Here is a 223,203-nt window from a genome sequence, read left to right on the forward strand (position 1 = left end):
ATCCGTGGTCGACCGGCCCTCTCGGGGGTTCGGGGGGAGGCCCAGCGGCCTCTGGGGCGTCTCAGACGCCGACGCGCACCGGGGAGTTCTCCGCGGCGATGAGCCGGGTGCGCTCCTCCTCGCTCATGCCGCCCCACACGCCGTAGGGCTCGCGGACGCTGAGGGCGTGCTTGAGGCAGGCGTCGATGACGGGGCAGGTCCCGCAGACGGCCTTGGCGGCGGCCTGGCGACGGGCCCGGGCCGGGCCGCGCTCGCCGTCGGGGTGGAAGAAGAGGGAGGTGGACTCGCCACGGCAGGAGCCGTGCAGTTGCCAGTCCCACACCTCGGCGACGGGGGTGGGGAGACGGCGGATGTCGGCCATGCGTGGTCCTCCTGTGCTCGGGCTGACCGGGGTGCTGCCCGGCGCTCTTGGGCATCTGCCCGCCGGTGATCACGGCCAAACCCCGTCCGGTGATCCTTCTTCTGCGGGATCCACCGATGTGTGCTTCGGGTGGTCGGCGGCCCGGGCCTCACCCCCCGGGGTGACACCCGCTGGGCAGCACCCCCCTCGACGCTCAAGGTGGGTCCTCAGCCCGTCGACCACCGGTCGAGGGACACCGGACGCACCCGATCGGGTGCAGCCGGGTGAGGACAGGAGCAGACGTGGTCGAGGACAGGACGCGCAACGCGGTCAACGGCGGGGGCACGGCCACCATGGGCGGTGCCACCGTGTGGGTGTTCGACGAGCGCCGGCGGGTCCGGGACGACGTCGCCTCGCGCCTGGTCGCGCTGCCCTTCGTCGGTCGGGTCGAGGCCGTCGGCGACGCCGTCTCGCTGCAGGCCCGGCTGGCCACCCGCCAGCCCGACGTCCTGCTCGTCGGGACCCAGCGGGCCACCGACAACGGCCTCGCCGTCGCCACCCAGGTGCTGCGCAACCACCCCGGCCTGTCGGTGCTGGTGCTCGGCGCCCCCGACGACGCCGACAGCGTCCGCGCCGCCGTCGCCTTCGGTGCCCGCGGGTACCTGCGGTGGGACGCCTCCCCGGTCGAGATGGGGCTGGGCATCTCCCGCGCCGGCCTGCGGGTCGAGCCGGGTCGTCCGCCGCACACCGGTCCGCTGTCCACCGTCGGGGCCTCGTCGGCGCCGGCCTGGAGCGGCTCGAGCGCGCTGGCGTCGTCCTCGGCGCCCACCACGGTCCGCGCCGCCGTCCGCGTCGACGTCCCGGCGGTGTCGCTGTCGGTGCGCGAGATGCAGGTGCTGACCGGCATGAGCCAGGGCAAGTCCAACGCCCAGATCGGCCGCGAGCTCTACCTCTCCGAGGACACCATCAAGACCCACGCCCGCCGGCTGTTCCGCAAGCTCGGCGCGAAGGACCGCGCCGAGGCCGTCGCGACGGGCTTCCGCCGCGGGATGATGAGCTGAGTCAGTCCTCGCGGGCGTGGCGGCCGGGGGTGCGGCCCTCGGTGGGCTCCTCGGCGTCGGCGCGGGCGGCCACGCCGTCGGCGTACCCGCTGGCGTAGTCCCAGCTGACGTAGTCGTCGGGGTCCGGGTCGAAGGGTGGCTCGTGCCGCCCGGTCTGCCCCTCGTCCAGCAGCTGGCGCAGGTTGGCCTGCATCAGCGCCCAGTCGACGTGGTGCTCCTCGTCGCAGTCCGGGCAGTCCACGACGATGCCCTTGACCCCGGTGTGCTCCAGCAGGGTGCGGAAGACCTCCAGCTCGGCGAGGTCGTCGAGCACCCCCGCCCGCTCCTCCATGGTCAACGGAGGCGGCGGCGGGGCGTCCTCGCCGCCGTCGGCACCGAACGCGTCGTCCCACGAGGTCACCGGTCGAGGCTAACCGTCCCTGGGGTGTGACGGGGGCGGCAGCCTACGATCGTCGGGGTCCCCGTGCGCCGTCCGGCGCCCGCACCACCAGACGAGAGGTGGCGGCACCCGTGCAGCCCGACGCCAGCACCCCCGAGCTCCCGGCGAAGTTCGCGCCCCTGGGGTTGACCTACGACGACGTCCTGCTGGTGCCGGGCGCCTCCGACGTGGTCCCCGCCGAGGTCGACACGTCCTCGCTGCTCACCCGCGGCATCCGGTTGTCCATCCCGCTGGTCTCCAGCGCCATGGACACCGTCACCGAGGCCCGCATGGCCATCGCGATGGCCCGGGCCGGGGGCGTGGGCATCCTGCACCGCAACCTCGCCGCCGAGGAGCAGGCCGGCCAGGTCGACCTGGTCAAGCGCTCGGAGTCCGGGATGATCACCAACCCGGTCACCTGCTCGCCCGGCGACACCCTCGCCCACGTCGACGCGCTGTCCGGGCGCTACCGCATCTCCGGCGCGCCGGTCGTCGACGCCGACGGCGTCCTCGTCGGCATGGTCACCAACCGCGACATGCGGTTCGAGTCCGACCACACCAACCGCCTGGTCGGCGATGTCATGACCCCGCTGCCGCTGGTCACCGCCCCCGTGGGCGTCGACGGCGAGACCGCGCTGGCCCTGCTGCGCCAGCACAAGGTGGAGAAGCTGCCGCTGGTCGACGACGCCGGCCGGCTGCGCGGGCTGATCACCGTCAAGGACTTCATCAAGCGCGACCAGTACCCGAACTCCACCAAGGACGCCGACAACCGCCTGGTCGTGGGCGCCGCCCTCGGTGTCGGCGAGGACGCCTACAAGCGCGCCGGCCTGCTGGTCGACGCCGGGGTCGACGTCCTCGTCGTGGACACCGCGCACGGCCACCAGCGCGCCGTGCTGGAGATGGTCGCCCGGGTCAAGAAGGACTTCGGCGTGCAGGTGGTGGGCGGCAACGTCGCGACCCGCGCCGGGGCGCAGGCCCTGGTCGACGCGGGCGCCGACGGCGTCAAGGTCGGTGTCGGCCCGGGCTCGATCTGCACCACCCGGGTGGTCGCCGGCGTCGGCGTGCCCCAGGTGACCGCGGTCTACGAGGCCTCGCTGGCCTGCAAGCCCGCCGGCGTCCCGGTCATCGCCGACGGCGGGCTGCAGTACTCCGGCGACATCGCCAAGGCGCTGGTCGCCGGGGCCGACACCGTGATGCTGGGCAGCCTGTTCGCCGGCGTCGAGGAGGCCCCGGGCGACCTGGTCTTCATGAACGGCAAGCAGTACAAGTCCTACCGGGGGATGGGCAGCCTGGGGGCCATGCAGAAGCGCGGCAACCAGTCCTACAGCCGGGACCGCTACTTCGCCGACGACGTCCTCTCCGACGACAAGCTCGTCCCCGAGGGCATCGAGGGCCAGGTGCCCTACCGCGGCGCGCTGTCCGGGGTCGCCCACCAGCTGGTCGGCGGCCTGCGGGCCTCGATGGGCTACGCCGGCGCGGCCACCGTCGCCGACCTGCAGGAGAAGGGTCAGCTCACGCGGATCACCGCCGCGGGCCTGACCGAGAGCCACCCGCACGACATCCAGATGACCGTCGAAGCTCCCAACTACCGGGCCCGGTGACCCTCAGTGCCAGTGCGTGACAACGTCGAGATCGGGCTGAACCGCTTCGCCCGCCGCGGCTACGACCTCGACGAGGTCTCCATCGTCCCCAGCCGCCGCACCCGGGACGTCGACGACGTCTCGACCGCGTGGCAGATCGACGCCTTCCGGTTCGGCATCCCGTTGGTCGCCAGCCCGTCGGACGCCGTGATGAGCCCGGCCACCGCCGTCGCCGTCGGGCAGGCCGGCGGGCTCGGCGTGCTCAACGCCGAGGGCCTGTGGACCCGGTACGACGACCCGACCGACGTCTACCGGCAGCTGCTCGAGGCCGCGGGCTCCGGGACGTCGACCACCGCCCTGCTGCAGCAGCTCTACAGCGAGCCGGTCAAGCCCGACCTGGTCACCGCCCGGGTCAAGGAGCTGCGCGACTCCGGGGTCACCTCCGCGGTGCGGATCAGCCCGCAGCACACCGAGGCGCTGGCCCCGGCCGTGCTGTCGGCCGGGGTGGACCTGCTGGTCATCCAGGGCACGATCGTGTCCGCCGAGCACGTCACCACCCAGGGCGACTCGCTCAACCTCAAGGACTTCATCGCCGACCTCGACGTCCCGGTGATCGTGGGCGGGGCCGCGGACTACCAGACCACGCTGCACCTGATGCGCACCGGCGCGGCCGGCGTGATCGTGGGCATCGGTGCCGACAGCGCCTCCACCGGGGACGCCGTCATGGGCGTGCGGGTGCCGCTGGCCACCGCCATCGCCGACGCCGCCGCGGCCCGCCGGGACTACCTGGACGAGACCGGTGGCCGGTACGTGCACGTCATCGCCAACGGCCGGATCGAGACCTCCGGCGCCATCGCCCGGGCCCTGGCCTGCGGTGCGGACGCCGTCCAGCTCGGCGAGCCGCTGCGCTCGGCCACCGAGGCGCCGGCCGGCGGGGCCTGGTGGGACTCCGTCGCCGCGCACCCCCGCCTGCCGCGCGGCGAGGTGTCCGCCCCGGTGGGCCGGTCGGTGCCGCTGGAGCAGGTGCTCAACGGCCCGGCCCTGGAGTCCGACGGGCGCACCAACCTGTTCGGCGCGCTGGCCCGCACCATGGCCAAGACCGGCTACCGGGACCTCAAGGAGTTCCAGCGGGTCGACCTGGTCATCGAAGGGTGAGCATGGACTTCCCGACCGTCCTGGTCGTCGACTTCGGTGCGCAGTACGCCCAGCTCATCGCCCGCCGGATCCGCGAGGCCGGGGTGTACTCCGAGCTCGTCGGCTCCGACGTCCCGGTCGCCGAGGTGCTGGCCCGCAAGCCGGCGGCGATCGTGCTGTCCGGCGGGCCCTCGAGCGTCTACGCCGAGGGTGCCCCGCAGGTCGACCCGGCGCTGTTCGAGGCCGGGGTGCCCGCCTTCGGCATCTGCTACGGCTTCCAGGCCATGGCGCAGTCCCTCGGCGGCACCGTCGCGCACACCGGCGACCGCGAGTACGGCGGCACCCCGCTGACCGTGACCACGGCGAACCGGCTGTTCGGCGAGACCCCGCTGGAGCAGTCGGTCTGGATGAGCCACGGCGATGCGGTCTCGGCCGCACCCCCCGGGTTCACCGTCACCGCGACCTCCACCGGGGCCCCCGTGGCCGCCTTCGAGGACGTCGACCGGCGGCTGGCCGGCGTGCAGTTCCACCCCGAGGTCAAGCACACCGCGCACGGCCAGACCGTGCTCGAGCACTTCCTCTTCGACATCGCCGGCCTCGAGAAGTCCTGGACGATGGCCAACGTCGTCGAGGAGCAGGTGGAGGCCATCCGCGCCCAGATCGGCGGCAAGCGGGCGCTGTGCGCGCTGTCGGGCGGCGTGGACTCCGCGGTGGCCGCAGCGCTCGTGCAGCGGGCCATCGGCGACCAGCTGACCTGCGTCTACGTCGACCACGGCTTGATGCGCGAGGGCGAGACCGAGCAGATCGAGCGGGACTTCGTCGCCGTCACCGGGGCCGACCTGCGGGTCGTCGACGCCCGCGAGCAGTTCCTGACCGCGCTGGCCGGGGTCAGCGACCCGGAGCAGAAGCGCAAGATCATCGGCCGGGAGTTCATCCGGGTGTTCGAGCAAGCAGCCACCGACGTGGTCGCCGACGCCGCGGCCCACGGCGAGACGGTCGAGTTCCTCGTGCAGGGAACGCTCTACCCGGACGTCGTCGAGTCCGGCGGCGGCACCGGGACGGCGAACATCAAGAGCCACCACAACGTCGGCGGCCTCCCCGAGGACCTGACCTTCACCCTGGTCGAGCCGCTGCGCACGCTGTTCAAGGACGAGGTGCGCGAGGTCGGCCTGCAGCTCGGGCTGCCCGGCTCGCTGGTCTGGCGGCAGCCGTTCCCTGGTCCCGGCCTGGGCATCCGGATCGTCGGCGAGGTGACCGCGGAGCGGCTGGACATCCTGCGCAAGGCCGATGCCATCGCCCGGGCCGAGCTGTCCGCGGCCGGGCTGGACCGGGAGATCTGGCAGTGCCCCGTGGTGCTGCTGGCCGACGTCCGGTCGGTGGGCGTGCAGGGCGACGGCCGCACCTACGGCCACCCGGTGGTGCTGCGGCCGGTGTCCAGCGAGGACGCGATGACCGCGGACTGGACCCGGCTGCCCTACGACGTGCTGGCGAAGATCTCGACCCGGATCACCAACGAGGTGGCCGAGGTCAACCGGGTGGTGCTGGACGTGACCAGCAAGCCCCCGGGCACCATCGAGTGGGAGTAGAAGAAGGACCCCGTCCCACCCCCTGACGCGCTCCGCGCGCCCGGGGCCCCTGGGACGGGGCCGTTCCATCGGGTCACCTTCGTCACCGCTTGATGCGGCGCAGCTCCGAGACGAGCAGGCCGGCGCCGAGGACGACGAGGACGGTGGCCACCAGGCCGCCGCCGAACACCCAGCCCGGCAGCGACGTGCCGACCAGCGCCAGCACGGCGACCAGCACGAACAGCGCACCGCTGACGAGGGCGACCACGTCGGGCGACCGGCGCCCGGGCCGGGCGACGGGGTCCGGCTGCGCCTGGGCCTCCTGCCAGGTGGCGTAGCCGGTCGGTCCGACGAGCGGCGGTGCGACGGCGGTGGCCTGTGCGCCGCGTGGGTGGTCGGTGCCGAACTCGGTGGTCGGGTGCTCGGTGGTGGCGTGCTCGCCGGTGGGGTTCACGGGGGTCTCCTGACGGTCGGGTGACGGGTCGGTGGGCTGGTCGGTGGTCGGCGGCGCGGAGCCGATGGGGTCAGCCACGGGACACCGTCACGTCGCCGATGCCGGACTCGATCGTCAGCACGATCTCGGCGGTGTCGTCGCCGGTCCACGGCTGGTCGCCGGTGCCGGCGTAGGTGCCGCCGTCCGAGCTGCGGCCGAACACGTCGGCGTTCCCCAGGCCGTTGGACACCTCCACCCGGACGTCGGCCGACCGCGGCACGACGACCTCGACGTCGCCCACCCCGGCGTTGACGGTGGTGGTGACCGGCTGGGTCAGGTCGGCGAGGTCGACGTCGGTGAGGTCGAGCTCGAAGTCACCGACCCCGGACTCGTAGCGGGGCTGCACGGCCGTGGCGTCCTGCGGGGTGTAGCTCTGGTCACCCAGACCCCGGTCCCGGCCGTTGCGGAACCCGTCGCCGTCGGTGGCCGAGGCGACCAGCAGCGCGAAGGACAGCAGCACGCCCAGCGCGATCAGCGGGCCGCGCGAGCTGCGGCCGGAGACGAAGGCACCGACGCCCAGGCCGATGCCCACCGTGATCAGCGCGGTGGCCAGGAAGGGCACCGGGCCCGGCGTCCACGGGGTGACCCGGGCGGCCAGGGCCAGCACGCCGACCAGGATCAGCAGCACCGCCACGGTGATCCCCGGGACGGGGGAGCGGGGCTCGGGCGGGCCGGCCTCGACGCGGGCCGGGGCGGCGGCCGCGGCCTCGCCGTCCTGGCGGCGGGGCATCAGCACCCACAGCAGGAGGTAGACCACGACGCCGGTGCCGCCGGCGAAGACCAGGGCGATGAAGCCGACCCGCCACAGCAGGGCGTCGATGCCGGTGTACTCCGCCAGTCCGCCGCTGACGCCGCCGAGCACCTTGTCGGTGCGGCTGCGGCGCAGCGGGGGACGCAGCCCGTCCGCGCCGGGCGGCGGGGGCGGGGGGCCGGCGGGTGCCTCGGGAGCGGGGGGCAGCGGGGGGACGGTGGTCGTCATGGGCACCAGCCTGTCGACGGGAGGGGGCCGGCACCATCGGGGAACCCCCGGATCCGACCCTGGTCCTCAGCTCGGGGACAGCACCCGGCGGAGCACCAGGAAGCGCACCAGCCCGACCGTGGTGGTGACGCCCACGAGCACCGCGAGGGCCGCCACGTCCGGCGCGTCGGGGACCCAGCTCTCCCACAGCAGCAGGACGGTGCTGGTGGTGGCCAGGCCGACGACGGCCACCCCGCCGCCGGTCCACTGCGCGCGCCACCACGGCGTCCGGCCGCCGGCGTGGAAGGTGACCCGCCGGTGCAGCTCGTTGGCCAGCACGGTCGCGGCCGCGGTGGCCAGCAGGTTGGCGGTCTGGCCGCCCCCGGCCAGCAGGAAGAGCGCGGACTGCACCAGCGTCGCGGTGCCGCCGGCGAGGGCGAACCGGGCCAGCGGAGCCGGCCCGGACGGCGCGGACCACAGCGCGCGACCGAGCGTGGCGAGGGGCATGCACCGACCCTGGGCCGCCCCGGACCCCGGCGGAACCCGGGGACACCCTGGTCCTGCCCCGGGGGAACTCAGGGTGTCACCGGGTGTGGCCGGCGGGCCGGCGGTGACACGATGATCACGTGACCGACCCGGGGACGACGACGTTGCCGCCGGGCAGCGCCCTCCCCGCGGCCCGACCACCGCTGCTGCGCCCGCGCTCGGGCCGGCTGCTGGGCGGGGTGGCCGCCGGCACCGCCGACCACCTCCGGCTGGACCCGCTGCTCGTCCGGGTCGCCTTCGTCCTGATGTCGCTGACCGGCATCGGCGTCGTCGCCTACGCCCTGCTGTGGCTGACCATGCGGGCCGCGCCGGCCGGGTCGGAGCGGCCGCCGCGGCCGGCGTCGCCCAGTCGCCGCCAGCTGGTCGGCGTGGTGCTGCTCGGGCTGGCCGCGGTCACCCTCACCAGCCGGCTGTCCAGCTGGGGTCGCGGCGACGTCGTCGTCCCGCTGCTGCTGGCCGGGGCCGGGCTGGCGGTGATCTGGTACCAGCTCGACACCGAGCGCACGCTGACCCGCTCCACCGGGCGGTGGGGCCTGGTGGTCGGCGTGCTGCTCGGCGTCGGCGGCGTGGTGCTGCTGCTGGCCACCACCGGCCAGCTGGTCAACGCCCGCAACGGGTTCGCCGCCACCCTGGTCGTGCTGGTCGGCATCGCGCTGGCCACCGCGCCGCTCTGGCGGCGGCTGCTGGACTCCCGCGCCGAGGAGCGCGCCGCCCGGATCCGCTCGGAGGAGCGCGCCGCGGTCGCCGCCCACCTGCACGACTCGGTGCTGCAGACCCTGGCGCTGGTGCAGCGGCACGCCGCCGACCCCACCCAGGTGGCCCGCCTGGCGCGCAGCCAGGAGCGCGAGCTGCGCAGCTGGCTCTACGCCCCGCAGGTGGCCACCGGGGGCACCTGGGCCGGGCTGGTCGAGCGGCTGGTGGCCGAGGTCGAGGCCGACCACGTGGTCACCGTCGACCCGGTCGTCGTGGGCGACACCGCGGTCGACGACGCCGTCGCGGCGCTGGGCCAGGCCACCCGGGAGGCCGTGGTCAACGCGGCCAAGCACTCCGGGGCCGGCGAGGTCGCGCTCTACACCGAGGTGACGCCGTCGGCGCTCACCGTCTTCGTCCGGGACCGCGGCACCGGGTTCGACCCGGCCCGGGTCCCGCAGGACCGGCGCGGGCTGCGGGACTCCGTCGTCGGTCGCCTGCAGCGCGTCGGCGGGACCGCCGTCGTGCACTCGAACCCGGGGGAGGGGACCGAGGTGGAGCTGACCCTGCCGCGGAGCGCGTCGTGATCACCGTCTTCCTGGTCGACGACCACGCGATGGTGCGCTCGGGCGTGCGCGCCGAGCTCGGCGACGCCGTCGAGGTGGTCGGCGAGGCCGCCGACGTCGCCGGGGCGGTGGCCGGGGTCCGGGAGACCCGCCCGGACGTCGTCCTGCTCGACGTGCACCTGCCCGGCGGGGGTGGCCGGGCGGTGCTGGAGACGCTGCGCGCCGAGCTGCCCGACGTCCGGTGGCTGGCGCTGTCGGTGTCCGACGCGGCCGAGGACGTCATCGCCGTCATCCGCGCCGGCGCCCGCGGCTACGTCACCAAGACCATCTCCGGGCCGGACCTGCGCGACGCCGTGGCCCGGGTGGCCGAGGGCGACGTGGTGTTCTCCCCGCGGCTGGCCGGCTTCGTGCTCGACGCCTTCGCCGCCGGACCGGCCGCCCCCGCCCCCGAGCCGGACGTCGACCCGGGCCTGGACCTGCTGTCGGCCCGCGAGCGCGAGGTCATGCAGCTGCTGGCCCGGGGCTACACCTACCGGGAGATCGGCCAGCGGCTGTTCATCTCGGTGAAGACGGTGGAGTCCCACGCCTCCAACGTGCTGCGCAAGCTGCAGCTGTCCAACCGCAACGAGCTCACCCGCTGGGCGGTCGACCGCAAGCTCGCCTAGGCGGTGTGCACGACGTGGAAGGCCTCGGCGAGGCGGCCTTCGGGGAGGCCGTGGGTGCGGGCGGTCTGCCGCATCCAGCCGGTGACGAACTCGCGCAGCTGGCCCTCGGGCTGGTGGGCGACCTGGGTGACGTGCGACTCCAGCGCGGCGAACTTGCGCTCGGCGGTGTCGGTGACGTCGACCGCGTGGTCGGCGCGGGGGCTGGCCGACAGCCACACCTCCGACACCGTCCACGCCTCCAGGCCCTCGTCGGCCAGCAGCTCGGGGAAGGCGAAGGGGTTGCGCGCGTCGGGGTACACCGCCCGCATCGTGGCCTCGCCGACGGTCATGTGGTCGGGGTGGCTGGCGCCGACCCGGTCCCACATCCGCTCCGGCGAGGTGGTGACCACCCGGTCGGGGCGGACCTGGCGGATCACCCGGGAGATGTCGCGACGCAGGTCCAGCGTCTGCTCGACGCGGCCGTCGGGGTAGCCCAGCCAGTGCAGCTCGGTCACGCCCACCTGGGCGGCCGCGGCGGTCTGCTCCTCCCGGCGCAGCGGGCCCATCCGGTCGCGCGGGGTGTCGTCGAACCCACCCGCGTCGCCGTCGGTGACCAGGCAGTAGACGACCTCGGTGCCGGCGTCGGTCCAGGTCGCGATGGTGCCGGCACTGCCGAAGTCGACGTCGTCGGGGTGGGCCAGCACGCACAGGACGCGGTCCACGTGCTCGGCGGGGGGCTGGGCGGGTGCGGTCACACGGGGCTCAAGCCCGGGCGCGGGGCGGGTGTTCCCGGGTCAGAGCCGGCCGCGGCCCTGGCGCAGCAGCATCATGCCCAGCGTGGCCCCGTCGGGGCCGAGGGCCTGCTGGAACCGGGCCAGCACCTGCTGCTCGCGGGACAGCGACAGCCGGGTGCCCCCGCTCTCCCGGCGCAGCGACCCGATCTCCTTCGAGATGGCCAGGCGCTGCTGCACCAGGCGGATGATCTCGGCGTCGCAGGCGTCGATCTCCACGCGCAGCTCGCCGATGCGCCCGGCGGGGTCGGCCGGGGTGGGGGTGCCGTCGAGGGTCGTGCTCATGGTCGTTCCTCCTGGTGGGGGAGGCCCAGCACCCCGGAGACGCGAAAACCCCGGGCTCCTGGGCCCGGGGTCTCGTCTGTCAGTGGCTAGCGCTGAGGGACGGCGACCGGGACCCGGTGGCCGTAGTAAAACTCCTGCGCGCTCAGCACGCTGGGGAGCTTGCCACACCGCGCGGGTGGTGGCCAGCACGGTCGCTGGCCCGGGTCGGTGTCGGTGCCGACGCCTAAGCTCGGAGGCGTCATGAGCAGCCCCCAGATCTCCCTCCCCGGAACCGCCGCCCTGCCCCGCCGGACACCCGGGCAGATGGGCCGCGAGCTCGAGCGGATGCTCGCCGGGCTCAACGGCCCCCAGCGCGACGCCGTGGTCCACGAGGGCGGGCCGCTGCTCATCGTGGCCGGCGCCGGGTCGGGCAAGACCCGGGTGCTGACCCACCGGATCGCCTACCTGCTGGGCGCCCGGGGCGCGACGCCCGGCGAGATCATGGCCATCACGTTCACCAACAAGGCCGCCGGCGAGATGAAGGAGCGGGTCGCCCAGCTGGTGGGGCCGCGGGCGCGGGCCATGTGGGTGTCGACCTTCCACTCCATGTGCGTGCGCATCCTCCGCGCCGAGGCCGCCAAGCTCGGCATGAAGAGCTCGTTCACCATCTACGACCAGGGCGACTCGGTCCGGTTGATGACGATGGTCGCCCGCGACCTGGACCTCGACGCCAAGCGCTACCCGGGCCGCAGCCTGGCCACCCAGATCTCGAACCTGAAGAACGAGCTGGTCGACGAGGAGTCCTTCGCCCCGCAGACGCCGCCGGAGAAGGTGCTCGCCGACGTCTACGCGCTCTACCAGCGGCGGCTGCGCGAGGCGCACGCGATGGACTTCGACGACCTGATCATGACGACGGTCAACCTGCTGCAGGCCTTCCCCGACGTCGCCGAGCACTACCGCCGCCGGTTCCGGCACGTGCTGGTCGACGAGTACCAGGACACCAACCACGCGCAGTACGCGCTGGTGCGCGAGCTGGTCGGGTTCCCGGGCGGCCCGGTGCCGCCGGCCGAGCTGTGCGTGGTCGGCGACGCCGACCAGTCGATCTACGCCTTCCGCGGCGCCACGATCCGCAACATCGACGAGTTCGAGCGCGACTACCCCGAGGCCACCACGATCGTGCTGGAGCAGAACTACCGCTCCACCCAGCGCATCCTCAAGGCGGCCAACCAGGTCATCGCCCGCAACACCGCGCGCCGGCCGAAGAACCTGTGGTCCGACGCGGGGGACGGCGAGCTGATCGAGGGCTACGTCGGGGAGAACGAGCACGACGAGGCGGCCTGGGTCGCCGAGCAGATCGACAAGCTGGTCGACGCCGGTGACGCCCGGCCCAAGGACATCGCGGTCTTCTACCGCACCAACAACGCCTCCCGCGTCTTCGAGGAGGTGTTCATCCGGGTCGGCATGCCCTACAAGGTGGTCGGCGGGGTGCGCTTCTACGAGCGCAAGGAGGTCCGCGACGCGCTGGCCTACCTCAAGGTGGTCAGCAACCCGACCGACGTGGTCAGCCTGCGCCGGGTGCTCAACACCCCCAAGCGCGGCATCGGTGACCGCGCCGAAGCCTGCGTGGAGACCCTCGCCGACCGCGAGCGGATCGCGTTCGCCACCGCGCTGCGCCGGGCCGAGGAGGCCCCGGGCCTGGCCACCCGCTCGCTCAAGAACATCCAGGAGTTCGTCTCGCTGCTGGAGGAGTTCGAGCACCTGCTGGCCACCGGCTCGGGGCCCAGCGCGCTGCTGGAGTCGATCCTGGAGCGCAGCGGGCTGCTCTCGGAGCTGGAGTCCTCCACCGACCCCCAGGACGAGGGCCGGGTGGACAACCTGCACGAGCTGGTCAGCGTCGCCGCCGAGTTCGAGGCGGTGAACCCCGAGGGCACGGTGACCGACTTCCTCGAGCAGGTGTCGCTGGTGGCCGACGCCGACCAGATCCCCGTCGCCGGCGACGACGCCGGGGTGGTCACGATGATGACGCTGCACACCGCCAAGGGCCTGGAGTTCCCGGTCGTCTTCCTCACCGCCCTGGAGGACGGCGTCTTCCCGCACCTGCGCGCCCTGGGCGACAGCAAGGAGCTGGAGGAGGAGCGCCGGCTGGCCTACGTGGGCATCACCCGGGCCCGCGAGCGGCTGTTCCTGTCCCGCGCCACGGTCCGCACCTCCTGGGGCCAGCCCGCCTACAACCCGCCGTCCCGGTTCCTCGACGAGCTGCCCGGCGACGCCGTGCACTGGACCGGCGTGGACCCCAAGCCCTCGGCCGCCTACGGGTCAGCGCAGCGCCGGGTCGCCGCCACCGGCCTGTCCACCGGCGGACTGCGCGGCGGGGTGGGCAACCGCCAGGTCATCAGCGTCGACGTCGGCGACCGGGTCAGCCACGACGCCTTCGGGCTCGGCACTGTCGTCGAGATCAACGGCGTCGGCGACAAGGCCCAGGCCACCGTCGACTTCGGCAGCGGCGGGACGAAGCGCTTGGTCCTGAGATATGCGCCGGTGGTCAAGCTCTGACGAGCGGGAGGGGCGATGACACGGCGATCCTCCGGATCGCACCGCGGCCAGGAGCCGTGCCCCCGTTGTGGCGAGCGTGCCCGTCGATCGGCGGGGACCCTCCGGGCCCCCTTCTCACGACCGTGCCGGCCCTCGGCTGCCGGTCGACCGGTTCCTCGGGGAGCCTCCGGCCCCGCCTCGTCGCCGGTCAGCGCCTTCGGCGCGGTGCGCGGGGCGGACTCCTACGCTCCCGGGACGTCGATGCCTCGGTCGTTCAACCACTCGGCGGCGTCGGTGGGCCGCCCGGTCATGGAACCGACGTGGACCTCGAAGTGGACGTGCGGGCCGGTGGACTGGCCCTCGTTGCCGACCTTGGCGATGAGGTCCCCGGCGGAGACGACGTCCCCGGCCGAGACGAACAGGTAGCGCATGTGGCCGTAGATCTCGACATTGCCGTCGGCGTCCTGGATGTAGATGGCGTTGCCGTACCCGCTGGCCGGGCCCGAGCGGAGCACGACGCCGTCGGCGGCCGCGACGATCGGGGTGCCCAGCGGGGCGGCCAGGTCCAGGCCCCAGTGCATCTGGCCCCACCGCATGCAGAAGCACGTGGTCAGGATCCCGTCGGTCGGCAGCGCGAAGTCCGGCTCCCGCTCGGCGCGGGAGGCGGCCAGGTCGGCCAGGCGGGCACTGGCCTCGGCGGCGGTGAGGTCACGGCGCGCGTCGGCGTCCTCGGTGCCCCCGGCGAAGTTCGAGTCCGAGGAGGACAGCCCGTAGTCCCCGGCGTCGGCGACCGGCGTCGCGGGGGTCGGTGACCCGGTGCTGCCGAGCACCGCGGCGAGGACGGCACCGACGGTCAGCGCCGCCAGGAGCAGGTGCCCGCGCCGCCGAGGGGGCTGGGGGAGGCGGTGTCGCCCACCCGGGCGCGGCGTGGTGGCCGGCTCGCGGGACGCCACGACGGTGGTCACCGGCTTCGGCCCGCCGTCCAGCGGGTCGTCGGTCGAGGCCGTGGGGACGTCGGGGTCGAGGGCGTCCAGGAGGTCCTCGACGGACTCCCGTGCGGGTGCCTCGAGCACCGAGCGGTCGCGGACGGGGCGGCCGGGCCGCGGGTGACCCACCAGGCCATGTCGGGACATCCGGGGCACCGCCTTCCGTGGTGGGCCCGCCCCCGGGGGAGCGGGTCGACTGCCGGCGAGGCCGGCGTCGGGTGCCGGCAGGAATGCCAGCAGCGTGATCGCATTGTGACCACGTGTGACGGCTGCGACCGGGGACGTGCGCGGCGTGTCGGTCTGTCGACTTCTCGTCACACGCAGTGCGCGCGGGGGTGCTGCGGACACCGGACGTCCCAACCGTCACCGACCGTGGGCAGAACCTGCCCGGGATCGGGCGCGGGACCGTCAGGCCGCGACGACGTCCGTGCTGCGGTCGGTGCTGCGGTGCCCGGCCAGGGTGGCGGCGACCTCGTCGACGACGGCCCGGTGGATCGGGAGGGACATGTGCCCCACGCCGTGCACCAGCACGTTGCGCGCCCGCAGGTCGGGGTGGTCGCAGCGCCCGTGCACGATCGGCAGGACCATCTGGTCCAGGTCGCTGTAGACCGCCGTCACCGGGATGTCGACGCCCGGTGCGGGTCGGCCCAGCTCGGCCAGCAGGTCCGAGCCCGACCGCAGCTGCCGGATGAGCGGGGTCGGCACCGCGTGGGCCCAGAGCGTGCCGCCGTGCGGGGAGCCCAGGGTGGTCAACGAGGCCACCCGCTCGGTGCCCGCGCACTGCACCAGGTACCGCGCGACGATCCCGCCGAGGGAGTGCCCGACCAGGTGCACGCGCTCGTGGCCGGTCTGCTCGCAGATCTGCTCGAGGTGCCGGGCCAGCTGGTCGGCGGCCACGCGCACGTCCTGCACCAGCGGGCTGTAGTTCCAGGTGCTCACCGAGGTGAAGCCCCGACGGCGCAGCGAGCGGCTCATCACCGTGAAGATCGACCGGTTGTCCACCATGCCGTGGACCAGCACCACCGGCACCCGGGCGGCGAGCGGGTCGGCGGCGAAGAACGCGCGGACGGCGGGCGGCTGCCACTCGGGGCGGATCCGCTCGTCGGCGACCGGCGTCTCCGCCCGGGTCCCCAGCGGCCACAGCAGGGCGTGCGCGCTGACCCAGGCCAGCTCGGTCAGGCCGCCGGTGAGCGTCGCGGGCGTGCACAGGCTGCGCAGCGTCCGGGCGGCACCGGCCACGCCGGACACGCCGTTGGCCACCACCGAGGAGGCGCCGTGCCAGGCTGGGACGGACGCGGACGTCGTCACCGGCACCTCCTGGGTCGACCCGGCGGGCGCCGGGATGTGCTGGGGCTCACCATGCGTGCCCCGTTCACGTGACGGTAATGCCCTCGTGTGCCCGACGTCACACACGACGACACCCCGACACGATCACGATGCGGTCTCGGCCGCTCGCGACCACGACCCCAGGAGGACCCCGTGGCCACGCGCAAGGACGGCACCACGCCAGGGAGCTCCGCGACCGCCCGCAGGGCCGCACCCCGCGGCGGTGCGACGCGGACCGCCCGGCCCCCGGCCCGCGGGACCTCCGCCGTGCCCGCGGACGGGCTGGTCGTCGGCGACGTGCCGGTCACCGCCCGGGTGGCCGGTGCCCTGCTGGCGCTGGCCGGCCTGGTCGGGGCCGTGGCGGTCTTCCCGGGGTACCTCGTGGTCGGGGGTGAGCCGCTGTCGCTGGCCACCGGCCCGCTCGACGTCCTGGTCGCCCTGGTCACCCCGCTGGTGGCGCTGGCCGTGGGCGTGCTGACCGCGCTGGGCCGGGTGCCCCGCTTCGGGCTGGCCTACGCCGCGGTGGCCGGCGGGCTGGGGACCGGCCGGCTGCTGATCGAGCTGTACCAGGGCACCGCCTCCACCACCCGGCCCGGCGTCGAGGTGCTGGCCGGTGACCTGGTGGTCACCAGCACGGTGGTCACCGGCGCCGGCTGGGTGCTGGGCGTCGTCGCCCTGGCCCTGACCGTGCTCGCCGGGGTGGTCGCCGTCCTCGCCTGGGGGCGCACGGTCATGGAGGACGGCGGCGCGCTGGACGCGTTGCGCCCCGCGCTGGCCGGGTCGGCCGTGCTGCTGGCTGCGGTGGCGGCGCTGTGCCTGGCCCTCCCCGCGGCCGACGTGCCCGACGGTCTGGTCACCGACCCGGCCACCGGGCTGGTCACCGTGGTGACCACCGAGGGGCCCCGTGCGCTGCTCGAGCGACCCGGCCTCGCGCTGCTGGGCGGTCTGGTGCTGGCCGCCGGGCTGCTGCTCTGCGCCGGCGTCGCCGCCTCGCTGCGCCCTCGGCTGGCCGCGGTCGGCGGGTTGCTGGCGCTGGCCGTCGTGGTGCTGCAGGCCGGGCTGTCCGGCTGGCGCGACGCGCTGCACTCCACCGACCTGGACTGGACGGTGCCGGGGATCGGCCTGCTGCTGCTGGGGATCGCCGCGGTCGGTCTCGCCGTCCTGGCCTGGCGGTGGCAGCCGGGCCCCGGTCGGCCGGCGGTCGAGGACGACGAGCCGGAGGACCTCCGGCGCCTGTGATGCGTCCCACGGACTGCGACGAGGGGTCGGCAGCGAGGTTGCGGGGGCGTTACGGTGCCTCTTCGTGGATCTCTTCGAGTACCAGGCCCGTGACATGTTCGCAGCGCACGGCGTACCCGTGCTCCCCGGCGGCGTCGCCGAGACCCCTGAGCAGGCCGAGGCCATCGCCCGCGACATCGCGGGCCAGGTCGTCGTCAAGGCCCAGGTCAAGGTCGGCGGCCGGGGCAAGGCCGGTGGCGTCAAGCTCGCCGACACCCCGGAGGAGGCCAAGGCGCGGGCGACCGACATCCTCGGCCTGGACATCAAGGGCCACATCACCCGGCAGGTGATGGTGGCCAAGGCCAGCGACATCGCCGAGGAGTACTACTTCTCCTACCTGCTCGACCGGTCCAACCGCACCTTCCTGGCCATGGCCAGCGTCGAGGGCGGCATGGAGATCGAGGAGATCGCGGTCACCAAGCCCGAGGCGCTGGCCCGCATCCCCGTCGACGCCTCCGTCGGCGTGGACCGCGCCAAGGCCGAGGAGATCGTCGACGCGGCGAACTTCCCCGCCGAGGTGCGCGACCAGGTCGTGGAGATCGCCATCAAGCTGTGGGACGTGTTCTCCAAGGAGGACGCCACCCTGGTCGAGGTGAACCCGCTGGCCAAGGCGCCCGACGGCACCGTGCTCGCGCTGGACGGCAAGGTCACCCTCGACGAGAACGCCGCCTTCCGGCAGCCCGGGCACGACGCCCTCGAGGACGCCGCGGCCGCCGACCCGCTCGAGGCCGCCGCGAAGGAGAAGGGCCTCAACTACGTCAAGCTCGAGGGCGAGGTCGGCATCATCGGCAACGGTGCCGGCCTGGTCATGAGCACCTTGGACGTCGTCGCCTACGCCGGCGAGGAGTTCGGCGGCGTGCGCCCGGCCAACTTCCTGGACATCGGCGGCGGCGCCTCGGCGCAGGTCATGGCCGACGGCCTGGGCATCATCCTGGGCGACGCCGCGGTGAAGAGCGTGTTCGTCAACGTCTTCGGCGGGATCACCTCCTGCGACGCGGTCGCCGACGGCATCGTCTCCGCGCTGGCCATCCTGGGCGACGAGGCCACCAAGCCCCTGGTCGTCCGGCTCGACGGCAACAACGTCGAGGAGGGCCGGCGGATCCTCGCCGAGGCCGCCCACCCGCTGGTCACCGTGGTCGACACCATGGACGGCGCCGCCCGCCGGGCCGCCGAGCTCGCCGCCGCCTGATCCCGACTCGCTGACCCCGAAGGACTTCTGACATGAGCATCTTCCTCACCGAGAACAGCAAGGTCATCGTGCAGGGCATCACCGGGTCGGAGGGCCGCAAGCACACCCAGCGCATGCTGGCCTCCGGCACCGCGGTCGTCGGTGGCGTGAACCCCTCCAAGGCCGGCCAGACCGTCGACTTCGACGGCACGTCGGTGCCGGTCTTCGGCTCCGTGGCCGAGGCCATGAAGGAGACCGGGGCCGACGTCACCGTCGTCTTCGTGCCGCCGAAGTTCGCCAAGGGCGCCGTCGTCGAAGCCGTGGACGCCGGCATCGGGCTGTGCGTGGTCATCACCGAGGGCATCCCGGTGCACGACTCCACCGAGTTCTGGGCCTACGCCCAGGGCAAGAGCACCCGGATCATCGGGCCCAACTGCCCCGGCCTGATCAGCCCCGGCCGCTCCAACGCCGGCATCATCCCGGCCGACATCACCCAGGCCGGCAAGATCGGGCTGGTCTCCAAGTCCGGCACGCTGACCTACCAGATGATGTACGAGCTGCGCGACATCGGTTTCTCCACCGCCATCGGCATCGGCGGCGACCCGGTCATCGGCACCACGCACATCGACGCGCTGCAGGCCTTCCAGGACGACCCGGAGACCGAGGCCATCGTGATGATCGGTGAGATCGGCGGCGACGCCGAGGAGCGGGCCGCCGACTTCATCAAGGCCAACGTCACCAAGCCCGTGGTCGGCTACGTCGCCGGCTTCACCGCCCCCGAGGGCAAGACGATGGGCCACGCCGGCGCGATCGTGTCCGGCTCGGCCGGCACCGCGCAGGCCAAGAAGGAGGCCCTCGAGGCCGCCGGCGTCAAGGTCGGCAAGACCCCCTCGGAGACCGCCCGGCTGATGCGCGAGCTCCTCGGCGCCTGAGCCAGACCGCACGTCACCGCCGCAGCGGGGCCCCCTCGCACGAGGGTGTCCCGCTGCGGCGCGGTTGCGGGCCGTCCGGCGCGTGGAGACCATGCGTGGCGGGATCCTGACATCCTGATCACGTCCAACCCGTACGACCCCAGGAGAGAAGCCGAGCTATGACCAGCAGCGGACCCGACCAGACGCCGGGAGGTCCCGGGCAGGGTCCCGGCGGCTACGGCCAGCAGCCCGGTGGCTACGGCCAGCCGGGCCAGCCCGGCCAGCCCGGCGGTTACGGCCAGCCCGGTCAGCCCCCGGCGGGGTACGGCCAGCAGCCCGGCGGCTACGGCCAGCCAGGGCAGCCCGGTCAGCCGACCCCCGGCCAGGGTGGCTACGGAGCTCCCCAGGGCGGCTACGGCCAGCCTGGCCAGCCCGGCCAGCAGCCGGCCTACGGCCAGCAGGGCTCGTTCGGCCAGCAGGGCGGCTTCGGCCAGCCCTCCTCCTCCGGCGGCGGCTTCGACCTCAAGAAGCTCAAGGTCGGCGACTACGTCGTGGCCGGCAGCGCGCTGCTGTACCTGCTGTTCTCCCTGCTGCCCTGGTTCAGCGGCGACTTCGGCTTCGGCTACAGCTACAGCGTCAACGGCTTCGAGTCCGGGCTGATCGTCTTCTCCTTCGTCCTGCTGCTGGCCGCCGCCGTGTGGGCGCTGCTGCCGGCGTTCCTGGACCTCAAGCTCGGCTTCCCGCGCAGCTTCGTGACCGTCGGCCTCACCGGGCTCGCGTTCCTGCTCACCCTCATCGAGTGGATCCAGACCTTCGAGGCCGGGTTCAGCATCTTCGCGCTGCTCACCTTCCTGGTGTCGGCCGCGGCGCTGGCCTTCGCCGTCCTCGGGCTGCTGCCCGAGCTGAAGAACAAGCCGGCGCTGCCCGGTGGCCTGGCCAACGCCTCCCAGTGGGCCAACCAGCCCGCGCCGCAGTTCGGCCAGCCGGGCCACGGCGGCCCCGGCCACGGTGCTCCCCAGCAGGGCGGCCCCGGCCAGGGCGGCTACGGCCAGCAGGGCGGCTACGGCGCCCCGCAGCAGTCCGCCGGCTTCGGTCAGCAGTCCGGTCAGCAGTCCGGTCAGCCCGGCGGGTACGGCTCCCCGGCCACCCCCTCCTACGGCCAGCCCGGTCAGCAGCAGGGCCAGCAGGCCGGTCAGCAGCCCGGCCAGCAGGGTGCGCAGTCCGGCTGGGGCCAGTCCCCGTCCGCCACGCCGTCCTACGGCCAGCCGACCCCGCCGGCGGCGCCCTCCTCGCCGTCCTACGGCCAGCCGTCGACCGGCTCCTCGGCCAGCGGCTGGAGCACCCCGCCGGCCGGCGGGCAGCCCCCGGCGCCGCCGACCTACGCAGCCGGCACCACCCCGCCGCCGCCCCCGCCGCACGAGGCCGACGGCGACGGCGACCGGCCGAAGCCCTCGGGCGACGCCTGACCCACCCCGCTCCGCGCACGACCAGACCCGCTCCGGCACCGCCGGGGCGGGTCTGTGCGTCCCGGCCCGGTGTCGATCGGCCGCTGTCGGCGGGTGCGGGCGCCGCGACCGCCCCGGACTTGCGAGAGTGGGGGGGTGCGCCAGCTGCTGACCCGAACCTCCGCCCGCAGCGGTGACCGCGCCCGGCTGCCGCTGGCCGCCCTCGCCGCGGCGGCGTCCGCGGCGGTCACCGTGGTGGGGCTGGTCGTGCTGACCCTCGCCCTGGTGGTCGTCGCCGCGCTCGACCCCGCCGGTGGCCTGTCCGTCGGTGCCGACCTCGCCCTGGCCGGCCGGCTCTGGCTGCTGGCGCACGGCGCCGCCCTCCAGCTGTCCTCCGGCACCGTCGCGCTGGCGCCGCTGCTGCTCACCGCCGCCGTGGCCTGGGGGTCCTCGAGCGCGGCCCGCGCGGTGGTCGCCCGCCGGGACGTCGTCGACCCCCGCGGCGTCGGCACGGTGGTCGGCACGGTCGTCGGCGTCCACGCCGTCCTCACCGTGCTGCTCGCCCTCGTCCTGGACGCCCCCGACGCGGCCGTCCGGTGGCCGTCGACGGTGCTGGGCGCCCTCGTGCTCCCGGGCGTCGCGGCCGGCTGGGGTGCCGCCCGCGAGTCCGGGGCCGCCGGGGACCTGGTGGACCGCTTCCCCGGGCCCGGCCGGGCGGTGGCCCGGGGGGTCCTGGCCGGGCTGCTGACCCTCGTCGGGCTGGCCCTGGCGGTGGTCGCGGTCGCGCTGGCCGCCGACGTCGGCGGGGCCGCCGCACTGGCCACCAGCCTCGGCGGGGCGGGTGCCGGTGCGGTGGGCCTGGTCGGCCTGAGCGCCCTGCTGCTGCCCAACGCGGCCGCCGCCGTCCTCGGGCTGGCGGCCGGTCCCGGGTTCACCGTCGGGGCGGGCACCCTCGTCTCGACCGCCGGGGTCACCCTGGGCGCCGTCCCGGCGGTGCCGCTGCTGGCCGCGCTGCCCGACACGCAGGCCGTGCCGCTGCTGGCCTTCGTCTCGCAGGCCCTCCCCGTGCTCGCCGGTCTGGTGGCCGGGACGGCGACCGCCCGGCGGCTGACCGACGCCGACGGCGGGGTCGTCACCGCGGCATTGTGGGGCGTGGTGACCGGCGTCGGGGTCGGGGTCGGCGCCGGGCTGCTGGCCCTGGTCGGCGGTGGCGGGCTGGGCGACGCCGGGCTGGCCGACATCGGGGCGCCGGCGATCGCGACGGGTCTGTCGACCGCGGCCCAGGCCGGGCTGGCGGCGGCCGTCGCCGCGGCCGTCTCGCGCTGGCGGCGGTGAGGCGGGTCCGGGTCTGCGGAGGACCTGGGAGACTCCACGGGTGAGCGAGAGAGTCAGTCCGCAGGACCGCGACGTCGTCGCCCGGCAGCTCGGCCGCACCCCCCGGGCGCTGACCGGCGTGGCGCACCGGTGCCCGTGCGGCCAGCCCGACGTGGTGCAGACCGCGCCCCGGCTCGAGGACGGCACCCCGTTCCCGACCGTCTACTACCTGACCTGCCCGCGGGCGACGGCGGCCGCGAGCCGGCTGGAGTCGGCCGGGGCGATGAAGGAGTGGCAGGCCGACCTGGCCACCGACCCCGAGCTCGCCGCGGCCTACGCCCGCGCGCACGAGGCCTTCCTGGCCACCCGGGACGCCGTCGACGTGCTGCCCACCCGGGCCAGCGCCGGCGGGATGCCCGACCGGGTCAAGTGCCTGCACGCGCTGGCCGCGCACTCGCTGGCCGCCGGACCGGGCGTGAACCCGATCGGGGACCGCGCGCTGGCCGGCATGGGGGAGTGGTGGTCGCACGGACCGTGCGCCGCCCCCAACCAGGACGCCGCCCCGGACGCCGAGGGGTCCGGCTCGTGACCCGGGTGGCCGCGATCGACTGCGGCACGAACTCCCTCCGGCTGCTGGTCGCCGACGTGCCGGCCCAGGGCCCGCACACCGACGTGCTGCGCCGGATGGAGGTGGTCCGGCTGGGCCAGGGCGTCGACGCCACCGGCCGGCTGGCCCCCGAGGCGATCGAGCGCACCCGGGTGGTGCTGGCCGGGTACGCGGCGCAGATCCGCGAGCTCGGTGCCGAGCGGGTCCGGATGGTGGCCACCAGCGCCAGCCGGGACGCCGCGAACCGCGCGGACTTCGAGGGCATGGTGCAGGCCACCCTCGGCCAGCTGCCCGACGTCGTCCCCGGGCTGGAGGAGGCGGGCCTGTCCTTCCTCGGCGCGACCGGGTCGCTGGCCGCGGCCGCCGTCGCGCACGGCACGCCCGCGCCGGCGGCGCCCTACCTCGTGGTGGACATCGGCGGCGGGTCCACCGAGTTCGTGCTCGGGGACGGCGACGGCGTGCGGGCGGCGCGGTCGGTGGACGTCGGCTGCGTCCGGCTGACCGAGCGGCACCTGCACGGCGACCCGCCCGACGCCGACCAGATCCAGCGCGCCGAGTCCGACATCCGGACGGCGCTGGCCGCGGTGGTCGCCGACGTCCCGGTGGGCCAGGCCGCCACCCTGGTCGGGCTGGCCGGTTCGGTGACCACGGTGGCCGCGCTGGCGCTGGGGTTGCCGGCCTACGACGCGGCGGCCATCCACGGCGCCCGCGTCCCGGTCGGCGCCGTCCGGTCGGTGACCGCCGGGCTGCTCACCTCCACCCGGGCGCGGCGGGCGGCGCTGCCGGTCATGCACCCGGGGCGGGTGGACGTGATCGGCGGCGGCGCGCTGGTGCTGCGGGTGATCATGGATGCCCTCGCCGTCGACGAGGTCGTGGTCAGCGAGCACGACATCCTCGACGGCATCGCGCTGTCCCTGGTGCGCTAGGCCCGACCCGGAGGTATCAGGACGGCGGCCGAGGCCTCCCGGGGGGCATGACCTCGCTCCTGGCCCACGCCTCCCTCCGCCGGCTCGCCCCCTGGGTGCGCCGCTACCTGCCCGCCGAGCTGGCCGGCACCGCGGCGCTCCTGCTGGTCGGCCTGCTCACCCTGCAGCGGACCGGCTCGCTGGTCGGCACCGCCGTGGCCGCCACGGTGGCCGAGAACCTCGGGTTCTACGCCGTGGCGCTGGGCCGGATCGCGGCCGAGCAGCGCCGCAGCGGTGCCCGGGGCCGCACGCTGGTCGGCCGGACCGTCGGCCTGGGGGTGGCCGAGTTCGGCCCGGCCGAGGTGCTGGACTCCCTGCTCGTCCGCCCCGCAGCGCTGTGGGTGGGGGCGACGGTCGTGCCGCCGGCCGCGCTCGGGCTGCTGGCCGGCAAGGTGGTCGCCGACCTGTTCTTCTACGTGATCGCGGCCTCGTCCTACCGGTTCACCGAGCGGGCCGGCTGGCGCCGGGGCGGGCCGGTCCTGCGCGGGGGCCCCGGCCGGGTGCGGACCCGGGTGGGCTTCTGGGTCCGCCGCTACCTGCCCAGCGAGATCGCCTCGCTGGTCGCGCTGCTCGGGGTCGGGTTGACCACCCTGCAGCTGACCGGGTCGCTGGTCGCCACGGCCATCGCCGGCAACCTGGGCTCGGCGGTCGCCTTCTACGGCGTCTCGCTGGTGCGCATCGTCGCCGAGCAGCGCCGGGCCGGTGTCCGCCGCGGGGTGCTCCGCCGCAGCCTGGGCCTGGGCCTGGTCGAGTTCCTCCCCGCCGAGCTGGTGGACTCCCTGCTGGTCCGGCCCGCGCTGCTCTACTGGGGGGCCGCCGTGGCGCCGCACCCGGCGCTCGGGCTGGTCGCCGGCAAGGTGGTCGCCGACGTGGTGTTCTACCTGGTCGCCTCCGTCGGGTACCGGGTCACCGACCGGCTCGGCTGGCGCCTGCCGCGCCCCAGCGCCGTGGCCGCCGTGACCGCCGCACCGTTCCGGCAGCAGCGGGCCACCGAGCTCGCCGGCCGGCACGGCGGCGAGGGCCTCCGGCGGCTGGCCGAGCAGCACGGCACCCCGATCCTGCTGCTGGACCCGGCGGTCGCCGTCGCCCGGTACCGCCAGCTCGCCGACGCCCTGCCCGGCGTCGGGCTGCACTACGCGGTCAAGGCGCTGGACCACCCGGCGGTGCTCGCCGCCCTGCGCGACGCCGGCGCGTCCTTCGACGTGGCCAGCCCGGCCGAGGTGGCCGCCCTGGCCGACCTCGGGGTGGGGCCCGCGCGGATGCTCTACAGCAACCCGGTCGCCACCCCGGCCGAGCGGGCCCAGGTGGCCGCGGCCGGCGTCCGGACCGTCGTGGTGGACAACGAGACCGAGCTGCGCAAGACGACGGCCCTGCCCCCGGACACCCGGGTGCTGCTGCGGCTGGCCTACCGCAACGCCGCGGCCCAGGTCGACCTGTCCAGCAAGTTCGGCGCCGACCGGGCGACCGCCGAGCGGCTCGCGGCACTGGCGGTCGAGCTCGGCCGCCCGCTCGCCGGCTTCAGCTTCCACGTCGGCAGCCAGCTCGACGCCGCGGAGCCCTACCGCGCGGCGATCACCAGCACCGTCGAGCTGATGGACCTGCTCGAGCAGCGGCACGGCCGGGCCTTCCAGGTGCTCGACATCGGCGGCGGGTTCCCGGCCGGGTACCGGTCGCCCGTCCTGGCGGTCACCGAGCTCGCGGCGGCGATCGGGCCCCTGCTGGCCCCGCTGGTCGGCCGGTGGACCGTCCTGGCCGAGCCGGGCCGGGTGGTCGTCGCCGACGCGATGACCGCGGTCAGCCAGGTGGTCGGGGTGGCCGACCGCCCCGACGGGCGCTGGGTCTACCTCGACGACGGCATCTACGGCAGCTTCTCCAACGTGCTGTCCGAGCAGGCCGAGCCGCTGCTGCTCGCGGCCACCGAGCTGGCCGGTGCGGTGCCCGCCGGCCCGGTCACCCTCGCCGGGCCCACCTGCGACAGCGGCGACGTGATCGCCCGCGGCTACCCCATGCCCGCGCTGGCCCCCGGGGACCTCGTGGTCACCCCCACGATGGGCGCCTACACGGCGGTCACCGCCTGCGCCTTCAACGGGCGGTCGCCGGCCCGGGTCGTCGTCAACGGCTCGAAGGTGCTGGTCGACCGCACGACGATCGTCGGTGGCGGGCAGGAAGGCGTTGCGGCCCGGCACCGGGCCTCAGCATGATGCACCCCATGACCGCGCCCCGGGCCGTCCGACCCCCGGCCGGGGACGACGTCTGGGACCGCGCCGCCGAGCTGTTCACCGCCTGGTACGACGGCCGTCCGACGGCGATGGACGAGCTGGTCCGCACCCTGACGCCGGTGCTCTGGCAGGTGGCCCGCGGGTGCCGGCTGCCCGCCGAGGACGCCGCGGACGTGGTGCAGCACGCCTGGCTGGCGCTGGTCGGCCACGCGGGGTCGATCCAGGACCCCCGGTCGGTGGGCGCCTGGTTGGTCACGACGGTGCGGCGCGAGTCGATCCGCCGGACGGCGGCGGGCGGGCGGACCGTGGGCGCGGAGGACGCGGTCCTCGACCGGTGGGCCGACCCGGCCCCGCCCGCGGAGGACGTCGCGCTCGCCGGGGTCGAGACGCGCCGGTTGTGGCAGGCCGTGCGCACCCTGAGCGCCCGCTGCCAGGAGCTGCTGCGGGTGGTGGCGTTCGACCGGCGACCGGACTACGCCCTGTTGTCGGCGCGGTTGGGCATGCCGGTGGGCAGCATCGGCCCGACCCGGGGCCGCTGCCTGGCCAAGCTGCGCACCGCGCTGGGCGAGGTGCCGGCGTGACCGACGACGAGCTGCTCGACGAGCTGGCCCGGATGTGGACCGACGCGGACCCGGTGCCGCCGGGGTTGGTCGACGACGTGCTCGCCGGGCTCGCCGCGGCGGGCGTCGGGGACGACGTCGAGCTCTTCGCGCTCTTGGACCCCGCCGGGACGACGGTCGCCGTGCGGGCCGGCGAACCGGCCGCTGCGCTGCGGTTCAGCCGCTACGGCCTGGAGATGCTCGTCCGGGTCACGGTCGACGGGGACCGCCGGCGGCTGGACGGCTGGCTGGCACCGGGCGGACCGGGGACGGCGGTGCTGCGCAGCGGCGCGGTCGAGCTGAGCGCGCCGATCGAGGAGACCGGGCGGTTCGAGTTCCCCGAGGCCGCCGCCGGGTCGGCCGTCCTCGAGGTGCGGCTGCCCGCCGACGGCGGCCGGGCCCGGCGGGTCGCCACGCCGTCCTTCCTGCTCTGAGGCACCGGAGAGGTCCCCGCATGAACCCACCACCGGCCACGCCGCAGCCGGGGTGGCAGGCGCGGTTGAGCACCCCGCTGGCCCGTGCCGCAGCGCTCCCGGCCGGGTTCCTCGGGGACGCCCCCTGCTTCCCCACCGGGTACCGCCGCGACCGGCTGCTGGTGTCGGGGCTGGCCGCCGACGTCGCCGAGGTGCTGGTGGACGCCGCCTGCCTGGCCGGGGGCCGCCTGGAGGCCGACCCGGAGCACGTCCCCGTGGAGCTGGCCGAGACGACGGAGCAACGGGCCGGCCGGTCCGGCCGGCTGGGCACGGCCGGGGGAGCGCTGGGCCTGCGCCGCCTGCGGCTGCGCGCCGTGGACCCGACCGCACCGGCACCGGACGCCGCCGACGTCCTGCACCGTGCCCGGGTGCTGGCCGACGGGCGATTGCCGGGGGTCGGGCTGGACCACGTCGTGCTGCTGACCCCGCTGGGCGCCAACCCCTTCCACGGGTCGAACCCCTTCCACGGGTCGAACCCCTACGGGGTCGGCAGCCAGGTCCCGATCGAGTCCTACGCCGTGCCGGGCAGCGGTGGCCTGCAACCGGTCGCCTGGGCGGGTCCGGCGCCGGTCCGGGCGCCGGACACCGCGTTCGCCGCCCGCCGTCGTCCCGTGGTCGCGCTGCTCGACAGCGGGTGCGGTGCCCACCCCTGGCTGGACCGCGCCGTGCAGCGCGGGGTGACCTGCGACGGGGAGCCGATCGGGCTGGTCGACCCGGCGCTGGACCCGCAGACCCACCCCGACCTCGTCGGGCCGCTGGACGGCGGCACCGACCCGGCGAGCGGGCACGGCACCTTCGTCGCCGGTCTGGTGCACCAGGCGTGCCCGGACGCCGACCTCCTCGTCTGGCGGGCGGTCGCCCCCGACGGCTCCGTCGACGAGAGCGACCTGGTCACCGCCCTCACACGAATCGCGCAGCTGGTCACCTGGCACGCGGCGGGGGACCCGCGCGGCCGGCCGGTGGACGTGCTCAACCTGTCGATGGGCTACTACCACGAGACGCCGACCGACGGCCTGTTCGACCCGACCATGTCCGAGCTGCTGGCCGTGCTGGGCCGGTGCGGCACCCAGGTGGTCTGCTCGGCCGGCAACGACGCGACCGACCGGCCGATGTTCCCGGCCGCGTTCGCGCCCTGGGCGTCGGGCACCCCGGCGGTCCCGGAGCCGGACGGGACGGCTGAACCCGTGCTCGCCGTCGGTGCGCTCAACCCCGACCTCAGCTCGGTGGCCCTGTTCAGCAACGACGGTCCGTGGGTGGGGGCCTGGGCGCCCGGTGCGGCGGTCGTGAGCGCCGTGCCGTCGACGCAGGGCGGGCTGCAGCCGGCCGCCGCCACCCGGTTCGCCGGCCGGCCCCGGGCGTCGATCGACCCCGACGGGTTCGGCGGCGGATTCGCGGTGTGGAGCGGCACCTCCTTCGCCGCACCGCTGGTGGCCGGGGCCCTGGCTACCGCCCTGCAGCCGGACCTGCCGGCCCCCGGTGCGCAGGAGCCCCCGGAGAGCGCCCGGGCCCGGGTCCGGGCGGCCCGCACCCTGATCACGACGACCACCACCGCCGCGATCACCAGCCTGCCCGCCGGCGGGACCTCCCCGGGGTGACGCCCCGGCCCGGCGTGCCCCCGACCGCCGCCCAGCTGTACGACCGGGCGGTCGGCGAGACGAACGCGGGCCGGCTGGCCGCTGCGCGACGGGCGCTCCGGCAGGCCGCCGGCCGTCGTCCCGACCCGGACCTCGCCGCGCGCATCGAGGGCACCCTGGCCTACCTGGACGCCGAGACCGGCGACCCGGTGCTCGCGCTGGCCAGCATCCGGGCCGCCGCCGCGCGCCCGGGCGTCGGCGAGCGCACCCGGGCGGTCCTGGTCGGGCAGGCCGGGCTGGTCGCCATGCGCCGCGGGGACACCGACGACGCGCTGCGCGACCTGGGCCGGGCGATCCGGCACCTGGCCGACGAGCCGGCCCTGCTGGGCCAGGTGGCCCTGAACCGGGGCAACGTGCACCTGCAGCGGGGTGACCTGGTCCGCGCCGGGCAGGACTTCACCCTGGCCCGCGACGCCTTCCGGGCCTGCGGCGCACCGCTGGACGAGGCCAAGGCCCGGCACAACCTGGGGTACACCGACCTGCTGGCCGGTGACCTGGTGCCGGCCATCCGCCGGATGGACGGCGCGCGGGAGGTGCTGGCCCGGGTATCGCCGCTGCACGCGGCCACCTGCGACACCGACCGGGCCGCCGCCCTGCTGGCGGCCGGCATGCCGGCCGACGCCGAGCGGCTGCTGGTGGCGGCGGCGGCCGCCTACGGCCGGGCCAGGGTCCGGCAGCCGCAGGCCGAGGCCGAGCTGCTGCTCGCCCGGACCCTGCTGCACCACGACGCCGCCCGGGCCGCCGCGGCGGCACGTCGGGCGGCCCGCCGGTTCCGCGGACGGGGTGCCGGGACCTGGGCCGCGCTCGCCGACGGGGTGGCGTTGTCGGCCGCGGCGGTGCACCGGCCGGACCCGCGGCTGCTCCCGGCCATCGACGACGCCGTCCGTGCGCTCGGTGCCCGCGGCGCCCGGGAGGACCGGACGCGTCTGCGGCTGCACGCCGCGGCGGTCCGGATCAGCGGCGGGGACCTGGACGGCGCGGCCCGGGTCCTGCGGTCCGGGGTGCCCGCGGCGGCCCCGGCCCCGGTGCGGCTGCTGGCCCGCACGGTGCGGGCCGACCTCGCCGCGGCCCGCGGCCGGCACCGGACCGTGCTGGCGATCGCCGGGGCCGGGCTGGACGACCTCGCCGCCGAGCAGGCCCGGCTCGGCAGCCTCGACCTGCGGTCCAGCCTGCTGCTGCACGCCCTCCCGCTGCTGCACCGGGGGCTGCGGGTGGCGGCGGGCTCGGGCCGCCCCGACCTGCTGCTGGCCTGGACCGAACGGGCCCGCGACCTGGTCACCCGGGTGCCGCCGCTGAGCCCGTCCCCCGACCCGGCGGTCGCGCGGGAGCTCGCCGAGGTGCGCCGGCTGCGGGTGTTCGGGCAGGGCCCGGACGACGAGCGCCGGGAGCGGGAGCTCATGGAGTCGCTGCGCGGGCGGCTGTGGCACCGGGCCGGCAGCGGTGCGGTGCTGCCCCGGGTCGACCTGGCTGCGGTCCGGGCCGCGGCCGACGGGCGGGGGGTGGTGGCGGTCGCCTACTGCTGGACGGAGGAGACGGTGGCCGCGGTCGTCGTCGGGGACGGCGGACCCGGCCGGGTGGTGGGGCTGGGCCCGACCCGGGCCGTCACCGCGCTGCTGGGCGGCCTGGGCCCCGACCTGGAGACCGCCGCCGGCGAGCCGGCCGGCCCGCTGGCCCGGGCCGTCGACGCCGGGCTGCGGACCCGGCTGGCGGCCCTGGCGGAGCTGCTGGTGACACCGATGGACCTGCCGACCGGCCGGCCGGTGGTGCTCTCGGTGCCCGGCGCCTTCCGCGCGGTGCCGTGGGGCATGCTCCCCGGCCTGGTCGGGCGGCCCTGCACGGTGCCCTCGTCGCTGGCCGCCTGGGTGCGGACCGGCCCGTGGCCGGCCCGGCCCCGGGTGGCGGCCTTCGCCGCCGGACCGGGTGTGCCGCGGGCCGACGAGGAGGTGCAGCGGGCCGCGACCGCCTGGCCCGCGGCGACGGTGCGGGTGGGGGAGGACGCGACCGTCGAGCAGGTGTCGACCGACGCGGGGACGGCCGACGTCCTGCACGTGGCCGCGCACGGCCGCCACCACCGGGAGCACCCGTCGTTCTCCCGGGTCGAGCTGGCCGACGGCCCCTGGTTCGGCCACGACGCGCACCGGCTGCCCCGCACCCCCGGCCTGGTGGTGCTCTCGGCGTGCGAGGGCGGCCGCACCGCGGTCCGGTGGGGGGAGGAGACCGACGGGTTGGCCCGCGCGTGGCTGCACGCCGGGGCGCACTGCGTGGTCGCCTCGGCCGCCAGCGTGCGCGACGAGGTCGCCTGCGAGGTGCTCCCCGAGGTGCACCGACGGTTGGCCGGCGGGGAGGCACCGGCGCTCGCGCTCGCCGGCGCCACCGCCGACCTCCCGACGACCCTGGTGTGCCTGGGCTCGGGGTGGTGAGGGGTCAGGCCGCGCTGTCGGAGTTCGCGTTGGCGGGGAACTTGCCGGTCAGCGCGGTGTAGGCCTTCGCGGCACCCTGCGCGGCGACCAACCGGCCGACGGCCACCAGCACACCGGACACCGCGGCCCAGGCCAGCGCGTCGCTCCAGCTCACACCGGGGACGTCGGGGTTCTTCGGCGGCGGCGTGCCGCGGACGGCGATCCACGCCTGGTCGGCGACCTTCTTGACCACGATCCCGGTCGGGATGGCCATCACCGGGCCGAGCAGCTTGTACAGCGCCGGGGTCTTGACCTTCTGCTTCTTCGCCACCCCGGGATCATCCCGTGCCCGGCTGTGCTCTGCTGGGTGGGTGGCACGAGACGCCGACGGCTACCCCGTCACCCGCACCCCGGCCGGCGTCGTCCGCGGGGCACGCACCGCGGTCGACCTGGCGGCCGTGGACGAGCGGGTCTGCGGCTGCCGGGCCTGCCCCCGCCTGGTGGCCTGGCGGGAGGAGGTCGCGGTGGTGAAGCGGGCCGCCTTCCGCGACCAGGTGTACTGGGGCCGTCCGGTGCCCGGGATGGGTCCGGCGGACGCCCGGATCGGCGTCGTCGGGCTGGCCCCCGCCGCGCACGGCGGCAACCGGACGGGCCGGATCTTCACCGGCGACCGGTCGGGGGACTGGATCTTCGCGGCGCTGTGGCGGGCCGGGCTGGCCAACCAGCCCACCTCGGTGGCCGCCGACGACGGCCTGGAGCTGACCGACTGCCGGATCGTGGCCGCGGTCCGCTGCGCCCCGCCGGACAACGCGCCGACCCCGGCCGAGCGGGACACCTGCTCGCCCTGGCTGGCCCGGGAGCTCGCGCTGCTGCCCCGGCTGCGGGTGCTCGTGGTGCTCGGCGGGTTCGGCTGGTCGGCCCTGCTGCCGGTGCTCGCCGCCGCGGGAGTGGTCATCCCGCGGCCCAGGCCGAAGTTCGGCCACGGTGCGGAGGTCACCCTGGACGCCCCCGGCGGGCCGCTGACGGTGCTGGGCAGCTACCACGTCAGCCAGCAGAACACCTTCACCGGGCGGCTCACCGAGCCCATGCTCGACGCCGTCCTCACCCGGGCCGTGGACCTCGCGAGAGGATGACGCGGCAGCACGGCCCTCGTAGCCCAACCGGCAGAGGCAGGCCCCTTAAAAGGGTCCCAGTGTGGGTTCGAACCCCACCGAGGGCACCGGTGGTTGCTGAGCGTCGGTAACGGTTGCGGCTCGGCAAGTCAAGACTTGTCCTCACCGGTGCACTCGGACACGGTCGACCCACACAGCGGATCCACAGCGTGGTGGACCGCCCCGGCGGGAGGACGAACCGATGACCAGCGAACGACCAGACCGCCCCGGACGGCGGCGGCTCCTCGCCGCCGGCGCCGCAGGAGCCCTCGCCGTCTCCGGCGCCGTGCTCGTGGCCACCCCGGCCGCTGCCGCGCCCTCGGTGAACGGCTGCCAGAACCGGGTGAACGCCAGCGTGGACAAGCTGCTCACCTGCGTGACGCCGGCCGGCGTCACCGAGCACCTCGCCAACCTGCAGGCGATCGCCGACGGCAACGACGGCAACCGGGCCTCGACCACCTCGGGCAACACCGCGTCGGTGGAGTACGTGCGCGACACCCTCGAGGCGTCCGGGTACGAGGTCAGCGTCACCGACTTCACGTACGAGGAGGTCAGCTACGCCGGATCCCTGGCCCGGGTGACCCCGAGCCCGGCGACCTACGCGCTGGACACCGACTACGTGCCGATCGACGGCACCGCCTCGGCCGCGGTCACCGCGCCGGTCACCGGCGTGGACGTCAGTTCGGGGACCAGCGGCTGCGAGGCGGCGGACTTCGCCGGCTTCGCCACCGGCTCGATCGCGCTCGTCCAGCGCGGCACGTGCACCTTCGCGATCAAGGTCGCGAACGCCGTCGCGGCCGGCGCCTCGGGCGTCGTGGTCTACAACAACGCACCCGGCCTGATCAACCCGACGCTGGGCGGTGCCGTCGACGTCCCGGTCGTGTTCGCCACCCCGGAGACCGGTGCGGGCCTGCTGGAGCCGGGCACCACGGCGACCCTCGATGTGCAGGTCGTCACGGAGACCAACGTGTCCCAGAACATCACCGCCGAGCTGCCCGGCCGGTCCTCCGACGGCGTGGTCGTCGTCGGCGGCCACCTGGACTCCGTCCCCGAGGGCCCGGGCATCAACGACAACGGCAGCGGCTCGGCGACCATCCTCGAGGTGGCGCAGAACCTGGCCAACACCCGGCTCGAGCACCCGGTCCGGTTCGCCTTCTGGGGCGCGGAGGAGCTGGGCCTGCTGGGTTCCCAGGCCTACGTGGACAGCCTGTCCGACGACGAGCTGGCCCGGATCGGGTCGTACCTGAACTTCGACATGCTGGGGTCGACGAACTACGCCAACTTCGTCTACGACAGCGACGGTTCCTCGTTCCCGGCGCCCGAGGGCTACGTGAGCCCGGAGTCCGCGGCGATCGAGCAGACCTTCGAGGACTTCTACGACTCCCGCGGCATCGCCTACGAGGACACCGAGTTCGACGGCCGCAGCGACTACCAGGCCTTCGCCGACGCCGGGATCCCCTCCGGCGGCCTGTTCTCCGGTGCCGAGGGCATCAAGACCCCGGAGCAGGCAGCGGCCTACGGCGGCACGGCGGGTCAGCCCTACGACGCCTGCTACCACCAGGCCTGCGACGACCTGGACAACATCAGCCAGGTCGCGCTGGACCAGAACTCCGACGCCGTGGCCTACGCGGTGCTGGTGACCGCGCAGGCGGGCAGCGGTCCGGGCCAGGGGAACTGAGCACCTGCCGGCTGGGCGTGGTCACGGTGTGATCACGTCCAGCCGGCGCCCAGGAACCCTCGGGCGGGCCGGGGCGTTGTGCATGACGAGTGGGTAGTTCCTCCCGCCCACGCACCCGACTTCAGGCACCTCGAGGAGATGACGATGCCCAGCAGCAACCCGGCCTTCAGCCGGGGCTTCCCCGGCGCCCCCAACGGCCCGGGTGCCCAGAACGGGACCATGGGCTACGGCCAGCCCGCCACGCAGCAGCCGTGGGGCGCGCCGGCCCAGCAGAACCCGTACCAGCAGAGCCCGTACACCCAGCAGAACCCGTACGCGGCCACGGGCGCGCAGTACATGACGATGGACGACGTCGTCACCAAGACCGGCATCTCGTTCCTGGTGACCGTCCTGGCCGCCGCCGCGATCTGGGCCGTCCCCGGCCAGGCCGCGATGGGGCTGGCGCTGCCCGCCGTCCTGATCGCGTTCGTCGTCGGCCTGGTGATCTCGTTCAAGCAGATCGCCAACCCGGCCGCGACGCTGGCCTACGCCGCCCTCATGGGCATCGGCGTCGGCGCCATCAGCGAGGCGTTCAACAGCATCTACCCGGGCATCGTCATGCAGGCCGTGATCGGCACCTTCGGTGTCTTCTTCGGCATGCTGGTGGTCTACAAGACCGGTGCCATCCGGGTCACCCCGAAGCTGACCCGCTGGATCGTCGGCGCCATGTTCGGCGTCCTGGCGCTGGCGATCGTCAACGCGCTCGCTGCCTGGATCGGCGGCGGTGACGGCCTGGGCCTGCGCTCGGGCGGCCCGATCGCGATCATCTTCAGCCTGGTAGTCATCGGCGTCGCGGCGTTCTCGCTGCTGCTGGACTTCGACATGGCCGACGAGGCGATCCGCCGCGGCGTGGCCCCCAAGGTCGCCTGGTACATCGCCTTCGGCCTGCTGGTCACGGTCATCTGGCTGTACCTGGAGATCCTGCGCCTGCTCAGCTACTTCCGCGAGTAACCCCGCACCACAGCACAGCGGCCCGGTCCCCGTCAGGGGGCCGGGCCGCTGTGCGTTGCGGGGTCAGCTCAGCTCAGACGCTCGAGCACCATCGCCATGCCCATGCCGCCGCCGACGCACATGGTCTCCAGGCCGAAGGTGCCGTCGGTGGAGCGCAGGCCGTTGAGCAGCGTGCCGGTGATCCGGGCGCCGGTCATCCCGAACGGGTGGCCGACCGCGATGGCGCCGCCGTGCACGTTCAGCTTGTCGATGTCGATGCCCAGGTCCCGGTAGCTCGGGATGACCTGGGCGGCGAAGGCCTCGTTGATCTCGACGAGGTCCATGTCGTCGATGGTCATCCCGGCCCGGGCCAGCGCCTGCTTGCTGGCCTCGACCGGCCCGTAGCCCATGATCTCCGGCGACAGCCCGGTGACGCCGGTGGAGACGATCCGGGCCAGCGGGGTGATGCCCAGCTCGGCGGCCTTGGTGTCGCTCATGACGACCAGCGCCGCGGCGCCGTCGTTGAGCGGGCAGGCGTTGCCGGCGGTCACCCGGCCGTCGGGCCGGAAGACCGGCTTGAGCTGGGAGATGCCCTCCAGCGTCGTGCCGGCCCGCGGGCCGTCGTCGGTGCTGACGACGGTGCCGTCGGGGGTGGTGACCGGGGTGATCTCGCGCGCCCAGAAGCCGTCGGCGATGGCCTTCTCCGCCAGGTTCTGCGAGCGGACGGCGAACTCGTCCATCTCGGCCCGCGAGACGTCCTTGAGCAGCGCCAGGTTCTCCGCCGTCTGGCCCATGGAGATGTAGACGTCGGGGATCTGCCCCTCGGTGCGCGGGTCGGTCCAGGAGTCGGCGCCGGACTCGGCCACCGCGGCGACCTGGGCCTTGCGGTCGGCGAAGACCGGGTTCTCGGTGTCGGGCAGGCCGTCGGAGTTGCCCTTGGCGAACCGGGACACCATCTCGATGCCGGCGGAGATGAAGACGTCGCCCTCGCCGGCCTTGATGGCGTGCATCGCCATCCGGGTGGTCTGCAGCGAGGAGGAGCAGTACCGGGTGATCGTGGTGCCGGGCAGGTGGTCCATGCCCAGCAGCACCGACACGACGCGGCCCATGTTGAACCCCTGCTCGCCGCCGGGCAGCCCGCAGCCCAGCATCAGGTCCCCGATGTCGCGGGGGTCCAGCGAGGGCACCTGGTCCAGCGCGGCCCGCACGATGGTGGCGGCGAGGTCGTCGGGGCGCAGGTCCTTCAACGAGCCCTTGAACGCGCGGCCGATGGGGGAGCGGGCAGCGGCGACGATGACGGCTTCGGGCACGTGTTACCTCCACGGTGGGGCGCCACCCGCGTGGTGGCGTCGGGTCGACCGCGAACGTACCCCGGGTGCTACTGCCCGGTAACTCCGGTGGGCTGCTCGACCGGGGTGGCCTCGGGCAGCTGCGGCGGGCGGCGCCGGCGCAGCCGCGCCCAGGGGCCGCGGGGCCCGACGTCCTCGCCGTCGACCGACGTGGGCTGGACCTCGGTGCCCGACCGGCCGGCCGCGCTGGCTGCGGCGCGGGCGATCGGCCGGACGCTGTCCCGGCGCAGCGAGCGCGGTCCCCGGTCGGCCGCGGCCGGCCAGACGCCGATCGCGTCGGCGACCGAGGGCAGCATGCAGGCCGCCGCGGCCGCGTAGCCGGCGGCCGAGGGGTGGAACTCGTCGGAGGAGAACATCGACCGGTCGCTGGCGAACGAGGGCCCCAGCAACGAGCCGAGGGAGACGGTGCGCCCGCCCTCGGCGACCACGGCCATGGTCTGCGCGGCGGCCAGCTGGCGGCTCCACCGGCGGCCCAGCGTGCGCAGCGGCTGGGCGACCGGCCGGATGGTGCCCAGGTCGGGGCAGGTGCCGACGACGACCTCGCACCCGGCGGCCCGCAGCGCGCGGACGGCCGCGGCGAGGTCGCGGACGGCGAGGGCGGGCTTGGACCGGCTGGTGACGTCGTTCGCGCCGATCATGATCATCGCGACGTCGGGCCGCTGCGGCAGCACCTTGGCCACCTGCTCGGCCAGGTGGGCCGACCGGGCACCGGACACGGCCACCTTGACCAGCCGCACCGGGCGCTCGGCCAGCTCGGCGAGCGCCGCGGCGACCAGGACGCCGGGGGTCTGCTCGGCCCGGTCGACCCCGAGGCCCACCGCGCTGGAGTCACCGAGGACCGCCAGGACGAGGGGTGCGCCGCGGTAGTGGCCGTAGCGGCCCTCGCCGGTGGGCGGGTCGCCCTTGGCGGCGCGGGAGGACACCCGGTTGCGAGCCAGCCGTGCCTCCTGGCGCAGCAGCGCCACCAGCCCGGCGCCGGCCAGCCCGACGCCGCCCCCGCCGTAGACCGCACCCGTGGCGAGCCTGCGCGCCCTGCTCGCCCGTGTCACCGGTCCACCGTCCCCAGTCCGTCGTCGTCCACCCTGCCCGGCGAGGTTATCGCCCCTACGGTGACCCGGTGACCGAGCACCCCGCCGCCCTGCCCGTCGAGGACGAGGACGCCCGCCGCGCGCGGATCGTCGAGGTGCTGGTGGATGCCTTCTCCGATCTCATGGCGGCCGACGCCGACGCCTTCCGGGTCAAGTTCCGCAAGATGGCCGCCGACCCGTTCGCGTTCTACCGCGGGTCGGCCTGCCTGTTCTACGCCGACCTGGTGGACACCGAGGACCAGTGGAGCGACGAGCGGACGTCGCGGACGTGGATCCACGGCGACCTGCACGCCGCCAACTTCGGCACCTACATGGACGGCACCGGCCGGGTCGTCTTCGACGTCAACGACTACGACGAGTCCTACCTGGGCCACCTGTCGTGGGACCTGCGCCGGTTCTGCGCCAGCTTCGCGCTGCTGGCCTGGCGCAAGGCGCTGTCCGACGACGTCATCGCCGCGGTGCTGCGGGTCTACCTGGAGTCCTACCTCGACCAGGTCGCGGTGTTCGCCGGGACCGACGCCGACCGGGACTTCGCCCTGGACCGGCACACCACCACCGGGGCGGTCCGCGAGCTGGTGCTGGCCACGGCGGAGCAGACCCGGGTCTCCCTGCTGGAGCGGCTGACCGTCGTCGAGGACCACCAGCGCCGGTTCTCCGACATCCGCCGGCACCGGCGGCTCGACGACGCCGAGCGGGCCGAGGTGCTGGCCGCCGTCGACCTCTACCGGGAGTCGGTGCCCCGGGGCGTCCGCCGCCGCGAGGTCGCCTACGACGTCAAGGACGTCGTGGGCACCGGCGGGTTCGGCATCGGCAGCGCCGGGCTGCCGGCCTACACCGTGCTGCTGGAGGGCTACGACCAGGCGCTGGAGAACGACGTCGTGCTGTCGCTCAAGCAGGCCGGCACCGCCGCGCCGTCGCGGATCGTCACCGACCCCGAGGTCCGGGCGCTGTTCCAGCACGAGGGCGAGCGCACCGTCTCGGCGCAGCGGGCGATGCAGTCGCACGCCTCCCCGTTCCTGGGCCACACCGTGATCCGGGGGGTCGGGTTCCTGGTCTCCGAGCTCTCCCCCTACGAGAACGACCTGGACTGGGAGGAGCTCACCGAGCCCGACGAGATCGTCGAGGTGGTGGCGCAGCTGGGTCGCGCGACGGCGAAGATCCACTGCATCGGGGACGCCGACGCCGAGCACGAGGCGGTCGACGTGCAGGTCGAGGATGCGGTGCTGGCGCTGGTCGGGCACCGGCGCGAGGAGCTGGTCGAGGACCTGACCGGGTTCGCGCACGCCTACGCGGCGCGGGTGCGCGCCGACCACCGGTTGTTCGTCGACGCGTTCCGCGCGGGGGAGATCCCGGGGATCAGCTCCTCCGGGGAGCACCCGCTCACCTGATCGGCAGGTCCAGCACCATCCCCAGGTGCAGGCCGACCGGGGGCATGTCGTAGGGCTCGCTGACCACGGTGAACCCGATCTTCTCGTAGAACCCCACCGCGGCCTCGCGGGCGTCGCACCACACCAGGTCGGCGCCGGCCCGGGAGATCTGCACCAGGCCCTCGGCCACCAGCGCGCGGCCGGCACCGATCCCGCGGACCTCGGGGTCGGTGGCCATGCCGCGCAGCTGCCAGGCGTACTCCGCGTCCCGCCACGGGCAGGTCTGCGGCTGGAACCGGACGACGCCGACCACCCGGTCGTCCAGCAGGGCGGCCAGGTGGATCGCCGAGGGGGCGTCGTCCCCGGTGATCTGCACCGGCCGGCCCTGCCGGAGGACCCGGGCGCGCAGGTCGTAGGTCGCCTGCACGCCCACCCGCTCGATCCTGACCGTGCTCACCCGGTCAGTCTCCCTCAGCGGGCCCGCCGCCCCCTCCGGGTCCGCAGCAGAAGGACCCGGTGCCACCCGACCCACGCTCCGCGCGGGCCGGGCCCCTGCACCGGGCCTAACGGCTTCGCCGCCCCCTCCGGGTGCGCAGATAATCGGCGACGACGTACTCACCGAGGCGGTCGCCGTCGGGCAGGAAGACCCGGCCGCCGGCCCGCTGCGTGATGTCCTGCACGAAGTGCACCAGCGCCGGCTCCGGGTCCAGCGCGAACACGTTCATCGTCGCGCCCGACCGGGCCACCCGCTCCACCTCGGCGACGGTCTTCGCGATCGTCTCGGGCATCGGCGGCCAGCAGAAGTACGGCGACCCGTCGTCCTCCAGGTGGGCCGTCGGCTCGCCGTCGGTGACCACCAGGATGACCGGCTCGGCGTCGTGGTGCCGGGCCAGGAAGCGGCGGGCCAGCATGAGGCCGTGCTGCAGGTTGGTGCCCTGCAGGGTGTCCACCGACAGCTCGGCCAGCGTCTCGGGCCGCAGCACCTGCGCCGTGGAGGCGAACCCGATGATCTCGATCGCGTCCTGCGGGAACCGGGTGGTGACCAGGGAGTGCAGCGCCATCGCCGTGGACTTGGCCGCGCCCCAGGTGCCGCGCAGCGCCATCGAGTAGGACAGGTCGACCAGCAGCGCCACGGCGGCGCCGGTGCGCCGCTCGGTCTCCACCACCTCGAAGTCCTCGACGGCGATCTGCACCCGGCGGTCGCCGTCGGTGTGCGGTTCCCCCGCCGTCCGCAGCACCGCATTGCGGACCGTCCGGACGACGTCCAGCGGCTGCTCGTCGCCGAACCGCCACTCGCGGCTGGCCCCGGTGAGCTCGCCGGTCGCGCCGGCGTCGGCGACGTCGTGCTCGCCCCGGCCGGTGGAGTCCAGCTGGGCGAACACCCGGCGCAGGGCCGTGGCCCCGAGCCGGCGGACCGCCTTGGGCGACAGCTCCAGCTTGCCCTCGGTGCGGTTCAGGTGGCCCTGCCGCTCGAGCTCGCGCTCGAGCCGGCGCAGTGCGGCGAGGTCGTCGACCCCGGACCGGCCGAGCGCGCGCTCGACCAGCTCCTCGTCGACGTCGGCGAGGCTGGCCCCCGCGTAGCCCTGGGACAGCTGGCTGGACAGCGCCTCCAGGTCGGCCAGCTCGGCCACGGCGGTCGTGGCGTCGCCCATGCCCAGGCCCTGGTCCCCGTCGGGCACCTGGCCCGGTCGGCCCCACGGCAGGTCGGGGCGGGCCTGCCGGAGTGCGTCGTTGAGGTGCGCCATCTCCGCGGCCAGCCCCATGTCCTGCATGGCCTGGCCCATGAGCTCGCCGAGCTCGGCCCGCTGCTCGGGGGAGAGGCCGGCCATCATGCGTTCCTGCGCGGCGGCCCGGCGGGCGAGGGAGTCGACGAGCTCCTCGACGGTCTGCGGGTCGTCGGGGAAGAACTGGCCGTGCTTGTCCATGAAGTCGGCGAACCGCTGGTCAGTGTCCTCCCCGCGGTTGTGCGCGTCCAGCAGGGCGGACAGGTCGGCGACCATGTCCTTGACCGCCTGGGTGCCGTCCTGGCCCTCGGCGTTCATCTGCTGCAGCGCCTGCTTCATGTGCTGGAACTGGCTGTCCAGCACCTCCTTCTGCAGCAGGTCCTGGATCTGCCGGTAGGCCTCCGCGGCCTCCGGGGACCTCCACTGCCGGTCCTTGAGCGCGCGCACCGCCCCGGCGGTGTCTTCGGGCAGCGCGTCGAGCTCGGCCTCGGCGAGCCGGGCGGCGTCGTCGGGGTCGGGGAACAGCTCACGCCGCTCGGCCTCCAGCGCACGGTCCAGCAGCTCGCGGACCTCGGTCAGCGTCCCGTCCATGCTCCCGGCCTCGCGGGCCCTGCGCAGCCGGTCCCGCACCGAGCGACGCAGGTCGTCGAGGCCGCGGCGGCCGTCGAGCCCGCGCCGGAGCAGATCGCGCAGCGCCTCCCGCACGCTGCTGCCGGCCAGCACCTGGTCGCCGATCTCGTCGACGGCGTCCCCCAGGTCGTAGGGCGGGGCGAGCGGGTCCTCCCCGCCCCGCCACCGGCCGTAGCGGTAGCCGCGGCTCCCCCTGGGCACGGTCAGCTCCCGTAGACGGTGCGGTTGCCGTCGGTGTCCTTGGCGAGCCGGCGGGTCAGCCACAGACCCTCGAGCGCGAACTCGACCGCGGCGGCCGCCTGCTCGGCGGACTCCTCGCCCTCGGGCACACCCAGCCGGCCCAGCAGCTGCGCCAGGTTCGGCACGGTGCCGACCTGGCTCATCAGCCGCGGTGCGGGCACCAGGTCGCCGGACTCGACCACCTCGCCGGAGGTGAAGTGCTCCTGCAGCCCGGTGAGGTCCAGGCCGCCGCAGCGGGCCCGGAAGGTCTGCGCGGTGGCCTGCCGGAGCAGGTGCTCGAGCACCTCGAGCTCGCGCTCGTCGTCGGTGTCGGAGCCCGAGTCGGCGAACTCGACCTTCCCGCGGCTGGCCGGGACGACGGCGGGCAGGTCGACCACCCGGGCCACGGGCCGGGTCTCGCCGGCCACGGCGGCCCGCCGGACGGCGGAGGCGGCGACCGTCTCCAGCCCGGCGATGGCGAAGCGGGCGCTGACGCCCGAGCGCTGGTCGACCTGGCTGGACTCGCGGACCAGCCGGGTGAACCGGGCCATGATCTCGACCAGGTGGGCCGGCACCAGCGGGGTGTCCAGCGCGCCGTCGCCGAGCCAGCTGGTCTGCGCCTCCTGCTGCAGCAGCCGGATCTCGTCGGCCAGCTCGATCGGGTAGTGCGTGCGGACCTCGGCGCCGAAGCGGTCCTTGAGCGGGGTGATGATCCGACCGCGGTTGGTGTAGTCCTCGGGGTTGGCGCTGGCGACCAGCAGCAGGTCCAGCGGCAGCCGGACGCGGTAGCCGCGGATCTGGATGTCGCGCTCCTCCAGCACGTTGAGCAGCGCCACCTGGATCCGCTCGGCCAGGTCGGGCAGCTCGTTGATGCTGAAGATGCCGCGGTTGGTGCGCGGCACCAGCCCGTAGTGGACGGTCTCGGGGTCGCCGAGGGTGCGGCCCTCGGCCACCTTGATCGGGTCGACGTCGCCGATGAGGTCGCCGACGCTGGTGTCGGGGGTGGCCAGCTTCTCGCCGAACCGGTCGCTGCGGTGCAGCCAGCCGACCGGGGTGGCGTCGCCGTGCTCGGCGATCTGCCGGTGCGCCCAGACGCTGACCGGGGCCAGCGGGTGCTCGTTGAGCTCGCTGCCGACCAGCACCGGCGTCCACTCGTCGAGCAGGCCGACCAGGGTGCGGATGAGGCGGGTCTTGCCCTGGCCGCGCTCGCCGAGCAGGACGAGGTCGTGGCCGGCGATGAGCGCCCGCTCGACCTCGGGCAGGACGGTGTCGTCGAACCCGACGATGCCGGGCAGGGTGGGCTCGCCCGCGGCCAGGCGGGCGAGCAGGTTGGTGCGCAGTTCGGCCTTGACGCCGACGGGGACGGCGCCGCTGTCGCGCAGCTCGCCGAGGGTCGTGGGTGCGGGGGTCTCCGTCACCCCACTCACGGTACGACGGTGGTGCGACATCCGGGGTGCGTGCAGGTGGGGGTCCTGCCAGGGTCGGGCCATGACCCGGAGCACCGCGAGCGAACTGCTGCTGCTGGCGCTGGACGAGGTGGAGGGCAAGCCGGTCGTCGACGGCTCGGCGCTGAACGCGGCGCTGGCCGGTACGGCCGTCGTCGAGCTGGTCGCGGCGGGCGCGCTGGACCTGCAGCTCGACGCCGGCGGCGAGGTCGAGCCTGGGCGCCTGCGCCGCACGGGCGCCGCCCGGCCGACCGACGAACTGCTCGCCGAGGTCGTCGACACCGTCCACGGCAAGGCGCCCAAGGAGGCCATCGGGGCCCTCACCACCATGACCTTCACCGACCGGGGGGCGAAGCTGCGCGAGCAGCTGCTCGACGAGCTCGTCGCCGACGGGGTGCTCACCCACGAGCGCGGCAAGGTCCTGGGGCTGTTCCCGACCAGCAGCTGGCCGGAGGCCGACCCGTCGGTGGAGCGGGAGATCCGCGGCCGGGTGCGCGCCGTGCTGGTCGACGGCGCGCAGCCCGACCGCCGGACGGCGACCCTGGTCTCGATGCTGTCGGTCACGAAGCTGGCGCCCACGCTCTTCCCGGACGTGGACGGCGCGCAGCTGCAGGCGCGGGCCGACGCGGTGCGGGCCGGGGACTGGGCCGGGGGAGCGGTCGCCAAGGCCCTCGACGAGCTGATGGCCGTGATGATGGTGGCGGTCTTCGTCCCGGTGTTCATCAGCACGACGTCCTGAGCGCGGGTGCCAGGATCGGGGGGTGAGCGAACCCGCCCTCCCCCTGGTCACCGGTGCCGACGTCGAGTCCGCGGCCGCGCTGCTGGCCGGGGTGGTGCGGCGGACCCCGCTGGAGCACTCGCGGGCCCTGGCCGAGCGGGTGGGCGGCCCGGTGTGGCTCAAGTGCGAGAACCTGCAGCGCACCGGGTCGTTCAAGATCCGCGGCGCCTACACCCGCATCGCCCGGCTGACCGACGTCGAGCGCGCGGCCGGGGTCGTGGCCGCCAGCGCGGGCAACCACGCGCAGGGGGTGGCGCTGGCGGCGCGCGAGCTCGGGGCCGCGGCCACCGTGTTCATGCCCGAGACCGCGCCGCTGCCGAAGCTGGCCGCCACCCGCGGCTACGGGGCCACCGTCCACCAGCTCGGGGACTCCCTGACCGAGCCGCTGGTGGCCGCGCGGCAGTTCGCCGACGAGACCGGCTCGGTGTTCATCCACCCCTTCGACCACCCCGACGTCATCGCCGGGCAGGGCACCGTCGGGCTGGAGATCCTGGAGCAGTGCCCCGACGTGGCCACGGTCGTGGTCTGCACCGGCGGCGGCGGGCTGGTCGCGGGCATCGCCGCCGCGGTCAAGGCCACCCGGCCCGACGTCCGGGTGGTGGCCGTCCAGGCGGCCGCGGCGGCGGCCTTCCCGGCGTCGCTGGTGGCCGGGGTGCCGGTCCCGCTGGCGTCGATGACCACGATGGCCGACGGCATCGCGGTGGCCGCCCCCGGCGACCTCACCCTCGCCCACGTGGCCGGGCTGGTCGACGAGGTGCGGACGGTGACCGAGGCCGAGCTGTCCCGGGCGCTGCTGTTCTGCCTGGAGCGGGCCAAGCTGGTGGTCGAGCCGGCCGGGGTGGCCGCGGTCGCCGCGGTGCTGGCCGACCCCGGGGCCTTCGCCGCGCCGGTGGTGGCGGTGGTGTCCGGCGGCAACATCGACCCGGTGCTGATGATGAAGGTCGTCCAGCACGGCATGGCCGCCGCCGGGCGCTACCAGTCCCTGCGCGTCCGGGTGCCCGACCGGCCGGGCTCCCTGGCCGGTCTGCTGCGCGAGCTGGCCGCCGTCTCGGCCAACGTCCTGTCGGTGGAGCACGAGCGGACGACGGCCCAGCTGGACCTGGGCGAGGTCGAGATCGCCGTCGTGCTGGAGACCCGGGGCCCCGACCACGCCCGCGAGGTGGTCGCGGCGCTGCAGCGGGTGGGGTACGCGGTCAGCGACGGCTGACCCGACCGGGCGCCGATGAGCTCGGCCGCCGCGCGCGGTCCCACCCCCGAGCACCCCGGACCGGGGCTCCGGGACGGTCGGGAGCGGACGTGCGCAGGTTCTGTCGGTGGGTCGACCTACGGTCCCGGTCATGAGCGATGCCGTGGTGGTCGAGGGCCTGGTCAAGCGGTTCGGTGACTTCACCGCCCTCGACGGGGTCTCGCTGACCGTCGCCGAGGGCACGGTGCTCGGGCTGCTCGGGCCCAACGGCGCGGGCAAGACGACGGTGGTCCGCATCCTGTCGACGCTGTCGGCCCCCGACGGCGGCCGGGCTGAGGTCACCGGCCTGGACGTGGTCACCCAGGCCGACCGGGTGCGCGGGGTGATCGGGCTGACCGGGCAGTACGCCGCCGTCGACGAGTACCTCACCGGCGAGGAGAACCTCGAGATGGTCGGCCGGCTCCACCGGCTGGGCAAGAAGGAGGCCCGCACCCGGGCCGGGCAGCTGCTCGAGCGGTTCGACCTGACCGACGCCGCCCGGCGACCGGCCAAGACCTACTCCGGCGGCATGCGGCGGCGGCTGGACATCGCCGCCTCGCTCATCGCCCGGCCGCGGGTGCTCTTCCTCGACGAGCCGACCACCGGGCTGGACCCGCGCAGCCGGCTGGGCATGTGGGAGTTCATCGCCGACCTGGTCAGCGACGGCACCACGATCCTGCTGACCACGCAGTACCTGGAGGAGGCCGACCGGCTGGCCGACCGGATGGTGGTCATCGACCGGGGCAAGGTGATCGCCCGCGGCACCGCCGACGAGCTCAAGGCCCAGGTCGGCGGTGAGCGGCTCGAGCTGACCGTCGACTCGGTCAAGGGCCTGGCGACGGCTGCGGACCTGCTGCGCCCGCTGGCGCTGGACACCCCGCACCGCGACGAGCAGACCCGGCGGCTGACGCTGCCGGTGACCGGGGGCGCGGCCACCCTGGCCGAGGCCCTGCGGCTGCTGGAGGGCAGCGGCGTCGCGCTGCTCGACGTCGGTCTGCGCCGTCCCGACCTGGACGACGTCTTCCTCACCCTCACCGGCCACGCGGCCGAGGACGCCGAGACCCCCGCCGAGGAGCCGAGCCGATGAGCGCCCTGTCGCACACCCTGACCGACAGCCTGGTCATCACCCGGCGCAACCTGATCAAGGTCAAGCGGGTCCCCGACCTGATCGTGTTCGCGACGCTGTCGCCGATCATGTTCGTGCTGCTGTTCCGCTACGTGTTCGGCGGCGCGATCGAGCTGCCCGACGGCATCACCTACGCGGAGTTCCTGCTGCCGGGGATCTTCGCCCAGACCGTCGTGTTCGGGTCCACCACGACCGGGGCGAGCATCGCCGAGGACCTGCAGAAGGGCCTGGTCGACCGGTTCCGCTCGCTGCCGATGTCCCGGTCGGCGGTGCTCATCGGCCGCACCGTCGCCGACCTCGGGCTCAACGCCATCTCGATCGTGGTCATGGCGCTGACCGGGCTGCTCGTGGGCTGGCGGATCAACAGCTCGGTGCCCGAGGCGATCGGCGGGTTCCTCATCCTGCTGGTGTTCGCCTTCGCCGTCAGCTGGATGATGGCGCTGGTCGGGCTGCTGGTCCGCACCCCCGAGGTGGTCAACAACGCCAGCTTCATCGTGATCTTCCCGCTGACGTTCGTGGCCAACACCTTCGTGCCGCTGGAGAGCTTCCCGGCCGTGCTGCGCACCTTCGCCGAGTGGAACCCGGTCTCCACCGTGGTGCAGGCCGCGCGCGACCTGTTCGGCAACCAGCCCGACAGCGTCCCGGTCGCCGACGCCTGGTCGCTGCAGAACCCGGTGCTCTACACGCTGATCTGGGCCGTGGTCATCCTGGCGGTGTTCGTGCCGCTGGCCGTGCGGGCCTACCTCCGGGCCGGCAGTCGGTGAGCGCGGCGGCCGGCGGCGGCGGGGCACACTGGCCGGTGATGAGCACCGCGACGACGCACCCCACCGCCGACCTCCCCGCCGAGAACCCGCTGGCGCAGCCGTCCCCGCTGCCGTTCGGGCTGCCGCCCTTCGCCGAGCTGACCCTGGAGCACTGCCGCGAGGCGCTGCTGGCCGGCATGGCCGCGCAGCGGGCCGAGGTCACCGCCCTCACCGGCTCGGCCGACGAGCCGACGTTCGAGAACACCGTGGTCGCCCTGGAGCGGTCCGGGGAGCTGCTGCACCGGGCCCAGGTCGTCTTCTACGCACTGGCGTCGTCGAACTCCTCGGAGCGGCTGCGCGAGATCGAGCGCGAGGTGTCCCCGCTGTCGGCGGCGCACTCCGACGCGCTGCGGCTGGACCCGGAGCTGTTCGCCCGGATCGACGCGGTGCACGCGGCCGTGGCCGCCGGTGGGCACGGCCTGGACGCCGAGGCGGTCCGGTTGGTCGAGCGCTACCACCTGGACTTCGTGCTCGCGGGGGCCCAGCTCGACGAGGCCGGGCGGGAGCAGCTGCGCGCGCTCAACCAGCAGCTGTCCCAGCTGTCGACGACGTTCGGGCAGAACCTGGTGGTGGCCACCGAGGCCGCCGCGGTGCTGGTCACCGACCGGGCCGAGCTGGCCGGGCTGAGCGAGGCCGAGATCGCGGCTGCGGCCACGGCGGCCACCGAGCGCGGCCGGGAGGGCTACCTGCTGACCCTGGTGCTGCCCTCGGGCCAGCCGGCGATGGCCAAGCTGGCCGACCGGGGCCTGCGGTGCCGGCTGCACGAGGCGTCGGTGACCCGCGCGTCGACCGGGGAGCACGACAACGGCCCGGTGGCCGCGCAGATCGCGCACGTGCGGGCGGTCCGCGCCCGGCTGCTCGGGTTCGACACGCACGCCGACCTCGTCGCCGCCGACCAGACGGCGAAGACGTCCACCGCGGTCGACGCGCTGCTGGCCACCCTGGTTCCGCCGTCGGTGGCCAACGCCCGGGCCGAGGGCGAGGTGCTCGCCGAGCTCGCCGCCGCCGACGGGGTCGAGCTGGCCGCCTGGGACTGGGCCTTCTACAGCGAGCAGGTCCGCCGGGACCGCTACGCGGTGGACACCGCCGCGCTGCGCCCGTGGTTCGAGCTGGACCGGGTGCTGGTCGACGGCGTCTTCCACGCTGCCCGGCTGCTCTACGGCTACACCTTCACTCCGCGCCCCGACCTCCACGGCTACCACCCCGACGTCCGGGTCTGGGAGGTCGCGGACGCAGCCGGCGAGCCGGTCGGCCTGTACCTGGGCGACTTCTACGCCCGCGACGGCAAGCGCGGCGGTGCCTGGATGAGCTCGTTCGTGTCGCAGTCCCGGCTGCTGGACGCGAAGCCCGTCGTGTTCAACGTCCTCAACGTCACCCGCGCGGCGGCCGGGCAGCCCACGCTGCTCACCCTCGACGAGGTCACCACGCTGTTCCACGAGTTCGGGCACACGCTGCACGGGCTGTCCTCGGCGGTCACCTACCCGCGGTTCTCCGGCACCAGCGTGCCGCGCGACTTCGTCGAGTTCCCCAGCCAGGTGAACGAGATGTGGGCGCTGTGGCCCGAGGTGCTGGCCCACTACGCCGTGCACACCGAGACCGGTGAGCCGCTGGGCGCCGAGGTGGTCGCCGCCATCGAGGCGGCGTCGCTGTGGGGCGAGGGGCACGGCACGCTGGAGTACCTGGCGGCGACGCTGCTGGACCAGGCCTGGCACCGGATCACCCCGGACACCGTGGTCGAGGACCCGCAGGCGTTCGAGGCCGCGGCGCTGCAGGCCGCGGGTGTGGCCTCGGACCTGGTGCCCCCGCGCTACCGCACCACGTACTTCACCCACGTGTTCGCCGGCGGCTACTCGGCCGGCTACTACTCCTACATCTGGTCCGAGGTGCTCGACGCCGACACCGTCGAGTGGTTCAAGGCCAACGGCGGCCTCACCCGGGCCAACGGCGACACCTTCCGGGGCGAGCTGCTCAGCCGCGGGGGCTCGGTCGACCCGCTGGGCGCGTTCCGCGCCGTCGTCGGCCGCGAGCCCGACCCGGCCCCGCTGCTCCGGCGTCGCGGGCTGGGGTGACCGACGACGGGAGGGCCCGGCCCTCCCGTCGTCACAGCCAGGGCAGGTCGAGGACGAGGTCCAGGTCGTCGGGGGACTCGCCGTCGCGGACCAGGCGGTTGGGCTGGTGGTGCCCGCAGGCCGTGCAGCGGTGCACCACCTGCCAGCCCTTGCCGGACTTCTCCACCAGCCCGATCGGCGCCATCGCCTGCCGGCAGGTGCTGGCGCGGTCGCCGGGCACCTCGTCGACGTGCAGGGACCACAGGCAGTACGGGCAGTGGTTGCGGTAGTGGCCGTCGGTGTTGGGCGGCACCGTCCGCGTGCAGTGCACGCAGGCGAACGTGGTGTTCTCCCGGGCACGCGAACGACCCCGGGAGCGCGGGCTCCCGGGGTCGTCGGCGTCGTGCGCGTCCGGTGTGCTGCTCAGGGCGCTGCGCTCAGGGCACGAAGGGCTCGACGGCGAGCACCTTCACCGTGATGTCCTTGCCGTTGGGCGCCTGGTAGGTCACCGAGCTGCCCGGCTCCGCGCCCAGGATCGAGGCGCCGAGGGCGGACTCGGGGGAGTAGACCGAGAGCCCGGTGGTGCCGGCAATCTCGCGCGAGCCGAGCAGGAACTTCTCGGTGTCGTCCTCGTCGCCGTCGAAGGCGATGGTGATGACGGTGCCCAGCGCGGCGTTCGTGGCGGTCTTCGGCGGCTCGCCCACCCGGGCCTTGCGGAGCAGGTCCACCAGCTGGCGGATCCGGCCCTCCTGCTTGCCCTGCTCGTCCTTGGCGGCGTGGTAGCCGCCGTTCTCCTTGAGGTCGCCCTCCTCGCGGCGCGCGTTGATCTCCGCGGCCATCGCGGTGCGGCCGGCCACCAGCTCGTCGTGCTCGGTCTTGAGACGGTCGTAGGCCTCCTGGGTCAGCCAGACGCCCTGGTCCTGCTCGTCGATGGTGGCCATGTGGGTGCTCCTACAACTCAAGAGCCGCCCCCCGTGGCGGGGAGCGGCTGCGGACGAACGACCAAGCTAACACCCCGGTGTGCTCTGCCGCACTCCCGGTGACGGGTTCGGAGACCGGGCAGGCCCGTTCGGGGTGTCCGACGTCGGGCGCGCGCGGGTGGGACCATGGAGCACGTGACCCAACCGGACCAGCTGCGACTGCTCGCGGTGCACGCCCATCCCGACGACGAGTCGAGCAAGGGTGCGGCCACGATGGCCAAGTACGTCGCCGAGGGCGTCGACGTCCTGGTGGCCACCTGCACCGGCGGTGAGCGCGGCTCCGTGCTCAACCCGGCGATGGACCGACCCGAGGTGTGGGAGCGGCTGCCGCAGATCCGCTCCGAGGAGATGGCCGCCGCCCGCGAGATCCTCGGCGTGGGCCAGGAGTGGCTCGGCTTCGTCGACTCCGGGCTGCCCGAGGGCGACCCGATGCCGCCGCTGCCCGAGGGCTGCTTCGCCCTCGTGCCGCTCGAGGAGGCCGCCGCACCCCTGGTGGAGCTCATCCGCCGCTTCCGGCCGCAGGTGATGACCACCTACGACGAGCGCGGTGGCTACCCGCACCCCGACCACATCAAGACCCACGAGATCTCGGTGCACGCCTTCGAGGCGGCCGCCGACCCCGACCGGTACCCCGAGCTGGGGGAGCCCTGGCAGGTAGGGAAGCTGTACTACAACATGAGCTTCACGCTGCCCCGGACGAAGGCGATCCACGAGGCGATGGTCGCCGCCGGCCTGGACTCCCCGTACGCCGAGATGCTGGACAAGTGGGACCCGGCCAAGGACATCTCCCACCGGGTCACCACCCGGGTGCCGTGCGGTGAGTACTTCGGCATCCGCGACCGCGCGCTGATCGCCCACGCCACGCAGATCGACCCGACCGGGCGCTGGTTCTCCACGCCGATGGACATGCAGCAGCGGGTGTGGCCGACCGAGGACTTCGAGCTGGCCCGCTCGACGGTGGACAGCGCCACCCCCGAGGACGACCTGTTCGCGGGGATCCGCAGCGAGGTCGGCGTCCGATGACCGTCGGCATGGCCGTGCTGGCCGCCAGCGAGCAGCTGCCCGAGGACATCGGCAAGTCCGGCCCCCTGGGCGCCCTGCTGACCGTCGTCCTCCTCGTCGCCGTCCTGCTGCTGGGCCGCTCGATGGGCAAGCACCTCAAGCGCCTGCCGGTCAGCTTCGACCCCGCCGAGGCCCCGGTCCACGTGCCCGACGACGCCTCGGAGCTGTTCGAGCCGCGGCCGGGCGAGGAGCTGCTCGACGTCCTGCGCCGGCAGCCCCTGGCCATCGAGCCGCCGCGCCGCACCGACCCGGACGAGGGGCCCACCGCCGCGTCCTGAGGCGTGGGGCCCCGCTGTGCCCCATGCTCACGCCGTGGCCGTGCAGAGGGACGACAAGCAGGGGCACCCGCCGGGTTTCGGGCGGGTGGGCACCCGGGTGCTCGAGCTCGCCGAGAACGTCGTCTACGCCGGGATCGCGCTGTTCCTCGTCGTCACGGCGCTGGTCCTGCTGGTGCTCGCCGGGAAGACGACCTGGGGACTGGTCTCGGACTTCTCCGACACGCCGGTGCTGGAGCTGCTCGACGTGCTCCTGCTGGTCTTCATCGTCGTAGAGCTGCTCTTCGCGGTCCGGACGACGGTCGAGAAGCGCGAGCTGATCGCCGAGCCCTTCCTGCTGGTCGGCATCATCGCCTCGATCAAGGAGATCGTGGTGCTCAGCGTCGAGGCCGCCGGCAAGGTCGGGACCGCCGGGTTCGACGACCGGATGATCGAGATCGGCGTCCTCGGGGTGCTGGTGCTGCTGCTGGGCCTCACCTCCCTGCTGCTGCGGCGCAAGGAGCGCGAGCCCGACGAGGGGGAGAACGCCCCGCCCGACCCGGAGACCGCCGACCGGGCCTGATCCGTCGCCGTCCGCGGTCGCTGTCGCTCGCTCAACCACTTGCATTACTTGATTACACGCTTACATTGATGCACAGCAGGACCCGATCGGCGGGCCCTCCGCACCCCTGGAGAGCGCCATGCGTCCCCATCCCTCCCCCCTGGGCCACCACCGCCACGGCCGCGAGCGCGGCGAGCACGGCGGCGGCCCCTTCCCCCCGGGCGGCCCGTTCGCGGCCGCCTTCGCCGGCGCCGGCCGCGGCTTCCCCGGTCGCGGCGGTGGCCGCGGTCGCGGACCCGGCGGCCCCGGTGGCCGCGGTCGCGGCGCCGACGCCCCGCCGCCGGTCGACCGGGCCGAGGTCGCCGGCTGGTTCACCGGCCGGCTGCCCGACGACTGGACGGCGGTCGCCCCCGAGCTGACCGTCGACCGGGACGAGATCACCGTCGTGGTCACCGTCCCCGAGCCCACCGCCGAGGTGGGGACGGAGCCGGCCGCTGCCGACGCCGCCCGCTCGGGCCGGATCGCCCGGTTCCGCGAGGACACCCGCGCCCGCCGGGTCGAGGTCGCCGAGGCGGCCCAGGAGCGCTTCGGGCGCACCGTGTCCTGGGGAGCCCGCTGCGGTGACGTCACCGAGCTGTTCACCACGGTCTCGGCGCCGGTCATGACCCGGCTGCGGCAGTCCGAGCGGCTGGTGCTGGACACCCTCGTCGACGCCGGGGTGGCCCGCTCGCGCTCGGACGCCCTGGTGTGGTCGGTGCGGCTGGTCGGCCAGCACGCCGACGAGTGGCTGACCCAGCTGCGCGAGGCCATGCAGTCCGTCGAGGAGGTCCGCGCCCAGGGCCCGAAGCTGGGCTGAGTCCCGGCTGAGCGGCAGGTCTCGCACCGTGGTCACCCCCTCGATCGCCCCGCCGGGGAGACTGGGGGGGTGACCACCCCCGAGAGCACCGACGTCCTGGTCGTCGGCGCCGGGCCGGCCGGGTCGGCCGCCGCCGCCTGGGCCGCCCGCGCCGGGCACGACGTCGTCCTCGCCGACGCCGCGGTCTTCCCGCGGGACAAGACCTGCGGCGACGGCCTGACCCCCCGCGCGGTCGCCGAGCTCGACCACCTCGGCCTGGGGGAGTGGGTGCGCGCGCACGGGACCAACCGCGGCCTGCGGGCCGCCGGTTTCGGCCAGGAGCTGCTGCTGCCCTGGCCGGGCGGGACCCTCCCCGACCACGGCAGCGCCGTCCCGCGCACCGAGCTGGACGCCAAGATCCGGCAGGTCGCCCTGGACGACGGGGCCACCGCCATGGAGGGCGCCCGCGCCGTCGACGTGCAGCGCGACGGCGACCGGGTGTCGGCCGTCGTGTTCGAGGACGGTCGCACCGTGGCCTGCCGCAAGCTGGTCGTCGCCGACGGCGTGCGCTCCCCGCTGGGCCGGGTGCTGGGCCGGGAGTGGCACCGGGAGACCGCCTACGGCGTCGCCGCCCGCGGCTACGTCACCAGCGCCCGCAGCGACGACCCGTGGATCTCCAGCCACCTGGAGCTGCGCGGCACCCAGGGCGAGCTGCTCAGCGGCTACGGCTGGGTGTTCCCGCTGTCCGACGGCGAGGTCAACATCGGCGTGGGCACCCTGGCCACGGCCAAGCGGCCGGCCGGCGTGCAGCTCAAGCCGCTGCTGGACTTCTACGCCGACGGCCGCCGCGAGGAGTGGCAGCTGACCGGCGACGTGCGGGCCAAGGCCTCGGCCCTGCTGCCCATGGGCGGTGCGGTGTCCGGGGTGGCCGGCCGCAACTGGGCGCTGGTCGGCGACGCCGCCGGCTGCGTGAACCCGCTCAACGGCGAGGGCATCGACTACGGCATGGAGACCGGCCGGACCCTGGCCGGGCTGCTGGACGAGGACGACTGGTCGCTGGCGTGGCCCGCCACCCTGCGCCGGCACTACGGCGAGGCGTTCTCCATCGCCCGCCGGCTGGCCGGGCTGCTCACCCTGCCGCGGCTGCTGCCGGCGGCGGGACCCGTGGGCATGCGCTCGCGCGTGCTGATGACCGTCGCGCTGCGGGTCATGGGCAACCTGGTGACCGACGAGGACCGCGACCTGACCGCCCGCGCCTGGCGCACCGCCGGCCGGCTGTCGGTGAAGCTGGACCACCGCCCCCCGTTCCCGGCCGCGGACCTGCGCGCCGGCTGAACCGGCGCGCAGGCCCTCGCGGTCAGCCGGCCCGCACGTCGTACCGGTCGGCCATCATCACCTTGTCCCAGGCGGCGACGAAGTCCCGGACGAACCGGGCCTCGCCGTCGCGGCTGGCGTAGACCTCGGCGACGGCACGCAGCTGGGCGTTGGCGCCGAACACCAGGTCGTGCCGGGTGGCCCGGTGCACCTGCGCACCGGTGTCGACGTCGTCGAGGGCGAACTGGGTGCCGGCCTCCTCCAGCGCACGCCACCGCAGGTCGGGGCTGAGCACCGTGCCGAAGAAGTCCGGGGTCAGGACGCCGACCCGGTCGGTCAGGGTGGACGACCCGTCGTGGTTGCAGCCCAGCGCGCGCAGGCCACCGGTGAGCGCCACCCACTCCGGTGCGCTGAGCCCCAGGAGGTCGGCCTTGTCCAGGAACAGCTGCTCCGGGGACACCGACGTCACCTCGGCGAGGTCGGGCTGGGTGTAGTTGCGGAAGCCGTCGGCCAGCGGGGCCAGCCACTCGAACGTCGGGACGTCGGTCTGCTCCTGGGTGGCGTCCACCCGGCCCGGCGTGAAGGGCACCCGGACGTCGTGCCCGGCGGCGCGGGCGGCGTCCTCGACCGCCACGCACCCGGCCAGCACGACCACGTCGGCCAGGCTGGCGCCGCCCCGGGAGGCCACCTCGCGGAGCGCGGCGACCACCGGCACGGTGCGCCGGTTGACCACCCAGTCCTTCTGCGGGGCCAGCGCCAGCCGGGCGCCGTTGGCGCCGCCGCGCTTGTCGCTGTCGCGGTAGGTGACCGCGGCGGAGAAGGCGGTGTAGGCCAGGTCGGAGGTGCTCAGGCCGGTGTCGCGGACCGCCTGGGCCAGCCGGGCGACGTCGTCGGCGCCCAGCGGGGTGCCGGTGGGCGCGGGCAGCGGGTCCTGCCAGGGCAGGTCGTCGGCCGGCACCTCGGGCCCCAGGTAGCGGGCCTTGGGACCCATGTCGCGGTGCGTGAGCTTGTACCAGGCCTTGGAGAACGCCAGGGTGAAGGCGTCGAAGTCGGCCAGGAACCGCTGGCAGATCTCCCGGTAGACCGGGTCGACCTTGAGCGCGATGTCGCTGGTCATCATCATCAGCGGGTGCTCGACGCCCGGGCGGTGCGCGTCGGGGGTGCGCGGCGCGGCCGGGTCGGCCGGGGTCCACTGCAGGGCCCCCGCGGGGCTGCGGGTCTGCTCCCACTCGTGGCCGAACAGGTTCTCCAGGTAGGCGTTGTCCCAGGTCGTGGGGTCCGGCGTCCAGGAGCCCTCGATGCCGTTGGTCATGGTGTCCGCGCCGTTGCCGGCGCCCTGGGGGTTGTGCCAGCCCAGGCCCATGGCCTCCATCGGGGCGTTCTCCGGCGGCGCGCCGATCCGGGCGGCGGCCACCTGGCCGTGGCTCTTGCCGAAGGCGTGCCCGCCGGCGATCAGCGCGACGGTCTCCTCGTCGTCCATCGCCATCCGACCGAAGGTGATGCGGATGTCCACGGCCGAGGCCGCCGGGTCGCCGTTCGCCTCCGGGCCCTCGGGGTTGACGTAGATCAGCGCCTGGTGCGAGGCGGCGAGCGGCTGCTGCAGCTCGTAGTCGGCGTCCCCGGGCGACCCGGTCCACCGCTGGTCGCGGCTGACCATGTCGTCGTAGGAGCTCGGGGCGGTCATGTCGATGTGCTCGGGGCCCCAGTAGGTGGCGTCGTCGGCCTCCCAGGCGTCCCGCCGTCCACCGGCGAAGCCGTAGGTCGGGAAGCCCATGATCTCCAGCGCGCAGTTGCCGGTCAGCACGATCAGGTCCGCCCAGGAGATCGCCGCGCCGTACCGCTGCTTGATCGGCCACAGCAGGCGGCGGGACTTGTCGGTGTTGCCGTTGTCCCACCAGCTGCTGATCGGGGCGAACCGCTGCATCGCCTGCCCGGCGCCGCCGCGGCCGTCGGCGATCCGGTAGGTGCCGGCCGAGTGCCAGGCCATCCGGATCATCTGCGGCCCGTAGTTGCCGTAGTCCGAGGGCCACCAGGGCACCGAGGTGGTGAGGAACTGCGTGATCTCGGCCTTGAGGGCGGGCAGGTCGACCGTGGCGAACGCGGCCGCGTAGTCCTCGTCGGACAGCGGGTTGGCGGCCGCGCCGTCGCGGTGCAGCTGCTCGACCCGCAGGCGCTGGGGGTACCAGTCCGACAGCGTCGGGGCTGAGGTCTGCGCGCCGCCGAGGGTGTTCCCGCCGAACGGGCACTTCCCCTCGAGGACGTCGTCGTACTCGGCGTACTGGGTCATGGTGGTTGCCCTCTCCTCGAGCGTCCGGTGCGGGCCGCGCGGCGGCCCTCGATGATCGTCGGGGTTGGCGGGGAACGCCGCGACGGGACGGTCGGGTTCCGACACACCGGTACCTGCGTGTCCGGGGTAGTGCGCGGTGCGCGGTAGTGTGCGATCCACCGACGAGGCCCGGAGGGCGCATGGACACCACGCAGTTGCTCAAGGGGGTGCTGGACCTCGCCGTGCTGGCCGTGCTCGACGGCGAGGACGGCTACGGCTACGACGTCGTCCGGCGGCTGCGCGCGGGTGGCCTGGAGGACGTCGGCGACGCGTCGGTCTACGGCACCCTGCGCCGGCTGTACGCCGCCGGGCACCTCACCTCCTACGTCGTCCCCTCCGTGGAGGGACCGCACCGCAAGTACTACGGCCTGAACGCCTCGGGCCGCGCCCAGCTGGAGACGTCGACCAAGACCTGGTCGGGGTTCGCGGACACGATGGCGGCACTGCTCGCCGGGAAGGCCCAGGTGGCGGCATGAGCGCACCGACCGGCACGCAGACGACCACCGACCCGGAGGTCGCGGCCTACGCCCGGCAGGTCCGCGAGGCCCTCGCCGACGTGCCCGCCGCCCGGCTGGAGGAGCTGCTCGAGGACCTGGAGGAGCACCTGGTCGAGGTCGCCGCGGAGACCCCCGGCCCGCTGACCGACCGACTGGGGTCCCCGGCCGACTACGCCGCGGAGCTGCGCCGGGCGGCCGGCCTGCCGGAGACGACGCCCGACGCACCGACCGGCACCGCCCGGCGGGGGCTCATCGAGCGGCTGCGCGAGCGGTACGGCGACCACTCGGCCGTCGTCGCCGTCCGGGAGTTCCTGCCCGAGCTGCGGCCGGCCTGGTGGGTGGTCCGCGGCTGGGCGGCCGTGGCGGCCGTCGACGCGGTGTTCACCGGCCCGGTGGACCTGCCGCTGCCGACCCTGGGGCTGGGGGTCATCGGGTGGCTGGTCACGGCCGGGGCGGTGGCCTGGTCGGTCCGCTGGGGCCTGCGCACCCGCGCGGCCGGGACGCCGCTGACCCACGCGACCGCCGCCGCCAACCTGGTCCTGGCGGTCTGCGCGCTGGTGGCGACGGTGGGCCTGGTCGCCGCCGCGCCGTCCCCGGACTACGCCTCCGAGGTCTCCTACGACACCGGGCCGACCACGCTGACCCACGAGGACGGGACGCCGATCACCAACATCGTCCCGTACGGCCCGGACGGCGAGCCGCTGACCGGGGTCCTCCTCTACGACCAGGACGGCCGCCCGATCGACAACCTGTCGACCTACACCATCGACGGCAGCGAGGTGCGCCCGCAGAGCGGGCCGGCCCAGCCGGACAACGCCTACCCGCAGGCTCAGGTGGTCACTGCGTACGACCAGTACGGCAACGCGCAGGAGACCGAGGTCCCGCTGCCGACGCCGACCCCGCCCGCAGCTGACCCGGCGGTGCCGACGCCGTAGGCAGGCCCGGTTCAGGGGCCCGCCGCGAGCTCGCGAGTGGTGGGGAGAACCGTGGCCCTACAGGAAGGGGCTGTTGAAGATGGCGAAGTAGACGGCGATGTAGTGGCAGGTGGCGGCCACGATCGTCATCGCGTGGAACACCTCGTGGTAGCCGAAGACGCCGGGCCACGGGTTGGGCTTCTTGATCGCGTAGGTGACCGCACCGACCGTGTAGAGCAGCCCGCCCGCGGCCAGCAGCACCATGGCGGTGACCCCGGCCAGGTCGAGGATGTCGCCGAGCACGAACACCGCGACCCAGCCCAGCGCGATGTAGATCGGGACGCCGAGCCAGCGCGGTGCGGTCGGCCAGACGAGCTTGAGCGACATCCCGGCCAGGGCACCGGTCCACACGATGCCGAAGATCCACCAGTTGGTCGGGTAGGGCACCGACAGGGCGGCGAAGGGCGTGTAGGTGCCGGCGATGAACAGGAAGATCATCGAGTGGTCGAGCCGCTTCATGAGCTTCCACCCGCGCGGTGACCAGCGGCGGCGGTGGTAGGCGGCGCTGATCCCGAACAGCCCGAGGATGGTCAGGCAGTACAGCGAGACCGGCAGCCCGGCCCGCACGCCGCCGTGCACCCAGGCCAGCGGGATGAGCACCGCGCCGGCCAGCACCGAGCCGAAGGCGGCGAACAGGTGCAGCCAGCCGCGCAGCCGCGGGCGGGTGTCGGGGTGGTCGAAGTCGGGGTCGCCGTAGTCGCTGTCCTGCCACTCCCCGGCGGGGCGGACGGCCTCGACCTGCTCGCCCTCGGCGAGGACCGTGGTCACCGCCTGGCCGGGCGGTGCCTCGAGCTCGGTCCCGTCGGAGGACACCCGGACGGTCTCCGTCGATCGGCTCGGCACGCTCATGCACCGAGGTTAAGGCCGTGGCCGGGCCGGCGACAGCCGCGGTGGCTGTGAGGCTGCCGGGGGTGGCTGTGAGGTCCGACGCCGTCCGGCCCTCCCTGTGTGCCCGCCGTGGTCCTAGGGTGACCTTCCGTGGGGGCCCGCGAGCAGGTGCGTGAGGCGTTGACGGCGCTGTACGAGCGCCGGCTGGTCCGCCGGCTGGACCGCAGCGCGGCCCCCCGGCACGTCGGCGTGATCGTCGACGGCAACCGGCGGTGGGCCAGGGCGACCGGCCTGGACGACGTCAACGACGGCCACCGGCGCGGTGCGGACAAGATCGTGGACTTCCTGGGCTGGTGCGACGAGACCGGGGTCGAGGTGGTGACCCTGTTCCTGCTCTCCACCGACAACCTGGCCCGTCCCGAGCCGGAGCTGACGCCGCTGCTGCGGATCATCGAGGGCGTCGCCGCGGACCTGTCGGGGCCCGACCGGCGCTGGGAGCTCAACGCGGTCGGCGCGCTGGGCCTGCTGCCGGCCGAGACGGCGGCGGTGCTCAAGCAGGCGGAGGAGGACACCCGCGGCCGGTCGGGCGCCTACGTCAACCTCGCGGTCGGCTACGGCGGGCGGCGCGAGATCGCCGACGCCGTCCGCTCGTTGCTGGCCGAGCACGCCGAGCGGGGGACGACGCTGCCCGAGCTCGTGGAGACCTTGGACGTCGAGCACATCGCCGGCCACCTCTACACCCGTGGCCAGCCCGACCCCGACCTGGTCATCCGGACCAGCGGGGAGCAGCGGCTGTCCGGGTTCCTGCTGTGGCAGACCGCGCACTCGGAGTTCTACTTCACCGACGTCTACTGGCCCGAGTTCCGGCGGGTGGACTTCCTGCGGGCGCTGCGCGACTACGCCGCCCGGCAGCGCCGCTTCGGCGGCTGAGACCGGCTGGGAGACTGGCGGCATGCTCACCGACGCGGTCGACGTCCCGCTGGAGTACGTCCGTCTCGGGCTGCGCTTCGACCGGCTCGAGGAGGGCTTCGTCGACGCCTACACCGGGGACCGGCGGATCCGGGCCGCGGTCGCCGACGAGCCCGCGCCCACCCCGCAGCGGCTGCGCGACCAGGCCCGCGGTCTGCTGCGCGAGCTGGACTCCACCGACCTGCCGGCCGACCGGGTCGCGCACCTGCGCGCCCAGCTGACCGCCCTGGAGTGCACCGCCCGGACGATGGCCGGCGAGCCGGTCGGCTACCGCGAGGAGGTCCGCGCCTACTTCCAGGTCGACGTCGAGCTCGGCGACCCGGCCGACTACGCCGCCGCGCACGCCGAGCTGGAGGAGCTGCTGCCCGGCTCGGGCAGCCTGGCCGAGCGGTACGCCCAGCACCGCCGCCGCGAGGAGTGCCCGCCGGCGTCGCTGGAGTCCGCCGTCCACGCGCTGTCCAGCGCGCTGCGCGACCGGGCGCGGGCGGCCTACGGGCTGCCCGAGGCGGAGACGGTGCAGTACGAGGTGGTCACCGACAAGCCGTGGTCGGGCTTCAACTACTACGAGGGCGACTTCCGCTCGCGGGTGGCGATCAACGCCGACCTGCCGCACCGGATGAGCCAGCTGCCGCACCTGGTGGCCCACGAGTCCTACCCCGGGCACCACACCGAGCACTGCCGCAAGGAGCTGGGCCTGGTCCGGCGCGACGACCACCTGGAGCACACGGTGTTCCTGGTCAACACCCCCGAGTGCCTGATGGCCGAGGGGCTGGCCGACCTGGGCCTGGAGGCCGCGGTCGGCGCGGGGTGGGGTCCCTGGGCCGCCGAGGTGCTGGCCGACCTCGGGCTGCGGCTGGACGGCGAGCTGGCCGAGCGGATCGCCGCCGCGGCTGCACCGCTGAACCGCGTGCGCCAGGACGCCGCGATCATGCTGCACGACCAGGGTCTGGGCAGCGACGCGGTCACCGCGCACCTGCAGCGCTGGTCGCTGGTCAGCCAGGACCGCGCGACCCAGCAGCTGCGCTTCCTGACCCACCCGCTGTGGCGGGCCTACATCACCACCTACGTCGAGGGCTACGACCTGCTGGCGCGGTGGCTGGGTGCGCGACCGGCCGGGCAGCCGGTGGCCGACCGGTTCCTCCGGCTGCTCGACGAGCCGCTCACCCCGGGGCGGATCACCGCCGAGCTGACCGGGTGAGGCGCACCGCGGGGGAGAAGCGGGTGCTCGGGCTGTGGAGCGCGGCCTGCCTGCTGGTGCTCCTCGTCGTCGGGCTGCTCTGGGTCGGCGACCTGTCGCTGCAGTGGCCGGTGCTCGCCGTCCCGGTGCTGTGGGCGGCGGTGGCGCTCCGGCCACGCCGGTCGGAAAGCACTCGACCGCGCTGAGCCGGGGGAGGACACTCCCCGCGTGATCCACGCGCGCGGGCTGTCCCGCACCTTCCGCAAGAAGCGGGGCAAGCAGGCCAGCGAGGTCAAGGCCGTGGCCGGCGTCGACCTGGACGTCGAGGCCGGCGAGATCGTCGGGTTCCTCGGGCCCAACGGGGCCGGCAAGACCACCACCATGCGGATGCTGACCACGCTGCTGACGCCCACCGCGGGCACGGCCACCGTCGCCGGCTGCGACCTGCTCACCGACCCGGTCGGGGTGCGCCGCCGGATCGGCTACGTGTCCCAGGCCGGCTCGACCGCCCCGGAGAACCGGGCCGGCGAGGAGCTGGTCTCCCACGCCCGGCTCTACGGCGTCAGCACCGCCGAGGCCACCGAGCGCGGGAAGCGGCTGTTCACCGAGCTGGACCTCGAGGGCCTGTGGGAGCGCCAGCCCAAGGCCATGTCAGGTGGCCAGCGCCGCCGCCTGGACATCGCGATGGGCCTGGTGCACGTCCCCGGTCTGGTCTTCCTGGACGAGCCGACCACCGGGCTGGACCCGCAGGCGCGGGCCAACCTGTGGCAGCACATCGAGGGCCTGCGCAGCGAGCGCGGCACCACCGTCTTCCTCACCACGCACTACCTGGACGAGGCCGACGCGCTGTGCGACCGGGTGCTGGTCATCGACAAGGGCGCCATCGTGGCCAGCGGCACCCCCGACGAGCTGAAGAGCTCGGTGGGCGGCGACCTGCTCACCGTCACCGTGCCGCGCGCCGACCTCGCCGCCGAGGTCGCCGGCCGGATGGGTGCCCTGCCCGGGGCGGAGGCCCCGACCGTGGACGGGGACCGGGTCAGCTGCCGGGTGCCGGCCGGCGGGTCGGCGCTGGTCGCCCTGCTCCGCGACCTGGACGCCGCCGGCATCGAGGTCGCCGGGGTGGAGAGCCGCCGGCCCAGCCTGGACGACGTCTTCCTGACCGTCACCGGTCGCTCGCTGCGCGACGGCGAGCACCCGACCGAGCCCGTCCCCGAGCAGGAGCCCGCCCGATGAGCACCATGCTCCGCGACACCGGCACGGTCTTCGTCCGGGCGATGCGCACCTCGCTGCGCAACCCGGCCTGGCTGGTCATCAGCCTCATGCAGCCGGTGCTCTACATCGTGCTCTTCGGCCCGCTCCTCGAGCCGATCGCCGGCCAGCTCGGCGGGGCCAACGCCTACCAGGTCTTCGTGCCCGGGATCCTGGTCCAGCTGGGCCTGTTCGGCTCGGCGTTCGTCGGGTTCAGCCTGATCGCGGAGTACCGGGCCGGCGTCATCGAGAGCCAGCGGGTCAGCCCCGCCCCCCGGGCCGCGCTGCTGCTGGGCCGGGTGCTGCGCGACGTGCTGGTGCTCGCCGTCCAGGGCGTGGTGCTGGTGCTGGTCGCCGTGCCGTTCGGGCTGGACGCGTCGGTGGGCGGCGTCGTCCTCACCATCGTGCTGGTCGCCGTCCTCGGCGGGTCGCTGGCCGCGGTGTCCTACGCGCTGGCCCTGACGCTGAAGAGCGAGGACGCCTTCGCCCCGCTGCTGAACACCGTGCTGTTCCCGGTCGTGCTGCTGTCGGGGATCCTGCTGCCGATGACGCTGGCCCCGGGCTGGCTGCAGGCGGTGTCGGACGTCGTGCCGTTCAGCCACATCGTGGACGGCGCCCGGTCGCTGTTCGCCGGGGACTTCGGTGCGCCCGACGTCGGCTGGGGTGCGCTGTTCACCGTCGTCCTGGCCGGGTTGGGTGCCTGGTACGGCACGTCGCAGTTCCGCAAGGAGTCCGGCTGACCGACACGCCGGGGTGAGGAGTTGGCCGGAAGTCACCCGCCGGACATCTCGGCGGCCTAGCGTCCGGGGTGTCAGGGGAGCCCGACTCCCCGGACACGGGAGGCCCGGTTGGTCCGATGCGAGCTGTCGACCAGGGGGGCCGGTCCACGGCCTCTGCGCCGGGGCCCGGCCACCTTCGATGCGGGGCGCGTCCAGCGCCCTCCAGGAGTCGACTCGTGACCAACCGCCGCACGTACGTCCTCGACACCTCCGTCCTGCTGTCCGACCCGGGCGCGCTGGCCCGCTTCGGCGCGCACGACGTCGTCGTCCCCCTCGTGGTGATCGGCGAGCTGGAGGAGAAGCGGCACCACCCCGAACTGGGCTGGTTCGCCCGGCAGACCCTGCGGATGCTGGACGACCTGCGGGTGCAGCACGGCCGGCTGGACGCCCCGATCCCGATCGGCGACGAGGGCGGCACGCTGCACGTCGAGCTCAACCACTCCGACGCCTCGGTGCTGCCGGCCGGGTTCCGCAACGACAGCAACGACAGCCGGATCATGGTCGTCGCGCTGAACCTGCGGGCCGAGGGCCGGGACGTGTGCCTGGTGACCAAGGACGTCCCGCTGCGGGTCAAGGCGGCAGCGGTCGGCCTGGACACCGACGAGTACCGCGGCCTGGGGGCGGTGGACGCCGGCTGGACCGGGATGGCCGAGCTGTCGCTGACCGACGACGAGATCTCGGTGCTCTACGACGGGGGCACCCTGTTCGTGCCCGCGGCCGCCGAGCTGCCCACCCACACCGGGCTGGTCCTGCTCTCCTCCCGCGGCTCGGCGCTGGGCCGGGTGACCGCCGACAAGCACGTGAAGCTGGTGCGCGGGGACCGCGAGGCCTTCGGCCTGCACGGCCGCTCGGCCGAGCAGCGGATCGCGCTGGACCTGCTGCTGGACCCCGAGATCGGCATCGTCTCGATGGGCGGCCGGGCCGGGACCGGCAAGTCGGCGCTGGCGCTGTGCGCGGGGCTGGAGTCGGTGATGGAGCGGCGGGCGCACAAGAAGGTGGTCATCTTCCGGCCGCTGTACGCCGTCGGCGGCCAGGAGCTGGGCTACCTGCCCGGCTCCGAGGGCGAGAAGATGGCGCCCTGGGCGCAGGCGGTCTTCGACACCCTGGGTGCGCTGGTGAGCAGCGACGTGCTCACCGAGGTGCTGGCCCGCGGGCTGATCGAGGTGCTCCCGCTGACCCACATCCGCGGCCGCTCGCTGCACGACTCGTTCGTCATCGTCGACGAGGCGCAGTCGCTGGAGCGCGGCGTCCTGCTGACCGTGCTGTCCCGGCTGGGCACCAACTCCCGGGTGGTGCTCACCCACGACGTGGCGCAGCGGGACAACCTGCGGGTCGGTCGGCACGACGGCGTCACCGCGGTGATCGAGGCGCTCAAGGGCCACCCGCTCTTCGCCCACGTGACGCTGACCCGGTCCGAGCGCTCGCCGATCGCCGCGTTGGTCACCGAGATGCTCGAGGACATCCCCTTCTAGGGCAGCGTCCCGGCGTGGATCAGCTCAGCTGATCGACCGCCGTCCTGGCTCACCGGCGTCGGTGAGCCAGGACGGACTCTGCTGAACCCAGCTGATCCACGCCCGCGGGCCGGCGTCAGGCGTCGGCGGGTTCCTCGGCGGCCGGACGGCGGCGCCGGCGCCGCTGCGGTTCCGGCTTGGGCGCCGGGAAGACCGCGCGCAGCAGGCTGCTGGCCACCCACCCGGCCAGCAGGCACCAGGGCAACCGGTCGAGCACGTCGTCGGGGTCCAGCACGCCCGTCGCACCCAGCAGCAGGACCGGGACGGCGAAGAGCAGGGCTGCGCCGAGGACGTCCCAGCGCAGCGGGCTCATCGCCGCCCGGCCAGCCGCTCGCAGAGCAGAGCGGCCCAGCGGTGCGGGGTGGCCCGGGCGCCGTCGACGACGGCGACCGGCACGGGCAGGCCCTCGAGCAGCGCGGCCGGGTCGGGTGCGGAGTCGGTGTCGGTGACCACGACCGCGTCGACCCGGGGCAGGCCGGCCAGCCAGCTGCGCAGGGCGGCGGGCTTGCGGGTGGAGTCCAGGACGCCCCAGACGGCGGTGGCGTCCCATGCCTGCACCATCTGCGCCGCCCAGGCCCCGCCGGCGTCCCCGAGCGGGACGTCGACGGCGACCACGGTGGGCACGTCGGAGCCGGTCAGCAGCGCCCGGACCTCGGTGGCCGCGGCGGCACCGGAGATCTGGGCGTCGGCGGCGGCCAGCCCGGCCAGCGGGCCGCGCGTGCACCACAGCACCCGGGAGGGGTCCAGCCGCAGCGCGACGGCGAGGGCGCGGGCGGCGCCCAGCGCCTCGGCGCCGGGACCGACCACGACCAGGACGTCGCCCGGCTCGGACGGGATGGCCGGGGCGGCGGGCAGCGCCCGGCCCAGGGCCGAGGCGAGGGCGGCGAAGGTGCCCCGGCGGGAGGCCTCGGCGGCGAAGTCCGCGCCGAGCACCGACGGGGGGACCCCCAGGGCGGCGAGCCCGGCGGGTCCGCCCTCGGCCGGGCCGTCGGTGCCGCGGTTAAGGTGGGTGATGGTGGCCCAGCCCTGGCCGGCACCGCCGGCGTCGACGGCGTCCACGGCGTCCACCCGGGTGCCGCGCATCCGGGTGGAGGGGTGCGGCGGCAGCACCCGGGACCGGGTCGCCGACCCGGCCGGCACCGGCGGGCGCTGGCCGCGGACCCGGGGGGTCGCCGCGGGCAGGACGGCGCTCAGCGACGCCAGCACCGAGGTGGCGTCGGCGACCGGCGAGGGGTCGCTGGCCGTCCGGGCCAGCTCCGCGGCCATGCCGGCGGCCATCTCGTGGGCCATCTCCTGCACGAGCACGTCGGAGACCTCGGCGGCCTGCGCGGGCGCCTCGGCGAACTCGCTGTCGGCCACGGCCTGGAGCGACTCGATGAACCCCGAGGTCGCCTCGGCCGGGTCGTCCAGGGCGGTCAACCGGGCGGCCCCGACCACGGGCAGGTCGACCTGGGTGGGCGAGGTCCGGTGCCGGCCGGCCTCCTCGGCGCGGCGACGGCGGCCGGTGACGGCGCCCCCGGCCAGCGCCGCGGCCCGCAGGGCCTCCAGCGGGTCGGGCTGACCGGTCCGCGACGCACCGCGGGAGGCACCGAAGAGCACCTCGTCGTACCGGGACCCGGCCGAGTAGATCGGCCGGGGCTCGTCGACCACGGGGGCCGTGTCGTCCGCGGCTGCGGCGGTGACGGCCGGCTGGAGGCCGGTCGCGGTGCTGTGCCGCCCGCCGTCGGGCATGACCGACGGGACGGGCAGGGGACGGCGCACCGGGGTTCCCCACAGCGGGTCGATCTCGACGGGCGCGGGGACGTCGTCCTGCGCGGGGGCGTCGACACGGTGGACGGTGCCGGCCGCGCGGGCCCGCTCGGCCGCCTCCCGGCGCTCGGCCCGGGTCCGGCGCCGGCCGATCTCCGAGCTGTCGACCACGGCGGGGGAGGGCAGCTCGGTCGCGACCTGGGCGGCCTCGACCTCTGCGGCCTCGACCTCTGCGGCCTCGGCCTGCGCCGCCTCGCGGGCGGCCCGCTCGGCGGCGGCCCGCTCCTCCTCGACGGCAGCGCGCTGGGTGGCCGCGGCGCGCTCGGCGGCGGTCCGCTCGGCCCGCTCGGCGGCGAGGCGGTCCGCCTCGGCCTGGGCGGCGGCGCGGCGCTGGTCCTCCGCGCGCTGGGCGGCGGCCTTCTCGGCGGCGATGCGCAGGGCCGCGGCACGCTCGGTGGCGGCCTTCTCGGCCACGGCGCGGCGTGCCTCGGCGGCCGCGGTGCGCTCGGCCTCGGCGCGGGCGTCCTCGGCCGCGGCCTGCTCGGCGGCGACCCGGCGGGCCTCGGCGAGCTCGGACTGGATGCGGCGTGCCTCGGTCCGGGCGGCCTCGGCGGCGGCGGCCTGGGCAGCTGCCCGGCGGGCCTGGGCCTGCTCGGCGGCGACCCGTCGGACCTCGGCCTGGGCGGCCGCGCGCTCGGTCTCCATCCGCTCGGCCTCGATGCGCAGGGTCTCGAGCCGCTCGTCCTCGACGCGCTGGGCCTCGACGCGTAGGGCCTCGACCCGCTCGGCCTCGAGGCGCTCGGCCTCGTGCCGAGCGGTGTCGACGGGTGCCGAGGGCGGCACCGCGGGCAGGGTCCGGCGGGCCGGGGCGGCCTCGGCCAGCACCGGGAGGTCGGCGGCGGGCTGGTCGGCCGGCGGGGTCGCGGCGGCCAGCACGGACCGCAGACGGGCCGCGCGGTCACCGAGGGAGGGCTGAGCCGGCAGTGCCGACTGAGCCGGCTGCGCGGGGCGCTGGGCGGCCAGCTCGGCGTCGACGAAGTCGTCGAGCAGGTCGGGAGCCGGTCCCACCTCGGCGACCTGGCGCTCGGCCAGCTCCCCGGCGGCGCGGATGGCGGCCTCGCGGAGCTGGGCGGCCCCGGCGCGGGCCGCGGTCACCCGGGTCACCGCCGGTGCCGGCGGGCGCTGGGCGGCGGCCGGCATGCCGGCCCGGGGGGCGAGCTCGATGATGCTGGTGGCGTCCCACATCGGCTCCGGGGCAGCGGTGGGCGCAGCCACGGGCACCTCCGGCGTCGACGGCTCGGAGGCGGCCGGGCCGGGCCGGGCACTGCGACGGGCGGCCGCCCGGGCCCGGGCGGCCGCGCGTCGCTCCTCGGGGCTGCGCACCGGTGCTGCCGGTGCCTCCAGCGCCTCGGGGGCGGCGGTCAGCGCGGCGACCGCGACCGGCGGGGTGGTGCCGGCCCGGGCGGCGGCCACGGCCGCGGCCTCGGCGCGCTCGGCGGCGGCCCGCACCGCGGCGGCCCGGTCGTCCAGGGCACCGCCGTCCGTCCTCGACGCGACGTCGTGCTGCTCGGCGGCCACCCGCTGCTCCTCGTGCTCCTCGGCGTCGGCCACCGCGGCCTGCACCTCGTCGTCCTGGGTCACCACGCGCATCAGTGCCGCCGCGAACGGCGACGGCGGGGCCCCGCCGGCGTCGCTGTCGACCTCGGGCTCCACCGCCGGGTCGGCGGTCGGTCGCCCGGACCGGGAGGTCCGCTCCCACGCGGGGGCGGCGGGCTCGACCGGCTCCTCGGCGCGGCGGGTCGCCAGGGGACGACGCTCCGGCTGGGGAGCGGCCGGCGCCGGGGCGGGCTGCGGGGTGGAGGCCGGTCGGGCCTTGCCGGCCGGACGGGCCACCGACGTGGGGGAGTAGACCGCGACGTCGGAGCCGCCGGGGCCCAGCAGCTCGGCGAGCTCGTCGACCGGGTCGACCGGGGCCGGCGCAGCAGTGGCCGCGGTGCGCTGGGCACCGCGGACCTGCAGCGCGACCTCGAGCAGGTCGTCCACCGAGAGCCCGGACGACGGCCAGCCGTCGGTCTCGGCGGCGGGGGCGCCGGCGGTCCGGGGCAGCTCGGCGACCACCGTCGGGGTGGCGCTGCGGGCCGGGGCCACCTTGGGGCGGGCGGCCGCGACGGCCGGCTTTCCACCGGCGGGCTTGCCACCGGCCGGCTTGCCACCGGCGGGCTCGCCGCCGGTCACGGGGACGCGGGCGTCGTCCTCCCCGGCGCCGGGCAGCACGACGTCGGCGACGTACCGCTCCTGGCTGAAGAACCCGGCGACCCCGCCGCTGCGGATCCGGCGGACGCCGCGGATGCGGACACCCGGGCCGTACTCGGCACGGGCGGCCGCGATGGCCTCGTCACGGGTGTTCCCGGACGGCGCTTCAGGCGAGTGCGACGGCACCGTTCACCACTCCGATCGTCTCGATCTGGGCCGTACGGCTGACCTCGCCGTAGGAGATGACCGTGCAGCGGGCCACGACCTGGCGCATGAGCCGGGCCAGGGCCGGGCGGACCTGGGGGGAGCAGACCAGCAGGGCGGTGATGCCGAGCTTCTCGGCGTCGTCGAGCAGGTCGCTGGCGCCGCGGGCCAGGGCGTCGACCGCACCGGCGTCCAGGGCCAGGACCGCGCCCTGCTCGCCCTGGCGGACCGCGGACAGCAGGCGCTGCTCGAAGCCCGGGTCCAGGGTCATCACGTAGAGCTTCTCGTCCTCGGTGACGTAGGGCTGGCTGATCGCCGGGCCCAGCGCGCCGCGGGCGGCCTCGACCAGGCTGTCCAGGTCGGTGGCGCTCTTGGCCCGCAGCGACAGCGCCTCGAAGATCCGGACCAGGTCGCGGACGGAGACGCCCTCCTCGAGCAGGGCCTGCAGCACCTGCTGCACCTGCCCCAGGGTCAGGCCGGCCCCGGTGAGCTCCTCGACCACCACCGGGTGCGAGCGGCGCACCATCTCCATCAACAACTTGACGTCCTCCCGGCCCAGCAGCTGGGCGGCGTTCTGGCGCACGACCTCGGCCAGGTGCGTGGTGATGACCGACGAGCGGTCGACGACGGTCGCGCCGGCCATCTCGGCTTGGCGCTGCAGCTCGGCGGGCACCCACTTGGCGGCCAGCCCGAAGACCGGCTCGCGGGTCGGCTTGCCCGGCAGGCCCTCCAGGGAATCCCCGATGGCCAGCACGGTGCCCGCCGGCGACGTCCCCTTGGCGACCGGGACGCCGTTGAGCCACACCACGTACTGGGACGCGGGCAGGTCCAGGTTGTCGCGGGTGCGGACCAGGGGGATGACCAGGCCGGTGTCCATGGCGACCTTGCGGCGCAGCGCCTTCACCCGGTCCAGCAGGTCCCCGCCGCGGGCGGTGTCGACCAGCTCGACCAGGTCGAAGGCGACCTCGAGCTCCAGCGGGTCGACCCGCATCTTCTCGGCGATCGACTCCGGGGAGTCCGGGGAGGGCTCGTCAGCGGCCGGGGTGGGGTTCTCGTCCTCCACCGGGGGGTTCTCGTCCACCCGGGAGGCCAGGAAGAGGAACAGCGCGCCGGTGAGCAGGAACGGCAACTTGGGCAGGCCGGGGATCAGCCCGAGGCCGAGCAGCGCGCCGCCGGCGATCCGCAGCGGCTGCTTGGTACGGCCGAGCTGGGCGATCATGTCCGAGCCCAGGTCGCCGTCGGCGGCCGAGCGGGTGACCACGATGCCGGTGGCGGTCGAGAGCAGCAGGGCCGGGACCATCGAGGTCAGGCCGTCGCCGACGGCCAGCAGCGAGTAGGTGCTGACGGCGTCCCCGGCGCTCAGGCCGTTCTGCACCATGCCGATGACCAGGCCACCGACCAGGTTGACCAGCACGATGATGATCGCGGCGATGGCGTCGCCCTTGACGAACTTGCTGGCACCGTCCATCGAGCCGTAGAAGTCGGCCTCGGCGGTGACGTCGGCGCGGCGCCGGCGGGCCTGGGTCTCGGTGATCAGCCCGGCGTTCAGGTCGGCGTCGATGGCCATCTGCTTGCCGGGCATCGCGTCCAGGGTGAAGCGTGCGCCGACCTCGGCGACGCGCTCGGCGCCCTTGGTGATCACCACGAACTGGATGACGACCAGGATCAGGAAGATCACCAGGCCGACGACCAGCGAGCCGCCGATGACGAAGCTCCCGAAGGCCTCGATGACCGCGCCGGCGTAGCCGTCGGAGAGCACCAGCCGGGTGGAGGAGACGTTCAGCGCCAGCCGCAGCAGGGTGGCGATGAGGATCGCCGACGGGAAGACCGCGAAGTCCAGCGGGCGCTTGATCGACATCGCCACGAGCAGGATCAGCAGCGAGGCCGCGATGTTCAGCCCGATGAGCAGGTCCAGCAGCACCGCCGGCATCGGGACGACGAGCATCAGGACGATCATCACCACGCCGATCGGCACGGCAGCCTTCGTCCACTTCACGTGGTTGTTCATCGGCAGCCACGGGGGTCCCCGTGACCGCCCCGTCACGGGGGGAAGGCGTCAGACCCCGCCGACGCCGTCCACGCCGCCGGTGCCCCCGGTGGAGACCGGCTCGGCCCGGCGCCGGCCGGCGACCGGCAGCCCGGTGGTGTCCGGCGGGGTGAAGCCGGGCTGGTGGACACCGCCCGTGATGCCCTTGAAGCCCAGCTGCATGACGAAGGCCAGCACCCGGGCGACGGCGGTGAACAGCTGCGGCGGGATCTCCTGGCCGATGTCGCAGCTGCCGTGCAGCGCGCGGGCCAGCGGGATGTCCCGGACCTGGGGCACGCCGTGCTCGGCGGCCACCTCGCGCAGCCGGCGGGCCACCTCGCCGGATCCCTTGGCCACCACGCGGGGGGCGCCGAAGGAGGCGGAGTACTTCAGCGCGACGGCCACGTGGGTGGGGTTGGTGAGCAGCACGTCGGCGGTCTGCACGTCGGTCATCATGCGGTTGCGGGCCTGGGCGAGGGCAACCGCGCGGCGGTGGCCCTTGACGTGCGGGTCGCCCTCCTGCTGCTTGTTCTCCTGCTTGATCTCGTAGAGGCTCATCTTGAGCTTCTTCGTGCTCTGCATCTTCACGACCATGTAGTCGGCCACGGCGAGCACCAGGCCGGTCATGGCGGCCACCCGCAGCATCAGGAGCGCGGAGTCGGTGAAGACCGCGGCCACCGTGCCCAGCGGCATCGAGCCCGACGAGGCGACCAGGGACTTCGCGTCGTCGACGGTGAACATGATCGCCACGCCGATGGCGATGGTCTTGATCAGCGCCTTGACCGTCTCCCAGAGACCCTGGCCGCCGAACATGCGCTTGAGGCCGGGGAACGGGTTGAGCTTGGCGGCGGTCGGCTTCAGCGGCTTGCTGGCGAACACGACGCCGCCCTGCGCTGCCGAGGACAGCACGCCCACCACCATCACGCCGGCGGCCAGCGGCAGCGCAGCGGTGAGGAACGTGGACAGCGCCTGCCCGAGCAGCAGGTCGATCGAGGAGATCGCCGGCTGCCGGGCCACCTCCCCGATCTGCAGGAACAGCGCCTTCGCGCCGTCGTAGGAGCTGCCGACCATCGCCGGCAGCAGGAAGCTCGCCGCCACCGCGCCCAGCCAGGTGCCCAGCTCCTGCGTGCGCGGGATCTGGCCGTCCTTGCGCGCCTTCTTCAGGCGCTGCGGTGTCGGTTTCTCTGTCTTCTCACCGCCCGGACCGTCCTTGGCCACGGCGTCAGCCGGCCTCGAGGGCGAGCATCGCCCGGGTGGCGGTCTCCAGGAGGGAGTCCAGGGCGGTGGGCAGCAGCGGGAAGGTCAGACCCAGCATGACCATGGTCAGCATGATCTTGACCGGGAACCCCAGGGCGAAGATGTTCATCTGCGGCGAGGCCCGCGAGACCAGGCCGAGCGCGACGTCGGCCAGCAGCAGGACGGCGACCAGCGGGCCGGCGATCTGGACCGCGGCCAGGAACATGGTCGACATGGCGTGCACGACGGTCTCCCCGATCTGGTCGCCGGGCAGCACGGCGCCCAGCGGGAGCCCCTCGTAGGAGGTGAACAGGCCCCGGACCAGCATCAGGTGCCCGCCGCTGGTGAACAGCAGCGCGGTGGCCAGCAGGTTCTGCAACCGGCCGATCGTGGACGTGGTGCTCATCGACAGCGGGTCGTAGGCCGGCTGCAGGGAGAAGCCACCGGTGACGTCCAGGATGTCGCCGGCCAGCTGGACGGCGCTGAAGAACAGCTGGACGACGAAGCCCAGCGCCACCCCGATGACCACCTCGGTCAGCGCGGTGACCACCAGGTAACCCGTGGACAGGTCGCCGAGCTGGGCCTCGACCTGGGTCAGCACCACCAGCGCCAGGGCGACCGACATTGCGCCCTTGACCGGTGCGGGGATCGCCTTGGAGTTGAACGGCGGGGCCACCAGCACGAACCCGGCGGTGCGGGCGGTGGCCAGCAGCAGGGCCGCGAGCGTGGCCTCGGGGATGTCGAGGTCCACGCGGTCAGCTCCGGCCGAGCAGCGCCGGCAGGGTCTCGAAGAGGTGCTGGGTGAACGAGACCAGCTCCGACAGCACCCAGTTGCCGGTCAGCACCAGCGCGACCGCGACCGCGACGAGCTTGGGCACGAAGGAGAGGGTCTGCTCCTGGATCTGGGTCGCCGCCTGGAACAGCGAGATCGCGAAGCCGACCAGCAGCGCGGTCAGCAGGATCGGGGCGGAGACCTTCGCCGCCACGATCATCGTCTGCACCGCGAGGTCGGTGATCTGGGCGTCGCTCACTACCCGTAGCTCCCGTAGGAGCCCACCAGCGCGGTGGTGATGAGCGCCCAGCCGTCGACGACGACGAACAGCAGCAGCTTGAACGGCAGCGACACGATCACCGGCGGCACCATCATCATGCCCATCGCCATCAGCGCGGCGCTGACCAGCATGTCGAGCACCAGGAACGGGATGAAGACGACCAGCCCGATGATGAAGGCGCTCTTGAGCTCGCTGAGCACGAACGCCGGGACGAGGGTCAGCATCGTCACCGACGAGGGGTCGGCGGGCATGGTCTCGCCCGACAGCCCGACCATGAGCTTGAGCTCGTCCCCGCGGGTGTTGGCCAGCAGGAAGTCCTTGAGCGGTTCGACCCCGACGTCGTAGGCCTGGCCGACCGACAGCTGCCCGTCCAGGTAGGGCTGGATGGCGAGGTTGTTGATGTCGGCGATCACCGGGCCCATCACGAACAGCGTGAGGAAGAACGCCAGCCCGGTGAGCACCTGGTTGGGCGGGGAGTTCTGCAGACCCAGTGCGTTGCGGGTCAGCGACAGCACCACGACGATCTTGGTGAACGAGGTCACCAGCAGCAGCAGCGACGGGGCGATCGACAGCACCGTGATCGCCAGGATCAGGGTGATCGCGCTGGAGGGGCTGTTGCCGCCGATGTTGATGTCCAGCCCGCCGGTGGGGACGGTCGGGGCCACCGGCGCCGTGGGCGCCGTGGGGTCGTCCACCGCGAGGGCGGCGGAGGCCAGCAGGACCAGGAGGGTCGCGCCCGCGGCGGTGACCACCCCCACCCGGGTGGTCCAACGGCCGGCGCGCTCCGTGAGGAGCGCAGGCATCAGCGGCGCACCGTCTTCTCGCGCAGGCCCTCGACGACCTGGGTCCACGCGGCGCGGTCGAACACCGACCCGGCCACCAGACCGCTGCCGTGCCGGGTGACCGAGGGGGCCTTCCGGGGGCGCCGGGCACCGGGGACACCGGGGAGGCGGGGGAGCGCGATCTGCGTGGTGGGGGCGTCGTCGTCGGACGCTTCCAGCACGGCGACCGGACGGCGGGCGGTCAGCGCGGCCCGGCGGGCGGCGGACTGCGCGATGCGCTCCTCCTCGGCCTCGGCGAGCATCTCCTCGACGACCTCGCCGTCCATCTCGGCCAGCAGCGTCACGTGCTCCTCGGTGGTGCCGACCACCAGCACGCGGTCGGCGACCCGGAGCACGGCGACCGTGCTGCTCCGGCCCATCCGCTGGCGGGCGACGACCTCGATCAGCGAGCTGCCACCGCCCAGGCCGCGCTTCTTGGCCACCCGGGCGGCGAACCACAGGACGCCGGCGACGAAGGCCAGCGTCAGGATCAGCCGGATGATCATCCAGGTCATGCCGACGCCTGGCCCAGCTCGGCGGCCGCGGCGTCGGTGACCACCTCGGTGATCCGCAGCCCGAACTCCTCGTCGACCACGACCACCTCCCCGCGGGCGATCAGCGTGCCGTTGACGAGCAGGTCGGCCGGCGCGCTGGCCGCGCGGTCGAGCTCGACGATCTCGCCGGGGTAGAGCGAGAGCAGTTCCTGCACGGTCATCCGGGTGCGGCCGATCTCGACCGTCACCTCCATGGCCACGTTGCGCAGCAGCTCCAGGCTGCCGCGCTGCGTCCCGGCGCTGGGCCGGGGCAGGGTGACCTGCAGGGCGAGGGTGGCCTGGTGCTCGCCGCCGGCCAGCAGCGGGACGGCGAGGAACACGCCCTTGTCGCGCAGCCCGTCGAGGGCCGCCTCGGGCTCCTCCATCCGCTCGCTGGTGACCGTGACCCGGCCCAGCACGGCGGCCGCGGCCTCCAGGGCGGGTCGCATGGCCGCGGCGACGTCGAGCTTGCCGACCGGGGAGTTGGCCAGCGCCTCGACGACGGAGCCGGCGACGACGAGCACGACGTCCCCGCTGACCTCGCCGGACAGCCGGGCGGTGATGGCCGCGGGGGAGTCCCCGGGCAGCGGTGCGATGTCCGGGTCGTCGACCGGGGACCCGCAGGTCAGCGGAGAGGTCGAGGGCAGCAGTGCCCCGGCGGCCTGGGCGGCCGAGACCACGGCGGTGGAGATGGTGGCGGCGTCGTCGGTGCTCACTGAGGGTCCCTCGCAGTGCTGGTGTGTCCGGCTGGGGTGGCGACGATCTCGGCGGCCAGCCGACGGCGGTGGTTGCTGGCGACGGCGTGGGCGAAGACGACGTCGTTGGTGGTGACCTCGAGGGGGCTGTCCCGGGGGTGCCGGAGCAGGAGGACGTCGCCGACGGCGAGGCTGAGCAGGTCGGCGCTGGGCACCTTGATCGGCCGGAAGCGGGCGTTGACCTCGACCGGCACGGCGCCCAGGCGCTCGGACAGCGCTTCGGTGGCCTGCTTGCGCTCGCGCAGTGCCTGCGCGGACAGCTGCGGGGAGGTCGCGTCGTGCAGCGCGGTGGCGAACGGGGCGAACGGGATCATGATCGTCGCCTCGGTCTCGCGGTCCCCGAGGGTCAGGGTGAACGAGCTGACGACGACGGTCTCGCTGCCGACGGCGAGCTGGACCAGCTGCGGCTGGTACTCGAAGCCCTCGAGGCCGAAGTCGACCCGGATGACCGGCCGCAGGGCCAGGGCGAGCTCGTGCAGCACCCGCTCGACCGGGTAGCGGGTGAGGCGGGTCTCCATGCCCGTCATGGGGCGCTGGGGCTGGTCGGCGGCGCCGGACCCACCCAGCAGCTGGTCGATCATCGCCATCGCGACGTCCAGCGACCAGGTCATCAGCCCCCGGCCCTGGAGCGGCTCGAAGCTGATCACCGACATGAACACCGGGTTGTCCAGGTGCGCGATGTAGTCGTCGTAGGCGAACTGGTCGATGCCGCCGAGCTCCACCTTGACCTCGGTGCGCAGCACCTGGGTGAGGTTGTTGGCGGTCTGCCGGGCGAAGGACTCCAGCAGGTTCTGCAGCACCCGGACGTGGTCGCGGGAGAGCTTGGTGGGCCGCCGGAAGTCGTAGCTCCGGGGCTCGCCGCGACGCCGCCTGGACGCCAGCAACGCCGCCCCGCGGGGTGCGGGAGCGGCGTCGGCGAGGGTCACGAACCCTTCATCGGCGGTCAGGGTGGGGACCCTGACCGCCGCAGGCGTTACTGCGTCACGTACTCCGTGTAGTAGATGCCCATGACCAGGTCACCGGCCTCCTCGGTGTTGTAGGCCTCCTCGATCCGCTGCTCGAGCTCGGCCTTCATCGCGTCGCGGTTGCCGGTCACGTCCGTGGGCTGGGCCTCGGAGAACATGTCGATGATGATGTCGGTGGCCCGCGAGCCGTCGGGGGCCTCCTCGCCGGCCTCCTCGGTCAGCTGCAGGCTGACCCCGATCTTCAGGTAGCCCGCGCCGGCCAGGTTGACCGTCACCGAGTCCAGCGGGAGGACGATGCCGGCCACCGGGGCGGGCTCGGCCTCCTCGCCGGAGCCGGAGAAGACGAAGAAGTAGAGCCCGGCGCCGATCGCGAGCAGCGCGACGACGGCGATGATGATCAGCTTGAGCTTGCCGCCCTTCGCCACCTCCCCGTCCTCGGCGACGTCCTTGGCGCCCTTGGACTTCTTGCCCTTGGTGTCGGCGGCCGCGACCGGCCGCTCCTTCGTGGGTGCGGTCACGGGGTGCTCTCCTGGGTTCCGGCGGTGGGTGCGGTGGTGGACGGGGCGGCTGCCTGGGAGGCGAGCCCGGGGAGGAGGGAGCTGGCCTCGGCGGAGGCGGTGGAGAGGACGACGACGTCCACCCGGCGGTTGACCGACACCGAGGCCGGGTCGGCGTCGGGCAGCAGGGGGCGGGTGGCGGCGAAGCCGGCCGCCTGCATCCGGTTCTGGTCCAGCCCGTCGGTCTCGATCAGGTACCGCAGCACGGTGGTGGCGCGGGCCGTCGAGAGCTCCCAGTTGGAGGGGTACCGGCCACCGGGGGTGACCGGCAGGGAGTTGGTGTGCCCCTCGACCTTGAGGTCGTTGGGCAGCGCGGCCAGGGTCGGGGCGAGCGCGTCGAGCACGGCCTTGCCCTCCCCGCGCAGGTCGGCCTGCTCGGCGCCGAAGAGCACCTGGTCGGCCACGATGTGCACGACCAGCCCGTCCTCGGTGATCTGGAAGGTCGCGGCCTGGGCGTCACCGGCGGCGGTGAGCGCGGCGGTGATCGCGGCCTGGGCCGCGGCGAGCTGGTCGAACTGGGCCTGGGCCTCGGCCTGGGTCTGCGCCGACTGCGCGGCCGCCGCGGCGGCGTCCGCCGTGGCCTGGGTCTCCGGGTCGACGGTCTGCGTGGGGTCGGTCCGGTTGTCGATCTGCATCGGGGAGTTGAGCTCGTCGAGCACGCTGGGCTGGGTGGTGACCGAGCCGTCGTCCAGGATCGAGGTGGGTGCACCGAAGCTGGTGGACAGGCCCTCGGCGAACGCGGCGAACTTGAGCTGGTCGACCTGGCTGATGGAGTACAGGACGATGAAGACCGCGGTCAGCAGGGTCATCATGTCGGCGAAGGACACCAGCCACCGTTCGTGGTTCTCGTGCTCCTCCTCCTCGTGCTCCTCGTGCCGACGCCGGCCCTTCTTGCCGGTGTCGTGCCCGCTCATGCGGCGGCCTTGGCCATGGCGGCCGCCTCGCTGGGCGGCACGAGGGAGGTGAGCTTCTGCCGGACGGTGCGCGGGCTGGTGCCGGCCTGGATCTCCGAGATGCCCTCGACGAGCAGCTTCATCTGGGCAGCCTGCAGGTCGCTGGTGCGCACGATCTTGGCACCGGCGGGCAGCCACAGGACGTTGGCCGACAGCACACCCCAGAGCGTGGCGACGAAGGCGGCGGCGATCAGTTCCCCGAGCTTGTCGGGCTGGTTGAGGTTCTCCAGCACGTGGATGAGCCCGATGACCGTGCCGATGATGCCGATGGTGGGTGCATAGCCGCCCATGGCGGTGAAGAACTTGGCCGCTACCTTGTCCTCGGCCTTCTTGGCCGAGATCTCGGCCTCGAGCACGGTGCGGAGGTCCTCGGGGTCGGTGCCGTCGACGGCCATCTGCAGACCGCGCTGCAGGAAGGGGTCCTGGATCTCCTTGATCGGGCCCTCCAGGGCCAGCAGGCCCTCCTTGCGGGCCTTCTCGGCGAGGGTGACCAGGATCTGGATCTTCTCGGCGGCGGGCGGGACGGCGGCGGGCATGAAGCCCTGCTTCATCCAGCCGCCGATCTTCTTGACGTCGGGCATCGTCAAGCCGGCCACGGCTGCGCCGAACGTGCCCGCGAAGACCAGGATGATCGGCGGGAGCAGGAGGATGGCCAGGGGGGACGAGCCCTCCATGATCATCGAGGCCAGGATGGCGACCAGCGCGATGCCGACGCCGATCAGGGTTGCCGGATCCATGTCAGCGCTCCTCGCGGTGGGGGAAGGGCAGGACGGCGTGGTCGCCGTCCCCGGTGGGGTCGCAGTCGGTGTCGTCGGGGACGACGGTGACCAGCGGGCGGGGGTGGGTGCCGCGGTCCATGGCGTAGGCGGTGGCCAGCACGTCGGCCCGGCAGTCGCGGATGGCGACCAGGACCTCCTGCAGGCTCTCGCGGACCAGGAAGCGGACGTTGTCGTTGAGCGAGATGACGGTGTCGGGGTGTGCCTCGACCCGCTCGATCAGATCGGGGTTGAGCGCGAAGGGCTCCCCGTTCAGGCGGGTCAGGCAGATCACCGGTTGCTCCGAGTCGTCGTCGTGGGTGGCGCAGTGGTGTTGTCGGCGCGTCCGACCGATCTCTGAAGCGGGACGGCCCGGTCACCCCTTCGGGATGACCGGGCCGTCTACGTGCTGGACGCCGGTCAGCGCTTGAGGTTGACCAGGTCCTGCAGCAGCTCGTCCGAGGCCGTGATGACCTTGCTGTTCGCCTGGAAGCCTCGCTGGGCGATGATCAGCCCGGTGAACTCCTCGGAGAGGTCCACGTTGCTCATCTCCAGGGCGCCGGAGGTGAGCGTGCCCAGCGACCCGGTGCCGGCCGCGCCGATGAGCGCGACGCCGGAGTTGTCGCCGATGGCGTAGCTGGTGTTGCCCATGTTGATCAGGCCGGACGGGTTGTCGAAGGTGGCCAGCGCCAGCTTGCCGATCGCCCGTCGCTCGTTGTTGGTGTAGACGCCGGTGATCGTCCCGTCCTCGGCGAGCGCGAAGCTCGAGAGGCTGCCGGCGGTGAAGCCGTCCTGGTCGACTGCCGAGATCGCCGTCCCGGCGGCTTGAGCGGTAACCTGGCCGAAGTCGAAGGTGACACCGGCCGCGTTGCCCCAGCCGGGGATCGTCATCTTGTTGCCGGCCGTGGTTCCGGCGCTCAGGTTGGAGAACGTGGGAACCCCGCCGGCAGTGAACGCGACGTCGGCGGTGACCGGCGTCGGCGTGGTCGTCCCGTCTTCGTTGGCGATCTTGAGGGTCCACGTGCTGTTGCCGTTGGTGTTGTTGACGGTCTTCTGGGTCCACGTCAGGTTGAGCCGCTGCTCGACACCGGCCGCGTTGTAGACGGTGGCCTTGGCGACCCGGACGTTGGTGTCCGCGCCGTTGACGGCGGCGGCATCGATCATCACGTTTCGGCTCATGGTGACCGAGGTCGTCGCACGGGGCGGCAATGCGGCGCCGTACTGCACCTGCAGGTCCTCCAGGGTGCCGCCGGTGTCGATCTTGCCGGCCGCGTCGGCCATCCATCCCTGCACCCGGTTGCCGTCGGCGGTGATCAGCTTGCCGGCGCCGTCGAAGGTGAAGGAACCGGCGCGGGTGTAGAGCTGCTGCCCCTGGTTCTCGGTGACGAAGAACCCGTCGCCCTGGATCATGAAGTCCAGCGCGCGGCCGGTGTTCTGGGTCTTGCCCTGCCCGAAGTCGGTGGTGATCGCGGCGAGCTTCACGCCGAGGCCGACCTGGGCCGGGTTGGTGCCGCCCTCGGTGGCGTCCGGGCCGCGGCCGCTGCGCAGCACCTGGGTGAGGGTGGTCTCGAAGACGGTGTTCTGGGTCTTGAACCCGACGGTGTTCACGTTCGCGATGTTGTTCGCGACGGTGTCCATCTTGGTCTGGTGGGCGCGCAGGCCGGAGATGGCCGAGAACATGGAACGCAGCACGGGGACTCCTGGGTCGGGGAGGGCGGGTCGGGGAGGTCAGGCGGTGAACGCGGTGATGCGGCCGACCGGGATGGACTGACCGCCGATCACGGCGGTGGCCTCGGTGGAGTCGGTCGCGAGGATCACGGAGGCGACCGCGCCGGTCCGGGCGACGCCGTCCTCGCCCAGGTAGGTGGCGGTCTTGCCGACCAGGGCGCCGGCGCTCGAGGCCCGCTGCATGGCGAGCATCGAGGCGTTCTGGTCGGTCAGCTTCTGCAGCGCCTCCACCTGGGAGTAGGTGGCCGTCTGGGTCACGAACGCGCTGGAGTCGGTCGGGGCCGACGGGTCCTGGTACTTCATCTGGGCGACCAGGAGCTTGAGGAAGGTGTCCTTGTCCATCCCGGTGCCGCCGACGGAGGTGCTGGCCGCGCTCTGCGCGCCCGCGAGGGAGGTCACGCTCCCGGTGCTGCCGACGACGGCCATGGCTTCTCCTCCTCAGACGCGGACGTCGACGCCGGGTGACGCCGCTCCGCCGCGGTTGGTGCGGGTGGTACTGGTGGTGCTGCTGTCCTCATCGGCAGTCGCGGTCCCGGTCGGTACCTGTCCCCACCGGGTGGTGGGCGCCGACCGCTGGTCACCGGCCTGCGACCAGCCCGAGCCGGCCTGGCCACCCTGGCCGGTCGAGACCTGGGCGTCGGTCAGCGTGAGCCCGGCCGCGGCCAGGTCCCGGCGCAGCTCGGGGATCGCGTCGGCGAGCACACCGCGGCTGCCGTCCTGGCCGGCGGACATGGCCAGCGAGACCTGGTCCCCGGTCACCGTGAGCTGCAGGTGCACCTCGCCGAGGGACTCCGGGGCCAGCACGATCGTCACCGAGTGCGACCCCCCGTCGCTGGCCAGGGCCAGCAGCTGCGGGGTCAGCTGGGCGGCGACCGGTGGGTCGGCGGGGGCCGGCCCCGGGGTGGCGGGGGTGGCGGCCGTCGCGGCGACGGTCGCGGGCACCGGCGGGGTGGTCACGCCGACGGGGGCGCCGGCGTCGGCCCGGGTCTCGACCGCGGGAGCCGCGGTCAAGAGGTCGACCTGCTCGGGCGCGGGCCGGTCACCCACGGCCGGTGCGGCGGCGAGGCCTGCGGTGCCCGGGGTCACCGCGGCTGCGTCGACGTCGCCGTCACCGTTCGCCGGTCCCCGGTCTCCCGGCGGCTGGGCGGCGGGGAGGCCCTGGCCCGGGAGCAGAGCCACGGGGGAGTCCGCCGCGGGGTCGGGGGCCGCCGGGACCGGCGCACCGTCGACCGGTGCCGCTGCGGGGCCGGCGACCTCGGGCGCGGGGTCGCCGGAGGTCGGGATCCCGGGGAGGGGCCGGCCGGTGGTGGGCAGACCGGTGGCCGCGGTGACCGCTGCGGCCGGTCCGATGGAGGTGACGACGCCGGTGGTGACCGTCGTGCCGGTGGTGGGCAGAGCGGCGTCGGCAGTCGCCGGGCCGGTGGTGACGGTCGGCGCGGGAGGCGGCGGACCGGCGGCGCGCAGCGCGGCGGCCGGCGAGGCGGTGGGCGGAGCGGTGCTGAGCGGCGTGGTGGTGAGCGGCGTGGTGCCGAGCGGCACGGCCGTGGGCGGCAGGGCTGCCTCCGGTGCTGCCGGGACGCCGACGGCTGCGTCGGCCGAGCCGCTGGTGGGCGCAGCGGGGAGGGCCGCACCGGCGGCCACCTGCTGCTGCGCTGCGGGCACCGGCGCGCCGCCGGCCACCACGGGGGTGGCGTCCAGGGACGGGAACCCGGCGGTCGACGTCGCCGTCCCGTCGCCCGGGAGCGTCGGGAAAGGCACCGCCGCACCCGACGGGAGCACCGTGGCCGGGACGGCGGCGAGGCCTGCGGTCGGGGTGGCCTCGACGACCGGGGCCGGCGTGGCGGTCACCGACGGCTGCACGGCGAGCAGGAACCAGGCCGGGGGGACCAGCGTGGGCGCGGCAGCCGTGTCGGGGGTGGCGGCGTCGTCCGGGTCCCCGGCGGACGCATCGGGCCGGGCGTCGGCGTCGCCGGCGGGACCGCGCTGCGCGGTGACCTCGCCCTGCAGGAGACCGGCGAAGGCGGCGCCGGACGCGGGGTCGCCCACGGGCGCCGACCCGGTCGGGCCGGCCGTGACCGGCGCGGTGGACGGGCCGAGGGCGGCGGTCATGCGTACGCCGCCGCGGCCGCGGTGACCTTGCGGACGTAGTTCTGCGTCTCCGGGTAGGGCGGGATGCCGCCGGCCGAGGCGACCGCGCCGGGCCCGGCGTTGTAGGCGGCCAGCGCCAGGTCGGTGGAGCCGAAGCGGGCGGTGAGCTGGCTGAGGTACTTGGCCGCGCCGTCGATGGCGGAGGCGGGGTCCATCGGGCGGACGCCGAGGCCGGCGGCGGTGGCCGGCATGAACTGCATGAGGCCCTGGGCGCCGGCGGGGCTGACCGCGGTGGAGTCGAAGCCGGACTCCACCTTGGCCACCCCGGCGAGCAGGGAGGCCGGGACGTCGTACTTCGCGGCGGCCGCGGTGAACAGGTCGCTGTAGGGCACCCCGGACAGCGCCGAGGGACTCGCGGTCGGTGCGGCCGGTGCGGCGGTCGGCAGCACACGACGGATGACGGTGGGGGTGCCGACGTCCTGCACCTTGACGACGTCACCCTCCTGCGGCGAGGAGATCATCTTTCCGTTCCCCAGGTAGACGCCCACGTGGTCGATGCCGGGGCGGGACGAGGTGTAGTCGAAGAACACGAGGTCGCCGGGACGGGCGTCGGCCAGGCTGGGGACGGCGGTGCCCGCGGTCGCCTGCTGGCTCGACGTCCGGGGGATGGTGATGCCCACGTCGGCGAAGACCCGCTGGGTGAACCCGGAGCAGTCCAGGCCCTTCGTCGGGTCGGTCCCGCCCCAGAGGTAGGGCACCCCGAGGTAGTTGGTGGCCGCGTCCACGACCGCGGTCTCGGCGGTGGGCCCGGCGGCGGTGCTGCTGGTGCCCGTGGTGGCGGTCGCCGCGGTAGGGCCGGTCAGCCCGGCGGCCGACGCCGCGGACAGCCAGGCGGCGTTGGGTCCACCGGCGGCGAAGGAGGCCATGCGGCTCTGGATCTCGGCGATCCGGTTCTGGACCGCGGTCAGTCCCTCCACGTGCCCTCCTCTCCGTCGGTGCGGGGTCGGTACCGCCCGGTGACGATGTCGTCGACCGCGCGCTCCTCGGCCGCCAGCTCCGCGCGGACGGTCGCCAGGCGGTGCCGCTCGGCCAGCCGCTCCAGGGCCTTGGTGGCCTGGGCCGCGGACGTCCAGGCGGCGCGCACCGCCGCGGCCTGCTCGGCGGTGGCCCGGGCGGTCGCCCGTGCACCCACCTCATCGGCGGCCAGGGCGGACAACCCGACCATGGTCGCCACGAAGGCGGCGCCGTCCAGGTGCTGGGGAACCGCCGCGGTGCCCAGCGCGCGGGCGACGTCGGCGGCCTGCTGCTCGTGCCGGGCCGCCGCGCGGGCGGCCTCGGCGGCCGCGACCCCCGCGGCGCGCTCCTGGGCGCGCCGCAGCTCGAGCACCGACTGCAGGCGGAACGAGGAGCTGCGGCTCACGTGCCCGACACGATGCGGTGCAGCTGGGCCCAGGCCTCGTCGGGCGAGGTGCTGTCCTCCACGGACTGGCGCAGGAAGCCGGTGAGCTGGGGCTCCAGCACGCGGGCGCGGTCCACGAGCGGGTCGCTGCCGGCGGTGTACGCGCCGATCTCGATGAGCTCGCGGGCGTCCCGCAGGGCGCCGAGCAGCCGGCGTGCCTCGCGGGCGTCGGCCATCCGGTGCGGAGGGGTCACCGCGGAGGCGACGCGCGAGATCGACTCCAGCACGTCGATCGCCGGGAAGTGCCCGGCGGTCGCCATCTGCCGGGTGAGCACGACGTGGCCGTCCAGGATCGACCGGGCGGTGTCGGCGATCGGCTCGTTGTGGTCGTCGCCCTCGACCAGCACGGTGTACAGCCCGGTGATGGAGCCGACCGTGCCGGTGCCCGCCTTCTCCAGCAGCTTGGGCATCATCGCGAAGACGCTGGGCGGGTACCCGCGGGTGGCCGGGGGCTCCCCGGCGGACAGGCCGACCTCGCGCTGGGCCATGGCGGTGCGGGTGATCGAGTCCATCAGCAGCAGGACGTCGCGGCCGGAGTCACGGAAGTCCTCGGCGATCCGGGTGGCCACGAACGCGGCGCGCAACCGCACCAGCGGCGGCTCGTCGGAGGTGGCCACCACCACCACGGTGTTGGCCATGCCCTCGGCGCCGAGGTTCTCCTCCAGGAACTCCCGGACCTCGCGGCCACGCTCGCCGATCAGCCCGATGACCCGGACGTCGGCGTCGGTGCCCCGGGTGATCTGGGCCAGCAGCGTGGACTTGCCGACGCCGGACCCGGCGAAGATGCCCAGCCGCTGCCCGCGCCCGGCCGGGACCAGGGTGTCCAGGGCGCGGACGCCGAAGGACAGCGGGTCCTGCACGCGGGTGCGGGTGAGCGCGTGCGGGGTCTGGGTGGCCAGGTCGACCCAGCGGGCCCGGCCGGCCAGCGGGGGACCGCCGTCCACCGGTCGGCCCAGCCCGTCGAGCACCCGGCCGAGGAGGGCCTCGCCGACCGGCACCTGCAGGGGGGCGCCGGTGGGGCGCACCCGGGAGCCGACGTGCACCCCGGCGACCTCGCCGAGGGGCATGCAGGTCAACCGGTCGCGGTGCAGCGCGACGACCTCCGCGCGCAGCGGCTCGGTCCGGGCCGCGGGGTCGCCGCCGATCTCCACGATGTCGCCCACCGCGGCGGTGACGCCCTCGACGGAGATGGTCAGGCCCATGGCGCCGGTGACCGTGCCGGTGCACAGCGGACGGGCCGCGGTGCGGGCGCGGGCGACGACGTCGGCGACGCTCACGAGCGCAGCACCTCGGTGACCCGCGCGAGCGCCGGGCCCAGCTGGGCGTCCACCCGGCAGACGCCGGTCTCGGCGACGGCCCCGGCCGGCTCGACCCGGGGGTCGGCCAGCAGGCGGACCGACGCCGGCAGGCCGGCCAGGACGGGCGCCGGGATGCGCTGCAGGTCGTCGGGGTTCAGCCGCACCACGGTCGGTCCGTCCTCGGGGCTCAGCGCCAGGGCGCGGTGGAGGGCGTCGGTGCCGGGCTGCGCGCTGACCGCGAGCTCCCGGGCGAACACCTCCTCGACCAGGGTCAGGGTGGCGCCGAGCACGAGCTGGTCGAAGGTCTCGCCGCCCAGCGGGGGCGCGGCGTCGACCTGGGCGCAGGCCGCGGTGAGCGCGGCGACGGTCGAGGCGATCCGGGCCTCCCAGCGCTGCTGGGTCTGCGCCAGCCGCTGCGCCGCCTCGGCCTCGACCCGGGCGACCGCGTCCGCGGCGACGGCCAGCCCCTCGGCGTGCCCGGCGGCCCACCCGTCGGTCCGGGCCTGCTCGCGCAGCCGGTGCAGCTCGTCGGCGTAGACGTCCTCCAGCCGCGGCGCGGGCACGTCGCCGGCCCGCCGGCCGATCCGCGCACCGCTGCGCCGCTCGGCGACGTGCGGCACGGCGACCGAGGCCTCGCCGGCCCGCAGGACCGCCGACGACCCGTCGGGGTCGGTGCGGGACAGCACGGGCCGCTCCACCGGCGGCGGCAGGACGCGGCCCGGCCGGCCCGGTCCCGCGGTGCGGTCCCAGGCCACGGCGCGGGCGGTGGACTCCCCGCGCAGCACGGCTCCCTCAGGCGATGAGATCGTCGTCACCCCCTCTGTCGATCGTGATCTGACCGGACTCCTCCATGGTGCGGAGGACCGCGACCACCCGGGCCTGCGCCTCGCCGACGGCGGCTGCGCGGACCGGGCCGAGCAGCTCGATCTCGTCCTGCAGGTCGAGCGCGGCGCGCTCGGAGAGGTTGCGCATGACCTTGTCGCGGACGTCGTCCCGCACGCCCTTGAGCGCGGAGGCCAGGTCGGCGGCGGCGACCTCCCGCAGCACCAGCTGCATGGAGCGGTCGTCGACGACGACGATGTCCTCGAAGAGGAACATCTGCGAGCGCACGCGCTCGGCGAGGTCCGGGTCGGTGGTGGCCAGCGACTCCAGGATCGACTTCTCGGTCGGCCGGGAGGCGCGGTTGATGATCTCGACCAGGGTCTCGACGCCGCCCGCGGAGGTCAGCTCGGCGCTGGCCAGCAGGGAGCCCATGCGACGGCTGATCTCGTCCTCGACCAGACGGACCACCTCGGGGGAGGTGCGGTCCATCATGGCGATCCGCAGCGCCACGTCGGCCTGCCGCTCGGGCAGCAGCCGGCTCATCAGCTCCGCGGCCTGCGCGGCCGGCAGGTGCGCGAGCACCAGCGCGATGATCTGCGGGTGCTCCTCCCGGAGGAAGGACAGGAGCTGCCGGGTGTCGGCGTTGCGGAGGCTGGTGAACGGCGGGTCGACGTAGATGGTCTGCAGCCGGCCGAGGACGGCCTCGGCCTCGGCGTCGCCCAGGCCGGCGGTGAGGGCCTGGCGCGCGAAGTCGATGCCGCCCGCGCCCAGCGCCGGCGGGTTGATCATCCGCTCGTGGAACTCGTACAGCACGTCCTGGACGTCGTCGGGGGCGACGTCCTTGAGCCGCATGAGCTCGCCGGTGAGCGCGTCGATCTCGTCCGGGGTGAGCTGGGCCATGACGGCGCCGGCCTCCTCGCGGGACATCTGGGCGAGGAAGAGCGCGGCCTTGCGCAGGCCGGACATGTCGCGCCGGGGCAGGCGGACGGGAGCCCGGTCGGGGTCGCCCCCGGGCTCCAGGCCCACCATCTGCTCGACGCTGACCAGGCTCATGTGCGGCTCTCGGCCAGCCAACCGCGCAGGGTGGAGGCCACCTGGTCGGGCTGAGCCTCGATCATGGTGGTGATCTCACCGCGCAGCCGCTGCCGCTCGAGGGCCTCGATCGCGTCCGAGGTCCGCAGGTCGTGACGGGCGTCCCGGGTGCTGGGGATCTGGAGGGCGTCGACGTCGTCCAGGTCGGCGTCGTACTCCTCGTAGTCGTCCAGGTCGCCCTTCTTCTTGCGGTTGCGCAGCCACACCAGGACGACGAGGAGCAGCAGGCCGCCCACGATCGCGCCGGTCTTGGCCAGCGACCACATCCGCTCGCTGGCCGCTGCCGCGTCGGCGGCGGCGAGACCGGCCTGGGCGGCCTCCGCGGCGCTGGTGTTGAAGGCCATGGAGGCGACGGTGATCTGGTCGCCGCGGGCCGGGTCGAGCGAGACGGCCTGGCTGACCAGGTCCTGGATGGTCCCGTTGGGGACGGCGCTGCCGTCGGCCGAGTTGACGGCCACGGCCACGGTGAGCCGCTCGACCTGTCCCGGGGCCGCGATGGTGTTCGTGACCTCGGTGTTGACCGGGTTGTTGGTGGTGGTGTTGTCCTTGTTGTAGGACCCGTCCCCGCCGCCGGTGGTCGCACCGGTGGTGCCGTCGGTGCCCAGGACGCCGGCCGCGCCGCCGCCGGACCCGGTGTAGGTCTCGGTCTGGCTGGACTCCGACAACGCCGGGATCTCGGTGGGGTAGGTGTAGGTCGTCGCGGTGCTCTGGCTCTGGTCGAAGTTCATCGTCGCGGCGACGGTGACGATCGCGTTGCCCGCGCCGAGCACCTGGTCCAGCAGCCGCTGCGCGTTGGCCTGCAGGGTGGTCTGGAAGGTGGCGGTGTCGTCGGCCTGGCTACCGGTGCTGGCCCCGCCGGTCCCGGCGGACAGCTGCGTGCCGTTCTGGTCGGTGACCGTGACCCCGGAGGGCTGCATCCCGCTGATGCTGCTGGAGACCAGGTTGACCACCGAGGTCACCTGCTCGCCCGACAGCTCGGTGCCCGGGGTCAGCTCCAGGAGGACGGCCGCGGTCGGGTCGCTGGTGTCGGTCACGAAGACCTCGTCCTTGGGCATCGCGATGTGCACCGAGGCGGTCTTCACCCCGTTGATCGACTCGAGGGTGTTGTTGAGCTCGCCCTCGAGCGCCCGCTGGTAGGTGGTCTGCTGCTCGAACTCGCTGGTGGTGATGCCCTGCTCGTCGAGCAGCGCGTACCCGCTGTCGCTGCCGGCGCTGGGCGTGAGGCCCTTGCCGGCGATGGCCAGGCGCAGGCTGTAGACCTGCTCCTTGGGCACCAGGATCGTGTCGGCGCCCTGCAGCTCGTAGGTCACGCCCTCGGCGGTGAGCTCCTCGGTGATCGCTGCGGCGTCGGTCGAGGACAGGTTGGAGAACAGCGGCTCGTAGGTCGGCGTGGTCACCCAGCGCACGAAGAAGAAGGAGCCGAGGGCGAGACCGAGCACCAGGACGCCGGCGAGCGCCTTCTGCTGGAAGGTCATCGTGGCCAGCGTGGTGCGCACCCGGTCGAGCTGACCGGCCAGGGCTGCGGGCATCAGACCGGCATCCGCATGATGTCGTTGAAGGCCTCCACGGCCTTGTTCTTGATGGTCACGACGGCGGTCGTGGCGAGCTTGGCCTCGTTGGCCGCGATCATGTAGTCGTGCACGTTCTGCAGGTCACCGGTGGCGGCCTGCTTCGCGTAGGTGTCCGCGGTGCCCTGCAGACCCTGCAGCTGCCCGATGGACTGGGTCAGGATGTCGGCGAAGGAGCTGCCGTCGGCCGTCGTCGGGACCTGGGTCGCCGCGGTGCCCGTGGTGCCGGTGGACCCGATGGACCCGAGGCCGCTGGTGAGCATGCCGCTGATGTCCGAGGGCGGCACGCTGTTGCTGGCGCCGTTGTTGTAGTAGCCGGAGGTGACACCGGTTCCGTACCCGGTGGTCATCGCGAGCGGGCTGAGGGTCACAGGTTCTTCCCGAGGGAGAGGGCCGCGTTGTAGGCGTCGGTGGCACGCGAGATCGCGCTGATGTTGGCCTGGTAACCGCGCTGGGCGATGAGCAGGTTGGTCATCTGGGTGCCGAGGTCGATGTCGGGCATCCGGACGTAGCCGCCCTCGTCGGCGAGCGGGTTGTCGGGGGAGTAGACGAGCTTGCCCTCGCTGCTGCCGAAGGCCGCACCGGCCACTCGCACCCCGCCGGTGCCCGAGCCGTAGTCCACGGCCTGGGCGACGATGAACCGCTCCTTGAACGCCTCCTGGTCGGGGGCGGCGGCGGTGTTGATGTTGGCGATGTTGTCCGAGACCGCGTCCAGGTACTTGCGGTGCAGCGTCATGCCCGACCCCGCGATGCGGAGGGCGTCGAAAGCACTCACTGGGTCCTCATCGCCGAGCTCAGCAGGTCGTACTTGCCGTTGAGGGCCTGGAGGGCCAGCTGGTAGCGCAGGCCGGTCTCGGTCGCGATGACGGTCTCGGAGTCCAGGTCGACGTTGTTGCCGTCGGTCCGGGTCGCCGCCAGGGACCGGCTGACCGAGCCTCCCGTGATCGCGGGGGTGTCGCCGTCGGCGACCTGGGTGCGGAGGGAGGACTCGAAGTCCGTCCGGCCGGCCAGGAACCCGGGGGTGTTGATGTTGGCGATGTTGTCGTTGCTGACCCGCTGGCGCTGGGCGAGCCCGGTCAGGGCCGCGTGCAGCGTGGTCATGGTGGTGTCGGAGATGCCGATCACCGGACGACCGTCCGCTCGGGCGTCACGCGCTCCATCTGACTACCTCCGGGTGCTGCGCGGACCGTGGGGAGGCAGGTCCGCCTGTGCACCCGTCATCGGCAGCCCGCGAGCCGGTCGTGACCATCGTGGCCGTGGCGACGTGTGTGACTGTCGGTGCGGGACGGTCGGGGGTGGGCGCTGGTGCGGTGTCCTCGTCGCCGGCGTCACCGTAGAGATGGTGAGTTCTGCCGAAGGACCGGGCCCGGACACACGAGACCCCCCAGTCCGACGGGGTCGTCGGTGGGGGGTCCTGTGGTGAACTGCGGTCGGTGGGTCAGACCGGCCGGTCGATGAAGGAGGACTCCGGACGGCGGGGGCTCTGCGACATGCGGGCCGCCAGGTCCCGCTGCCGGCGGGACTGCGTGATGCCCTCGACGAGGGCCTCGGCGACGGCCAGCTGGTGCTGCAGGAGCCGGGCGGCGCGCTCGCGCAGGTCGGCCGGCAAGGGGCCCAGGCCGGTCGGCGGCACCCAGTCGGTGGACCGGCGTCCCCAGGCGGCGATCTCCTCGGGCGAGGCCCCGGCCAGCGTGCGTGCCGCGGACTCGGTGTCCTCGTCGAGGTGGTCCAGCGCCTCGGCCCAGGTGCGCGGGGGTGTGTCCGAGCGGCGCCGGTGCCCGTCCTGCTGGTCGTCGGCCCGGTTCGCCGCCGTCGCCGGCCAGGGGTCGTACGCGCTCACGGCCCGCAGCGCGGGCAGGCTCACCCGGCGCTCGAGGCGAGGGTGGCCGCGGCCTCGGCCCAGGCGTCGCGGAGCGGCTCGACGACGGTGCGGCAGTCGGCCACCCGGCGGGCGTCGCCCTTGACGTTCGCGAGCACCATCTCGCTGTAGAGCCAGGTGTAGAGGGAGCTGAGCGCGCCGGCGCCCTCCCAGACCTCGGGGTTCAGCGTGCTGTGCAGCTCCAGGACGATGTCCTGGGCGTGCATCAGCTGGGAGCTGGCCTCGATGCGGTCGCCGTCGGCGAGGGCGGCCTCGGCGCGCACCAGGTCCAGGGCGAGCCGGTCGTACAGCATGACCAGGAGCCGCTGGGGGGAGGCGGTCTCCACGGCGGAGGACTGGTAGCGGGCGCGCAGCGCGGCGGTCATTCGGGGTTCTCCTGGGCTTCGGGGGAGCGGGGGCGTCAGGACGACTTGTTGGGGTTGTACAGCTGGCCGATCTGCGAGCTGAGCCAGGAGGACTGGTTCTTGATGGTGTTCAGCGCCGTCTCGAGCGTGGTGAACTGCTTGGTCAGCGTCGTCCGGCGGGCCTCGAGCCGGATGTCGAAGGCGTCGATCCGCGTCTGCAGCGTCGTGGCCAGGGAGTCCCGACCCTTCGCCAGCGCGACCAGGGTGCCGGTGGAGGAGTCGCTCGCGGTCTTCGCCAGCGCGGCGAGCTGGCCGGCGATGCCGGTGACGGCCGGCGTGCTGACGCCGTTGACCGTGGTCGCCCCGGTGCCGCTGATCAGCTTGGCGACGGTCGTCGGGTCGCTGGCCAGTTTGGCGGCGAAGACCGAGGCGTCGAAGGTGATGGTGCCGTCCTTGGCCAGCTGCAGGCCGACCGTGCTGGCGCTCTTCCCGCCGATGGCCGAGGAGATCGAGGTCAGCAGCTGGCTGGACAGCTGTACCAGCGTGCTGTCGCCCTGCAGGGTGGCGGTCGCAGCGCCGGCGGTGGAGACGGTGTAGCCCTTGATGACGCCCAGTGCGCCGTTCGCGGCGTCGACGAGTGCCTTGACCTTGGCGGTGACGGCGGCGGAGTCGCTGCCGACGGCCACCGTGGTGGGTGCCGCTCCGGCCGTGTCGGCCTTGCTCACCGTGATCGTGGTGCCAGGGATCAGGTCGGTGAACGTGTTGTTGGTCGAGGTGGCCGTCAGTCCGTTGGTCAGCGTCAGCTGTGCAGTCGTGGCGTCGACCTTGGGGACATAGCCGGCGCTGCTGCCGTTGGCGTCGGTGATGGTGAAGGTCTTGCCGGTCTCCGCGGCGCCGACCTGGACCCGGTACTGACCCTTCTCCAACTGGATGATCGTGGCGTTCAGCACGCCGCTGGCGTTGATCGCGCTGACCGCATCCAGCAGGGACGCGTTGGGTGGGACCGTGATCTGCGTCGTCGTCCCGTCGGCCTGGGTCACCGTGATCGGGTACGAGGGCACGTCGTCGGTGGGCAGGGCAGCGGTCGTCGAGGTGTAGGTGGTGGCTAGCAGGCCGGACTGTGCGGTGGCCAGCCGGTCGACGGTGAAGGACACGCTGCTCTTGGCGCTCGCAGCCGAGGTCGCGCTGGCTGTGACGCTCGTCGAGGTGCTGGTGGCGGTCTTCGCCGCGGCCAGGCTGCTCGTGGTGAGCGCCTCGGCGGCAGTGCGGATCGCGTCGAAGCGGGTGTTCACCGCTCGGTAAGCCGCAGCCTTGGCCTGGGTCGCGGACAGCTGCGTCTTCAGCAGGTCCTGCGGCTTGGCCTCGACCTTCATCAGGTTCGTGATGATCGACGTCGTGTCCAGTCCGGAGACCAGACCGTCGACTCCCAGTGTCACCATGGCGCTGTCCTCCTCGTGGATCGTGTCGCGGTCGGTGGTTCTCCCTCTACATCGGCTGCCGCGGGCGGGAGTTGAGCCGAGGGCCGGCGTCCACCCGTTCGGGGGAGCCCGGCACAGCAGTGAGGGGGGCGGCCAGGTGGCCACCCCCCTCACCGGGAGTGCTGTGCTGCGGGTGTCTACCCCGCCTCAGCTCACTGCAGGAGCTTGAGGACCGACTGGGCGGACTGGTTGGCCTGGGCCAGCATGGAGGTGCCGGCCTGGACCAGGATCTGGTTCTTGCTGAACTCGGTCATCTCCGACGCCATGTCGACGTCGACGATCCGCGACCGGCTTGCAGACAAGTTCTCGACGGCGATGTTCAGGTTGGCCGTGGTCTGCTCGAACCGGTTCTGCAGTGCACCCAGGTTGGCGCGCGTGGTCGACACGGTCTTGATCGCCAGGTCGATCGCACCGATTGCAGCGTCGGCACCCGACGCCGCGGTGCCGTTGTAGGTAGTCGTACCCACGCCGCCCAGGACCAGGTTGGCGTCGACCGAACCCGACGGTCCAGAAGCCTTCAAGCCGCCGTAGCTATCGACGCTGACGCTGAACCCCGACCCGCTCAGCTCCTTATCGTAGGCCTTCTGGAGCAGTGCCTGGTTGGCCGCGGCGTTCGCCGTCGTCCCGCCCGTCGACCAACCAGTCAGGTCCAGAGTCCGGACGCCTGAGTTCTTGACGTTGACGGTCGCCGTCGGCGCAGCGGCGCCATAGTCAATGCCGCCTGCAGCGGTGGTCCACTGAGGGCCACCCGTGGTGACGTTGACCGTGTCCACCCCGAGACCGGTCTGGTTCATCGCCGTACCGATCGCGATAGTGATCTTGTCCTGAGCAGTCGCGTTCGCGCCCACCTGGAACTGACCACTGTAGTTGCCATCGAGGAGCTTCTTGCCATTGAAGGCGGTGGTGCTGGCGATGCGGTCGAGCTCCGACTTGAGCGCGGTGACCTCCGACTGGATGTTGCCCTTGGCGTCGTCCGACAGGCCGCCATCGTTCGCGGCCTGCACCGACAGGTCGCGCATGCGCTGGAGGATGCCCTGGGTGGTGGCCAGCGCGCCTTCAGCCGTCTGCACGACGCTGACGCCGTCCTGGGTGTTGCGGATGGCGACCTTGAGGCCACCGATCTGGGACTTCATGCCCTCGGAGATGGCCAGGCCCGCAGCGTCGTCCGCAGCGCGGTTGATGCGGAAACCGGAGGACAGCTTCTCGAGCGACTTGCTCATCGCCGAGTCGTTGACCGACAGGTTGCGGTAGGCGTTCATCGCCGCGGTGTTGGTGTTGATGCGCATGCCCATGGTGATCCTCCTGGATGGGGGCGGTGCTGGATGATTCCCGCTGCGTCCGTGCTGCGGGTGGTACGGATGTGTTTACGGCTGGTGTGCGGTGGTGCTTGAGCCGAACCGGGCAAGAATTTCGCCGATCCGGCCCGGAGGGGTCAGGCGGGCTGGCCGAAGGCGCTGCGCACCCCGGCCGCCGTCCGCGGCGGGGGGTAGAACGCCCGCGCGCCGACGGGACGGGTGCGCTCTGCGCCGGCGCCGGTGCGGGCGACGACCTGGGCGACGTAACCGACCTGCTGGGTGCGGGCGCGGACGCCGCCCTGCGGCGCCACCGGTCGCTCCTCCCAGGCCTCGCTCATCGCCGCGTGCAGCAGCGTCAGGGCGCGGGCACGCATCTGCGAGACCCGGGAGAGGGTGACCCCGAGGTCGACCGCGATGTCGGTCAGTGATTCGTCACCGAAGAAACTCCGCTCGACAACCTCGCCCAGCCGGTCGGGGAGCGCGGCCATCGCCTCGTGCAGGTGCCGGGCCCGCTCGCGCTTGACCACGGCGCGCTCGGGGGAGTCGCCGGTCCCCGGGACGTCGAAGCCGGTCCCGTCCTCGCCGGTGCTGGCGTCGATGCTCACCATCACCGCGCGATGCACGTCGACCTGCAGCGCGGACAGCTCGGTGGGGGACACCTGCAGCTCGGCGGCCAGCTCCGCGCGGGTCGGAGGCCGGCCGAGCTTCGCCGACAGCGCGTCGGCGGCGCTGTCGCTGCGCCGGGCCGCAGCCCTCACGGAGCGGCTCGCCCAGTCACCGGAGCGCAGCTCGTCGAGCACCGCGCCCTGGAGCCGGGGGAGGGCGTAGGTGGCGAAGGTGGCGCCGGCGGCCGCGTCGTAGCGACGGGCCACCTCCACCAGCGCGACCTGCGCGCAGGAGAGAAGGTCCTCCCGGCTCACGTGCGCCGGCAGGGAGATGCGGGCCGCGACGGCGTTCACCGCGTACTGGGCCAGGGCCAGGTGCTCGGTCACGAGCGCGTCGACACCGACCCCGGCTGCGACCGGGGGGCGGCTCGACCGGGAGGGGCCCGCCTGGGGAGGCGACGGGCGGGACGTGTTCACGTCCCCTATCTCGGCGCCCCACGAGTCACACCTGACCCTCCTCGGCAACTCCGTCACCGAACTTGAGACTTCGGCTGAACCGTCGTCGGGTTCTGCCGAAGACAGCCTTCGAGACCGGTGCGCGGTGACGCAGCCCGGCGCCGCACCACCCCGACGACGAGAGGAGCTCCCGGTGGACTACCAGCACCTGTCGACCCTGCTCTGGCGGGAACAGGAACTCCTGGACCTGCTGCTGTTCAAGGCGGAGGAGAAGCAGTACCTCATCGTCTCCGGCAAGAACCGCTGGCTGCCCCGCATCGCCCACGAGATCGAGGTGGTGCTGGAGCAGCTGCGGACCCTGGAGGTCGAGCGCGCCGCCGTCGGCGAGGTCCTGGCCCAGCGGCTCGGCCTGCCGGCGAACCCCTCGCTGCGCACCCTGGCCGAGCACGCCGGAGCCCCCTGGGACGAGCTGCTCGTCAAGCACCACGAGACGCTGCTGGTCCTGGTCAGCGAGCTGCGCGGGCTCTCCGAGGCCAACCGCGACCTGATCGCCAACGGCCTGGCCGCCATCGACCAGGCGCTGCTCAGCGTCCGGCCCAACGACGTCCGCACCTACTCGGCCTCTGGGCGCACCACCGCCGGCGCCAACCGCTCCGTCAGCCTGGACGGTGCCCTGTGAGCGGCTTCTCCACGCTGAACGTGGCCTCCCGGGCGCTCGCCGCCCAGCAGAAGGCCATCGAGGTCACCAGCCAGAACGTGGCCAACGCCAACACGGTCGGCTACACCCGGCAGCGGGTGGAGATGCAGTCGCTGTCCAGCGCCTCGGCCTACGGGCTGCAGGCCCGCGAGGACAGCCTGGGCAACGGGGTCAGCGCGGACAAGGTCATCCGGGTCCGGGACGCCTTCCTCGAGCGGCGCACCCAGCAGGAGTCCGGCCGGGCCGCCCAGGCCGCGACCACCGCCGCCGCCTTCGACCAGCTCGAGACCTCCTTCGGCGAGCCGGGCACCACCGGCATCCAGAGCCTGCTGACCGCGTCGTCCACGGCCTGGAGCCAGCTGTCCACCCGGCCCACCGACACCACATCGCGGATCGCTGTTCTGTCCTCGGCCAAGGACCTGGTCAACGGTCTGCGGACGGCAAGCTCGGCCATCAGCGACCAGTGGACCAGCACCCGCACCAACGCGGACGACGTCATCGCCGAGGCCAACGCCACCCTCACCCAGATCGCCGACCTGAACCGGGTCATCCAGGCCACGGTCTCCCGCGGCAACCCGGCGAACGAGCTGATGGACCAGCGCGACGTCCTGGTGGCCTCCCTCTCCCAGAGCCTCGGGGCCACGGCGACGGACACCACCGACGGGATGGTCGACGTGGTCGTCGGCGGCAATACCCTGGTGAGTGGCTCCGGGGTGTCGCGCATAGCGCTGACCGGTGGCACGTCGCCGGACACGATGAGCACGACTCCGGTGCGGCTGTCCATCGTCCCCGGTGGATCCGTCCTGCAGCCCGGCGGCACGGTCGGCGGCCAGCTCGCCGCGATGAACACCGTGCTGCCGGGCTACCAGGCCAAGCTCGACGGCGTAGCGAGCGCCGTGATCAAGGGCGTCAACGACCTGGTCACCACTGGGTACGACCAGGACGGCATCGCCGGCAAGAAGCTCTACGACGGCACGAACGCACGGGACATCACCGTCCTCCTGACCGACCCGGCCAAGGTCGCAGCGGCCGCCAAGATGCCCGTCATGGATGGTCTTGCCGTGAAGGATGCCTCGGCCGACGGGGACCTCGCGGACAAGGTCGCCCAGCTCGCCAAGCAGGCGACCAGTGCGGACGCCACCTACCGCTCGATGATCACGACCCTGGGCATCGAGTCCCGGAGCGCGATCAGCCTGAGCACCACCGCAGCCAGCGTGCTCAAGCAGGTGGACGAGTCCCGCCTGTCGGTCAGCGGGGTCTCCCTCGACGAGGAGATGACCAACCTGCTCGTCTTCAAGCAGTCCTACGCCGCGGCCGCCCGGGTCGTGACCGCCATCGACGAGATGCTCGACGTCCTGATCAACAAGACCGGATTGGTCGGAAGGTGACCTGATGCGCATCACGCAGCGGACCCTGGCGGACATCAACATCCGCAACATGGGCCAGAACCTCTCTGCCATCGCCAAGCTCAACGACCAGATCTCGTCGGGCAAGGCGCTCACCCGGCCCTCGGACTCCCCGAGCGGGACGTCCACGGCCATGCGCACCCGGACGGACCTGGCCGCCAACGACCAGTACACGTTCAACATCTCGCAGGCCTCCACCACGCTGGCCGCCGCCGACGGTGCGCTGGGCACGATGGGCGACATGCTCCGGCGGGTACGCGACCTCACCGTGCAGGCCGCCAACACGGGTGCGCAGAGCCCGCAGTCCCTCCAGGCGCTGTCCACGGAGGTGTCCGGCCTGCGCGATGGTCTCCTCGCGATGGCGAACCGCACGGTCGACGGTCGCCCGGTGTTCGGCGGGGCGACGTCCAGTTCACAGGCCTACGACACCGACGGCACCTTCACCGGTCGGGCCGGGGTCGACCAGAACGTCCGGATCTCGCCCACCGAGAGCGTGCGTACCGACATCGACGGGCCCACCGCGTTCGGCTCCGGCTCGAGCGACGTCTTCGCGTTGGTGAAGCGGATCGCCGAGAAGATGACGGACACGCCGACCGGCGACCTCAACGCCTCGATCGCCGACATCGACTCCGCCTTGGGTCGGCTCACCACGGCACGTACGGAGGTGGGCGTCCGGGTCAACCGCGTCGACACGGTGAAGTCGGTCAACGCCGACAACGTGCTGGCGCTGAAGTCCCAGCTGGCCGATGTCGAGGACATCGACCCGGCCAAGGCCTACCTGGAGCTCACCCTCCGGCAGAACGCCTACCAGGCCGCCCTGGCGGCCAGCTCGCAATCGGTGCAGACGTCGCTGGTGGACTACATCCGCTGATCGACGCCTCATCGTCCCCGCACGCCCCAGTCGTCCCACCGGTCCCGCCGGGGGTTGCGCCACTGCCGATCATGGTGGTGGGACGACTGGCTCACGGCTGGCAGGACGCCGGCCGACCACCGACACCCATGGAGGGGTCCAGGTGCTCACGCTCACCCGCAACATCGGCGAGACCATCCGCATCGGCGACGACATCGAGGTCCACGTCGTCGAGGTCCGCGGCAACACCGTCCGGCTGGGTTTCAAGGCCCCCCGCGAGGTGTCGATCCACCGCGAGGAGGTCTACGAGCAGATCGCCGCGGCCCGCCGTCTGGCGGTGCGCGTGGCCGCCGACGCGGTCGGCGCGCTGACCGCGGCCCTCGGCGGCACCCGTTCGGCGACCGGCACACCGAAGCCCGCCGACACCGGCGACACGGCGGCCATTTCCTTGGCGTGATCTGCCCATGAAATCGTCCGTAGTTGGGCGACACGAACCCCGATTCGGCTCAAGTCCGGCCCCCCGGTGCGCAATCCTTGCCTCAAGCACGTGACAGGGGGCAACGGACATGCGACACAGCGCAACCGACACCGCAGCGACCGCACCGCGGGACGACGCCGGCGAGGGCACCATCCACGGCACCGTGCTGGGCCTCGCGCCCGAGCAGGGTGCGCCCGAGGACGACGCGGCCGAGCTGGACGGTGCCGACCACCTGGTCGTGCACGTCCAGCTCCGCCCGCGTCGGGCGGCCGCGCGCAAGTGCCTCGTGGCCCTGGCTCAGCTGGCCACCGAGCACGCCGGGGTGCCGGTCGCCCTGGCCGGCCTGAGCAAGGACGACCGCGTCCTGCGCATCACCGTCGCCGTCGACCTCGGTCCGCGGCTCGAGGTGGCCCGGTTCAGCCCGGCCGCCCAGGCCGCCTACGGTTTCGTCTCGGACCTGTTCACGGTCCTCTACGACCACATGCCGGTGTACGCCACCGAGCCCACCGCCGAGGAGAGCGCCGTCGTGGCCCCCTTCCTGCGGGCCGGCGACCGGTCGTCCTGGACGGCCGCGCCCGTCTGGCAGACCGAGGTGCTCGGCGCCGTCAGCGCCTGATCCCAGCACGACCCCGATCGACCGTCGCACTCGTCCTCTCACCGAGTCGCGATCCCGCGGACCGCACCGGCGCACCGGCGCGGTCCGTCTTCCCCGAGATCCCGACCCGACGACAGGAGTCACCCGGTGTCCGAGCCGTTGCGCAGGTCCCACCCCCCACTGGTCTTCGGGGGCATGACCGAGGACGAGGCGTGGGCCTCGACCCCCATCACGCTGCGGGACCGGGTGCACTTCCGCACCGAGCGGGAGCTGCCGCTGGCCGAGTTCCGCCAGGCGCTGCCCGCGGGCACCACGGTGACCCTCGACGAGGGCGAGGGGCTGTACCGGGTGGACGGCGACGCGGGCGATGCCGCCACGCTGTCGGCGCTGGTGAAGAACTGGTGCGCCGTCGAGGGCCACCGCACGATCGGGCTGCGGGCCGAGACCGGCGTCCGGCGCCGGGCGCCGCGCGACCTGCCCCCGCAGTTCCTCGCCGACCTGTGCCGGCACTACGGACCGGTCAGCCTCAAGCGGCTGCAGCGGAACATGAGCACCATCCGGCTGCACATCCCGGACAACGACGACGTCGTCCAGCAGGTCAGCGAGTGGGTCCTCAAGGCCGTCGCGCAGTACGACGAGACCAAGGGCGTGCCCTTCGGGGCCTTCCTCGCGACCCAGCTGTCCAAGTGGGTGCACGACCTGGGCCGGGCCGCGTTCGGCCGGACCGCCACCGACACGGAGAACAAGCAGCAGAAGGCCATCGCCTCCTTCACCACCGAGCACCAGCGCCGCCCCACCGAGCGCGAGCTGGCCGAGCTCCTGGGCCAGAGCGTGGCGGTCCTGCGCAAGAACGCCCAGTCGGTCGCGACCCTCAACGGGCTGCGCAACCTGCAGTCGCTGGACGGCGTGCCCGACGGCGCCGACCACCTGCTCCCCGACACCGCCCAGGCGCCCGACGAGATCCTCGGGGAGGCCGAGCAGACGCTGCTGTCCCACGCGCTGACCGCGGCCTGCGCGCCCGACGTCACCGCCCGGCCCGACCAGCGTGCCGGCCAGCCCAACGTCCTGGGCTGGGTCACCTGGTACCTGACGACGTGGGGCGGGCAGACCAAGACGCAGCTGTCGGCCGACCTCGGCACGTCGGTGCGCAACATGAACGTGCACGCCGACCGGGCCGAGCGGGTCCTCAAGGACCGCCTGCTCGAACTGGCCGGGTGACTCGGATTGATGAGGTCCTCCTGCTGCCGATAGATGAGGTCAGTGGGACGGAAGCGCCGCGAGGGGCCGTCCAGGGACGCAACGGGAGCGTGGCCGCGATGTCGATGGTGTTCGAGCAGGAGACCCGGGTCGTCCTGGTGCCGCACTGGCTGTCGGCGGCCGACCGCGACGCCCTCGCCGCTGCGCTGGAGACCGCGCTCGAGCGGGCCGACCTGCCCTCGAGCACCGCGGACCGCCTCGTCGACGTCCTCACCGAGCTGCACGTGGCCCGGGCCCGCGACGTGGTCTGGCCGTCGTCGGCCGCCCGCGTACGCCTGGTGACCGGCTGGGACCCCGACACCCTCCCCGTGCGGCTGTCGGCCATGGAGCTCGCCTGCACCCTCAGCCTGCCCGAGCTGCCGGCACCGGTGCGCGCTGCGCTCACCGGTGGCCGCAGCGTCTGACCCCCGCTCGATGTCGACCCTGGGCGCGGCCCTCCGGTTGCTGCCCCGGCTGGACCGCCGGACCTGCGACCTCGGCGACCTGGTGGACGCCGCCCGGCTGCTGGTCGCGGCCGGTCGCCCGGGCCTGCGGCTGGTCCTCGACGAGGACGACCCGCGCCACCCCGCGCTGGTGGTCGAGGAGGAGGAGCGCTCCCGGCGCACCGACCTGGGCGACCTGGCCGGCGGGATCGTCGGCAGCCAGCTCGACCTGGGCCCCGCCGGCCTCGCGGCCGCGCTCGACCGCTGGCTCGACGAGCGCCCGGTCACCGACGCCGAGGCCGCCCGCCGCGGCATCGCCGTCCTCGGGTGGGCCGGTCCGGCCGGTGACGAGCTCGCCTGGCAGGTGGCCGTGCAGCGGCGCACCGGCCTGATGGCCTGGACCCCGCACCCGTTCACCGCCGTCCTCGACGTGCTCTCCGTGCAGGAGGCGGCCCGCGCGCGGGCTGCCGACGTGGTGGTCCGCTGCACGGCGGAGGGCCCCGTCCTCCTGCTGGACGCCGACCAGCCGCACCTCGCCACGGCCGCGCTCAGCGCGCCTGAGCAGGTCCTGGCCCGGGCCGCGGCGCTGGGCCTGCGGCTGTCCGACGGCAGCGTCGTCATCACCCCCGGCCGGCCGGTCGCCTGGGCCGGTCAGGCCGTCGCGCAGCGGTTGGCCGGCGAGACGGTCGAGCCGTGCGCCGTCCTGCGCTGGCGCGAGCTCTCGAACCTCCCCTGGTCCTGAGCTAGGGCCTCCGCTCAGCTGCGGAGGGCGCCGAACTCCCAGTGCCAGGGCTCCGGGTTCTCCCCGGTCGCCTGCGCCCAGTCCGGGTGCACCCAGCCGAAGTGGCCGGCGTAGGTCGCCATCCACTGGTGCTGGGCGGTCCCGAACCCGTTGACCCCGCCGCAGAGGTCCACCGCCAGGCCCCAGCCGTGGTTCGAGGTACCGGGGATCGCGGTGATGCCGGGCTTGCGGCTGTGCGCGTCCTGCTGCGCGCCGAAGGAGCGGTAGGAGTCGGTGATGCACAGCGGGGTGCCGAAGGCGCGCTGGTAGGCCTGCGACAGCGCGGTGTAGGCCGCGGCCGCGTCGCAGCGCAGCAGCTGCCCGCCGCCGATCGGGCACAACGTCGAGGTCGGGATGCGGCCGTTGGACCACCCGCCCCAGGCCGGGTCGACCGGTGCGGCCGTGACCGGGGCCGAGGGCCCCCCGCAGGTCGCCGGCAGGGTTCCGGTGCCCGGGGGCAGGGCGTTGGAGGTGGCCGCGGGCACGGTGACCCGGATGCCGGTGGCGCCCTCGGGGAGGGTCGACACGACGACCTGGTGCGCGGCGGCCGAGGCCGTGACGACGAGACCGGCGCCCACCGAGATGCCGACGTCGTCCAGCCCGGTGAGGTCGTCGACCCCGAAGACCAGGTCGCCGGCCTGCAGCCGGTCGCCGGGCACGACGGACCCGCCGGTCCACTGGGTGGCCAGGTCGGCGCCCAGGGCGGTCCCGGCGGCGGTCCAGACGGTGTCGGCGAGGCCGGCGCAGTCCACGCCGGTCGTGCTGGTGCCGCCGGCCAGGTAGGGCGTGCCCAGCTGGGCGAAGGCGAAGCTGACCGCCGCGGCGGCCTCGGCGGAGGGCACGGGGACGACGGCGCCGTCGACGACGCCCGCGGCCACGCCGGGCACCGGGGCACCGGAGGCGTCGCGGGCCGGGGTCAGGCCGCCGGGCAGGTCGCCGTCGCGCAGCTGCTGGGCCGTCGGCAGGGTGATCCCGGCCGCGGTGAGCGCCGCCAGCCGGGCCTGCCAGGCGGCGCGGGCGGCGCCGTCGATGGCCTGCTGGTCGGCCGACGAGGGGCCGACGGTCAACCCGGCCAGGGCGACGGTCACCACCGGGTCGAGCGCGGTGGCCCGGTCGCGGGCAGCGGTGGTCACCTCGGCGACCTGCCGGCGGGCGGCCGCGAGGACCGCCTCGGCGGTGGCCACCCGGCCGGCGGCCGCCTCCGCGGTGCGCGCGGCCGACTGGGCCGTGACGGTCAGCCCGGCCAGCTGCTGCCCGGTCCGCTGCGCCGCGACGGCGAGCGACCCGGCGACGGCGGGGTCGGTGCCCGCCGGGTACCCGGCGGCGACCGCCCGGTCGACGGGGGTGCCCTGGTACAGCGCGCCGGCACCGGTGCCGACGGCGGTCCGGGCGGCGGCCAGGTCGGCCTGCGCGGTGGTCTGCGCGGCGCGCGCGGCGGCCAGCTCGGTCTCGGCTGCGGACACGGCGACCCGGGCGGCGTGCAGGTCGGTGGTGGTGGCGGTCAGGTCGTCGCGCAGCTGGGTCGCGGCGGCCGCGGGGTCCAGGGCGACGGAGGCGGCCGCCGGGGTCTCCGGCTGCACGCCGGACATCACGACGGCGGCGACGAGGACGACGGCCAGGGCGCCGCCGATCGCGCCGGTGCGGTGGGTCCAGCGGACGACCGCGGCCAGGCGCCGGGCGCGGACGTCGGCCTTGCGCTGCGCCCGGGCGGCCAGTGCCTGCCGGCGGGCCGCCGCCCGCGCGCGGGCGCGGGCGCGGGCGAGCTCCTCGGGTGTCCGGGTCGCCGGCCGCGGGGCGGCCGGTCGCCGGGCAGGGGCAGGCGAGCGCGCTGGCACGGTGCTCCCCCCGGCACCCGGCCGCGCCCGCGCCGGTGGCGGGCGGTCGGTCGACCGGTGTCCACGGAGGGGATCGGGACGTCGACGGCACCGGTTGAGGCGGCTACCCCGCCCGGGAGCTCGCTCTCACCCGTCCGGGGGAGCCCACCACGCACCGTGCCGGTCGTGCAGCCCGATCCGGACGGTGCCGCCGTCCGCGGTGGTCACGACCAGCTCCACCGCGACGACGGTGCGTCCGTCCGGGTCGGGCAGCAGGCGCCCGGAGGCCAGCGGCACGGGCGGCACGCGGAAGGTGTCCCCGTCGTCCATCTGTCCTCCGGGGCCGGCTCAGCGCTGGTCGAGCGGGACGAACGCGCGCTCGGTGGGGCCGGTGTAGAGCTGCCGCGGACGGCCGATCTTGGTGGCCGGGTCCTCGATCATCTCGCGCCACTGGGCGATCCAGCCCGGCAGCCGGCCCAGGGCGAACAGCACGGTGAACATGCGAGTGGGGAAGCCCATGGCCCGGTAGATCAGGCCGGTGTAGAAGTCCACGTTCGGGTAGAGCTTGCGCTGCACGAAGTAGTCGTCGGTGAGCGCGACCTCCTCGAGCTGCCGGGCGAGGTCGAGCAGTTCACTGTTGCCGCCGAGCTTGTCCAGCACGGAGTCCGCGGTGTTCTTCACGATCGCCGCGCGGGGGTCGTAGTTCTTGTAGACCCGGTGCCCGAAGCCCATGAGCTTGACGCCGGGCTCCTTGTCCTTGACCCGCTTCACGAAGGCCGGGATGTTGCCGCCGTCGGCCTTGATGCCCTCGAGCATCTCCAGCACCGACTGGTTGGCCCCGCCGTGCAGCGGGCCGAACAGCGCGTTGATCCCGGCGGAGACCGAGGCGAACAGGTTGGCGTGCGAGGAGCCCACCAGCCGCACCGTCGAGGTCGAGCAGTTCTGCTCGTGGTCGGCGTGCAGCACGAAGAGCATGTCCAGCGCCTTGACCAGCTCGGGGTCCAGGTCGTAGGGCTCGGCGGGGAACCCGAAGGTCATGCGCAGGAAGTTCTCCACCAGCCCGAGGGAGTTGTCCGGGTAGAGGAAGGGCTGCCCGACCGACTTCTTGTAGGCGTAGGCCGCGATCGTCGGCAGCTTCGCCAGCAGGCGGTAGGTGCTCATCTCGACCTGGTCGTGGTCGAAGGGGTCCAGCGAGTCCTGGTAGAAGGTCGACAGGGCGCTCACCGCCGACGACAGCACCGGCATCGGGTGCGCGTCGCGGGGGAAGCCCTTGAAGAACTGCTTGAGGTCCTCGTGCAGGAGGGTGTGCCGACGGATCTTGCCGTCGAACTCCTCGAGCTGCGCCGGGGTCGGCAGCTCGCCGTGGATGAGTAGGTAGGAGACCTCGACGAAGCTGGCCTTGCCGGCCAGCTGGTCGATCGGGTATCCGCGGTAGCGCAGGATCCCGGCGTCGCCGTCGATGTAGGTGATCGCCGAGCTGCAGGCCGCGGTGTTCACGAACCCGATGTCCAGCGCCACGTTGCCGGTGGTGGCCAGCAGCTTGCTGGTGTCGAAGCCGTCGGAACCCTCCGACGCGGCGCGCAGGGGGAACTCCAGTTCACCCCCCGGGTAGTGCAGCGTGGCCGGACCGGTTACCTCGGTGTCTGCTGTGGCGCTCATCGAGTCAGGACGCTACCGACTCGGGGATGCCGCGGCACCACCGAGTCGGCAGCGGGTGTCACGGGTGGGTCATCGACAGCACGTCGAGGGCGGCGTCCAGCTGCTCCTCGGTGAGCTTCCCCTGCTCGACGTAGCCACGCTCCACCACGACCTGGCGGATCGTCTTCTGCTCCTTCAGCGAGGTCTTGGCCACGATCGCCGCCTCCTCGTAGCCGATGTACTTGTTCAGCGGCGTGACGATGGACGGCGAGCTCTCGGCGTAGGTGCGGCACTGCTCGACGTCGGCGGTGATGCCGTCGACGCAGCGGTCGGCCAGCAGCCGGGAGACGTTGGCCAGCAGCCGGATGGACTCCAGCACGTTGCGGGCCATCAGCGGCAGCGTCACGTTCAGCTCGAAGGAGCCCGTGGTGCCGGCGAAGGTGACCGCGGCGTCGTTGCCGATGACCTGGGCGGCGACCTGGATCGCGGCCTCGGGCAGGACCGGGTTCACCTTGCCGGGCATGATGGAGGAGCCGGGCTGCAGGTCGGGCAGCGCGATCTCGCCCAGACCGGTGCGGGGGCCCGAGCCCATCCAGCGCAGGTCGTTGCAGATCTTGACCAGCCCGACGGCGATGGTCTTGAGCTGGCCGGAGGCCTCGACCAGGCCGTCGCGGGAGCTCTGCGCCTCGAAGTGGTCGCGCGCCTCGGTCAGCGGCAGCTCCATCTCGGTGGCCAGCCGCTCGATGATCGCCGCGGCGAACCCGGGCGGGGTGTTGATCCCGGTGCCCACCGCGGTGCCGCCCAGCGGCAGCTCGCCGATGCGGGGGAGCGAGGCCTGCAGCCGCTCCACGCCGTACCGGATCGCCGCGGCGTACCCGCCGAACTCCTGGCCGAGGGTGACCGGGGTGGCGTCCATCAGGTGCGTGCGACCGCTCTTCACCACGGTGGCGAACTCGGTCGCCTTGCGCTCGAGGGAGGCGGCCAGGTGCTCCAGCGCCGGCACCAGGACGACGACGACGGCCCGGGTCGTGGCGATGTGGATCGCGGAGGGGAACACGTCGTTGGAGGACTGCGACGCGTTGACGTGGTCGTTGGGGTGCACCGACAGCCCGGAGGCCTCCGACGCCAGCGTCGCGATGACCTCGTTGGTGTTCATGTTCGACGAGGTCCCCGACCCGGTCTGGAACACGTCGATCGGGAAGTGGTCGTCCCAGTCCCCGCGGGCCACCTCGGCGGCGGCGGTGCCGATGGCGGCGGCCACGTCGTCGGGCAGCACGCCGAGCGAGGCGTTCACCGCGGCGGCGGCCCCCTTGATGGCGGCCAGCGCACCGATCAGCTCGCGCTCGATCGGGGTGCCGCTGATCGGGAAGTTCTCCACGGCGCGCTGGGTCTGCGCACGCCACTTGGCGTGGGCCGGCACCCGGACCTCGCCCATGGAGTCGTGCTCGATGCGGAAGTCCTGCTCGGTGGCCACGCTGCTCTCCCGGGGAACGTCGGTCGGTTCGGCACCGACCCTAGACAACCGGCCGGGGTGCCCGTGCCGCAGGCACTGGTGGACCGGTCACCGGTTGCCTACGCTGCGCGGCGACGCCGATCGAGGAGCACCGCCATGTCCCAGCCCCCGTACCCCCCGAACGACGGATCCCCGCCGCCCTACGGGCAGCAGCCCGACCCGTACGGGCAGCAGGGCCAGTACGGGCAGCCGCAGTACGGCCAGCCCGACCAGTACGGGCAGCAGGGCCAGTACGGGCAGCAGCCCCAGTTCGGCCAGCCCGACCAGTACGGCCAGCAGGGCCAGTACGGGCAGCCGCAGTACGGGCAGCCGCAGTACGGCCAGCCCGACCAGCAGTTCGGCCAGCAGCCCTACGGCCAGCAGCCGCCGAAGAGCAAGGGCCCGCTGATCGCCCTGGCCATCGGCGCGGTCGTGGTCGTGGCGGCGATCGTCGTCGGGCTCGTGCTGTTCCTCGGTGACGACGACGACTCCGGCACCACCGCCGCACCCACCTCGACCTCGGCCTCGTCGTCGGCTGCCTCGTCCTCGAGCTCGTCCGGGTCGTCGTCCAGCTCGTCGTCCGGCGGCGGGTCCGGCGGCGGGTCCGGGTCGGTGCCCGAGGGGACCGCCCCCAGCGGCCTCGGGGACGACGCGGAGCTCGACCAGCTGGCGGAGCAGTGCTTCGCGGAGGACTGGGCGGCCTGCGACACGCTGTGGCTGACCTCCGACGTCGGCTCGGACTACGAGACCTACGGCGAGACCTGCGGCGGGCGCAACGACCCGTCCGCGGGACAGTGCGCGTCCACCTACGGGGACGGCAGCGGCGGCTCGTCCGGCGGGGACATCCCGCCCCCCGGCGCGAGCCCGGACGGACTCGGCACCGATACGTCGCTGAACGCGCTGGCCAGCAGCTGCTACGGCGGCTCGATGAGCGACTGCGACTCGCTCTACTTCGCCGCCTCCGCGCCCGAGCAGCAGGTCTACCGGGACTACGGCGACTCCTGCGCCGGCCGGCAGGCAGTCGGGACCGGCGTCACCTGCCGGACGGCGTTCCCCGGCTGACCCCGGCCGCGCGCGGGCTCCGTCGCCGTCGGTAGGTCACCGGACGGTCACGGGAAGTGGCCACCGGAACCGAGGAGTCCACCGCATGTCGCAGCCCCCCTACCCGCCCGCCGACGGTCAGCAGCCGTGGGGTGGTGACCAGTACGGGCAGCAGCCCCGGTACGGCCAGCCGCAGTACGGGCAGCCCGGGTACGGCCATCCCCAGTACGGGCAGCAGCCGCAGTACGGGCAGGACCAGTACGGGCAGCAGCAGTACGGGCAGCAGCAGTACGGACAGCAGCCGGCCTACGGTCAGGCGCCCTACGGCCAGCCGCCCAAGGACAACAAGAACACGATCATCGCCGCGTCGATCGCCGCTGTCGTGGTGATCGCGGCGATCGTGGTCGGCCTGGTGGTCTTCCTCGGCGGGGACGACGACGACACCACGACCACGGCGCCCACGAGCACCGCGGCGTCGACCAGCTCGTCGTCCTCCAGCTCGTCGTCCTCCGGCTCGTCGTCCTCCAGCTCGTCGTCCTCCAGCTCCTCGTCGGCGAGCAGCTCGTCGGACGACGGCGACATCTACGGCACCATCGTCGAGGGCACGCCCACCTCGCCGGACGGTCTCGGCGACGACCCCGAGCTCGACGGGTACGCGCAGCAGTGCTTCGACGGCGACGTCGAGGGGTGCTACGACCTGTACTTCGGCTCGGACATCGGCTCGGCCTACGAGATGTACGCCGAGAGCTGCGGCGGGCGGGTGCCCTACACCGAGCAGTCCTCGGTGTTCGACTGCTCGGACTTCTGACCCCCCACGACCGACGACGGCCGGGTCCCCCCGCGTGGGGGGCCCGGCCGTCGTCGCGTCGTCGATCAGTAGGGCGGGTCGCCCGCCGAGAGCTGGTTGAGCTTCTCGAGGGAGTGCAGGCTCTCGATGGCCCGGATGGTGCCCGACCGGGAGCGCATGACCAGCGACTGCGTGGTGCACCCGCCCGAGCGGTACTGCACGCCGCGCAGCAGCTCGCCGTCGGTGATGCCGGTGGCCACGAAGAACACGTCGCCGCGGACCAGGTCGTCGATGTCGAGCACCCGGTCCAGGTCGTGGCCGGCGTCGATGGCCTTCTGCTTCTCCTCGTCGTCCTTGGGCATGAGCCGGCCCTGCAGGGCGCCGCCCATGCACTTGAGCGCGCAGGCGGTGATGATGCCCTCGGGCGTGCCGCCGATGCCCAGCAGCAGGTCCACGCCGGTGCCCTCGCGGGCCGCGGCGATGGCGCCGGCGACGTCGCCGTCGGAGATGAACTTGATCCGGGCCCCGGCGTCGCGGACCTCCTGGGCCAGCTTCTCGTGCCGGGGGCGGTCGAGGATGACCACGGTGACGTCGGCCGGCCAGGCCTTCTTCGCCTTGGCCACGCGGCGGATGTTCTCCTTCACCGGCAACCGGATGTCGACCACGTCGGCGGCGATCGCGCCGGTGGCGATCTTGTCCATGTAGAACACGGCCGACGGGTCGTACATCGCGCCCCGGTCGGCCACCGCGAGCACCGAGACGGCGTTGGGCATGCCCTTGGCCATCAGCGTCGTGCCGTCCACCGGGTCGACGGCGACGTCGCACTCGGCCCCGGTGCCGTCGCCGACCTCCTCGCCGTTGAACAGCATCGGGGCCTCGTCCTTCTCGCCCTCCCCGATGACGACGGTGCCGCGCATGCTGACGGTCTGGATCAGCGCCCGCATGGCGTCCACCGCCGCGCCGTCCCCGCCGTTCTTGTCACCGCGGCCCACCCAGCGACCGGCGGCCATCGCGCCGGCCTCGGTCACCCGGACCAGCTCCATGGCGAGGTTGCGGTCGGGGCGGATGCCCGTGGGCGGCGTCTGCTCGTGGAAGGCGGAGTGGTAGGTCGGGACCGGACCGTCCGGGACGGGCAGGGACAACGAGGACCTCCTCGGGAGGCCGCCGCGCCGGTGGAGCACCGCCGGGCGACGGGATGGGGGAGCGCTGCTGCGATCCTAGGTGCATGGCCGACACCGCACCCCAGGGTCAGCAGGCTCCCGACGCCACCCAGGCCGCGGTCGTCCGCACCTCGGCCGACGAGCGCGCGGCCAAGTTCACCGCCGCCAACATGGTCCGCTCGCTGCTCCCGCTGACCGTGATCGTGCTGGCCCTGGTGGGTCTGGTGGCGCTGCGGCAGAACTCCGCCGACCCCGTCCGCCCCGTCGAGATCCAGTCCGGCATCCAGCTGGCCGCCGCACGCGCGAGCTACCCGCTGCTGGTGCCGCTGGACCTGCCCGAGGACTGGCGGCCCACCAGCATCCGCACCGACGCCGGCGCCGCCACCGAGGACGGCGACCCCGTGACCCTGGCCATCGGCTGGGTCACCCCGGACGAGGAGTACGCCGGCTACGTCGTCGGGGACGACCCCCGGGCCGACGACCTCGACACCGTGCTCAGCGGTGCCGACGAGGTCGGCACCGTGCAGATCGCCGGCCGGGACTGGACGCAGCTGACGACCTCCCGGGAGGAGACCGCCTACCGGCTGGACGCCGGCGACGACGTCGTCGCGGTGGTCACCGGCTCGGCCTCGGACGACGAGCTGCGCACCCTGGCCGGCGCGGTGACCGTCTACTCCGCCGGCTGACGGAGGGACCCCGCCCAGCCCTCCGCTCGCAGGCTCGCGAGGGAACCCGGGACGGGGCCGCACAGGCGTCAGTCGTCCTGCGGGCTGGCTCTCTGCAGGCGCTCGCGGGCGGCGTCCAGCCAGTGCTGGCAGACCCCGGCCAGCTCCTCGCCGCGCTCCCACAGGGCCAGGGACTCCTCGAGGGTCAGCCCGCCGCCCTCCAGCTTCCGGACGACGTCGGCGAGCTCCTCGCGGGCGTCCTCGTAGCTCTGGGTCGGCGGTGCGTCGTCAGGTGTCCCGGGCGTGCTCACGGTTGCCCATCCTGCCGGTCGACGCGCACCGGGATGCGACCGCCGGCCACCCGCACCGCGAGCGCCTGGCCGTCGGCCACGTCGTCGGGGTCGCGGACGAGCCCGCCGTCCGCGGTCTGCACCAGGGCGTAGCCGCGCTCCAGGGTGGCCTGCGGGGAGAGCGTGGTGACCCGGGCCCGGGCGTGCTCCAGGTCCCGGACGGCCAGGTCGACCCGGTGGACCAGCGTCCGGGTCGCCCGGAGCCGGAGTGCCGCGACGTCGTCGTCCCGGCCGGCCAGCAGCCGCTGGGGCTCGGCGATCGCCGGCCTGCTGCGCACCTGGTCCAGCCAGCGCTGCTGCTGGTCCAGCCGGCCGGTCACCAGGGCCAGCGCCCGGGCGCGCAACCCGTCGACCAGCCGGCGCTGCTCGCCGATCTCCGGGACCACCCGGTGCGCGGCATCCGTGGGGGTGGCCGCCCGGACGTCGGCCACGTGGTCGACCAGCGTCGTGTCGGTCTCGTGCCCGACGGCGGTGACCACGGGCGTGCGGCAGGCGGCGATCGCCCGCACCAGGCCCTCGTCGGAGAAGGGCAGCAGGTCCTCCACCGACCCGCCCCCGCGGGCCAGCACGATGACGGCCACCTCGGGGTCGCGGTCCAGCCGCTGCAGCGCCGCCATGACCTCGCCGGCGGCCGAGGGCCCCTGCACGACGCAGTGCTGGACGGCGAACCGGACAGCGGGCCAGCGCCGCCGCGCGGTGACCAGGACGTCGCGCTCGGCGGCGCTGTCCTTGCCGGTCACCAGCCCGACGACGGCGGGGGCGAAGGGCAGCGGTCGCTTGCGGACGGCGTCGAAGAGCCCCTCGGCGGCCAGCAGCCCGCGGATCCGCTCGATCCGGGCCAGCAGCTCGCCCAGGCCGACCGCCCGGATCTCGGTGGCCCGCAGCGAGAACGACCCGCGGGCGATGTAGTAGTCCGGCCGGGCCCGCACGAGCACCCGGGCACCCTCGGTGAGCGCCAGCCCCGGCCGGTCGGCGACGTCGCGCGGGCAGGTGACGGGGACCGACAGGTCGGCCGCGGTGTCCCGCAGGGTGAGGAAGACCGTCGCCGCCCCCCGCCGGGAGAGCTGGGCGACCTGGCCCTCCACCCACACCTCGCCGAGCCGGCCGATGTACTCGGCGACCTTGCGGGCCACCGTGCGGACCGGCCACGGCTGCTCGGCGGAGGAGGGGGCGGTCACGGGTCGAGCCTGCCAGGTGCCGGCCGCGGCGGCTGCCAGCCCGCTCCCAGGCCCCGGCCAGGACCGGGGTGCAGCCTGCTGCGGTGCGGGTGCGGACGTGGGGTGGACTGGTCGGTGCGGTGGTGGTCGCCGGGGTGCTGGTCGCCGCCGGTGTGGTGCCCTGGGTGCTGGTGGCCGACGCGGCCGGGCAGGCGGTCGGTGACCGCCAGGGGCCGCTGTCGGCGGCCACCGTGGCCGAGGTGACCGATCAGCCCCTGCCGGCGGTGACCCAGGTGCTCGCCGCGGACGGCTCGCTGATCACGGACTTCTACGACCGCGACCGGGTACCGGTCGCCGCCGACGCGATCGCGCCGGTCATGGGCGCCGCGCTGGTCGACGTGGAGGACTCCCGCTTCTACTCCCACGGCGGCGTGGACCCGATCGGCACGCTGCGGGCCCTGGTGGCCGACCTGTCCTCGGGCGGGGCCGCCCAGGGCGGGTCGACGCTGACCCAGCAGCTGGTCAAGCAGGTGCTGCTGCAGGACGCGACCACGACCGCCGGGCAGCAGGCGGCCACCGCCGACACGGTCGCCCGCAAGCTGACCGAGGCCCGGCTGGCCCTGGCGGTGGACGCCCGGCTCAGCAAGTCCGAGATCCTCACCCGCTACCTCAACACGGTCTACTTCGGGCACGGGGCCTACGGCGTGCAGGCCGCCGCGCGGACCTACTTCTCGGTCGACGCGTCGGCCCTGACGCCGCTGCAGGCGGCCACCCTGGCCGGGCTGGTGCAGAACCCGTCGGCCGACGACCCGATCGCCCACCCGGACGCGGCGCAGGCCCGCCGGGACGTCGTCCTGCAGCGGATGCACGACCACGGCGACCTGGACGACGCCGACCTGGCCGCCGACACGGCCGCCCCGGTGGCGACCACGCCGACCGCAGCGCCGCCGCAGGGCTGCGCACAGGCGCTGGGCGGCGGGTTCTTCTGCAGCTACCTCCGCACCTACCTCACCGGCACGCTCGGCCTGACCGACGCCGAGCTCGACGGCGGTGGGCTGACCATCCGCACGACGCTGGCGCCGGGCGTCCAGCAGGCCGGCGACGCCGCCGTCGTCCGCACGGTGCCGCGGGACAGCTCGTTGGCCGCGGTCTACGACGTCGTGCAGCCCGGCACCGGGCACGTGCTGGCGATGAGCGTGAACCGGACCTACGGCTGCACCGGGGACGGGTGCACCTCGGTGGACCTGCCGACGGCGGCCGCCCGCGGGTCGGGATCGACCTACAAGCTGTTCACCGCGGCGTACGCCCTCCAGCACGGCTACACCGCATCGTTCACCCAGACCACCTCGGACCCGTACACGTCCACGGTCTACAAGCGGGACGGCGGCACCCGGGGCGTGCCGTACACGGTGGGCAACGCCGGGCACTACCCGGCGACGCTCGACCTGGCCGACGCACTCGTCGAGTCCTCCAACACCTTCTTCGTCGGCCTGGAGGACCACCTCGGCAGCGTGGCGGGACCGGTGCACGAGGCGCAGACCCTCGGCCTGGCGTCGCTGACCGACGACGACGCCCAGCAGATCGTCGACGGCGAGCAGGGCTCGTTCACCCTGGGACCGCAGGCGACCAGCCCGCTGGACCTGGCCGACGCCTACGCCACGGTGTTCTCCGGCGGCACCCGGTGCGACCCCACCCCGGTGACCGCCGTCCTCGGGCCCGGCGGCACCCAGCTGGCCGGCAGCGGGGGAGCCCTGGACACCGGGGACCACTGCACGCCCGGGGCGCTGCCGGCGCCGGTGGCCCACACCCTCGCCCAGGTCATGCGCGGTGACGTCGAGTCCGACATCGGCACCGCCTCCCGGGCGCGGGTCTCCGGGCACGACATCGCCGGCAAGACCGGCACCACCCAGGGCAACGTGTCGGTCGCCTTCGTGGGGTCCACTCCCGACTACACCGCGAGCGTGCTGGTGTTCGACCCGGACCAGAACGTCGACGTCGGTGGCTTCGGCGGGGGGAAGAGCGCCCAGATCTGGCACGACGCGATGGCCCCGGTGCTCGCCCAGGGACCGACCCCGGACTTCCCGGCGGCCGACCGGACGGTGCTCGGCGTGCCGGCGGGCGGGGACTGCCCGTTCCGGGAGGGCGACCTGGCGCTGGTCTGCTGAGCGCAGCCGCGCTCAGTCGATGCAGGTGGAGGTGTCGAAGCTGTGGCCGCCGTCGGGCGCCGGATCCGCCGCGACGGGTGCCGAGGGGGGCGCCGTCGGGGCGGCGGAGGGGGTGCTGCCGGGGCCGAGCCCGTCCGTGCCCAGCGTGAGCGTCACCTTGGTCACCGCGGTGGACTCGGCCACCCCGGCCCCGGGCACAGCGGCGGCCACCGCACGGGCGGCGGCCTCGCTGCCGGGCGGGTAGCTGATCGCGGTGAGCGTGGTCGTCGCGGCGGCGTCCCCGGTGACGGTGCCGAAGCCCAGGCCGGCCAGCGCCTGCGCGGCGGTGCCGGCCCGCCCGGCGGCGCCCGTGCCGTTGAGCACCTGGACCTGGACCGTGGTCGGGTCGGCCGGGGTGGCCGCGGTGAAGGCCGGAGGGTCCCCGACCACCGAGTCCACGAAGGCCGGCATGGCCAGCGTGTCGACCGCGACGATCGAGACGTCGTGCCCGTGCACCCGGATGGTCGGCGTGCCGGTGACCGGGATGGTGGTGAACCGGATGCTGCTCGGGCTGGTGTGCGCAAGCCGCTGGGCCAGCGCCAGCAGGTCCAGGCCCGGGTCGGTCTGCACCGCCGCGCCCACCGCCGTGACCAGGCCGTCGAGCCGGGACGGCGACAGCAGCAGACCGCTGGAGGTGATCGCTGCGGCCTCGGCGGACAGGAAGTACTGCTGCCGGACCTCGCGGTCCAGGTCGCCGTGCGGGAGCCCGTGCCGCTGCCGCACGAAGGCCAGGGCCTGGGAGGCGTCCAGCGTGGAGACCCCGGCGGGCAGCTGCAGGCCGGAGTAGCTGTCGTCCACCGGTGCGTCCAGGCAGACCTGCACCGGCCCGAGGGCCTGGGCGACCTGGTAGAAGCCGAGCAGGGAGATCCGCACGACGTGGTCGACGGTCAGCCCGGTCAGCTGCTGCACCGTGGCGACCAGGGTCTGCAGCCCGCCCGCGTCGCCGCCGTCCGCCGCGCCGTCGGCGAACGCCGAGTTGATCTTCGCGGTGTCGTGCCCGGCGATCGGCACCCAGGAGTCCCGCGGGATGGACACCGCGGTCGGTGCGCCGCCGCCGGCGGGCAGGTGCAGCACGATCAGCGTGTCGGTGTTGGTGCTGCCGCCGTCCTCCTGGGTGCCCAGCTCGGCCAGCAGCTCAGGGCTCGCGTCGGCGGGGCGGTGGTCGTCCCCGACCAGCAGGATGTTCTGCGCGGCGTCCTCGGCGGCCGGGGCCTGCCCGGCCGGCAGGGCGTCGACCCGGGTGACGCTCGCGTCCAGGGCCCGGTAGACCTGCCACCCGTAGCCGCTGCCCACCAGCACCGCTGCCGACACCAGCGCCGCCGTCCCGCGCAGCAGGGCGGAGGCGGGTGTCGGCAGGCTCACCGGCCCAGGGTGGGACGTCGTGCTGTGCGGCGGCCGGACGTCGGCTGGGGGTCGTCCGGGAGGTGCAGCGCTCAGCCGCGCTCGCGGGCCAGCTTCTCCTGCCGGTTGCGCAGCAGGGTCAGGAAGGGCGGGCGGGCCTGGTTGGCCTGCTCGTAGGCGAGGAGCTCGTCGACGGTGACCGGCTGGTAGCCGCGCAGCCGGCCGCGCAGCTGGGCGATGGTGAACCCGTCGTAGCCGGCGACCGGCGCCTCGGCGGCGGACTCGTGCACGGCCTCGATGGCCTTCTCGGAGGCGGCGATCATCGCGTCGTCCTCGGCGGCGTCGTCGCTCATGTTCACCGCCAGCTCGTCGACGGTGGAGGTGATCTCGTCGGCGGCCGGGTCGTCGGGGAGGGCGGCCACGTCGACGTCGGAGAAGTCGGTACCGCCCAGCTCGGCGGTGAGCGCGGTGGCCGCGAGCTCCTCGGCGGCCAACGTCTCGTCGGTCAGGTCGTCGTCGCCGACCGCGGCGGCCTCGTCGACCACCAGCAGGGGGGTCTGCGGCTCGTCCTCGACGTCCTCGACGGCGTCGGCGGGGTAGGCGTCGTCGGTGTCGAAGGAGTCCTCGGCGTCCACCGGGACGCGGTCGAAGGCCGAGGCGCGCGAGCCCAGGCCGCCCTCGGCCGGGGCCGGGGCGGGGGCGTCCTCGTCGTCGAAGGTGGCCAGACCCGGCTCGGCGTCGCCGCGCAGGCCGGTGAGGACCTCGTCGCCCCGGGCGACCAGGCCCGAGTACTCCTGCTGCAGCTTCAGGGTCGTCTGCATGGCCAGCCCGATCGCCCGGACGGGCAGGGCGGGCAGGGTCGTCGGCAGCTTGCGCGCCTCGTCGAGGAGGGTGGCGGCCAGCCCGGCGACGGCGCGGACGGGTTCGGGGATCTCACGGGCCATGCCACCAGCGTGCCCCAGAGCACGGCGGATCGCGCTGCGGGGCTGCGGGGGGCTCCTACAGTGGTGGCATGGCTCCTGCTCGCGGACGTGTCCTGCTCGCCGATCCCCGTGGCTACTGCGCCGGGGTGGACCGCGCGGTGATCGCGGTGGAGAAGGCGCTGGAGATCCACGGCGCACCGGTCTACGTCCGCAAGCAGATCGTCCACAACAAGCACGTCGTGGCCACCCTGGAGCGTCGGGGAGCGGTCTTCGTGGAGGAGACCGACGAGGTGCCCGAGGGTGCCGTCGTCGTGTTCAGCGCGCACGGGGTGTCCCCGGCGGTGCACGAGCAGGCGGCCGCCCGCCAGCTGCGCACCATCGACGCGACCTGCCCGCTGGTCACCAAGGTGCACAAGGAGGCCCAGCGCTTCGCCAAGGACGACTTCGACATCCTGCTGATCGGCCACCGGGGGCACGAGGAGGTCGAGGGCACGATGGGTGAGGCGCCCGAGCGGACCCAGCTGGTCGACGGCGCCGACGACATCGCCAACGTGCAGGTCCGGGACCCGGAGAAGGTCGTCTGGTTGTCCCAGACCACGCTGTCGGTCGACGAGACCCTGGAGACGGTGGACCGCCTGAAGGACCGTTTCCCCGGGCTGCAGGCCCCGCCCAGCGACGACATCTGCTACGCCACGCAGAACCGGCAGCAGGCCGTGAAGCAGATGGCCGGGGAGTGCGACCTGGTGCTGGTGGTCGGCTCCACCAACTCCTCGAACTCCGTCCGCCTGGTCGAGGTCGCGCTGGAGGCCGGCGCCCGTGCGTCCTACCTGGTCGACTACGCCTCCGAGGTCGACGAGGCCTGGCTGGAGGGCGTCTCGACCGTCGGCGTCACCAGCGGCGCCTCGGTGCCCGAGGTGCTGGTCGGTGAGCTGCTGGACTGGCTGGGCGAGCGCGGCTACCCCGACGTCGAGACGGTCAAGGCGGCCGAGGAGCGGCTGGTCTTCGCCCTCCCGCACGAGCTCAAGCAGCGCCGGCAGGCCCTGGCCGTGGACACCTCGGCCGACTGACCCCGCCGACGCAGCAGGCCATCACCCGGCGTACCGGGTGGGTGCCTGCTGCGTGGAGGGGGCCGGTCAGCGGCGTGCGACCAGCCGGACGACGGTCAGCACCAGCGCCGCGGCGACGGCGATGGCCATCGCCGGGAAGCCCCGGATGAGCAGGGTGGCGACCGTCGGCAGCGAGAACGTCGCCGAGGGCGCCAGCACGATGTTGGCCACCGCGACGCCCACGAAGACCAGGGGCGGGGCCACGACCATGGTGGCCAGGTCGCGGCGGCGCACCAGCAGGGTGGCGACGGCGACCGAGCCGACGAGGGCGACCGTGGTGATCAGGCCGAGCCCGACGCCGACGTAGGAGTCCGCGGCGGCGCCGGCGAGGGTGACCAGGAAGGCCCCCAGCACGCCGAGGGCGCCCCGGATGCCGCGCTGGGGCGGGGCCGCGCGGCGCGGTGCGCGCTGGCCGTCGCGGGCGCCCGGTGCAGGGCGCGGGTTGCGGGGTGCCCGGGGGTCGGGCTGCTCGTAGGACCACTCGTCGTGGCCACCGCGCTCGGCGGACCGGCTGCGGGGTTGTGGGGACCTAGGACGGGGGACCCCGCCACCGAGGTCGTCCCGGTGGCTGCGCTCGGCTCGCACAGCGTCCTCCCGCCTGGACTCGACAGCACTGACCGGTGCGATCTTGCACCCCCTCGCTCCCGGCAGCACCCATGTGTGGCCGCCGATCGATCGCGTCACGGTAACGGCCGGACCTGTCCGGGAGCTGGAGGTCAGCCGGTGCCGCGCGCGTCGTGCCCCCGGGTGGCGGGGGATGCAGCCGCTCAGCCGTAGCGGAGGTCGTCGCCGGGCCGGTCCTCCACGGGTGGGTGCAGCGCCCGGACCTGGGCCTCCAGGGCCGGCGGCTGCGGCACCGGCGTGGCCGCGACGCCGAGGTCGTCGAACCGGCGGGCGGTGCTGAGCACCGACCGCTCGTAGCTGCCCACGGTGTCGTTGAACCGGCCCACCGCCGAGCCCAGCGCCGAGCCCAGCCGGGTGAGGTGGCCCGACAGCGTGCCGAGCCGGGTGTGCAGCAACCGGCCCACCTCGAGCACCGCCGCGGCGTCGCGGGCCAGCCGCTCGGTGCGCCAGGAGTAGGCCACGGTGCGCAGCAGGGCGAGCAGCGTGCTGGGCGTGGCGATGACGACGTCCCGGCCGAAGGCGTGCTCGAGCAGGCCCGGCTCGGCCTCCAGTGCGGTGGTCAGGAACCCGTCGGAGGGCACGAAGAGGACGGTGAACGGCGCGGCGGAGTCGAACGCCGTCGGGTAGCGGCGGGCGGCCAGCGCCTCGACGTGCGTCCGGAGCTGGCGGGCGTGGTCGGCGACCCGCTGCACCCGGACCGCCTCGTCGGTGGCCTGCACCGCCTCGATCCAGCCGGCGAAGGGCACCTTGGCGTCGACCACCACCTGCTTGCCGTCGGCCAGGGTGACCACCAGGTCCGGCCGCACCCCGGCGCCCAGGTCGTTCACGGCCGCGGGCTGCTGCACGAAGTCGCAGTGCTCGAGCAGCCCGGCGACCTCGACCACCCGGCGCAGCTGGACCTCGCCCCACCGGCCGCGGACGTGCGGGGTGCGCAGCGCGGTGACCAGCGCAGCGGTCTCCTGGCGCAGCTGCGCCGAGGTCTGCCCCACCGTGCCCACCTGCTCCCGCAGCTCGCCGTGCGCGGTGGCCCGGTCGCGCTCGATGCCGGCCAGCAGCCGGTGCAGGTGGTCGAGGGACTCGTGCACCGGCTCGAGTCCGTCGGGCTGCGGCGCGCGCCCGCGCAGCAGGCTCACCAGCCCGAGGGTCACCGCGGTGGCCAGCAGTGCACCGACCAGCAGGCCGAGGAGGAGGGCGGTGACGTCCATGCCCGCAGGGTGCCGGAGGGGTCCGACAGAATCGCTCAGGCGGCGCGGGCGACGTGGGCGGCCTCGTGGTCGAGCAGCCACCGCTTGACCGGCGTCCCCCAGCGGAAGCCGCCCAGCCCGCCGCCGGTGGCGAGCACCCGGTGGCAGGGCACGAAGAGGGCGGCGGCGTTGCGGGCACAGGCACCCGCCGCGGCGCGGACCGCCGCCGGGCGGCCGCAGCGCGCGGCGAAGGCGGCGTAGCTGTCCGGCCGGCCGGCCGGCACCGTCCGCAGCACCTCCCACGCCTCCTGCAGGAACGGCCCCGAGCGCTGGGAGACGACGACGCCGTCGATGGCCGCGACGTCCCCGGCGTGGAACGCGTCGACGACGTCCAGGACGGGCAACCGGTCGGCGGCCGCCACCGCGGCCGGCCGCAGGGAGCGGTGCACCACCGGCACGAGGTCGTCGACGTCGGCGGTCCACCCGCTGGCGAGGACCGCGCCGGAGGCGTCGTCGACCAGCACGGTGAACGGCCCGATCGGGGTGCTGGTGGTGGCGTGCAGTGCGGTCACGACGGGACCTCCGGGGTCGGGTGGCGGGTGAAGAGGGCGGGGGCCGACATCGCCCACAGGTGCGCGACGGCGTAGGAGCGCCAGGGGCGCCAGCGGGTGGCCGCGTCGGCGTCGGAGCTGCCGAGGGCGGTCAGGGACCGGCGCAGCGCCAGGTCGCCGGGCAGCCAGACGTCCGGGTCGCCGAGTCCGCGCAGCCCGACCAGGGCCACGGTCCAGGGCCCGATCCCCGGGACGGCCAGCAGGGCGCGCCCGGCCTCGGCGCGGTCGGCCCCGGCGCCCAGGTCGATCTCCCCGGCGACGAGCCCGCCGGCCAGGGCGTGCACGGTGCGCCGGCGGCTGCCGGTGAGCCCCACGGCGCCGAGGTCGGCATCGACGAGCGCCCCGGGGCGGGGGAAGGCGTGGGTCAGCGTGCCCACCGGCTCGGGCAGCGGCGTCCCGGCCGCGGCCACCACCCGAGCGGTGAAGGTGCGCGCGCCGCCGAGGGACACGTGCTGACCCAGCACGGCGCGCACGGCGCCCTCGACCGCGTCGGGGTGGGTGGGCATCCGCCGGCCCGGTGCCGCGCGGACCAGCCCGGCCAGGGCGGGGTCTGCGGCCAGGACGGTGTCGACGGCGAGCGGGTCGGCGTCCAGGTCCAGCAGGTGCCGGCAGCGGGCGACGGCGACGCCGAGGTCGCGCAGCTCGGCCAGCCGCAGCCGGGCGGTGACCGAGACGCCGTCCGCGGCGGGGGACAGCCGGACGACGGCGGGCCCGTGCGGCAGGTCCAGGACGCGGGAGAAGGTCACGCCGTCCCACTCCTCGAGCCCGGCGACGGCGTGCCCGCCCAGGAAGAGCAGCACCTCGGCGGCGCAGAACGGGGCCCGGGCGGCCAGCCGGAGGGTGAGCCACCCGGACGGGCCGGCGGCCGGGCGGCGGGACCCGCGCAGGGCGCTGGGTGTGGTGGCGAAGACCTCCCGCACGGTGTCGTTGAACTGCCGGATGCTGGCGAACCCGGCGGCGAAGGCGAGGTCGGCGACCGGCAGGTCGGTGGTCTCCAGCAGCACGCGGGCGGTCTGGGCCCGCTGCGCCCGGGCCAGGGCCAGTGGCCCCACCCCGAGCTCGGCGACGACCAGGCGGTGGAGCTGGCGCTCGCTGTAGCCCAGCGCCGCGGCCAGCCCGGCCACCCCGCTGCGCTCGACCTCGCCGTCGGCGATCAACCGCATCGCCCTGGCCACCACGTCGGCCCGGACGTCCCACTCCGGCGACCCCGGCACCGCGTCGGGTCGGCAGCGCCGGCAGGCCCGGAACCCGGCGGCCTGCGCACCGGCCGCGGTGGGGTGGAACTCGACATTGCCGACCAGCGGGGTACGGGCCGGGCACGAGGGTCGGCAGTAGATCCTGGTGGTGCGGACGGCGGTGAAGAACCACCCGTCGAACCGGGCATCCCGGCTGGTCACGGCGCGGTAGCAGCGATCGGCGTCCAGTCCGCGTCCCTCTAGCAGCTCGGTCACGGGATCGAGCATGCCAGCGCCCAGGGCCCAGCTCTGGCGGGAATCGGACACGGTGGTCACCCGGTGGGGAGGCCGAGCCGATAACCCCGGTGTCCGTGTTGTCGAACCTGGTGGGGCCCCGTGCGCGTCGTCGTGTGCCAGAACAAGAACTCCGGCCTGAACCACCACCGGGTGGAGGAGCCGGCGCGCGCGGTGAACGAGGCCGGGGTCGGGGTCGGGGTGACGGTGGTGCAGGGCCTGGCCACGACCATGAGCTCCGGTGCCGACCCGGTCGTGCTCGACGTCGACGACCAGGGCGCCGACGTGGTGGTGCTCCAGCTGCCCAAGACCGTCGAGCTGCTGCAGTGCATGCGGATGCTGCAGGCGCGCGGGGTGGCGGTCGTGGTCGAGATCGACGAGCTCCTCTCCGGCATCCCGTTCGGCCACCCGGGCTTCGGCGTGGCGGGCAACGGGATGGCCCGGCGCGCGGCGGACTGCGCGCGGGAGGCCGACCTGGTGACCGTGTCGACGCCGGCGCTGCTGCAGGAGTACGCGCGGCACGGTCGTGGCGCGGTCGTCCCCAACGCTGTTCCCCGGCGCCTGGCCGAGCTCCCGCCGGCCTACGAGCGGTCGGGCGGCCTGGCCGAGGTCGTGTGGACGGGCAACGTGCTGGGCCAGGCCGACGACCTGCAGGTGATGGGTTCCGGCCTCGAGCAGGCGTTGGTGGCCACCGCCGGGCGCAGCCGCTTCTCGGTGCTGGGGAACAAGCTCGACCTCCAGCAGGCGCTCGGGCTGTCCGCGGACCCGCGGGAGGTCGCGTGGTTGACGGATGTCGACAGCTACGTCCAGGCGCTGGGCGAGCTCTTCGACATCGGCATCGCGCCGATGCGCGACGACCGGTTCACCAGCGCGAAGAGCTGGCTCAAGGTGCTCGAGTACTCCGCCCGCGGCGTGTACGCGGTGCGGTCGGCGACGGCGGAGTACGAGCGGCTGGGCCTGGGCTGGCGGGCCAAGGCGCCCCGGGACTGGGCCAAGGCGATCACCAAGGCGGTGCAGGACCCCGAATGGCGCCGCGAGCAGGCGGCGGCGGCCCACCGGACGGTCCTCGACCAGCACCTCACCGAGCACACCGTCCCGCTGTGGCTCGGGGCGTGGCAGCGGGCGGCGGAGAACCGGGCGACCGCCCTGCGCCGCGGTGCGGTCGCCGTCGGCTGACCCCGCCGGGGCCCCGTACCCTGGTCCGACGTGGCTCTCTCCATCGGGATCGTCGGTCTGCCCAACGTCGGCAAGTCGACGCTCTTCAACGCCCTGACCAAGAACGACGTGCTCGCGGCGAACTACCCGTTCGCGACGATCGAGCCCAACGTCGGCGTGGTCGGCGTCCCCGACGAGCGGATCGCGAAGCTCGCCGAGGTGTTCGGCAGCACCAAGCAGATCCCGGCGACGGTGTCCTTCGTCGACATCGCCGGCATCGTGCGGGGCGCGAGCGAGGGCCAGGGGCTGGGCAACAAGTTCCTGGCCAACATCCGTGAGTCCGACGCGATCTGCCAGGTCATCCGGGTCTTCGCCGACCCCGACGTGGTGCACGTCGACGGCAAGGTCTCGCCCAAGGACGACATCGAGACCATCAACACCGAGCTCCTGCTCGCGGACCTGCAGACCCTGGAGAAGGCCGTCCCGCGGCTGGAGAAGGAGATGCGCAAGGACAAGGACCGCAAGGCCTTGTACGACGCCGCGGTCGCCGCGCAGCAGGTCCTGGACGGCGGGCAGACGCTCTTCAGCGCCGGGGTGGACAGCGAGCCGCTGCGCGAGCTGGGCCTGATGACCACCAAGCCGTTCCTCTACGTGTTCAACGTGGACAGCGACGAGCTGTCCAACGACGAGCTGCTCGCCGAGCTGCGTGCCCTGGTGGCCCCGGCCGAGGCGATCGTGCTGGACGCGCAGACCGAGGCCGAGCTGGCCGAGCTGCCCGACGAGGAGGCCGCCGAGCTGTTGGCCGCCGTCGGCCAGGACGAGCCGGGCCTGCACCAGCTCGCCCGGGTCGGCTTCGCCACCCTGGGCCTGCAGACCTACCTGACCGCCGGCCCCAAGGAGTCCCGGGCGTGGACGATCCCGGTCGGGGCCACCGCGCCGCAGGCCGCCGGGGTCATCCACACCGACTTCCAGCGCGGGTTCATCAAGGCCGAGGTCGTGTCCTTCGACGACCTGGTGGCCGCCGGGTCGATGGCCGCGGCCAAGACCAAGGGCCAGGTGCGCATCGAGGGCAAGGAGTACGTGATGCAGGACGGCGACGTCGTGGAGTTCCGCTTCAACGTCTGAATCGCGGTGGACCTGCAGCTCAGGGGCTTGCGCCAGTCATCTGGTCCGCAGATGGTCCGCAGGGGAGTCCAGCGAGGCCGCCATCAGGCTCTCCGTGGCGGCTCGTGTGCGGTCGTCCGCGTCGGGCCACAGGTGGCTGTAGCTGTTGGGCGTCGCGGTCACCGTCGGGTAGGTGGACCTCGACGTGGGCGCCGAGCATCGGCAGCAGCCGGTCGCACTCGGCTTCGGCGTAGCGGACTCGCCGGCCGAGGCGGACGCCGTTCCGCATCCGGCGTCGCCCGGTCGCGCCCCGGTCCCAGGCGGCTACCTGGAACCGCCGGTGGCGGTCGGCGGGGGTTCGGCCCGGGCACGAGCCACACGCGGACCGGCCCGGGGCCTCGGGGAGCAGGCAGCACGAGGCGCGGCGGGTGAATCTGCTGGTGCCCAGTTCGGGGCCAGGGGAACACCGACTGCGGCGGCGACCGCGGTCGCGGTGGGCGAGGCGTCCAGGCCCACGGCTCGACCGGCCCACAGGAACCGGTTGCCCAGGGCGTCGGTGGCGATGGCCCACAGCGGCCTCTCCCGCATCTGGCCGGCCTCGGCGACCCGCGGCAGGACGTCGCTCGAGGTGACCCGGATCGCGGCACCCAGGGCGGTCACCGGGTCCTCGCCGATCAGCTCGACCCCCGACGTGCCGCCGGTGACGCGGCTGTCGGGGAGCCGGTGCAGGGTGACGTCGTCCACCCGCGGGGACAGTGCCCGGCTTGTCGCGAGCAGCGACGCCGCGGCGGCCACGACGTACCGGTCGGACACCGAGCACCACCACAGCGTGGCCAGCACCCGGAGGTCGTCGGGGCCTGGGACGAGTGGTCCGTGGTGGGCGGCGGGTACCCGTGCCAGGGTGACGGCGAGCAAGTCGGTCATGTGAGTTCTCCGTCCCACATCGTCACGATCCGGTCGGCGTAGGAGGCCAGCCGGGGCCGGTCGTGGCTGACCACCAGCACCGCGCAGCCCTCGTCGGCGGCGGCACGCAGCAGGCTGGCGACCACGGCGGCGCTGTCGACGTCCAGGCTGGCGGTGGGCTCGTCGGCCACCAGCAGTGCCGGTCCGGCGACCAGCGCCCGGACGACGGCCACCCGCTGGCACTGCCCGACCGACAGGGTCCCGGGCAACCGGTCGACGTCGACCCCGGCCAGGCCCACCCTGGCCAACTCCGCGGCCGCCCGCCGCCGTCGGACGGCGCGGCTGGAGCGGCCGGGCAGCGGCTCGGTGATCGTGCGCCACAGCGGCCACCGGCGATCCAGGGAAGCCACCGGGTCCTGGAAGACCGGCATGGCCCAACCGCGGCGTGGGAGCGTCGCCCGGCCCGACGTCCAGGCGTCCTCCCCGCCGAGCTGCACCCGGCCGGCGTCCGGACGTTCCAGGCCGGCGGCCACGCGGAGCAGGGTGGACTTGCCCGACCCCGACCGGCCGACGACGCCCAGCACCTCTCCGGCCCGCACCTGCAGGTCGACCCCGTGCACGGCGGGATGGCCGGCGTAGGACCGGGTCACTCCGCTGAGCACCACCTGCGGCGCGCCGACCGTCGGGGCCGCCACGGTGCGCGGCGGTGGGGTGGATGCGGCCACCAACGCAGCGGTGACCGGGTGCCGGGGTGCGGTGAGAAGCTGGGCCGAGGGGCCGTCCTCGACCACCCGGCCACCGTCCAGCACGACCAGGGAGTCGGTGTGCCGGGCGACGAGGGCCAGGTCGTGGCTGACCAGCAGCAGCGCTCGGCCGGCGTCGGCGACCAGGTCCAGCACGTCGTCGGCGAGCTCGGCGTCCAGGGCGCTGGTGGGCTCGTCGGCCAGGGTCAACGGCGGCCGGTGCGCCGCGGCGGCCACGGTCGTGGCGCGCTGCAGCATGCCGCCGGACCACTGATGGGGGTGCTGGGCGGCCCGCCGGACGACGTCGGTGATCCCGACGTCGGCCAGACGCGCGGTGACTGCGCCCTCGGGTGGGCGTCGGCCGTGGGCGAGCCAGGCCTCGGCGACGTGGGAGGACACCCGGCGCAGCGGGTCGCAGGCGGCGAACGGGTCCTGGGCGACGTAGCCCACCGCGGTGCCCCGCAATGCCCGCAGCTCCCGCTCGGGTCGCCCGAGCACCTCGGCGCCGCCGACCCGGATCGAGCCGGCGACGTGGGTGCCGCGCGGCAACAGGCCCAGGACGGCCCGCACCAGGGTGGTCTTGCCGCACCCGGAGGTACCGACCAGGCCGACCCGGCCGCCCTCGGGAACCACCAGGTCGACGCCGACCAGGCAGCGGTAGCCATCGGGGTAGGTGACGGTCAGGCCGCGGACCTCCAGGGCGTTCACGCGCGGGTCCCCGGGTCGGTGACGTCGCGCAGCGCCTCGGACGGCAGGGTGGCCGCCAGCACGGTGGCGACCAGTCCGAGGCCGGGGCCGATCAGCTGCCACGGCGCGAAGGCCAGGGTGTCCCGCGCCGCGGCCAGCATCACACCCCACTCGGCGGTCGGTGGCTGCGCGCCCAGCCCCAGGAACGACAGCCCGGCCAGGGCCAGCACGACCTCGCCGACACCCAGGGTGGCCAGGACCAGCACCTGCGCGGCGGCTGCGGGGAGCACGTGGCCCACCGCGATCCGCAGCTCCCCGACCCCGGCCATCCGGGCGGCCAGGACGTCCGGCCGGGTCAGTGCGGTGCGGGCGTGCACCCGGGCCAGGCGGGCCAGCCCGGCCCAGCCGGCCAGCGTCATCGCCAGCACCAGGTTGCCGAACCCAGGACCCAGCAGCCCCACCACCGCGAGGGTGAGCACCAGGCCGGGCAGGCCCAGCAGCACGTCGGTCAGCCGGGACAGGACGGCGTCCACCCAGCCGCCGAGCACGCCGGCGACCACCCCGACGAACAGGCCGATCAGCGCGCTCAGGGCGGCGACGAGCAACGCGGCGCCCAGCGAGGTGCGGGTGCCGGCGACGGTGCGGGCCAGCAGGTCCCGGCCGGCGCCGTCGGTGCCCAGCAGATGACCGCCACCGGGTGGGGCGACCTTGTCGGTGTAGTCGGGCACGTTCGGATCCACGGTGAGCAGCGGGCCCAGCACGGCGACGAGCACCAGGGCAGCGAGCAGTCCCAGCCCGATCCGGGCGTCCCACCGGGCCAGCAGCCGCGGCCAGACCCCGATGACCGCGACCGGCTGGGGTGAGCCCGCTGGGGTGGGCCGGAGCATCGCGGGCAGCACGCTCATGCCGCCACCCTCGCGCGCAGTCGGGGGTCCAGCGCGGCCGCCAGCAGGTCCAGCGCCAGGCTGACCACCACGTAGAGCAGGACGGCGAGCAGGGTGAAGCCGGTGACCACCGGCATGTCCCGGCCGGTGATCGCCTCCACGGTGTACCGGCCGACCCCGGGCCAGGTGAACACCGTCTCCACGATCGGCGCCCCGCCCAGCAGCGCGGCACTGCCCAGCCCGATCAGGGTCAGGTACGGCGGCAGCGCGTTGGGCAGTTCGTGGACGACGAGGCGGCGGGCGGGGCCGGCACCCCGGGCCCGGCTGACCCGCAGGTGCGCGGCGCCGCGTGCCTCCAGCAGACCCGCACGCAATACCCGGGACCAGCTGGCTGCTGCCCCCAGCGACAGCACCAGCGCCGGCAGGAAGGCCGTGCTCCAGGTGCCGTCGGCGATGACCCGACCCAGCCCTGCCCGGACGACCAGCACATCCAGGACGACGACGCCGAGCAGGAACCCCGGCACCACCAGCACCGCGGTGGACAGCACCCGGGCGACGTGGTCGGGCCAGCCGCCGGGGCGGGCCGCGGCCAGCAACCCCAGCGCCAGGGACAGCACGACGGCGAGCCCGAGGGCCGAGACCGCGAGGATCGCCGTCGCGGGCAGCCGGTCGACCAGCTCGGTGGTCACCGGCCGCCCGGTCCGCCAGCTCACCCCGAGGTCGCCCCGGGTGAGGTCGGTGAGCCAGTCCCAGAACCGCAGCGGCAGGGGCTGGTCCACGCCCAGCTCGGCGCGGACCTGGGCCACGGCCGTCGGCGTGGGGTCCTGCACGCCGCGGGCGGACAGCACCCGGCGGGCGGGGTCGCCGGGGGCGGCGACCAGCAGTGCGAAGGTGAGGATCGCACCGCCGGCCGCCGTCCCCAGGGCCTGACCCAGCCGCCGCAGGGCGGCGCGGGTCACGCCGCGGCGGGTGCGGTGTCCGCGGTCACCCACAGGTTGCTGATCGGGGTCTCGTACCCCGACCACGCCTGGTTGCTGACCACCGCGGGCAGTCGCAACACGGTGGCCGCGAAGTAGCCCTGGTCGTGGATGACGGTCTGGATGCGCTCGAGCAGGTCGGTGCGCTCGGCGTCGTCGAAGCTGACCGACAGCCGGGCGACCAGGTCGTCCAGGGTGGCGTCGGAGACCCCGCCGTAGTTCTCGCTGCCCCCGGTGACCAGCCCGTCGGTGAGTCCCTCGACCGGGCTGCCACCGAAGGAGACCAGGGAGTCCCCGACGATCGCGGCGTCCCAGTCGCTGCCCTCGCGGGCGGCGGTGACGTCGTCGACCTGGCTGACCTGCACGTCGATCCCGACCTCGCCCAGCTGCACCTGCAGGGCCTCGGCCAGGGTGGTCGAGTCCGGCTGCTGCGGGTAGCTCAGCAGCCGCAGGGTCAGCGGGACGCCGTCCCTGGTGCGGGTGCCGTCGGCGCCGGCGCCGGCGCCGGCGGTCCAGCCTGCGGCCTCGAGCTGGTCGGCGGCGGCGTCGAGGTCGGTCTCCTGGGTGTCCACGGCGTAGGGCAGGGACGGGGCGAAGACGCTGGTCGCGGTGTCGGCCAGTCCGTCCAGTACATCCTCGACCAGGGCCCGGTAGTCCACCGCCAGCAGCGCGGCGGTGCGGACGGCGGGGTCGTCCCAGCCGGGGGAGCGGGTGTTGAAGCTCAACGAGAAGGTCGAGCCGGTGGGCTCCCCGGTCACCCAGACCGCATCGTCGCGGCCCTCCAGGGTCTGCTCGATCGCGGTCGGCATGTACAGCGCGAGGTCGGCCTCCCCGGTCTGCACCGCCTGCACCCGCGAGCTGGCCTCGGGCACGAACTTCACCGTCAGCGCACTCAGCGCCGGGGTGCCACCCCAGTAGCCCGCCACCGGGACCAGCTCGGCGGCCTGGTCGTCCAGGCTCTGCACCGCGTAGGGCCCGGTGTACAGGTCGGCGTCCACCAGCGCCGAGGGGGCGTCGCCGGCGGCCAGGTGGTCCTCGTAGCCGGCGACGTCGAACACCGGCACCATCGACTCGTCGGCGAACACGCTGGCCAGGGTCGGCACCGGCCGCGAGGTGGTCACCGTGACCTCGTCCTGCCCCGTCACCTCCGCCGAGGCGAGCGCCGAGGCGCTGGCGAAGCTGTCGACGTTCTCCGCCGTCCAGGTCAGCAGATCGGCCAGGGCCCGGGCGTCGAAGCCGGCGCCGTCGGTGAACGCCACGCCCTCGTTGAGCGTCAGCGTCCAGGTGGTGTCATCGGTGCTCTGCAGGTCCGACAGCACCCATGGCTCCGGGGTGCCCTCGCGGGTCGGGCGCATCAGCAACTCGACGTAGCCGAACTCCGGGCCCCAGAAGGCGTTCTCCAGCGGGTCGAGGTCGTCGATGGCGAAGCTGGTCGCGATCGTCAACGTGGCCGGGGCCTCGGGGTCCGCGGCGGCGTCACCTCCGCCGCCGGTGGTCGCGCAGGCGCTCAACGCCAGTGCGGCGATGGACAGGGCGGTCACGGGCCGGACCTTCGTGGACAGGACAGCACGCAGCGTCATCAGATGTCTCCGCCAGCACCTCGTGGATGACTCCCGATGCCGTGGCCGGTCTCCTGGCTGACAGGTGTCGGTCTCACCCCGCCTTCCCGGACCGCCGACGTGCGGGTCCAGTGGCTGCCTCGGCCCCACGAGTGGGCGAAGGCGAGGAGCGAGACCACCTGATCACAGTGGCGAGGGCCGCGCCGGCATCACACCGGCTTCCCGAGCACCACGGCGGGCGGAACTCGCGAGCCCGCTGGTGCGGGCTCGCTCCCTCAGTCGCCCGAGCCGGACCAGGGGTTCCGAGACCCCCCAGCCGTGACCTCATCGTTATCTCGGGCGAGTCTGCCGACAGCTCGGCCTCGGTGCCCGGCGACGAGACCTGTGCCCACCGGTCCGTGCCCTCCGGGCATCAGGCTCGGCGGCGGGGCTCGGCGTGGCTGACCATGGCGGCCACGAGGTCGGCCCGGGCCCGGGCGACCCGCGAACGGATGGTGCCGACGGGGCAGCCGATGACCTCGGCTGCCTCGCTGTAGGGAAGCCCCAGCAGTTGGGTGAGCACGAAGGCTTCCCGCCGTTGCGGCTCCAGCCGATCCAGGGCATCACGGGCGGCCACCGTGCCGCCGACCTCGTCGGTGACGGCGGGGTGCTCGCCCAGCAGGGACTCCACCTCCTGGCCACCCCCGACGAACACGAGCCTGCGCCGCTGCTTGTAGCGCAGGTGGTCGGCGCACACCCGGCGGGCGATCGACAGCAACCAGGTGCGCAGACTCGACCGGCCCTGGAACCCGGCCAACGCAGGGATGGCCCGCAGGTACGTCTCCTGGGTGAGGTCGTCGGCCGCTTGCCTGTCCACCAGCCGCGAGCACAACCGCCACACGTCGGTCTGCGTGGCGCGCACGAGCGCGGCGGTGGCCGCGACGTCACCCCCCGCGGCCCGCGCCGCCCACACCTCGAGCTGGTCCACGTCCATCCCGTCGAAGTCGGTGAGCGGCGGAACTCAGCCGCCCCCTGCGACGACTACTGAACCATGGACTGCTCGTCGTTCCGTGAATCGCTGTCGGCCCGGATGGACGGCGAGGCCGGTGACCTCCCCCACCGTTGGGTCGAGGAGCACCTGAGCGGTTGCCTGGCTTGCCAGGGATGGTCCGATGCCGCCGTCGAGGCGACCCGCCGGGTCCGGATGGCTCCCGCCGTACCGGTCCCGGACCTCACGATGGCGGTCCTGACCCGGCTGCCCGAGATGGCGGGCCGCGCAGGTCGGTCCAGGTCGTGGGCGTCGACCACGCTGCGCCTGGCCCTCCTGGCCGTCGGGGCTGGGCAGACGGCGCTGAGCCTCCCGGCGCTCCTCGGGGGGGCGGGCACCATGTCGGCCCCGATGCACGTCGCCCACGAGAGCGGCGCCTGGAATGCCGCGCTCGCCTTCGCCTTCGTCGTCGTCGCGGGCCTGCCCAGGCTGGCGGCAGGCGCCTTGCCGCTGCTCGGGTTCTTCACCTCGGTGCTCACCTTCGTCACCGTGCGGGACCTCCTGGCCAGCCAGGTGGGTACTGGTCGTGCCGCCGGGCACCTGCTCCTGCTGGCCGGGACCCTGCTGGTGGCAGCGCTGGCGTGGCACGGGCGTCCACGCGCTTCGGTGCGGTCCGCGGCCGTCGCCCGAGCCCGGTGGCCGGAGCAGCGCTCGCGTGCACCCCGGTGGGTCCTCCGCACCACGGAGGCCCCCGTCCCCCTGCGTCGGGAGCACCAGGTGCAGACGTGAGGATGGGTCCTCCGGGCCGTCTGGGCGGGCTCTCCCCGACGTAGCCCGCCGGGGGGCGCCTGGCCGGGACCCCCGACGCGTGCCCCGCGGCCCGGAGGGGCACAGCTACGACTGAACACCCCACACACCTCCCTCACCACAGAACGAGGCACAGACCGATGCGCAGCACCCACCGGAGCCGCACCCTGCTGGGGGCCGCCCTGCTCAGCGCCTCCCTGCTGTTGGCCGGCTGCGGTACCCCGGCCAGCTCCCCGGACACGGGCGCCACCGCCGACGGCGGCGGCATGGCCGGGATGTCCATGCCACCGGCGCCGGCCACCCTCTCGGCACCCGACAACCCCTACGAGGGCCTCAACCTCGCCACCCCGTTCCAGAAGCCGACCTTCACGTTGACCGACCAGTCCGGTGCCGCGTACGACTTCGCGGCCCGCACCGGGGATGCGCCGACGTTGTTGTTCTTCGGCTACACGAACTGCCCCGACGTGTGCCCCACCACGATGGCCGACGTCGCGATCGCCCTGCAGACCGTGGACCCGGCGGTCGCCGAGCAGGTGCAGGTCGTCTTCGTGACCACCGACCCCGCGCGCGACACCCCGGCGGTCCTGGGTGAGTACCTCGGACGGTTCAGCTCCGGGGCGGCCGCCCCGTTCGTCGGTCTCACCGGCACCCAGTCCGAGATCGACGCGGCACAGCTGGAGGCGGGGGTGCCGCTCGCTGAGGAGGAGGGCCAGCAGCACTCGTCGCTGGTGCTGCTGTACGGCGACGACGGTCAGGCCCACGTCGCCTTCAACGCCGCGGACGGCTCCAGCGCCATCGCACACGACCTGGCTGTGGTCGCCGGTTCCTGACCGTCGCGGCCTCCCGTGGGCCGCGACGTGCCTGCGGTGGGCAGCTGCGGCGCCCCGGGTGGGCCGGTGGCCGCCAGGATGCCGCTGTCCACCATCGCCACCTGGTCGCTGTGGGCCAGGGCGTGATCGAGGTCGTGGAGCACCGCGACCCTGGTCTGGGGAAGGGCGCCCAGCAGCTCCCCGAGCTCGAGCTGGGCGCGGGCCCCGAGGTGGTCGGTGGGCTCGTCCAGCGGCAGGTGGGCGCGTCCTGGCCAGGGCGCAGGCCACCAGCACGCGCTGGCGTCCGCCGCCGGACAGGGTGCCGACCATCCGTCCGGCCAGCGCCTCGGATCCGGTGCGGCGCATCGCTTCGAGCAGAGCGGCGCGGTCGTCACGCACCGGACGCGTGATGACCTCACCGTCGGACGCCGCCAGCCCAGCCATGCTCCAGGCATAGGGCCGCTCCACCGCGGCCCACCACCCCTGGGCGCCCCGCCGGGCGTCACCCTCGGGTGCGACGAGGAGGGTCCACTGCTCACGCATGGTCGAGGACGTCGAGGTCCTTCCGCTACGACGTCGCTCTGCGGTACCGACCCCTCAGTCGGCCCGCTCGCCCAGCAGCACCTCGCGCACCGCCGCCCAGGTGCGGTCGGCGTCCTGCAGCCAGAAGTCGTGCCCGACCCCGGTCACCCGCGCGACGTCCCAGCCGAGTGCCTCCAGGCGCGCCGCCGTCGCGTCCGGGAGCACGGCGCGGGAGTCGTCGGACAGCACGATCGTCGAGGGGACGGCGGGCGGGGCGACCGGCGCCGGGGCGTGGGCGACGTCGCGGAAGACGCGGAGGGCCATGCCTCGGTCGAAGCGCGCGGTCGCCGCGTCGCGGAGCACCGCGTCGGCGGGGGACAGGGCGGGACGGCCCCGGCTGCGCCACTTCTGGGCCAGCGCGGCCACCGCCAGGCTGACCGGGGCGGTGCCCCAGAACAGCCGCCCGGCGAGGCCCGCGGTCGGCAGCCCGAGCCGGAAGCCGGGGTCGAGGTAGACCGCGGATGCCGGGGCCAGCCGCGCGACCGCGCGCTCGAGCACCGAGCCGCCCAGGGAGTGCCCGACGACGACGTCCAGCCCGACCGGCAGGCTCTCGACGAGGTCGTCGGCGAACGCGCGGACGGAGTAGTCCTCGGCCCGGTCGCTGTCCCCGTGCCCGCGGAGGTCGACCGTGGTGACGGCCACCCCGCCCGCGGCGACGAGGCGCTCGGTGAGCCCGCGCCACGTCGCGCCGTCGGCACCGAGCCCGTGGACCAGGGCCACCTGGCGCGGACCCGCGCCGTGGACCTGCGTCGCCAGCTTCACGATGCGCGCGGGCGGGTCGGGCGGAGGGTCGTCATGGGTCCGGACGCTAACCGGGTCCGGGCCGGCAGGGGATGGAGAAGTCCTCCGTGGTCCAGCGGTGCGGGTGGAGGAGTCAGTCGGCCCGTTCGGCGATCAGCCGGTGCAGGCGCAGCGCCACCTGCAGCTCCAGGGCCCGCCCCGGCTCCTTCCACCGCGGCCCGAGCACCTCGGTGATCCGGTCGAGCCGCTGGTACAGCGTGTTGGCGTGGATGTGCAGCGCCTCGCAGGTCCGCGCGTGGTGGCGGGCCAGCTCGAGGTAGGTCTCCAGCGTCACCGCCAGGTCGCGCTGCCGGTCGCGGTCGTGGTCGAGGAGGGGACCGACCGTGGCGCGGACGAACGCCGTGAGGTCGGCGCGACCGGAGCGGCTGAACAGCGACCGGTACAGCCCCAGGTCGTCGGCCGCGGCGCAGGAGCCTGCCCGGTCCAGCGCGATCAGCAGGGCCGCGGTCTGCCGGGCCTCCTCGTGGCTCGCCCGGATGCCCGCGGGACCGCCCGCGCCGGTAGCCAGCCCCGTGGTCGGTGTCGCGACGTCGGCGGCCGACAGCCGCGCCACGGCAGCGCGTGCCTGCTCGACGGGGACGGGCAGCAGCACCACGACCTGCCCGGCGTGGGCGGCGGACCACCCGCGCAGCTCGGCGGCGAGCCGGGCGGCGAACGTCCCGGCCGCGGCGGCACCGACCGGCTCGGCGTCCACCACGGCCACGGTGGACACCGCGTGCAGGTCGATGCCGTTGGCGCGGGCCCGGCGCAGCAGGCTGGCCTCGTCGGCCCCGGAGGAGAGCAGGGCGTGCACGAACTCGCCGCGGGTGCGCAGCTCGGCCTCGGCGACGGAGCGCTCCGACGCCAGCAGGACCGCCACCGTGGTGGCCCCGATCCGGAGCAGGCGCACGGCCTCCTCCTCGGGCACCGTGGTCGGCGCCGCGACCAGGTCGCCGCCGTGTCCCCCCGGCAGCTCGACCGGTACGACGAGCCCGCCCTCGGGGGACGGTCCACCCGCCAGGGTCCGGCCGTCGTGGTCGCGGATCTCCACGACCAGGCCGGCCGACCGGCGCAGCGCCGCCACGACCGCCGGGAGTCCCTCGCCGTGGAGCACGACCTCGTTGAGGACGTCGCGCAGGTCGCTGGCGCGCTCCCGGCTGGCGCTCACCTCCCGGAGCCTGGCGTTGACCGCCCGCAGCTCGGCCGCCGCGGCCCGTTCCCGGTCGAAGAGGTCGGCCGTGCGCAGGGCCAGCGCCGCGTGCGCGGCGAGCCCGGCGAGGAGCTCGACGTCGTGCGCGACGAAGGCCCGGGCCCGGCGCTCGGCGGCGAGCAGGACGCCGAGCGTGTGGTCCCCGACGACGAGGGGGACGCCGAGGATGCCGCCCAGCTGCTCGCTGGTCGCCGCCGAGTCGACGCCGTCGGTGTGCGGGAACCGGTCGTCCTGGAGGTAGCTCACGCTCCACAGCGGGCGCCCCGTCGCCAGGACCTGCCCACCGAGGCCCTGGCCCCGCTCGAGCTCGATGCCGCGCATCGCCGAGCCCATGGCGCCGTCCACGACCTCGATCCGCAGCAGGTCGCCGCGCAGCAGCATGATGTAGGCGACGTCCACGCCGAGCAGCCGCCGGGCCTGCCGCGCCACCTCGTCGAGCACGTCCCGGGTGTCGTGCAACGCGGCGAGCCGACGAGCCAGGTCGTTGAGCACGACCAGCTCGTCGGCCCGGCGACGCAGTTCGGCGACCGTCGGTGCGACGTCGGGGGCCATGACCCCATCCTCGCCCACCGGGACGGCCGGGGTCAGGGCGCCGGGTGCCCCGTCACCGGACGGCCTTGACCCGGCGGATGGCGACCGCGCCCAGCATCACGAAGACGATGCCGGAGACGAAGAGGACCGGGTACCCGCCGGTGAGCGTGACCAGGCCCGCGGCGATCGAGGGGCTCATGGCCTGCGGGACGGTGGTGGCCAGACCGAGGATGGCCAGGTCGCGCCCGGCGCTGCCCCCGCCGAGGCGGGCGGGCAGGACCTCGGTCATGAGGGCGAGGTCGATGGAGATGTAGGCACCGAAGCCCAGGCCCAGCAGGAACGAGTAGACCAGGACGCCGGTCGTCGTGGGCACGGCGAGGGGGACGGCGAGGGCGATCGACATGACGACCGAGGACCAGACGATGAAGGGCTTGCGCCGGCCGACGCGGTCGGAGAGCCAGCCGCTGACCGACGCCGAGAGCAGGACACCCACGAGCAGGACGACGCCCATCGTGGCGGCGAAGGAGTTGGACTCCTCGTCGCCCAGGCCGATGTAGTCGCGCAGGATGTAGAGACCGAAGGTCTGGGCGCCGAAGAACCCGATCACCATGAGGAAGCGGGAGGCGAAGGCCCAGGCGAAGTCGGGGTGCTGGCGCGGGCTGACCCAGAACCCGCGCAGGAACTCCCGGGCGCCGGTGCGCTCGTGGGGCAGGTGCGTGCTGGGCTCGTCCCGGTTGACCACGACGAAGACGCCGACGACGAGGACGACGAGGCCGGCCAGGACCACGTAGGGCAGGGAGCCCTGGCCGGCGGTGCTGCCGGCCACGGTCACGCCGACCGCGTTGCCGATGGTGATGCCGACGCCGATCATCGCCGAGACCCCGCCGCGGCGGGCCGCCGGGTAGCGGTCGGGCACGACGGCCGTCGCGGCCGCCTGCAGCACGTTGACGCCGACCTGGACGACCAGCCACACCAGCGCGACGGTGAACACCGACTGCGCCATCGGCAGGCCCAGGACGAACCCGCCGGTCAGCAGGGCGCCGGCCACCATCCACGGCGTGCGGCGGCCGAAGCGCGACCGGGTGGCATCGGACAGGGCGCCGGCGATCGGCTGGGCGAAGATGTTGGCGACGAAGGCGACGGTGGTGACGATCGCGAGGTTGCCGATCTTCCCGGCCTCGTCGATCCCCGCCACGATGTTCGGCAGCAGGATCCCGTTGCCACCCGAGTTCACCGCCAGGATCGCGACGTAGACCATCAGGAGCCTGAAGGACATCCGCCGCATGCGGGGCGCGGGTGCCGTGGTTGCCTCGGTCGGCTCGCCCGGCACGGCGGTGGTGGGGATCTTGCTCGTCGTCATGGTCTCTCCTGGTCCGGGCCGGCTCGCCGCCGCCGCTGGCTGTGACGCTAGGCACTCCGCGGTGGCTGCACGACGGGGATCCTCTCCACGGACGACCCCCTCGTATGGGCGATGCATCCACCCCTGGGACCGCTGGGTCAGATGGGCCCGAGGTTGCCGCGCAGGGCCGCTGCGCAGGCCGCTGCGCCGTGGTCGGTCATGATGATCGCCGCGTGGTCGACGTCCTCCACCAGCTCGGCGGAGACGAGGGACGGCGTCGCGGCGACCAGGCGGGCCACGTGCGCGGCCGCGTACATCGGCGGCGAACCGGCCCCGTTGCTCCACGGCGCGTGGACCAGCCTGACCGGCGCCCGCACGGCGGCGAGGGCCTGGGCCGGGGCTGACGAGGCGAAGACCGAGACCGCGTCGTCGACCACCGTCTCCAGGTCGCGGTGCACGGCCAGCCCGCCGTCGACCTGCGCGAGGTCGTGCGCCACCAGGGCCAGCATGCGCGGGTCGTCGGCCCCGGTCAGCGGGGCGACGCTTGCCCGGTAGTGCTCGAGGTAGGCAGCCTCGTCGGCCCAGACCCGGTCGTCGGCGTACTGGGCGCGCAGCCGGGGCGCCACCGCGGCCGCCGGGGGCGGTCCCTGCTCGCCCACCTCGAGCGGCAGCCCGCCGTCGACCAGGGTGACGGTGGCGACCCGGTCCGGGTGCCGGGCGGCGAGCTCGGCGACGACGAAGCCGCCCAGCGACATGCCGAGCAGGTGGACCCGGTCGAGCCCGAGTGCGTCCAGCAGGGCCACCAGCTGCTCGGCGTGCGCGGGCACCGAGGACGGGCCCGGTCGCGCCGGCGTCCCGCCGCGGCCGGCGAGGTCGGGGGCGACCAGGCTGACCTCCGGCGCGGCGTCCAGGACCCACGCCCACAGCCGGCTGTTGCTGGACACCCCGTGCACCGCGAGCACCGGCTCGGTGGTGCCGGGCCGGGTCAGCACCTCGAAGGGTCCGGCCGCGGTCTCGACGACCTCGGTGGTGGCGCTCACGAGAAGACCTTGCCGGGGTTGAGCAGGTGGGCGGGGTCGAGGGCGGCCTTGACGGCGCGGTGCATCGCGAGCACCTCGGCGGACAGCTCGGCGGTCAGCCCGTCGCGCTTGAGCAGACCCACGCCGTGCTCGCCGGTGACGGTGCCGCCGAGCGCGAGGGCGTCGGCGATGATGTCGTCGAACGCGGCCTCGGCGCGTGCCCTGGCTTCCACGTCCCCCGGGGGTGTCACCAGCAGCGGGTGCAGGTTCCCGTCGCCGGCGTGGGCGATGTTCGCGATCACGACGCCCCGGCGGACCGCGGTCCGCTCGATGCGCGCCAGCATCTCGGGCACCTGCTCCTTGGGGACGCACACGTCCTCGGTCAGGACCGGTCCCAGGCGCTCGAGCGCCGGGTAGGCCAGCCGCCGCGCGGCGAACAGCGCCTCGGCCTCGGCCTCGTCGGTGGACCGCTCGGCCCAGGTGGCGCCGGCGGCGCGGAAGCACGCCACCATCTGCTCGGCGAGGCCCTCGCCGAGCTCGCCCGGCTCGTCGAACCGGCCCAGCAGGACGACCTCGGCCTCGGTGGACAGGCCCATGTTCTTCCACTCGTCGACGGCCCGCAGGCAGTGCCGGTCGACCAGCTCGAGTGCCGACGGCACCAGGCCGGCCTCGCCCACCGCCCGCACGGCCGCGCCGGCGGCCACGACGGAGGAGAAGAAGCCGGCGACGGTCACGGCCGGGGCGGGCAGCGGGCGCAGCCGGACGGTGACCTCGGTGACGATCCCGAGCGTGCCCTCCGACCCGACGACCAGGCCCATCAGGTCGTAGCCCGCCACGCCCTTGGCGGTGCGCCGACCGAGCCGGACGACCTCGCCGCGGCCGGTCACGACCTCGAGCTGGAGCACGTAGTCGCGGGTGACGCCGTACTTCACGCAGCACAGGCCCCCGGCGTTGGTCGCCACGTTGCCGCCGATCGTCGACCAGGGCGAGCTCGCGGGGTCCGGGGGGTACCAGAGGTCGTGCTCGGCCACCGCGGCGCGCAGGTCGTCGTTGACGACCCCGGGCTGGACGACGGCCAGCTGCTCCAGGGGGTTGATCTCGAGCACCCGGTCCATCCGCTCGAGCGACACGACGACGCAGCCCTCGACCGCGTTCGCCCCGCCGGACAGCCCGGTGCCGGCACCGCGGGCGACGACCGGGACGCCGTGGCGCAGGCACGTGCGCACCACGTGGACGACGTCGGCGGTGCAGGTGGCGCGGACCACCGCGGCGGGCCGACCGTGCGGGGCCCACGCGGCCTGGTCGCGGCTCATGGAAGCCACGACGTCGGGGTCGGTCAGCACGGCACCGGCCGGCAGCCCGGCCGCGAGCTCGTCGGCGAGCGCGGAGCCCGCGACGTCTGGGGAGGTCGTCGTCGGCGCCAGCGGAGCTGTCATCGTCATGGGTGCACCAGATCACACCGCGAGGCCCGCCGACGCGGAGACCGTCCCCGTCGTCACGGGTCCCCGGTGGAGGTTTCCACCCCCCTGACCGTCGGGCCCGGGCCGGCCGGCGCGCGGTAGTGGTCCCGCAGGGCCGGGTCGGAGAGCCACCAGGGCGTCGTCGTCGCGTCCGGGTCGTCCCGGTCGGCGCGGTCGAGCACGGCGTCGACCTGCCGGGCCTCGACCCGCTCGACCCGGATCCACTGCAGCACGGTGAGCGCCAGGAACGGCAGGTCCAGGCACTCGGCGACCGTCCAGAGGAGGGCCCCGGCGTGCTGCTGGTCGACCAGCCACCCTGGTCGGCCCACGCCGAACCAGGGGATCGTCAGGTGCGTCTCCAGGCGGAGCACGATGCCGGGCACGGCGTCCAGCAGCAGCTCCACCACGCCGACCGACAGCGCGGCGCCGACGGCGAGCGAGGTGCGGGCGTCCTCGCGGTCGACCAGCGGCAGCGCGATCAGCGCCCCCAGCGCGAGGAGGGCCACGTGCAGCACCCAGCCCGCGTGCTGGTGCGGCACGACGAGCCGTCCGAGCCCGCCGAAGTACAGCGCCCCGGCGGTCAGCGGCACGTAGAGCGGGCCGACCGCGGGGTGGCCGGCGACCCGCAGAACCCGAGACCCGAGCACCCGCACCAGCACCGACCGCGGGCCGTGCGCGGCCCGGGCCAGCGCGACCGGCTGGGCGGCCACCAGCAGCGCCGGGACGACGAGCAGCAGGAGCAGCCACTGCAGGGTCCACACCCACATCAGCTGCTGGGCCCGGGCCTCCGGGAACCCGCAGCTGACCCACACCCCGAGCAGCACCCCGCCGCCCAGCGCGGCGTCCCGGAGCGGGGGCCACGGCTGCCCGGCCGCGTGCAGCCGCCACCTGGCCCGGACGACGAGGACCACCACCCCGGCCAGGACGGCGACGACGAGCCAGTCCGGTCGCCACTGGGTGACCGGGTGCGAGGCGCCGGGTCAGCCGGTGGGCCGCACGAAGACGTCGTCCAGGGTGACGGTGGTCAGGCCGCGGTCGGCGATGATCTGGGTCAGCTGCGGGAAGACCGTCGTCACCGGGGTGAAGTTGAGGTGGCCGATGACGATGTGCTGCGGCAGGAACCACTGGTCGGCGAAGCCGACGACCTGGTCGGGCGTGAGCAGCCCGGAGTCCGACAGCGAGCCGTACCAGAGCACCGGGCAGGTGTAGCCGATCTCGGCGGCCGCCGCGTCGGTCGAGGCGTCCCGGTAGCCGTAGGGCGGCCGGTAGTAGGGCCGCATGTCGACCCCGTAGGTGCTCAGCACGAAGTCGTGGTTGCGCTGCAGCTCGTCCTGCACCCCGGCCGCGGACAGCGAGGTGAGGTCGGCGTGGCTCCAGGTGTGGTTGCCCAGCTGGATCCGGCCGTCCGCGACCAGGGGGCGCAGCAGGTCGGCGTTCTCGGTCCAGGCCGGCTTGCTCCCGTTGAGGAAGAAGGTCAGCCGGGTGCCGGTGTCCCGGCCGAACTCGGTGTAGGCGCGCACCACCGAGCTGTCGTCGCCGTCGTCCACGGTCCAGGCCAGCAGCGACCCGTCGCCGGGGAGCTCGGTGAGCCGCCCGGGCGGGATCGGCACCCTGGTCAGCTGCGGCGCCGGGAAGGACGGCGCCGGCGGGGTGGTGGGTGGCGGCGTCGTGGGCGGCGGGGGAGTCGTGGTCGTGCTGCTCGGCGCCGCGGACGGCGTCGACCCGCAACCGGTCAGCGCGGCCCCACCCGCCAGGGTGAGGGCCAGGAAGCGACGTCGGTCCACGGTGTCGAGGTTACGGTCCGACCTGCCGATACCCACGGCATGACGACGACGGTCTGCGACGCGCTGCACCAGCTCGGCACCTCGGCGGGCACCCTCTCCGCCGACCGCTCCGACGGCGACCTGTTCACCGCCGCGGGGTGGCTGAGCACGGCGATCACCGAGGCGCTGGAGGCCCGGTTCGCCGACGCGCTGGTGCCCGCCTGACCCGGTCGTAGGGTCCTGGTCGTGCCGAACGTGTTCACCGACTACGCGCAGACCCACTGGGTGCCGATCAACGACGACATGGTCACCGTGCAGACCGTCGACGCGGCCGGCCGGCGCGAGACGCATGTGCTCTCGGTGCCCGACGCCCTGGCCCAGTTCAAGGTGAAGTACCCGTTCGTCGACGACGCCCAGGCCGCGGAGCTCTTCGCCCGCGGCGGCTGACCTTGACCGCCGACATCATCGAGCGCATCATCTGGTGCAGTTTCTGATGATGCGAAGGAGGCGGTCGTGCGGACGACGGTGACCCTGGACGACGACCTGGTGGCGCGGGCGCAGGAGCTCTCCGGGGTGTCCGAGCGTTCGGCGCTGCTGCGTGAGTCCCTGGAGCTGCTGGTCCGGATCGAGAGCGGGCGGCGACTGGCGGCTCTCGGCGGTTCCGATCCCCATGCGCAGGCAGGACCCCGCCGGCGACCCGACGAGCCGTGATCCTGGTCGACACGTCGATCTGGATCGACCACCTGCACGCCTCGGAGCCCGCGCTCGTCGACGCACTCGCCGCCGACGAGGTCGGACACCACCCGCTCGTCGCCGAGGAACTGGCGATGGGTCGGCTGGAGCGACGTACGGACGTCCTGCGGGCGCTGCGGCAGCTGCGCCCGTTCCCGCAGCTGTCGCACCAGGAGTTCACCTCGTTCGTCGAGGCCGAGCGGCTGTGGGGCCGAGGACTCGGTCCGGTCGACGCCCACCTGCTCGGCTCGGTCCGGCTGGTGCCCGGGTCGGTGCTGTGGTCTCGGGACCGCAGGCTGGTGGCCGCCGCCCGGGACCTGGGGCAGGCCGTCCGGGACTGACCGGAGGTCAGTGCGCGGCGGCCTTCCCGCCGCGCTTGGGGACGACGTGCAGCACGGCCACCACGACCGCGCCCACCACGACCCCGACCACCGCGGACAGCGCCGTGTTGGTCAGCCACCCCAGCACCCCGCCCAGCGCCCCGGTGGCGTCGTGCACGGCCACCTCGACGTGGTGCACCAGGTCGTAGGGCCAGGCCCAGCCCAGCTCCTCGGCGCCGACCAGCAGGATGTGCCCGCCGACCCACAGCATCGCGGCGATCCCGACGGTGGCCAGCGTCGCCAGCACGATGGGCATGGCCTTGACCAGCCCGCGACCGAACGCGGCGACCGCGGTGGACTTCTTCGCGGCCAGCGCGATGCCGGCGTCGTCCATCTTCACGATCAGCGCGACCACGCCGTAGACCAGCGCGGTGATCAGCAGCGCGACGACGACCAGGATGATCGCCCGGGAGACGAACGGCTCGTCCTCGACCTCGTTGAGCGCGATCACCATGATCTCGGCGGACAGGATGAAGTCGGTCCGCACCGCCCCGGCGACGACCGTCTTCTCCCGCTCCGCCGGGTCGACGTCGGTCTCCTCGGCGGCGGCCTCCTCCGGGTGGTGGCCGGAGAACTTCTCCCACAGCTTCTCCGCCCCCTCGTAGCAGAGGTAGGTGCCGCCCAGCATGAGGATCGGGGTGAGCAGGAACGGCAGGAACTGGCTCAGCAGCAGGATCGCCGGGAGGATGATCAGCAGCTTGTTGCGGATCGAGCCCTTGGCGATCCGGCCGATGATCGACAGCTCGCGGGCGGGCTCCAGGCCCTGGACGTAGCGCGGGGTGACCGCGGTGTCGTCGACCACGACGCCGGCGGCCTTGACCCCGGCCCGGCCGGCCGCGGCGCCGATGTCGTCCAGCGACGCGGCGGACAACCGGACGAGCGCGGCGACGTCGTCGAACAGGGCGAACAGGCCGCTGGCCATCAGAGGGTCCCGGGGGCGCTCAGCGAGGTCACAGCCTTCAGGCTAGGACATCTCACCGGAGCTGCGCCTCCTTCGGCGCCAACCCGCGGGCCGCCTCGGCGGCGACCTGGTCCCGGCCGGCGCCCCCGGCGGCGACGACCACGGCGCCCACCAGCCCCTCGACCAGCGGTGCGGCCGACAGCAGCACCCGCTCGCGCACCTCGTCGTCCAGCAGCTCCAGCGCGGTCTCCGCCGACAGCACCGCACTGCCCAGGTCCATGAGGACGACGACGCCCTCGCCGGAGTCCGCCGCCGTGATCGCCTCGGACACCGCGACCGCGTCGGTGCCCAGCGAGCCGTCGTCCATCCCGGCGGCGACCTCGATCGCGAGCTCCCGGCCGGGCAGCATCTGCCGGGCCAGCTCGACCGCGGCGTCGGCCAGCGCCCGGCTGTGCGAGACCACGACCACCCCCACGCTCACGACAGCGTCTCCGCGGCCGCCTGCAGCAGGTACGCCGTCGAGGTGGCGCCCGGGTCGGCGTGCCCGGCGCTGCGCTCGCCCAGGTAGCTGGCCCGACCCTTGCGGGCGACCAACGGCACGGTGGCGTCCCGGCCGTCCGCGGCTGCCTGCGCGGCCTCGGCGACCGACCCGCCGGCGTCCAGGACGTCGCAGGCCGGGCCCAGCGCGTCGACCATCGTCTTATCGCCCGGCTCGGCCTTGCCCCGGGCGAGCACGCCGTCGAACCCGGCCCGCAGCGCGGGCGCGAAGCCCTCGCCGACCGCGCCGGCCATCCGGAGGAACAGCGTCCCGTACAGCGGCCCGCTGGCCCCGCCGACCTTGCTGACCAGCGTCGCGCCGGTCTTCTTCAGCAGGGCCGCCGGGTCGTCCGGGGGAGCCTCGGTCAGCGCGGCCACGACGGCGGTCATCCCGCGGTCCATGTTCGAGCCGTGGTCGGCGTCCCCGATGGCGGAGTCCAGCGCGGTGAGCTCGTCCCGGTGCTCGTGCACCAGCTCGGCGAACCGGGTGATCCAGGCGGTGAGCTGCTCGGTGGTGGGCGCGTCGCTCATGCGCCCCACCGGAGCCCGGGGGTGTCGACCGGCGCGTCCCACAGCCGCAGCAGCTCGTCGTCGGCCTGCAGCAGGGTGACCGAGCAGCCGGCCATCTCCAGGCTGGTCATGTACGGACCGACCAGCGAGCGGGCGATGCCGATGCCGGACTTCTCCAGGATCGCCGCGACCTCGGCGTAGACCACGTACAGCTCGATCAGCGGGGTGCCGCCCAGGCCGTTGACGAAGCAGATGACGCCGTCGGAGAAGGTGTGGTCGGCCAGGATCGGCTCCACCAGCATGGCGGCGACGTCGCGCGCCGGGGCGATCGGCACGCGCCGGCGGCCGGGCTCGCCGTGGATGCCGATGCCGATCTCCATCTCGCCCTCGGGCAGCTCGAAGGTCGGCTTGCCCGCGGCCGGCACGGTGCACGAGGTCAGCGCCATGCCCATGCTGCGGCCGGAGTCGTCGATCCGGCGGGCCAGGTCGGCGACCGCGGCCAGTGGCCGGCCCTCCTCGGCGGCGGCACCGACGATCTTCTCCAGCAGCACCGTCGTCCCGACCCCGCGCCGCCCGGCGGTGTAGAGGCTGTCCTGCACAGCGACGTCGTCGTCCACGACGACGGTGACCACCTCGGTGCCGGACTCCGCGGCGACGAGCTCGGCGGCCATCTCGAAGTTCATGACGTCGCCGGTGTAGTTCTTCACGATGTGCAGCACGCCGGCGCCGCCGTCGACGCCCTGGGTGGCCGCGACCATCTGGTCGGGCACCGGGGAGGTGAACACCTCGCCGGCGCAGGCGGCGTCGAGCATGCCGGGGCCGACGAACCCGCCGTGCATGGGCTCGTGCCCGGCGCCGCCGCCGGAGACCAGGCCGACCTTGCCCTGCACGGGTGCATCACCCCGGAACACGACGCGGTTCTCGTGGTCGACGCGGAGCCGGGGGTGGGCGGCCGCCATGCCCCGGAGGGCGTCGGCGACCACGTCGGCAGGGTCGTTGATGAGCTTCTTCACGGGGCTTCCTGACCTCGGGGGGAGGGGCGGGTGCACCCGCAGGCTAGGACCGTCCCGGGGAGGGCACAACGCGCAGGGGACTGCGCTAGGTTCGCCGCGACCCGCGCCCACCCGGGTGCGGTCTCCCGAGACCGTGGAGGACACCGTGGCAGTCGAGGTCGTGCTGGACAAGGCGCTGGACAAGGCATACGAGGGCAAGCCGCTGGGCGAGATCCTGGACGCACCCGTGGCGGCGCTGGCCGGGGTGAGCGACGGCGACGCCGCCAAGCTCAAGGAGGCGTTCGGCATCGTGACCGTGCGCGACCTGGGCACGAACAAGTACTTCGCCGTGGCGGGCGTGCTGGCCGCGATGGAGAAGCACGCGGGCTGAGCGACCGTCGCGCTGCCCGGTCGGGTCAGCCCCGGCCGGGCAGCGCGCGCACCCAGGTCCGCCAGGTGCGCGGCGGGTGCCACCGGCTGACCGTCGTGCCCGGTGCGACGACGAAGCCGCACCGCTCGTAGAGGGCGATGGCCGCCGCGTTGTCGTCGAAGACCCGGGCCTCCAGCACGACGGCGCCCTGCCCGGCCGCCCAGTCCGCGACTTCCTCGACCAGCGCGGCGCCGACCCCCTGGCCCCGTGCGGACGGCGACACCCACATCGAGCGCAGCTCGGCCCGGTCGGGGGCGGCCACCGCACCGCCGACGAGGCCGAGCGGGTGCGCCACGAACCAGGGGCCGGCGGCCAGCAGCTCCCGCCACCGGTCCGCCGGCCACCCGCGCTCGACTCCGAGCGAGGAGGCGAACACCGCCGGGTCCGCGCCCAGGGCGCGGAGCCGGACGTCCCGGAGCAGGGCCCAGTCGGGCCCGTCGAGCCGGCGGATCAGTGCTCGGTCACCTGCTCGAACGCCGCCTCGAGGACGTCGAGGGCCTCGTCGAGCAGGTCGTGCCCGATGACCAGCGGCGGCAGGAAGCGCAGCACGTTGCCGTAGGAGCCGGCGGTCAGCACGATGACGCCCTGCGCGTGGCAGGCCTTGGCCACCGCGCCCGCCAGGGCGGCATCGGGCTCGGTGGTGCCCGGCCGGACCAGCTCCAGGGCGATCATCGCCCCGCGGCCCCGGACGTCCCCGATCGCCGGGAACCGCTCGGCGAGGGCGCGCAGCCGGGGCAGCATGCGCTCGCCGATCGCCCGTGCGGCGCCGTTGAGGTCCTCGGCCCGCATGGTCTCGATCGAGCCCAGCGCCGCGGCGCAGGCCACCGGGTTGCCGCCGTAGGTGCCGCCGAGGCCGCCGGGGTGCACGGCGTCCATGATCTCCGCGCGGCCGGTCACCGCGGCCAGCGGCAGCCCGCCGGCCATGCCCTTCGCCGTCGTCACCAGGTCCGGGACGACGCCCTCGGCGTCGCAGCCGAACCACTCGCCGGTGCGGCAGAAGCCGGACTGGATCTCGTCGGCGATGAACACGACGCCGTTCGCGGTGCACCACTCGCTGATCGCGGTGAGGAAGCCGGGGGCCGGCTCGATGAACCCGCCCTCGCCCTGCACCGGCTCGATGAGCACGGCGGCGGTGTTGCCCGCGCCGACCTGGACCTCGATCTGGGAGATCGCCCGGGCGGCGGCGTCGGCACCGGACAGGCCGTCGCGGAAGGGGTAGCTCATCGGCACCCGGTAGACCTCGCCGGCGAAGGGCCCGAAGCGGTGCTTGTACGGCATGTTCTTCGCGGTCAGCGCCATCGTGAGGTTGGTGCGGCCGTGGTAGGCGTGGTCGAAGACGACGACGCCCTGCCGGCCGGTGGCGTGCCGGGCGATCTTCACCGCGTTCTCCACGGCCTCCGAGCCGGAGTTGAACAGCGCGCTCTTCTTGGCGTGCGTGCCGGGGGTGAGCTCGGCGAGCGCCTCGCAGACGGCCACGTAGCCCTCGTAGGGCGTCACCATGAAGCAGGTGTGGGTGAAGTCGGCGACCTGGGCCTGCACGGCCTCGACCACCCGGGGCGCGGCGTTGCCGACGCTGACCACGGCGATGCCCGAGCCGAGGTCGATGAGGGTGTTGCCGTCGACGTCCTCGACCACGCCGCCGCCGGCGCGGGACACGAAGACCGGCAGCGTGGTGCCGACGCCGGCCGAGACCGTGGCGTTGCGCCGGGCCATCAGCTCCTGCGAGCGGGGGCCGGGGATCTCGGTGACCAGGTGCCGGCGCTGCTGCAGCGCGGTCTGGTCGAGCAGGTCGGTCATCGCAGAACCCCTCACGTCGTCGGTGGCCCCATGGTGGCACCGATGGCCACCGTTTGGGGAATCCGTCGTCAGATCGCCCCCGGACGACGGAAAAGGGCGGTGGACCCGGAGGTCCACCGCCCTTTCACCCGCGAGGGGTCGATCAGCTCGTCGGCACCGCCCCGGCGCGCAGGGCGCCGAGCAGGTCGTGGTTCAGCCGCGAGATGGTCTCCATCGAGATGCCCTTGGGGCACACGGCCGAGCACTCACCGATGTTGGTGCAGCCACCGAAGTCCTCGGCGTCCTGCTGGGCGACCATGCGGACGACCCGGCTGTCCCGCTCGGGCTGGCCCTGGGGGAGCAGTCCGAGGTGGGTCACCTTGGCGGCGGTGAAGAGCATGGCCGAGCCGTTGGGGCAGGCCGCCACGCAGGCACCGCAGCCGATGCAGGTCGCCGCGTCGAAGGCGGCGTCGGCATCGACCTTGGGCACCGGGGTGGCGTGCGCCTCGGGCGCGGTGCCGGTCGGGGCCGAGATGAACCCGCCGGCGGAGATGATCCGGTCGAAGGCGGACCGGTCGACGACGAGGTCCTTGACGACCGGGAAGCCCCCGGAGCGCCACGGCTCGATGTCGATGGTGTCGCCGTCGGAGAACGACCGCATGTGGAGCTGGCACGTGGTGGTCTGCTCCGGGCCGTGCGCGATGCCGTTGATCATCAGGCCGCAGCTGCCGCAGATGCCCTCGCGGCAGTCGTGGTCGAAGGCCACCGGGTCCTCACCGGAGAGGATCAACTGCTCGTTGAGCACGTCGAGCATCTCCAGGAAGGACATGTCCGGGGACACGTCGGTCAGGTGGTAGTTGGCCATCTTCCCCTTGACGGCGGGGGAGGGCTGGCGCCAGACCCTCAGGGTCAGCTGCATCACTTGTAACTCCGCTGTGCGAGGTGGACGTACTCGTACTCGAGGGCTTCCTTGTGCAGGATCGGGGGCTCCCCCTCCGGGGTCCACCCCCATGCCGCGACGTAGGCGAAGTTCTCGTCGTCGCGCAGCGCCTCGCCCTCGGGGGTCTGGCTCTCGGCCCGGAAGTGACCGCCGCAGCTCTCCTCGCGGTGGAGCGCGTCGATGCACATCAGCTCGGCCAGGTCGATGAAGTCGGCGACCCGGGCCGCGTGCTCGAGGTTCTGGTTGAAGTCGGTCGCGGTGCCCGCGACCTTGACGTCGGTCCAGAACTCCTTGCGGATCTCGGGGATCCGGTCAAGGGCCTTGCGGAGACTCTCCGCGGTGCGCTCCATGCCGCAGTAGTCCCAGACCAGCTTGCCCAGCTCGCGGTGGAACGAGGCCACCGTGCGGGTGCCGTTGATCGACAGGAACTTCTCGACCTGGGCGTGCACGCCGGCCTCGGCCTCGACGATCGCCGGGTGGTCGGCGGGCACCTTCTCGAACGGACCGGCCGACAGGTAGTCGGTGATCGTGTTCGGCAGCACGAAGTAGCCGTCGGACAGGCCCTGCATGAGGGCGCTGGCGCCGAGCCGGTTCGCGCCGTGGTCGGAGAAGTTGGCCTCGCCGATCACGAACAGGCCGGGGATCGTCGACTGCAGGTCGTAGTCGACCCACAGACCACCCATCGTGTAGTGCACGGCCGGGTAGATCCGCATGCCGGACTCGTAGGGGTCCTCCCCGGTGATCCGGGCGTACATGTCGAAGAGGTTGCCGTACTTGGCCTCGACGGCCTTGCGGCCCAGGCGCTGGATCGCGTCGGTGAAGTCCAGGTACACGCCCAGCCCGCCGGGGCCCACGCCGTAGCCCTCGTCGCACACGTTCTTCGCCTGCCGGGAGGCGATGTCGCGGGGCACCAGGTTGCCGAACGCGGGGTACTTGCGCTCCAGGTAGTAGTCGCGCTCGTCCTCGGGGATCTCGTGGGCAGGACGGCTGTCGCCGCGCTCCTTGGGCACCCACACGCGGCCGTCGTTGCGCAGCGACTCCGACATCAGGGTCAGCTTCGACTGGTAGTCACCCGACACCGGGATGCAGGTGGGGTGGATCTGCGTGTAGCAGGGGTTGGCGAACAGCGCGCCCCGCTTGTGCGCCCGCCAGATCGCCGTGGTGTTCGAGCCCTTGGCGTTCGTGGACAGGTAGTAGACGTTGGAGTACCCGCCGGTGCCCAGCACCACGGCGTCGGCCAGGTGCGTGGTGACCTCGCCGGTGACCAGGTCCCGGACGACGATGCCGCGGGCCTTGCCGTCGACGACGACCAGGTCGAGCATCTCGGTGCGCGAGTGCGTCTCGATGCTGCCGGCCGCCACCTGCCGCTCGAAGGCCTGGTAGGCCCCGATCAGCAGCTGCTGGCCCGTCTGGCCGCGGGCGTAGAAGGTGCGCGAGACCTGGGCACCGCCGAAGGAGCGGTTGTCCAGCAGGCCGCCGTACTCGCGGGCGAAGGGCACGCCCTGGGCCACGCACTGGTCGATGATCTGGGTGCTGATCTCGGCCAGGCGGTGGACGTTGTCCTCGCGCGAGCGGAAGTCGCCGCCCTTGACCGTGTCGTAGAACAGCCGGTGCACGCTGTCGCCGTCGTTGCGGTAGTTCTTGGCGGCGTTGATCCCGCCCTGCGCGGCGATGGAGTGCGCGCGCCGGGGGCTGTCCTGGAACCAGAAGGACTTCACGTGGTAGCCGGCCTCGGCCAGCGTCGCGGCGGCCGCGCCACCGGCGAGGCCGGTGCCGACCACGATGATCGTCAGCTTGCGGCGGTTGGCCGGGTTGACCAGCTTGCCGCGGAACTTGCGCTCGCTCCAGCGCTCCCCGATGGGGACGTCGCGCGGGGCCTTGGTGTCGGCGATCGGGTCGCCTTCGAGGAACAGCTCGAGTGCCATGGCGGTGCTCCTGTCAGTCGATGATGCCGAAGAGGACGGAGAACGGGATGAGCAGGTACCCACCGATCAGCACCACCGCGAAGGCGGTGGCGAAGACGTTGAGGGCCCGCTCGCGCCGCTTGTTGCTGTGCCCCAGGCTCTGGGTGGCCGACCACACGCCGTGCCGGATGTGGAAGCCCAGCACGATCAGCGCGACGGCGTACCAGATGACCACGACGGGGTTCTGGAACCCCTCGACCAGGCGGCCGTAGGGCAGCGAGTCGCGGCCGGCCGGGTTCACCGCACCGAGGGTCAGGTCCAGGATGTGCCACACGATGAACAGGAAGAGGATGATCCCGCCCCAGCGCATGGTCCGGGACGCGTAGCTCTGCTGCACGCGCTTCTTGGTCACGTAGCCGATCGGGCGGGCCCGCTTGGCCTGGCGCCACAGCGACACCGCGGCCCAGATGTGCGTCGCGATCGCGACGAGCAGGACCACCCGGATGATCGTCAGCACGGTCAGCCGCGGCAGGATCGGTTCCCCGAGCTCGCGGAGGAACTCGGAGTAGTTGTTGAAGGTCTCCGCCCCGGCGAAGGCCTTGAGGTTCCCCACCATGTGCGCGATGAGGTAGAGGACGAAGATGATGCCGGTCACGGCCATCGTCGCCTTCTTGAAGACCGACGAGCTGAACCGCCCGGTCTTCGGCTGCCGCCTCGGCCCGGGGTTGGCCCCGGCCGATTGTCCTGCCTGCTGCGTCGTCACTGTCGCCACGGGCCCACGGTACGACCATGCACAGGTCACGCCGAGGTGAACGCGGCGTGACACGGCTCATGCAAGGTGAGCCTTACCGGGAACGATCGAGCGCGGCACCGTGTTCCCGCACCACCCGACCCCCGAGATGGAGGCCCCCGTGCCCGGACCCACCCGCGGTTTCCTCGGCCGCTCCCGCCCCGCCCGCGACCCCCGGCTGCCCCCGGGCCAGTACGACGTCGGCGCCGACTGGCCCGTGCTGACCGCCGAGCCCACCCCGCGGATCAGCCCGGAGACCTGGAGCATCACCGTCGCCGGCAACGTGGAGAACCCGACCACCTGGGACTGGGACGGCGTGCACGCGCTGCCGGCCAGCGAGTACCGCGGCGACATCCACTGCGTCACCACGTGGTCGAAGTTCGACACCCGGTTCGGCGGGGTCTCCCTGGACTCGCTGTGGGACGTCGCCCGGCCCACCGCCGAGGGCGCCTTCGTCATGGCGACCTCCAAGTCCGGCTACACGACCAACCTGCCGATCGAGGACCTCGTCGGCGGCAAGGCCTGGCTGGTGTGGGAGTTCGACGGGAAGCCTCTGACGGTCGAGCACGGCGGTCCGGTGCGGCTGCTGGTGCCGCACCTGTACTTCTGGAAGAGCGCGAAGTGGGTCACCAAGCTCGACGTCCTCAAGCGGGACCAGCAGGGCTTCTGGGAGCGCAACGGCTACCACGACCGCGGCGACCCGTGGCGCCAGCAGCGCTACCAGGGCGACTGATGAAGGACCCCGTTCCCCCCCACGACGCGCTCCGCACGCCGCGGGTCCCTGAAACGGGGCCGTTGCAGCAGGTCACCTCCTGGACCACCGCGACGATCGCCGGGCTCAAGCGGCCGCTGGCCCGCACGGTGCAGCTGCGGCTGGACGTCGCCGACCGGGTGGACCACCTGCCCGGGCAGCACTACGTGGTGCGGCTGACCGCCGAGGACGGCTACACCGCGCAGCGGTCGTACTCGGTGGCCTCGGCACCGTCGGACCCGCTGGTCGAGCTGTTCGTCGAGCGGCTGGACGACGGCGAGGTGTCCACCTACCTGGCCGACGTCGCCGAGCCCGGGGACACCCTGGAGGTGCGGGGACCCATCGGCGGCTGGTTTGCCTGGGACGGGCGGACCCCGGCGCTGCTGGTCGGCGGCGGCACCGGCGTCGTCCCGCTGGTGGCGATGGTCCGGCACGCCGTGTCGATCGACCGGCTGGACCTGCTCCGGGTGGCGGTGTCGGCCCGCACGCTGGCCGAGCTGCCCTACGCCGACGAGCTGCTGGCCGCCGGCGCGGTGGTGGTGCTCACCCGCGAGCAGCACGGCATCCGGCCGGCCGCGCGGCTGACCGCGGTGGACCTGCTGCCGCTGTGGGAGGACGGGCAGACGGCGTTCGTCTGCGGCTCCTCGGGGTTCGCCGAGACCGCGAGCCAGCTGCTGGTCGGGATGGGGTTCGCGCCGTCCGCCGTCCGGGTGGAGCGGTTCGGTCCCTCGGCTCAGTAGCCCGGTGGCTTGCCGGCGCCCAGCCAGGCGTCGAAGAACCCGCCGAGGTCGGTGCCCGAGACCTCGTCGGCCAGGTCGGTGAACTCCCCGGTGGTCACCGCCTGGCCGGCGCGGTCGGTGGTCCACCGGGACAGCAGCTCGGCGAAGTCGTCGTCGCCGACCTCGGCCCGCAGCGCCGCGAGGAGCGCGCCGCCGCGCAGGTAGACCGCCTCGCTGAACAGCTCGTCGGACGCCGCGCCGGGGTCGCCGATGGCCTGCTCCCAGAACGGGTCGTCGTCCGGGATCGCCGTGATGTCGGCGAGCTGGTCGGCCACCGTCGGGCCGCCCTGGTCCTCGGTCCAGGCCCACTCGGCGTAGGTGGCGAAGCCCTCGTTGAGCCAGATGTCGCGCCAGCGGTCCAGCCGCAGGTCGTCGCCGGTCCACTGGTGGGCCAGCTCGTGCACCACGACGAGCTCGGCGCCCGACGCCGAGCCGAAGAAGTCCTGGGCGTAGATCGGCCGGGTCTGGGTCTCCAGCGCGAAGCCCAGCGAGGAGGCGGTGACGATCCCGCCGGCCTCGGTGAACGGGTAGGGCGAGCCGAACACCCCGGCCAGGAAGTCCAGGATCGCCGGCTGCTGGTCCAGCGCGGCGCGGGCGTTCTGCGCCCGGCGGTCGGACAGCCCGGCGGCGACGGCGTCCCGGTAGGTGATGCCGTCCACCTCCCGCTCGGTGAGGTCGAAGTCGCCGACGGCGAGGGTGACCAGGTACGGGGCCATCGGCTGGTCGCTGCGCCACACCCAGGTGCGCTCGCCGTCCACCGGGTCGCCGCGGTCGACCAGCTCGCCGTTGGACACCGCGACCAGGTCCTCGGGCACGGTCACCGACAGCTGCACGGCGGCGGCGTCGCTGGGGTGGTCGTTGACCGGGAACCAGGTGGCGGCGACGTCGGGCTGGCCGACCACCAGCACGCCGTCGTCGGTGGTGACCACCCCGGACTCACCCGGCCCGTCCTCGACCGGTTCGGGGACGCCGGAGTACTCCACGCGGACGGTGAAGTCGCCGTCCACGACGACCTGCCCGGGGTAGACGACCAGTTCGTCGTCGTCCCGGCTGACCTGCACGTCGGTGCCGTCGACCTGCACCGCGGCGACCTCCAGGCCGACCAGGTCCAGGGAGAAGCTCGACAGCGGCGTGCCGGTGGTGCGGGCGGTGATCGTGGCGGTCCCGGTCAGCTCGTCGGTGCCGGGGTCGTAGCCGACGACGAGGTCGTAGCGGTCGACGTCGTACCCGCCGTTGCCGTCCCCGGGGTAGTAGGGGTCGCCGATGCCGGTGGCGCCGACCACCGGGAGCTCGCGCAGGCCGGTGGTGCCGCAGGCGGCCAGCAGGAGCACGGTGCCGACGATGACGAGCGGACGGCGTCGCGGCATGGCTGCACGGTAGGGCCCCGGTAGCGTGGCGGGCACTGTGCTCGCCGCCGTCACCGCCACCCGCTACGTCCTCCCGCTGCGCGAGGGCGGGTCCCTGCCCGGCCTGGTCGAGGCCGACGACCTGGGCACCTACGTCGTGAAGTGGCGGGCGGCCGGCCAGGGCGTCCCGGTGCTGGCCGCCGAGGTGATCTGCGGCGAGCTCGCCCGGGCGCTCGCCCTGCCGGTGCCGGCGTTGGTCACCGTGGACGTCGCACCCGAGCTGGCGGTGGGGGAGCCCGACCAGGAGGTGCAGGAGCTGCTCCGGCACTCCGCCGGCACCAACCTGGGCATGGACTACCTGCCCGGCGCGCTGGACTTCTCCGCGCACGGCCCGGACGTGCCCGCGGAGCTGGCCGGTCGGGTGCTGTGGTTCGACGCGCTGGTCGGCAACGTCGACCGGTCCTGGCGCAACCCGAACATGCTCTTCTGGCACGGCCGGCTGCAGCTGATCGACCACGGTGCCGCGCTGACCTTCCACCACCACTGGCCCGGTGCGCCGGCCGCGGTCGACCGGGTCTACGACGCGAGCCAGCACGCGCTGGTCGAGTCCCACCCCGACGTCCGGGCCGCCGACGCCGCGCTCGGCCCGCTGGTCACCCGGCCGCTGCTGGAGCGGGTGCTGGCGCTGGTGCCCGATGCCTGGCTGCGCGGTCCCGGGCGGACGGGGGAGGACACGGAGGCGCCCGACGTCACCCGGGAGCGCTACACCGCCCAGCTGCTGGCCCGGCTGGCCGCCCGTCCCGCCTGGTTGCCGGCGCTGGTCCAGGCCGCCGCCGACGGCTCCCGCGGGCGGGCCCCGGAGCCCCGCGGGCAGAACCGTCCCGGCTGGCTGGGCCCGCCGCCCCCGCCCGGGGTCCGGCAGCGGTGAACACCTACGAGTACGCCGTGCTCCGGGTGGTGCCCCGGGTCGACCGGGGCGAGAGCTTCAACGCCGGGGTGCTCGTCTACTGCCGGCAGCGGGACTACCTCGGCTCGCGGGTGCACCTGGACCTGGCGCGGCTGCGGGCGCTGGACCCGACCGCGGACCCGGTGGCAGTGGCCTGGGCGCTGCAGGCCGCCGCGGACGTCTGCGCGGGTGCCGCCGGTGCGGGCGCGGCCGGCCGGGAGGCGCTGGGGCCCCGGTTCCGCTGGCTCACCGCGCCGCGCTCGACCGTCGTCCAGCCCTCGCCGGTGCACACCGGGCTGACCGGTGACCCCGACGCCGAGGCCGACCGGTTGCTGGAGCTGCTGGTCCTGCCGATCGGCTGAGGGTCAGTCGCCGTTGGTCCCCGGGAAGAGGGCGTCGACCCGGCGGGCCAGCTCGACGTCGAGCTCGGTGACCCCGCCGGCGTCGTGGGTGACCACCGCGATCCGGACGCAGTCGTAGCGCAGGTCCAGGTCGGGGTGGTGGTCCATCTCCTCCGCGACGTCGGCGATCTGCACGACGGCGTCCACGGCGGCCCGGAACGAGGGGAACTCGACCCGGCGGTAGATGCCCTGGACGTCGCCGTCCCAGTGGGTCAGCTCGGCCACCGCGGTGGCCACCTCCTCGGGGGACAGGGCCTGCGGTCGCGTCATGCCAGGAGTGTCGCCCCTAGGTGTGGAGGCCGCACTCCACCTTGCCGCGGCCGGCCCAGCGGCCGGCGCGGGGGTCCTCGCCGGGGGCCACCGGTCGGGTGCACGGTGCGCAGCCGATCGAGGCGTAGCCGATCTCGACGAGCGGGTTCACCGGCACCTGGTGCTCGTGCACGTAGGCGTCGACGTCGTCCTGGTTCCAGGCGGCCAGCGGGTTGACCTTGACCATGCCGCGCTTGGCGTCCCAGTCGACGACCTTGGTGCCCACCCGGGTCACGGACTCGTCGCGCCGGACGCCGGAGCCCCACGCGCTGAACCCGGCCAGCGTGCGGGCCAGCGGCTGCACCTTGCGCAGGTCGCAGCACAGGTCCGGGTCGCGGTCGTGCAGCGCGGGCCCGAACTCGGCGTCCTGCTCGGCGACGGTCTTCTCGGCCTCGACCGACAGCACCCGGATGTCCATCACCGAGGCGATCCAGTCGCGGGTGCCGATGGTCTCGGCGAAGTGGTAGCCGGTCTGCAGGAAGATCACCTGCACCCCGGGGTGGGCGCGGGCGGCCAGGTGGGCCAGCAGCCCGTCGGCCATCGACGAGGTGAGCGCGAAGGAGTCCCCGAAGGTCTCCCCGGCCCAGCGCAGCACGGCCAGCGCCTGCTCCACCGGGTCGGCGATGCCCTCGAAGCGGGCGTCGGCCTCCGCGGCCAGCTCCGGTGTCGGCTCGATCAGCGCGGTCGTCACGGCTGCTGCACTCCCGTTCCCGTCGTCCGGAGGGTGAAGGTCCGCAGGCAGGACCCGCAGTGCCATTCTCCCTCGGTCTCGCGCGGTCGGAGGGTCTCCTCGCCGCAGAACGGGCAGTAGAACGGCGGCAGCTGCCGAACCCTTCCCGGCGCGGTCAGCGCAACCAGTCCTCGTCGGCCCGGGTGGCGTAGGCGGCGAAGGACTCGCCGTCGGTGCGGTGCTCGAGGTAGCCGCGCAGCACCCGCTCCACGTAGTCGGCGGTGTCGGTGGCCAGCACCTTGTGCCCACGGAGCTTGCGGCCGATGGAGGACTCGAAGCCCAGGTGGCCGCCGAGGTGGACCTGGAAGCCCTCCTCGCCGCCGACGACCATGCCCTTGAAGCCGATGTCGGCGGTCTGGAAGCGGGCGCAGGAGTTCGGGCAGCCGTTGACGTTGATCGTCAGCGGGGTGTCGAAGTCCGGCAGCCGGCGCTCGAGCTCGGCGGTCAGCTCCTTCGCGTGGCCCTTGGTCTCCACGATCGCCAGCTTGCAGAACTCGATGCCGGTGCAGGCCATCGTCTGCCGGCGGAAGACGCTGGGCCGCACCTGCAGGTCGTGCGCGGCCAGGGCGGCGACGGCGTCCTCGACCGCGTCGTCCGGGACGTCGAGGATGACCAGCTTCTGGTCGGCCGTCGTCCGGATCCGGCCCTGCCCGTACTGCTCGGCGATGTCGGCGACGGTGGCGAGCAGCTCGCCGCCGATCCGGCCGGTGTGCAGCGCGAAGCCCAGCGCGTTGGCGCCGTCCACCTGCTTCTGGACGCCGACGTGGTCGCGCTGGTCGGTGGCCGGCCGGTCGGGTGCGGGGCCGTCGGGCAGCGCCTCGTGCAGGTACTCGTCCTGCAGCACCTGGCGGAACCTCCCCGGGCCCCAGTCGGCCATGAGGAACTTGATCCGGGCGTGGGTGCGCGAGCGCCGGTACCCGTAGTCGCGGAAGACCGCGCAGACGCCGGCCCAGACGTCGGAGACCTGGTCGGGCCGGACGAAGACGCCCAGCCGCTCGGCGAAGCGCGGGTTGGTCGACAGCCCGCCGCCGACCCAGAGGTCGTACCCGGCCTCGCCCGCGGCGTTGCGCACACCCACGAAGGCGACGTCGTTGATCTCGTGGTTGGTGCAGTGGTGCGCGCACCCGGAGATCGAGGACTTGAACTTGCGGGGCAGGTTGGAGAACTCCCGGTCGCCGAGGTACTTGTCGACGACCTCGGTGACGGCCGGGGTCGCGTCGAGCACCTCGTCGTCGAGCACGCCGGCCAGCGGGCAGCCGAGGATCACCCGCGGGGTGTCGCCGCAGGCCTCGGTGGTGGACAGCCCGACCGCCTCGAGGCGCTCCCAGATCTCGGGGACGTCCTCGATGCGGATCCAGTGCAGCTGCACGTTCTGCCGGTCGGTGACGTCGGCGACGCCGCGGCCGAACTCGGTGGAGATGCCGGCGATGACCCGCAGCTGGTCGGCCGACAGCTGACCGCCGTCGATCCGCACACGGAGCATGAAGAAGGAGTCCTCGAGCTCCTCGGGCTCCAGCACGGCGGTCTTGCCGCCGGGGATGCCCTGGGCGCGCTGGGTGTAGAGCCCCATCCAGCGCATCCGGCCGCGCAGGTCGCCGGGGTCGATGCCGTCGAAGCCGGTGCGGGAGTAGATGTCGGTGATCCGCTGGCGGACGTCGAGGCCGTCGGAGTCCTTCTTCATCCGCTCGTTGGGGTTGAGCGGCTCGCGGTACCCGAGGGCCCACTGGCCCTGGCCCTTCTGGGCCGGGCGGCCGGGGCGGGTGGGGGAGGACACGTGAGGACTCCATCTTCGCGCGGGACGGGCGCGGCGTTGCGGGGGGACTGGGGTGCGGTGCGCTCAGCGGGAGCGGCGACAGGCGGCACTCACGACGCGCCCCAGGTCGATGTGCAGGCGCGCCACCAGAGGCGTCCCGCGGTCGGTCACGCCGCCGAGTCTCCCACACCGGCCATGGCGGCCCGGACCTGCGCGACCGCCTCGGCGAGGGGCACCCGGGAGGTGTCGACCCGCAGCTCGGCCCGCACCGGCACCTCGTAGGGGTCGCTGACCCCGGTGAAGGTCGCGATCTCCCCGGCCCGCGCCCGGGCGTAGAGGCCCTTGACGTCCCGGGCCTCGCAGACCTCCAGCGGGGTGGACAGGTGCACCAGCACGAAGCGGCCGTGCTGCTCGACCAGCGCGCGGGCCTGCTCGCGGGCCTCCTCGAACGGGGCGATCGCGGCGATGACCACCGTGCCCCCGTGCCGGACGACCTCCCCGGCCACCCAGCCGATGCGCCGGATGTTGAGGTCCCGGTCGGCCCGGGAGAAGCCCAGCTCGCTGGACAGGTGGGTGCGGACGACGTCGCCGTCCAGGACCGTCACCGCCGCGCCCCCGGCCTCCAGCTCGGCCACCAGGGCGTCGGTGATCGTGGACTTCCCGGCCCCGGAGAAGCCGGTGAGCAGGACGGCGACACCAGTCATGCCGGGCAGTCTCTCAGTCGACGGGGGTGGCCCCGAAGGACCGCCAGGCGCTCTCCACCTCGGCCAGCTCGGCGACGGCGTCGGGCAGCGTGCCGGCCACGACGTCGGCCAGGGTGACCTGCTCGAGCACCCGGCGGTAGGAGTCCCGGGCGGCCACCCACACGCTGGTGAGCTCCTTGGCCACGCCCGGGTAGGTGGCGTCCTCCGGCCGCTGGCCGTGCACCTCGGCGAGGAAGCCCTGCTCCACCCGCATGACCCGGGCGATCGACACCTCCGAGGGCGGCAGGGCCAGCCGGTAGCCGCCGTCCCGGCCGCGCTGGCTGGTCACCAGCCGGGCGTGCTGCAGGTCGCCGAGGATCGCCTGCAGGAAGCGGGAGGGGATGCCCTGGGCGGTGGCTATCCGGTCGCAGGTGAGGGCGTCGGGGCTGGCCGCCGCCAGCTCGATGGCGGCGCGGACGGCGTAGTCGACCCGGGCGGAGATGCGCACGGAGGCCATCCTGCCCGGTCTGGGAAACTCGCCCCGTGTTCCAGCTGCGATTCACCACGCTGGTGGAGGCGCCGCTGACCGTGGCGTTCGACGTCGGGCGGGTCCTCGGGCGCCCCTGGCCGTGGGCGCTGACCGAGGTCGCCACCGACCGCCCGCACGCCGACGAGCACCGCGGCGCCGGCGGCCTGCTGGCGCAGGTCCGGCACACCCGGCGGTTCCACCCGACGGGTGCGGGCACGCTGGTGGACGAGCAGGTGGAGTGGGAGAACCGGGTGCCCGGGTTCCTCGGTCGGCTGCTGGACCAGACGGTCGTGCGCCGGCACGTGCTCGGCGCGATGCAGGCCCACCTGGACCTGTTCGCCGCCGCCGCGCAGCGCCGGGCCGAGGACGTCGTCCAGGTGGTCGGCGCGGCGCTGGTGTCCGACGGCCGCGTGCTGGTCGCCCAGCGGGGGGCCGGCCCCTTCGCCGGGCTCTGGGAGTTCCCGGGCGGCAAGGTCGAGCGGGGGGAGTCCGAGCTGGCCGCGCTGGTGCGCGAGTGCCGGGAGGAGCTCTCGGTCGAGATCGCCCCGCAGGCGTTCCTGGGGGAGGTGCCCCTGCCGGGGGTCGTCGCCGGCGGTGCGCCCAGCGCCTCGACGCTGCGGGTGTGGTGGGGGCGCATCGTGGCCGGCGACCCGGTGGACCACGAGCACAGCGAGCTGCGCTGGGCGACCGCCGGGGAGCTCGAGGCCCTGGACTGGATCCCGGCCGACCGCCCGCTGCTGCCCGCCGTCCGGGCCCTGCTCGACCGCCTCTGAACGCCGAGAGGCCCGCCCCGCAGGTGCGGGACGGGCCTCTCGTGCAGGACCTCTTACTTGAAGATGTCCTTGACCTTCTCGCCGGCCTGCTTGGCGTTGCCGCTGGCCTGGTCCTTCTGGCCCTCGGCCTGCAGGTCGCGGTTGCCCGTGGCCTCGCCGGTGGCCTCCTTGCCCTGGCCCAGCAGCTCTTCGGCCTTGTTCTTGATCTTGTCCACGGCGCTCAAGGCGTGCTCCTCACGTCGGCAGCTTCGGTCCACCCACGACTACCCGGCCCCGGCGGGCCCACACATGCCCGCACCTGTGGGTCTGCTGGCACCGGACCGGCGGATCCCGGTACCCGAGGTGCCGCAAGCGGTTCGACGAGCGCGGATCGGCACCGCAAGACGTCCGGTCGTGACGCCCGTGTTGCGTGCTTGTTGCGGCCTGGACGGGCTCGTCCGTGCAGGTCGTGAGCCCAGGTCACAAAACGGTGACGGTCGTGGACTGCCCCCACGGGCGTGCCTAGTGTTCGCCGGGACGTACCGGGTCCGACAGCTGTTGGCCAGGTCCGTCACGGCTCGTCCCCAGCTCGATCCGGATGCGATCGCCTCCGGACGGGCAGACCAGGTCAGATCCCCCCGCAGGTGCGGGTCGAGGGAGGCAATCGAACGTGAAGTTCAGCAAGCGCGGAGCAGCGCTCGTCGCCACCGGCATCGCCGGCGCGATGGTGCTGTCGGCCTGTGGCGGCGGCAGCAGCGACAGCGGTGGCGGTGAGGGCGACAGCGGTTCCGGCCGGGTCATCTTCGGTGAGTCCACCGACTTCCCGGAGAACCTCTTCCCCTACATCGCAGCGGGCAACGCCACCTCGGTGGCCAACCTGTTGATCCGGGTGCTGCCCGGCCCGTACGTGGTCAACCCCGACTTCAGCGTCGACTGGGACCAGGACCTGCTGGCCTCCGAGCCCGAGCTGGACACCAGCAGCGGCCAGGTCAACACCTACGAGATCAACCCCGACGCGGTGTGGAGCGACGGCACCCCGATCACGGCGGCGGACTTCGAGTTCACCTGGCGCGCGAACCGCTCCAGCGACCCGGCCGACGGCGGCTGCCCGGCCCTGCTGGGCACCACCGGCTACGAGCAGATCGCCTCCGTCGAGGCCTCGGGCGACGACGACAAGACCGTCACCGTCACCTACACGACGCCGTTCTCCGACTGGCAGTCGCTGTTCGGCAACCTGCTGCCGGCCCACGTCATGGACAACGACGACCCGGCCGCGCTGTGCGAGAGCATCACCAACGGCTGGCCGATCGCCGACGGCATCATGGACGACATCTCCGGTGGCCCCTGGCAGATCAAGGCCGAGAACATCGACGTCGGCAGTCAGATCGTCACGCTGACCCCCAACCCCGAGTGGTGGGGCGAGCCGACCGGGCTGGCCCAGCTGGTCGTGCAGAACATCGGCAACGACCCGACCGCCGCGGTGCAGGCCATGAGCAACCAGGAGCTCGGGGTCATCTACCCGCAGCCCCAGCTCGACCTGGTCAGCCAGATCGAGGACCTGTCGCCGGCCGTCGAGAGCGACGTGAACTTCGGGCTCTCCTTCGAGCACCTGGACTTCAACACCACGTACGGCCCGCTGAGCTCGCTGGCCGTCCGCCAGGCCTTCACCATGGCCCTGGACCGGCAGGAGATCGTCGACCAGACCGTCGGCCAGTTCTCCTCCGACGCCGAGGTGCTGGAGAACCGGATCTTCTTCAACAACCAGCCGCAGTACCAGGACACCGCGCCCGACGAATACAAGACCCAGAACACCGCGATGGCCAAGTCGCTCCTGGAGAGCGACGGCTGGGTGCTCGGCTCCGACGGCGTCTACGCCAAGGACGGCCAGCGGCTGACCGTGCAGATCGACACCACGGCCAACAACCCGCTGCGCGAGACCACGATCAACGTCATGATCCCGCAGCTGGCCGAGGCCGGCATCGAGGCGACCTTCAACGCCAACCCGGACATCTTCGCCGGCGCCGAGAAGCCGACCTCGCTGGAGGCCGGTGGCTTCCAGGCCGCCGTCTTCGCCTGGGTCGGGTCGCCGTTCCGCGGTGCCACGCAGTCGATCTACGAGCAGCCGCAGGGCGACGCCATCGGGCAGAACTACTCCCGCCAGGGCACGCAGGAGATCGACGACCTGTTCGCCCAGTTCCAGACCGAGCCCGACCCCGACGCGCAGGCCGAGCTGGGCAACCAGATCGACGCCCTGCTCTGGGGCCAGGTCGCGACGGTGCCGCTGTACCAGAAGCCCACGTTCATCGCCTACCAGAGCTCCATCTCCGGCGTCGAGGACAACTCGACCCAGGCCGGTCCGCTCTGGAACGCCGACACGTGGACGGTGCAGTGACCCGCTGATCGGCCGATCAGCACGCACCACCTGAGAACCGCACCACCTGCACGCAGCCACGGCCCCCGGGGGCTCCCCCCGGGGGCCGTGCTGTGTCCGGACGTCCCAGCTGAACTGGTCGTTCCCACCGGACGACTTCCGCTCCCGGCGTAAGGTCCCCGCATGTTCTTCTTCACGATCCGGCGGATCATCGCCTCGGTCCTCGTGTTGATCGCCAGTTCGTTCCTGGTCTTCGCGCTCTGCGCGGCCAGCTTCGACCCGCTGTCGCGGTACTACACCCAGAACCCGCGCCCGCCGCAGGCGTTCTTCGACAACCTGCGCGAGCAGTTCGGGCTGAACGACAACTTCTTCGTGCGGTACTGGAACTGGCTGTCCGGCGCGCTGACCGGGGACTTCGGCCAGACCATCGGCGGGACGGCGGTCACCGACCAGCTGTGGGGCCGACTCTGGATCACCGGCAAGATGATCTTCTTCGCCGTCCTCATCGCCGTCGTCCTGGCGATCCTGGTCGGCGTGGTAGGGGCGGTCCGGCAGTACAAGCCCTCGGACTACGCCTTCACCTTCCTGGCCTACCTCCTCATCGCGCTGCCGACGTTCTGGTTCGCCGCGCTGCTCAAGGAGTTCGTGGCCGGCGGCATCAACGACGCCTTCGGGCGACAAGTGCTCTACACCCTCGGCGAGGAATCACCGGGCATCGCGTCCTACGGGACACCGTCGGAGATCTTCTGGGACCGGCTGGGCCACCTCGTGCTGCCCACCATCTGCCTGGCGCTGCTGTCCTTCGCCGCCTGGAGCCGCTTCCAGCGCTCGGCGATGCTCGACGTCCTCGGGTCGGACTACATGCGGCTGGCCCGGGCCAAGGGCCTGACCTACCGGCGGACCGTCATGAAGCACGGGCTGCGCAACGCCCTCATCCCGCTGACCACCGTCGTGGCACTGGGGATCGGCACGCTGTTCGGCGGCGCGATCATCACCGAGCAGGTCTTCGTCTGGCACGGCATGGGCGAGTACCTGCTCAAGAACGGCATCGGCCAGAACGACATCAACGTCGTCCTGGGCTGGCTGCTGATCAGCGCCGTGTTCGTCGTGCTGTTCAACCTCATCGCCGACGTCCTGTACGCGGTCCTCGACCCGCGCATCCGTCTCGCCTGACGGTCGGAGGAGACCCATGACCACCACCCAGGCCGCCACCGAGGCGGCCGCCGCACAGACGCCCGGACCCGGGGTCGAGCGGGAGTTCACCGTCAAGGCGCGCAGCCAGCGCCAGCAGATCGTCCGCCGGTTCGTCCGCAACAAGGTGGGGATGACCGGGCTGGTCGTCTTCCTCCTGCTGCTGGCCTTCGGCTTCCTGGGCCCGCTGGTGTACGGCACGAGCTACTCGACCCAGAACAGCGGCGCGCAGTCGGTCTCGCCCGGCGTCCAGGGCTACCCGCTGGGCAGCGACGAGATCGGCCGCGACCTGCTCGCCGGCCTGATGATCGGGGTGCAGCGCTCCCTGTTCATCGTGCTGCTGTTCATCGTCATCGCGCTGCCCCTGGGCCTGCTCGTCGGCGCCCTGGCCGGCTACTTCGGCCGCTGGGTGGACAGCGTGCTCATGCGCTTCGTCGACCTGATCCTCACCGTCCCGCTGCTGGTCGTCCTCATCGTCGTGGCCAGCAACTTCGGCGAGGCGCGCACCCCGCTGGGCGTCGGCATCATCCTGGGCCTGTTCGGCTGGCTGGACCTCGCCCGGATCGTGCGCAGCCAGTTCCTCTCGCTGCGCGAGAAGGAGTACGTCGAGGCGGCGCACGCCCTGGGGGCGTCCAACAGCCGGATCATCTTCAAGCACCTGATCCCGAACGCCCTGGGTTCGCTGATCGTCTGGACGACGCTGGCCGCGGCCACCGCGATCATCCTCGAGGCGTCGCTGACCTACCTGGGCTTCGGCGTGAACAACCCGAGCTCCACGTCGCTGGGCCGCCTGGTCTCCGACGGCGTGCAGGCCGCCTCGACGCGGCCGTGGCTCTTCTACTTCCCGGGCATCACCCTGCTGGTCATCGTGCTGTCGATCAACCTGATCGGCGACGGGATCCGGGATGCCTTCGACCCGAGCAACCGCCGCGTGCGGGCCTGAAGGGGATCACGTGAGCACCAGCACCGGAGCACTGCAGCAGGGGCGCACCGACCCCCGCCCCGTCGACCCCGACGTGCCGCTGCTGGCCGTCGAGGACCTGAACGTCCGGTTCCCCACCGAGGACGGCCTCGTGCACGCCGTCCGCGGCGTGGACTACACCCTGCGCTCGGGCGAGGTCCTGGGCATCGTGGGTGAGTCCGGGTCGGGCAAGTCGGTCACCTCGCTGGCCGTCATGGGCCTGCTCCCGGGATCTGCCCGGGTGACCGGGTCGGTCAAGTACCGGGGCCAGGAGCTGCTCGGGCAGAGCGACCGCGCCATGTCGCGGGTCCGCGGCAAGGGCGTCTCGATGATCTTCCAGGACCCGATGACCTCGCTGGACCCGGTGTACCGCGTCGGGTTCCAGATCGAGGAGACGCTGCGGACCCACGACTCCAAGCTGTCGTCCAAGGCCGCGCAGGCCCGGGCCGCTGACCTCCTCGCGATGGTCGGCATCCCCAACGCCGCCGAGCGCGTGCGGTCCTACCCGCACGAGTTCTCCGGCGGCATGCGCCAGCGCGTGGTCATCGCCATCGCGATGGCCAACCAGCCCGACGTGATCATCGCCGACGAGCCCACGACGGCCCTCGACGTCACCGTCCAGGCGCAGATCCTCGAGGTGCTGCAGACCGCGCTCACCGAGACCGGCGCGGCGATGGTGCTCATCACCCACGACCTCGGCGTCGTGGCCGGCATCGCCGACCGCGTGCTGGTCATGTACGCCGGCCGGCCGGTGGAGATCGGCAGCGTCGAGGACATCTACTACGAGCCGCGGATGCCCTACACGCTCGGGCTGCTCGGCTCGCTGCCCCGGCTGGACGCCTCCACCAAGCAGCGGCTGACCCCGATCAAGGGCTCCCCGCCCTCGGTGGTCAACATGCCGCCGGGCTGCCCCTTCGCGCCCCGCTGCCCGCTGCACGTCGCCGAGTGCGACACCGTCGAGCCCGACCTGCTCGACGTCGGCGGCGGGCACGGCGCGGCCTGCATCCGCACCGACGAGGTCGGCAAGGCCCACGGCGAGGCCGCCGCGGTCTTCGACGTGACCGCCGACGACACCGTGCTCGGTTCTGAGGCGCCGGTGGACCTCTCGGCCGCCGCCGGCACCACCGACACCGGGGCGCCCGGTGACCCCGTCGGCGAGCGCAGCGACCCGGGCCGGTCGACGGCCACCGGGTCGCTGCTGGACCCCACCACCCAGGACGGAGACCGTCGATGACCACCACCCGCGAGCCCATCCTGAGCGTCCGTGGCCTGGAGAAGCACTTCCCGATCAAGGGCGGCGGGCTGCTCCAGCGCACCGTCGGCGCAGTCCGCGCGGTCGACGGCCTGGACCTGGACCTGTACCCCGGCGAGGTGCTCGGCCTGGTCGGCGAGTCCGGGTGCGGCAAGTCCACCACCGGTCGGGCGATCCTGAACCTGCAGCCGGCCACGGCCGGCTCGGTGGTCTTCCAGGGACGCGAGCTGGTCGGCCTGGACCGCAAGCAGATGCGTCCGCTGCGCCGGGACATCCAGATCGTCTTCCAGGACCCGTACGCCTCGCTCAACCCGCGGCTGCCGGTCTTCGACATCGTGGCCGAGCCGCTGATCATCCACGGCCTGACCAAGGACGAGGCCGAGCTCCGCGAGCGGGTCCGGTCCTTGGTGGAGACCGTCGGGCTCAACCCCGAGCACACCAACCGCTACCCGGCCGAGTTCTCCGGCGGCCAGCGGCAGCGCATCGGCATCGCCCGGGCCCTGGCGCTCGAGCCGAAGGTGCTGGTGCTCGACGAGCCGGTGTCGGCGCTGGACGTGTCGATCCAGGCCGGCGTGATCAACCTGCTCGAGGACCTGAAGGAACGGCTGGGGCTGTCCTACCTGTTCATCGCGCACGACCTGTCCGTGGTGCGGCACATCTCCGACCGGGTCGCCGTCATGTACTTGGGCAAGATCATCGAGGTCGCGCCGCGGGACGAGCTGTTCGACCGGCCCACGCACCCCTACACCCAGGCGCTGCTGTCGGCGATCCCGCTGCCTGACCCGCGCCTGGAGCGCAGCCGGAAGCGGATCATCATCACCGGCGACGTACCCAGCCCGGCCAACCCGCCCTCGGGCTGCCGGTTCCGCACCCGCTGCCAGAAGTTCGCCGGCGAGCTGACCGACACCCAGCGCGAGAAGTGCCTCACCGTGGAGCCCCTGCTGGAGTCCCGCGGCACCGGCCACACCAGCGCCTGCCACTACGCGGAGGCCACCAAGGTCCTGTAGGGGACGATGGTCGGGTGCTCCCCGACCGTCGCCTCCTGCTCGTGCACGCCCACCCCGACGACGAGTCGATCAACAACGGGGCCACGATGGCCCGCTACGTCGCCGAGGGCGTGCACGTCACCCTGCTCACCTGCACGCTGGGGGAGGAGGGCGAGATCCTGGTGCCCGAGCTCGCCGGGCTGGCCGCCGACCAGGCCGACCAGCTGGGCGGCTACCGGATCGGCGAGCTCGCCGACGCGATGGCCGCCCTGGGCGTGGCCGACCACCGCTTCCTCGGTGGCACCGGACGTTGGCGGGACTCCGGGATGATCGGGACGCCGGCCAACGACCACCCGCGGGCGTTCTGGAACGCCGACCTCGACGAGGCCGTCGGGGCGGCGGTCGCCGTCCTGCGGGAGGTCCGGCCGCAGGTGGTCGTCGGCTACGACGAGCACGGCGGGTACGGCCACCCCGACCACATCCAGGCCCACCGGGTCACCACGCTGGCCGTCGAGGCCGCCGCGGACGGCGGCTACCGCCCCGACCTGGGCACCGCGCACGAGGTGGCGAAGGTCTACTGGACCTGCGTCCCGGTCTCGGTGCTGCAGGAGGGGCTGGACGCCCTCGCCGCGGCCGACACCGGCTACGACGGCGTGACCGACGCCCGCGAGATCCCGTTCGCCGCTGCCGACGAGGACGTGACCTGCGAGCTCGACGGGTCGGCGTTCCTGGCGCAGAAGGCGGCCGGCATGGCCGCGCACGCCACCCAGCTGACCCTGGACGGCGAGTTCTACGCGCTGTCCAACAACCTGGGCCAGCAGGTGCTCACCACCGAGTACTACCGCCTGGTCCGCGGGCAGCGCGGCCCGGGGGAGGGCCCGCGGGGCTGGGAGACCGACCTGTTCGCCGGCCTGTGAGGGCGCTGCGGACGGTCGGCTGGGGGCTGCTGGCCGTCGTCGTAGCGTCGTGGCTGGCCGCGGTCGAGGTGCTCTGGTTGCCGCTGCGGATCGGTCCGGTCCCGGTGCCGCTGTCGGTGCTCGGCGCGGCGCTGGGCAACCTGCTGCTGGTCACCTGGGCGCACCGGTTGTCCGGCTCCCGGGTGGTCGCCCTGCTGCCGGCGGCCGCGTGGGCGGTGGTCGCGGTGGGTGCGTCGGTGCGCCGGCCGGAGGGCGACCTGCTCATCACCGGCGAGACCACCTCCGTCCAGCTGGTGGGGCTGGGTTTCCTGCTGGTCGGGGTGCTGTTCGCCTCGTTCGCGGTCGGCCGGGTGCTCAGCCGACCGGTGGCCGCCGGTAGTGGTAGCGGTGGTGCTCGATGAAGCCCAGCCGCCGGTAGAGGGCCCTGGCCGGGTCGTTGGACGCCACCACCTGCAGGTAGCACCAGCGGCCACCCCGGTCGACCGCCCAGGCCTGCAGCGCCCGGGTGAGGGAGGTGGCCAGACCCCCGCGCCTGGCTGCGTGGTCCACCGACACGGCGCTGATGCCCAGCCAGTCGTCGACGAGCACCCCGCGGGCGACGCCGAGCACGGTGCCCGCGTCGTCCCGGACCCCGGCGAAGGCCAGCTGCTCGGCGTTGGTCAGCACGCCGCGGGCGTCGGCCGGGACCGGATCGCCACCCCGCCGCGCCGCGGCCAGCCAGGCGTCGTCCGGGGCGGGGGACAGCTCCACCGGGATGGCGGGGGTGGGTTCTCCGTCGTCCAGCGGCACGGTGAGCACCAGGGTGTCGGGGTCGCGGGCCCACCCCGCGGCGGCGAACGCGGCGTCGGCCGCTCGGGACTGCCGGCCGGGCAGCTGGGCGCAGGGGGTCAGCCTGCGGTCGGCGTACCAGGAGGCGACCACGTCGACGGCGTCGGCGAGCGGGAGGCCGGGGTCGCCGGTGACCAGCGCGGAGTGCGCGCGGCTGGTGAAACCGGCCCCGCCGGCGCGCAGCAGCCACTGCCCCAGGGGCTCGGTCTCCGACCCCCGCCAGCCCCGCGCCGCGACCAGCTCGAGCTCGGCGACGTCCAGCGGACTCCGTCGTTGTCCCACGGTCTCCCTCCCCGGGGTGGCGGGATAGGCAACCCTGACCTCGGCACCGCCGGGAACGGCGCCATACTGGTCACGACCCTAGAGCGAACTGGTCGTACCCCCGGAGGAACCCCCGTGACCTACGTCATCACCCAGGCCTGCGTCGACGTCCTCGACAAGGCGTGCATCGACGAGTGTCCGGTGGACTGCATCTACGAGGGCGAGCGGATGCTCTACATCCACCCCGACGAGTGCGTGGACTGCGGGGCGTGCGAGCCGGTCTGCCCGGTCGAGGCGATCTACTACGAGGACGACGTCCCGGACAAGTGGAAGGACTTCTACAACGCCAACGTGGAGTTCTTCTCCGAGCTGGGCAGCCCCGGCGGCGCCGCCCGTACCGGGAAGATCGCCAAGGACCACCCGCTGGTCGCGGCGCTGCCGCCGCAGGGGGAGTGAGCTCCCGCTCGCTGCCGGACTTCCCCTGGGACTCCCTGCGCCCGGCCCGCGCCCGCGCGGCCGAGCACCCCGGGGGGGTGGTCGACCTGTCCATCGGCACGCCGGTGGACCCGACCCCGGACGTCCTGCGCTCGGCGCTGGCCGCCGCGGCCGACGCGCCGGGCTACCCGACGGCGCTGGGCACGACCGACGTCCGGCTCGCCGCGGCGGGCTGGTTGCGGCGCCGGCTGGGCGTGACGCTGGCCGACCCGGTGGGCGCCGTCCCGTCGGTCATCCCGACGGTGGGCTCCAAGGAGCTGGTGGCGCTGCTGCCGACCCTGCTCGGGCTGGGGTCGGGCACCGTGGTGATCCCCGAGGTCGCCTACCCGACCTACGAGGTCGGTGCGGTGGTGGCCGGGCTGTCGGTGCTGCGCAGCGACGTGCCCCCGGACGACGTCGCCGACCTGGTGCTGGTGTGGCTGAACTCCCCGGGCAACCCGCACGGCCGGGTGCTGTCGGTCGAGGAGCTGCGGGCGTGGGTGGCCTGGGGCCGCGAGCGCGGCGTGCCCGTGGTGGCCGACGAGTGCTACGTCGAGCTGGGCTGGGACGTCGTCCCGACGTCGGTGCTGCACCCGTCGGTGGCGGGCGGCTCGCACGAGGGCCTGCTGGCCGTGCACTCGCTGTCCAAGCAGTCGACCGCCGCCGGCTACCGGGCCGGGCTGCTGTCCGGTGACCCGGCGCTGGTCGCCCGGGTCTGGGAGGCCCGCCGGCACCTGGGCCTGCTGGTGCCCGGTCCGGTGCAGGCCGCGACGGCCGCCGCGCTGGGCGACGACGCGCACGTCGAGCTGGCGCGATCACGCTACGGCGCCCGGCGGGCCCGGCTGCGCGCCGCGGTCGAGGCCTGGGGCGGCCGGGTCGAGCACTCCGAGGCCGGGCTGTACCTGTGGACCACCCGCGACGAGGACTGCTGGACGACGGTCGACCGGTTGGCCGGCCTGGGCGTGGTCGTCGCACCGGGGTCGTTCTACGGCCCGGCGGGGGAGCGGCACGTGCGGATGGCGCTGACCGCCACCGACGAGCGCATCGACGCCGCCGTGGAGCGGCTGACAAGCTGAGCTGGGGCGTCACCTTGGGGCGCGGCTTGCAGCTGAACGGCGGCCGCTGCAGGCCCGGCAGCTTCGGCGCGGGTTCCTGTTCAGTGAATGCGGCGTGGCGGTCCAGACCTGTCCGCAGTGCGGGCAGGTCCAGAGGCAGCGGTCGATGCTGTTCGGCTTCATCTCGGACAGGGTTCGGCCCGGGGCCGTGACGTCCTCCAGGAAGTAGCCGACCAGCTGGGGATGCACATCGGCGAAGCTCGTGCCCGGAGCCGGGGTGGACGACTTCCTCGCGCCCCGGCGGGCGGAGCACGACGGACATGCAGTACCGAGGCGCGTCCGGTTGGCGACCCGAGCCTCGTAGGTGCCCCCGCACCCGCCGCACCTCCAGATGCCGCGGTCATCACCGGCCGGGGGCAGGTGAGCAGCGCTGAGGGCCGGCCTGCCCACGACACCGACGAGTTCGGCGGCGACCTCCGGGTGCTCGGTCAGGAGGGAGTGGCCGCGGAGGCCCGCACGGAGCTCTCTCCATCTCTCGTCGGCCCGGGCGACGGCGTCGTCCAGCGGGGCCCCGACGGGGATCACCGACGGGGTGTCGGGTCGGTACGAGCAGATCACCGAGATGATGGCTGCCGCCCAAGCGCATGGATCGGTCTCGTCCTCCGACGTCAGCGGAACCTGACGCAGGCGGAGGTCCCCGGGGAGGGCAAGAACCGGTAGACCCCGCGGCCGGATCCGCACGTAGCGGCGACCGGCCAACCGGACCACCTTCCGGGCATCGCGCGCCTGCGCCTCGGTGGGCGCATGCCACCGGGTCGGGTCCAGGTCGACGTAGAGGTCGATGTCGTCGACCACGAGGTCGATGCGCTCGACCGGCCCGCCTCCGGCACGCAGGACCACCGCGTCGACCTCGACCGGGAGACCGGTGGCCAGGGCTACGGCTGCGGCCACCCGGTGCTCGAGGCGGCTGACCCGGAGCGACGACAGGCACACGGGGCACTGCGTCCCGTACTTGACGCGTTGGCGAGCCGTCGTCTCCCAGCTGTGGTCGACCACGCACCGCCAGAGCACCCGGTCGTGTGATCCGCACGGCGTGGAGTCGGCGTCGCGGTCCGCTCGGGTCAGGTTCTCCACGAACTCCGCCGCCAGATCGGGCCGCGCATCGCCGATGCTCGGCGTCTTGGCCGGACGGCGCCGTGCGCTGGCAGCTCCGCGGACCCTCGCGCACTCCGGACATCCGGAGCCGCGCCTGGTCCGGTTGACGACCGAGGTCACCCACTCGTGTCGGCAGGACGAGCACCGCCACCGACAACGAGCACCGCTGCCGGATGCCAGGTCGGAAGGGATTGATCCCGCAGGTGCGCCGTCCACGACCTCGATGAACTGAGCGGCCACCGACGGGTGCGTGACCGAGAGTCCGGTGCTGCGCGCTCGTAGCGAACGGGGGTCCAGTCCCCACCGTCGTGCGACCAGCCGGACGAGGGACCCACTGCGGCCGTAGGCGGCGGCGACGGCATCCGGGGTCTGACCACTGGCGAGCAGCTGCTCGAGGCGAGCGCGATCGACATCTGCCCACCGCGGAGGGGGTTGCTCGGCGCCTGCCACCGGGCGACCGTGCCATGCACCTACGACAGTCCGGCGTCCTCGATCAGGTGCTGAGCTGCAGGACCAAGGCGCCCGCGTCCTGCCCGGTGTTCTGCTGCCAGCCGATGTCCGGCGTCCAGGTCCAGTCGGCGAACCGCACCTGGCTCAGCTGCAGCCGCTGGGCGTGCGCGACGGCCCAGGTCACCTCGGGCCAGGCGGCATCGGCCACGGTGATCACCCCGCCGGCGGCGACCGTGGGTGGGCCTGCCTCACCCCGTACCGCCTCCGCGACGGCCGCGGCCCGGTCGTCGACAGGACCGGCGGCGTCCGGGGGCGAGAACGTGCACGACAGGGCGGCCGGCGCTTCGGACTGCAGGGCCCCGGCCAGGGTCTCGGCCATCTCGGTCCACTGCCGGTAGGCGAGCGGGAAGGCCGACCGCTGCACGGCGTCGGCGACCAGCGTCAGGTCACCGGTCTCCCAGCCGGGCACCTCGACCAGCCCGTCGAGGAACTTGCCGGTGGCGTAGACCGGGTCCTGCACCTGCGCCTCGGTGCCCCAGCCCTGCGAGGGGCGCTGCTGGAACAACCCGAGCGAGTCGCGGTCGCCGTAGTCCAGGTTGCGCAGCCGGGACTCCTGCTGCGCGGTGGCCAGCGCGATGACCGTCGCCCGCGCGGGCAGCCCGCGGGAACGGGCGACCGCGGCGATGGTGGCCGCGTTGGCCGCCTGCTCGTTGGTCAGCGTCAGGGCCGACCCGGCGACCGAGCAGCGGCCGGCCACCGGCGGCACCCCCTGCGTGTCGGTGTCCCAGGACAGGCCGACCACGGCGACGACCACGACCAGCAACGGCGCCCAGAGCCCGGCCATCCGGCCGCGGCGCTTCTTCCGGCGCCGGGCCGCGGGACGGGCGGCCGGTCGGGGACGGGGCCGCGCGGGGGCGGGGCGGGCCGCCGGCCGTGCGCTGGTCACCGCACCCACGGTAGCTAGGTTGTGCGCCATGACCGAGCACCTGCTCCCGGGGATCGTCGCGTCGCGCATCGGGACCGGGCGGGTGACCCAGCAGGTGCTGCACCGCGAGGACGTCGATCCGCACGGTGGCGGCGAGGCGGTGCTGCTCGTGCACGGCAACGTCAGCTCGGCGCTGTTCTGGCAGCAGCCGCTGCAGGCCCTGGACCCCGGCCAGCGGGCGCTGGCGGTGGACCTGCGCGGCTTCGGCGGCACGGACACCGCCCCGGTGGACGCCACCCGTGGGGTCCGTGACTGGGCCGACGACCTGGACGCGCTGGTCACCGCCCTGGGGCTGGAGCGGGTGCACCTGGTGGGCTGGAGCATGGGCGGCGGCGTCGTCCTGCAGTTCCTGCTCGACCACGCCGAGCGGGTCGCCTCGGTGACCCTGGTCGCGCCGGTCTCGCCCTACGGGTTCGGCGGGACGGCGGGGCCCGACGGGCAGCTCGTGCACCCCGACGGCACCGGGGCCGGCGCGGGCGGGGCCAACCCGGACTTCGTCGCGGCGCTGGCCGCGGGGGACACCACCGCGGACGCCCCCACCAGTCCCCGGTCGATCCTGCGCGCCTTCTACGTGGCGCCGGACAGCATGCCGATCGACTCCGGGCTCGAGGACGTGTTCGTGGCCTCGATGCTGACCACGGCGACCGGCGAGGACAACTACCCGGGCGACGTCGTCGCCGTCCCGGCGTGGCCCGGTGCCGCACCGGGCGGCCGCGGCGTGCTCAACACGATGGCTCCGCCGGTGTTCGACGTCTCGGCGATCACCGAGCTGGCGGTCAAGCCGCCGGTGCTGTGGATCCGGGGCGACGCCGACCAGATCGTCAGCGACGCCTCCGCGTTCGACCTGGCGTTCCTGGGCTCGATCGGTGCGGTGCCCGGCTGGCCGGGGGCCACGGAGTTCCCGCCGCAGCCGATGGTCACCCAGACCCGGGCCGTGCTGGACCGCTACGCCGCGACCGGCGGCGCCTACCGCGAGGTGGTGCTGCCCGGCGTGGGGCACTCCCCGCACGTGGAGCGCCCGCAGGAGTTCGTGGTGGTCCTCCTGGAGCACCTCACCGCGCCGCCGGCGGAGCCCGCCGGACTGACCTGAGCCCTCAGTTGGCGTGCAGGGCGGCGTTCAGCGCGCCCCAGTCGCCGTCCCGGGGCAGTGCCTCCAGCGCGCCGGAGACCGAGTTGCGGCGGAACAGCAGACCGGGCCGGCCCGACAGCTCGACTGCCTTGACCACGGAGCCGTCGGGCAGCGCGATCCGCGAGCCTGCAGTCACGTAGCAGCCGGCCTCCACGACCGACCGGTCGCCGAGGGAGATGCCGATGCCGGCGTTGGCGCCGAGCAGGCAGCCCTCGCCGATCGAGACGACCTGCTTCCCGCCGCCGGACAGCGTGCCCATGATCGAGGCGCCACCGCCGATGTCGGAGTCCGCGCCGACGACGACGCCGGCGGAGATGCGGCCCTCGACCATCGAGGGGCCCAGCGTCCCGGCGTTGAAGTTCACGAAGCCCTCGTGCATGACCGTGGTGCCCTCGGCCAGGTGGGCGCCGAGCCGGACCCGGTCGGCGTCGCCGATCCGCACGCCGGCGGGCAGCACGTAGTCGACCATCCGGGGGAACTTGTCGACGTGGGTGACGGTGACGTGGCCGTGCGCGGCCCGCAGCTTCGCCGCCCGCACCGGCGTCCAGTCGGCGGCCTCGACCGGTCCGGCCGACGTCCAGGCCACGTTGGTCAGCAGCCCGAACTGGCCGTCCAGGTTGAGCCCGTGCGGGCGGACCAGGCGGTGGGAGAGCAGGTGCAGCCGCAGGTAGACGTCGTGCGCGTCGACCGGCGCGGCGGACAGGTCGGCGATCGTCGTCCGGACGCCGACGACCTCCACGCCGCGCGGGTCGTCGAAGCGGACCAGCGAGCCGAACTCCGGGCCCAGCTCGGCCTCGACCTCCAGCGTCCCCAGCTGGGCGGTGCCGGTGGCGTCGGCGGCGCCCAGCGCGGGGGCCGGGTACCAGGTGTCCAGCACGACCCCGGCGGTGGTCACGGTGGCCAGGCCGACAGCGGTCGCGCCCGTGGGCTGCGCAGGAGAGGTCACGGGGACCGAGGTTAGGCGACGCCTAGGCTCGCCCCCGTGACCGCTCCGGCCCTCGACCTGACCGCCGACGTGCTGACGCTGACCCGGGCCCTGGTGGACATCCCCTCGGTGTCCGGGACCGAGGGACCGCTCGCCGACGCCGTCGAGACCGCGCTGCGGGCCCTCGGTGGGCTGGAGGTGGTCCGGATCGGCAACAACGTGCTGGCCCGGACCGACCTCGGCCGGGACGAGCGGATCGTGCTGGCCGGGCACCTGGACACCGTGCCGATCGCCGACAACGTGCCCAGCCACCTCGAGACGGTGGACGGCGTGGAACGGCTGCACGGCTGCGGCACCAGCGACATGAAGGCCGGCGACGCGGTGATGCTGCGGCTGGCCGGGCTGTTCGGCGTCCCCGGGGCGCAGCCGGCGCACGACCTGACCTTCGTGTTCTACGACAACGAGGAGGTCGAGGCGGTCAAGAACGGCCTCGGCCGGGTGGCCCGCGAGCTGCGCGGGTGGCTCTACGGCGACCTGGCGATCCTGCTCGAGCCGACCGACGGCGACGTCGAGGGCGGCTGCCAGGGCACGATGCGCGTCGTCCTCACCGTGCCCGGCGAGCGGGCGCACAGCGCCCGGTCCTGGCTGGGCACCAACGCGATCCACGGGGCGGCGCCGATCCTGGCCACCCTGGCCGCCTACCAGGCCCGTGAGGTGGACATCGACGGGCTGCACTTCCGCGAGGGGCTTAACGCGGTGAAGGTGGAGGGCGGGGTGGCCGGCAACGTCGTCCCCGACGAGTGCCGGGTGACCGTCAACTTCCGGTTCGCGCCGGACCGGGACGAGGACGCCGCCGAGGCGCACGTCCGCGAGGTGTTCGCGCAGGTGCTGGCCGCGGGGGTCACCCTGGAGGTCACCGACATGAGCGGCGGTGCGCTGCCCGGGTTGGCCGAACCGGCAGCCGCGGCGTTCGTGGCCGCGGTCGGCCGACCGGCGCGGGCCAAGCTCGGCTGGACCGACGTCGCGCGGTTCGCCGCGTTCGGCATCCCGGCGGTCAACTACGGTCCCGGTGACCCGAACCAGGCGCACCAGCGCGGCGAGCATGTCCGGGTCGACCGGCTGCAGCCGGCGGAGGACGCCCTGACCGCCTTCATCACGGGGAGCCCGGCATGAGCGACAACGGCACACGACGGGCGCGCACGCGCGGCCCGGTCCAGCTGCGCGGCGGCGAGCCCGACCCGCGCCAGGAGGGGACGACGACCGACCAGCGGCTGCTGGACTCCCGCGGCCCGTCGGACTGGGTGCACGCCGACCCGTGGCGGGTGCTGCGGATCCAGGCCGAGTTCGTCGAGGGCTTCGGCCTGCTCGCCGAGCTGCCCCGCGCGGTGAGCGTGTTCGGCAGTGCCCGGACCAAGCCCGACGACCCGTTCTACGCCGCCGGCGTCGAGCTGGGCGCGGCGCTGGCCGACGCCGGCTACGCGGTGATCACCGGCGGCGGGCCCGGGGCCATGGAGGCGGCCAACAAGGGCGCCTGCGAGGCCGGCGGCATGTCGGTCGGGCTGGGCATCGAGCTGCCGTTCGAGCAGGAGCTCAACGAGTGGGTCGACGTCGGCATCGCGTTCCGCTACTTCTTCGTGCGCAAGACGATGTTCGTGAAGTACGCCCAGGCGTTCGTCATCCTGCCCGGCGGGTTCGGCACGCTCGACGAGCTCTTCGAGGCCCTCACCCTGGTGCAGACCACGAAGGTCACCCGGTTCCCGGTGATCCTCTTCGGGTCGGCCTACTGGTCGGGGCTGCTGGACTGGATCCGCGGCACGCTGGTCGAGCACGGCACGGTGTCGCCGAAGGACCTGGACCTGATCACGGTGACCGACGACGTCGCCGAGGCGGTCCGGGTGATCCAGGACGCCGAGGCCTCCCGCGAGGCCGCCGGGCAGGACTCCGGCGGGCCGGCCCCGGTCGAGGGGTGAGCCGGTGCTGACCTTCGTCGTCTTCGTCGTGGGGCTGGTGCTGGTCGGCGGGCTGCTGTTCCTGGGCGCCGCCCTGCTGCTCGGTCGCGGCGAGACCCAGCCCCCGGCCGAGCTGGACCGGTCGCCGGTCGAGCTGCCCGACGACCGGCCGGTCACCGGGGACGACGTCCGGGCGCTGCAGGTCTCGGTGACCGTGCGCGGGTACCGGATGACCGAGGTCGACTGGCTGCTGGAGCAGATGGCGCAGACCATCGACGAGCGCGACGTCGAGATCGCCCGGTTGCGGGCCGATCTCGCGGCATCCCCGCCCGTGGTCGCCGAGGAGGAATCACCCCGTGCATGAACTGGTCGAGACCGTGGACGTCGCCGCACCGCCGGAGCAGGTGTTCGCCGCGTTGGTCGACTGGACCACGCAGGGCGAGTGGATGCTGCTCACCGACGTCACCACCGTGGACGGCGAGGCCCAGGAGGTGGGGGGCCGGATCGAGGCGCGCACCGGGCTGCCGCTGCCGGGCGGTCGCCGGCTGGGCGTGCTGGACCGGATGACGATCACCGGGTGGGAGCCGCCGTCGGTCGTCGACGTCCGGCACACCGGTCGGGTGGTCCGGGGCACCGGGAGCTTCCAGGTCCGCGAGCGGGACGGCGGCTCGACCTTCGTGTGGGTCGAGACCCTCGAGCTGCCGCTGGGCGCCCTGGGCCGGCTGAGCTGGCCGCTGGTGAAGCCGGCGTTCGTGGCCGGCGTCCGGCTGTCGCTGCGCCGGTTCGCCCGCTACGCGGAGTCGCGCGCCCGCTGAACCCGGACGACCGCCCAGACCGCGCTGGTCGCCAGCACCACGCCGACCACCACGGCCAGCGTGAGGCCGTAGTCGCGCGGCAGGAACGAGGTGTCCCCGGCGTCGCCGCCGAAGCCGAGCACGAAGGGCAGGGCGACCAGGCTGACCGACCCGCTGACCGCGGCGCCGACCACCATCGGGGCCCGGGCCGGGCGGGGCAGCACCTTGGCGGCCAGCCAGCCCAGCACGATCCACAGCGGCGCGACCACCAGGTCGTGCAGCAGGGCGCTGCCGACGAACCAGATGCCCCAGCTCTCCAGCGCGGTCGCGCTGAGCGACGTCCACAGCCCGTAACCGCCGACGGCGACCGCCAGCAGCCCGGGGACCAGGAACAGCCACCGCCACCAGGGGGTGAGCGCGGAGTGCAGCGGCCGCCGCTCGTCGCTGGTGTAGCGCGGGTCCGGGGCCGGCGTGGTCAGCTCGGGGCCCGGGACCGGGTCGAGCGTCTCGGCGGTCACGAGCCGACCCCGGCCGCGCCGGGGGCGATCCGGCCCAGCCACTTGGTCTGCATCGCGCCGGGTCGGTTCGGGGCGATCAGCCGCACCGGGTAGCCGTGGTCGATGTCGAGCACCTGCCCGTTGAGCTGCAGCGCCAGCAGGGTCTTGTCGCTGGCCGAGTGCGGCCGGGACACGGTGGACACTCGGTAGGACCCGCCGGTCTGGATCGACTCGACGTGCACCACCGCGCCGCGGGGGAGCCCGGCCGCGGCCAGGACGTCCCGCAGACGCGGGCCGGTCCACTCCGCGTTCGCGCTCCAGCCCTCGACGCAGGCGATGGGCAGCCGCTCGGTGTGCTGCGGGAAGGCCTGCAGGTCGGCGAGGGACAGGCTCAGCGGCGTGGGGCCCTCGACGACCAGCCGGAAGGCGGGGTCGACGGCGGACTCGGTCACCCCGGCGGTGATGCCGGTCTGGTTGACCGGCAGGCCCTGCGGGCCGACGCCGGGGATGCGGGGGGCGAGCACGGAGACCTGGGCGAGCGGGGAGATCGTCTGGCCCCACTGGGTCAGCGCGACCGCGCCGGTGGCCACGACCGCCGTCGTCACGAAGGCGCGGCGGCTGACCGCGCCCTCCTCCTCGGCGTCGGTCTGCGCGTAGGCCCGGTCGACCTCGGCGGGGGCGAGCCCGGCCACCGACGCCGCGGTGCCGCGACGGGCCAGCCCGCGCCGGATCTGCGGGGCGTAGGACCCCACGTGGGTGAGCACGGCGCCGACGGCGACCCAGCCGGTCCAGTAGTGCGCCGTCTTGAAGGAGAAGCCGAACGGGTACCACTGGGCGATGTTGAGCAGGCCCGTGACCAGCATGAACACCGCGCTGCCGACGAGGACCAGGATGGAGAGCCGACCGACCGCCTTGGCCGGCGTGGCGGCCGGCGGCCAGCTGAACAGCTTCGGGTAGACCGTCCAGAGCTTCACCAGCAGCAGCGGGATCAGGGCCAGCCCGACCATGACGTGCGTGCCCTGGCTGACGCGGTAGAGCCACACCGGGCCGGCCGGCCAGACGAACCAGCTCGGCGGCTGCTGGATCAGGTGGCTGACCATGCCGGTCAGGAAGCAGATGACGAACCCGCTGCCCAGCCAGACACCGACCCGGGAGGCCCGGCGCTCGGTGTGCAGCGGGCTGGGGAAGGCGTCCTCGGCCAGCGGGCCGCGGCGCAGCGCATCGGGCGGGTCGGGCAGCCGTGCCCCGAGCACCCGGTCCAGCGGTCGCGTCAACGGTCCTCCTCGGTGGGGCGCACGTCGACCCGCTGATGATGTCGACCGGGCACTACCCGCACCGGAGGGTTCGGATGCAGGGCCTGATCCGGACGGGTCAGAGCGCGAGCGCGATCTCCTCGACCGTGCGGCGCATGCGGCTGCCCTCCGGGCAGAGCGCGGCGACCTCCACGGCCTCGGGCCAGTGGTCGACGTCGGTCAGCACCGGGAGGTCCACGACGGTGAACCCGGCGCCCTCGAGCGCGGCCCGGGTGTTCACCGCGGTGTCCTCCCGGGACATCGGGACGTCGGGCAGGACGGCGGCGGCCGCGGGGGAGTGCACGCCCAGGGCCCACCAGCCGCCGTCGGGCGCGGTGCCGAGCACGGCGGTGCCGGGTCCGGCGGTCACCAGGCGGGCCAGGCAGTCGGTCAGCAGATCCGGGGTGATCTGCGGGGTGTCCATGCCGACCAGCAGGGTCGGCAGGTCGCCGTCCCCGGTCATCGCGGTGGCGAACGCGGCCGCCAGCCGGGTCCCCAGCTCGCCCTCCACCTGCGGGACGACGACGAGGTCGTGCAGGTCGAGGTCACCGGGTGCGCCGTCCAGCGCGACCACCCGGCGGCTGACCGGGGTGGCCCGGACGACGTCCAGGGTGTCGGCGACCGCGGCGGAGGCGATCGTGCTGGCCTGCAGCGGGGTGCAGGGCGGGGTGAGCCGGGTCTTGCTGCGCCCGGGCACCGGCGCCTTGGTGATCACCAGCAGCTGGGTCATCGGGAGAGCACCCGGGACATGTCGCGGACGGTCTTGGCGGTGCCGAGCACGGTGCCGGTGACCTTGGACTTCGTGCCGTCGGCGCGCGGGTGGTAGTCGACGTCCAGCTCGCGGATCCGCCAGCCGGCGTCCGAGGCGCGGGTGACCATCTCCAGCGGGTAGCCGAAACGGCGGTCGGTGATGCCCAGGGCGAGCAGCTCGGTGCGCCGGGCGGCGCGCATGGGGCCCAGGTCGTGCAGCCGCAGGCCGGTGCGGCGGCGCATCAGCACGCTCAGCGCGGTGTTGGCGACCCGGGCGTGCACCGGCCAGGCCGCGCGGGAGCTGGGCCGGCGCCGCCCCAGCACCAGGTCAGCCTCGCCCGCGGCGACCGGGCCGACGACCCGGGGCAGCTGGGCGGGGTCCATCGAGGCGTCGGCGTCGCAGAAGCACACGATCTCGTCCGTCGCGGCCTCCAGCCCGGCGTGCGCGGCGGCACCGAACCCGCGCTGCGGCACGTGGACGACGGTGGCGCCGTGGTCGGCGGCGATCTGGGCGGAGCCGTCGGTGGAGCCGTTGTCGGCCACGATCGCCCGGTACCCCTCGGGCAGGCGGGTGAGGACCCAGGGGAGCGCCCCGGCCTCGTCCAGGCAGGGGAAGACGACGTCGGGCACGCGCAGACGCTAGCCGCGGGTGATCGTCACCGCCCGGTGAGCACCACCCGGTTCCCGTCCGGGTCGGCCAGCCGCAGGATCCGGCCGGACGTCACCGGCTCCGGTCCGGCGTGCTCGACGCCGGCCGCGGCGAGGGTGCGCGCGACCTCGTCCAGGTCCTCGGCGGCGAGCGTCGCCCCCGACCGGCCGGCGCGGTCGGGCTCGGCGAACACCTGCACCCCGGACCCGCCGGGCAGGTACCACTCCAGCAACCCCTCCATCGGCCGGGCGTCGGGGTCGCGGCCGACCAGGGCGGCGTACCAGGCCTCCGCCCGGCCCAGGTCGGACACGGTCAGGCTCGCCAGGGCTGCGGTGATCGACATCGGGTCCTCCTCGTCGGTGGCTGTCGGGGAATGGACCCTGCGGGGCGGGCGGACTCATCGGGGACGGGCCGAGCCACCTAGAGTCCGACGTCGTGACCAGCGCGGGGACGAGGGTGCGGCAGCTGCTGCCGGTGGTCGCCGTCGTCGCCGCCGGGCTGTTCGTCTGGCTGATGACGTCGATCGGGCGCCGGCTGGCCGAGGGCGGCACGATCCTGCACCTGCTGGGCGGCTACCTGCTGCGCGGGGAGTGGGCGCCGCTGGACCCGAGCGCCCGCATGCTGCCCCCGGTCGTGCTGGCCGCGGTGGTCGTGCTCGTGGGCCCGGCGCTGGCCGCGCGGGTGCGCTTCGGCGTGCTGGCGGCCGGGTCGGCCGTGGTCGCCGCCGGCTGGGCCGTCGCGCTGGCGCTGACCAGTGGACCCGACCGGCTGACCGAGCCGCTGTCGGTGCGCTACGAGTACCCGAACGACGTCCCCCGGGTCGGCTCGATCGCCCAGTTCCTGGCCACGTTCACCGACTCCGTCCCGGCCGACTCCGCCGACCCGTGGACCACCCACGTGGCCGGCCACCCGCCGGGCGCGCTGCTGGCCTTCGTCGTGCTGGAGAAGCTGGGGCTGTCCGGGCTGGGGTGGGACGCCGCGCTGTGCATCGTCGGCGGTGCCCTCGCCGTCCCCGCCGTCCTGCTGGCGGTGCGCGCGGTCGCCGACGAGGTGCGGGCGCGCACGGTCGCGCCGTTCCTGGTGCTGGCCCCGCTGTCGCTGTGGGTCGCGACCAGCGCCGACGCCTTCTTCGCCGGGGTGTCGGCGTGGGGCATCGCCGGGTTGGCCACCGCGGCCGTGTCGACCGGGTGGCGCCGGGACGCCAAGGCGCTGGCCGGCGGGCTGCTGCTGGGCCTGGCGCTGTTCCTGTCCTTCGGGCTGACCGCGCTCGGGCTGCTCGCGCTGGTCGTCGTGCTGGTGCACCGCGGCCGGCTCGGCTGGGGCGGGGTGGTCCGGGTGCTGGGGGTCGGGGCGGTCGGCGTCCTGGTCGTCGTCGGGCTGTTCGCGCTGGGTGGCTACTGGTGGCTGGACGGGTTCCACGCCGCGGGGGAGCGGGTGCGCTCGGGCCCCTCCTACGCGAACCGTCCGGTCGAGTTCTTCCTGTTCTCGAACCTTGCTGTGGCGCTGCTGGCGATCGGGCCGGCGGCGATCGCCGGGCTGGCGTCGCTGCGCCGGCACCGGCTGGCCCTGCTGCCGCTGGCCGCGCTGGTCGGGATCCTGGTCAGCGACGTCACCGGGCTGGTGCGCGGGGAGACCGAGCGGATCTGGCTGCCGTTCTACGTCTGGGTGCTGACCGCGACGGCGTTCCTGCCGGCCCGCGGACGGCGGGTCTGGCTGGCGCTGGGCGCCACGCTGGCGATCGGCATCGAGGTGGCCGTCCGCACCGAGTGGTGACCTGGCCGGAAACCGGCGGTGGCTGGCAGGTCGGGTTGCTGACGCCGGGCGCGGCGGGAGGCAGGATGACGCGGTGAGTCGTCGGGGCTGGGCGCTGTTCGTCGCCATGTCGGTCATCTGGGGCATCCCCTACCTGCTGATCAAGGTCGCGGTGGGGGAGTTCGACCCCGTGCTCGTCGTCTTCGGCCGGTGCGTGCTGGGGGCGCTGGTCCTGGTGCCGCTGGTCCTCGTCCGCGGACAGCTGCGCGGGCTGGCCCGGCACTGGCGGCCGCTGCTCGCGTTCACGGTGCTGGAGATGACCGGGCCCTGGCTGCTGCTGAGCATCGCCGAGCAGTCGCTGTCCTCCTCGCTCACCGGGCTGCTGGTGGCGACGGTGCCGTTCGTGGCCGCCCTGGCCGGCCGGCTGCTCGGGGACGAGGAGCGACTGTCCCGGGTGCGGATCGGCGGGATGCTGCTGGGCGTCGCCGGCATCGTCGCCCTGCTGGGCCTGGACGTCCGCGGGGCGCAGCTGGTGGCCATCGGCGCCGTCGTCCTCACCGTCATCGGGTACGGGACGGCGCCGCTGATCATCAGCCGGCAGCTGTCCGACGTCCCGGGGGTGGCCGCGAGCGCCGTCGCCCTGGTCGTGACCGCGGTGGTCTACGCGCCGTTCGCCGTCCCGCGGCTGGGCCAGTTCGCCGGTGCGCCGGTCGACGCGCTGGCCGCCGTCGTCGTCCTCGGGCTGGTCTGCACCGCGCTGGCCCTCGTGCTGTTCTTCCGGCTCATCCGCGAGGTGGGGCCGCAGCGGGCGCTGGTGATCACCTTCGTCAACCCGGCGGTCGCGGTGCTGCTGGGCGTGCTGCTGCTCGACGAGCCGTTCACCGTGGGCATCGCCGTCGGGCTGCCGGTGATCCTGGTCGGCTGCGTGCTGGCCACCCGCCGCTCCCGCGTGCCGGAGCCCGACCCGGTCCCGGTCGCGCCGGCCTGAGACGTTCCCGCGGGAACGTCTCAGGCCGCGCGGTCCGCGACCTGCCGGCGGCGGAGCGCGGCCCGGTTCGCCAGGATCGTGCCGACCACGTACCGCAGGTCCATGCGGGCGCCGTTGGCCTCCCAGGACGGCGGCAGGTTGGACGCCGGCGCAGGAGCCGCCGCGGGGGTGTCCGGGACGGCCCAGATCCTCGATCCGTCGGGAGTCGACGCGCTCAGCCGGGCCCCGTGGCGGTGCAGGGTGACGTCGAGGTCGTGCACCAGCCCGTGGCAGCGGTCGCACAGCAGCACCAGGTTGTCCAGGTCGGTGCGGCCGCCGGCCAGCCAGCTGACCAGGTGGTGGGCGTGCAGGCGTTCGGGACGGGTCTCGGTGCAGCCCGGCCGGGCGCAGCCACCGTCGCGCAGCAGGAGGGCGCGGCGCTGCACGGAGCTGGCGAACCGACGGGTGCGGCCGGAGGCGATGACCTGGCCGCCCTCGACGAGCACCGTGGTCACGGCGGCGTCGCAGGCCAGCCGGCGGGCCTGGCTGGGGCTCAGGGCGGCCACCCCGTCGAGCGCCGCCTGGCCGGCCGCGGTGTCGTCGGCCAGGACAACGGCGTCGACGCGGACCAGCAGCTCGCGCCGGGCCGGGTCGCCGGGGTGGGTGTCGACGGCACCGGCGCCGGCCCGGACCAGGTCGAGGAAGGCGGTGGTGCGGGCGACCGTGACCCGGGACCGACGGGCCGCGGCGATCTCCCGACCCCGACCGGCGGCCGCCCGGCCGGCGGGCAGGTCGTCCCCCGCGACCCAGCCGGCCCAGTCCGGGGAATGCTCGTCCTCGGCCCGTGCCGCGACGCGTTCGCGGCGGGTGAGCACCTCGGCGCGGTGCTCGACCGCGGCCACCACCTCGGCGGCGTCCTCCGCGGACAGCCGCAGGCGCAGCGTCACGCTGCCGTCGCCCTCGTCGTGCCAGTCGAACCGCTGCTCCCACCGGGCCGGGACGGCGTCCGGGTCGGCACCCTCGGGCCACCACGCGGTCCACACCTCTGCCGCGGCCTTCCTCCCGGCGGCGTCGGCCTCGTCGTCGGACCCGCCGGCGTCCAGCACGGTGCTGCGGACGGCGCTGCGGGCCTCGTCGGCCTGGCCGCGGGCCAGGTCGGTGCTGACGGCGTCCGCCCGCCGCCAGCCGGCGACCACCCGGTCGAGCTGGGCGGCGGTGCAGTTCTGCGCCAGGTCGAGCAGGTCGGACTCGGTCGCCGCGTCGGCCACCCGCGCGATCGCCCGGGCCTTGGCGTAGGACAACCGGCCGGCGCCGAGCTCGTCGGTCACCCGGGGCAGGCCGGGCAGCGCGCGGGCCAACCGCACGTGCTCCCGCGCCGTGCCGGGGGCGATGCCGCACTGCCAGGACAGCCAGTGCGCGCAGGAGGCCACGCCGGGCACCGCCCAGCCCTCGCGGCGGTCGAACTCGGCAACCAGCAGCAGCCAGGCGGCGGTCGAAGCCGAGATGGCCACGGCGCCGGCGCACAGGCGGGCGGCCAGCTCGGGCAGGGCGAGACCGCCCGTCGGTGGGTCGTCGCTCGCGCAGTTCATCTGGTCGAGCACCGTCGTCTCGAGCACCGCCGTCGTGGTCATCGCCGTCCACCTCTCCGATCGAACACCTGATCGAAGAATGGCCGAGGGGTCCGACAGAACGCGTTCCCGCGGGAACGCTCAGGGCTCCTGCGGTGCCGCCCGGAGCTCGGCCGTGGCGAACTCGCGCATGCCGTCGGCGAAGGACACGGCGGCGGAGAAGCCCAGCTCGTCCTGCGCCCGGGCGGGGCTGGCGACCACGTGCCGGACGTCGCCGATGCGGTACTGCCCGGTGACTTCGGGAGCCGGCCCGCCGAACGCCTCGGCCAGCGCGGCGGCCATGTCGCCGACGGTGTGCGGGGTGCCGCTGGCCACGTTGTAGGTGCGCAGCGTGGAGTCCTCAGGCGGGTGGCCGAACGCGCCGAGGTTGGCCTGCGCGACATCGGTGACGTGCACGAAGTCCCGCATCTGGCCGCCGTCCTCGAAGACCTGGGGGGCGCGGCCACCCTCCAGCGACGACCGGAAGATCGAGGCCACCCCGGCGTAGAAGGTGTCCCGGGGCATCCGCGGGCCGTACACGTTGTGGTACCTCAACCCGACCGCGGTGCCGCCGGTGGACCGGGCCCACGCCGAGGACAGGTGCTCCTGGGCGAGCTTGGTCGCGGCGTAGGTGTTGCGCGGGTCCGGCGGGGTCTCCTCGCCGACCCGGCCCCAGGTCAGCTGCCGGCCGCACACCGGGCAGGGCGGGTCGAACACCCCGGCGTCGAGGTCGGACCGGCGTCGCGGCGCAGCCGGCACCACCCCGTGCTCGGCACACTCGTAGCGGCCCTCGCCGTAGACCACCATCGAGCTGGCGAAGATCAGTTGCCCGACGTCGGCGCGGGCCATCCCGGCCAGGAGCACCGCCGTCCCCAGGTCGTTGATGCCGGCGTACTTGGGCATGTCCTGGACGTCGATGCCCAGCCCGACCATCGCCGCCTGGTGGTTGACCGCGTCGACCCCGCGCAGCACCTGGTCGACCACCGAGGCGTCCCGGACGTCGCCGACGACCAGCTCGACACCGTCCAGCCCGGGGGGGCCGTCGGGGTAGACCGGGTGGACGGCGGGCAACAGCGCGTCGAGCACCCGCACCTCGTGCCCGGCGTCGAGGTGGGCGGCGACGACGTGGGAACCGATGAAGCCGGCCCCACCGGTGACGAGGATGCGCACGCCGGCGAACGCTAGTTCGGCCCGCCCCGGGACGCAGCGCGGGAGTCCAACCGGGCCTGCAGCCCGTCGAGCACCAGGCCCAGCCCGAGCTCGAACCGGTCCTCGTCGTCGCCGCGGAGGTCGCGCTGCGGTGGGGCAGCTGGACGGCGCCGGTCTGGCTGGACGTCGTGGTCGTCGCCGGCGTGGGCGGGCTGCTGCTGGCCGTCTCTGCTTGGCTGCTCAGCCGGCCCGAGTGAGGGGGCGCTAGCTTCCCGGGCGTGGAACCGGAGCGCTGCGGCTGGGCGACCAGCACCCCCGACTACGTCGCCTACCACGACGAGGAGTGGGGGGTGCCGCTGCGCGGGGACGACGCCCTGTTCGAGCGGCTGTGCCTGGAGGCCTTCCAGTCCGGGCTGTCCTGGATCACCATCCTGCGCAAGCGACCGGCGTTCCGGGCCGCGTTCGCCGGGTTCTCCATCGACGCGGTCGCGGAGTTCACCGACGCCGACGTGGAGCGGCTGATGGCCGACGCCGGCATCGTCCGCAACCGGGCCAAGATCGAGGCGGCCCGGCGCAACGCCCGCGCCGCCCAGCAGGTGCCCCAGGGCCTGTCGGAGCTGCTGTGGTCCTACGCCCCGCCGCCGCGGCCCAACCCGGCCACCCTCGCCGACGTGCCGGCCACGACGCCGGAGTCCACCGCGCTGGCCAAGGACCTGAAGAAGCGGGGGTTCGCCTTCGTCGGGCCGACCACCGCGCACGCCCTGATGCAGGCCACCGGCATGGTGGACGACCACGTCGCGACGTGTTTCCGGGCGGGGCTGGCCGGCGTCGGTTGAGGGCTCATGTTGGTGGTCCGACCGGCATGCAGGAGAATGGACGGCAGCTCTGGTTCAGCAGTTGACGGACAGCCACACCGCGACCCACCACGGGGACGCGGGTGGCCGGTGAAGGAGGCACGCATGGCGGCCATGAAGCCGCGCACGGGTGAAGGTCCCCTCGAGGTCACCAAGGAGGGCCGCGGCCTGGTCATGCGCGTCCCGTTGGAAGGTGGGGGCCGGCTGGTGGTCGAGCTCTCCGCCGACGAGGCGGCAGCGCTCTCCGAGGCCCTCCAGGGCGCGATCAGCTGACCAGTCCCACACGAGATCAGACGGCCCCGGCCGCCGGCAGCACGCCGGCGACCGGGGCCGCTGTCGATCCCGGCGGGTCGACCGCCCCGCAACCCCGGGTCAAGCTGGCCACCAGCCTCCCCGAGCTGACCGAGGACGACGTCCTCTCCGTGCCCGTGGGTGCCCGGGGCGCGCTGCCGGACTGGCTGGCCGGCGCCGACCTGGACCCGGGGTGGGTGGCCGGCGCGCTGGCCGACACCGGCAACGGCGGCGCGCCCGGCGGGATCACCAACCTGCCGGTGCCCGGCCGGCGTCCGCGGTCGCTGGTGGCGGTGGGGGTCGGCGACGCCACCCCGGCCCACCTGCGCAGCTACGTCGCGGTCGCCGTCCGCCGGGCGCAGACCCTCGCCGAGCACGGCGCCACCCGGCTGGTGCTCCCGCTGCCGGCCGGCGCCGGACCCGAGCTCGTCCGGGTCGCCGCGGAGACCGTGCTGCTGGCCGGCCACCGGTTCCGGCAGACGTCCACCCCGCACCCGCCGCGGCTGGCCCGGGTGACCCTGGTCGTGCCGACCGCCGGGCCGGCCGAGGTCGATGCCCTGCACCGCGGGCTGGTCACCGCCGCGGCGGTGACCTGGGCGCGCGAGCTGGTGGCCACCCCGCCGGACACCGCCGACCCCGACTGGCTCGCCGAGGCCGCCCGGGAGCGGCTGGCCGGCCACGAACGGGTCACCACGACCGTGCTGGGACCCCGGCAGCTGCGGGCCGGGGGCTTCGGCGGCCTGCTCGCCGTGGGCGGCGGCTCCGACAGCCCGCCGCGGCTGGTGGTCGCCGAGCACGCCCCGCCGGACACCGCGGGCAGGCACGTGGTGCTCGTCGGCAAGGGCATCACGTTCGACACCGGCGGCATCTCGGTCAAGACCACCGCCGGCATGCGGCACATGCACACCGACATGGCCGGCGGTGCCGCCGTGCTGGCCGTCGTGGACGCGGTGGCCCGGCTGGGCCTGCCGGTGCGGGTGACCGCCGTGGTGCCGCTGGCGGAGAACGCGGTGTCCGGGTCGGCCTACCGACCCGGGGACGTGCTGACCCACGTCGGCGGGCGCACCACCGAGGTCCGGAACACCGACGCCGAGGGCCGGCTGGTGCTCGCCGACGCCCTGGCGCACGCCCGCCTCGTCCTCGGCGCGGACGTCCTCGTCGACGTGGCCACCCTGACCGGCGCCGCGCGCACCGCGCTCGGCGCCCGCACCGGGGCGCTGTACGCCACCGACGACGAGCTGGCCGACGGCCTGCTGGGCGCGGGCGGGGCAGCGGGCGAGCCGTGGTGGCGGATGCCGCTGGGCGAGGAGCACGTGGCGCACCTGCGACCGCAGCTGGACAGCCCGGTCGCCGATGCCAACAACGCCCCCGGCAACCCCGGCGCGACCACCGCCGCGCTGTTCCTGCAGCCCTTCTCCGGCGACCTGCCGTGGGCGCACCTGGACATCGCCGGACCGGCCCGGGCCGCGGCGGACCACGGCGGCACCGTCAAGGGCCCCACCGGATTCGCGGTCGCCACGCTGCTGCGGTGGCTGGAGGGTTTCCGACCCCCGGCAGCGGGCAGGGTCGAGGGAGAGCCGCGCCGCCCGGCGCGACCGTGAGGGAGGAGAGCACCGTGGCTGGACTCGGAGACAAGGCCAAGGACTTCCTGGGCAGCGACAAGGGCGAGAAGGCCAGCGACGGCGCCCTGGACAAGGGAGCCGACTTCGCCGAGGGCAAGGCGGGCGGGCACGCCGACCAGATCGCCAAGGGCCGCGACGCCGCCGACTCCAAGATCGGCGACGAGGGCCGCTGAGCCCACCGTGGCCCGGTCGGCAGACCGGGCCACGGACCCGCCGGTGTCGGGCAGGATGCGGGGGTGACCGAGCCCGCGCAGCACGGAGTCGTCTTCCCCGCAGGCCCCGACGGACGACGCAGCACCGCGTCCCTGGGCCGCGCCGTCGTCGCCGACGCGCTGCGGGCGGTGGACCCGACCGGCGCCCGGGCCGCCGAGCAGGAGACGAACTGGCGGGCCGGCTACCTGCCGCACCTGCGCCGCCTGGTCGAGACCGGGCTGGCCTCCCGGGAGGCCGCCGTGGGCATCGCCGACGCGGGGCTGGCCTCGCTGCACGAGCGCATGCGGGTCGTGGTGGGCGGTGCCGAGCAGCCGCTGTCGGTGCTGGCGTCGTCGGCGCCGGACCGGCACCTGGGCACCGAGACGGTGCACGGGACGGCCGAGCCCGAGCGGGAGCTGACCGTGCCGTTCCGCGGTCGCCGCCTCGGCGGCTCCGACCTCGCCCGGCAGCTGGACGCCTGGGTGGCCGGCGGGGCCGTGGAGCCCAGCTGCGCGGAGGCCGTCGCCGCGGTCGCGGCCCACCCGGAGTGGCTGGCGCTGCCCGGGCGGACGGTGGCCGTGCTCGGCGCCGGCGCCGAGATGGGTCCGCTGACCGCGCTGCTGCGCTGGGGCGCGACCGTCGCCGCGGTGGACCTGCCCCGCCCGCAGCTGTGGGACCGGGTGCTGGACACCGCCCGCCGCGGTGCCGGCACGCTGCTGCTGCCCACCGCGCACGGCGTCCGCGGGGCCGACCTGATCGGCGAGGTGCCCGCCGTCGCCGACTGGCTGGGCGGTCTGGACGGCGTCCCGGTGCTGGGCAACTACGTCTACGCCGACGGCGCGACCAACGTGCGGGTGTCCACCGCCGTCGACGTGCTGACCCTGCGGCTGCGGGCCCAGCGGCCCGACCTGGCGCTGGCCTTCCTGGCCACCCCGACCGACGTGTTCGTGGTCCCGGGCGAGGCGGTGCAGGCCTCGGTCGCCGCCTACGCCGACCGCGGCCGGACGGCGAAGCTGCTGGGCCGACCGCTGCGCACGCTGTCGGCGGGCCGGCTGCTGCAGCGGGCCTACGTGCCGGGCACCGACCCGGGGATCGCCGACAGCCTGGTGCCGCAGCAGGGTCCGAACTACGCGCTGGCCAAGCGGCTGCAGCGCTGGCGGGCGACCAGTGCCCGGGCGGACGGGGCGGTGGTGTCGATGAACGTCGCGCCGCCCACCCGCACCCGGTCGGTGCTGAAGAACCGGGCGCTGGCCGCGGCCTACGCCGGGGCGCACCGGTTCGGCGTCGAGGTGTTCGAGCCGGCGACGTCCAACGTGCTGATGGCCGCGCTGCTGGTGCACGACCTGCACACCGACGGCGGACCCCGGCACGACCTGCCGTGGCAGGACGAGGCCTACGCCGCCGCGCACGGCGGTCTGTGGCGGACGCCGTACGCCCCGCGCAGCGCGCTGGGGCTGGCCGCGGTGCTCGGGCTGGGCGCCGCGCGGGGCTAGGCGGGGCCGACCAGGCCGGCGACGATCTCCGCGGACAGCGTGACCAGCGGCAGCCCGCCGCCGGGGTGGGCGCTGCCGCCGACCAGGTAGAGCCCCGGCAGCGGGGAGGCGTTGGCCGGCCGGAGGAAGGCAGCGCGGGCGCCGTTGGACGACGTCCCGTAGATCGACCCGCCCACGCTGCCGGTGGCGCGGCCCAGGTCGGCCGGGGTGCGCACCTCGCGCCACCGGATGCGGTCGCGCACGTCCAGGCCGCGGCGGGCGAGGACGGCGAGCACCCGGTCGGCGTAGGAGTCGGCCAGGCCGGGGGCGTCCCAGTCCACGCCGCGGCCGGGCTCGTGCCGCGGTGCGTTGACCAGCACGAACCACGACTCGCTGTCCCCGTCGGGACGGGTGGCCGGGTCGTCGGGGGCGCTGACGTAGACCGTGGGGTCGGCCAGCGGCCGGGGGTCGGTGAACAGGCCGTCGAACTCGGCGTCGTAGTCGTCGGGGAAGAGCACCGTGTGGTGGGCCAGGTCCGGCGTCCGGCCGCGCAGCGCGAGCAGCAGCACGAAGCCCGACGAGGACGGCGTCGCCCGGGCCAGCGCCGCCCGGGCCCGGCGCACCGGGGCGTCGGCGGGCAGCAGGCGGTCGTAGAGGGCGGTGGCGTCGGCGTTCACGACCACCGCGTCGGCGGGCACCCGCTCACCGTCGGCCAGCTGCACGCCCGTCGTCCGGCCGCCCTCGACGAGCACCCGGGTGACCGGGGTCGACGTACGGACGACAGCGCCGCACTGCGCAGCCCGTTCGGCGACGGCCAGCGCCAGCCGGCGCAGCCCGCCGCGGACGTACCAGGACCCGAACGCCTGCTCCACCCAGGGCACGGTGGCCAGCGCGGCCGGGGCCCGGCGCGGGTCGGAGCCGGAGTAGGTGGCGTACCGGTCCAGCAGCACCCGCAGCCGGGGGTCGGTGAGGTACTGCGCGCCGAGCCCGCGCAGCGAGGACCACGGGGCGACGGTGCGGACGTCGTCGGCGGAGCGGGCCAGCCGGGCCAGCGTGCGGGCGCCCTGCAGCGGGGACCGCAGGAACGGCTGCTCGGTGGCCCGCCAGATCTCGCCGGCCCGGTCCAGCAGCGCCGACCACTCCGGCCCCAGGACCTCGCGCACCCCCGACAGGTCACCCGGGACGGCGACGCGGGTGCCGTCGGCGAAGCGGTAGGTCACCGCCGGGTCGAGCCGGACGAGGTCCAGGACGTCGTCCAGCGGTGCGCCGGTGGCGGCGAACAGGTCGCGGAGGACCTGCGGCAGCGTGACCAGCGAGGGGCCGGTGTCGAAGCCGTGCCCGTCGCGGGCGAACCAGCCCAGCTTCCCGCCCACCTCCGGTGCCTGCTCGAGCACCGTCACCGCGTGCCCGGCCGCCGCCAGCCGCGCGGCCGCGGCCAGTCCGCCGAGCCCGGCCCCCACCACCACGACGCGCGCCATGCCGCCCACGGTAGGAGGACATACGGTGCGCAGGTGCCGGCCGACGTGTGGACCCCCGTCGAGCTGCGCACCGGGCGCACCGTCCGGGTGCACCACCGCGAGTCCGGGACGGGCGGCCGTCCGCTGGTCCTGGTGCACGGCCTGGGCATGTCGGGCCGGTCGATGGTGCCGGCGCTGCGCCTGCTGAGCCGCGACCGGCGCACCCTGGCTCCAGATCTGCCCGGGTACGGCCGCACCCGCGGGGGTGGTCGCGCGCTGGGCGTCACCGGGCTGGCCGACGCGCTCAACCGGTGGCTGGACGCCGTCGGGCTCGACGAGGTCGACCTGGTCGGGCACTCGTTGGGTGCGCAGGTGGTCGCGGCCGCCGTCCGGGCGCGGCCGGAGCGGGTCCGGCACCTGGTCCTGGTCGGCCCGACGCGGGACCCGTCCGCGCCCACCTGGGTCGGCCAGGCCTGGCGGCTGCTGCGCGACGCCCCGCGGGAGCGGCCGGCGCTGCTGCTGGTCGCCGTCGTGGACTACCTGCGCGCCGGGCCGCTGACCATGGTCGCCGTGCTGCGGCACGCGCTCCGGCGCCCGGAGGAGCAGTCGATGAGCACGGTCGACGTCCCGGCGCTGGTGCTGCGCGGCAGCCGCGACCCCGTCGCCGGCCAACGCTGGTGCGAGGACCTGGCCGCGGTGCTGCCCCAGGGCCGGCTGCAGGTGGTCCCCGGTGGGCCGCACGGGCTGCTCTTCTCCGCCCCGGCGGAGGTCGCCGCGGCCGTCACGGAGTTCTGCCGGTGAGCCGGGCGATCACCGCGGCCTACCGGCTGGAGACCGGGCTGCGCGACCTCGCGTCCCGGATCGCCCGGGGCTTCGGCTGGACGCCGGTGGCCATCCCGTACCCGGGGTACGGCAGCGGCGGGCGGGTGCGGGTGCTCGGTCGGGTGCTGCTCGCGCCGGCCGGCACCCACCCGGAGTCCCGGCTGCGGATCCCCGGCTGGCAGCGCTTCCTCACCCTGGAGGCGCCGCGCACCGGGGTGGACGTGGAGGTCGCCGGTGTCCGGCAGCAGCTCACCAGCGACGACGACGGGCTGCTGGACGCCGTCCTGGAGGTGCCGGACCCGCTGACCGGCCGCCCGTCGGTGCCGGTGCGGATGGGGACCGGACGACGGTCGGCCACCGCCCCGCTGCACCTGGCCTCGATCGACGCGCACCGCGGCGTGGTCTGCGACATCGACGACACCGTGCTGGTCACCGAGATCGCGCACCCGCTGCGCGCGGCCTACCGGACGTTCGTGCAGCGCAGCCGGAACCGGAGGGCGGTGCCGGGGATGGCCGACCTGCTGCGCGAGCTCACCGCCGGCCGCGAGCACGTGCCGGTGCTGTACCTGTCCAACGGGCCGTGGAACCTGATCGGTCCGCTGTCCGCGTTCCTCGAGCGCAACGGGTTCCCGCCCGGGGCGCTGCTGCTCACCGACTGGGGCCTGCAGCCCGACCGGTGGTTCCGGGACGGCCAGGCGCACAAGCGCGGCTCGCTGCTGCGGCTGGCGGAGGACATGCCCGGGGTGGACTGGACGCTCGTCGGGGACACCGGCGAGCACGACCCGGCGCTATACGAGGAGTTCGCCACCGCCCACCCCGACCGGGTCGCGGAGATCCTGCTGGTCGACGCCGCGGTCGGCGGTCCGGTGGTCGACCGGCTGGGCACCATCCCGGTGCTGCGGGCCCCGGACGGTGCCGGGCTCAGCCGGGCACGGGCGACGCTGCACGGCTGAGCAGCTCGGCCAGGGCCGCGTCGGACTCGGCCAGGGCGCCGCGGTCGTACGTGCTGGAGGAGGCCACCAGCTCGGTGGCGCCGGTCCGCTCGAGGAGCTCGCCGACCTGGTCGGCCACCTGGGCCGGCGTGCCGGTGATCGCCCGGGACTGCTCGACGTACCGCCGCTGCGCTGGGGTCATGGCCCCGATCGAGTCCACCGGCTGCAGGGCCGGGAAGGTGCCCGTCGTCCGGGCCTGCGCCATCGCCCAGGCCTCGGGCAGCGCCAGCCGGCGGGCGTCGGCGGCGGTCTCGGCCACCAGCACGTCCGCAGACACGCCGACCCACGGCGCCGGCTGCGCGGGCGAGGGCACGAAGGCTTGCCGGTACCGGTCCAGCGCGTCCGGGTCGTCCAGCACGGGGCCGCCGACGACGACCGGCAGGCCCAGCTGCGCGGCGACCTGCAGCCCGTGCCCGGTGGCCAGCACGAACACCGGCACGGGTGCGGCCGGCCGCGGGTGCGCGGTGATCTCCGCGGTGCCGGCCAGGTGGGCGCGCAGCTCCGCGACGTCGGTGGCGAAGTCGGTGTCCTGCTGGCGCAGCGCCCGGCGGACCGGGGCGGTGAAGCCGGGGGAGCGGCCCACGCCCAGGTCGACCCGGCCCGGTGCCACCGCGGCCAGGGTGGCGAACTGCTCGGCGACGACGAGGGGCTGGTGGTGCGGCAGCATCACGCCCGCCGACCCCAGCCGGATCCGCGAGGTGGCCCCGGCCAGCACCGCGAGCAGCACGGCCGGCGCCGACCCGGCCACCCCGGGCACGCCGTGGTGCTCGGCCACCCAGAACCGGTCGTAGCCCAGTGCCTCGGCCCGCCGCGCCCGCTTCACGGTGTGCCCGATCGCATCGGCGTCGCTGCTGCCCACCCGGGTGCGGGTGCGGTCCAGCACGGAGAGCCCGACGTCGTCCATGCCGGGTGCAACGCAGCCGGTCGCCGTCTGCGTCCCGTGGTAGGACGGTCGCGTGAGCCGGATCAACGACGTCGGTGGCATGGCCGGGTTCCCCGCGATCGTGGAGGAGCCTGACGAGCCGCGGTTCCACGAGGACTGGGAGGCCCACGTCTTCGCGCTCAACGGGGCGCTGATCAAGCGCGGGGTCTACAACCTGGACGAGTTCCGGGACGCCCAGGAGCGGCTGCCGGTGGCGCAGTTCCTGGGGTCCTCCTACTACGAGCGCTGGTTCGCCGCGATCAACACGCTGCTGGTCGAGAAGGGTGTCGCGGCGCCCGGGGACCTGGAGCCGTGACCGCCTACGCGCCCGGCGACCGGGTGCGGACCCGGACCGCCGACCCGGCCGGGCACACCCGGCTGCCCCGATATGCCCGGGGCGCCACGGGCACCGTCGTCCAGGTGGCCGGGTCGCACCCGCTGGCCGACGACCGGGCCCGCGGGCTCGACGTCCCGGCCCAGCCGGTCTACCACGTGCGGTTCGCCGCCCGGGACCTGTTCGGCGACGGCGACCACGGGGTCACCGTCGAGCTCTGGCACGACCACCTCGACCACGACACGGAGGGACGGGCATGAGCGACGACCACGGCAGCTCGCTGATCTCGGCCCGGGTCCGGCACGTCGAGGCGCTGCTGGAGTCCCGCGGTCTGCTGGACGCGGGGGAGATCGACACCCGGATCGACGAGTTCGCGGCGGGCGGGACGCCGGCCAACGGCGCCCGCGTGGTCGCCCGGGCCTGGGTGGACGACGGCTTCCGCGACCGGCTGCTGGCCGACGCCAACGCCGCGCTGCCCGAGGTCGGCCTGTCGATGGCCGGCGGCCTGCAGGAGCAGCGGCTCAAGGTCGTGGCCAACGGACCGGACGAGCACCACGTGCTGGTCTGCACGCTGTGCAGCTGCTACCCGATCGCGCTGCTGGGGCCCTCGCCCAGTTGGTACAAGTCCGAGGCCTACCGCTCCCGCGTCGTCCGGGACCCGCGGTCGGTCCTGGCCGAGTTCGGCCTCGACCTGCCCGCGGGCACCCGGATCGAGGTCTGGGACGCCTCGGCGGAGTCCCGGTACATGGTGCTGCCGCGCCGTCCCGAGGGCACCGAGGGGCTGACCGAGGACCAGCTGGCCGGGCTGGTCACCCGCAAGGGCCTGATCGGGACGGCGGCGGTCTGACCCTGGGCTAGCTCCTCGCGGCCAGGACCCGCTGGTAGACCGCGACGGTCTGCTCGGCGATCGCCGGCCAGCCGAACTCCGCGAGCACCCGGTCCCGGCCGGCCGCACCCATGCCGGCGGCCCGGTCGGGGTCGGCCAGCAGCTCGGTCATCCGGGCCGCGAGACCGGCGGCGAACGCGGCCGGGTCGGCCTCGTCGTAGGGCACCAGCAACCCGGTCCGGCCGTCGTCGACGACCTCCGGGATGCCGCCCACGGCCGAGGCGACCACGGCGGTGCCGCACGCGGCGGCCTCCAGGTTGACGATCCCCAGCGGCTCGTAGACCGACGGGACGACGAACACCGTGGCGCCGGTGATCAGCGGGACCAGCTTCTGGCGCGGCAGCATCTCCTCGATCCAGACCACGCCGGTGCGCTGCTGCTGCAGCCGGGCCACCGCGTCGGCGACCTGCTGCCGCTCGGCCGGGGTGTCCGCGGCGCCGGCGCACAGCACCAGCCCGGCGTCGGGCGGCAGCTGCTCGGCCGCGGCCAGCAGGTGGACCAGGCCCTTCTGCCGGGTGATCCGGCCGACGAACAGGGCGTAGGGCCGGTCGGGGTCCACGCCGACGGAGCGGACGACGTCGTCGTCGTGGACCGGCCGGTAGGCCTCGGCGTCCACCCCGTTGCCGACGACCAGGACCTTGTCCGGGTCCAGCTCGGGGTAGGCGTCCAGCACGTCGGTGCGCATGCCGTTGCTGACCGCGATGACCGCGTCGGCGGCCAGGTAGGCGGTGCGCTCCACCCAGGAGGACAGCCGGTAACCACCACCGAGCTGGTCGGCCTTCCACGGCCGGCGAGGCTCCAAGGAGTGCGCGGTCACCACGTGCGGGATGCCGTGCACCAGGGAGGCCAGCTGGCCGGCGTGGTTGGCGTACCAGGTGTGCGAGTGCACCAGGTCGGCCCCGGCCAGCGCGGCGGCGATCTCGACGTCCACGCCGACGGCCTGCAGCGCGCCGTTGGCCTCGGCCAGCCCGGCCGGGACGGCGTGCGCGGTGGCGTCCTCGCGCGGCCCGCCGAAGCAGTGCACGTCGAGCTCGGGTCCGTCGGCGAGCCCGCGCACCGCGGCCACGAGGTGCTCGACGTGCACCCCGGCCCCTCCGTAGACGTCCGGCGGCCATTCCCTGGTGACGACTCCCACGCGCATGGGCCGAACCCTAGATGTCGCGGGCCCCCGGGGAACCGCGATCAGTCCTGGGGGTCGTCGCAGTCGAAGTCGCCGCGGACCGACGGGACCGGCGCGCCGAGCTCCTCGAGGGCGGCGTGCACCCGGTGGGCCGCGCAGCACTCGGGGTACGGGGGCTCGTGCCAGCCGGCCATCGGGTCGGGCGCGGGGTGCTCGACGGCCAGGTCCGGGCCGCCGTCCCAGTGGTCGCAGTGCTCGCCCGGGTAGCCGACCAGGTCGGCGCTGCCGCGGCGGAGCGCGACGACCAGGCCCTCCGGGCAGGGGGTGCCGGTCCAGCGGCCGATGCTCTCCAGCAGGTCGCCGTAGAGGGCGGTCCAGTCGGCCAGCTGCGGGCCCACCGGGGTCAGCGTGCGCGCGCGGCCACCGGCGACGACGTCCACGCCCGAGAGGCCCAGGGCGTCGCCGATGCGCTGCAGCCGGAAGACCACGAGCGCCTCGTCGGTGCCGCGGTCGAGCTCGACGGCGGCCCGCAGGTCGACCAGGCAGCGCGCCACGGCGAGGTCGGCGGCCCGGCGGGCGGCCTCGATCGCGGCGCTGCGGGGGAGTGCGCGGCTGAGCTTCACGCGGACAGCATGGCACCGGGTGCGCACCTGGCCGGGGTAGCCGTTAGGTTCACCACATGCGTGGCAGCCCGCGGGTACTCGGCATCGTCCTGGCTGGTGGAGAGGGCAAGCGCCTCTCCCCGCTCACCCAGGACCGGGCCAAGCCGGCGGTGCCCTTCGGGGGCAACTACCGGTTGGTCGACTTCGTGCTCTCCAACCTCGTCAACGCCGAGATCCGGCAGATCGCCGTGCTGACGCAGTACAAGAGCCACAGCCTGGACCGGCACATCACCACGACCTGGCGGATGAGCAGCCTGCTGGGCAACTACATCACCCCGGTGCCCGCCCAGCAGCGCCTCGGGCCGCGCTGGTTCACCGGCAGCGCCGACGCCATCTTCCAGTCGCTGAACCTGATCCACGACGCCCGGCCCGAGATCGTCGTCGTCTTCGGTGCCGACCACGTCTACCGCATGGACCCCGCGCAGATGATCGACCAGCACCTGCAGACCGGGGCCGGCGTGACCGTCGCCGGGCTGCGCGTGCCGCGGCACGAGGCCACCGAGTTCGGCGTCATCGACGCCGACGCCGACGGCAAGGTCAAGGGCTTCCTGGAGAAGCCGGCCGACCCGCCGGGCCTGCCCGACTCCCCGGAGGAGAGCTTCGCGTCGATGGGGAACTACGTGTTCACCACCGAGGCGCTGCTGGAGGCGCTGCGCGCCGACGCCGAGGACGACGCCTCCGTGCACGACATGGGCGGCTCGATCATGCCGATGCTGGCCGACAAGGGCGAGGCGTGGGTGTACGACTTCTCCACCAACGTCGTCCCCGGCGCCACCGAGCGCGACCACGGCTACTGGCGCGACGTGGGCACCATGGACAGCTACTACGACGCGCACATGGACCTGCGGTCGGTCTCCCCGGTGTTCAACCTCTACAACGACCGGTGGCCGATCTACACGCTGCCCCCGCAGCTGCCGCCGGCGAAGTTCGTGCTGGGCGGCCGCGCCGAGGACTCCATGGTCAGCGCCGGGGTGATCATCGCCGGCGGGTCGGTCCGCGGGTCCGTGGTCAGCCCCGGGGTGCGGGTCGACGGCTCCAGCAGCGTCGAGGACAGCGTGCTCATGGACGGCGTGCACATCGGCGAGGGCGCGGTGGTCCGCCGGGCGATCCTGGACAAGAACGTCGTCGTCCCGCCGTTCGCCCGGATCGGGGTCGACCACGAGGCCGACCGCTCCCGCTACCACGTGAGCGCCGGCGGCGTGACCGTGCTCGGCAAGGGCGCCCGCGCCATCCTCGACTGAGCCACGGTGCAGCCCCTGGTCGTCACGCTGCTGCTGGACGCCGAGGCCCAGCAGCGGTTCGACGGGCTGCGCGAGCGGCACTTCCCGGCCGACCGGAACCACCTGGCCGCGCACGTCACGCTGTTCCACGCGGTGCCCGGCGAGCACGAGGACGCCGTCCGGGCCGACCTGGCGGCCGCGGCCGACCGGCCGGGGTTCGACGTCGAGGTGGCCGGGCTGCGCCTGCTCGGCGGCGGGGTCGCGTTCGACCTGCGCTCGGACGACGTCACCGACCTGCGGACGGCGCTGGCCCGGTCCTGGGCGCCGTGGCTGACCCGGCAGGACGCTCAGTGGCGGCACCCGCACGTGACGGTGCAGAACAAGGTCGCCCCCGAGGTGGCCCGCGCCCTGCACGCGGACCTGGCCGCGGACTTCACGCCGTACCGGGTGCCGGCCGTGGGCCTCGGGCTCTGGCGCTACCTCGGTGGCCCGTGGGAGCCGGTGGAGCGCTACCTCTTCTAGCTGCGCTTGGTGGCGACCAGCAGGCCGGCGCCGACCGGGATGACCGCGCGGACCAGGTCCTCGTCGTCCTTGACCGCGCGGACCAGCTCGCGCCAGGCGACGGTCTGCGGGTCGCGCTGGGAGCGGTCGCCCACCGACGACGCGCTGATGCCGTGCAGCACCAGCGACCCGCCGGCGCGGACCAGGCCCAGCAGCGCGGGCAGCTGCTTGCTGTACTCCGCGGGGGGACCGGCACAGCAGACCAGGTCGTAGGCGGCCGGGGACAACCGCGGCAGCACCTCGCCGACCGTGCCGAAGATCAGCCGGGTGCGGCCGCTGGGCAGCCCGGCGTCGGTGAAGGTGCGGCGGGCGGCGCGCAGCTCGGTCGGGTCGGCGTCCAGCGCGGTCAGCACGCCGTCGGCCCGCATGCCCTGCAGCAGCCACAGCCCGGCGACGCCGCCGCCGCCGCCGATGGTCACCACGGAGCGGGCGCCGACCCCGGCGGCCAGCACGGCCAGCACGGCACCGACGGCGGGCTCGACCGGCGGCACGGTGCCCAGCGCGTCGACCGCGGCGGTGGCCCGGTGCCGGGCCTGGGCGAGCGCGGGGGACTCGGCGGCGAAGGTGTCCGCGTACGCCGCCGCGTCGGGGGTCTGCCCGCCCGGGGGCGGCGGTCCGGCGGCGCTGGTCACCCGGCGAGGGTAGTGGCCCCGGCCGCCGACGGGCGCACCGGGAACCGCCGTGGACCCGGCGGGAACACGGCGTACCTGCTCGTCCGTTGGTACGGGTGTGCGCCTGAAGCGTCCCTCGTCCGAGTCGACCGGCCCGTCGTCGACACCCACCGACCCGGCCGGGTCCGCCGCGGTCTGGGATGCTGGGGTGGTGACCGAGCCCGCTGCTGCCGACGTCTGGGTGGCCCCGACCTGGGAGCAGGTCGTCCGCGACCACTCCGCCCGGGTCTACCGCCTGGCCTACCGGCTCTCGGGCAACGCCCACGACGCCGAGGACCTCACCCAGGAGACCTTCGTCCGGGTGTTCCGCTCCCTGGCGTCGTTCTCCCCGGGCACCTTCGAGGGCTGGCTGCACCGGATCACCACGAACCTGTTCCTGGACATGGTGCGGCGGCGCCAGCGGATCCGCTTCGACGCCCTCCCCGAGGACACCGAGCGGCTCCCCGGCAGCGCGCCCAGCCCCGAGCAGGTCTACACCGACACCCACCTCGACCCCCAGGTGCAGGCCGCGCTCGACGCGCTGTCGCCGGAGTTCCGGGTGGCGGTCGTGCTGTGCGACATCGAGGGCCTGACCTACGAGGAGATCGCCGCCACGCTGGGCATCAAGCTCGGCACGGTGCGCAGCCGAATCCACCGCGGGCGGGTGCAGCTCCGCGAGGCCCTGGCCCACCTGGCACCGGGCCGTCGTCCCGTGCTCGAGGAGGGGCTGCGGTGAACATCCCGGTGAGCCACCTGGCCCAGGAGGCCATCGCCGCGCTGGTCGACGGCGAGCTGTCCGGCGTCGCCGCTGGCCGCGCCGCCCGGCACCTCACCGGGTGCGCCCAGTGCCGGCTGGCCGTCGAGGCCCAGCGCGAGGCCAAGGAGGCCCTGCACACCAGCCGCGACGTCGCCGTCCCCGGTGACCTGCTCAGCCGGCTGCAGGCCATCCCGTTCACCGCCGACGTGTCCGCCTCGGGCGGCTTCGGCGGTTCGGGCACCCTGCTCGCCTCGCCGGACCGGGTGATCGGCGGCGGGTTCTCCGCACCGCTCACCCCGCAGGAGACCCCCGACCGTCCGGGGCAGGCCCGCTGGCTGCGCCGCGGCGTGGCCGCCGGTCTGGCCGGGATCGGCGTCGGCGTGGTGGCTCTGGCGGTCAGCCTGCCCAGCGGCGGCCAGCCCGGTCCGGTGGCCCGCCCCGACACCGGCAGCGCGGCGACGTCCGGTGAGCGCACCGCCGTCGTCCCGCCGGTCGTCCGCACCGTCACGGTCGGCACGGAGCTGACCGGCGGCACCCCCTGACCGAGCGATCCGCAGGAGCCCCGGAGGACGCCGGGTACGTCCGGCCGGCGGGGACCGACGGGTCCTTCGACCGCCCGGCAGCCCCGGCGCCGGGGCACCGTCCCGTCCCGCCCCCGCCGCCGGAGCAGCAGGCCGCCTTCGGCCGGCCCGCCGACGTCGAGGGCTCGTTCGCCGGTGACCGCCCCGTGGCCCGCCCCCGCCCGCCGGTGGCCCTGCCGCCGGAGGCCGTGCTGCGCGCCTTCGCCCCCCGCGACGGCCAGAGCGGCCTGGGCCTGCCGCCCGGTGGCCGCCCCGGCGCCCGGCGCACGTCGTCGGGTCCGTGGTGGAAGCCCGACGCCGCGGCCGACCCGTGGCGCGACCCGCTGGCCCCCTCGAGCCTGGGCCGGCCCGCGGAGTACGTCGAGGAGTCCGAGCCCCAGGGGCCGATCCAGGTCGACGCGAAGGGTCGCCGCCGGCTGCGGCTGGGCGACATCACGCTGCCGGTCGCGGTGATCGCCGTCCTGTCGCTGCTGTTCGTCGCCGCCCTCGGCGGCACGCTGAGCTGGTACCTGGGCCGCACCGCGACCGAGTCGCCGCTGCTGACCGCCAACACCCAGCTGTCCGAGGTCTCCCCGGGGATCAGCCGGGCGCCCGGCTCGGTCGCCGACATCGCCCAGCAGGTGGGCCCCGCCGTCGTCTCCATCGAGGTGCGGGTCGGTGACTCCGGGGCCACCGGGTCCGGCGTCGTCGTCGACGCGGAGAACGGCTACATCATCACCAACAACCACGTGGTCTCCGGCGCCGACGACGTCGAGGGCGCCGAGATCCGCGCGGTCTTCTCCGACGGCAGCGGGTCCGACGCGCGGATCGTGGGCCGCGACCCGGCCAGCGACATCGCGGTGATCAAGGTGGAGAAGCCCGGCCTGGTGGCCGCCTCCCTCGCCACGGCCGGCTCGGTCGTCGTCGGCGACCCGGTGGTGGCCATCGGCTCGCCGCTGGGCCTGGCCGGCACGGTGACCAGCGGGATCGTCAGCGCGCTGGACCGGCCGGTGCGGCTGTCGGGGGAGGGCAGCGACACCAACGCGGTGATCAGCGCCATCCAGACCGACGCCCCGATCAACCCGGGCAACTCCGGCGGCGCCCTCGTCGACGGCACCGGAGCGGTGATCGGCATCAACACCGCCATCGCCTCGCTGGGCGGCAGCGGCACCACCGGCGGCTCGATCGGGCTCGGCTTCGCCATCCCGATCGACACCGCCCGGGACATCGCCGAGCAGCTGATCAGCACCGGCACCGCGGTGCACGCCTCGCTCGGGGTGCAGGCCCGGTCGGTCACCGACGGCGCCCGCGACGGCGCCCTGGTGGTGAACGTGGAGCCCGGCAGCCCCGCCGAGGCCGCCGGCATCGAGGAGCAGGACGTCATCATCGCCGTCGACGGCACGCCGGTCGGGTCCTCGGAGGAGCTGCAGGTGGCCGTGGACAGCAAGTCCCCCGGGGACACCGTGACCGTCGAGCTGGTCCGCGACGGCGGCTCCTCGACCGAGGTCCAGGCCACGCTCACCACGGCCTGAGCCGACACCCAGGCACGCTGCCTACAGTTGCCCTCGACGACCCGCGGGAGGGGATGAGCAGGTGTTCGACTCGATCGGCTGGGGCGAGATCATCGTCCTCGGGTTGGCCGCGCTGTTCATCTTCGGCCCCGACCGCCTGCCCACCCTGGCCAAGGACGCCGCGCAGGGCCTGAAGAAGGTGCGCGAGATGGTCACCGGTGCGCGCGGTCAGCTGCAGGACAGCCTGGGCGACGACTTCGACCAGCTGCGCGACCTCGACCTGCGCAAGTACCACCCGAAGACGTTCATCCGCGACCAGCTCATGGGCGACGACGGGCCGGTCGTGACCCGGGGCAGCGGCCGCACCTCGGCCACCGCGGCGGTCGCCGGGACCGCCGCGGTGGCCGGTGCGAGCGCGTTGTCCCGGGCGGGCGCGCCCCGGGACCGGTCGCAGCCGGCGCCCTACGACACCGACGCGACCTAGGCCCCGAGGCCGCGGGCCTACCTCCGGACGGGGGTGAGGCCCAGCGACATCCCGGACAGACCGCGGGAGCGGACCGCGAGGCCCTCGGCGATCTTCTCCAGCGCCTGGGCCGCGGGGGCGTCGGGCTGGGCGAGCACGATCGGCGCACCGGCGTCGCCGGCCTCGCGCAGCCGGGTGTCCAGCGGGATCTGGCCCAGCAGCGGCACCCGGGCGCCGAGGGTCTTGGTCAGCGCGTCGGAGACCGCCTGGCCGCCGCCGGAGCCGAAGAGCTCCATGCGGGAGCCGTCGGGGAGCTCCAGCCAGGACATGTTCTCGACCACGCCGACCACCTGCTGGTGGGTCTGGGTGGCGATCGCCCCGGCGCGCTCGGCCACCTCGGCGGCGGCCTGCTGCGGGGTGGTCACGACCAGGATCTCGGCGTTGGGCACCAGCTGGGCCACCGAGATCGCCACGTCGCCGGTGCCCGGGGGCAGGTCCATGAGCAGCACGTCCAGGTCGCCCCACCAGACGTCGGCGAGGAACTGCTGCAGCGCGCGGTGCAGCATCGGCCCGCGCCAGACGACCGGGGTGTTGCCCGGGGTGAACATGCCGATCGAGATGACCTTCACCCCGTAGGCCTGCGGGGGCATGATCATGTTGTCGACCTGGGTCGGCTTGTCCTCGACGCCCAGCATGCGGGGGACGGAGTGGCCGTAGATGTCGGCGTCGACGACGCCGACGCTCAGCCCGCGCTTGGCCAGCGAGGCGGCCAGGTTCACCGTGACGCTGGACTTGCCGACCCCGCCCTTGCCGGAGGCGACAGCGTAGACGCGGGTCAGCGAGCCGGGCTGGGCGAAGGGGATGACGGCCTCGGGGGCGTCGGTGCCGCGGACGGTCTTGCGCAGCTCCGCGCGCTGCTCGTCGTTCATGACGTCGAGCCCGACCTTGACGCCGGTGACGCCGGCGACGCCGGAGACGGCCTCGGTGACCCGGCTGGTGATGGTCTCGCGCATCGGGCAGCCGGAGACGGTCAGGTAGACGTCCACCTCGACCAGGCCGTCCGCACCGATCCGGACGTCCTTGATCATGCCGAGCTCGGGGAGCGGCCGGTTGATCTCGGGGTCCTGGACCGTGGCCAGGGCGGCGTTGACGGCGTCGGCGGCCGGGGTGGCGGTCAGCGTCTCGGACATGCGGTGGTGGGTCTCCTCGCATCGGTGGGGGCCCGCGTCGTCCCGGTCGCCCGCACCCGAGCGGGGCGGCGACCTGCGCAGCAGGCCGTCCACCACTGTACGGCGGCCGGCGTCCTAGAGTCCGGGCTCGTGACGGACCCCGCACGCGCTGCCCGGCGGGCGACCATCCGGGACGCCCTGGGGCTGGGCGTGGCCGTCGGCCTCTACGGCGCCGCCTTCGGGGCCGCCGCGGTCGCCGCGGGGCTGGACGCCTGGCAGGCCTGCGCCCTGTCGCTGCTGATGTTCACCGGTGCCTCGCAGTTCGCCCTGGTCGGCGTGCTGGGCGCCGGCGGCGGCGTGCTGGCCGCGGTCGGCAGCGCCGTGCTGCTGGGCACCCGCAACACGATCTACGGCGTCCGGCTGGTGCCGTTGCTGCAGCCCAGGGGCGGACTGCGGCGGCTGGGGACGGCGCACCTGGTCATCGACGAGTCCACCGCGCTGGCCCTGGCCGCCCCCGACCGGGCCAACGCCCGGCTGGCCTTCACCGTCGGCGGCGGGTCGATCTTCCTGGGCTGGAACATCACCACGCTGATCGGTGCGCTGGGTGCCGACGCGCTGACCGGGGCGTCGCTGGCCGCGCTGGACGCCGTCGTCCCGGCCGCGTTCCTGGCGCTGCTGTGGCCGCGGCTGCAGCGGAGCTGGGCCGAGCCGGCCGCCCAGCGGCGGGTGGCCCTGGGCGGCGCGGTGGTCGCGCTGGCGCTCACCCCGTTCGTGCCGGCGGGGGTGCAGGTGATCACCGCCGTCGTCGCGGTGGCCCTGGCCGGGCGGTGGCGGCGGTGAGCGGGCTCTGGCTGGCGGTGCTGCTCGGGTCGCTGGGCTGCTACCTGCTGAAGGTCGCCGGGCTGAGCGTGCCGGCCGCGTGGGTCGAGCACCCGGTGGTGGCCCGGGTGGTCGACTTCGTGCCGGCGGCGCTGCTGGCCGCGCTGGTCGCGGTGCAGGCCGCGACCTCCGGGTCGGCCCTGGTGGTGGACGGCCGGCTGGCCGGGCTCGTGGTGGCCGCGGTCGCGCTGGCGCTGCGGGCGCCCTTCGTCGTCGTCCTGCTGCTGGCGGGGCTGACCGGGGCCGGCGTGCACTGGCTAGGGTCGGGCGGGTGACCACCGTGGCCGGGGAGCTCGTCGACGAGCAGACCCGCTGCGCGCACTACCGCACCGACCTGGACGTCGTGGCGATCCGGTTCGCCTGCTGCGAGCCCTACTACGGCTGCCACCTGTGCCACGCGGCGTGCGCCGACCACCCCGCCGTCGTCTGGCCGGCCGACGACCGGTCGGTGCACGCGGTGCTGTGCGGGGTCTGCCGCGGCACCCTGTCGATCGCGGACTACACGGTGGCCGACGGCTGCCCGCACTGCGCGGCCCCGTTCAACCCCGGGTGCCGGCTGCACCACCACCTCTACTTCGGCTGACCGGGTGGCAGGCTCGGGCCCGTGGACGATCCGGGTGCCGTGGCCACCGCGTTGAAGGCCGAGCTCGTGGGCATCGACAGCGTCAACCCAGGCCTGGTGCCCGGCGCCGCCGGCGAGCGGCGGATCGTGGCCCACCTGCGCGACCGGCTGGACCGCGCCGGCTTCGCCACCACCGTCGTCCCGTCGGCCGGGCCGGGCGACCGGCCCAGCCTGGTCGCCGTGCCGCCCGGTCCCGCGGGACGCCCGACGGTGCTGCTCAACGGGCACCTGGACACCGTCGGGGTCACCGGGATGGCCCGGCCGTTCGCCCCGCGGGTGGACGGCGACCGGTTGTCCGGTCGGGGTGCCGCGGACATGAAGGGTGGGGTCGCCGCCCTGGTGACGGCCGCCGAGGGTCTGGTGGACGGGCCGGTGCGGGCGGTGCTGGCCCTGGTGGCCGACGAGGAGGACGCCAGCACCGGCACCGAGGCCGTGCTGGCCGCGCTGCCCGACCTGGGCGTGCGCCCCGACGTCTGCGTGGTCGGCGAGCCCACCGACCTGGCCCTCGCGCGCACGCTGCGCGGGTTCGTCGTGCTGCGGGTCCGGTTCACCGGCCGGGCCGCGCACAGCTCGCAGCGCGACCTGGGGGTCGACGCGATCGCGCACCTGGGCCGGTTCCTGGCGGCGGTCGAGGACCGGGCGGGCGCGGTGCGGGCCGGGGGCGGTGAGCTCATGGTCACCGTCGTCCGCGGTGGCACGTCTCCCTTCGTCGTCGCCGACGCCGCGGAGTGCCTGGTGGAGCGGCGCACCGTGCCCGGGGAGGACTCGGCGTCGGCGCTGGCCGAGGTGCGGGCCCTGCTGGCCCCGGACTGGGCAGCCGAGGTCGACCTCGTCGCGGCCCGGGAACCCTGGCAGCTGGACGACAAGGGGCCGGCGGCCGACCTGGCCGACGCCCTCGGCGGCGCACTGGGCACCGGCCGCACCCTCGACGCCCCCTACTGGATGGAGGCGGCGCTCTGGCAGCAGGTGTGCCCGGCCCTGGTGTGCGGGCCCTCCGGCGGCGGGCTGCACGCCGTCGACGAGTGGGTCGACCTGCGCCAGGTCCGCGCCTTCACCACCGCCCTGCTGCAGGTGCTGCCGCGTGTCCGCTGACCCCCGTGGGCTGCGCGGCGACGCCCCCCTGCTGGACGCCTGGCTCCGCTTCCGCGAGCAGCCGGTCACCCCGTTCACCATCCCCGGCCACAAGCAGCGCCACGACCTGGTCGGCGACGTGGTGGCCGGCGACGTCCCGCTGTACGGCGGACTGGACACGGTGCACCTGGACGCCGGGGTGCTGGCCGACGCCGAGGCGCGGGCCGCCCGGCTGTGGGGGGCCGACGTCTGCCGGTTCTCCACCGGTGGGGCCACCCACGCCAACCAGGCGGTCGCGCTGGCGGTCGGCCGCCCCGGCGACGAGGTCGTGGTCAGCCGCACCCTGCACCGGTCGATGCTGATCGGGCTGGTGCTGGCCGGGCTGGTCCCGGTGTGGGTCCGGCCCGACGTCGACCCGGCCACCGGCCTGCCGCTGGGCGTGGCCCCGGCGACGGTGGCCCGTGCGCTGGCCGAGCACCCCCGCGCCCGGGCGGTGTTCGTCGGCGACCCCTCCTACGTCGGCACGGTCGGCGACGTGGCCGGGCTGGCCGACGCCGCGCACGCCCACGACGTCCCGCTGGTCGTGGACGGCGCCTGGGCGGCGCACTTCGGCTTCCACCCCGACCTGCCCCGGCACGCCCTGCAGCTGGGCGCCGACGTGCTGGTCACCAGCGCGCACAAGACGCTGCCGGCCTGGAGCCAGGCCGCCCTCGTGCTCGCCCGCACCCAGCGGGTGGACCCGGTCCGGCTGGACGCCGGGGTGGAGGCCACCGCCACCACCAGCCCGGCCGGCGCGGTGCTGGCCAGCACCGACGCCGCCCGCGCACTGCTGGCCCGGGACGGCGAGCAGCTGCTCGGCGCGGCGATGGCCGCCGCCCGGCGGGCCCGCGACCGGCTGGCCGACGTGTCCGGCCTCGTGCTGGTGGACGGTGACCCGCTGGTGCTCACCCTCGTGCTGCCGGGCACCGGCGCGGACGGGCTGGCCGTGGAGCGGGACCTGCTGGCCGCCGGCCTCCCGGTGGAGGCCGCCGAGCGGGACCTGGTCAAGGCGGTGGTCACCCTGGCCGACGACGACCGCAGCCTGGGCGCGTTCACCGACGTCGTCACCGCCTCGGTGCAGCGGCACCGCGGCGTCCCGCGGCCGGTGGTGGGGGCCGCGGTCTACGGCGTGGTGCCGGTGCCCGTGCTGCCGCCGCGGGAGGCGTTCTTCGCCGACCGGGAGGCCGTCCCGCTCGCCGACGCGGTGGGCCGGGTCTGCGCCGAGCTGGTCGCGCCGTACCCGCCGGGCATCCCGGTGCTGGCGCCGGGGGAGGAGGTCACCGCGGCCGCCCTGGCTGCGCTGGCCGCCGCCGCGGACGCCGGCGTCCGGATCGCCTACGCCGCCGACCCCACCCTGGCGACCCTGCAGGTGGTGCGTCGGTGAGCGGGCTGCCGGAGCGCTGGGGAGTCACCGACGCGGAGGCCGCGGCCACCTACGGCTGCGACGAGCTGGCGCCCGACGCCCCCGGCCGCTGGCTGCGCGGGGTGGACGTCGCCGCCCCGGTGGAGGTGGCGTTCCGCTGGCTGTGCCAGCTGCGGGCCGCGCCCTACAGCTACGACCTGGTCGACAACCTCGGCCGGCGCAGCCCGCGGACGCTGACCCCCGGCCTGGACGAGCTCGAGGTCGGCCAGCGGGTGGCCACGGTGTTCCGCCTGCACGCCTTCGTCCCCGGCCGCGAGCTCACCCTGGTGCTGCCGCCGAGACCGGTGGCGCGGGCCAGCGGGGACATGGTGGTCAGCTACGCCGCCCTGCCGGGGGCCGCCGCCGGCACGAGCCGGCTGGTCGCCGTCCTGCGGGTGCAGCCGCTGCCCCGCCCGGTGGCGGCGGCGCTGTGCTGGGGCGACCTGGTGATGATGCGCCGGCAGCTGCAGGTCCTCGCCGGGCTGGCAGCCGGCTGAGCGCGGGTCAGGAGGAGGGCCGGTCGGCGCCCTTGTCCCGGTCCACCCGGTGCTCCCGGGCCTCGCGGGTCTGCTGCTCGCGCTTGCGCTTGCGCTCCTTGCGGCGGCGGGCCGCGGCCTCGTCGTCAGGCGGGGCAAGCCGGTCCAGCTCGCTGCGGATGAAGTCGCGGGTGGCCAGTTCGCCGATCGCGACGCGCAGCGAGGCCAGCTCGCGGGCCAGGTACTCGGTGTCCGCACGGGTCTGCTCGGCCCGGGCGCGGTCCTCCTCGACCTGCACCTTGTCCCGGTCGGTCTGCCGGTTCTGGGCCAGCAGGATCAGCGGGGCGGCGTAGGCGGCCTGGGTGGAGAACGCCAGGTTGAGCAGGATGAACGGGTAGGGGTCGAACCGCAGCGAGATCCAGGCGATGTTGATCGCGATCCAGATGATCACGATGATCGTCTGGATCGCCAGGTAGCGGCCGGTGCCCAGGAACCGGGCGATCCGCTCGGCGTAGAAGCCCACCGCGTCGGGGTTGAAGGTGGGGCGCCAGCCGCGGACGCCGCCGGGCTGGTCGAGCTGCAGGTCCGCCCGCCGGGCGGTCTCGCGCGCGTCAGCCACGCCGGGCCCGCTCGCGCCAGTCGTCGGGCAGCAGGGCGTCCAGGACGTCGTCCACGGTGACCGCGCCCAGCAGCCGGCCGCCGGCGTCCACGACCGGGGCGGCCACCAGGTTGTAGGTCGCGAAGTACCGGGTGACCTCGGCCAGCGGGGCCTCCGGGCGCAGCGGCTCCAGGTCGTCGAGCACGCCGGAGACCAGAGTGAACGGGGGCTCGCGGAGCAGCCGCTGGATGTGCGCCAGGCCCAGGTAGCGACCGGTCGGGGTGGCCGAGGGCGGCCGGCAGACGTACACCTGGCTGGCCAGCGCGGGGGTGATCTCCTCCGAGCGCACCCGGGCCAGCGCCTCGGCGATGGTCACGTCGGGGGCGAGGATGACCGGCTCGCTGGTCATCATCCCGCCGGCGGTGTCCTCGGAGTAGTCCAGCAGCTGGCGCACCGACTTGGCGTCGTCGGGCTCCATGAGGCTCAGCAGCCGGTTGCGGTCGGCGCCGGGCAGCTCGCCGAGGAGGTCCGCGGCGTCGTCGGGGTCCATCTCCTCCAGGACGTCGGCGGCGCGGTCCTCGTCCAGGCTGCGCAGGATGGTGATCTGCTCGGCCTCGGGCAGCTCGCCCAGCACGTCGGCCAGCCGGCCGTCGTCCAGGGCCTCGGCGACCTCGTTGCGCCGCTTGTCCGGCAGGCCCTGCAGCTGGTGCGCGAGGTCGGCGGGCTTGAGCTCGCGGTAGGTGGCGATGAGCGTCTCGGCGCTCTGCCCGGCCTCCTCCAGCGACAGCCCGGCGACCTCGTCCCAGGCGACCTGGTGCAGCTGACCGCGGCGGCCGAACCGGCCGGGCTCGGCGACGGCCAGCCGGGTGATGACCCAGTCGCCGGTGCGGTTCTGCTCCATCGAGGCGTCGACGACGACGGCGGGCCGGCCGTCCTCGGTCATCGTCACCCGGCGGTCCAGCAGCTCGCCCAGCACCAGGGTCTCCCCGGCGCGCTGCTCGAAGTGCCGCAGGCTCAGCGTGCCGGTGCTCAGGGTGACCGCGGCGGCGTCGATCCGGGTGACCCGGCCCATCGGCAGGAAGATCCGCCGGCGGGCGACCACCTCGAGGACCAGGCCCAGGATGCGCGGGGGTGCGGTGCCCACCCGCAGCGCCACGACGGCGTCGCGGACCTTGCCGACCCGGTCGCCGGACGGGTCGAACACGGTCAGCCCGGCGACCCGGGAGACGTAGGCCCTCAGCACGGTGGTCACGGCGCCTCCAGCGTGCACAGGACGGGATTCGACCACCGGCGGGGGCCCCGGGAGGGGAGGTTACCGTCGCCGCCGTGCTGTCCTTCGAGGTCGTCGACGTCTTCGCCCCGCGACCGTTCACCGGCAACCAGCTCGCGGTCGTCCTGGACGCCGGCGGGCTGACCACGCAGCAGTGCCAGGCGCTCGCCGCGGAGTTCGGCTTCTCCGAGAGCACGTTCGTCACCGCTGTCCACGCCGGCGGCTACGCGGTGCGGATCTTCACCCCGGAGACCGAGCTGCCCTTCGCCGGCCACCCCAGCGTCGGCACCGCGCACACCCTGGTCCGGCTCGGGCTGCTGCCGGCCGGGACCGTGCAGCAGGAGTGCGGCGAGGGCGTCGTCCCCCTCGACGTCACCGCGGACGGCGCCCGGCTGACCGGTGGCGCCCCCCGCTCCCGGCCCGGCCCCGACCCGGCGGCGCTGGCCGCGGCCGTCGGCCTGACCGCGGACGACGTGACCGGCCGGCCGGCGCACCTGACCAGCTGCGGGCTGGAGTTCGCGCACCTCGACGTCCACCCCGACGCCCTCGACCGGGCCGTCGCCGACCCGCGGGCGCTCGCCGCCCTGCTGCCGGGCGTCCTCGGCGGTGTCTCGGTGCTGGCCCGGGGGGAGCACGACGAGCACACCGTCCGGGTGTTCGCCGGCGGCCTGGAGTGGGGCGAGGACCCGGCCACCGGGTCCGCGGCGCTGGCCACCGGTGCGTGGCTGGCCGCCGAGGGGCTCGCGGGGGAGGGGACCAGCGCCTACCGGCTGCACCAGGGCGCCGCCGTCCGCCGTCCCTCGGTGCTCGACGGCACCGTGGTCGTGCAGGACGGCCGCGCGGTCGCCGCCACCGTCGCCGGCCGGGTGCACCCGGTCGCGTCGGGCACGATCGCCGTCCCCGCGTGAGCACCACCCAGGCCTGGGCGCTGCACCGTCCCGGCGGGCGGGACCTCGGGCTGATGGCGGTGGCCGTCGTCGGCATCTCGCTGTCGGGGCCCATGACCGCGCTGGTGGTCGCGCCCGCGCTTGCCATCGCCTTCTGGCGCAACGCGGCCGGCGCGGTGGCCCTGCTGCCGGTGCTGCTGACCCGCGAGCGGCCGGGCCTGGCCGGTCTGCGGCTGCGCGACCTGCGCAGCTCGGTGCTGGCCGGGCTGTTCCTTGCCGCGCACTTCGCGGCCTGGCTGCCCAGCCTGTCGATGACGTCGGTCGCCGCGTCGATCGCGCTGGTCACCACCACACCGGTCTGGACGGCGGTGGCCGCCCGGTTCACCGGCGTCCGGTTGCCCGCGCAGGTCTGGTGGGGGCTCGCGCTGGCCGTGGTCGGCGCCGCGCTGATCGCCGGGGTCGACGTCACCGTCTCGCTGCGGGCGCTGGCCGGGGACGGGTTGGCGCTGCTGGGCGCGATCGCGGCGGCCGGCTACGTGCTCGCGGGGGCCTCGGCCCGGCAGCGGCTGACCACCTCGGCGTACTCGGTGGTCTGCTACAGCACCTGCGCCGCGGTGGTGGCCGTGGCCGCGGTGGTCGTCGGCGTCCCGCTGGTCGGGTTCAGCGCCCGTGACTGGTGGCTGATCGCGGGCATCACGGTCGTGGCCCAGCTCTTCGGACACACCGTGCTCAACCTGGTGGTGTCCTCGGTGGGGCCGACCGTCGTCGGCCTGGCGATCCTGCTGGAGGTGCCCGGCTCGCTGCTGGTGGCGCTGGTGCTGCTCGGCCAGCTGCCCCCGCTGCTGGCGCTGCCCGGGATGGCGCTGGTCGTGGTCGGCGTGGCCCTGGTGGTCCGCGCGTCCCGGCCGCCGACCGCCACGGAGCCGATCACCTAGACCTTGGTTACTGTCCGGTAACCATCGTCGATCGTGGAGGCACCGTGGCCGAGCTCCGATCCCGCCGTTCCAACCTCGCCGTCCCGGGCAGCAACCCCCGGTTCCTGGAGAAGGCCAAGGGCCTGCCCGCGGACCAGGTGTTCCTGGACCTGGAGGACGCCTGCGCGCCGCTGGCCAAGCCCGGCGCCCGCAAGAACATCGTCGCCGCGCTGAACGAGGGCGGCTGGGGCGACAAGATCCGCACCGTCCGGGTCAACGACTGGACGACGGAGTGGACGTTCCAGGACGTCATCGAGGTCGTCGGCGGCGCCGGGGCGAACCTGGACGCGATCATGCTGCCCAAGGTGCAGGACGCCGGTCAGGTGCAGGCGCTGGACATGCTGCTCACCCAGATCGAGAAGGCCAACGGCCTCGAGGTCGGGAAGATCGGCATCGAGGCGCAGATCGAGACCGCGCAGGGGTTGATCAACGTCAACCAGATCGCGTTCGCCAGCCCGCGGATCGAGACGATCATCTACGGCCCGGCCGACTTCATGGCCTCGATCAACATGAAGTCCCTGGTGGTGGGCGCGCTGCACCCGGACTACCCGGGCGACCCGTTCCACTACATCCTCATGCAGATCCTGATGGCCGCCCGCGCCCGCGGCGTGCAGGCCATCGACGGGCCGTTCCTGCAGGTCCGCGACGTGCCGGCCTTCGAGGAGGTCGCCAAGCGCTCGGCGATGCTCGGCTTCGACGGCAAGTGGGTGCTGCACCCGGGCCAGATCGACGCGGCCAACGAGATCTACGCGCCCTCCCAGGAGGACTACGACCACGCCGAGCTGATCCTGGACGCCTACGAGTGGGCGACCAGCGAGGCCGGCGGCAAGAAGGGCTCGGCGATGCTGGGCGACGAGATGATCGACGAGGCCAGCCGCAAGATGGCGCTGGTCATCGCCGGCAAGGGCCGGGCGGCGGCGATGTCCCGCACCTCGTCGTTCACCCCGCCGGAGGACTGACCTACGGGCCGAAGCTGGTGAGGGCGATGAAGGCCCAGACCCAGATCAGGATCAGCGAGCCGTAGACCGCGGTGCCGATCGACCCGACGATGATCCCGGCCAGCGCCAGACCGTCGCCCTCCTCCCCGGTGCGGCGGATCTGGCGCCGGGCGGAGATCCCCAGCGCCAGGCCGACCGGCCCGAAGACGAAGCCGAACACCAGCGCCAGGATCGCGGTGGTGTTGGTCGGCCGCCGGACCAGGTAGACCGGCGGCCCGTAGCCCGGGGGCGGCCCGTACCCGGGCGGGGGGCCGTACCCCGGGGGAGGGCCGTACCCGGGCGGCGGGCCGTAGCCGGGAGGCGGGCCTTGTGCGGGAGGCGGTCCGGAGGGGGCCGGCCGGATCTGCGGGTCGCCGCGGTAGAAGCCGTCGTCCGGCTGGCTCATCTGGTCCTCCTCGGTGCGGGTGCGGCCGTCAGCGTCGCACCCCTGACGCATACTCACCGGTAACCACGGACACCGTCGTCCCCCGCGAGGAGCACCCATGACCCGCCTGGCCCAGACCGCCGACCTGACCGAGATCCAGACCGAGATCCTGTCCACGGTCCGCCGGTTCGTCGACCGGGAGATCATCCCGCGGGCCCAGGAGCTCGAGCACGCCGACACCTACCCGCAGGAGATCGTCGACGGGATGAAGGAGATGGGCCTGTTCGGGCTCATGATCCCCGAGGAGTTCGGCGGGCTGGGCGAGTCGCTGCTGACCTACGTGCTGGTCGTGGAGGAGATCGCCCGCGGCTGGATGAGCGTCTCCGGGGTGATCAACACCCACTTCATCGTGGCCTACATGCTCATCCAGCACGGCACGCAGGAGCAGAAGGAGCGCTACCTGCCCCGGATGGCCACCGGCGAGGTGCGCGGGGCGTTCTCCATGTCCGAGCCGGGGCTGGGCTCCGACGTCGCCGCGATCCGCACCCGGGCCAAGAAGGACGCCGAGGGGAACTACACGATCGACGGCGAGAAGATGTGGCTGACCAACGGTGGGTCCTCCACGCTGGTCGCCGCGCTGGTCCGCACCGACGAGGGCGCCGAGAAGGCGCACCAGAACCTGACCACGTTCCTGGTGGAGAAGCCCACCGGGTTCGGCGAGGTCAAGCCCGGCCTGACCATCCCCGGCAAGATCGACAAGATGGGCTACAAGGGCGTCGACACCACCAGCCTGGTGTTCGACGGCTACCAGGCCAGCGCCGACGACATCCTCGGCGGCGTGCCCGGCAAGGGCTTCGCGCACATGATGGACGGCGTCGAGGTCGGCCGGGTCAACGTCGCCGCCCGCGCCTGCGGCATCAGCATCCGGGCCTTCGAGCTGGCCGTGGAGTACGCCCAGCAGCGGGAGACCTTCGGCAAGAAGATCGCCCAGCACCAGGCGATCGCCTTCCAGCTGGCCGAGATGGCCACCAAGGTCGAGGCCAGCCACCTGATGATGGTCAACGCGGCCAAGCTCAAGGACTCGGGGAAGCGCAACGACGTCGAGGCCGGCATGGCCAAGCTGCTGGCGAGTGAGTACTGCGCCGAGGTCACCACGCAGTCCTTCCGGATCCACGGGGGCTACGGCTACTCCAAGGAGTACGAGATCGAGCGCCTCATGCGCGAGGCCCCGTTCCTGCTGATCGGCGAGGGCACCAGCGAGATCCAGAAGACGATCATCAGCCGCGGTCTGCTCAAGACCTACGCCAGCAAGCGCTGACGGGTCCCGTGCGGCGCGGCTGGGTGTCGGCCGAGGACGCCGCCGGCGACTGGTGGCGGCTGTCGGTGTTCGACGACGGCTGGGTGGAGCTGCCCGGGTTCGCCCGTGGGCTGTCCGACACCCGGGCTCAGCTGCGCCAGCTGCTGTTCCTGCTGGGCGGGTTCGGCGTACTCGTCCTGCTGTCCCAGCTGGCCGGCCGGTTCGACGGCGTGGGCCCGCTGTCGCTGGTGCTCTCGATCGGCGCGCTGGGCCTGCTGCTGTTCTCCGCCGTGCTCATCGCCCGGTTCCGCGCCCGGGACCGGCAGCAGGCCGCCGGTGACCACGCCCAGGCGATGGCGGCCCGCCGGGCAGGGCATCGGGTGCGGCGCCGTCCGGGCACGCCGCTGTTCCGGCGGGCGCGCTCCTCCGCCGAGTTGGCCGCCGGCCTCGAGGGCGTCCGGCGGATCGGGGCCGAGCAGGTCAGCGCGGTCGTGCTCAGCGGTCCCGAGCGCCCCGGGCCGGCCGACCCGCTGGTGCTGTCGGTGCTGCTGCACGACGGCTCCGTGCTGACCTACCGCACGCCCGACCCGGTGGCGCGCGAGATCTTCGCCCCCTGGATCAGTCGATCCGGCGGCTGAGGTCGTAGAGGGTGACGCCGTCGACCGTGCTGGCCGGGTAGTTCTGGGCGACCCAGTCCTGGATGTCGGCCGAGGAGCTGGACCCGCTGGAGCTGCGGCCCACCGAGCCGCCGACGAACCAGTGGATGTCCCCGGCGGCGACGTACTGCTGGAACTCCGCGAGGGTGGGGGAGGGGTCGCTGCCGTTGAACCCGCCGACCGCCATCACCGGGTCGCCGGTGGCCAGCTGGTACCCCGCGGCGCTCTGCGAGCCGATCGCCGCTGCCACCCAGGTGAACGACGACGCGTTCCCGCGCAGGGCGGCGACGACCTGGGCGCTGGGGTCGCTGGCGCCGACCAGGCTGCCGCGGGTGCTCCCGCCGCCGGGGGTGAACCCGGGCCCGCCGGCACCGGGGTGCGGCTGGGGGGCGGTGCTCGCCGGCCGGGCCGGGGCGTTGCCGAACCGGCTGATCCCGGTCGGCCCGGCGGTGACGATGGACCCGGTGTGCGGGGCGCTCGCGGTGTCCACCGCGTAGGCGGCCGGCCCGCCGAGCGCGGCCAGGGTGCCCAGCGCGACGACCACCCCGACCAGCGGCCGCGGCAGCCGGTGCACCCCGAGCAGCGCGCCCGCGCCCAGCAGCGCCGCGGCCAGCACGAGCGGGGCGACCCACGGCACGAAGCTCGGCGTCCGGGTCAGCAGCACCCACGACCAGACCCCGGTGCCGGCCAGCGTGCCGGCGAGCACCAGCCGTGCCCACCAGGAGCCGCGGCGCGCCCAGAGCAGCCCGCCGCCGATGCCGACGACCGCGGCGATCGCCGGGGCCAGCGCGACGGTGTAGTAGGCGTGGAAGATGCCGGCCATCAGGCTGAACGTCAGGCCGGTGGCCAGCAGCCAGGTGGTCCAGACCAGCAGCCCGGCGCGAGCCGGGTCGGTGCGGGGCCGGCGGCCGACGGCGACCAGGCCGGCGACCGCGAGCACGAGCGCCGCGGGCAGCAGCCAGGAGATCTGGCCGCCGATCTCGGCGTCGAACATGCGCCCCAGCCCGGTCTCGCCCCAGCCCATCGTGCCGCCGACGGAACCGGTCTCGTCGCCGGTCAGCCGACCCAGCCCGTTGTAGCCCCAGATCAGCTCCCACACCGAGTTGGTCTGCGAGCCGCCGATGTAGGGCCGCCAGTCCGCCGGCACCAGCTCCACGACCAGCACCCACCAGCCGCCGGCGACCACCATCGCCAGGGTCGCCCAGGCCAGGTCGACCAGCCGGCGGCGCAGCACGGTGGGGGCGCAGACCAGCCAGACCAGGGCGAACCCGGGCACGACCAGGAAGGCCTGCAGCGTCTTGGTCAGGAAGGCGAACCCGATCAGGACGCCGACGGCCACCAGCGTGGCCCGTCGTCCCGACTGCACGGCGCGGGTCAGCAGGTAGGCCGCGAGGGTGAGCAGCAGGACCAGCAGCGCGTCGGGGTTGTCGAACCGGAACATGAGGACGGCGACCGGCGTCAGCGCGGACGCCGCCCCGGCCAGGAGACCCGCCCCGGGGCCGACCACCCGGCGGACGGCGAGGTACACCACCCCGGTGGTGGCCACGCCCATCAGCGCCTGGGGCACCAGCAGCGACCACGAGCTGAGGCCGAACAGCCGGACCGAGGCCTCCATGACCCACAGCGAGGCCGGCGGCTTGTCCACGGTGATCGCGCCCGCGGCGTCCGAGGCGCCGTAGAAGGCCGCCGACCAGCTCTGCGACCCGGCCTGCACGGCGGCGGCGTAGAAGGCGTTGGCCCACCCGGAGGCGGCCAGGTCCCAGACGTAGAGCACGCCGGTGGCCCCGAGCAGGGTGAGCAGCGCGGGCCGCACCCAGCCCGGGTCGCCGGCCCGGAGCGGGGCGGGGACCGGCGTGGCAACCCCGACCGGGGGGTCGAGGACGGTGCTCACCGGGCGCTGACCGGCAGGCCGGGCAGGACGTCGGCGGTGACCGGGGTGCCCTGGGGGCGGGCGGCCCGGGTGCGGAAGACCCAGGCCCGGAAGAGCACGAAGCGCAGCAGGGTGGCGGCCAGGTTGGCCGAGACCAGGAAGGCCAGCTCGGTCAGCCGGGGTGCCCGCGGGTCCCAGACGTTCAGCGCGGCCAGGGTGCCGCTGGTCATCGCCAGGCCGAGGGCGAACACCAGCAGGCCCTGGAACTGGGCGGTGGCCGCGCCGCCGCGGCCGCGGATGCCGAAGGTGATCCGCCGGTTGGCCGCGGTGTTGGCCACCGCGGTGACGCCGAGGGCGACCAGGTTGGCGGCCTGCGGCTCGAAGGTGTGCCGCAGCCCGACGAACAGCGCGAGGTAGGCCAGCGTCGAGACCACGCCGATCACGGCGAAGCGGACCAGCTGGCCGAGCAGCCCGGCCGGGACGCCGTCCAGGTCGGGCTCGACGAGCGGACCGCGGCCGATCTGGGCGCGCAGGTCGGCCAGCGGCAGCCGGCCGGTGGTGAACGCCCGCCACATCCGGGCGATGCCGGCCAGGTCGGCGCGGGCGGTGGAGACGATGTGCACCCGGCTGTCGGGGTCGTCCACCCAGTCGACGGGGACCTCGGCGATCCGCAGCCCGGCCCGCTCGGCGAGGACCAGCAGCTCGGTGTCGAAGAACCAGCCGGTGTCCTCGACCAGCGGCAGCAGGCGGGCGGCGACGTCGGCGCGGATGGCCTTGAACCCGCACTGGGCGTCGGAGACGTGGGTGGCCAGGGTGCCGCGCAGCAGCAGGTTGTAGCTGCGGGAGATGAACTCCCGCTTGGCGCCGCGGACCACCCGGGAGGACCCGGCCAGCCGGGTGCCGATCGCCAGGTCGGAGTGCCCGCTGATCAGCGGGGCGACCAGCGGCAGCAGCGCGTTGAGGTCGGTGGACAGGTCGACGTCCATGTAGACCAGGACGGCGGCGTCGCTGGCCAGCCAGGCCCGGTTCAGCGCCCGGCCGCGCCCGGGCTCGGTCTCCACCCGCACCCGGACGCCGGGCAGCTCGCCGGCCAGCCGGTGGGCCAGCGCCAGGGTGCCGTCGGTGCTGGCGTTCTCGGCCACGGTGATCCGCGAGCTGAACGGCAGGGTGGCCAGGTGGTCGTGCAGGCGGCGCAGGCACTGCTCGAGGTCGGCCTCCTCGTCGTGCACGGGGACGACGACGTCCAGCACCGGGGCGGCGGTCTGCGGGGGCATGGGGCACACGGTGCGGCCGGTTCCTGACGGTGCGCCCAGGATCGCCTGCACGCCTGCTGTGGAACCCCGTGCCTGGAATCCCCGGCGACGGCGACGACTTGTCCCCGGGTATGAGAGCTGTGGGAGTGACCGAGTTCGGCGGGCCCGAGGCCCTGCACCTGCTCGACGTGCCGGAGGTGCACGCGGGCCCCGGTCAGGTGCGGCTGGCCGTGCGGGCCGCCGCGATCAACCCGACGGACACCTACGCCCGCAACGGCACCTACGCCCAGCACCCGAAGGCCCCGAAGGAGATGCCCTGGATCCCGGGGATGGACGTCGCCGGCGTGGTCGACGAGATCGGGCCGGGCACCGAGACCCCGCTGCAGGTGGGTGACCGGGTGATGGCGATCGTCGTCCCGAGCGGGGCGCACGGGGGCTACCGCGAGCAGATCGCGCTGCCGGCCGGGTCGGTCGTGCCGGTGCCGTCGGGTGTCGAGGACACCGCGGCCGCCTCGCTGCCGATGAACGGCCTCACCGCGCGGCTGGCGCTGGACCGGATGGGCCTGGGCGCCGGGCAGGTGCTCGCGGTGAGCGGCGCAGCCGGTGCGTTCGGCGGCTACGTGGTGCAGCTGGCCAAGGTCGACGGGCTCGTCGTGGTGGCCGACGCCGCGGAGTCCGACCGCGAGCTGGTCAAGTCCCTGGGCGCCGACGTGGTGCTCGAGCGCGGCGACGGGTTCGCCGACGCGGTGCTGGACCGCTACCCGGGCGGGGTCGACGGCCTGGCCGACGGCGCGCTGCTCGGCGCCGCGGGCGCGCGGGTGGTCCGCGACGGCGGCGTGGTCTCGACCGTGCGCGGCTACCGCGGGGACGACGTCGACCCCGGCCGCGGGATCCGCTTCGAGCCGGTGATGGTGCGCGACTACGCGGAGAACACCGCGGCGCTGGACCGGCTGCGGCAGCAGGCCGAGTCCGGCGAGGTCACGCTGCGGGTGGCCGACGTGGTGCCGGCGGCCGAGGCCGCGGCGGCGCACGCCCGGCTCGAGGCCGGCGGCGTGCGCGGGAGGCTCGTCCTGACCTTCTGACCGGGTCCGGTCAGGCCTCCACGACCTGGTCGCGGAGGCCGGCCGCCGCCTGCTGGATGTCGCGGCGGTGGCCGTCCTCGATCCCGACGGCGGCCAGGGCGGCGCCGAGGTGCTCGACCACCCGGTCGAAGGCGGCGTCGTCGATGCCGAGACCGGCGTGGGCGCGGCGCAGGTCGTACCGGCTGGCGCCGCCGTCCAGGGCGGTGCCGAGGAACTCGGCCTGGTGCCGGCGCAGCCGGGTCATGTCGACGTCGGAGAACCAGTGCGCCAGACGGGGGTCGTCCAGCACGAGGTCGTAGAAGCGCGCGACGGCGGTGTCGAGCAGCGAGGCGCTGCCGGTTGGCTGGACCACGGGGCACCTCCGGAGGGTTGGTCGGGGCAGCCTACGGGCCGACCTGCCGAACCCGTTCCGGAATCCCTCGATGGGGGTCGTCACGCTGCGTGCCGGGCACCCAGCACGAGCGTGAGCAGGGCGTTCACCCGATCGGGTACGGGCCGGCCCGGTTGTCCACAGGTCGGCTGATCCGGCCCCCGCGAGTCCTCCCGGTCTCGTAGGTTCCGCTGCGTGCCCGTCCTGCCCGCCGCGTCGACCGCGCTGGACCTGGTGGACGCCGAGGTGCGCGAGCTGGTCCGCCGGCGCGGCCTGGACCCCGCGGTGGACCCCGGCCCCGTGCGGACGCTGGTCCGCGAGGTGGTCGCCGACTACGCCGAGCGGTCGCTGTCGTCGTCCCTGCCGCCGCTGGCCGACGCCGAGGGCGTGCTGCGCGACGTGCTGGACCGGGTCGCCGGGTTCGGCCCGCTGCAGCGCTGGCTGGACGACCCCGAGGTCGAGGAGATCTGGGTCAACGAGCCCGGGCGGGTGTTCGTGGCCCGGCGGGGGCGCAGCGAGCTGACCACGACCATCCTGGGTGCCGGCGAGCTGGCCGACCTGGTCGAGCGGATGCTGCGCACCTCGGGTCGACGTGTCGACATGTCGACCCCGTTCGTCGACGCGACACTGCCCGACGGCTCGCGGCTGCACGTGGTGATCCCCGATGTCACGCGCCGGCACATGGCGGTCAACATCCGCAAGTTCGTGCTCCAGGCGCACAGCCTGGACGAGCTGGTCGCCCTGGGCACGCTGACCGCCCAGGTCGCCCGCTTCCTGGAGGCCGCGGTCGCGGCCGGGCTGAACATCCTCGTGAGCGGCGGCACCCAGGCCGGCAAGACCACCCTGCTGAACTGCCTCTGCGCGGCGATCCCGGCCCGCGAGCGGGTGATCACGGCGGAGGAGGTCTTCGAGCTCCGCATCCCGTTGCCCGACGTCGTGGCCATGCAGACCCGCCAGCCCAACCTGGAGGGCGCGGGGGAGATCCCGCTCCGCCGCCTGGTCAAGGAGGCGCTGCGGATGCGGCCCTCCCGCCTGGTGGTCGGCGAGGTCCGCCAGGAGGAGTGCCTGGACCTGCTCATCGCGCTGAACTCCGGGCTGCCCGGCATGTGCACCCTGCACGCCAACAGCGCCCGCGAGGCCGTGGTCAAGATGTGCACCCTGCCGCTGCTGGCGGGGGAGAACATCGGGCACGCCTTCGTCGTCCCCACCGTGGCCAGCAGCGTGGACCTGGTGGTGCACGTGGGCACCGACCCGTCCGGGCACCGGCGGGTGCGCGAGGTGGTCGCCCTCCCCGGCCGCGCCGAGGGCACCGTGATCGAGACCGCCGACGTGTTCACCACCCGCGACGGACGGCTGGTCCGGGCCGACGGCTACCCGCCGCACCCCGAGCGGTTCGCCGCCCACGGGTTCGACCTCGCCGGCCTGCTCGAGGACCACCGGTGACCGTCCCCGGGGCACTGCTGGGCCTGGCGCTCGGGGTCGGCCTGCTGCTGGTCTGGCGCAGCGGACCGCGGGCGCCGCAGCGCCGGACCACCGGACGACGGCCGGGGCGCCGCGCCCAGCTGCTGTCCGCCGCCGGGCTGACCGGCATCAACCCCGCCCAGCTGCTGGCGCTGCAGGTCGTGCTGGGCCTGGTGGTCGCCGTGCTGGTCCTGGTGACCACCGCGACGGTGACCATCTCTCTGGCCTTCGGCGCGTTCGGCGCGGCCACCCCCTACCTGCTCGTCCGCCGGCTGGCCGGCAAGCGCCGGGCCGACCTGCGCGAGGTCTGGCCGGAGGTCGTGGACAACCTGGCCTCCGCGGTGCGCGCCGGCCTGTCGCTGCCGGAGTCGCTGTCCGCGCTGGCCACCCGCGGGCCCGAGGTGCTGCGGGCGCCGTTCGCCCGGTTCGCCGCCGACCACCGGGCCACCGGCCGGTTCGCCGAGTGCCTCGACCGGCTCAAGGACGACCTCGCCGACCCGGTCGGCGACCGCATCGTCGAGACCCTGCGGGTGGCACGCGAGGTGGGCGGCAGCGACCTGGGCCGAGTGCTGCGCACGCTGGCGACGTTCCTGCGCGAGGACGCCCGGGCCCGCGCCGAGCTGGAGACCCGGCAGGGCTGGATCGTGCAGGCCGCACGGCTGGCCGTCGCCGCGCCCTGGGCGGTGCTGCTCCTGCTGGCCACCCAGCGGCAGACCCTGGCCGCCTACGACAGCCCGGTCGGCACCGCGATCCTGGTCGGCGGTGGCGCCGTCTGCCTGGTCGCCTACCGGCTCATGCTGAGGATCGGGCGGCTGCCCCAGGACGTGCGGGTGCTGCAGTGACCCCCGGCGTCGTCGGCGTCCTGCTCGGGTTGACCACCTCGCTGGGCCTGGTCCTCGTGCTGCGGTACGCACCGCCGGCCCGGCCGGTCCGGCTGGTCGACCGGTTGGCGCCCTACGTCCAGGACACCCCGCCGCCGTCCCGGCTGCTGGGCACCGCCACCGAGCCCGGCATGCTCTCGGCCGCCCGCCGGGTGTTCGGCCCCGCGCTGACCGACGGCGCCCGCGTCGTGGACCGCCTGCTCGGCGGCCGGGTCGCCGTGCGACGCCGACTGGCCGCCCTGGGCTCGGACACCACGGTGGAGGACTTCCGCGTCGAGCAGGTGGTCTGGGGTGGCCTCGGGCTGCTCGCCGGCGGGCTGACCACGCTGCTGGTGGCCGGGGCGACCGGCGGGCTGAACCTGCTCAGCGCCGCGCTGGTCTGCGTCGGCGGCCTGCTCAGCGGGGTGCTGGGCCGCGACTGGTGGCTCACCCAGCAGGTGCAGCGGCGCGAGACCCTGCTGCTGGCCGAGTTCCCGGTGGTCGCCGAGCTGCTTGCCCTCGCCGTCACCGCCGGCGAGAGCCCGACCGCGGCCATCGCCCGGGTGACCCGGCTGTCCGGCGGCGAGCTGGCCCGCGAGCTCGGCGGCGCCCTCGGCCGCGCCCGGGCCGGGGTGCCGCTGGTGACCGCCCTGCAGCAGGTCGCCGACCGCACCTCCGTCGACGCGCTGGCCCGTTTCGTCGACGGCCTGGTCGTCGCGATCGAGCGCGGCACTCCGCTGGCCGAGGTGCTCCGCGCCCAGGCCGCCGACGTCCGCGAGGCCGGCAAGCGCCGGCTGCTCGAGGCCGGCGGCACCAAGGAGATCCAGATGATGGTCCCGGTCGTCTTCCTGGTGCTCCCCGTGACCGTCCTGTTCACCCTGTTCCCCGGCCTGATCAGCATCGTGACGCTGGCCCAGTGAGGAGACCCGCATGCCGTTCCTGACCCTGGTGGTCACCGCCCTCGTGCACCGTCTGCGGGGCGACGACCCCGAACGGGGCGACGTCCCCGGGTGGGTGATGATCACCGTGATGACGGCCGCCCTCGTGCTGGCCATCCTCATCCCCTTCCGGACCGCGATCGTCGACGCCGTGCAGACCGCGCTGACCTCGGTCACCAGCGGTGGTGGCTGACCCCGCCCGCCTGCACCGAACGCAGGACCGGGAGCGGGGCAGCGCGGTCGTCGACTTCGCGCTGGTGTCGGTGCTGGTCGTCGTCCTGCTGCTCGCGGTGCTGCAGGTCGCGGTCTACGTGCACGTCCGCAACGTCGCGACCAGCAGTGCCCAGGAGGGCGCTCGGTACGCCGCCGGCGCCGACGTGCCGACCGGGGCCGGCGCACCGCGGGCACTGGAGATCATCGGCTCGGCGACCAGCGCGGGGACGGCGGCGGGGCTGACCTGCACCAGCGACCAGGAGGTCGACGGCACCGGCCTGGTGCTGGTCGTCGTCCGCTGCTCGGGCGCGGTGCCCAGCCTGCTGGCCGCACTCGGCGACCTGCTGCCGCTGGAGGTCACCGGCCGCGCGGTGGAGGAGGCCCCGTGAGCCCCGACGCGGACGACGGCGAGCGCGGGTCGGCGATCGTCGAGTTCGTCTTCGTGGCGATCGTGGTGTTCCTGCCGCTGGTCTACCTGGTCGCCGGGTTCTCCGCCGTCCAGCGCGGGGTCTTCGCCGCCGACGCCGCGGCGCGGGAGGCCGGCCGGGCGATCGGCACCGCGCCGGACCCGGTGACCGGGGAGGCGCGGGCGGAGGCGGCCGCGGCCCTGGCGGTCGAGGACCAGTCGGTCGACGCCACCGACGTCCGGGTCGCCTACCTGCCGGCGGGGGTCGAGTGCACCGCGACGAACGGGGGCTACGCACCCTCGCTGGTGCCCGGCGAGGAGTTCAGCGTCTGCGTCACGGTGACCGTCCGCGTACCCCT

The 223,203-nt window shown here is 74.4% G+C and carries 233 protein-coding genes, 1 tRNA gene, 1 pseudogene and 1 riboswitch (1 of these 236 only partly in view); of the genes and pseudogenes, 120 read left to right on the top strand and 115 right to left on the bottom strand.

Translation table 11 applies throughout. From position 1 onward, the window contains the following. Positions 1 to 61: 61 nt before the first annotated feature. Positions 62 to 361 carry a WhiB family transcriptional regulator gene (locus tag UXQ13_RS02010; protein ID WP_091238697.1) on the bottom strand — a complete coding sequence of 100 codons (300 nt, stop codon included), beginning with the start codon at positions 359 to 361 and terminating at the stop codon, positions 62 to 64. A gap of 281 nt (positions 362 to 642) precedes the next feature. Between UXQ13_RS02010 and UXQ13_RS02015 the strand changes: the two genes are divergently transcribed. After that, positions 643 to 1,401: a response regulator transcription factor gene (locus UXQ13_RS02015; RefSeq protein ID WP_225232889.1), complete on the top strand. Its 759-nt coding sequence runs from the start codon at positions 643 to 645 to the stop codon at positions 1,399 to 1,401. A gap of 1 nt (position 1,402) precedes the next feature. On the opposite strand, the gene UXQ13_RS02020 is transcribed toward UXQ13_RS02015, so the two are convergent. After that, on the bottom strand, positions 1,403 to 1,801 hold the full coding sequence (locus UXQ13_RS02020) for a DUF5319 family protein (RefSeq protein ID WP_225232888.1): 399 nt from the start codon (positions 1,799 to 1,801) through the stop codon (positions 1,403 to 1,405). Between the two features lie 110 nt (positions 1,802 to 1,911). Between UXQ13_RS02020 and guaB the strand changes: the two genes are divergently transcribed. Genes guaB through guaA form a run of 3 tightly spaced genes read left to right on the top strand, consistent with a single transcriptional unit; the run spans position 1,912 to position 6,119 of the window. After that, complete coding sequence (guaB, locus tag UXQ13_RS02025; protein ID WP_225232887.1) at positions 1,912 to 3,420, top strand: IMP dehydrogenase; 1,509 nt, start codon at positions 1,912 to 1,914, stop codon at positions 3,418 to 3,420. A gap of 12 nt (positions 3,421 to 3,432) precedes the next feature. Then, positions 3,433 to 4,554 carry a GuaB3 family IMP dehydrogenase-related protein gene (locus tag UXQ13_RS02030; RefSeq protein WP_225232886.1) on the top strand — a complete coding sequence of 374 codons (1,122 nt, stop codon included), beginning with the start codon at positions 3,433 to 3,435 and terminating at the stop codon, positions 4,552 to 4,554. A gap of 2 nt (positions 4,555 to 4,556) precedes the next feature. Next, the gene (gene guaA, locus UXQ13_RS02035) at positions 4,557 to 6,119 is read left to right on the top strand and encodes a glutamine-hydrolyzing GMP synthase (protein WP_225232885.1); all 1,563 of its coding nucleotides are present in this window, start codon (positions 4,557 to 4,559) and stop codon (positions 6,117 to 6,119) included. An 82-nt stretch (positions 6,120 to 6,201) separates the two neighbouring features. Here guaA and UXQ13_RS02040 read toward each other — a convergent pair whose 3' ends face one another. The 3 genes from UXQ13_RS02040 to UXQ13_RS02050 form a co-directional block, all read right to left on the bottom strand. Beyond that, the gene (locus UXQ13_RS02040) at positions 6,202 to 6,630 is read right to left on the bottom strand and encodes a phage holin family protein (RefSeq protein ID WP_225232884.1); all 429 of its coding nucleotides are present in this window, start codon (positions 6,628 to 6,630) and stop codon (positions 6,202 to 6,204) included. Then, positions 6,623 to 7,570 carry a PspC domain-containing protein gene (locus UXQ13_RS02045; protein WP_336391741.1) on the bottom strand — a complete coding sequence of 316 codons (948 nt, stop codon included), beginning with the start codon at positions 7,568 to 7,570 and terminating at the stop codon, positions 6,623 to 6,625. Before UXQ13_RS02045 ends, UXQ13_RS02040 begins: the two co-directional genes overlap by 8 nt. A gap of 66 nt (positions 7,571 to 7,636) precedes the next feature. After that, positions 7,637 to 8,056, bottom strand: a complete 420-nt coding sequence (locus UXQ13_RS02050) for a GtrA family protein (RefSeq protein WP_225232882.1) — start codon at positions 8,054 to 8,056, stop codon at positions 7,637 to 7,639. A gap of 119 nt (positions 8,057 to 8,175) precedes the next feature. On the opposite strand from UXQ13_RS02050, the gene UXQ13_RS02055 reads away from it, so the two are divergent. After that, positions 8,176 to 9,372, top strand: coding sequence for an ATP-binding protein (locus UXQ13_RS02055; protein WP_336391742.1), 1,197 nt, complete (start codon positions 8,176 to 8,178; stop codon positions 9,370 to 9,372). After that, positions 9,369 to 10,016 (top strand): response regulator, encoded by a 648-nt coding sequence (locus UXQ13_RS02060; protein ID WP_225232880.1) that lies wholly within the window; start codon positions 9,369 to 9,371, stop codon positions 10,014 to 10,016. Before UXQ13_RS02055 ends, UXQ13_RS02060 begins: the two co-directional genes overlap by 4 nt. Here UXQ13_RS02060 and UXQ13_RS02065 read toward each other — a convergent pair. Next, positions 10,013 to 10,750: a PIG-L deacetylase family protein gene (locus tag UXQ13_RS02065; RefSeq protein WP_225232879.1), complete on the bottom strand. Its 738-nt coding sequence runs from the start codon at positions 10,748 to 10,750 to the stop codon at positions 10,013 to 10,015. The two genes, UXQ13_RS02060 and UXQ13_RS02065, sit on opposite strands and share 4 nt — an antisense overlap. Before the next feature lie 39 nt (positions 10,751 to 10,789). Continuing rightward, complete coding sequence (locus tag UXQ13_RS02070) at positions 10,790 to 11,071, bottom strand: chorismate mutase (RefSeq protein ID WP_225232878.1); 282 nt, start codon at positions 11,069 to 11,071, stop codon at positions 10,790 to 10,792. Between the two features lie 240 nt (positions 11,072 to 11,311). On the opposite strand from UXQ13_RS02070, the gene pcrA reads away from it, so the two are divergent. Next, positions 11,312 to 13,603: a DNA helicase PcrA gene (pcrA, locus tag UXQ13_RS02075; protein ID WP_225232877.1), complete on the top strand. Its 2,292-nt coding sequence runs from the start codon at positions 11,312 to 11,314 to the stop codon at positions 13,601 to 13,603. A 221-nt stretch (positions 13,604 to 13,824) separates the two neighbouring features. On the opposite strand, the gene UXQ13_RS02080 is transcribed toward pcrA, so the two are convergent. Both UXQ13_RS02080 and UXQ13_RS02085 read right to left on the bottom strand, forming a co-directional pair. Continuing rightward, positions 13,825 to 14,715 (bottom strand): M23 family metallopeptidase, encoded by an 891-nt coding sequence (locus UXQ13_RS02080; protein WP_225232876.1) that lies wholly within the window; start codon positions 14,713 to 14,715, stop codon positions 13,825 to 13,827. Positions 14,716 to 14,976: 261 nt separating this feature from the next. Next, positions 14,977 to 15,876 carry an esterase/lipase family protein gene (locus UXQ13_RS02085; protein ID WP_225232875.1) on the bottom strand — a complete coding sequence of 300 codons (900 nt, stop codon included), beginning with the start codon at positions 15,874 to 15,876 and terminating at the stop codon, positions 14,977 to 14,979. 171 nt (positions 15,877 to 16,047) lie between these two features. Between UXQ13_RS02085 and UXQ13_RS02090 the strand changes: the two genes are divergently transcribed. From UXQ13_RS02090 to UXQ13_RS02145, 12 genes are all read left to right on the top strand, one after another. Continuing rightward, the gene (locus tag UXQ13_RS02090; RefSeq protein WP_225232874.1) at positions 16,048 to 17,133 is read left to right on the top strand and encodes a hypothetical protein; all 1,086 of its coding nucleotides are present in this window, start codon (positions 16,048 to 16,050) and stop codon (positions 17,131 to 17,133) included. A gap of 64 nt (positions 17,134 to 17,197) precedes the next feature. Then, entirely contained in the window at positions 17,198 to 18,361 is a 1,164-nt protein-coding gene (gene sucC, locus UXQ13_RS02095; RefSeq protein WP_225232873.1) for an ADP-forming succinate--CoA ligase subunit beta, read from the top strand. A gap of 32 nt (positions 18,362 to 18,393) precedes the next feature. Beyond that, positions 18,394 to 19,272 carry a succinate--CoA ligase subunit alpha gene (gene sucD, locus UXQ13_RS02100; protein ID WP_225232872.1) on the top strand — a complete coding sequence of 293 codons (879 nt, stop codon included), beginning with the start codon at positions 18,394 to 18,396 and terminating at the stop codon, positions 19,270 to 19,272. A gap of 158 nt (positions 19,273 to 19,430) precedes the next feature. Then, on the top strand, positions 19,431 to 20,717 hold the full coding sequence (locus UXQ13_RS02105; protein WP_336391743.1) for a hypothetical protein: 1,287 nt from the start codon (positions 19,431 to 19,433) through the stop codon (positions 20,715 to 20,717). A gap of 135 nt (positions 20,718 to 20,852) precedes the next feature. Continuing rightward, positions 20,853 to 22,031, top strand: coding sequence for a cell division protein PerM (locus UXQ13_RS02110; protein ID WP_336391744.1), 1,179 nt, complete (start codon positions 20,853 to 20,855; stop codon positions 22,029 to 22,031). Positions 22,032 to 22,071: 40 nt separating this feature from the next. Next, positions 22,072 to 22,599 carry a DUF501 domain-containing protein gene (locus UXQ13_RS02115; RefSeq protein ID WP_225232870.1) on the top strand — a complete coding sequence of 176 codons (528 nt, stop codon included), beginning with the start codon at positions 22,072 to 22,074 and terminating at the stop codon, positions 22,597 to 22,599. After that, a complete protein-coding gene (locus UXQ13_RS02120; RefSeq protein ID WP_225232869.1) occupies positions 22,596 to 23,543 on the top strand; it encodes a Ppx/GppA phosphatase family protein in 948 nt (315 codons plus the stop codon). Before UXQ13_RS02115 ends, UXQ13_RS02120 begins: the two co-directional genes overlap by 4 nt. Positions 23,544 to 23,590: 47 nt before the next feature. Then, positions 23,591 to 25,783 (top strand): type III PLP-dependent enzyme, encoded by a 2,193-nt coding sequence (locus tag UXQ13_RS02125; protein ID WP_225232868.1) that lies wholly within the window; start codon positions 23,591 to 23,593, stop codon positions 25,781 to 25,783. Between the two features lie 8 nt (positions 25,784 to 25,791). Continuing rightward, positions 25,792 to 26,382, top strand: coding sequence for an RNA polymerase sigma factor (locus UXQ13_RS02130; protein ID WP_225232867.1), 591 nt, complete (start codon positions 25,792 to 25,794; stop codon positions 26,380 to 26,382). Further along, a complete protein-coding gene (locus UXQ13_RS02135) occupies positions 26,379 to 26,834 on the top strand; it encodes a hypothetical protein (protein WP_225232866.1) in 456 nt (151 codons plus the stop codon). The genes UXQ13_RS02130 and UXQ13_RS02135 overlap by 4 nt, the downstream gene beginning before the upstream one ends. 20 nt (positions 26,835 to 26,854) lie before the next feature. Then, positions 26,855 to 28,468 (top strand): S8 family peptidase, encoded by a 1,614-nt coding sequence (locus UXQ13_RS02140; protein WP_225232865.1) that lies wholly within the window; start codon positions 26,855 to 26,857, stop codon positions 28,466 to 28,468. Further along, positions 28,465 to 30,927 (top strand): CHAT domain-containing protein, encoded by a 2,463-nt coding sequence (locus tag UXQ13_RS02145; protein WP_225232864.1) that lies wholly within the window; start codon positions 28,465 to 28,467, stop codon positions 30,925 to 30,927. Before UXQ13_RS02140 ends, UXQ13_RS02145 begins: the two co-directional genes overlap by 4 nt. A gap of 4 nt (positions 30,928 to 30,931) precedes the next feature. Here UXQ13_RS02145 and UXQ13_RS02150 read toward each other — a convergent pair whose 3' ends face one another. Beyond that, entirely contained in the window at positions 30,932 to 31,237 is a 306-nt protein-coding gene (locus UXQ13_RS02150) for a DUF4235 domain-containing protein (RefSeq protein ID WP_225232863.1), read from the bottom strand. Positions 31,238 to 31,277: 40 nt separating this feature from the next. On the opposite strand from UXQ13_RS02150, the gene UXQ13_RS02155 reads away from it, so the two are divergent. From UXQ13_RS02155 to UXQ13_RS02170, 4 genes are all read left to right on the top strand, one after another. Beyond that, complete coding sequence (locus UXQ13_RS02155) at positions 31,278 to 32,039, top strand: uracil-DNA glycosylase (RefSeq protein ID WP_225232862.1); 762 nt, start codon at positions 31,278 to 31,280, stop codon at positions 32,037 to 32,039. Between the two features lie 12 nt (positions 32,040 to 32,051). Then, positions 32,052 to 32,125 (top strand) — tRNA-Leu (locus tag UXQ13_RS02160). Between the two features lie 134 nt (positions 32,126 to 32,259). Next, on the top strand, positions 32,260 to 33,735 hold the full coding sequence (locus UXQ13_RS02165; RefSeq protein WP_225232861.1) for a M20/M25/M40 family metallo-hydrolase: 1,476 nt from the start codon (positions 32,260 to 32,262) through the stop codon (positions 33,733 to 33,735). A 144-nt stretch (positions 33,736 to 33,879) separates the two neighbouring features. Then, complete coding sequence (locus UXQ13_RS02170) at positions 33,880 to 34,725, top strand: Bax inhibitor-1/YccA family protein (protein ID WP_225232860.1); 846 nt, start codon at positions 33,880 to 33,882, stop codon at positions 34,723 to 34,725. 68 nt (positions 34,726 to 34,793) lie between these two features. On the opposite strand, the gene UXQ13_RS02175 is transcribed toward UXQ13_RS02170, so the two are convergent. Together UXQ13_RS02175 and UXQ13_RS02180 are read right to left on the bottom strand one after the other, a co-directional pair. After that, complete coding sequence (locus UXQ13_RS02175; RefSeq protein WP_225232859.1) at positions 34,794 to 36,014, bottom strand: acetyl-CoA C-acetyltransferase; 1,221 nt, start codon at positions 36,012 to 36,014, stop codon at positions 34,794 to 34,796. A 68-nt stretch (positions 36,015 to 36,082) separates the two neighbouring features. Next, positions 36,083 to 37,102 (bottom strand): SGNH/GDSL hydrolase family protein, encoded by a 1,020-nt coding sequence (locus UXQ13_RS02180; protein WP_225232858.1) that lies wholly within the window; start codon positions 37,100 to 37,102, stop codon positions 36,083 to 36,085. A 68-nt stretch (positions 37,103 to 37,170) separates the two neighbouring features. Between UXQ13_RS02180 and UXQ13_RS02185 the strand changes: the two genes are divergently transcribed. Then, complete coding sequence (locus UXQ13_RS02185; RefSeq protein ID WP_225232857.1) at positions 37,171 to 38,529, top strand: DUF2252 domain-containing protein; 1,359 nt, start codon at positions 37,171 to 37,173, stop codon at positions 38,527 to 38,529. On the opposite strand, the gene UXQ13_RS02190 is transcribed toward UXQ13_RS02185, so the two are convergent. The 3 genes from UXQ13_RS02190 to UXQ13_RS02200 all read right to left on the bottom strand — a co-directional run bounded on the left by UXQ13_RS02190 (position 38,522) and on the right by UXQ13_RS02200 (position 42,499). Beyond that, a complete protein-coding gene (locus UXQ13_RS02190) occupies positions 38,522 to 38,965 on the bottom strand; it encodes a GNAT family N-acetyltransferase (protein ID WP_225232856.1) in 444 nt (147 codons plus the stop codon). The two genes, UXQ13_RS02185 and UXQ13_RS02190, sit on opposite strands and share 8 nt — an antisense overlap. Before the next feature lie 106 nt (positions 38,966 to 39,071). Further along, positions 39,072 to 41,063: a VWA domain-containing protein gene (locus UXQ13_RS02195; protein WP_225232855.1), complete on the bottom strand. Its 1,992-nt coding sequence runs from the start codon at positions 41,061 to 41,063 to the stop codon at positions 39,072 to 39,074. A 2-nt stretch (positions 41,064 to 41,065) separates the two neighbouring features. Beyond that, entirely contained in the window at positions 41,066 to 42,499 is a 1,434-nt protein-coding gene (locus tag UXQ13_RS02200) for a sigma 54-interacting transcriptional regulator (protein WP_225232854.1), read from the bottom strand. 70 nt (positions 42,500 to 42,569) lie between these two features. Between UXQ13_RS02200 and UXQ13_RS02205 the strand changes: the two genes are divergently transcribed. From UXQ13_RS02205 to UXQ13_RS02225, 5 genes are all read left to right on the top strand, one after another. Beyond that, positions 42,570 to 43,265, top strand: coding sequence for a GOLPH3/VPS74 family protein (locus UXQ13_RS02205; protein WP_225232853.1), 696 nt, complete (start codon positions 42,570 to 42,572; stop codon positions 43,263 to 43,265). 22 nt (positions 43,266 to 43,287) lie between these two features. Then, positions 43,288 to 44,511, top strand: coding sequence for a threonine ammonia-lyase (gene ilvA / locus UXQ13_RS02210; RefSeq protein WP_225232852.1), 1,224 nt, complete (start codon positions 43,288 to 43,290; stop codon positions 44,509 to 44,511). 130 nt (positions 44,512 to 44,641) lie between these two features. Continuing rightward, on the top strand, positions 44,642 to 45,616 hold the full coding sequence (locus tag UXQ13_RS02215) for an ATP-binding cassette domain-containing protein (RefSeq protein ID WP_225232851.1): 975 nt from the start codon (positions 44,642 to 44,644) through the stop codon (positions 45,614 to 45,616). Further along, complete coding sequence (locus tag UXQ13_RS02220) at positions 45,613 to 46,419, top strand: ABC transporter permease (protein WP_225232850.1); 807 nt, start codon at positions 45,613 to 45,615, stop codon at positions 46,417 to 46,419. The genes UXQ13_RS02215 and UXQ13_RS02220 overlap by 4 nt, the downstream gene beginning before the upstream one ends. A 38-nt stretch (positions 46,420 to 46,457) precedes the next feature. Beyond that, positions 46,458 to 48,527, top strand: a complete 2,070-nt coding sequence (locus tag UXQ13_RS02225) for a M3 family metallopeptidase (RefSeq protein WP_225232849.1) — start codon at positions 46,458 to 46,460, stop codon at positions 48,525 to 48,527. A 31-nt stretch (positions 48,528 to 48,558) separates the two neighbouring features. On the opposite strand, the gene UXQ13_RS02230 is transcribed toward UXQ13_RS02225, so the two are convergent. Continuing rightward, positions 48,559 to 48,933, bottom strand: a complete 375-nt coding sequence (locus UXQ13_RS02230) for an RNHCP domain-containing protein (RefSeq protein WP_263639422.1) — start codon at positions 48,931 to 48,933, stop codon at positions 48,559 to 48,561. Between the two features lie 10 nt (positions 48,934 to 48,943). Beyond that, on the bottom strand, positions 48,944 to 49,447 hold the full coding sequence (gene greA, locus UXQ13_RS02235) for a transcription elongation factor GreA (RefSeq protein WP_225232847.1): 504 nt from the start codon (positions 49,445 to 49,447) through the stop codon (positions 48,944 to 48,946). Positions 49,448 to 49,612: 165 nt separating this feature from the next. On the opposite strand from greA, the gene mca reads away from it, so the two are divergent. The 5 genes from mca to UXQ13_RS02260 all read left to right on the top strand — a co-directional run bounded on the left by mca (position 49,613) and on the right by UXQ13_RS02260 (position 53,534). Continuing rightward, positions 49,613 to 50,509 carry a mycothiol conjugate amidase Mca gene (gene mca, locus UXQ13_RS02240; RefSeq protein ID WP_336391745.1) on the top strand — a complete coding sequence of 299 codons (897 nt, stop codon included), beginning with the start codon at positions 49,613 to 49,615 and terminating at the stop codon, positions 50,507 to 50,509. Continuing rightward, positions 50,506 to 50,826 carry a hypothetical protein gene (locus tag UXQ13_RS02245; protein ID WP_225232845.1) on the top strand — a complete coding sequence of 107 codons (321 nt, stop codon included), beginning with the start codon at positions 50,506 to 50,508 and terminating at the stop codon, positions 50,824 to 50,826. Before mca ends, UXQ13_RS02245 begins: the two co-directional genes overlap by 4 nt. Before the next feature lie 34 nt (positions 50,827 to 50,860). Beyond that, positions 50,861 to 51,385 (top strand): phosphate-starvation-inducible PsiE family protein, encoded by a 525-nt coding sequence (locus UXQ13_RS02250; protein ID WP_225232844.1) that lies wholly within the window; start codon positions 50,861 to 50,863, stop codon positions 51,383 to 51,385. Between the two features lie 118 nt (positions 51,386 to 51,503). Continuing rightward, complete coding sequence (locus tag UXQ13_RS02255; protein WP_336391746.1) at positions 51,504 to 52,220, top strand: hypothetical protein; 717 nt, start codon at positions 51,504 to 51,506, stop codon at positions 52,218 to 52,220. Positions 52,221 to 52,289: 69 nt separating this feature from the next. Next, positions 52,290 to 53,534 (top strand): geranylgeranyl reductase family protein, encoded by a 1,245-nt coding sequence (locus UXQ13_RS02260; protein WP_225232843.1) that lies wholly within the window; start codon positions 52,290 to 52,292, stop codon positions 53,532 to 53,534. A 22-nt stretch (positions 53,535 to 53,556) separates the two neighbouring features. On the opposite strand, the gene katG is transcribed toward UXQ13_RS02260, so the two are convergent. Further along, positions 53,557 to 55,800: a catalase/peroxidase HPI gene (katG, locus tag UXQ13_RS02265; protein ID WP_225232842.1), complete on the bottom strand. Its 2,244-nt coding sequence runs from the start codon at positions 55,798 to 55,800 to the stop codon at positions 53,557 to 53,559. A gap of 179 nt (positions 55,801 to 55,979) precedes the next feature. Between katG and UXQ13_RS02270 the strand changes: the two genes are divergently transcribed. Continuing rightward, the gene (locus UXQ13_RS02270) at positions 55,980 to 56,315 is read left to right on the top strand and encodes a PadR family transcriptional regulator (RefSeq protein ID WP_225232841.1); all 336 of its coding nucleotides are present in this window, start codon (positions 55,980 to 55,982) and stop codon (positions 56,313 to 56,315) included. Next, on the top strand, positions 56,312 to 57,271 hold the full coding sequence (locus UXQ13_RS02275; protein WP_225232840.1) for an HAAS signaling domain-containing protein: 960 nt from the start codon (positions 56,312 to 56,314) through the stop codon (positions 57,269 to 57,271). Before UXQ13_RS02270 ends, UXQ13_RS02275 begins: the two co-directional genes overlap by 4 nt. Positions 57,272 to 57,328: 57 nt before the next feature. Here UXQ13_RS02275 and trhA read toward each other — a convergent pair whose 3' ends face one another. Then, positions 57,329 to 58,159 carry a PAQR family membrane homeostasis protein TrhA gene (trhA, locus tag UXQ13_RS02280; RefSeq protein ID WP_225232839.1) on the bottom strand — a complete coding sequence of 277 codons (831 nt, stop codon included), beginning with the start codon at positions 58,157 to 58,159 and terminating at the stop codon, positions 57,329 to 57,331. Between the two features lie 129 nt (positions 58,160 to 58,288). Between trhA and UXQ13_RS02285 the strand changes: the two genes are divergently transcribed. The 6 genes from UXQ13_RS02285 (at position 58,289) to UXQ13_RS02310 (ending at position 63,783) form a co-directional block, all read left to right on the top strand. Next, positions 58,289 to 59,068 carry an isoprenyl transferase gene (locus UXQ13_RS02285; RefSeq protein ID WP_225232838.1) on the top strand — a complete coding sequence of 260 codons (780 nt, stop codon included), beginning with the start codon at positions 58,289 to 58,291 and terminating at the stop codon, positions 59,066 to 59,068. Positions 59,069 to 59,090: 22 nt separating this feature from the next. Further along, complete coding sequence (locus UXQ13_RS02290; protein ID WP_336391747.1) at positions 59,091 to 60,305, top strand: DUF885 domain-containing protein; 1,215 nt, start codon at positions 59,091 to 59,093, stop codon at positions 60,303 to 60,305. Then, a complete protein-coding gene (locus tag UXQ13_RS02295; RefSeq protein WP_336391748.1) occupies positions 60,302 to 60,490 on the top strand; it encodes a hypothetical protein in 189 nt (62 codons plus the stop codon). The genes UXQ13_RS02290 and UXQ13_RS02295 overlap by 4 nt, the downstream gene beginning before the upstream one ends. 22 nt (positions 60,491 to 60,512) lie before the next feature. Continuing rightward, positions 60,513 to 61,517, top strand: a complete 1,005-nt coding sequence (locus UXQ13_RS02300) for an ATP-binding cassette domain-containing protein (protein WP_336391749.1) — start codon at positions 60,513 to 60,515, stop codon at positions 61,515 to 61,517. Further along, positions 61,514 to 62,272 (top strand): ABC transporter permease, encoded by a 759-nt coding sequence (locus UXQ13_RS02305; protein ID WP_225232836.1) that lies wholly within the window; start codon positions 61,514 to 61,516, stop codon positions 62,270 to 62,272. Before UXQ13_RS02300 ends, UXQ13_RS02305 begins: the two co-directional genes overlap by 4 nt. A gap of 215 nt (positions 62,273 to 62,487) precedes the next feature. Next, a complete protein-coding gene (locus UXQ13_RS02310; RefSeq protein WP_225232835.1) occupies positions 62,488 to 63,783 on the top strand; it encodes a PhoH family protein in 1,296 nt (431 codons plus the stop codon). Between the two features lie 115 nt (positions 63,784 to 63,898). Here UXQ13_RS02310 and UXQ13_RS02315 read toward each other — a convergent pair whose 3' ends face one another. The 31 genes from UXQ13_RS02315 to UXQ13_RS02465 form a co-directional block, all read right to left on the bottom strand. Then, positions 63,899 to 64,135: a hypothetical protein gene (locus UXQ13_RS02315; RefSeq protein ID WP_225232834.1), complete on the bottom strand. Its 237-nt coding sequence runs from the start codon at positions 64,133 to 64,135 to the stop codon at positions 63,899 to 63,901. Further along, on the bottom strand, positions 64,132 to 68,010 hold the full coding sequence (locus tag UXQ13_RS02320; protein WP_336391750.1) for a hypothetical protein: 3,879 nt from the start codon (positions 68,008 to 68,010) through the stop codon (positions 64,132 to 64,134). Before UXQ13_RS02320 ends, UXQ13_RS02315 begins: the two co-directional genes overlap by 4 nt. Continuing rightward, the gene (flhA, locus tag UXQ13_RS02325) at positions 67,991 to 70,036 is read right to left on the bottom strand and encodes a flagellar biosynthesis protein FlhA (RefSeq protein WP_225232832.1); all 2,046 of its coding nucleotides are present in this window, start codon (positions 70,034 to 70,036) and stop codon (positions 67,991 to 67,993) included. Before flhA ends, UXQ13_RS02320 begins: the two co-directional genes overlap by 20 nt. Positions 70,037 to 70,084: 48 nt before the next feature. Further along, positions 70,085 to 71,272, bottom strand: a complete 1,188-nt coding sequence (locus tag UXQ13_RS02330) for an EscU/YscU/HrcU family type III secretion system export apparatus switch protein (protein ID WP_225232831.1) — start codon at positions 71,270 to 71,272, stop codon at positions 70,085 to 70,087. Positions 71,273 to 71,276: 4 nt separating this feature from the next. Then, positions 71,277 to 72,041, bottom strand: a complete 765-nt coding sequence (fliR, locus tag UXQ13_RS02335) for a flagellar biosynthetic protein FliR (protein WP_225232830.1) — start codon at positions 72,039 to 72,041, stop codon at positions 71,277 to 71,279. 4 nt (positions 72,042 to 72,045) lie between these two features. Then, on the bottom strand, positions 72,046 to 72,321 hold the full coding sequence (gene fliQ, locus UXQ13_RS02340; RefSeq protein WP_225232829.1) for a flagellar biosynthesis protein FliQ: 276 nt from the start codon (positions 72,319 to 72,321) through the stop codon (positions 72,046 to 72,048). Then, positions 72,321 to 73,145: a flagellar type III secretion system pore protein FliP gene (fliP, locus tag UXQ13_RS02345; protein ID WP_225232828.1), complete on the bottom strand. Its 825-nt coding sequence runs from the start codon at positions 73,143 to 73,145 to the stop codon at positions 72,321 to 72,323. Before fliP ends, fliQ begins: the two co-directional genes overlap by 1 nt. Continuing rightward, positions 73,145 to 73,678, bottom strand: a complete 534-nt coding sequence (locus UXQ13_RS02350) for a FliO/MopB family protein (protein WP_225232827.1) — start codon at positions 73,676 to 73,678, stop codon at positions 73,145 to 73,147. Before UXQ13_RS02350 ends, fliP begins: the two co-directional genes overlap by 1 nt. Beyond that, positions 73,675 to 74,412, bottom strand: a complete 738-nt coding sequence (fliN, locus tag UXQ13_RS02355; protein WP_225232826.1) for a flagellar motor switch protein FliN — start codon at positions 74,410 to 74,412, stop codon at positions 73,675 to 73,677. The genes UXQ13_RS02350 and fliN overlap by 4 nt, the downstream gene beginning before the upstream one ends. Continuing rightward, complete coding sequence (locus UXQ13_RS02360) at positions 74,409 to 75,377, bottom strand: flagellar motor switch protein FliM (protein ID WP_225232825.1); 969 nt, start codon at positions 75,375 to 75,377, stop codon at positions 74,409 to 74,411. Before UXQ13_RS02360 ends, fliN begins: the two co-directional genes overlap by 4 nt. A 47-nt stretch (positions 75,378 to 75,424) precedes the next feature. Further along, positions 75,425 to 75,934 (bottom strand): flagellar basal body-associated FliL family protein, encoded by a 510-nt coding sequence (locus tag UXQ13_RS02365; protein ID WP_225232824.1) that lies wholly within the window; start codon positions 75,932 to 75,934, stop codon positions 75,425 to 75,427. Further along, positions 75,931 to 76,887 carry an OmpA/MotB family protein gene (locus UXQ13_RS02370; RefSeq protein WP_336391751.1) on the bottom strand — a complete coding sequence of 319 codons (957 nt, stop codon included), beginning with the start codon at positions 76,885 to 76,887 and terminating at the stop codon, positions 75,931 to 75,933. Before UXQ13_RS02370 ends, UXQ13_RS02365 begins: the two co-directional genes overlap by 4 nt. Next, positions 76,884 to 77,663 (bottom strand): motility protein A, encoded by a 780-nt coding sequence (locus tag UXQ13_RS02375; RefSeq protein ID WP_225232822.1) that lies wholly within the window; start codon positions 77,661 to 77,663, stop codon positions 76,884 to 76,886. Before UXQ13_RS02375 ends, UXQ13_RS02370 begins: the two co-directional genes overlap by 4 nt. A gap of 1 nt (position 77,664) precedes the next feature. Beyond that, positions 77,665 to 77,976, bottom strand: coding sequence for a flagellar FlbD family protein (locus UXQ13_RS02380; RefSeq protein WP_225232821.1), 312 nt, complete (start codon positions 77,974 to 77,976; stop codon positions 77,665 to 77,667). Positions 77,977 to 78,101: 125 nt separating this feature from the next. Continuing rightward, on the bottom strand, positions 78,102 to 79,373 hold the full coding sequence (locus tag UXQ13_RS02385; RefSeq protein WP_336391752.1) for a flagellar hook protein FlgE: 1,272 nt from the start codon (positions 79,371 to 79,373) through the stop codon (positions 78,102 to 78,104). Positions 79,374 to 79,409: 36 nt separating this feature from the next. Next, complete coding sequence (locus tag UXQ13_RS02390; RefSeq protein ID WP_336391753.1) at positions 79,410 to 79,835, bottom strand: flagellar hook assembly protein FlgD; 426 nt, start codon at positions 79,833 to 79,835, stop codon at positions 79,410 to 79,412. Between the two features lie 12 nt (positions 79,836 to 79,847). Then, positions 79,848 to 81,518, bottom strand: coding sequence for a flagellar hook-length control protein FliK (locus tag UXQ13_RS02395; protein WP_336391754.1), 1,671 nt, complete (start codon positions 81,516 to 81,518; stop codon positions 79,848 to 79,850). Further along, positions 81,515 to 82,474, bottom strand: coding sequence for an NlpC/P60 family protein (locus tag UXQ13_RS02400; protein ID WP_263639358.1), 960 nt, complete (start codon positions 82,472 to 82,474; stop codon positions 81,515 to 81,517). Before UXQ13_RS02400 ends, UXQ13_RS02395 begins: the two co-directional genes overlap by 4 nt. Then, a complete protein-coding gene (locus UXQ13_RS02405) occupies positions 82,462 to 82,917 on the bottom strand; it encodes a flagellar export protein FliJ (RefSeq protein WP_225232819.1) in 456 nt (151 codons plus the stop codon). Before UXQ13_RS02405 ends, UXQ13_RS02400 begins: the two co-directional genes overlap by 13 nt. After that, entirely contained in the window at positions 82,914 to 84,233 is a 1,320-nt protein-coding gene (locus tag UXQ13_RS02410; RefSeq protein ID WP_225232818.1) for a FliI/YscN family ATPase, read from the bottom strand. Before UXQ13_RS02410 ends, UXQ13_RS02405 begins: the two co-directional genes overlap by 4 nt. Next, on the bottom strand, positions 84,230 to 85,069 hold the full coding sequence (locus UXQ13_RS02415; protein ID WP_336391755.1) for a FliH/SctL family protein: 840 nt from the start codon (positions 85,067 to 85,069) through the stop codon (positions 84,230 to 84,232). The genes UXQ13_RS02410 and UXQ13_RS02415 overlap by 4 nt, the downstream gene beginning before the upstream one ends. Further along, on the bottom strand, positions 85,047 to 86,129 hold the full coding sequence (gene fliG, locus UXQ13_RS02420) for a flagellar motor switch protein FliG (protein ID WP_225232816.1): 1,083 nt from the start codon (positions 86,127 to 86,129) through the stop codon (positions 85,047 to 85,049). Before fliG ends, UXQ13_RS02415 begins: the two co-directional genes overlap by 23 nt. After that, entirely contained in the window at positions 86,126 to 87,697 is a 1,572-nt protein-coding gene (fliF, locus tag UXQ13_RS02425) for a flagellar basal-body MS-ring/collar protein FliF (RefSeq protein WP_225232815.1), read from the bottom strand. Before fliF ends, fliG begins: the two co-directional genes overlap by 4 nt. Then, positions 87,697 to 88,107, bottom strand: coding sequence for a flagellar hook-basal body complex protein FliE (gene fliE, locus UXQ13_RS02430; protein ID WP_225232814.1), 411 nt, complete (start codon positions 88,105 to 88,107; stop codon positions 87,697 to 87,699). The genes fliF and fliE overlap by 1 nt, the downstream gene beginning before the upstream one ends. Continuing rightward, positions 88,104 to 88,511 carry a flagellar basal body rod protein FlgC gene (locus tag UXQ13_RS02435; protein WP_225232813.1) on the bottom strand — a complete coding sequence of 136 codons (408 nt, stop codon included), beginning with the start codon at positions 88,509 to 88,511 and terminating at the stop codon, positions 88,104 to 88,106. Before UXQ13_RS02435 ends, fliE begins: the two co-directional genes overlap by 4 nt. Then, positions 88,508 to 88,861, bottom strand: a complete 354-nt coding sequence (gene flgB, locus UXQ13_RS02440; RefSeq protein ID WP_336391756.1) for a flagellar basal body rod protein FlgB — start codon at positions 88,859 to 88,861, stop codon at positions 88,508 to 88,510. The genes UXQ13_RS02435 and flgB overlap by 4 nt, the downstream gene beginning before the upstream one ends. Before the next feature lie 313 nt (positions 88,862 to 89,174). Continuing rightward, a complete protein-coding gene (locus UXQ13_RS02445; protein WP_225232811.1) occupies positions 89,175 to 89,576 on the bottom strand; it encodes a hypothetical protein in 402 nt (133 codons plus the stop codon). A 20-nt stretch (positions 89,577 to 89,596) separates the two neighbouring features. Next, the gene (fliS, locus tag UXQ13_RS02450; protein WP_336391757.1) at positions 89,597 to 89,980 is read right to left on the bottom strand and encodes a flagellar export chaperone FliS; all 384 of its coding nucleotides are present in this window, start codon (positions 89,978 to 89,980) and stop codon (positions 89,597 to 89,599) included. Between the two features lie 35 nt (positions 89,981 to 90,015). Next, positions 90,016 to 91,398 carry a flagellar filament capping protein FliD gene (fliD, locus tag UXQ13_RS02455; protein WP_336391758.1) on the bottom strand — a complete coding sequence of 461 codons (1,383 nt, stop codon included), beginning with the start codon at positions 91,396 to 91,398 and terminating at the stop codon, positions 90,016 to 90,018. Between the two features lie 191 nt (positions 91,399 to 91,589). Continuing rightward, positions 91,590 to 92,723 carry a flagellin N-terminal helical domain-containing protein gene (locus UXQ13_RS02460; protein WP_336391759.1) on the bottom strand — a complete coding sequence of 378 codons (1,134 nt, stop codon included), beginning with the start codon at positions 92,721 to 92,723 and terminating at the stop codon, positions 91,590 to 91,592. Positions 92,724 to 92,869: 146 nt separating this feature from the next. Further along, the gene (locus tag UXQ13_RS02465; protein WP_336391760.1) at positions 92,870 to 93,724 is read right to left on the bottom strand and encodes a sigma-70 family RNA polymerase sigma factor; all 855 of its coding nucleotides are present in this window, start codon (positions 93,722 to 93,724) and stop codon (positions 92,870 to 92,872) included. 262 nt (positions 93,725 to 93,986) lie between these two features. Between UXQ13_RS02465 and UXQ13_RS02470 the strand changes: the two genes are divergently transcribed. The 8 genes from UXQ13_RS02470 (at position 93,987) to UXQ13_RS02505 (ending at position 100,240) form a co-directional block, all read left to right on the top strand. Further along, complete coding sequence (locus tag UXQ13_RS02470) at positions 93,987 to 94,472, top strand: flagellar protein FlgN (RefSeq protein ID WP_336391761.1); 486 nt, start codon at positions 93,987 to 93,989, stop codon at positions 94,470 to 94,472. Further along, positions 94,469 to 95,878, top strand: a complete 1,410-nt coding sequence (gene flgK / locus UXQ13_RS02475; RefSeq protein ID WP_336391762.1) for a flagellar hook-associated protein FlgK — start codon at positions 94,469 to 94,471, stop codon at positions 95,876 to 95,878. Before UXQ13_RS02470 ends, flgK begins: the two co-directional genes overlap by 4 nt. A 4-nt stretch (positions 95,879 to 95,882) precedes the next feature. Next, on the top strand, positions 95,883 to 96,767 hold the full coding sequence (flgL, locus tag UXQ13_RS02480) for a flagellar hook-associated protein FlgL (RefSeq protein WP_336391763.1): 885 nt from the start codon (positions 95,883 to 95,885) through the stop codon (positions 96,765 to 96,767). 142 nt (positions 96,768 to 96,909) lie between these two features. Next, on the top strand, positions 96,910 to 97,203 hold the full coding sequence (gene csrA, locus UXQ13_RS02485; RefSeq protein ID WP_336391764.1) for a carbon storage regulator CsrA: 294 nt from the start codon (positions 96,910 to 96,912) through the stop codon (positions 97,201 to 97,203). Between the two features lie 109 nt (positions 97,204 to 97,312). Continuing rightward, positions 97,313 to 97,840 carry a hypothetical protein gene (locus UXQ13_RS02490; protein WP_336391765.1) on the top strand — a complete coding sequence of 176 codons (528 nt, stop codon included), beginning with the start codon at positions 97,313 to 97,315 and terminating at the stop codon, positions 97,838 to 97,840. A gap of 174 nt (positions 97,841 to 98,014) precedes the next feature. Further along, entirely contained in the window at positions 98,015 to 99,037 is a 1,023-nt protein-coding gene (locus UXQ13_RS02495; protein ID WP_336391766.1) for a sigma-70 family RNA polymerase sigma factor, read from the top strand. A gap of 98 nt (positions 99,038 to 99,135) precedes the next feature. Further along, positions 99,136 to 99,480: a hypothetical protein gene (locus UXQ13_RS02500; protein ID WP_225232802.1), complete on the top strand. Its 345-nt coding sequence runs from the start codon at positions 99,136 to 99,138 to the stop codon at positions 99,478 to 99,480. 10 nt (positions 99,481 to 99,490) lie between these two features. After that, entirely contained in the window at positions 99,491 to 100,240 is a 750-nt protein-coding gene (locus UXQ13_RS02505) for a hypothetical protein (protein ID WP_336391767.1), read from the top strand. A 14-nt stretch (positions 100,241 to 100,254) separates the two neighbouring features. Here the strand turns inward: UXQ13_RS02505 and UXQ13_RS02510 are convergent, their stop codons facing one another. The 4 genes from UXQ13_RS02510 to UXQ13_RS02525 all read right to left on the bottom strand — a co-directional run bounded on the left by UXQ13_RS02510 (position 100,255) and on the right by UXQ13_RS02525 (position 105,205). After that, complete coding sequence (locus tag UXQ13_RS02510) at positions 100,255 to 102,114, bottom strand: D-alanyl-D-alanine carboxypeptidase family protein (protein ID WP_336391768.1); 1,860 nt, start codon at positions 102,112 to 102,114, stop codon at positions 100,255 to 100,257. A gap of 126 nt (positions 102,115 to 102,240) precedes the next feature. Then, complete coding sequence (locus UXQ13_RS02515) at positions 102,241 to 102,423, bottom strand: hypothetical protein (protein WP_336391769.1); 183 nt, start codon at positions 102,421 to 102,423, stop codon at positions 102,241 to 102,243. 18 nt (positions 102,424 to 102,441) lie between these two features. Beyond that, the gene (locus UXQ13_RS02520) at positions 102,442 to 103,752 is read right to left on the bottom strand and encodes a citrate synthase (RefSeq protein WP_336391770.1); all 1,311 of its coding nucleotides are present in this window, start codon (positions 103,750 to 103,752) and stop codon (positions 102,442 to 102,444) included. Between the two features lie 58 nt (positions 103,753 to 103,810). Continuing rightward, a complete protein-coding gene (locus UXQ13_RS02525) occupies positions 103,811 to 105,205 on the bottom strand; it encodes a class II fumarate hydratase (RefSeq protein WP_225232797.1) in 1,395 nt (464 codons plus the stop codon). A 135-nt stretch (positions 105,206 to 105,340) separates the two neighbouring features. Here UXQ13_RS02525 and UXQ13_RS02530 point away from each other — a divergent pair, with 135 nt between their 5' ends. Continuing rightward, complete coding sequence (locus UXQ13_RS02530) at positions 105,341 to 106,285, top strand: hypothetical protein (RefSeq protein ID WP_336391771.1); 945 nt, start codon at positions 105,341 to 105,343, stop codon at positions 106,283 to 106,285. Between the two features lie 85 nt (positions 106,286 to 106,370). Further along, on the top strand, positions 106,371 to 107,072 hold the full coding sequence (locus UXQ13_RS02535) for a hypothetical protein (protein WP_336391772.1): 702 nt from the start codon (positions 106,371 to 106,373) through the stop codon (positions 107,070 to 107,072). A gap of 65 nt (positions 107,073 to 107,137) precedes the next feature. Here the strand turns inward: UXQ13_RS02535 and glpX are convergent, their stop codons facing one another. Further along, positions 107,138 to 108,193, bottom strand: coding sequence for a class II fructose-bisphosphatase (glpX, locus tag UXQ13_RS02540; RefSeq protein ID WP_263639355.1), 1,056 nt, complete (start codon positions 108,191 to 108,193; stop codon positions 107,138 to 107,140). A gap of 83 nt (positions 108,194 to 108,276) precedes the next feature. Between glpX and UXQ13_RS02545 the strand changes: the two genes are divergently transcribed. Beyond that, a complete protein-coding gene (locus UXQ13_RS02545) occupies positions 108,277 to 108,897 on the top strand; it encodes a DUF4245 domain-containing protein (RefSeq protein WP_336391773.1) in 621 nt (206 codons plus the stop codon). Positions 108,898 to 108,965: 68 nt separating this feature from the next. On the opposite strand, the gene UXQ13_RS02550 is transcribed toward UXQ13_RS02545, so the two are convergent. Further along, positions 108,966 to 109,187 carry an exodeoxyribonuclease VII small subunit gene (locus tag UXQ13_RS02550; protein ID WP_225232793.1) on the bottom strand — a complete coding sequence of 74 codons (222 nt, stop codon included), beginning with the start codon at positions 109,185 to 109,187 and terminating at the stop codon, positions 108,966 to 108,968. Continuing rightward, entirely contained in the window at positions 109,184 to 110,404 is a 1,221-nt protein-coding gene (gene xseA, locus UXQ13_RS02555) for an exodeoxyribonuclease VII large subunit (protein WP_336391774.1), read from the bottom strand. The genes UXQ13_RS02550 and xseA overlap by 4 nt, the downstream gene beginning before the upstream one ends. 83 nt (positions 110,405 to 110,487) lie before the next feature. On the opposite strand from xseA, the gene UXQ13_RS02560 reads away from it, so the two are divergent. Beyond that, complete coding sequence (locus UXQ13_RS02560; RefSeq protein WP_336391775.1) at positions 110,488 to 112,548, top strand: transglycosylase domain-containing protein; 2,061 nt, start codon at positions 110,488 to 110,490, stop codon at positions 112,546 to 112,548. A gap of 12 nt (positions 112,549 to 112,560) precedes the next feature. Here UXQ13_RS02560 and UXQ13_RS02565 read toward each other — a convergent pair whose 3' ends face one another. Beyond that, entirely contained in the window at positions 112,561 to 113,949 is a 1,389-nt protein-coding gene (locus UXQ13_RS02565; protein WP_336391776.1) for an LCP family protein, read from the bottom strand. Positions 113,950 to 114,020: 71 nt separating this feature from the next. Then, positions 114,021 to 114,872: a lipid droplet-associated protein gene (locus tag UXQ13_RS02570; protein WP_225232789.1), complete on the bottom strand. Its 852-nt coding sequence runs from the start codon at positions 114,870 to 114,872 to the stop codon at positions 114,021 to 114,023. Between the two features lie 68 nt (positions 114,873 to 114,940). Here UXQ13_RS02570 and UXQ13_RS02575 point away from each other — a divergent pair, with 68 nt between their 5' ends. After that, positions 114,941 to 115,918, top strand: a complete 978-nt coding sequence (locus UXQ13_RS02575) for a 4-hydroxy-3-methylbut-2-enyl diphosphate reductase (RefSeq protein ID WP_225232788.1) — start codon at positions 114,941 to 114,943, stop codon at positions 115,916 to 115,918. Positions 115,919 to 115,984: 66 nt separating this feature from the next. Here the strand turns inward: UXQ13_RS02575 and UXQ13_RS02580 are convergent, their stop codons facing one another. From UXQ13_RS02580 to UXQ13_RS02595, 4 genes are all read right to left on the bottom strand, one after another. Further along, positions 115,985 to 116,542: a DUF6542 domain-containing protein gene (locus UXQ13_RS02580; RefSeq protein WP_225232787.1), complete on the bottom strand. Its 558-nt coding sequence runs from the start codon at positions 116,540 to 116,542 to the stop codon at positions 115,985 to 115,987. Positions 116,543 to 116,724: 182 nt separating this feature from the next. Then, positions 116,725 to 117,786 (bottom strand): DNA recombination protein RmuC, encoded by a 1,062-nt coding sequence (locus UXQ13_RS02585; RefSeq protein ID WP_336391777.1) that lies wholly within the window; start codon positions 117,784 to 117,786, stop codon positions 116,725 to 116,727. 35 nt (positions 117,787 to 117,821) lie between these two features. Beyond that, entirely contained in the window at positions 117,822 to 118,337 is a 516-nt protein-coding gene (locus tag UXQ13_RS02590) for a methylated-DNA--[protein]-cysteine S-methyltransferase (protein WP_225232785.1), read from the bottom strand. Continuing rightward, positions 118,334 to 119,827, bottom strand: coding sequence for an Ada metal-binding domain-containing protein (locus tag UXQ13_RS02595; protein WP_225232784.1), 1,494 nt, complete (start codon positions 119,825 to 119,827; stop codon positions 118,334 to 118,336). Before UXQ13_RS02595 ends, UXQ13_RS02590 begins: the two co-directional genes overlap by 4 nt. A gap of 120 nt (positions 119,828 to 119,947) precedes the next feature. On the opposite strand from UXQ13_RS02595, the gene UXQ13_RS02600 reads away from it, so the two are divergent. Next, on the top strand, positions 119,948 to 121,021 hold the full coding sequence (locus UXQ13_RS02600) for a glycosyltransferase family protein (protein WP_225232783.1): 1,074 nt from the start codon (positions 119,948 to 119,950) through the stop codon (positions 121,019 to 121,021). A gap of 30 nt (positions 121,022 to 121,051) precedes the next feature. Next, positions 121,052 to 122,125 carry a redox-regulated ATPase YchF gene (gene ychF, locus UXQ13_RS02605; protein WP_225232782.1) on the top strand — a complete coding sequence of 358 codons (1,074 nt, stop codon included), beginning with the start codon at positions 121,052 to 121,054 and terminating at the stop codon, positions 122,123 to 122,125. Between the two features lie 303 nt (positions 122,126 to 122,428). Here ychF and UXQ13_RS02610 read toward each other — a convergent pair whose 3' ends face one another. From UXQ13_RS02610 to UXQ13_RS02635, 6 genes are all read right to left on the bottom strand, one after another. Then, on the bottom strand, positions 122,429 to 123,028 hold the full coding sequence (locus tag UXQ13_RS02610) for a hypothetical protein (protein ID WP_225232781.1): 600 nt from the start codon (positions 123,026 to 123,028) through the stop codon (positions 122,429 to 122,431). Beyond that, entirely contained in the window at positions 123,025 to 124,458 is a 1,434-nt protein-coding gene (locus UXQ13_RS02615) for an ABC transporter ATP-binding protein (RefSeq protein ID WP_225232780.1), read from the bottom strand. Before UXQ13_RS02615 ends, UXQ13_RS02610 begins: the two co-directional genes overlap by 4 nt. Next, positions 124,455 to 125,342, bottom strand: a complete 888-nt coding sequence (locus UXQ13_RS02620; RefSeq protein ID WP_225232779.1) for an ABC transporter permease — start codon at positions 125,340 to 125,342, stop codon at positions 124,455 to 124,457. The genes UXQ13_RS02615 and UXQ13_RS02620 overlap by 4 nt, the downstream gene beginning before the upstream one ends. After that, positions 125,339 to 126,280, bottom strand: coding sequence for an ABC transporter permease (locus tag UXQ13_RS02625; protein ID WP_225232778.1), 942 nt, complete (start codon positions 126,278 to 126,280; stop codon positions 125,339 to 125,341). The genes UXQ13_RS02620 and UXQ13_RS02625 overlap by 4 nt, the downstream gene beginning before the upstream one ends. Continuing rightward, a complete protein-coding gene (locus UXQ13_RS02630) occupies positions 126,277 to 127,839 on the bottom strand; it encodes an ABC transporter substrate-binding protein (protein ID WP_336391778.1) in 1,563 nt (520 codons plus the stop codon). Before UXQ13_RS02630 ends, UXQ13_RS02625 begins: the two co-directional genes overlap by 4 nt. Positions 127,840 to 127,904: 65 nt before the next feature. After that, a riboswitch (cobalamin riboswitch) is annotated at positions 127,905 to 128,106 on the bottom strand. Between the two features lie 163 nt (positions 128,107 to 128,269). Next, positions 128,270 to 128,830 (bottom strand): sigma-70 family RNA polymerase sigma factor, encoded by a 561-nt coding sequence (locus tag UXQ13_RS02635; protein WP_225232776.1) that lies wholly within the window; start codon positions 128,828 to 128,830, stop codon positions 128,270 to 128,272. Positions 128,831 to 128,887: 57 nt separating this feature from the next. On the opposite strand from UXQ13_RS02635, the pseudogene UXQ13_RS02640 reads away from it, so the two are divergent. The 3 genes and pseudogenes from UXQ13_RS02640 to UXQ13_RS02650 all read left to right on the top strand — a co-directional run. Beyond that, positions 128,888 to 128,986 (top strand): annotated as a pseudogene (locus tag UXQ13_RS02640) (zf-HC2 domain-containing protein); the annotation flags it as partial. 249 nt (positions 128,987 to 129,235) lie between these two features. Next, positions 129,236 to 129,613 carry a hypothetical protein gene (locus tag UXQ13_RS02645; RefSeq protein WP_336391838.1) on the top strand — a complete coding sequence of 126 codons (378 nt, stop codon included), beginning with the start codon at positions 129,236 to 129,238 and terminating at the stop codon, positions 129,611 to 129,613. 158 nt (positions 129,614 to 129,771) lie between these two features. After that, positions 129,772 to 130,461, top strand: a complete 690-nt coding sequence (locus UXQ13_RS02650) for an SCO family protein (RefSeq protein WP_225232775.1) — start codon at positions 129,772 to 129,774, stop codon at positions 130,459 to 130,461. 576 nt (positions 130,462 to 131,037) lie between these two features. Here UXQ13_RS02650 and UXQ13_RS02655 read toward each other — a convergent pair. The 7 genes from UXQ13_RS02655 to UXQ13_RS02685 all read right to left on the bottom strand — a co-directional run bounded on the left by UXQ13_RS02655 (position 131,038) and on the right by UXQ13_RS02685 (position 139,145). Further along, on the bottom strand, positions 131,038 to 131,784 hold the full coding sequence (locus UXQ13_RS02655) for an alpha/beta fold hydrolase (RefSeq protein ID WP_225232774.1): 747 nt from the start codon (positions 131,782 to 131,784) through the stop codon (positions 131,038 to 131,040). Between the two features lie 112 nt (positions 131,785 to 131,896). Beyond that, positions 131,897 to 133,564 carry a helix-turn-helix domain-containing protein gene (locus UXQ13_RS02660; protein WP_225232773.1) on the bottom strand — a complete coding sequence of 556 codons (1,668 nt, stop codon included), beginning with the start codon at positions 133,562 to 133,564 and terminating at the stop codon, positions 131,897 to 131,899. 52 nt (positions 133,565 to 133,616) lie between these two features. Next, the gene (locus UXQ13_RS02665) at positions 133,617 to 134,903 is read right to left on the bottom strand and encodes an MFS transporter (RefSeq protein ID WP_336391779.1); all 1,287 of its coding nucleotides are present in this window, start codon (positions 134,901 to 134,903) and stop codon (positions 133,617 to 133,619) included. A 137-nt stretch (positions 134,904 to 135,040) separates the two neighbouring features. Continuing rightward, a complete protein-coding gene (locus UXQ13_RS02670; RefSeq protein WP_225232771.1) occupies positions 135,041 to 135,922 on the bottom strand; it encodes an alpha/beta fold hydrolase in 882 nt (293 codons plus the stop codon). Continuing rightward, positions 135,919 to 137,343, bottom strand: a complete 1,425-nt coding sequence (locus tag UXQ13_RS02675; protein ID WP_225232770.1) for an FAD-binding oxidoreductase — start codon at positions 137,341 to 137,343, stop codon at positions 135,919 to 135,921. Before UXQ13_RS02675 ends, UXQ13_RS02670 begins: the two co-directional genes overlap by 4 nt. A gap of 53 nt (positions 137,344 to 137,396) precedes the next feature. Beyond that, on the bottom strand, positions 137,397 to 138,275 hold the full coding sequence (locus UXQ13_RS02680; RefSeq protein WP_225232769.1) for a cytochrome c oxidase assembly protein: 879 nt from the start codon (positions 138,273 to 138,275) through the stop codon (positions 137,397 to 137,399). A gap of 66 nt (positions 138,276 to 138,341) precedes the next feature. Beyond that, positions 138,342 to 139,145 carry a polysaccharide deacetylase family protein gene (locus UXQ13_RS02685; protein WP_225232768.1) on the bottom strand — a complete coding sequence of 268 codons (804 nt, stop codon included), beginning with the start codon at positions 139,143 to 139,145 and terminating at the stop codon, positions 138,342 to 138,344. 39 nt (positions 139,146 to 139,184) lie between these two features. Here UXQ13_RS02685 and UXQ13_RS02690 point away from each other — a divergent pair, with 39 nt between their 5' ends. The 4 genes from UXQ13_RS02690 (at position 139,185) to UXQ13_RS02705 (ending at position 140,197) form a co-directional block, all read left to right on the top strand. After that, positions 139,185 to 139,349 (top strand): hypothetical protein, encoded by a 165-nt coding sequence (locus UXQ13_RS02690; protein ID WP_225232767.1) that lies wholly within the window; start codon positions 139,185 to 139,187, stop codon positions 139,347 to 139,349. Between the two features lie 21 nt (positions 139,350 to 139,370). Next, on the top strand, positions 139,371 to 139,571 hold the full coding sequence (locus tag UXQ13_RS02695; RefSeq protein WP_225232766.1) for a hypothetical protein: 201 nt from the start codon (positions 139,371 to 139,373) through the stop codon (positions 139,569 to 139,571). 66 nt (positions 139,572 to 139,637) lie between these two features. Continuing rightward, positions 139,638 to 139,835, top strand: a complete 198-nt coding sequence (locus UXQ13_RS02700) for a type II toxin-antitoxin system VapB family antitoxin (protein ID WP_225232765.1) — start codon at positions 139,638 to 139,640, stop codon at positions 139,833 to 139,835. Continuing rightward, positions 139,832 to 140,197 (top strand): type II toxin-antitoxin system VapC family toxin, encoded by a 366-nt coding sequence (locus UXQ13_RS02705; RefSeq protein WP_225232764.1) that lies wholly within the window; start codon positions 139,832 to 139,834, stop codon positions 140,195 to 140,197. Before UXQ13_RS02700 ends, UXQ13_RS02705 begins: the two co-directional genes overlap by 4 nt. Before the next feature lie 7 nt (positions 140,198 to 140,204). On the opposite strand, the gene UXQ13_RS02710 is transcribed toward UXQ13_RS02705, so the two are convergent. Genes UXQ13_RS02710 through dhaK form a run of 4 tightly spaced genes read right to left on the bottom strand, consistent with a single transcriptional unit; the run spans position 140,205 to position 143,197 of the window. After that, positions 140,205 to 141,158 carry a DUF808 domain-containing protein gene (locus UXQ13_RS02710; protein ID WP_225232763.1) on the bottom strand — a complete coding sequence of 318 codons (954 nt, stop codon included), beginning with the start codon at positions 141,156 to 141,158 and terminating at the stop codon, positions 140,205 to 140,207. Positions 141,159 to 141,210: 52 nt separating this feature from the next. Continuing rightward, on the bottom strand, positions 141,211 to 141,618 hold the full coding sequence (dhaM, locus tag UXQ13_RS02715) for a dihydroxyacetone kinase phosphoryl donor subunit DhaM (protein ID WP_225232762.1): 408 nt from the start codon (positions 141,616 to 141,618) through the stop codon (positions 141,211 to 141,213). Beyond that, positions 141,615 to 142,205 carry a dihydroxyacetone kinase subunit DhaL gene (gene dhaL, locus UXQ13_RS02720; protein WP_225232761.1) on the bottom strand — a complete coding sequence of 197 codons (591 nt, stop codon included), beginning with the start codon at positions 142,203 to 142,205 and terminating at the stop codon, positions 141,615 to 141,617. The genes dhaM and dhaL overlap by 4 nt, the downstream gene beginning before the upstream one ends. After that, the gene (gene dhaK / locus UXQ13_RS02725; protein ID WP_225232760.1) at positions 142,202 to 143,197 is read right to left on the bottom strand and encodes a dihydroxyacetone kinase subunit DhaK; all 996 of its coding nucleotides are present in this window, start codon (positions 143,195 to 143,197) and stop codon (positions 142,202 to 142,204) included. The genes dhaL and dhaK overlap by 4 nt, the downstream gene beginning before the upstream one ends. A gap of 145 nt (positions 143,198 to 143,342) precedes the next feature. Here dhaK and UXQ13_RS02730 point away from each other — a divergent pair, with 145 nt between their 5' ends. Beyond that, the gene (locus UXQ13_RS02730) at positions 143,343 to 143,567 is read left to right on the top strand and encodes a hypothetical protein (protein WP_225232759.1); all 225 of its coding nucleotides are present in this window, start codon (positions 143,343 to 143,345) and stop codon (positions 143,565 to 143,567) included. Positions 143,568 to 143,592: 25 nt separating this feature from the next. On the opposite strand, the gene UXQ13_RS02735 is transcribed toward UXQ13_RS02730, so the two are convergent. The 5 genes from UXQ13_RS02735 to UXQ13_RS02755 all read right to left on the bottom strand — a co-directional run bounded on the left by UXQ13_RS02735 (position 143,593) and on the right by UXQ13_RS02755 (position 148,998). Continuing rightward, complete coding sequence (locus UXQ13_RS02735) at positions 143,593 to 143,982, bottom strand: GNAT family N-acetyltransferase (protein WP_225232758.1); 390 nt, start codon at positions 143,980 to 143,982, stop codon at positions 143,593 to 143,595. A gap of 74 nt (positions 143,983 to 144,056) precedes the next feature. Then, positions 144,057 to 145,403, bottom strand: a complete 1,347-nt coding sequence (gene gabT / locus UXQ13_RS02740; RefSeq protein ID WP_225232757.1) for a 4-aminobutyrate--2-oxoglutarate transaminase — start codon at positions 145,401 to 145,403, stop codon at positions 144,057 to 144,059. Between the two features lie 142 nt (positions 145,404 to 145,545). Further along, on the bottom strand, positions 145,546 to 146,301 hold the full coding sequence (locus tag UXQ13_RS02745) for a succinate dehydrogenase/fumarate reductase iron-sulfur subunit (protein ID WP_225232756.1): 756 nt from the start codon (positions 146,299 to 146,301) through the stop codon (positions 145,546 to 145,548). Next, a complete protein-coding gene (locus UXQ13_RS02750; protein ID WP_225232755.1) occupies positions 146,301 to 148,247 on the bottom strand; it encodes a fumarate reductase/succinate dehydrogenase flavoprotein subunit in 1,947 nt (648 codons plus the stop codon). Before UXQ13_RS02750 ends, UXQ13_RS02745 begins: the two co-directional genes overlap by 1 nt. A 13-nt stretch (positions 148,248 to 148,260) precedes the next feature. Continuing rightward, positions 148,261 to 148,998 (bottom strand): succinate dehydrogenase cytochrome b subunit, encoded by a 738-nt coding sequence (locus UXQ13_RS02755; protein ID WP_225232754.1) that lies wholly within the window; start codon positions 148,996 to 148,998, stop codon positions 148,261 to 148,263. A 139-nt stretch (positions 148,999 to 149,137) separates the two neighbouring features. Here UXQ13_RS02755 and UXQ13_RS02760 point away from each other — a divergent pair, with 139 nt between their 5' ends. Beyond that, positions 149,138 to 149,749: a sulfite oxidase-like oxidoreductase gene (locus UXQ13_RS02760; RefSeq protein ID WP_336391780.1), complete on the top strand. Its 612-nt coding sequence runs from the start codon at positions 149,138 to 149,140 to the stop codon at positions 149,747 to 149,749. Positions 149,750 to 149,811: 62 nt separating this feature from the next. Then, positions 149,812 to 150,507, top strand: a complete 696-nt coding sequence (locus UXQ13_RS02765; RefSeq protein ID WP_225232752.1) for an FAD-binding oxidoreductase — start codon at positions 149,812 to 149,814, stop codon at positions 150,505 to 150,507. Here the strand turns inward: UXQ13_RS02765 and UXQ13_RS02770 are convergent. Further along, positions 150,501 to 151,913, bottom strand: a complete 1,413-nt coding sequence (locus tag UXQ13_RS02770) for a M1 family metallopeptidase (RefSeq protein WP_336391781.1) — start codon at positions 151,911 to 151,913, stop codon at positions 150,501 to 150,503. The two genes, UXQ13_RS02765 and UXQ13_RS02770, sit on opposite strands and share 7 nt — an antisense overlap. Before the next feature lie 37 nt (positions 151,914 to 151,950). On the opposite strand from UXQ13_RS02770, the gene UXQ13_RS02775 reads away from it, so the two are divergent. Continuing rightward, a complete protein-coding gene (locus tag UXQ13_RS02775; RefSeq protein WP_225232750.1) occupies positions 151,951 to 152,820 on the top strand; it encodes a HipA family kinase in 870 nt (289 codons plus the stop codon). Further along, positions 152,817 to 153,200, top strand: a complete 384-nt coding sequence (locus UXQ13_RS02780; protein WP_225232749.1) for a DUF3037 domain-containing protein — start codon at positions 152,817 to 152,819, stop codon at positions 153,198 to 153,200. Before UXQ13_RS02775 ends, UXQ13_RS02780 begins: the two co-directional genes overlap by 4 nt. A gap of 3 nt (positions 153,201 to 153,203) precedes the next feature. Here UXQ13_RS02780 and UXQ13_RS02785 read toward each other — a convergent pair whose 3' ends face one another. From UXQ13_RS02785 to UXQ13_RS02805, 5 genes are all read right to left on the bottom strand, one after another. After that, on the bottom strand, positions 153,204 to 153,509 hold the full coding sequence (locus UXQ13_RS02785) for a 4a-hydroxytetrahydrobiopterin dehydratase (RefSeq protein WP_225232748.1): 306 nt from the start codon (positions 153,507 to 153,509) through the stop codon (positions 153,204 to 153,206). A gap of 16 nt (positions 153,510 to 153,525) precedes the next feature. Further along, entirely contained in the window at positions 153,526 to 154,239 is a 714-nt protein-coding gene (locus UXQ13_RS02790; protein WP_225232747.1) for a phosphoadenylyl-sulfate reductase, read from the bottom strand. 154 nt (positions 154,240 to 154,393) lie between these two features. Beyond that, positions 154,394 to 156,052, bottom strand: coding sequence for a nitrite/sulfite reductase (locus UXQ13_RS02795; RefSeq protein ID WP_336391782.1), 1,659 nt, complete (start codon positions 156,050 to 156,052; stop codon positions 154,394 to 154,396). A 146-nt stretch (positions 156,053 to 156,198) separates the two neighbouring features. After that, a complete protein-coding gene (cysC, locus tag UXQ13_RS02800; protein WP_336391783.1) occupies positions 156,199 to 156,735 on the bottom strand; it encodes an adenylyl-sulfate kinase in 537 nt (178 codons plus the stop codon). Between the two features lie 13 nt (positions 156,736 to 156,748). Beyond that, complete coding sequence (locus tag UXQ13_RS02805; RefSeq protein ID WP_336391784.1) at positions 156,749 to 157,231, bottom strand: RrF2 family transcriptional regulator; 483 nt, start codon at positions 157,229 to 157,231, stop codon at positions 156,749 to 156,751. Between the two features lie 26 nt (positions 157,232 to 157,257). Here UXQ13_RS02805 and UXQ13_RS02810 point away from each other — a divergent pair, with 26 nt between their 5' ends. Further along, a complete protein-coding gene (locus UXQ13_RS02810; protein WP_336391785.1) occupies positions 157,258 to 158,016 on the top strand; it encodes an NUDIX domain-containing protein in 759 nt (252 codons plus the stop codon). Between the two features lie 53 nt (positions 158,017 to 158,069). On the opposite strand, the gene UXQ13_RS02815 is transcribed toward UXQ13_RS02810, so the two are convergent. After that, positions 158,070 to 158,231 (bottom strand): CsbD family protein, encoded by a 162-nt coding sequence (locus tag UXQ13_RS02815; RefSeq protein WP_336391836.1) that lies wholly within the window; start codon positions 158,229 to 158,231, stop codon positions 158,070 to 158,072. 434 nt (positions 158,232 to 158,665) lie between these two features. Here UXQ13_RS02815 and UXQ13_RS02820 point away from each other — a divergent pair, with 434 nt between their 5' ends. From UXQ13_RS02820 to UXQ13_RS02850, 7 genes are all read left to right on the top strand, one after another. Beyond that, positions 158,666 to 160,387 (top strand): ABC transporter family substrate-binding protein, encoded by a 1,722-nt coding sequence (locus UXQ13_RS02820; protein ID WP_225232741.1) that lies wholly within the window; start codon positions 158,666 to 158,668, stop codon positions 160,385 to 160,387. 162 nt (positions 160,388 to 160,549) lie between these two features. Next, complete coding sequence (locus UXQ13_RS02825; RefSeq protein ID WP_225232740.1) at positions 160,550 to 161,539, top strand: ABC transporter permease; 990 nt, start codon at positions 160,550 to 160,552, stop codon at positions 161,537 to 161,539. A 16-nt stretch (positions 161,540 to 161,555) separates the two neighbouring features. Continuing rightward, the gene (locus UXQ13_RS02830) at positions 161,556 to 162,500 is read left to right on the top strand and encodes an ABC transporter permease (protein WP_225232739.1); all 945 of its coding nucleotides are present in this window, start codon (positions 161,556 to 161,558) and stop codon (positions 162,498 to 162,500) included. A gap of 10 nt (positions 162,501 to 162,510) precedes the next feature. Then, complete coding sequence (locus UXQ13_RS02835) at positions 162,511 to 163,752, top strand: ABC transporter ATP-binding protein (RefSeq protein WP_225232738.1); 1,242 nt, start codon at positions 162,511 to 162,513, stop codon at positions 163,750 to 163,752. Further along, on the top strand, positions 163,749 to 164,777 hold the full coding sequence (locus UXQ13_RS02840) for an ABC transporter ATP-binding protein (protein ID WP_225232737.1): 1,029 nt from the start codon (positions 163,749 to 163,751) through the stop codon (positions 164,775 to 164,777). The genes UXQ13_RS02835 and UXQ13_RS02840 overlap by 4 nt, the downstream gene beginning before the upstream one ends. A 14-nt stretch (positions 164,778 to 164,791) precedes the next feature. After that, entirely contained in the window at positions 164,792 to 165,673 is an 882-nt protein-coding gene (mshB, locus tag UXQ13_RS02845) for an N-acetyl-1-D-myo-inositol-2-amino-2-deoxy-alpha-D-glucopyranoside deacetylase (protein ID WP_336391786.1), read from the top strand. Next, positions 165,670 to 166,074: a hypothetical protein gene (locus UXQ13_RS02850; RefSeq protein ID WP_336391787.1), complete on the top strand. Its 405-nt coding sequence runs from the start codon at positions 165,670 to 165,672 to the stop codon at positions 166,072 to 166,074. Before mshB ends, UXQ13_RS02850 begins: the two co-directional genes overlap by 4 nt. Here UXQ13_RS02850 and UXQ13_RS02855 read toward each other — a convergent pair. Next, entirely contained in the window at positions 166,028 to 166,783 is a 756-nt protein-coding gene (locus UXQ13_RS02855) for a GNAT family N-acetyltransferase (protein ID WP_336391788.1), read from the bottom strand. The two genes, UXQ13_RS02850 and UXQ13_RS02855, sit on opposite strands and share 47 nt — an antisense overlap. 114 nt (positions 166,784 to 166,897) lie before the next feature. Here UXQ13_RS02855 and fdxA point away from each other — a divergent pair, with 114 nt between their 5' ends. Together fdxA and dapC are read left to right on the top strand one after the other, a co-directional pair. Next, a complete protein-coding gene (gene fdxA / locus UXQ13_RS02860) occupies positions 166,898 to 167,218 on the top strand; it encodes a ferredoxin (protein WP_225232734.1) in 321 nt (106 codons plus the stop codon). Next, positions 167,215 to 168,312 carry a succinyldiaminopimelate transaminase gene (gene dapC, locus UXQ13_RS02865; RefSeq protein WP_336391789.1) on the top strand — a complete coding sequence of 366 codons (1,098 nt, stop codon included), beginning with the start codon at positions 167,215 to 167,217 and terminating at the stop codon, positions 168,310 to 168,312. The genes fdxA and dapC overlap by 4 nt, the downstream gene beginning before the upstream one ends. Before the next feature lie 9 nt (positions 168,313 to 168,321). Here the strand turns inward: dapC and UXQ13_RS02870 are convergent, their stop codons facing one another. Together UXQ13_RS02870 and UXQ13_RS02875 are read right to left on the bottom strand one after the other, a co-directional pair. Beyond that, the gene (locus tag UXQ13_RS02870; protein ID WP_419146482.1) at positions 168,322 to 169,896 is read right to left on the bottom strand and encodes a zinc-ribbon domain-containing protein; all 1,575 of its coding nucleotides are present in this window, start codon (positions 169,894 to 169,896) and stop codon (positions 168,322 to 168,324) included. A 43-nt stretch (positions 169,897 to 169,939) separates the two neighbouring features. Then, positions 169,940 to 170,842 (bottom strand): hypothetical protein, encoded by a 903-nt coding sequence (locus UXQ13_RS02875; protein ID WP_336391791.1) that lies wholly within the window; start codon positions 170,840 to 170,842, stop codon positions 169,940 to 169,942. 28 nt (positions 170,843 to 170,870) lie between these two features. Between UXQ13_RS02875 and UXQ13_RS02880 the strand changes: the two genes are divergently transcribed. Further along, on the top strand, positions 170,871 to 171,971 hold the full coding sequence (locus UXQ13_RS02880; protein WP_225232731.1) for an alpha/beta fold hydrolase: 1,101 nt from the start codon (positions 170,871 to 170,873) through the stop codon (positions 171,969 to 171,971). Positions 171,972 to 171,975: 4 nt separating this feature from the next. Here UXQ13_RS02880 and dapD read toward each other — a convergent pair whose 3' ends face one another. Beyond that, positions 171,976 to 172,956, bottom strand: coding sequence for a 2,3,4,5-tetrahydropyridine-2,6-dicarboxylate N-succinyltransferase (gene dapD / locus UXQ13_RS02885; RefSeq protein WP_225232730.1), 981 nt, complete (start codon positions 172,954 to 172,956; stop codon positions 171,976 to 171,978). A gap of 36 nt (positions 172,957 to 172,992) precedes the next feature. On the opposite strand from dapD, the gene dapE reads away from it, so the two are divergent. The 4 genes from dapE to UXQ13_RS02905 are packed head-to-tail and all read left to right on the top strand — an operon-like array spanning position 172,993 to position 175,699. Next, positions 172,993 to 174,108 (top strand): succinyl-diaminopimelate desuccinylase, encoded by a 1,116-nt coding sequence (dapE, locus tag UXQ13_RS02890; protein WP_225232729.1) that lies wholly within the window; start codon positions 172,993 to 172,995, stop codon positions 174,106 to 174,108. Further along, positions 174,105 to 174,905: an LOG family protein gene (locus tag UXQ13_RS02895; protein WP_225232728.1), complete on the top strand. Its 801-nt coding sequence runs from the start codon at positions 174,105 to 174,107 to the stop codon at positions 174,903 to 174,905. Before dapE ends, UXQ13_RS02895 begins: the two co-directional genes overlap by 4 nt. Positions 174,906 to 174,909: 4 nt before the next feature. Continuing rightward, positions 174,910 to 175,248: a DivIVA domain-containing protein gene (locus tag UXQ13_RS02900; protein WP_225232727.1), complete on the top strand. Its 339-nt coding sequence runs from the start codon at positions 174,910 to 174,912 to the stop codon at positions 175,246 to 175,248. Further along, the gene (locus UXQ13_RS02905) at positions 175,241 to 175,699 is read left to right on the top strand and encodes an SRPBCC family protein (protein WP_225232726.1); all 459 of its coding nucleotides are present in this window, start codon (positions 175,241 to 175,243) and stop codon (positions 175,697 to 175,699) included. The genes UXQ13_RS02900 and UXQ13_RS02905 overlap by 8 nt, the downstream gene beginning before the upstream one ends. Here the strand turns inward: UXQ13_RS02905 and UXQ13_RS02910 are convergent. From UXQ13_RS02910 to UXQ13_RS02930, 5 genes are all read right to left on the bottom strand, one after another. Continuing rightward, positions 175,675 to 176,196 carry a hypothetical protein gene (locus UXQ13_RS02910; protein WP_225232725.1) on the bottom strand — a complete coding sequence of 174 codons (522 nt, stop codon included), beginning with the start codon at positions 176,194 to 176,196 and terminating at the stop codon, positions 175,675 to 175,677. The two genes, UXQ13_RS02905 and UXQ13_RS02910, sit on opposite strands and share 25 nt — an antisense overlap. Next, positions 176,193 to 177,449 (bottom strand): molybdopterin-dependent oxidoreductase, encoded by a 1,257-nt coding sequence (locus tag UXQ13_RS02915; protein WP_336391792.1) that lies wholly within the window; start codon positions 177,447 to 177,449, stop codon positions 176,193 to 176,195. The genes UXQ13_RS02910 and UXQ13_RS02915 overlap by 4 nt, the downstream gene beginning before the upstream one ends. Before the next feature lie 97 nt (positions 177,450 to 177,546). Continuing rightward, the gene (locus UXQ13_RS02920; RefSeq protein ID WP_225232723.1) at positions 177,547 to 178,197 is read right to left on the bottom strand and encodes a TIGR04282 family arsenosugar biosynthesis glycosyltransferase; all 651 of its coding nucleotides are present in this window, start codon (positions 178,195 to 178,197) and stop codon (positions 177,547 to 177,549) included. Beyond that, positions 178,194 to 178,847: a glycosyltransferase family 2 protein gene (locus UXQ13_RS02925; RefSeq protein ID WP_225232722.1), complete on the bottom strand. Its 654-nt coding sequence runs from the start codon at positions 178,845 to 178,847 to the stop codon at positions 178,194 to 178,196. The genes UXQ13_RS02920 and UXQ13_RS02925 overlap by 4 nt, the downstream gene beginning before the upstream one ends. 26 nt (positions 178,848 to 178,873) lie before the next feature. Then, positions 178,874 to 179,209, bottom strand: coding sequence for a VOC family protein (locus tag UXQ13_RS02930; protein WP_225232721.1), 336 nt, complete (start codon positions 179,207 to 179,209; stop codon positions 178,874 to 178,876). 92 nt (positions 179,210 to 179,301) lie between these two features. Here UXQ13_RS02930 and UXQ13_RS02935 point away from each other — a divergent pair, with 92 nt between their 5' ends. After that, positions 179,302 to 180,639, top strand: a complete 1,338-nt coding sequence (locus UXQ13_RS02935; RefSeq protein WP_225232720.1) for a hypothetical protein — start codon at positions 179,302 to 179,304, stop codon at positions 180,637 to 180,639. Between the two features lie 73 nt (positions 180,640 to 180,712). Next, positions 180,713 to 181,606, top strand: coding sequence for a DMT family transporter (locus tag UXQ13_RS02940; protein ID WP_225232719.1), 894 nt, complete (start codon positions 180,713 to 180,715; stop codon positions 181,604 to 181,606). A gap of 20 nt (positions 181,607 to 181,626) precedes the next feature. Here the strand turns inward: UXQ13_RS02940 and UXQ13_RS02945 are convergent, their stop codons facing one another. Together UXQ13_RS02945 and UXQ13_RS02950 are read right to left on the bottom strand one after the other, a co-directional pair. Further along, entirely contained in the window at positions 181,627 to 183,216 is a 1,590-nt protein-coding gene (locus tag UXQ13_RS02945; RefSeq protein ID WP_336391793.1) for an HNH endonuclease signature motif containing protein, read from the bottom strand. A gap of 78 nt (positions 183,217 to 183,294) precedes the next feature. After that, positions 183,295 to 184,362: an NAD-dependent epimerase/dehydratase family protein gene (locus UXQ13_RS02950; RefSeq protein ID WP_336391794.1), complete on the bottom strand. Its 1,068-nt coding sequence runs from the start codon at positions 184,360 to 184,362 to the stop codon at positions 183,295 to 183,297. A gap of 257 nt (positions 184,363 to 184,619) precedes the next feature. Between UXQ13_RS02950 and UXQ13_RS02955 the strand changes: the two genes are divergently transcribed. From UXQ13_RS02955 to UXQ13_RS02975, 5 genes are all read left to right on the top strand, one after another. Next, positions 184,620 to 185,177 (top strand): DNA-3-methyladenine glycosylase I, encoded by a 558-nt coding sequence (locus UXQ13_RS02955; protein ID WP_336391795.1) that lies wholly within the window; start codon positions 184,620 to 184,622, stop codon positions 185,175 to 185,177. A gap of 123 nt (positions 185,178 to 185,300) precedes the next feature. Next, the gene (locus UXQ13_RS02960) at positions 185,301 to 185,468 is read left to right on the top strand and encodes a DUF3117 domain-containing protein (RefSeq protein WP_082522773.1); all 168 of its coding nucleotides are present in this window, start codon (positions 185,301 to 185,303) and stop codon (positions 185,466 to 185,468) included. A 149-nt stretch (positions 185,469 to 185,617) separates the two neighbouring features. After that, a complete protein-coding gene (locus tag UXQ13_RS02965) occupies positions 185,618 to 187,087 on the top strand; it encodes a leucyl aminopeptidase family protein (RefSeq protein ID WP_336391796.1) in 1,470 nt (489 codons plus the stop codon). 14 nt (positions 187,088 to 187,101) lie between these two features. Continuing rightward, entirely contained in the window at positions 187,102 to 187,281 is a 180-nt protein-coding gene (locus UXQ13_RS02970; RefSeq protein ID WP_225232714.1) for an Rv0909 family putative TA system antitoxin, read from the top strand. Between the two features lie 63 nt (positions 187,282 to 187,344). Beyond that, positions 187,345 to 188,793 carry a hypothetical protein gene (locus UXQ13_RS02975; RefSeq protein ID WP_336391797.1) on the top strand — a complete coding sequence of 483 codons (1,449 nt, stop codon included), beginning with the start codon at positions 187,345 to 187,347 and terminating at the stop codon, positions 188,791 to 188,793. On the opposite strand, the gene UXQ13_RS02980 is transcribed toward UXQ13_RS02975, so the two are convergent. Beyond that, a complete protein-coding gene (locus UXQ13_RS02980) occupies positions 188,790 to 190,250 on the bottom strand; it encodes a phytoene desaturase family protein (RefSeq protein WP_336391798.1) in 1,461 nt (486 codons plus the stop codon). The two genes, UXQ13_RS02975 and UXQ13_RS02980, sit on opposite strands and share 4 nt — an antisense overlap. A gap of 33 nt (positions 190,251 to 190,283) precedes the next feature. Between UXQ13_RS02980 and UXQ13_RS02985 the strand changes: the two genes are divergently transcribed. Beyond that, positions 190,284 to 191,030, top strand: coding sequence for an alpha/beta fold hydrolase (locus UXQ13_RS02985; RefSeq protein WP_336391799.1), 747 nt, complete (start codon positions 190,284 to 190,286; stop codon positions 191,028 to 191,030). Continuing rightward, a complete protein-coding gene (locus UXQ13_RS02990) occupies positions 191,027 to 192,004 on the top strand; it encodes an App1 family protein (RefSeq protein ID WP_336391800.1) in 978 nt (325 codons plus the stop codon). The genes UXQ13_RS02985 and UXQ13_RS02990 overlap by 4 nt, the downstream gene beginning before the upstream one ends. On the opposite strand, the gene UXQ13_RS02995 is transcribed toward UXQ13_RS02990, so the two are convergent. Continuing rightward, on the bottom strand, positions 191,973 to 192,947 hold the full coding sequence (locus UXQ13_RS02995) for an MsnO8 family LLM class oxidoreductase (RefSeq protein WP_336391801.1): 975 nt from the start codon (positions 192,945 to 192,947) through the stop codon (positions 191,973 to 191,975). The two genes, UXQ13_RS02990 and UXQ13_RS02995, sit on opposite strands and share 32 nt — an antisense overlap. Before the next feature lie 52 nt (positions 192,948 to 192,999). Here UXQ13_RS02995 and UXQ13_RS03000 point away from each other — a divergent pair, with 52 nt between their 5' ends. From UXQ13_RS03000 to UXQ13_RS03010, 3 genes are read left to right on the top strand one after another with little or no spacing between them, the layout of a single operon-like run. Beyond that, the gene (locus tag UXQ13_RS03000) at positions 193,000 to 193,281 is read left to right on the top strand and encodes a hypothetical protein (RefSeq protein WP_336391802.1); all 282 of its coding nucleotides are present in this window, start codon (positions 193,000 to 193,002) and stop codon (positions 193,279 to 193,281) included. Further along, positions 193,278 to 193,559, top strand: coding sequence for an SH3-like domain-containing protein (locus tag UXQ13_RS03005; protein WP_336391803.1), 282 nt, complete (start codon positions 193,278 to 193,280; stop codon positions 193,557 to 193,559). Before UXQ13_RS03000 ends, UXQ13_RS03005 begins: the two co-directional genes overlap by 4 nt. After that, positions 193,556 to 194,146, top strand: a complete 591-nt coding sequence (locus UXQ13_RS03010; protein ID WP_225232708.1) for a nitrile hydratase subunit alpha — start codon at positions 193,556 to 193,558, stop codon at positions 194,144 to 194,146. Before UXQ13_RS03005 ends, UXQ13_RS03010 begins: the two co-directional genes overlap by 4 nt. Before the next feature lie 7 nt (positions 194,147 to 194,153). Here UXQ13_RS03010 and glgA read toward each other — a convergent pair whose 3' ends face one another. Continuing rightward, positions 194,154 to 195,326: a glycogen synthase gene (gene glgA, locus UXQ13_RS03015; protein WP_225232707.1), complete on the bottom strand. Its 1,173-nt coding sequence runs from the start codon at positions 195,324 to 195,326 to the stop codon at positions 194,154 to 194,156. 41 nt (positions 195,327 to 195,367) lie between these two features. Next, positions 195,368 to 195,928 carry a hypothetical protein gene (locus UXQ13_RS03020; RefSeq protein WP_336391804.1) on the bottom strand — a complete coding sequence of 187 codons (561 nt, stop codon included), beginning with the start codon at positions 195,926 to 195,928 and terminating at the stop codon, positions 195,368 to 195,370. A 56-nt stretch (positions 195,929 to 195,984) separates the two neighbouring features. On the opposite strand from UXQ13_RS03020, the gene glgC reads away from it, so the two are divergent. Next, positions 195,985 to 197,208, top strand: a complete 1,224-nt coding sequence (gene glgC, locus UXQ13_RS03025; protein ID WP_225232705.1) for a glucose-1-phosphate adenylyltransferase — start codon at positions 195,985 to 195,987, stop codon at positions 197,206 to 197,208. A 6-nt stretch (positions 197,209 to 197,214) separates the two neighbouring features. Next, positions 197,215 to 197,709 carry a 2'-5' RNA ligase family protein gene (locus tag UXQ13_RS03030; RefSeq protein WP_225232704.1) on the top strand — a complete coding sequence of 165 codons (495 nt, stop codon included), beginning with the start codon at positions 197,215 to 197,217 and terminating at the stop codon, positions 197,707 to 197,709. Here UXQ13_RS03030 and UXQ13_RS03035 read toward each other — a convergent pair. Further along, on the bottom strand, positions 197,706 to 198,380 hold the full coding sequence (locus UXQ13_RS03035) for an O-methyltransferase (protein ID WP_336391805.1): 675 nt from the start codon (positions 198,378 to 198,380) through the stop codon (positions 197,706 to 197,708). The two genes, UXQ13_RS03030 and UXQ13_RS03035, sit on opposite strands and share 4 nt — an antisense overlap. Before the next feature lie 190 nt (positions 198,381 to 198,570). On the opposite strand from UXQ13_RS03035, the gene sigE reads away from it, so the two are divergent. The 4 genes from sigE (at position 198,571) to UXQ13_RS03055 (ending at position 201,710) form a co-directional block, all read left to right on the top strand. Beyond that, complete coding sequence (gene sigE, locus UXQ13_RS03040; RefSeq protein WP_225232702.1) at positions 198,571 to 199,134, top strand: RNA polymerase sigma factor SigE; 564 nt, start codon at positions 198,571 to 198,573, stop codon at positions 199,132 to 199,134. Further along, on the top strand, positions 199,131 to 199,697 hold the full coding sequence (locus tag UXQ13_RS03045) for an anti-sigma factor family protein (RefSeq protein WP_225232701.1): 567 nt from the start codon (positions 199,131 to 199,133) through the stop codon (positions 199,695 to 199,697). The genes sigE and UXQ13_RS03045 overlap by 4 nt, the downstream gene beginning before the upstream one ends. 185 nt (positions 199,698 to 199,882) lie before the next feature. Then, entirely contained in the window at positions 199,883 to 201,247 is a 1,365-nt protein-coding gene (locus UXQ13_RS03050) for a S1C family serine protease (protein ID WP_336391806.1), read from the top strand. Positions 201,248 to 201,308: 61 nt separating this feature from the next. Further along, positions 201,309 to 201,710 carry a twin-arginine translocase TatA/TatE family subunit gene (locus UXQ13_RS03055; RefSeq protein WP_225232699.1) on the top strand — a complete coding sequence of 134 codons (402 nt, stop codon included), beginning with the start codon at positions 201,309 to 201,311 and terminating at the stop codon, positions 201,708 to 201,710. Between the two features lie 17 nt (positions 201,711 to 201,727). Here the strand turns inward: UXQ13_RS03055 and UXQ13_RS03060 are convergent, their stop codons facing one another. Continuing rightward, entirely contained in the window at positions 201,728 to 202,879 is a 1,152-nt protein-coding gene (locus tag UXQ13_RS03060; RefSeq protein WP_225232698.1) for an Mrp/NBP35 family ATP-binding protein, read from the bottom strand. A 129-nt stretch (positions 202,880 to 203,008) separates the two neighbouring features. On the opposite strand from UXQ13_RS03060, the gene UXQ13_RS03065 reads away from it, so the two are divergent. Genes UXQ13_RS03065 through UXQ13_RS03090 form a run of 6 tightly spaced genes read left to right on the top strand, consistent with a single transcriptional unit; the run spans position 203,009 to position 207,368 of the window. After that, a complete protein-coding gene (locus UXQ13_RS03065; RefSeq protein ID WP_225232697.1) occupies positions 203,009 to 203,698 on the top strand; it encodes an AzlC family ABC transporter permease in 690 nt (229 codons plus the stop codon). Beyond that, the gene (locus UXQ13_RS03070; protein WP_225232696.1) at positions 203,695 to 204,012 is read left to right on the top strand and encodes an AzlD domain-containing protein; all 318 of its coding nucleotides are present in this window, start codon (positions 203,695 to 203,697) and stop codon (positions 204,010 to 204,012) included. The genes UXQ13_RS03065 and UXQ13_RS03070 overlap by 4 nt, the downstream gene beginning before the upstream one ends. Continuing rightward, on the top strand, positions 204,009 to 204,320 hold the full coding sequence (locus UXQ13_RS03075; RefSeq protein WP_225232695.1) for a CHY zinc finger protein: 312 nt from the start codon (positions 204,009 to 204,011) through the stop codon (positions 204,318 to 204,320). Before UXQ13_RS03070 ends, UXQ13_RS03075 begins: the two co-directional genes overlap by 4 nt. Before the next feature lie 21 nt (positions 204,321 to 204,341). Continuing rightward, complete coding sequence (locus tag UXQ13_RS03080) at positions 204,342 to 205,451, top strand: M20 family metallopeptidase (RefSeq protein ID WP_225232694.1); 1,110 nt, start codon at positions 204,342 to 204,344, stop codon at positions 205,449 to 205,451. Then, positions 205,441 to 206,853, top strand: a complete 1,413-nt coding sequence (locus UXQ13_RS03085) for an aminotransferase class I/II-fold pyridoxal phosphate-dependent enzyme (protein WP_225232693.1) — start codon at positions 205,441 to 205,443, stop codon at positions 206,851 to 206,853. Before UXQ13_RS03080 ends, UXQ13_RS03085 begins: the two co-directional genes overlap by 11 nt. Next, positions 206,850 to 207,368 carry a hypothetical protein gene (locus tag UXQ13_RS03090; RefSeq protein WP_225232692.1) on the top strand — a complete coding sequence of 173 codons (519 nt, stop codon included), beginning with the start codon at positions 206,850 to 206,852 and terminating at the stop codon, positions 207,366 to 207,368. Before UXQ13_RS03085 ends, UXQ13_RS03090 begins: the two co-directional genes overlap by 4 nt. 7 nt (positions 207,369 to 207,375) lie before the next feature. Here UXQ13_RS03090 and UXQ13_RS03095 read toward each other — a convergent pair whose 3' ends face one another. Together UXQ13_RS03095 and UXQ13_RS03100 are read right to left on the bottom strand one after the other, a co-directional pair. Continuing rightward, positions 207,376 to 207,966, bottom strand: a complete 591-nt coding sequence (locus UXQ13_RS03095) for a DUF1003 domain-containing protein (protein ID WP_225232691.1) — start codon at positions 207,964 to 207,966, stop codon at positions 207,376 to 207,378. Beyond that, entirely contained in the window at positions 207,959 to 209,197 is a 1,239-nt protein-coding gene (locus tag UXQ13_RS03100; RefSeq protein ID WP_225232690.1) for a magnesium transporter MgtE N-terminal domain-containing protein, read from the bottom strand. Before UXQ13_RS03100 ends, UXQ13_RS03095 begins: the two co-directional genes overlap by 8 nt. Positions 209,198 to 209,271: 74 nt before the next feature. Between UXQ13_RS03100 and UXQ13_RS03105 the strand changes: the two genes are divergently transcribed. From UXQ13_RS03105 to UXQ13_RS03115, 3 genes are read left to right on the top strand one after another with little or no spacing between them, the layout of a single operon-like run. Continuing rightward, positions 209,272 to 210,123 carry a PhzF family phenazine biosynthesis protein gene (locus UXQ13_RS03105; RefSeq protein ID WP_225232689.1) on the top strand — a complete coding sequence of 284 codons (852 nt, stop codon included), beginning with the start codon at positions 209,272 to 209,274 and terminating at the stop codon, positions 210,121 to 210,123. Further along, positions 210,120 to 211,037, top strand: coding sequence for a DMT family transporter (locus UXQ13_RS03110; RefSeq protein WP_225232688.1), 918 nt, complete (start codon positions 210,120 to 210,122; stop codon positions 211,035 to 211,037). The genes UXQ13_RS03105 and UXQ13_RS03110 overlap by 4 nt, the downstream gene beginning before the upstream one ends. 44 nt (positions 211,038 to 211,081) lie before the next feature. Then, positions 211,082 to 212,035, top strand: a complete 954-nt coding sequence (locus tag UXQ13_RS03115) for an HpcH/HpaI aldolase/citrate lyase family protein (RefSeq protein ID WP_225232687.1) — start codon at positions 211,082 to 211,084, stop codon at positions 212,033 to 212,035. A gap of 1 nt (position 212,036) precedes the next feature. Here UXQ13_RS03115 and UXQ13_RS03120 read toward each other — a convergent pair whose 3' ends face one another. Then, positions 212,037 to 212,459 (bottom strand): DUF4190 domain-containing protein, encoded by a 423-nt coding sequence (locus UXQ13_RS03120; RefSeq protein ID WP_336391807.1) that lies wholly within the window; start codon positions 212,457 to 212,459, stop codon positions 212,037 to 212,039. Positions 212,460 to 212,556: 97 nt separating this feature from the next. On the opposite strand from UXQ13_RS03120, the gene UXQ13_RS03125 reads away from it, so the two are divergent. Next, positions 212,557 to 213,756 carry an acyl-CoA dehydrogenase family protein gene (locus UXQ13_RS03125; RefSeq protein WP_225232685.1) on the top strand — a complete coding sequence of 400 codons (1,200 nt, stop codon included), beginning with the start codon at positions 212,557 to 212,559 and terminating at the stop codon, positions 213,754 to 213,756. 8 nt (positions 213,757 to 213,764) lie between these two features. Next, positions 213,765 to 214,373 (top strand): hypothetical protein, encoded by a 609-nt coding sequence (locus tag UXQ13_RS03130; protein ID WP_225232684.1) that lies wholly within the window; start codon positions 213,765 to 213,767, stop codon positions 214,371 to 214,373. Here UXQ13_RS03130 and UXQ13_RS03135 read toward each other — a convergent pair. Continuing rightward, positions 214,354 to 216,282 carry an ArnT family glycosyltransferase gene (locus UXQ13_RS03135; RefSeq protein ID WP_225232683.1) on the bottom strand — a complete coding sequence of 643 codons (1,929 nt, stop codon included), beginning with the start codon at positions 216,280 to 216,282 and terminating at the stop codon, positions 214,354 to 214,356. The genes UXQ13_RS03130 and UXQ13_RS03135 overlap by 20 nt on opposite strands. Beyond that, positions 216,279 to 217,535 carry a bifunctional glycosyltransferase family 2/GtrA family protein gene (locus UXQ13_RS03140; RefSeq protein WP_225232682.1) on the bottom strand — a complete coding sequence of 419 codons (1,257 nt, stop codon included), beginning with the start codon at positions 217,533 to 217,535 and terminating at the stop codon, positions 216,279 to 216,281. The genes UXQ13_RS03135 and UXQ13_RS03140 overlap by 4 nt, the downstream gene beginning before the upstream one ends. 125 nt (positions 217,536 to 217,660) lie before the next feature. Between UXQ13_RS03140 and UXQ13_RS03145 the strand changes: the two genes are divergently transcribed. Next, positions 217,661 to 218,596 (top strand): NADP-dependent oxidoreductase, encoded by a 936-nt coding sequence (locus tag UXQ13_RS03145; RefSeq protein ID WP_225232681.1) that lies wholly within the window; start codon positions 217,661 to 217,663, stop codon positions 218,594 to 218,596. 10 nt (positions 218,597 to 218,606) lie between these two features. On the opposite strand, the gene UXQ13_RS03150 is transcribed toward UXQ13_RS03145, so the two are convergent. Continuing rightward, entirely contained in the window at positions 218,607 to 218,948 is a 342-nt protein-coding gene (locus UXQ13_RS03150) for a group I truncated hemoglobin (RefSeq protein WP_225232680.1), read from the bottom strand. Positions 218,949 to 219,161: 213 nt separating this feature from the next. Here UXQ13_RS03150 and UXQ13_RS03155 point away from each other — a divergent pair, with 213 nt between their 5' ends. The 6 genes in view from UXQ13_RS03155 to UXQ13_RS03180 are tightly spaced (at most 10 nt apart) and all read left to right on the top strand, a layout consistent with a single transcriptional unit that may run on beyond the window. After that, the gene (locus tag UXQ13_RS03155; protein WP_225232679.1) at positions 219,162 to 220,409 is read left to right on the top strand and encodes a TadA family conjugal transfer-associated ATPase; all 1,248 of its coding nucleotides are present in this window, start codon (positions 219,162 to 219,164) and stop codon (positions 220,407 to 220,409) included. Next, positions 220,406 to 221,269 carry a type II secretion system F family protein gene (locus UXQ13_RS03160; protein ID WP_225232678.1) on the top strand — a complete coding sequence of 288 codons (864 nt, stop codon included), beginning with the start codon at positions 220,406 to 220,408 and terminating at the stop codon, positions 221,267 to 221,269. Before UXQ13_RS03155 ends, UXQ13_RS03160 begins: the two co-directional genes overlap by 4 nt. Continuing rightward, on the top strand, positions 221,266 to 222,207 hold the full coding sequence (locus UXQ13_RS03165) for a type II secretion system F family protein (RefSeq protein ID WP_225232677.1): 942 nt from the start codon (positions 221,266 to 221,268) through the stop codon (positions 222,205 to 222,207). Before UXQ13_RS03160 ends, UXQ13_RS03165 begins: the two co-directional genes overlap by 4 nt. A gap of 10 nt (positions 222,208 to 222,217) precedes the next feature. Next, positions 222,218 to 222,418, top strand: a complete 201-nt coding sequence (locus UXQ13_RS03170; protein ID WP_225232676.1) for a hypothetical protein — start codon at positions 222,218 to 222,220, stop codon at positions 222,416 to 222,418. Beyond that, positions 222,411 to 222,827: a TadE/TadG family type IV pilus assembly protein gene (locus UXQ13_RS03175; RefSeq protein ID WP_225232675.1), complete on the top strand. Its 417-nt coding sequence runs from the start codon at positions 222,411 to 222,413 to the stop codon at positions 222,825 to 222,827. Before UXQ13_RS03170 ends, UXQ13_RS03175 begins: the two co-directional genes overlap by 8 nt. Continuing rightward, positions 222,824 to 223,203 carry the 5' portion of a hypothetical protein gene (locus tag UXQ13_RS03180; protein WP_225232674.1) on the top strand. The gene runs 76 nt beyond the window's last position, so the window shows 380 of its 456 coding nt (coding positions 1-380); its start codon is at positions 222,824 to 222,826; its stop codon lies beyond the right edge, outside the window. The genes UXQ13_RS03175 and UXQ13_RS03180 overlap by 4 nt, the downstream gene beginning before the upstream one ends.

Origin of the sequence: Klenkia terrae, assembly GCF_037083865.1 — a bacterium.
Lineage (GTDB): Bacteria > Actinomycetota > Actinomycetes > Mycobacteriales > Geodermatophilaceae > Klenkia > Klenkia terrae.

What these genes read in the sequence shown, in the direction of transcription:
- UXQ13_RS02610 (WP_225232781.1), bottom strand. Translation starts at nt 123,028, where the DNA reads ATGACCGACTTGCTCGCCGTCACCCTGGCACGGGTACCCGCCGCCCAC.
- UXQ13_RS02050 (WP_225232882.1), bottom strand. Translation starts at nt 8,056, where the DNA reads ATGCCCCTCGCCACGCTCGGTCGCGCGCTGTGGTCCGCGCCGTCCGGG.
- UXQ13_RS02010 (WP_091238697.1), bottom strand. Translation starts at nt 361, where the DNA reads ATGGCCGACATCCGCCGTCTCCCCACCCCCGTCGCCGAGGTGTGGGAC.
- UXQ13_RS02495 (WP_336391766.1), top strand. Translation starts at nt 98,015, where the DNA reads ATGACCGAGGACGAGGCGTGGGCCTCGACCCCCATCACGCTGCGGGAC.
- UXQ13_RS02745 (WP_225232756.1), bottom strand. Translation starts at nt 146,301, where the DNA reads ATGCAGCTGACCCTGAGGGTCTGGCGCCAGCCCTCCCCCGCCGTCAAG.
- UXQ13_RS02620 (WP_225232779.1), bottom strand. Translation starts at nt 125,342, where the DNA reads ATGAGCGTGCTGCCCGCGATGCTCCGGCCCACCCCAGCGGGCTCACCC.
- trhA (WP_225232839.1), bottom strand. Translation starts at nt 58,159, where the DNA reads ATGAGCGTGCCGAGCCGATCGACGGAGACCGTCCGGGTGTCCTCCGAC.
- UXQ13_RS02220 (WP_225232850.1), top strand. Translation starts at nt 45,613, where the DNA reads ATGAGCGCCCTGTCGCACACCCTGACCGACAGCCTGGTCATCACCCGG.
- UXQ13_RS02980 (WP_336391798.1), bottom strand. Translation starts at nt 190,250, where the DNA reads ATGGCGCGCGTCGTGGTGGTGGGGGCCGGGCTCGGCGGACTGGCCGCG.
- UXQ13_RS02315 (WP_225232834.1), bottom strand. Translation starts at nt 64,135, where the DNA reads ATGAGCCCGCTGCGCTGGGACGTCCTCGGCGCAGCCCTGCTCTTCGCC.
- dhaL (WP_225232761.1), bottom strand. Translation starts at nt 142,205, where the DNA reads ATGAGCGACGCGCCCACCACCGAGCAGCTCACCGCCTGGATCACCCGG.
- UXQ13_RS02255 (WP_336391746.1), top strand. Translation starts at nt 51,504, where the DNA reads ATGCGTCCCCATCCCTCCCCCCTGGGCCACCACCGCCACGGCCGCGAG.
- fliS (WP_336391757.1), bottom strand. Translation starts at nt 89,980, where the DNA reads ATGACCGCCGCGCTGCGCGCCCGCTACCAGTCCTCCGCCGTGGAGACC.
- UXQ13_RS02960 (WP_082522773.1), top strand. Translation starts at nt 185,301, where the DNA reads ATGGCGGCCATGAAGCCGCGCACGGGTGAAGGTCCCCTCGAGGTCACC.
- UXQ13_RS02830 (WP_225232739.1), top strand. Translation starts at nt 161,556, where the DNA reads ATGACCACCACCCAGGCCGCCACCGAGGCGGCCGCCGCACAGACGCCC.
- UXQ13_RS02645 (WP_336391838.1), top strand. Translation starts at nt 129,236, where the DNA reads ATGCACGTCGCCCACGAGAGCGGCGCCTGGAATGCCGCGCTCGCCTTC.
- UXQ13_RS02275 (WP_225232840.1), top strand. Translation starts at nt 56,312, where the DNA reads ATGAGCGCACCGACCGGCACGCAGACGACCACCGACCCGGAGGTCGCG.
- UXQ13_RS02530 (WP_336391771.1), top strand. Translation starts at nt 105,341, where the DNA reads ATGTCCCAGCCCCCGTACCCCCCGAACGACGGATCCCCGCCGCCCTAC.
- UXQ13_RS02070 (WP_225232878.1), bottom strand. Translation starts at nt 11,071, where the DNA reads ATGAGCACGACCCTCGACGGCACCCCCACCCCGGCCGACCCCGCCGGG.
- UXQ13_RS02500 (WP_225232802.1), top strand. Translation starts at nt 99,136, where the DNA reads ATGTCGATGGTGTTCGAGCAGGAGACCCGGGTCGTCCTGGTGCCGCAC.
- fliD (WP_336391758.1), bottom strand. Translation starts at nt 91,398, where the DNA reads ATGGTGACACTGGGAGTCGACGGTCTGGTCTCCGGACTGGACACGACG.
- UXQ13_RS02290 (WP_336391747.1), top strand. Translation starts at nt 59,091, where the DNA reads ATGCTCACCGACGCGGTCGACGTCCCGCTGGAGTACGTCCGTCTCGGG.
- UXQ13_RS02805 (WP_336391784.1), bottom strand. Translation starts at nt 157,231, where the DNA reads ATGGCCTCCGTGCGCATCTCCGCCCGGGTCGACTACGCCGTCCGCGCC.
- UXQ13_RS03170 (WP_225232676.1), top strand. Translation starts at nt 222,218, where the DNA reads ATGCCGTTCCTGACCCTGGTGGTCACCGCCCTCGTGCACCGTCTGCGG.
- katG (WP_225232842.1), bottom strand. Translation starts at nt 55,800, where the DNA reads ATGACCCAGTACGCCGAGTACGACGACGTCCTCGAGGGGAAGTGCCCG.
- UXQ13_RS02140 (WP_225232865.1), top strand. Translation starts at nt 26,855, where the DNA reads ATGAACCCACCACCGGCCACGCCGCAGCCGGGGTGGCAGGCGCGGTTG.
- UXQ13_RS02105 (WP_336391743.1), top strand. Translation starts at nt 19,431, where the DNA reads ATGACCAGCAGCGGACCCGACCAGACGCCGGGAGGTCCCGGGCAGGGT.
- UXQ13_RS02930 (WP_225232721.1), bottom strand. Translation starts at nt 179,209, where the DNA reads ATGTCGATCACCGCAGCCCTGGCGAGCCTGACCGTGTCCGACCTGGGC.
- UXQ13_RS02660 (WP_225232773.1), bottom strand. Translation starts at nt 133,564, where the DNA reads ATGGCCCCCGACGTCGCACCGACGGTCGCCGAACTGCGTCGCCGGGCC.
- gabT (WP_225232757.1), bottom strand. Translation starts at nt 145,403, where the DNA reads ATGACCGACCTGCTCGACCAGACCGCGCTGCAGCAGCGCCGGCACCTG.
- fliF (WP_225232815.1), bottom strand. Translation starts at nt 87,697, where the DNA reads ATGCCCGCAGCCCTGGCCGGTCAGCTCGACCGGGTGCGCACCACGCTG.
- UXQ13_RS02515 (WP_336391769.1), bottom strand. Translation starts at nt 102,423, where the DNA reads ATGGACGACGGGGACACCTTCCGCGTGCCGCCCGTGCCGCTGGCCTCC.
- flhA (WP_225232832.1), bottom strand. Translation starts at nt 70,036, where the DNA reads ATGAACAACCACGTGAAGTGGACGAAGGCTGCCGTGCCGATCGGCGTG.
- UXQ13_RS02710 (WP_225232763.1), bottom strand. Translation starts at nt 141,158, where the DNA reads ATGGCCAGCGGCCTGTTCGCCCTGTTCGACGACGTCGCCGCGCTCGTC.
- UXQ13_RS02125 (WP_225232868.1), top strand. Translation starts at nt 23,591, where the DNA reads ATGACCTCGCTCCTGGCCCACGCCTCCCTCCGCCGGCTCGCCCCCTGG.
- UXQ13_RS02205 (WP_225232853.1), top strand. Translation starts at nt 42,570, where the DNA reads ATGACCCGGAGCACCGCGAGCGAACTGCTGCTGCTGGCGCTGGACGAG.
- UXQ13_RS03120 (WP_336391807.1), bottom strand. Translation starts at nt 212,459, where the DNA reads ATGAGCCAGCCGGACGACGGCTTCTACCGCGGCGACCCGCAGATCCGG.
- UXQ13_RS02570 (WP_225232789.1), bottom strand. Translation starts at nt 114,872, where the DNA reads ATGGCCCGTGAGATCCCCGAACCCGTCCGCGCCGTCGCCGGGCTGGCC.
- sucD (WP_225232872.1), top strand. Translation starts at nt 18,394, where the DNA reads ATGAGCATCTTCCTCACCGAGAACAGCAAGGTCATCGTGCAGGGCATC.
- fliG (WP_225232816.1), bottom strand. Translation starts at nt 86,129, where the DNA reads ATGAGCCTGGTCAGCGTCGAGCAGATGGTGGGCCTGGAGCCCGGGGGC.
- fliP (WP_225232828.1), bottom strand. Translation starts at nt 73,145, where the DNA reads ATGCCTGCGCTCCTCACGGAGCGCGCCGGCCGTTGGACCACCCGGGTG.
- UXQ13_RS02665 (WP_336391779.1), bottom strand. Translation starts at nt 134,903, where the DNA reads ATGACGACGAGCAAGATCCCCACCACCGCCGTGCCGGGCGAGCCGACC.
- UXQ13_RS02460 (WP_336391759.1), bottom strand. Translation starts at nt 92,723, where the DNA reads ATGCGCATCAACACCAACACCGCGGCGATGAACGCCTACCGCAACCTG.
- UXQ13_RS02750 (WP_225232755.1), bottom strand. Translation starts at nt 148,247, where the DNA reads ATGGCACTCGAGCTGTTCCTCGAAGGCGACCCGATCGCCGACACCAAG.
- UXQ13_RS02505 (WP_336391767.1), top strand. Translation starts at nt 99,491, where the DNA reads ATGTCGACCCTGGGCGCGGCCCTCCGGTTGCTGCCCCGGCTGGACCGC.
- UXQ13_RS02880 (WP_225232731.1), top strand. Translation starts at nt 170,871, where the DNA reads ATGACCGAGCACCTGCTCCCGGGGATCGTCGCGTCGCGCATCGGGACC.
- pcrA (WP_225232877.1), top strand. Translation starts at nt 11,312, where the DNA reads ATGAGCAGCCCCCAGATCTCCCTCCCCGGAACCGCCGCCCTGCCCCGC.
- UXQ13_RS02165 (WP_225232861.1), top strand. Translation starts at nt 32,260, where the DNA reads ATGACCAGCGAACGACCAGACCGCCCCGGACGGCGGCGGCTCCTCGCC.
- UXQ13_RS02675 (WP_225232770.1), bottom strand. Translation starts at nt 137,343, where the DNA reads ATGACGATGACAGCTCCGCTGGCGCCGACGACGACCTCCCCAGACGTC.
- glgC (WP_225232705.1), top strand. Translation starts at nt 195,985, where the DNA reads ATGCGTGGCAGCCCGCGGGTACTCGGCATCGTCCTGGCTGGTGGAGAG.
- UXQ13_RS02520 (WP_336391770.1), bottom strand. Translation starts at nt 103,752, where the DNA reads ATGAGCGCCACAGCAGACACCGAGGTAACCGGTCCGGCCACGCTGCAC.
- UXQ13_RS02375 (WP_225232822.1), bottom strand. Translation starts at nt 77,663, where the DNA reads ATGGATCCGGCAACCCTGATCGGCGTCGGCATCGCGCTGGTCGCCATC.
- UXQ13_RS02650 (WP_225232775.1), top strand. Translation starts at nt 129,772, where the DNA reads ATGCGCAGCACCCACCGGAGCCGCACCCTGCTGGGGGCCGCCCTGCTC.
- UXQ13_RS02825 (WP_225232740.1), top strand. Translation starts at nt 160,550, where the DNA reads ATGTTCTTCTTCACGATCCGGCGGATCATCGCCTCGGTCCTCGTGTTG.
- cysC (WP_336391783.1), bottom strand. Translation starts at nt 156,735, where the DNA reads ATGACTGGTGTCGCCGTCCTGCTCACCGGCTTCTCCGGGGCCGGGAAG.
- UXQ13_RS02170 (WP_225232860.1), top strand. Translation starts at nt 33,880, where the DNA reads ATGCCCAGCAGCAACCCGGCCTTCAGCCGGGGCTTCCCCGGCGCCCCC.
- greA (WP_225232847.1), bottom strand. Translation starts at nt 49,447, where the DNA reads ATGGCCACCATCGACGAGCAGGACCAGGGCGTCTGGCTGACCCAGGAG.
- UXQ13_RS02225 (WP_225232849.1), top strand. Translation starts at nt 46,458, where the DNA reads ATGAGCACCGCGACGACGCACCCCACCGCCGACCTCCCCGCCGAGAAC.
- UXQ13_RS02215 (WP_225232851.1), top strand. Translation starts at nt 44,642, where the DNA reads ATGAGCGATGCCGTGGTGGTCGAGGGCCTGGTCAAGCGGTTCGGTGAC.
- UXQ13_RS03010 (WP_225232708.1), top strand. Translation starts at nt 193,556, where the DNA reads ATGAGCGACGACCACGGCAGCTCGCTGATCTCGGCCCGGGTCCGGCAC.
- glgA (WP_225232707.1), bottom strand. Translation starts at nt 195,326, where the DNA reads ATGCGCGTGGGAGTCGTCACCAGGGAATGGCCGCCGGACGTCTACGGA.
- UXQ13_RS02080 (WP_225232876.1), bottom strand. Translation starts at nt 14,715, where the DNA reads ATGTCCCGACATGGCCTGGTGGGTCACCCGCGGCCCGGCCGCCCCGTC.
- UXQ13_RS03125 (WP_225232685.1), top strand. Translation starts at nt 212,557, where the DNA reads ATGACCCGCCTGGCCCAGACCGCCGACCTGACCGAGATCCAGACCGAG.
- UXQ13_RS02045 (WP_336391741.1), bottom strand. Translation starts at nt 7,570, where the DNA reads ATGACGACCACCGTCCCCCCGCTGCCCCCCGCTCCCGAGGCACCCGCC.
- UXQ13_RS02305 (WP_225232836.1), top strand. Translation starts at nt 61,514, where the DNA reads ATGAGCACCATGCTCCGCGACACCGGCACGGTCTTCGTCCGGGCGATG.
- UXQ13_RS02585 (WP_336391777.1), bottom strand. Translation starts at nt 117,786, where the DNA reads ATGGACGTCACCGCCCTCCTCCTCGGCCTGCTGGTCGGTGCACTGCTG.
- UXQ13_RS02770 (WP_336391781.1), bottom strand. Translation starts at nt 151,913, where the DNA reads ATGCCGCGACGCCGTCCGCTCGTCATCGTCGGCACCGTGCTCCTGCTG.
- UXQ13_RS02575 (WP_225232788.1), top strand. Translation starts at nt 114,941, where the DNA reads ATGGCTCCTGCTCGCGGACGTGTCCTGCTCGCCGATCCCCGTGGCTAC.
- flgL (WP_336391763.1), top strand. Translation starts at nt 95,883, where the DNA reads ATGCGCATCACGCAGCGGACCCTGGCGGACATCAACATCCGCAACATG.
- UXQ13_RS02490 (WP_336391765.1), top strand. Translation starts at nt 97,313, where the DNA reads ATGCGACACAGCGCAACCGACACCGCAGCGACCGCACCGCGGGACGAC.
- guaA (WP_225232885.1), top strand. Translation starts at nt 4,557, where the DNA reads ATGGACTTCCCGACCGTCCTGGTCGTCGACTTCGGTGCGCAGTACGCC.
- UXQ13_RS02690 (WP_225232767.1), top strand. Translation starts at nt 139,185, where the DNA reads ATGACGACGACGGTCTGCGACGCGCTGCACCAGCTCGGCACCTCGGCG.
- UXQ13_RS02270 (WP_225232841.1), top strand. Translation starts at nt 55,980, where the DNA reads ATGGACACCACGCAGTTGCTCAAGGGGGTGCTGGACCTCGCCGTGCTG.
- UXQ13_RS02395 (WP_336391754.1), bottom strand. Translation starts at nt 81,518, where the DNA reads ATGACCGCCGCCCTCGGCCCGTCCACCGCGCCGGTCACGGCCGGCCCG.
- UXQ13_RS02785 (WP_225232748.1), bottom strand. Translation starts at nt 153,509, where the DNA reads ATGACGCGACCGCAGGCCCTGTCCCCCGAGGAGGTGGCCACCGCGGTG.
- UXQ13_RS03140 (WP_225232682.1), bottom strand. Translation starts at nt 217,535, where the DNA reads ATGCCCCCGCAGACCGCCGCCCCGGTGCTGGACGTCGTCGTCCCCGTG.
- UXQ13_RS03060 (WP_225232698.1), bottom strand. Translation starts at nt 202,879, where the DNA reads ATGTCCGAGACGCTGACCGCCACCCCGGCCGCCGACGCCGTCAACGCC.
- UXQ13_RS02350 (WP_225232827.1), bottom strand. Translation starts at nt 73,678, where the DNA reads ATGACCTGGATGATCATCCGGCTGATCCTGACGCTGGCCTTCGTCGCC.
- UXQ13_RS02895 (WP_225232728.1), top strand. Translation starts at nt 174,105, where the DNA reads ATGAGCGACAACGGCACACGACGGGCGCGCACGCGCGGCCCGGTCCAG.
- UXQ13_RS02920 (WP_225232723.1), bottom strand. Translation starts at nt 178,197, where the DNA reads ATGACCCAGCTGCTGGTGATCACCAAGGCGCCGGTGCCCGGGCGCAGC.
- UXQ13_RS02945 (WP_336391793.1), bottom strand. Translation starts at nt 183,216, where the DNA reads ATGACCACGACGGCGGTGCTCGAGACGACGGTGCTCGACCAGATGAAC.
- UXQ13_RS02545 (WP_336391773.1), top strand. Translation starts at nt 108,277, where the DNA reads ATGGCCGACACCGCACCCCAGGGTCAGCAGGCTCCCGACGCCACCCAG.
- UXQ13_RS02535 (WP_336391772.1), top strand. Translation starts at nt 106,371, where the DNA reads ATGTCGCAGCCCCCCTACCCGCCCGCCGACGGTCAGCAGCCGTGGGGT.
- UXQ13_RS02390 (WP_336391753.1), bottom strand. Translation starts at nt 79,835, where the DNA reads ATGGCCGTCGTCGGCAGCACCGGGAGCGTGACCTCCCTCGCGGGCGCG.
- UXQ13_RS02130 (WP_225232867.1), top strand. Translation starts at nt 25,792, where the DNA reads ATGACCGCGCCCCGGGCCGTCCGACCCCCGGCCGGGGACGACGTCTGG.
- UXQ13_RS02995 (WP_336391801.1), bottom strand. Translation starts at nt 192,947, where the DNA reads ATGGACGACGTCGGGCTCTCCGTGCTGGACCGCACCCGCACCCGGGTG.
- UXQ13_RS02635 (WP_225232776.1), bottom strand. Translation starts at nt 128,830, where the DNA reads ATGGACGTGGACCAGCTCGAGGTGTGGGCGGCGCGGGCCGCGGGGGGT.
- mca (WP_336391745.1), top strand. Translation starts at nt 49,613, where the DNA reads ATGGAGCACGTGACCCAACCGGACCAGCTGCGACTGCTCGCGGTGCAC.
- UXQ13_RS02245 (WP_225232845.1), top strand. Translation starts at nt 50,506, where the DNA reads ATGACCGTCGGCATGGCCGTGCTGGCCGCCAGCGAGCAGCTGCCCGAG.
- UXQ13_RS02370 (WP_336391751.1), bottom strand. Translation starts at nt 76,887, where the DNA reads ATGAGCGGGCACGACACCGGCAAGAAGGGCCGGCGTCGGCACGAGGAG.
- UXQ13_RS02840 (WP_225232737.1), top strand. Translation starts at nt 163,749, where the DNA reads ATGACCACCACCCGCGAGCCCATCCTGAGCGTCCGTGGCCTGGAGAAG.